Source organism: Streptomyces sp. WAC 06738 (genome assembly GCF_003945505.1).
Classification (GTDB): domain Bacteria; phylum Actinomycetota; class Actinomycetes; order Streptomycetales; family Streptomycetaceae; genus Streptomyces.
The window spans coordinates 7,405,020-7,632,058 of record NZ_CP029618.1 but is presented as its reverse complement, the minus strand read 5'-3'; the positions used below and the strand labels follow the sequence as shown (position 1 = coordinate 7,632,058).

197 protein-coding genes and 2 pseudogenes (2 of these 199 cut by a window edge) are annotated in these 227,039 nt (G+C 74.7%); 64 read left to right on the top strand and 135 right to left on the bottom strand.

The window, feature by feature from the left end; all coding sequences use genetic code 11:
- The 3 genes in view from DMB38_RS33195 to DMB38_RS33185 are tightly spaced (at most 31 nt apart) and all read right to left on the bottom strand, a layout consistent with a single transcriptional unit that may run on beyond the window.
- Positions 1 to 351: the start of a MauE/DoxX family redox-associated membrane protein gene (locus tag DMB38_RS33195; RefSeq protein ID WP_125938283.1), read on the bottom strand. 588 nt of this gene lie to the left of the window's left edge; only the first 351 of its 939 coding nucleotides appear in the window; the start codon lies at positions 349 to 351; its stop codon lies off the left edge, out of view.
- Between the two features lie 31 nt (positions 352 to 382).
- On the bottom strand, positions 383 to 1,000 hold the full coding sequence (locus DMB38_RS33190; RefSeq protein WP_125938282.1) for a cell wall protein: 618 nt from the start codon (positions 998 to 1,000) through the stop codon (positions 383 to 385).
- A gap of 14 nt (positions 1,001 to 1,014) precedes the next feature.
- Positions 1,015 to 1,440 carry a rare lipoprotein A gene (locus DMB38_RS33185; protein ID WP_047019184.1) on the bottom strand — a complete coding sequence of 142 codons (426 nt, stop codon included), beginning with the start codon at positions 1,438 to 1,440 and terminating at the stop codon, positions 1,015 to 1,017.
- Between the two features lie 395 nt (positions 1,441 to 1,835).
- Between DMB38_RS33185 and DMB38_RS33180 the strand changes: the two genes are divergently transcribed.
- Positions 1,836 to 2,369, top strand: coding sequence for a TerD family protein (locus DMB38_RS33180; protein ID WP_047019183.1), 534 nt, complete (start codon positions 1,836 to 1,838; stop codon positions 2,367 to 2,369).
- A gap of 71 nt (positions 2,370 to 2,440) precedes the next feature.
- Here DMB38_RS33180 and DMB38_RS33175 read toward each other — a convergent pair whose 3' ends face one another.
- The 24 genes from DMB38_RS33175 to DMB38_RS33065 all read right to left on the bottom strand — a co-directional run bounded on the left by DMB38_RS33175 (position 2,441) and on the right by DMB38_RS33065 (position 30,471).
- Entirely contained in the window at positions 2,441 to 3,205 is a 765-nt protein-coding gene (locus DMB38_RS33175) for an IclR family transcriptional regulator (RefSeq protein ID WP_240662606.1), read from the bottom strand.
- 44 nt (positions 3,206 to 3,249) lie between these two features.
- Positions 3,250 to 3,711, bottom strand: coding sequence for a YbhB/YbcL family Raf kinase inhibitor-like protein (locus DMB38_RS33170; RefSeq protein ID WP_125938281.1), 462 nt, complete (start codon positions 3,709 to 3,711; stop codon positions 3,250 to 3,252).
- A complete protein-coding gene (locus tag DMB38_RS33165) occupies positions 3,702 to 4,637 on the bottom strand; it encodes an alpha/beta hydrolase (RefSeq protein ID WP_125938280.1) in 936 nt (311 codons plus the stop codon). The genes DMB38_RS33170 and DMB38_RS33165 overlap by 10 nt, the downstream gene beginning before the upstream one ends.
- 17 nt (positions 4,638 to 4,654) lie before the next feature.
- Positions 4,655 to 5,587, bottom strand: coding sequence for a 3-hydroxyacyl-CoA dehydrogenase NAD-binding domain-containing protein (locus DMB38_RS33160; protein ID WP_125938279.1), 933 nt, complete (start codon positions 5,585 to 5,587; stop codon positions 4,655 to 4,657).
- 53 nt (positions 5,588 to 5,640) lie between these two features.
- On the bottom strand, positions 5,641 to 6,381 hold the full coding sequence (locus DMB38_RS33155) for a class II aldolase/adducin family protein (RefSeq protein WP_125938278.1): 741 nt from the start codon (positions 6,379 to 6,381) through the stop codon (positions 5,641 to 5,643).
- A 14-nt stretch (positions 6,382 to 6,395) separates the two neighbouring features.
- A complete protein-coding gene (locus DMB38_RS33150) occupies positions 6,396 to 7,004 on the bottom strand; it encodes an amino acid synthesis family protein (protein ID WP_125938277.1) in 609 nt (202 codons plus the stop codon).
- A gap of 14 nt (positions 7,005 to 7,018) precedes the next feature.
- Positions 7,019 to 8,167, bottom strand: coding sequence for an NAD(P)/FAD-dependent oxidoreductase (locus DMB38_RS33145; RefSeq protein ID WP_240662605.1), 1,149 nt, complete (start codon positions 8,165 to 8,167; stop codon positions 7,019 to 7,021).
- Between the two features lie 52 nt (positions 8,168 to 8,219).
- Positions 8,220 to 9,326 carry an ABC transporter substrate-binding protein gene (locus DMB38_RS33140; protein ID WP_125938276.1) on the bottom strand — a complete coding sequence of 369 codons (1,107 nt, stop codon included), beginning with the start codon at positions 9,324 to 9,326 and terminating at the stop codon, positions 8,220 to 8,222.
- Positions 9,327 to 9,364: 38 nt separating this feature from the next.
- Positions 9,365 to 10,210: an ABC transporter permease gene (locus DMB38_RS33135; protein ID WP_125938275.1), complete on the bottom strand. Its 846-nt coding sequence runs from the start codon at positions 10,208 to 10,210 to the stop codon at positions 9,365 to 9,367.
- A gap of 1 nt (position 10,211) precedes the next feature.
- Positions 10,212 to 10,955: an ABC transporter ATP-binding protein gene (locus DMB38_RS33130; RefSeq protein ID WP_125938274.1), complete on the bottom strand. Its 744-nt coding sequence runs from the start codon at positions 10,953 to 10,955 to the stop codon at positions 10,212 to 10,214.
- Between the two features lie 269 nt (positions 10,956 to 11,224).
- Positions 11,225 to 12,931, bottom strand: a complete 1,707-nt coding sequence (locus DMB38_RS36315) for a hypothetical protein (RefSeq protein ID WP_164716158.1) — start codon at positions 12,929 to 12,931, stop codon at positions 11,225 to 11,227.
- Positions 12,928 to 14,406: a condensation domain-containing protein gene (locus DMB38_RS33125; protein WP_240662604.1), complete on the bottom strand. Its 1,479-nt coding sequence runs from the start codon at positions 14,404 to 14,406 to the stop codon at positions 12,928 to 12,930. The genes DMB38_RS36315 and DMB38_RS33125 overlap by 4 nt, the downstream gene beginning before the upstream one ends.
- Positions 14,391 to 15,107 carry a 4'-phosphopantetheinyl transferase superfamily protein gene (locus DMB38_RS33120; protein ID WP_125938273.1) on the bottom strand — a complete coding sequence of 239 codons (717 nt, stop codon included), beginning with the start codon at positions 15,105 to 15,107 and terminating at the stop codon, positions 14,391 to 14,393. The genes DMB38_RS33125 and DMB38_RS33120 overlap by 16 nt, the downstream gene beginning before the upstream one ends.
- Complete coding sequence (locus DMB38_RS33115) at positions 15,108 to 16,472, bottom strand: MATE family efflux transporter (protein ID WP_125938272.1); 1,365 nt, start codon at positions 16,470 to 16,472, stop codon at positions 15,108 to 15,110.
- Positions 16,465 to 17,697: an acyl-CoA dehydrogenase family protein gene (locus DMB38_RS33110; protein ID WP_125938271.1), complete on the bottom strand. Its 1,233-nt coding sequence runs from the start codon at positions 17,695 to 17,697 to the stop codon at positions 16,465 to 16,467. The genes DMB38_RS33115 and DMB38_RS33110 overlap by 8 nt, the downstream gene beginning before the upstream one ends.
- On the bottom strand, positions 17,694 to 18,506 hold the full coding sequence (locus DMB38_RS37340) for a hypothetical protein (protein ID WP_240662603.1): 813 nt from the start codon (positions 18,504 to 18,506) through the stop codon (positions 17,694 to 17,696). The genes DMB38_RS33110 and DMB38_RS37340 overlap by 4 nt, the downstream gene beginning before the upstream one ends.
- Positions 18,503 to 19,264, bottom strand: a complete 762-nt coding sequence (locus tag DMB38_RS33100; protein WP_240662602.1) for a hypothetical protein — start codon at positions 19,262 to 19,264, stop codon at positions 18,503 to 18,505. Before DMB38_RS33100 ends, DMB38_RS37340 begins: the two co-directional genes overlap by 4 nt.
- 9 nt (positions 19,265 to 19,273) lie before the next feature.
- The gene (locus DMB38_RS33095) at positions 19,274 to 19,555 is read right to left on the bottom strand and encodes an acyl carrier protein (RefSeq protein ID WP_125938269.1); all 282 of its coding nucleotides are present in this window, start codon (positions 19,553 to 19,555) and stop codon (positions 19,274 to 19,276) included.
- Between the two features lie 60 nt (positions 19,556 to 19,615).
- Positions 19,616 to 20,887, bottom strand: coding sequence for a type III PLP-dependent enzyme (locus DMB38_RS33090; RefSeq protein ID WP_125938268.1), 1,272 nt, complete (start codon positions 20,885 to 20,887; stop codon positions 19,616 to 19,618).
- On the bottom strand, positions 20,884 to 22,260 hold the full coding sequence (locus DMB38_RS33085) for an ATP-grasp domain-containing protein (RefSeq protein WP_240662601.1): 1,377 nt from the start codon (positions 22,258 to 22,260) through the stop codon (positions 20,884 to 20,886). The genes DMB38_RS33090 and DMB38_RS33085 overlap by 4 nt, the downstream gene beginning before the upstream one ends.
- 54 nt (positions 22,261 to 22,314) lie before the next feature.
- Complete coding sequence (locus DMB38_RS33080; RefSeq protein WP_125938266.1) at positions 22,315 to 23,244, bottom strand: 3-oxoacyl-[acyl-carrier-protein] synthase III C-terminal domain-containing protein; 930 nt, start codon at positions 23,242 to 23,244, stop codon at positions 22,315 to 22,317.
- Positions 23,241 to 28,283 (bottom strand): SDR family NAD(P)-dependent oxidoreductase, encoded by a 5,043-nt coding sequence (locus DMB38_RS33075; protein ID WP_125938265.1) that lies wholly within the window; start codon positions 28,281 to 28,283, stop codon positions 23,241 to 23,243. Before DMB38_RS33075 ends, DMB38_RS33080 begins: the two co-directional genes overlap by 4 nt.
- Positions 28,276 to 29,739, bottom strand: coding sequence for an acyltransferase domain-containing protein (locus DMB38_RS37595; RefSeq protein ID WP_125938264.1), 1,464 nt, complete (start codon positions 29,737 to 29,739; stop codon positions 28,276 to 28,278). The genes DMB38_RS33075 and DMB38_RS37595 overlap by 8 nt, the downstream gene beginning before the upstream one ends.
- A 90-nt stretch (positions 29,740 to 29,829) precedes the next feature.
- Complete coding sequence (locus DMB38_RS33065; protein WP_240662600.1) at positions 29,830 to 30,471, bottom strand: HAD-IA family hydrolase; 642 nt, start codon at positions 30,469 to 30,471, stop codon at positions 29,830 to 29,832.
- Between the two features lie 474 nt (positions 30,472 to 30,945).
- Here DMB38_RS33065 and DMB38_RS33060 point away from each other — a divergent pair, with 474 nt between their 5' ends.
- The gene (locus DMB38_RS33060; RefSeq protein ID WP_240662599.1) at positions 30,946 to 31,452 is read left to right on the top strand and encodes a DUF4188 domain-containing protein; all 507 of its coding nucleotides are present in this window, start codon (positions 30,946 to 30,948) and stop codon (positions 31,450 to 31,452) included.
- Positions 31,453 to 31,479: 27 nt separating this feature from the next.
- On the opposite strand, the gene DMB38_RS33055 is transcribed toward DMB38_RS33060, so the two are convergent.
- From DMB38_RS33055 to DMB38_RS33025, 7 genes are all read right to left on the bottom strand, one after another.
- Complete coding sequence (locus DMB38_RS33055; protein ID WP_125938263.1) at positions 31,480 to 32,223, bottom strand: 4'-phosphopantetheinyl transferase superfamily protein; 744 nt, start codon at positions 32,221 to 32,223, stop codon at positions 31,480 to 31,482.
- Between the two features lie 211 nt (positions 32,224 to 32,434).
- Positions 32,435 to 33,589: an MFS transporter gene (locus DMB38_RS33050; protein ID WP_125939433.1), complete on the bottom strand. Its 1,155-nt coding sequence runs from the start codon at positions 33,587 to 33,589 to the stop codon at positions 32,435 to 32,437.
- A gap of 2 nt (positions 33,590 to 33,591) precedes the next feature.
- Entirely contained in the window at positions 33,592 to 34,119 is a 528-nt protein-coding gene (locus DMB38_RS33045; RefSeq protein WP_125938262.1) for a GNAT family N-acetyltransferase, read from the bottom strand.
- Positions 34,082 to 35,263: a type III PLP-dependent enzyme gene (locus DMB38_RS33040; RefSeq protein ID WP_240662598.1), complete on the bottom strand. Its 1,182-nt coding sequence runs from the start codon at positions 35,261 to 35,263 to the stop codon at positions 34,082 to 34,084. The genes DMB38_RS33045 and DMB38_RS33040 overlap by 38 nt, the downstream gene beginning before the upstream one ends.
- Before the next feature lie 44 nt (positions 35,264 to 35,307).
- Positions 35,308 to 36,621 (bottom strand): DUF6271 family protein, encoded by a 1,314-nt coding sequence (locus DMB38_RS33035; RefSeq protein WP_125938260.1) that lies wholly within the window; start codon positions 36,619 to 36,621, stop codon positions 35,308 to 35,310.
- The gene (locus tag DMB38_RS33030; protein ID WP_125938259.1) at positions 36,603 to 37,709 is read right to left on the bottom strand and encodes a phytanoyl-CoA dioxygenase family protein; all 1,107 of its coding nucleotides are present in this window, start codon (positions 37,707 to 37,709) and stop codon (positions 36,603 to 36,605) included. Before DMB38_RS33030 ends, DMB38_RS33035 begins: the two co-directional genes overlap by 19 nt.
- 39 nt (positions 37,710 to 37,748) lie before the next feature.
- Positions 37,749 to 39,290 carry a glycoside hydrolase family 3 N-terminal domain-containing protein gene (locus DMB38_RS33025; RefSeq protein ID WP_125938258.1) on the bottom strand — a complete coding sequence of 514 codons (1,542 nt, stop codon included), beginning with the start codon at positions 39,288 to 39,290 and terminating at the stop codon, positions 37,749 to 37,751.
- 367 nt (positions 39,291 to 39,657) lie between these two features.
- Between DMB38_RS33025 and DMB38_RS33020 the strand changes: the two genes are divergently transcribed.
- The 3 genes from DMB38_RS33020 to DMB38_RS33010 all read left to right on the top strand — a co-directional run bounded on the left by DMB38_RS33020 (position 39,658) and on the right by DMB38_RS33010 (position 41,486).
- A complete protein-coding gene (locus tag DMB38_RS33020; protein WP_125938257.1) occupies positions 39,658 to 40,308 on the top strand; it encodes a DUF427 domain-containing protein in 651 nt (216 codons plus the stop codon).
- A 123-nt stretch (positions 40,309 to 40,431) separates the two neighbouring features.
- Positions 40,432 to 40,746 carry a nuclear transport factor 2 family protein gene (locus tag DMB38_RS33015; RefSeq protein WP_125938256.1) on the top strand — a complete coding sequence of 105 codons (315 nt, stop codon included), beginning with the start codon at positions 40,432 to 40,434 and terminating at the stop codon, positions 40,744 to 40,746.
- 74 nt (positions 40,747 to 40,820) lie between these two features.
- The gene (locus tag DMB38_RS33010; RefSeq protein ID WP_125938255.1) at positions 40,821 to 41,486 is read left to right on the top strand and encodes a TetR family transcriptional regulator; all 666 of its coding nucleotides are present in this window, start codon (positions 40,821 to 40,823) and stop codon (positions 41,484 to 41,486) included.
- Between the two features lie 54 nt (positions 41,487 to 41,540).
- Here DMB38_RS33010 and DMB38_RS33005 read toward each other — a convergent pair whose 3' ends face one another.
- On the bottom strand, positions 41,541 to 42,665 hold the full coding sequence (locus DMB38_RS33005; protein ID WP_125938254.1) for an aminopeptidase P family protein: 1,125 nt from the start codon (positions 42,663 to 42,665) through the stop codon (positions 41,541 to 41,543).
- Positions 42,666 to 42,863: 198 nt separating this feature from the next.
- Between DMB38_RS33005 and DMB38_RS37590 the strand changes: the two genes are divergently transcribed.
- The 3 genes from DMB38_RS37590 (at position 42,864) to DMB38_RS32995 (ending at position 47,056) form a co-directional block, all read left to right on the top strand.
- Complete coding sequence (locus DMB38_RS37590; protein ID WP_276314984.1) at positions 42,864 to 42,995, top strand: hypothetical protein; 132 nt, start codon at positions 42,864 to 42,866, stop codon at positions 42,993 to 42,995.
- Positions 42,996 to 43,014: 19 nt separating this feature from the next.
- A complete protein-coding gene (locus DMB38_RS33000; protein WP_125938253.1) occupies positions 43,015 to 43,611 on the top strand; it encodes a TetR/AcrR family transcriptional regulator in 597 nt (198 codons plus the stop codon).
- A gap of 256 nt (positions 43,612 to 43,867) precedes the next feature.
- Positions 43,868 to 47,056, top strand: coding sequence for a BTAD domain-containing putative transcriptional regulator (locus tag DMB38_RS32995; protein WP_240662597.1), 3,189 nt, complete (start codon positions 43,868 to 43,870; stop codon positions 47,054 to 47,056).
- A 260-nt stretch (positions 47,057 to 47,316) separates the two neighbouring features.
- Here the strand turns inward: DMB38_RS32995 and DMB38_RS32990 are convergent, their stop codons facing one another.
- Positions 47,317 to 47,982, bottom strand: a complete 666-nt coding sequence (locus tag DMB38_RS32990) for a TetR/AcrR family transcriptional regulator (RefSeq protein WP_125938251.1) — start codon at positions 47,980 to 47,982, stop codon at positions 47,317 to 47,319.
- Between the two features lie 97 nt (positions 47,983 to 48,079).
- Between DMB38_RS32990 and DMB38_RS32985 the strand changes: the two genes are divergently transcribed.
- Positions 48,080 to 49,582 carry an MFS transporter gene (locus DMB38_RS32985; protein WP_125938250.1) on the top strand — a complete coding sequence of 501 codons (1,503 nt, stop codon included), beginning with the start codon at positions 48,080 to 48,082 and terminating at the stop codon, positions 49,580 to 49,582.
- Positions 49,583 to 49,657: 75 nt separating this feature from the next.
- Here the strand turns inward: DMB38_RS32985 and DMB38_RS32980 are convergent, their stop codons facing one another.
- From DMB38_RS32980 to DMB38_RS32945, 8 genes are all read right to left on the bottom strand, one after another.
- Positions 49,658 to 50,554 (bottom strand): universal stress protein, encoded by an 897-nt coding sequence (locus tag DMB38_RS32980; RefSeq protein WP_125938249.1) that lies wholly within the window; start codon positions 50,552 to 50,554, stop codon positions 49,658 to 49,660.
- A 162-nt stretch (positions 50,555 to 50,716) separates the two neighbouring features.
- Positions 50,717 to 51,433, bottom strand: a complete 717-nt coding sequence (locus DMB38_RS32975) for an ABC transporter ATP-binding protein (protein ID WP_125938248.1) — start codon at positions 51,431 to 51,433, stop codon at positions 50,717 to 50,719.
- An 8-nt stretch (positions 51,434 to 51,441) separates the two neighbouring features.
- Entirely contained in the window at positions 51,442 to 52,275 is an 834-nt protein-coding gene (locus DMB38_RS32970) for an ATP-binding cassette domain-containing protein (protein WP_125938247.1), read from the bottom strand.
- Positions 52,276 to 52,411: 136 nt separating this feature from the next.
- Positions 52,412 to 54,535, bottom strand: coding sequence for an ABC transporter permease (locus tag DMB38_RS32965; protein WP_125938246.1), 2,124 nt, complete (start codon positions 54,533 to 54,535; stop codon positions 52,412 to 52,414).
- 1 nt (position 54,536) lies between these two features.
- Positions 54,537 to 55,748, bottom strand: a complete 1,212-nt coding sequence (locus DMB38_RS32960; protein ID WP_125938245.1) for an ABC transporter substrate-binding protein — start codon at positions 55,746 to 55,748, stop codon at positions 54,537 to 54,539.
- Positions 55,749 to 55,908: 160 nt separating this feature from the next.
- Positions 55,909 to 56,313 (bottom strand): roadblock/LC7 domain-containing protein, encoded by a 405-nt coding sequence (locus tag DMB38_RS32955; RefSeq protein ID WP_047019156.1) that lies wholly within the window; start codon positions 56,311 to 56,313, stop codon positions 55,909 to 55,911.
- Positions 56,313 to 58,832 carry a sensor histidine kinase gene (locus DMB38_RS32950; protein WP_240662596.1) on the bottom strand — a complete coding sequence of 840 codons (2,520 nt, stop codon included), beginning with the start codon at positions 58,830 to 58,832 and terminating at the stop codon, positions 56,313 to 56,315. Before DMB38_RS32950 ends, DMB38_RS32955 begins: the two co-directional genes overlap by 1 nt.
- 358 nt (positions 58,833 to 59,190) lie before the next feature.
- Positions 59,191 to 60,411, bottom strand: coding sequence for an FAD-dependent monooxygenase (locus DMB38_RS32945; RefSeq protein WP_125938243.1), 1,221 nt, complete (start codon positions 60,409 to 60,411; stop codon positions 59,191 to 59,193).
- A gap of 258 nt (positions 60,412 to 60,669) precedes the next feature.
- Between DMB38_RS32945 and DMB38_RS32940 the strand changes: the two genes are divergently transcribed.
- Together DMB38_RS32940 and DMB38_RS32935 are read left to right on the top strand one after the other, a co-directional pair.
- Entirely contained in the window at positions 60,670 to 62,508 is a 1,839-nt protein-coding gene (locus DMB38_RS32940; RefSeq protein ID WP_125938242.1) for an ABC transporter ATP-binding protein, read from the top strand.
- Positions 62,505 to 64,394 carry an ABC transporter ATP-binding protein gene (locus DMB38_RS32935; RefSeq protein WP_125938241.1) on the top strand — a complete coding sequence of 630 codons (1,890 nt, stop codon included), beginning with the start codon at positions 62,505 to 62,507 and terminating at the stop codon, positions 64,392 to 64,394. Before DMB38_RS32940 ends, DMB38_RS32935 begins: the two co-directional genes overlap by 4 nt.
- A 79-nt stretch (positions 64,395 to 64,473) precedes the next feature.
- Here DMB38_RS32935 and DMB38_RS32930 read toward each other — a convergent pair whose 3' ends face one another.
- Entirely contained in the window at positions 64,474 to 65,067 is a 594-nt protein-coding gene (locus DMB38_RS32930) for an NAD(P)H-dependent oxidoreductase (RefSeq protein WP_125938240.1), read from the bottom strand.
- Between the two features lie 187 nt (positions 65,068 to 65,254).
- Here DMB38_RS32930 and sigJ point away from each other — a divergent pair, with 187 nt between their 5' ends.
- A complete protein-coding gene (gene sigJ, locus DMB38_RS32925; RefSeq protein WP_125938239.1) occupies positions 65,255 to 66,196 on the top strand; it encodes an RNA polymerase sigma factor SigJ in 942 nt (313 codons plus the stop codon).
- A gap of 46 nt (positions 66,197 to 66,242) precedes the next feature.
- Here sigJ and DMB38_RS32920 read toward each other — a convergent pair.
- The 4 genes and pseudogenes from DMB38_RS32920 to DMB38_RS32905 all read right to left on the bottom strand — a co-directional run bounded on the left by DMB38_RS32920 (position 66,243) and on the right by DMB38_RS32905 (position 68,620).
- A pseudogene (locus tag DMB38_RS32920) lies at positions 66,243 to 67,081 on the bottom strand (ABC transporter permease).
- The gene (locus DMB38_RS32915; RefSeq protein WP_125938238.1) at positions 67,078 to 67,950 is read right to left on the bottom strand and encodes an ABC transporter ATP-binding protein; all 873 of its coding nucleotides are present in this window, start codon (positions 67,948 to 67,950) and stop codon (positions 67,078 to 67,080) included. Before DMB38_RS32915 ends, DMB38_RS32920 begins: the two are co-directional and overlap by 4 nt.
- Positions 67,947 to 68,408 carry a Clp protease N-terminal domain-containing protein gene (locus tag DMB38_RS32910; protein ID WP_125938237.1) on the bottom strand — a complete coding sequence of 154 codons (462 nt, stop codon included), beginning with the start codon at positions 68,406 to 68,408 and terminating at the stop codon, positions 67,947 to 67,949. The genes DMB38_RS32915 and DMB38_RS32910 overlap by 4 nt, the downstream gene beginning before the upstream one ends.
- Positions 68,405 to 68,620 (bottom strand): hypothetical protein, encoded by a 216-nt coding sequence (locus DMB38_RS32905; protein WP_101420395.1) that lies wholly within the window; start codon positions 68,618 to 68,620, stop codon positions 68,405 to 68,407. The genes DMB38_RS32910 and DMB38_RS32905 overlap by 4 nt, the downstream gene beginning before the upstream one ends.
- Before the next feature lie 244 nt (positions 68,621 to 68,864).
- Between DMB38_RS32905 and DMB38_RS32900 the strand changes: the two genes are divergently transcribed.
- On the top strand, positions 68,865 to 70,673 hold the full coding sequence (locus tag DMB38_RS32900; protein WP_125938236.1) for a coagulation factor 5/8 type domain-containing protein: 1,809 nt from the start codon (positions 68,865 to 68,867) through the stop codon (positions 70,671 to 70,673).
- 81 nt (positions 70,674 to 70,754) lie between these two features.
- Here the strand turns inward: DMB38_RS32900 and DMB38_RS32895 are convergent, their stop codons facing one another.
- A complete protein-coding gene (locus DMB38_RS32895; RefSeq protein ID WP_125938235.1) occupies positions 70,755 to 71,807 on the bottom strand; it encodes a LacI family DNA-binding transcriptional regulator in 1,053 nt (350 codons plus the stop codon).
- Between the two features lie 290 nt (positions 71,808 to 72,097).
- On the opposite strand from DMB38_RS32895, the gene DMB38_RS32890 reads away from it, so the two are divergent.
- Positions 72,098 to 73,216, top strand: coding sequence for a hypothetical protein (locus DMB38_RS32890; protein WP_240662595.1), 1,119 nt, complete (start codon positions 72,098 to 72,100; stop codon positions 73,214 to 73,216).
- Between the two features lie 45 nt (positions 73,217 to 73,261).
- Here DMB38_RS32890 and DMB38_RS32885 read toward each other — a convergent pair whose 3' ends face one another.
- On the bottom strand, positions 73,262 to 74,923 hold the full coding sequence (locus DMB38_RS32885) for an FAD-binding oxidoreductase (protein ID WP_125938233.1): 1,662 nt from the start codon (positions 74,921 to 74,923) through the stop codon (positions 73,262 to 73,264).
- Between the two features lie 218 nt (positions 74,924 to 75,141).
- On the opposite strand from DMB38_RS32885, the gene DMB38_RS32880 reads away from it, so the two are divergent.
- From DMB38_RS32880 to DMB38_RS32845, 9 genes are all read left to right on the top strand, one after another.
- A complete protein-coding gene (locus DMB38_RS32880; protein ID WP_240662594.1) occupies positions 75,142 to 76,386 on the top strand; it encodes a hypothetical protein in 1,245 nt (414 codons plus the stop codon).
- 338 nt (positions 76,387 to 76,724) lie between these two features.
- Positions 76,725 to 77,747 carry a LacI family DNA-binding transcriptional regulator gene (locus tag DMB38_RS32875; RefSeq protein ID WP_125938232.1) on the top strand — a complete coding sequence of 341 codons (1,023 nt, stop codon included), beginning with the start codon at positions 76,725 to 76,727 and terminating at the stop codon, positions 77,745 to 77,747.
- Between the two features lie 59 nt (positions 77,748 to 77,806).
- Complete coding sequence (locus DMB38_RS32870; protein ID WP_125938231.1) at positions 77,807 to 79,405, top strand: FAD-dependent oxidoreductase; 1,599 nt, start codon at positions 77,807 to 77,809, stop codon at positions 79,403 to 79,405.
- A 42-nt stretch (positions 79,406 to 79,447) separates the two neighbouring features.
- On the top strand, positions 79,448 to 80,743 hold the full coding sequence (locus DMB38_RS32865; protein WP_125938230.1) for a sugar ABC transporter substrate-binding protein: 1,296 nt from the start codon (positions 79,448 to 79,450) through the stop codon (positions 80,741 to 80,743).
- Positions 80,744 to 80,753: 10 nt separating this feature from the next.
- Positions 80,754 to 81,707 carry a sugar ABC transporter permease gene (locus DMB38_RS32860; protein WP_125938229.1) on the top strand — a complete coding sequence of 318 codons (954 nt, stop codon included), beginning with the start codon at positions 80,754 to 80,756 and terminating at the stop codon, positions 81,705 to 81,707.
- Positions 81,697 to 82,536 carry a carbohydrate ABC transporter permease gene (locus DMB38_RS32855; RefSeq protein ID WP_125938228.1) on the top strand — a complete coding sequence of 280 codons (840 nt, stop codon included), beginning with the start codon at positions 81,697 to 81,699 and terminating at the stop codon, positions 82,534 to 82,536. The genes DMB38_RS32860 and DMB38_RS32855 overlap by 11 nt, the downstream gene beginning before the upstream one ends.
- A 44-nt stretch (positions 82,537 to 82,580) precedes the next feature.
- Entirely contained in the window at positions 82,581 to 84,833 is a 2,253-nt protein-coding gene (locus DMB38_RS32850; protein WP_125938227.1) for a glycosyl hydrolase family 28-related protein, read from the top strand.
- Positions 84,834 to 84,899: 66 nt separating this feature from the next.
- Entirely contained in the window at positions 84,900 to 85,028 is a 129-nt protein-coding gene (locus tag DMB38_RS37585; protein WP_276314983.1) for a hypothetical protein, read from the top strand.
- A gap of 225 nt (positions 85,029 to 85,253) precedes the next feature.
- Positions 85,254 to 87,677 carry a hypothetical protein gene (locus DMB38_RS32845; protein ID WP_125938226.1) on the top strand — a complete coding sequence of 808 codons (2,424 nt, stop codon included), beginning with the start codon at positions 85,254 to 85,256 and terminating at the stop codon, positions 87,675 to 87,677.
- Positions 87,678 to 87,750: 73 nt separating this feature from the next.
- On the opposite strand, the gene DMB38_RS32840 is transcribed toward DMB38_RS32845, so the two are convergent.
- The 6 genes from DMB38_RS32840 to DMB38_RS32815 all read right to left on the bottom strand — a co-directional run bounded on the left by DMB38_RS32840 (position 87,751) and on the right by DMB38_RS32815 (position 95,588).
- Entirely contained in the window at positions 87,751 to 88,500 is a 750-nt protein-coding gene (locus DMB38_RS32840) for a hypothetical protein (protein WP_240662593.1), read from the bottom strand.
- The gene (locus DMB38_RS32835; RefSeq protein WP_125938225.1) at positions 88,497 to 89,342 is read right to left on the bottom strand and encodes a carbohydrate ABC transporter permease; all 846 of its coding nucleotides are present in this window, start codon (positions 89,340 to 89,342) and stop codon (positions 88,497 to 88,499) included. Before DMB38_RS32835 ends, DMB38_RS32840 begins: the two co-directional genes overlap by 4 nt.
- Positions 89,339 to 90,283, bottom strand: coding sequence for a sugar ABC transporter permease (locus DMB38_RS32830; RefSeq protein ID WP_125938224.1), 945 nt, complete (start codon positions 90,281 to 90,283; stop codon positions 89,339 to 89,341). Before DMB38_RS32830 ends, DMB38_RS32835 begins: the two co-directional genes overlap by 4 nt.
- On the bottom strand, positions 90,280 to 91,566 hold the full coding sequence (locus DMB38_RS32825; RefSeq protein WP_240662592.1) for a sugar ABC transporter substrate-binding protein: 1,287 nt from the start codon (positions 91,564 to 91,566) through the stop codon (positions 90,280 to 90,282). Before DMB38_RS32825 ends, DMB38_RS32830 begins: the two co-directional genes overlap by 4 nt.
- A gap of 325 nt (positions 91,567 to 91,891) precedes the next feature.
- Entirely contained in the window at positions 91,892 to 94,396 is a 2,505-nt protein-coding gene (locus DMB38_RS32820) for a GH116 family glycosyl-hydrolase (protein ID WP_125938223.1), read from the bottom strand.
- 193 nt (positions 94,397 to 94,589) lie between these two features.
- The gene (locus DMB38_RS32815; RefSeq protein WP_125938222.1) at positions 94,590 to 95,588 is read right to left on the bottom strand and encodes a HAMP domain-containing sensor histidine kinase; all 999 of its coding nucleotides are present in this window, start codon (positions 95,586 to 95,588) and stop codon (positions 94,590 to 94,592) included.
- Between the two features lie 156 nt (positions 95,589 to 95,744).
- Here DMB38_RS32815 and DMB38_RS32810 point away from each other — a divergent pair, with 156 nt between their 5' ends.
- Positions 95,745 to 97,160 carry a hypothetical protein gene (locus DMB38_RS32810; RefSeq protein WP_125938221.1) on the top strand — a complete coding sequence of 472 codons (1,416 nt, stop codon included), beginning with the start codon at positions 95,745 to 95,747 and terminating at the stop codon, positions 97,158 to 97,160.
- Between the two features lie 285 nt (positions 97,161 to 97,445).
- Here the strand turns inward: DMB38_RS32810 and DMB38_RS32805 are convergent, their stop codons facing one another.
- Entirely contained in the window at positions 97,446 to 98,057 is a 612-nt protein-coding gene (locus DMB38_RS32805) for a TetR/AcrR family transcriptional regulator (protein ID WP_125938220.1), read from the bottom strand.
- Positions 98,058 to 98,147: 90 nt separating this feature from the next.
- On the opposite strand from DMB38_RS32805, the gene DMB38_RS32800 reads away from it, so the two are divergent.
- Positions 98,148 to 99,557, top strand: a complete 1,410-nt coding sequence (locus tag DMB38_RS32800) for an MFS transporter (RefSeq protein ID WP_125938219.1) — start codon at positions 98,148 to 98,150, stop codon at positions 99,555 to 99,557.
- A 129-nt stretch (positions 99,558 to 99,686) separates the two neighbouring features.
- On the opposite strand, the gene DMB38_RS32795 is transcribed toward DMB38_RS32800, so the two are convergent.
- Positions 99,687 to 100,352 carry a response regulator transcription factor gene (locus DMB38_RS32795; RefSeq protein ID WP_125938218.1) on the bottom strand — a complete coding sequence of 222 codons (666 nt, stop codon included), beginning with the start codon at positions 100,350 to 100,352 and terminating at the stop codon, positions 99,687 to 99,689.
- Positions 100,353 to 100,624: 272 nt separating this feature from the next.
- On the opposite strand from DMB38_RS32795, the gene DMB38_RS32790 reads away from it, so the two are divergent.
- A complete protein-coding gene (locus tag DMB38_RS32790) occupies positions 100,625 to 101,098 on the top strand; it encodes a TrkA C-terminal domain-containing protein (RefSeq protein WP_125938217.1) in 474 nt (157 codons plus the stop codon).
- Positions 101,099 to 101,102: 4 nt separating this feature from the next.
- A complete protein-coding gene (locus DMB38_RS32785) occupies positions 101,103 to 102,464 on the top strand; it encodes a cation:proton antiporter (RefSeq protein WP_125938216.1) in 1,362 nt (453 codons plus the stop codon).
- On the opposite strand, the gene DMB38_RS32780 is transcribed toward DMB38_RS32785, so the two are convergent.
- The gene (locus DMB38_RS32780; RefSeq protein WP_125938215.1) at positions 102,404 to 103,624 is read right to left on the bottom strand and encodes a PP2C family protein-serine/threonine phosphatase; all 1,221 of its coding nucleotides are present in this window, start codon (positions 103,622 to 103,624) and stop codon (positions 102,404 to 102,406) included. The genes DMB38_RS32785 and DMB38_RS32780 overlap by 61 nt on opposite strands.
- Positions 103,625 to 103,777: 153 nt before the next feature.
- Positions 103,778 to 105,487, bottom strand: a complete 1,710-nt coding sequence (locus DMB38_RS32775; RefSeq protein WP_125938214.1) for a TlrC/CarA/OleB/SrmB family ABC-F type ribosomal protection protein — start codon at positions 105,485 to 105,487, stop codon at positions 103,778 to 103,780.
- A 405-nt stretch (positions 105,488 to 105,892) separates the two neighbouring features.
- Here DMB38_RS32775 and DMB38_RS32770 point away from each other — a divergent pair, with 405 nt between their 5' ends.
- From DMB38_RS32770 to DMB38_RS32755, 4 genes are all read left to right on the top strand, one after another.
- A complete protein-coding gene (locus tag DMB38_RS32770; RefSeq protein ID WP_240662591.1) occupies positions 105,893 to 106,753 on the top strand; it encodes a hypothetical protein in 861 nt (286 codons plus the stop codon).
- Positions 106,753 to 108,945, top strand: a complete 2,193-nt coding sequence (locus DMB38_RS32765; protein WP_125938213.1) for a bifunctional serine/threonine-protein kinase/ABC transporter substrate-binding protein — start codon at positions 106,753 to 106,755, stop codon at positions 108,943 to 108,945. Before DMB38_RS32770 ends, DMB38_RS32765 begins: the two co-directional genes overlap by 1 nt.
- Positions 108,946 to 108,959: 14 nt before the next feature.
- Positions 108,960 to 111,452: a bifunctional serine/threonine-protein kinase/ABC transporter substrate-binding protein gene (locus DMB38_RS32760; protein WP_125938212.1), complete on the top strand. Its 2,493-nt coding sequence runs from the start codon at positions 108,960 to 108,962 to the stop codon at positions 111,450 to 111,452.
- A gap of 264 nt (positions 111,453 to 111,716) precedes the next feature.
- Positions 111,717 to 112,403 (top strand): glycoside hydrolase family 11 protein, encoded by a 687-nt coding sequence (locus tag DMB38_RS32755; RefSeq protein WP_125938211.1) that lies wholly within the window; start codon positions 111,717 to 111,719, stop codon positions 112,401 to 112,403.
- An 87-nt stretch (positions 112,404 to 112,490) separates the two neighbouring features.
- Here the strand turns inward: DMB38_RS32755 and DMB38_RS32750 are convergent, their stop codons facing one another.
- Positions 112,491 to 113,582, bottom strand: coding sequence for a glycoside hydrolase family 5 protein (locus DMB38_RS32750; protein WP_125938210.1), 1,092 nt, complete (start codon positions 113,580 to 113,582; stop codon positions 112,491 to 112,493).
- A 593-nt stretch (positions 113,583 to 114,175) separates the two neighbouring features.
- On the opposite strand from DMB38_RS32750, the gene DMB38_RS32745 reads away from it, so the two are divergent.
- Positions 114,176 to 115,021, top strand: a complete 846-nt coding sequence (locus DMB38_RS32745) for a peptidoglycan-binding domain-containing protein (protein WP_125938209.1) — start codon at positions 114,176 to 114,178, stop codon at positions 115,019 to 115,021.
- Positions 115,022 to 115,185: 164 nt separating this feature from the next.
- Positions 115,186 to 115,731 carry a SigE family RNA polymerase sigma factor gene (locus DMB38_RS32740; RefSeq protein ID WP_125939428.1) on the top strand — a complete coding sequence of 182 codons (546 nt, stop codon included), beginning with the start codon at positions 115,186 to 115,188 and terminating at the stop codon, positions 115,729 to 115,731.
- On the opposite strand, the pseudogene DMB38_RS32735 reads toward DMB38_RS32740, so the two are convergent.
- A pseudogene (locus tag DMB38_RS32735) lies at positions 115,698 to 116,296 on the bottom strand (ABATE domain-containing protein). The gene DMB38_RS32740 and the pseudogene DMB38_RS32735 overlap by 34 nt on opposite strands.
- A gap of 85 nt (positions 116,297 to 116,381) precedes the next feature.
- Between DMB38_RS32735 and DMB38_RS32730 the strand changes: the two are divergent.
- Complete coding sequence (locus DMB38_RS32730; RefSeq protein WP_125938208.1) at positions 116,382 to 117,170, top strand: MBL fold metallo-hydrolase; 789 nt, start codon at positions 116,382 to 116,384, stop codon at positions 117,168 to 117,170.
- 223 nt (positions 117,171 to 117,393) lie between these two features.
- Positions 117,394 to 118,683, top strand: a complete 1,290-nt coding sequence (locus DMB38_RS32725) for an MFS transporter (RefSeq protein ID WP_125938207.1) — start codon at positions 117,394 to 117,396, stop codon at positions 118,681 to 118,683.
- Here DMB38_RS32725 and DMB38_RS32720 read toward each other — a convergent pair.
- Entirely contained in the window at positions 118,670 to 119,248 is a 579-nt protein-coding gene (locus tag DMB38_RS32720) for a TerD family protein (RefSeq protein ID WP_047020586.1), read from the bottom strand. The genes DMB38_RS32725 and DMB38_RS32720 overlap by 14 nt on opposite strands.
- Positions 119,249 to 119,378: 130 nt before the next feature.
- The gene (locus DMB38_RS32715) at positions 119,379 to 120,200 is read right to left on the bottom strand and encodes a DMT family transporter (RefSeq protein WP_240662800.1); all 822 of its coding nucleotides are present in this window, start codon (positions 120,198 to 120,200) and stop codon (positions 119,379 to 119,381) included.
- A 73-nt stretch (positions 120,201 to 120,273) separates the two neighbouring features.
- Between DMB38_RS32715 and DMB38_RS32710 the strand changes: the two genes are divergently transcribed.
- Positions 120,274 to 121,743 (top strand): PLP-dependent aminotransferase family protein, encoded by a 1,470-nt coding sequence (locus DMB38_RS32710; protein ID WP_125938206.1) that lies wholly within the window; start codon positions 120,274 to 120,276, stop codon positions 121,741 to 121,743.
- Between the two features lie 28 nt (positions 121,744 to 121,771).
- Here DMB38_RS32710 and DMB38_RS32705 read toward each other — a convergent pair whose 3' ends face one another.
- The 4 genes from DMB38_RS32705 to DMB38_RS32690 form a co-directional block, all read right to left on the bottom strand.
- A complete protein-coding gene (locus tag DMB38_RS32705) occupies positions 121,772 to 123,115 on the bottom strand; it encodes an extracellular solute-binding protein (protein ID WP_125938205.1) in 1,344 nt (447 codons plus the stop codon).
- Positions 123,116 to 123,238: 123 nt separating this feature from the next.
- Positions 123,239 to 123,991: an SDR family oxidoreductase gene (locus DMB38_RS32700; protein ID WP_125938204.1), complete on the bottom strand. Its 753-nt coding sequence runs from the start codon at positions 123,989 to 123,991 to the stop codon at positions 123,239 to 123,241.
- A 37-nt stretch (positions 123,992 to 124,028) separates the two neighbouring features.
- Positions 124,029 to 124,832 carry an SRPBCC domain-containing protein gene (locus DMB38_RS32695; RefSeq protein WP_125938203.1) on the bottom strand — a complete coding sequence of 268 codons (804 nt, stop codon included), beginning with the start codon at positions 124,830 to 124,832 and terminating at the stop codon, positions 124,029 to 124,031.
- The gene (locus tag DMB38_RS32690) at positions 124,829 to 125,500 is read right to left on the bottom strand and encodes a helix-turn-helix domain-containing protein (RefSeq protein ID WP_240662590.1); all 672 of its coding nucleotides are present in this window, start codon (positions 125,498 to 125,500) and stop codon (positions 124,829 to 124,831) included. Before DMB38_RS32690 ends, DMB38_RS32695 begins: the two co-directional genes overlap by 4 nt.
- Before the next feature lie 138 nt (positions 125,501 to 125,638).
- Here DMB38_RS32690 and DMB38_RS32685 point away from each other — a divergent pair, with 138 nt between their 5' ends.
- Both DMB38_RS32685 and DMB38_RS32680 read left to right on the top strand, forming a co-directional pair.
- Complete coding sequence (locus tag DMB38_RS32685; RefSeq protein ID WP_125938202.1) at positions 125,639 to 126,508, top strand: alpha/beta hydrolase; 870 nt, start codon at positions 125,639 to 125,641, stop codon at positions 126,506 to 126,508.
- Complete coding sequence (locus DMB38_RS32680; protein ID WP_125938201.1) at positions 126,505 to 127,101, top strand: DUF4291 domain-containing protein; 597 nt, start codon at positions 126,505 to 126,507, stop codon at positions 127,099 to 127,101. The genes DMB38_RS32685 and DMB38_RS32680 overlap by 4 nt, the downstream gene beginning before the upstream one ends.
- Before the next feature lie 73 nt (positions 127,102 to 127,174).
- On the opposite strand, the gene DMB38_RS32675 is transcribed toward DMB38_RS32680, so the two are convergent.
- Both DMB38_RS32675 and DMB38_RS32670 read right to left on the bottom strand, forming a co-directional pair.
- Complete coding sequence (locus DMB38_RS32675; protein ID WP_125938200.1) at positions 127,175 to 127,831, bottom strand: maleylpyruvate isomerase N-terminal domain-containing protein; 657 nt, start codon at positions 127,829 to 127,831, stop codon at positions 127,175 to 127,177.
- Between the two features lie 73 nt (positions 127,832 to 127,904).
- Positions 127,905 to 128,807 carry a phosphotransferase gene (locus tag DMB38_RS32670; RefSeq protein ID WP_125938199.1) on the bottom strand — a complete coding sequence of 301 codons (903 nt, stop codon included), beginning with the start codon at positions 128,805 to 128,807 and terminating at the stop codon, positions 127,905 to 127,907.
- Positions 128,808 to 129,012: 205 nt separating this feature from the next.
- Here DMB38_RS32670 and DMB38_RS32665 point away from each other — a divergent pair, with 205 nt between their 5' ends.
- The 3 genes from DMB38_RS32665 to DMB38_RS32655 all read left to right on the top strand — a co-directional run bounded on the left by DMB38_RS32665 (position 129,013) and on the right by DMB38_RS32655 (position 132,298).
- Positions 129,013 to 130,269 carry a DUF6745 domain-containing protein gene (locus tag DMB38_RS32665; protein WP_240662589.1) on the top strand — a complete coding sequence of 419 codons (1,257 nt, stop codon included), beginning with the start codon at positions 129,013 to 129,015 and terminating at the stop codon, positions 130,267 to 130,269.
- 58 nt (positions 130,270 to 130,327) lie between these two features.
- Positions 130,328 to 130,786: a hypothetical protein gene (locus DMB38_RS32660; protein WP_240662588.1), complete on the top strand. Its 459-nt coding sequence runs from the start codon at positions 130,328 to 130,330 to the stop codon at positions 130,784 to 130,786.
- A gap of 162 nt (positions 130,787 to 130,948) precedes the next feature.
- On the top strand, positions 130,949 to 132,298 hold the full coding sequence (locus DMB38_RS32655) for a hypothetical protein (RefSeq protein ID WP_125938196.1): 1,350 nt from the start codon (positions 130,949 to 130,951) through the stop codon (positions 132,296 to 132,298).
- 117 nt (positions 132,299 to 132,415) lie between these two features.
- Here DMB38_RS32655 and DMB38_RS32650 read toward each other — a convergent pair whose 3' ends face one another.
- Complete coding sequence (locus DMB38_RS32650; protein ID WP_125938195.1) at positions 132,416 to 133,195, bottom strand: FCD domain-containing protein; 780 nt, start codon at positions 133,193 to 133,195, stop codon at positions 132,416 to 132,418.
- A gap of 193 nt (positions 133,196 to 133,388) precedes the next feature.
- Here DMB38_RS32650 and DMB38_RS32645 point away from each other — a divergent pair, with 193 nt between their 5' ends.
- A complete protein-coding gene (locus DMB38_RS32645) occupies positions 133,389 to 134,321 on the top strand; it encodes an ROK family protein (RefSeq protein WP_125938194.1) in 933 nt (310 codons plus the stop codon).
- Positions 134,318 to 135,040, top strand: a complete 723-nt coding sequence (locus DMB38_RS32640) for an N-acetylmannosamine-6-phosphate 2-epimerase (RefSeq protein ID WP_125938193.1) — start codon at positions 134,318 to 134,320, stop codon at positions 135,038 to 135,040. The genes DMB38_RS32645 and DMB38_RS32640 overlap by 4 nt, the downstream gene beginning before the upstream one ends.
- Before the next feature lie 52 nt (positions 135,041 to 135,092).
- Here the strand turns inward: DMB38_RS32640 and DMB38_RS32635 are convergent, their stop codons facing one another.
- A complete protein-coding gene (locus tag DMB38_RS32635; RefSeq protein ID WP_125938192.1) occupies positions 135,093 to 135,590 on the bottom strand; it encodes a lamin tail domain-containing protein in 498 nt (165 codons plus the stop codon).
- A gap of 108 nt (positions 135,591 to 135,698) precedes the next feature.
- A complete protein-coding gene (locus DMB38_RS32630; protein ID WP_125938191.1) occupies positions 135,699 to 136,220 on the bottom strand; it encodes a pyridoxamine 5'-phosphate oxidase family protein in 522 nt (173 codons plus the stop codon).
- 110 nt (positions 136,221 to 136,330) lie between these two features.
- Here DMB38_RS32630 and DMB38_RS32625 point away from each other — a divergent pair, with 110 nt between their 5' ends.
- Together DMB38_RS32625 and DMB38_RS32620 are read left to right on the top strand one after the other, a co-directional pair.
- The gene (locus DMB38_RS32625) at positions 136,331 to 137,266 is read left to right on the top strand and encodes a sigma-70 family RNA polymerase sigma factor (protein ID WP_125938190.1); all 936 of its coding nucleotides are present in this window, start codon (positions 136,331 to 136,333) and stop codon (positions 137,264 to 137,266) included.
- Between the two features lie 88 nt (positions 137,267 to 137,354).
- Positions 137,355 to 138,362, top strand: coding sequence for a methyltransferase (locus DMB38_RS32620; RefSeq protein WP_125938189.1), 1,008 nt, complete (start codon positions 137,355 to 137,357; stop codon positions 138,360 to 138,362).
- Positions 138,363 to 138,486: 124 nt separating this feature from the next.
- Here the strand turns inward: DMB38_RS32620 and phzG are convergent, their stop codons facing one another.
- The 6 genes from phzG to DMB38_RS32590 all read right to left on the bottom strand — a co-directional run bounded on the left by phzG (position 138,487) and on the right by DMB38_RS32590 (position 144,502).
- On the bottom strand, positions 138,487 to 139,125 hold the full coding sequence (gene phzG, locus DMB38_RS32615) for a phenazine biosynthesis FMN-dependent oxidase PhzG (protein WP_125938188.1): 639 nt from the start codon (positions 139,123 to 139,125) through the stop codon (positions 138,487 to 138,489).
- A 41-nt stretch (positions 139,126 to 139,166) separates the two neighbouring features.
- Complete coding sequence (locus tag DMB38_RS32610; RefSeq protein WP_125938187.1) at positions 139,167 to 140,006, bottom strand: PhzF family phenazine biosynthesis protein; 840 nt, start codon at positions 140,004 to 140,006, stop codon at positions 139,167 to 139,169.
- Positions 140,007 to 140,083: 77 nt separating this feature from the next.
- Positions 140,084 to 142,102 (bottom strand): anthranilate synthase family protein, encoded by a 2,019-nt coding sequence (locus tag DMB38_RS32605; protein WP_125938186.1) that lies wholly within the window; start codon positions 142,100 to 142,102, stop codon positions 140,084 to 140,086.
- A complete protein-coding gene (locus DMB38_RS32600) occupies positions 142,099 to 142,722 on the bottom strand; it encodes an isochorismatase family protein (protein WP_125938185.1) in 624 nt (207 codons plus the stop codon). The genes DMB38_RS32605 and DMB38_RS32600 overlap by 4 nt, the downstream gene beginning before the upstream one ends.
- A 92-nt stretch (positions 142,723 to 142,814) precedes the next feature.
- Positions 142,815 to 143,984 carry a 3-deoxy-7-phosphoheptulonate synthase gene (locus DMB38_RS32595; protein ID WP_125938184.1) on the bottom strand — a complete coding sequence of 390 codons (1,170 nt, stop codon included), beginning with the start codon at positions 143,982 to 143,984 and terminating at the stop codon, positions 142,815 to 142,817.
- Between the two features lie 56 nt (positions 143,985 to 144,040).
- A complete protein-coding gene (locus DMB38_RS32590) occupies positions 144,041 to 144,502 on the bottom strand; it encodes a PhzA/PhzB family protein (protein ID WP_047019096.1) in 462 nt (153 codons plus the stop codon).
- Positions 144,503 to 145,328: 826 nt separating this feature from the next.
- On the opposite strand from DMB38_RS32590, the gene DMB38_RS32585 reads away from it, so the two are divergent.
- Positions 145,329 to 146,180, top strand: a complete 852-nt coding sequence (locus tag DMB38_RS32585; RefSeq protein WP_240662797.1) for a S1 family peptidase — start codon at positions 145,329 to 145,331, stop codon at positions 146,178 to 146,180.
- A gap of 109 nt (positions 146,181 to 146,289) precedes the next feature.
- On the opposite strand, the gene DMB38_RS32580 is transcribed toward DMB38_RS32585, so the two are convergent.
- From DMB38_RS32580 to DMB38_RS32520, 13 genes are all read right to left on the bottom strand, one after another.
- A complete protein-coding gene (locus DMB38_RS32580) occupies positions 146,290 to 146,643 on the bottom strand; it encodes a DUF1330 domain-containing protein (protein WP_125938182.1) in 354 nt (117 codons plus the stop codon).
- Positions 146,644 to 146,759: 116 nt separating this feature from the next.
- A complete protein-coding gene (locus DMB38_RS32575; RefSeq protein ID WP_125938181.1) occupies positions 146,760 to 147,266 on the bottom strand; it encodes a PhzA/PhzB family protein in 507 nt (168 codons plus the stop codon).
- Between the two features lie 292 nt (positions 147,267 to 147,558).
- Positions 147,559 to 148,785, bottom strand: coding sequence for an FAD-dependent monooxygenase (locus DMB38_RS32570; protein ID WP_125938180.1), 1,227 nt, complete (start codon positions 148,783 to 148,785; stop codon positions 147,559 to 147,561).
- Between the two features lie 169 nt (positions 148,786 to 148,954).
- Positions 148,955 to 149,857 (bottom strand): aromatic prenyltransferase, encoded by a 903-nt coding sequence (locus DMB38_RS32565; protein ID WP_125938179.1) that lies wholly within the window; start codon positions 149,855 to 149,857, stop codon positions 148,955 to 148,957.
- Positions 149,858 to 150,239: 382 nt separating this feature from the next.
- Complete coding sequence (locus DMB38_RS32560) at positions 150,240 to 151,055, bottom strand: SAM-dependent methyltransferase (protein WP_240662587.1); 816 nt, start codon at positions 151,053 to 151,055, stop codon at positions 150,240 to 150,242.
- A gap of 29 nt (positions 151,056 to 151,084) precedes the next feature.
- A complete protein-coding gene (locus DMB38_RS32555) occupies positions 151,085 to 152,266 on the bottom strand; it encodes a hypothetical protein (protein ID WP_240662586.1) in 1,182 nt (393 codons plus the stop codon).
- 196 nt (positions 152,267 to 152,462) lie between these two features.
- Positions 152,463 to 155,186: a fumarate reductase/succinate dehydrogenase flavoprotein subunit gene (locus DMB38_RS32550; RefSeq protein WP_125938178.1), complete on the bottom strand. Its 2,724-nt coding sequence runs from the start codon at positions 155,184 to 155,186 to the stop codon at positions 152,463 to 152,465.
- A complete protein-coding gene (locus DMB38_RS32545) occupies positions 155,183 to 155,995 on the bottom strand; it encodes an ABC transporter ATP-binding protein (protein WP_346429546.1) in 813 nt (270 codons plus the stop codon). The genes DMB38_RS32550 and DMB38_RS32545 overlap by 4 nt, the downstream gene beginning before the upstream one ends.
- Positions 155,880 to 156,908 carry an ABC transporter permease gene (locus DMB38_RS32540; RefSeq protein ID WP_346429532.1) on the bottom strand — a complete coding sequence of 343 codons (1,029 nt, stop codon included), beginning with the start codon at positions 156,906 to 156,908 and terminating at the stop codon, positions 155,880 to 155,882. The genes DMB38_RS32545 and DMB38_RS32540 overlap by 116 nt, the downstream gene beginning before the upstream one ends.
- A complete protein-coding gene (locus tag DMB38_RS32535) occupies positions 156,905 to 158,284 on the bottom strand; it encodes an ABC transporter substrate-binding protein (protein ID WP_125938176.1) in 1,380 nt (459 codons plus the stop codon). Before DMB38_RS32535 ends, DMB38_RS32540 begins: the two co-directional genes overlap by 4 nt.
- Positions 158,285 to 158,295: 11 nt before the next feature.
- Entirely contained in the window at positions 158,296 to 158,523 is a 228-nt protein-coding gene (locus tag DMB38_RS32530; protein WP_018837164.1) for a ferredoxin family protein, read from the bottom strand.
- Positions 158,524 to 158,643: 120 nt separating this feature from the next.
- Positions 158,644 to 159,459, bottom strand: coding sequence for a GntR family transcriptional regulator (locus tag DMB38_RS32525; RefSeq protein ID WP_125938175.1), 816 nt, complete (start codon positions 159,457 to 159,459; stop codon positions 158,644 to 158,646).
- Positions 159,460 to 159,590: 131 nt separating this feature from the next.
- A complete protein-coding gene (locus tag DMB38_RS32520; RefSeq protein WP_101420458.1) occupies positions 159,591 to 160,268 on the bottom strand; it encodes a lytic polysaccharide monooxygenase auxiliary activity family 9 protein in 678 nt (225 codons plus the stop codon).
- A gap of 166 nt (positions 160,269 to 160,434) precedes the next feature.
- Between DMB38_RS32520 and DMB38_RS32515 the strand changes: the two genes are divergently transcribed.
- The gene (locus DMB38_RS32515) at positions 160,435 to 161,013 is read left to right on the top strand and encodes a dihydrofolate reductase family protein (RefSeq protein ID WP_125938174.1); all 579 of its coding nucleotides are present in this window, start codon (positions 160,435 to 160,437) and stop codon (positions 161,011 to 161,013) included.
- A 24-nt stretch (positions 161,014 to 161,037) separates the two neighbouring features.
- Here the strand turns inward: DMB38_RS32515 and DMB38_RS32510 are convergent, their stop codons facing one another.
- The 3 genes from DMB38_RS32510 to DMB38_RS32495 all read right to left on the bottom strand — a co-directional run bounded on the left by DMB38_RS32510 (position 161,038) and on the right by DMB38_RS32495 (position 164,683).
- Positions 161,038 to 162,585: an MFS transporter gene (locus tag DMB38_RS32510; RefSeq protein WP_125938173.1), complete on the bottom strand. Its 1,548-nt coding sequence runs from the start codon at positions 162,583 to 162,585 to the stop codon at positions 161,038 to 161,040.
- An 89-nt stretch (positions 162,586 to 162,674) separates the two neighbouring features.
- On the bottom strand, positions 162,675 to 163,709 hold the full coding sequence (locus DMB38_RS32505; protein ID WP_240662584.1) for a Ppx/GppA family phosphatase: 1,035 nt from the start codon (positions 163,707 to 163,709) through the stop codon (positions 162,675 to 162,677).
- Positions 163,710 to 164,029: 320 nt separating this feature from the next.
- The gene (locus DMB38_RS32495) at positions 164,030 to 164,683 is read right to left on the bottom strand and encodes an endonuclease (RefSeq protein ID WP_125938171.1); all 654 of its coding nucleotides are present in this window, start codon (positions 164,681 to 164,683) and stop codon (positions 164,030 to 164,032) included.
- A gap of 214 nt (positions 164,684 to 164,897) precedes the next feature.
- Between DMB38_RS32495 and DMB38_RS32490 the strand changes: the two genes are divergently transcribed.
- On the top strand, positions 164,898 to 165,722 hold the full coding sequence (locus tag DMB38_RS32490) for an LLM class F420-dependent oxidoreductase (protein ID WP_125938170.1): 825 nt from the start codon (positions 164,898 to 164,900) through the stop codon (positions 165,720 to 165,722).
- Between the two features lie 47 nt (positions 165,723 to 165,769).
- On the opposite strand, the gene DMB38_RS32485 is transcribed toward DMB38_RS32490, so the two are convergent.
- Positions 165,770 to 166,948 carry an FUSC family protein gene (locus tag DMB38_RS32485; protein WP_164716157.1) on the bottom strand — a complete coding sequence of 393 codons (1,179 nt, stop codon included), beginning with the start codon at positions 166,946 to 166,948 and terminating at the stop codon, positions 165,770 to 165,772.
- Positions 166,949 to 167,153: 205 nt separating this feature from the next.
- Positions 167,154 to 168,053 (bottom strand): hypothetical protein, encoded by a 900-nt coding sequence (locus tag DMB38_RS32480; protein ID WP_125938169.1) that lies wholly within the window; start codon positions 168,051 to 168,053, stop codon positions 167,154 to 167,156.
- Positions 168,054 to 168,251: 198 nt separating this feature from the next.
- Between DMB38_RS32480 and DMB38_RS32475 the strand changes: the two genes are divergently transcribed.
- Positions 168,252 to 168,794, top strand: a complete 543-nt coding sequence (locus DMB38_RS32475; RefSeq protein ID WP_206337780.1) for a TerB family tellurite resistance protein — start codon at positions 168,252 to 168,254, stop codon at positions 168,792 to 168,794.
- Positions 168,795 to 168,858: 64 nt separating this feature from the next.
- Here DMB38_RS32475 and DMB38_RS32470 read toward each other — a convergent pair whose 3' ends face one another.
- The 5 genes from DMB38_RS32470 to DMB38_RS32450 form a co-directional block, all read right to left on the bottom strand.
- The gene (locus DMB38_RS32470; RefSeq protein ID WP_125938168.1) at positions 168,859 to 169,575 is read right to left on the bottom strand and encodes a DinB family protein; all 717 of its coding nucleotides are present in this window, start codon (positions 169,573 to 169,575) and stop codon (positions 168,859 to 168,861) included.
- Between the two features lie 101 nt (positions 169,576 to 169,676).
- Positions 169,677 to 171,107 carry an NAD(P)/FAD-dependent oxidoreductase gene (locus DMB38_RS32465; RefSeq protein ID WP_125938167.1) on the bottom strand — a complete coding sequence of 477 codons (1,431 nt, stop codon included), beginning with the start codon at positions 171,105 to 171,107 and terminating at the stop codon, positions 169,677 to 169,679.
- Positions 171,108 to 171,204: 97 nt separating this feature from the next.
- Entirely contained in the window at positions 171,205 to 172,116 is a 912-nt protein-coding gene (locus DMB38_RS32460; RefSeq protein WP_125938166.1) for a helix-turn-helix transcriptional regulator, read from the bottom strand.
- 180 nt (positions 172,117 to 172,296) lie between these two features.
- Positions 172,297 to 173,109, bottom strand: coding sequence for an SAM-dependent methyltransferase (locus tag DMB38_RS32455; RefSeq protein WP_125938165.1), 813 nt, complete (start codon positions 173,107 to 173,109; stop codon positions 172,297 to 172,299).
- A 134-nt stretch (positions 173,110 to 173,243) separates the two neighbouring features.
- Positions 173,244 to 174,032: an SDR family oxidoreductase gene (locus tag DMB38_RS32450; protein WP_125938164.1), complete on the bottom strand. Its 789-nt coding sequence runs from the start codon at positions 174,030 to 174,032 to the stop codon at positions 173,244 to 173,246.
- A gap of 76 nt (positions 174,033 to 174,108) precedes the next feature.
- On the opposite strand from DMB38_RS32450, the gene DMB38_RS32445 reads away from it, so the two are divergent.
- Positions 174,109 to 175,368 (top strand): SLC13 family permease, encoded by a 1,260-nt coding sequence (locus tag DMB38_RS32445; protein WP_125938163.1) that lies wholly within the window; start codon positions 174,109 to 174,111, stop codon positions 175,366 to 175,368.
- A gap of 3 nt (positions 175,369 to 175,371) precedes the next feature.
- Positions 175,372 to 175,899, top strand: coding sequence for a universal stress protein (locus DMB38_RS32440; protein WP_125938162.1), 528 nt, complete (start codon positions 175,372 to 175,374; stop codon positions 175,897 to 175,899).
- 10 nt (positions 175,900 to 175,909) lie between these two features.
- On the opposite strand, the gene DMB38_RS32435 is transcribed toward DMB38_RS32440, so the two are convergent.
- From DMB38_RS32435 to DMB38_RS32425, 3 genes are all read right to left on the bottom strand, one after another.
- Entirely contained in the window at positions 175,910 to 176,596 is a 687-nt protein-coding gene (locus DMB38_RS32435) for a DUF899 family protein (protein ID WP_125938161.1), read from the bottom strand.
- A 63-nt stretch (positions 176,597 to 176,659) separates the two neighbouring features.
- The gene (locus tag DMB38_RS32430) at positions 176,660 to 177,442 is read right to left on the bottom strand and encodes a class I SAM-dependent methyltransferase (protein ID WP_125938160.1); all 783 of its coding nucleotides are present in this window, start codon (positions 177,440 to 177,442) and stop codon (positions 176,660 to 176,662) included.
- A 12-nt stretch (positions 177,443 to 177,454) separates the two neighbouring features.
- Positions 177,455 to 178,312, bottom strand: a complete 858-nt coding sequence (locus DMB38_RS32425; RefSeq protein ID WP_125938159.1) for a helix-turn-helix transcriptional regulator — start codon at positions 178,310 to 178,312, stop codon at positions 177,455 to 177,457.
- A 114-nt stretch (positions 178,313 to 178,426) separates the two neighbouring features.
- On the opposite strand from DMB38_RS32425, the gene DMB38_RS32420 reads away from it, so the two are divergent.
- Positions 178,427 to 179,926 (top strand): MFS transporter, encoded by a 1,500-nt coding sequence (locus tag DMB38_RS32420; RefSeq protein WP_206337779.1) that lies wholly within the window; start codon positions 178,427 to 178,429, stop codon positions 179,924 to 179,926.
- Here the strand turns inward: DMB38_RS32420 and DMB38_RS32415 are convergent.
- From DMB38_RS32415 to DMB38_RS32385, 7 genes are all read right to left on the bottom strand, one after another.
- Positions 179,862 to 180,791: an NAD(P)H-binding protein gene (locus DMB38_RS32415; protein WP_125938157.1), complete on the bottom strand. Its 930-nt coding sequence runs from the start codon at positions 180,789 to 180,791 to the stop codon at positions 179,862 to 179,864. The two genes, DMB38_RS32420 and DMB38_RS32415, sit on opposite strands and share 65 nt — an antisense overlap.
- Positions 180,792 to 180,940: 149 nt before the next feature.
- Complete coding sequence (locus DMB38_RS32410; protein ID WP_125938156.1) at positions 180,941 to 181,690, bottom strand: DUF2306 domain-containing protein; 750 nt, start codon at positions 181,688 to 181,690, stop codon at positions 180,941 to 180,943.
- Positions 181,687 to 182,484: an ABC transporter permease gene (locus DMB38_RS32405; protein ID WP_125938155.1), complete on the bottom strand. Its 798-nt coding sequence runs from the start codon at positions 182,482 to 182,484 to the stop codon at positions 181,687 to 181,689. The genes DMB38_RS32410 and DMB38_RS32405 overlap by 4 nt, the downstream gene beginning before the upstream one ends.
- Positions 182,481 to 183,485: an ATP-binding cassette domain-containing protein gene (locus tag DMB38_RS32400; RefSeq protein ID WP_125938154.1), complete on the bottom strand. Its 1,005-nt coding sequence runs from the start codon at positions 183,483 to 183,485 to the stop codon at positions 182,481 to 182,483. Before DMB38_RS32400 ends, DMB38_RS32405 begins: the two co-directional genes overlap by 4 nt.
- Positions 183,486 to 183,581: 96 nt before the next feature.
- Positions 183,582 to 184,235, bottom strand: coding sequence for a response regulator transcription factor (locus tag DMB38_RS32395; protein ID WP_125938153.1), 654 nt, complete (start codon positions 184,233 to 184,235; stop codon positions 183,582 to 183,584).
- Positions 184,232 to 185,347, bottom strand: coding sequence for a histidine kinase (locus DMB38_RS32390; protein ID WP_125938152.1), 1,116 nt, complete (start codon positions 185,345 to 185,347; stop codon positions 184,232 to 184,234). Before DMB38_RS32390 ends, DMB38_RS32395 begins: the two co-directional genes overlap by 4 nt.
- A 111-nt stretch (positions 185,348 to 185,458) precedes the next feature.
- Entirely contained in the window at positions 185,459 to 186,532 is a 1,074-nt protein-coding gene (locus DMB38_RS32385) for an FAD-binding oxidoreductase (RefSeq protein ID WP_125938151.1), read from the bottom strand.
- A 118-nt stretch (positions 186,533 to 186,650) separates the two neighbouring features.
- On the opposite strand from DMB38_RS32385, the gene DMB38_RS37580 reads away from it, so the two are divergent.
- Positions 186,651 to 187,604: a TIGR02996 domain-containing protein gene (locus DMB38_RS37580; protein WP_125938150.1), complete on the top strand. Its 954-nt coding sequence runs from the start codon at positions 186,651 to 186,653 to the stop codon at positions 187,602 to 187,604.
- Positions 187,601 to 189,499 (top strand): hypothetical protein, encoded by a 1,899-nt coding sequence (locus DMB38_RS32375; RefSeq protein ID WP_125938149.1) that lies wholly within the window; start codon positions 187,601 to 187,603, stop codon positions 189,497 to 189,499. The genes DMB38_RS37580 and DMB38_RS32375 overlap by 4 nt, the downstream gene beginning before the upstream one ends.
- Here the strand turns inward: DMB38_RS32375 and DMB38_RS32370 are convergent.
- The 5 genes from DMB38_RS32370 to DMB38_RS32350 all read right to left on the bottom strand — a co-directional run bounded on the left by DMB38_RS32370 (position 189,427) and on the right by DMB38_RS32350 (position 198,160).
- Positions 189,427 to 191,394 carry an ATP-binding protein gene (locus tag DMB38_RS32370; protein WP_125938148.1) on the bottom strand — a complete coding sequence of 656 codons (1,968 nt, stop codon included), beginning with the start codon at positions 191,392 to 191,394 and terminating at the stop codon, positions 189,427 to 189,429. The genes DMB38_RS32375 and DMB38_RS32370 overlap by 73 nt on opposite strands.
- On the bottom strand, positions 191,394 to 192,851 hold the full coding sequence (locus DMB38_RS32365; RefSeq protein WP_125938147.1) for a hypothetical protein: 1,458 nt from the start codon (positions 192,849 to 192,851) through the stop codon (positions 191,394 to 191,396). Before DMB38_RS32365 ends, DMB38_RS32370 begins: the two co-directional genes overlap by 1 nt.
- 65 nt (positions 192,852 to 192,916) lie before the next feature.
- Entirely contained in the window at positions 192,917 to 194,863 is a 1,947-nt protein-coding gene (locus DMB38_RS32360) for a serine/threonine-protein kinase (protein WP_125938146.1), read from the bottom strand.
- The gene (locus tag DMB38_RS32355) at positions 194,860 to 196,713 is read right to left on the bottom strand and encodes a serine/threonine-protein kinase (RefSeq protein WP_125938145.1); all 1,854 of its coding nucleotides are present in this window, start codon (positions 196,711 to 196,713) and stop codon (positions 194,860 to 194,862) included. Before DMB38_RS32355 ends, DMB38_RS32360 begins: the two co-directional genes overlap by 4 nt.
- A gap of 247 nt (positions 196,714 to 196,960) precedes the next feature.
- Entirely contained in the window at positions 196,961 to 198,160 is a 1,200-nt protein-coding gene (locus DMB38_RS32350; protein WP_125938144.1) for a serine hydrolase domain-containing protein, read from the bottom strand.
- Between the two features lie 214 nt (positions 198,161 to 198,374).
- On the opposite strand from DMB38_RS32350, the gene DMB38_RS32345 reads away from it, so the two are divergent.
- The 4 genes from DMB38_RS32345 to DMB38_RS32330 all read left to right on the top strand — a co-directional run bounded on the left by DMB38_RS32345 (position 198,375) and on the right by DMB38_RS32330 (position 201,935).
- Positions 198,375 to 199,835 carry an MFS transporter gene (locus tag DMB38_RS32345; protein ID WP_125938143.1) on the top strand — a complete coding sequence of 487 codons (1,461 nt, stop codon included), beginning with the start codon at positions 198,375 to 198,377 and terminating at the stop codon, positions 199,833 to 199,835.
- A 259-nt stretch (positions 199,836 to 200,094) separates the two neighbouring features.
- Positions 200,095 to 200,556: a hypothetical protein gene (locus tag DMB38_RS32340; RefSeq protein ID WP_125938142.1), complete on the top strand. Its 462-nt coding sequence runs from the start codon at positions 200,095 to 200,097 to the stop codon at positions 200,554 to 200,556.
- On the top strand, positions 200,544 to 201,110 hold the full coding sequence (locus DMB38_RS32335) for a hypothetical protein (RefSeq protein ID WP_125938141.1): 567 nt from the start codon (positions 200,544 to 200,546) through the stop codon (positions 201,108 to 201,110). The genes DMB38_RS32340 and DMB38_RS32335 overlap by 13 nt, the downstream gene beginning before the upstream one ends.
- 96 nt (positions 201,111 to 201,206) lie before the next feature.
- Positions 201,207 to 201,935, top strand: coding sequence for a PH domain-containing protein (locus tag DMB38_RS32330; RefSeq protein WP_125938140.1), 729 nt, complete (start codon positions 201,207 to 201,209; stop codon positions 201,933 to 201,935).
- A 115-nt stretch (positions 201,936 to 202,050) separates the two neighbouring features.
- Here the strand turns inward: DMB38_RS32330 and DMB38_RS32325 are convergent, their stop codons facing one another.
- The 3 genes from DMB38_RS32325 to DMB38_RS32315 form a co-directional block, all read right to left on the bottom strand.
- Entirely contained in the window at positions 202,051 to 203,283 is a 1,233-nt protein-coding gene (locus DMB38_RS32325; RefSeq protein WP_125938139.1) for a DUF6596 domain-containing protein, read from the bottom strand.
- Positions 203,280 to 203,603, bottom strand: a complete 324-nt coding sequence (locus DMB38_RS32320; RefSeq protein WP_125938138.1) for a YciI family protein — start codon at positions 203,601 to 203,603, stop codon at positions 203,280 to 203,282. Before DMB38_RS32320 ends, DMB38_RS32325 begins: the two co-directional genes overlap by 4 nt.
- Positions 203,604 to 203,677: 74 nt before the next feature.
- Positions 203,678 to 204,193, bottom strand: a complete 516-nt coding sequence (locus tag DMB38_RS32315; protein ID WP_240662583.1) for a dihydrofolate reductase family protein — start codon at positions 204,191 to 204,193, stop codon at positions 203,678 to 203,680.
- Positions 204,194 to 204,596: 403 nt separating this feature from the next.
- On the opposite strand from DMB38_RS32315, the gene DMB38_RS32310 reads away from it, so the two are divergent.
- The gene (locus DMB38_RS32310) at positions 204,597 to 209,180 is read left to right on the top strand and encodes an RHS repeat-associated core domain-containing protein (RefSeq protein WP_125938137.1); all 4,584 of its coding nucleotides are present in this window, start codon (positions 204,597 to 204,599) and stop codon (positions 209,178 to 209,180) included.
- Entirely contained in the window at positions 209,177 to 209,623 is a 447-nt protein-coding gene (locus tag DMB38_RS32305) for a hypothetical protein (RefSeq protein WP_240662582.1), read from the top strand. Before DMB38_RS32310 ends, DMB38_RS32305 begins: the two co-directional genes overlap by 4 nt.
- Before the next feature lie 33 nt (positions 209,624 to 209,656).
- On the opposite strand, the gene DMB38_RS32300 is transcribed toward DMB38_RS32305, so the two are convergent.
- Entirely contained in the window at positions 209,657 to 211,771 is a 2,115-nt protein-coding gene (locus DMB38_RS32300; RefSeq protein WP_164716156.1) for an MMPL family transporter, read from the bottom strand.
- Between the two features lie 153 nt (positions 211,772 to 211,924).
- On the opposite strand from DMB38_RS32300, the gene DMB38_RS37315 reads away from it, so the two are divergent.
- Complete coding sequence (locus tag DMB38_RS37315; RefSeq protein WP_240662581.1) at positions 211,925 to 213,208, top strand: sensor histidine kinase; 1,284 nt, start codon at positions 211,925 to 211,927, stop codon at positions 213,206 to 213,208.
- On the top strand, positions 213,195 to 213,866 hold the full coding sequence (locus DMB38_RS37310; RefSeq protein ID WP_276314982.1) for a response regulator transcription factor: 672 nt from the start codon (positions 213,195 to 213,197) through the stop codon (positions 213,864 to 213,866). Before DMB38_RS37315 ends, DMB38_RS37310 begins: the two co-directional genes overlap by 14 nt.
- Positions 213,867 to 213,897: 31 nt before the next feature.
- Here DMB38_RS37310 and DMB38_RS32285 read toward each other — a convergent pair whose 3' ends face one another.
- On the bottom strand, positions 213,898 to 214,281 hold the full coding sequence (locus DMB38_RS32285) for a hypothetical protein (RefSeq protein ID WP_125938134.1): 384 nt from the start codon (positions 214,279 to 214,281) through the stop codon (positions 213,898 to 213,900).
- 39 nt (positions 214,282 to 214,320) lie between these two features.
- Complete coding sequence (locus DMB38_RS32280) at positions 214,321 to 214,776, bottom strand: PaaI family thioesterase (RefSeq protein WP_125938133.1); 456 nt, start codon at positions 214,774 to 214,776, stop codon at positions 214,321 to 214,323.
- A 151-nt stretch (positions 214,777 to 214,927) separates the two neighbouring features.
- Between DMB38_RS32280 and DMB38_RS32275 the strand changes: the two genes are divergently transcribed.
- Both DMB38_RS32275 and DMB38_RS32270 read left to right on the top strand, forming a co-directional pair.
- Positions 214,928 to 216,340, top strand: a complete 1,413-nt coding sequence (locus DMB38_RS32275; RefSeq protein ID WP_125938132.1) for a hypothetical protein — start codon at positions 214,928 to 214,930, stop codon at positions 216,338 to 216,340.
- Between the two features lie 158 nt (positions 216,341 to 216,498).
- Positions 216,499 to 218,352, top strand: a complete 1,854-nt coding sequence (locus tag DMB38_RS32270; protein WP_125938131.1) for an alpha-L-fucosidase — start codon at positions 216,499 to 216,501, stop codon at positions 218,350 to 218,352.
- Positions 218,353 to 218,408: 56 nt separating this feature from the next.
- On the opposite strand, the gene dmpG is transcribed toward DMB38_RS32270, so the two are convergent.
- The 11 genes from dmpG to DMB38_RS32215 all read right to left on the bottom strand — a co-directional run.
- Positions 218,409 to 219,428, bottom strand: a complete 1,020-nt coding sequence (gene dmpG / locus DMB38_RS32265; RefSeq protein ID WP_125938130.1) for a 4-hydroxy-2-oxovalerate aldolase — start codon at positions 219,426 to 219,428, stop codon at positions 218,409 to 218,411.
- Positions 219,425 to 220,393, bottom strand: a complete 969-nt coding sequence (locus DMB38_RS32260; protein WP_125938129.1) for an acetaldehyde dehydrogenase (acetylating) — start codon at positions 220,391 to 220,393, stop codon at positions 219,425 to 219,427. The genes dmpG and DMB38_RS32260 overlap by 4 nt, the downstream gene beginning before the upstream one ends.
- Positions 220,390 to 221,220 (bottom strand): fumarylacetoacetate hydrolase family protein, encoded by an 831-nt coding sequence (locus DMB38_RS32255; protein WP_125938128.1) that lies wholly within the window; start codon positions 221,218 to 221,220, stop codon positions 220,390 to 220,392. The genes DMB38_RS32260 and DMB38_RS32255 overlap by 4 nt, the downstream gene beginning before the upstream one ends.
- A 65-nt stretch (positions 221,221 to 221,285) precedes the next feature.
- Positions 221,286 to 222,722: an aldehyde dehydrogenase gene (locus tag DMB38_RS32250; RefSeq protein WP_125938127.1), complete on the bottom strand. Its 1,437-nt coding sequence runs from the start codon at positions 222,720 to 222,722 to the stop codon at positions 221,286 to 221,288.
- A complete protein-coding gene (locus tag DMB38_RS32245; protein ID WP_240662580.1) occupies positions 222,697 to 222,927 on the bottom strand; it encodes a 2-hydroxymuconate tautomerase in 231 nt (76 codons plus the stop codon). The genes DMB38_RS32250 and DMB38_RS32245 overlap by 26 nt, the downstream gene beginning before the upstream one ends.
- On the bottom strand, positions 222,899 to 223,567 hold the full coding sequence (locus DMB38_RS32240; RefSeq protein WP_125938126.1) for an isochorismatase family cysteine hydrolase: 669 nt from the start codon (positions 223,565 to 223,567) through the stop codon (positions 222,899 to 222,901). The genes DMB38_RS32245 and DMB38_RS32240 overlap by 29 nt, the downstream gene beginning before the upstream one ends.
- Entirely contained in the window at positions 223,564 to 224,277 is a 714-nt protein-coding gene (locus DMB38_RS32235) for an FCD domain-containing protein (RefSeq protein ID WP_125938125.1), read from the bottom strand. Before DMB38_RS32235 ends, DMB38_RS32240 begins: the two co-directional genes overlap by 4 nt.
- Before the next feature lie 5 nt (positions 224,278 to 224,282).
- Entirely contained in the window at positions 224,283 to 225,392 is a 1,110-nt protein-coding gene (locus DMB38_RS32230; protein ID WP_240662579.1) for an amidohydrolase family protein, read from the bottom strand.
- Entirely contained in the window at positions 225,385 to 225,714 is a 330-nt protein-coding gene (locus DMB38_RS32225; RefSeq protein WP_125938124.1) for an extradiol ring-cleavage dioxygenase, read from the bottom strand. Before DMB38_RS32225 ends, DMB38_RS32230 begins: the two co-directional genes overlap by 8 nt.
- Positions 225,715 to 225,760: 46 nt before the next feature.
- Positions 225,761 to 226,606, bottom strand: coding sequence for a hypothetical protein (locus DMB38_RS32220; protein WP_125938123.1), 846 nt, complete (start codon positions 226,604 to 226,606; stop codon positions 225,761 to 225,763).
- Positions 226,607 to 226,691: 85 nt separating this feature from the next.
- Positions 226,692 to 227,039: the 3' portion of a creatininase family protein gene (locus DMB38_RS32215; RefSeq protein WP_125938122.1), read on the bottom strand. Its footprint extends 597 nt past the window's final position; only the last 348 of its 945 coding nucleotides appear in the window; its start codon lies beyond the right edge, outside the window; its stop codon occupies positions 226,692 to 226,694.

Here is a 227,039-nt window from a genome sequence, read left to right as displayed (position 1 = left end):
GACGAACCCGGCTCTGGCGAAGGCCCGTACGCCGATGGGCGCCTTGTCCCGCGCGGTGCAGCCGCAGGACGAGTCGGGCGCGGTGGCCCTGGCGTAGCCGAGGTACGCCGCGAAGCCCGCGCCCGCGAGCGCCGCGAGCGCCCCGGTGACCAGCGGCACCGGCAGCGCCACCAGCGCGAGCGCGACGAGCAGTTCCGCCGCCCCGACCGCGCGCAGCGCGACCGTGGCGCGCGGCAGCCCGCCGAGCTTGCGCTCCAGCACGGTGCCCGACGCCTGCACGGGGGTGTTGCGTCCGAACAGCTTGGTGCTCCCGCTCCAGCCGAGCACGCCGCCGACCAGCAGTGCGATCATGCTGCCTCCGTCCTCGAAGTGGCCGCGGCGGTCAGTGCCCGACCGTGATCCTGGCGATGTCGACCGCACCGTCCTTCGGCCGCCAGGCGCCGAGCACCAGCGCGTGCTGGCCCATCCGCACGCCCGACAGGTCGTCGGTGAGCGCGGCGCCCGCGTACGAGGCGGTGGAGCGGCCCGGGACGATGCGGCCGATCAGCTCGCCGCCGTGGTAGCCGAGCGCGAGCCGGTCCTTGCCGATGCCGCGGACCGTGACGTCGAGGTTGACGATGTTCACCCAGACCGCGTCGGCGGCGATGGTGCCGTCGGGCATCTCCAGGCCGCGGGCGTAGAGGCCGTCGCCGGTCTCGACGTCCTCGGCGGTGGTGGGGTGGAGCTTCCAGATGCTCGTGGCGTTGGTGAGCTGGATGCGGTGCCGTTCGCCGTAGGAGCCCTTGACGTGCAGCAGGGTGCCGCCGTCGATGCCGGTGATCAGGCCCTCGGCGAACGAGGTGGCGGCGACCGCCGGGTCGAGCGGCGGGGTGGGTGCCGCGAACGCGGCGTCGGGGTCCACCGCGCCGAGCGCCGTGGCGCCGACGACGGTGGCGCCGCCGAGTGCGCTGGCGGAGAGGAAGCGCCGCCGGTCGAACGTCGAGCCCGTTGCGTCCTTCATGGCCGCGCCTCCGTTCACTCGTAGATCCAGACGCCGGTCTTGCCGGAACTGAGGCTGGCGATCTGGGAGTACGCCGCGGGCGTCAGGTCCAGGATGCGGTTGGTGCGGCAGACGCCGTTGCAGCAGGACGCCTCGCCGCAGAAGCTCTTGGTCCGCGGGCCGCAGTCGGTGATGGTGATGCAGACCGCCGCCTTGGAGCACTCCTGGACGACGCGCATGACGGAGCCGCAGCCGCGCCGCGGGATGCCGCCCTCGCCGCACAGGTCGGGCCGGGTGATGTCCCAGCACGCCGCGGAGGCGTTCGGCCAGGCGCCGTGGTTCGAGGCGGAGCGGCAGTTGCCGCAGGCGCCGCCGCCGGCGGAGCCGCAGGGGCCCCAGGCGGCGCCGCAGCAGAACCAGGTGGCCTCGCCGCGCCAGAGGTAGTTCGTACTGCAAGCCATGTGTTCGAGCTCCCTTCAGATTGGCCCGTACATGACAGTCCGAAGTGCCATGTGGGGGTGGCGTACGGGTGCCGAGAGCCCGCCGGTCGGACACGGGTGGCGGACGGCCCGAGCGTGACGCGCCGCACACGGACCGTCAATCGGGCGCCGCGGCGCCAGTGGACCGGTCCTCTGGTGTAACCGCCGCGCAAGCCGCTCCGCACGGCCCCGGGCGCTCGCCGTACGGCCCCGGGGCGCGCCCCCGCGGCGCGGGCCGCCCCCGCCCCCGCGTGCCGCCCCGCGCTCCCCGCGCGCCGCTCCCCGGTCCGGTGGGACGTGACACGATAGGGGCAACCGGCGGACCACGCCGGGCAGTTGCGCCAGGAGCACGCAGGAGTACGGGAGAGGGGAGCCCGGTGACCGGTCTCAACAGGGGTGTCGGCAAGGTGGAGATCGCGCTGAAGTGGGACCCCAGCCCGCTCGGCGCGCCGCCCCACGACCTGGACCTGATCGCGGCGACGTACCGCGCCGACGACCCGCGGGGCGAGCCGGCCTACCTGGTCCACTTCGACAGCCGCTCCCCCGACGGCACGATCACCCTGCAGCGGCAGAGCCAGACCGGCCAGGGCTTCGGCGCCGACGAGGTGATGACGCTGGAGTTCGCGCGGATCGCCCCCGCGTACGGGCGTGTGGTCGTCGGCGTCGCGATCCAGCAGGGCGCCGGCCGGCGGACGTTCGGCGAGGTGGCGAGCACCGGAGTGCAGATCCGCGAGGGCTACGCCGAGCTGGCCGCCGACGACTTCGCCGGGGTGGCGGACGCGACCGCGGCCACCGTCGCGGAGTTCGTCCGCGAGCCCGCCGGCACCTGGCGGTTCCGCCCGGTGGTGCAGGGCTTCGACACCGATCCCGCGTCGTTCTCGGCCCTCATGGGGACCGTGGCGGGCGGTTGACGGCAGCCGTCCGCCCCGGGGGATGCCACCGCGCCACGCGAGGCCGACGGTGGCACCCCCGGGGGCGGGCGCTAGTGCCGCCAGGTGCTGAGTGAGTCGGACAGCTCCGCCGCGGCGGCCACGACGCGCTCGGTGATGTACCCCGCGCGCTCGTCGTCGATGCGGAAGTGCGGGCCCGCGACCGTGACCGCGGCGACGACCTTCTCGCCGACCCCGATCGGCGCGGCCACCGCCCACACGCCCTCGTCGACCTCCGCCTCGCTCTTGGACCACCCCTGCGCGGCCACGCCCTGCACCTCGGCCAGCACCGCGTCCCGCTCGGCGGCCGACGGCGCGGGCCGCAGCCGGTCGAAGTACCGCTGCGCCCACGCCTCGCCCATCGCGGCGAGCAGCACCTTGGGCCCGGCGCCGCGGTGCAGGCTCATGATCTGCCCCGGCTCGAACGAGAGCCGGATCGTGTGCTCGGGCTGGCTCATCTCCACGCAGGTCGCGAAGTCGCCCACGCGCCGGATCACCAGCGCCGCCTCGCCGGTGTCCTTCGACAGCCGCTCGACGAGCGGGCGGAGCACCTTGGAGACGGGGAACGCCTGCTCCGCGCTGCGGGCCAGCAGGAAGATCCGCGGCGAGAGCACGTACGTGCCGCCGCCGTTGTCCTCCACCATGTCCATCTCGCGCAGCAGCGAGACGAACCGGTACGCGGAGGGCACCGAGATGCCGACGGAGTGCGCGATCTCCTCCACGCTCAGCTCCGGCCCCTTCTCCGTGAAGAGGAGAAGGATCTTCAGCACCCTCCTGGCGCTGTCCACGCCGGGGGTCCGCTCCCGCCCTTCAGACACGATGCGCTCGCCCTTCTGTACTCGTGGTGTGGCCCCGGGGTGCGTCAGGCGGAGTACGTGCCGACGAGCCGGTTCTGCTCGATGACGCGATCGCCGTACGCGCTGAGGAACTCCTCGCGCGACGGTTCGCCCGCGACCGGGGTGTCGAGGGCGTACACCCAGAAATAGTAGTGATGGGTGCCGTGCCCCGGCGGCGGCTGGGGGCCCGTATACGCCTTGTCGCCAAGGGAGTTGGGGCCTTCGCGCACCGTGCCCGCAGGCCCGGGGGCGGTCACCGCGGGCGCGGCCGGGTCGATGCCGTAGACCACCCAGTGGGTGAAGCCGTGCGGCAGCGGTGCGTCGGGGTCGTGGAGGATCAGCGCGAGTTCCGCCGTGCCGGCGGGCACTCCGGTGATCTCGACCTCGGGGGCGGCGTTGCCGTGGTCGGCGGCGTGCCGGTCCGGGATCCGCTCGCCGGGGGCGACGCCGCGGACGGCGACGGCGAGGTCCTTGATGTTCAGGGGCATGGGTCTGGATTCCTCTCGGTGGCGGGACGCGGGCGGGGTCGGCCCGTCGTCCGGTCGAGCATGCGGACGATCTCGTCGGCGACGGTCCGGGGGTCCTCCTCGGGCACGTAGTGGTCGAGCCCGGGGAGTTCGACGGCGCGGAAGTCGGGGCGCAGCGCGCGCGTGGCGGCGAAGGCGCGCGGGGAGACGATCGCGCTGTGCTCGCCGCGCAGCAGGGTGACGGGTACGGCGACGGCCCGGGTCTCGGCGGCGAAGTCGCGGCGCAGCCCGTCGACGGTGCGGACCATGGCCGCGGGGTCGGCGAGCGGGCGCAGCGCCCCGTCCCGGCCGGCCGGGGCGTAGCCGTAGCGGCGCCGGCGGCGTACGGCATCGGCGGGCAGCAGGGGGTAGCGCTCGTGCAGGTACGTCTCGACGTCCGTGCCGGAGGCGAAGGTGCGATCGCCGCCGCGTACCCGGGTCTCCAGGGCGTCGAGCACGGCGGGTTCGACGTACGGGGTGTAGTCGACGGCGACGACGCCGGCGACCACGTCGGGGTGCGCGGCGGCGAGCACGACGGCGTTGCGGGCCCCGAGGGAGTGCCCGGCGACGACCACCGGGCCGATCCCCAGCGCCCTGACCAGCGCGAGCACGTCGGCGGTGTACGCGGCGGCACCGTACCCGGCGGCGGGCTTGCCGCTGCGGCCGTGGCCGCGCTGGTCGACGGCCACGGTCCGTACCGCGCCGCCCAGCAGCTCGACCACCGGGTCCCAGACGCCCAGGCTGGCGGTCGTGCCGTGGAGCAGCACGACCGCCGGCCCGGCGCCCGCGTCGCGCACGCAGAGCTCGACCTCTCCGGCGGCCACGAACGCCAGGCCCGGCGGCGCGTCAGGGGGCGCGGCGGGGGCGGCGTGCGGCTCCGGCCCGGCCGGCTGCGGTGCGCGGTTCACGGTCGGCTCCCGTCCGCTCAGACCGGCTTGATCGCGGAGAGCGCCTTGCGGACGCTCACCAGGCCGTCGACGATGTCGGCGCGCTTGGCGGCGACTTCGCCCTCGCCGTACTCGTACAGTCCGCCGCCCGTCTTCATGCCGAGCTTGCCCTCGGCGGTCAGCTCGGTGACCAGGGAGGAGACGCCGGTCTCGGTGGACAGATCGCGGTTCAGGTAGGAGCCCACGGCCTGGTAGATGTCCAGGCCCGCCATGTCGACCAGCCGCATCGGGCCGATGACGGCGAGCTTGTAGCCGACGCCCCACTTCACGACGGTGTCCAGGTCGCGCTGGGAGACCACGCCCTCCTCGACGAGGGCCATGCACTCGCGGAGCACGGCGTAGAGCACCCGGTTCTCGACGAATCCCGGCACCTCCTTCTCGACCACGGCCTCGTAGCCGAACGCCTCGACGATGCCGACGAGGCGGTCCTCGACGGCGGCGCCGGTGCGCGCGCCCCTGACGATCTCGATCATCGGGATGAGGTGCGGCGGGTTGGACCAGTGCATGCCGATCAGGCGCTCGGGGTGGGCCATGTCCACCGCCATGTCGGAGATCGGGATGCCGGAGGTGTTGGTCGCGATGATCGCGTCGTCCCGCACCGCGGCCTCGACCTGGGCGAGCACCGTCTTCTTCAGCTCCAGTTGCTCCGGCACCGCCTCGATGACGAGGTCGGCGCCCGCCAGCGCCTTGGCCTGGTCGCGTTGAAAGGTGACGGATCCGCCGGGGGTGACCGGCACGTCGAGGCGGTCGAGGTGCGCGACCACACCGGCGCAGGTCCCCTCCGCCCGCGCCAGGGCCTCCTCGCTCACGTCGTAGAGCCGTACGTCGGATCCGTAACGGGCGAGCAGCGCGGCGATGCCGGGCCCCATGCTCCCCGAGCCGAGGACGGCGCTGGTGGTGGGAATGCTCACGATGGTTCCTTTCGTGCCGTGCCGCGGCGGCTGCTGCGGCCGCGCGGGCGGGCTCAGCGGGCGGCTTCGAGCCGGTCGAGCTTGCGGTTGAAGTACATCCAGTAGTTCTCGCGGGCGCGTTCGGGATAGATGCGGCGGTTCTTCTCGACGCTCTCGGCCGCGTCCGGCGGGTCGTACGGCAGGCCGGAGCCGGCCAGGGCGAGCTGGAAGGCGGCGGCCTTCTCCAGGAAGATCCCGGCGAGCGTCGCGTCGCGGACGTTGCGGCCGGTGAAGGAGGCGCCGTGGTTGGCCTGGAGTACGGCGTCGGCCTCGCCGAGCACGCGGGCGAGGTCCCGGCCCAGCTCCTGGGTGGTGATGATGTGGCTGGTGGCGTCGAAGCGCGGGACGCCGTGCTCGGCGAACCACACGCCGTGGTTGTTCACCGGCTCGATCCGCCCCCGGCCGGCGCCGAGGACGGTGGCCTGGAACGGGTGCGAGTGGCCGACGACGTTGACGTCGGGCCGGGCGAGCATGATCTCGGCGTGCAGCGGCCATTCGAGGTGGCGCAGCCCCTGGCCTTCCAGGACGGTGCCGTCGAAGTCGATGAGGATGTAGTCGCCGGCCCGGACCTCCTCCATGCCGAGGTTGCCGCGCTTGAGCCAGAGCCCGCGGCCGTGCGGGTCGCGGTAGGACAGGTGGCCCATGGACATGTCGCCGTGGCCCTCCATCTCCAGGATCCGGTGGGCCCTGGCGAGGTTGTCGAGCACGTTGGCGACGGAGTCGTCCTGGGAGTACAGCGCATCGCTGGTCTGCATCGGGTTGCTCCTTCTCACCGGGCCTGGCCGGCCGCGGTCTGCGCACGCGCCTCGGCGGCGGTGAGGCCGCCGACGCGCTCGTGGACCCGGCCGCCGCTGGCGACGGCCACGCAGACGAACAGTTCGTCGGGGCGCGGCACGTCGGGTACGGAGACGGTGACGGCGTCGTAGTGGGAACGGACGTACACCTCGTCCTTGTACGCCAGCGGGATGTCCAGGGAGGCGCCGGCGGCGGCGGTCTTGGTCGCCGAGGAGATCCACGCCTCGCCGCCGCCGATCGCCTCGCGCAGCGCGTTGCCGAAGACGGTGGTGACGCAGGCGACGACGTGCTCCTGCTCGCCGGCCAGGCCGGCGAGACCGCCCTTGCCGTAGCTCTCCACCGGGGCGCCGAGGAGGGCCGCGGCCCGCCGGCCGAGCGCCGTCCCCAGCGCGGCGCTCGGCGCGGTGAGCGGGGACAGGTCGTCGGCGTACCGGCCGGCGAACGGGTTCCTGACCACGACGCCGCAGACGGCCTTGCGCAGCGGCACGGCGGCGACGGGGCCGTTCTCGTGCAGCGTCTCCTCGACCAGGCCGACCCAGCGCCGTACCTGGTAGTCCTTGGTCACCTGCTCCTCGGGGGTCATCGGGTCATTTCCTCTCAGGGGCTGACGGACAGCGCGTGGCGGTTGGGGTTGGTCGGGTCGTAGAGGGCGGTCTCGAGGTTCTCCAGCGTGAACTGGTTGCCCTCGGACATCGCGCGGGTGGCGGCGAAGTCGGCGGAGCGTCGCTGGCAGCGGTCGGTGAACGGCCGCTCCAGCTCCTCCCACCGGGCCAGGGCCGCCTCGACTTCACCGTCGGCGGCCTCGGTGGCGGCGACCGCGAGGGTGTAGGCGTTGGCCATCGCGCAGCCGGCGCCCTGCGCGAGGGCGGGGGGCATGGCGTGCGCGGCGTCGCCGACGAGGGCGACGGCGCCGCGGCGCCACTCGGCGACGGCGGTGGTCTCGTAGCCGTAGTACCGGGGGTCGGCGGCGGTGGCCGCGGCCCGGAGGACGGGGGTCAGCTCGGGGTAGGCCGACGTCCACAGGTCCAGGTCGATGGGGGTGCGGCTGCCCTGTTCGTCGGCGCGGGGCGCGCCGAGGGCGAGGTACAGCTCGCGGTCGTTGCAGGGCACGTAGAGCACCCGCAGGTAACGGGGTTCGAGGTTCCAGAAGTCGATGACGTTGTCCCACTCGCCGGGGCCGAGTTCGGCCTTGTGGCGCGGCACGAGGAACCGGGTGATCCCGTCGCGGGACTTCCAGCGCTCCTGCTCGAAGCCTATGGAGTCGCGGACCTTCGACTTCACCCCGTCGGCGCCGACGACGAGGTCGGCGTGGAGCGTCTCGCCGGAGGCGAGGGTGAGCCGGCCGCGCGGGTCCGCGGCGGCCACCTCGGAGCCGGTGCGGATCTCCACACCGGCCGCGAGCGCGGCGTCCAGCAGGCACTTGTGCAGGTAGGGCCGGGTCATGGTGCGCCAGGGCAGGCCGCCGAAGTCCTCGTGGGAGACGCTGGCGTGCTGGAAGCGGGTCTCGTAGTACGGGGGTGTCATCGAGTCGGCCATCACCGCCTCGTACGCGCCGATGGCCTTCAGCACCTTGAGGCTGTTGTGCCACAGGACGATGCCCGCCCCCTGCTCGCGCAGCTCCGCCCCCTTCTCGTGCACCCGCACCGACCACCCGCGCCGGGCGAGCGCCGCGGCGGCGGTCAGCCCCGCGAACCCGGCGCCGGACACCTCCGCGTGGCGCTTCCGCCTGTCAACCGTGGTTTCCATAGCTCCGCTCTCACTCGTCGTGCCGGCCGCCCGGGGGCGGCCGGCCGCGCCTTCAGTTGCCGGCGTCGTTCCCGGCACCGGACCCGGCGCCGGCCTTCGCGGCCTTCTCGACGAACTTCTCCTGGTGGACGTCCGCGACGCTGGGCGTGCTGCCCTTGAGCACGTCCTGGTCGGCGAGGGCGTCGATGGTCGCCTGCCACGCCTGCTTGTCCATGGCGCCCAGGCCGTGCTTCTCGGTGACGGCGCTGGTGAAGGTGTGGTCGATGTCCGCCTGGATCTGCCGCTCGAAGAGGTCGGCCTTGTCGCGGGTCTCCGGGGAGGACTCGGCGAGGATCTGGGCCGTCTTGTCCGGGTTCTTCATCACGTAGCCGAACGCCTTGATGTAGGCGTTGGTGAAGCGCTGCACCAGGCCGGGGTCGTTCTCGACCATGTCGTCGCTGGTGAAGAGGCCGGAGCCGTACGCCTCGTAGCCGTGCTCGGAGCCGAGCAGGACGTCGAGGGAGCCCTCGCCGCCGGCGGCGTCCTCCAGTTGCGGCACCTCGGCGTCGATGTAGCAGGGGACGGTGTCGACCTTGCCCTGGATCAGGTAGTTCTCGTACGGCGGGGTGACGCTGACCTCCTTGAGGTCCCCGCGGTCGATGCCGTTCTCCGCGAGCAGCGCCTGATAGAAGAGGAAGGTGGAGCCGGCGGCGTGGATGCCGACCGTCATGCCCTTCAGGTCGTCGATCGACGTCAGCTTGTTCTTCTCCTTCACCGTGCACATCGCCAGCGGCGAGGTCTGGTTGACCGCCGCCAGGGTGGTGACGGGCACCTCCTGGGAGCGCGCGGTGACGAGCGACGGCAGGTCGGCGAAGCCGAAGTCGGCGCCTCCGGTGCCGACGATGCGCAGCGCGTCGGGCGAGCCGGTGCCGGTCTTGATGGTGTCGACGTCGATGCCCTCGTCCTTGAAGTAGCCGAGCTTGTCGGCGACGTAGAACATGCCGTGGTTGCCGCGGAGTTGGTAGTCGAGCTGGATGGTGACCTTGTCGAGTCCGCCGTCGGCGGAGTCGCCTCCCGAGTCGCCGCCGCAGGCGGCGAGGAGAAGTGCCGCTGTCGTCGCGCCCGCGATACCGGCGACGGTTTTCCTACTCTTCCTGATTTTCTTTCCGGAGGGGAACATGATGGGCTCCTAGTGCAGGAGAGAATGCCAAGCCGGATTCAACGGGTGGTGTCGGCCGTGATGTGCGGGAATCGCTTGCGGAGCAGGAACTCGAGCAGCGACATCCCGTAATAGAGGATCAGGCCGAGCAGGGACACGAGGGTCAGGGCCGCAAACATGAGCGGGGTGTCCAGTTGCGTCGAGGCGAACTGGATGAGATAGCCGAGGCCGTTCTGGGCGCCGGAGAACTCCGCCACCACCGCGCCGATGACCGCGAGGGTGATCGCGATGCGCATGCCGGCGAAGAGGTACGGCAGCGAGGTGGGGATCTGGATCCGGGTGAGGATCTGGTTCCGCGACGAGCCCACGGACCGCATGAGCAGGAGCAGGTCCTGGTCGATGGCCTTGAGCCCGACGATCGTGTTCAGGGTGATCGGGAAGAACGTGATCACCACGATGAGCAGCAGCTTCGGCGCGAGGCCGTAGCCGAACCAGAGGATGAAGATCGGCGCCAGGGCGACCTTGGGGACGACCTGGAAGAGCACGATCAGCGGGTAGAGGGCGCGCTCCAGCCAGCCGAAGCGGACGATCAGCACGGCGAGCAGCACGCCGATGGCGAAGCTGAGCAGGAAGCCGTACAGGATCTCCTGGGTGGTGACCCAGGCGGCGTCGCCCAGCATGTCGCGCGAGCGCCACATCTCGGCGAGGAACTCGCTCGGCTTGGCCAGCTCGAAGCTGGAGATGCCGAAGACCTCGACGGCCAGCTCCCAGAGGAGGAAGGCGGCGACGAACACGGCGAGGCTGGGCCACGCGCGCCGGATCCAGGCGCGCACCGCGCCGCCCCCGGGCCCGCCGCCGGGGCGGCGCCCGGCCGGTTTCTTCACGTCGTCCTGTGCGAGCACCATGTCAGACCGTCGCTTTCGGTTCCAGGTGGCCGCGGAGCCGCCCCGTGTACTCGGTGAACACGGGGTCGTCGAGTACCTCGCGGGTGCGGGGCCGGGGCAGGGCGACGTCGAGCGTCTCCAGGAAGCGCCCCCGGTCCAGGCCCATCACGTGCACGGTGTCGGAGAGGAAGACCGCCTCGGAGATGGAGTGGGTGACGAAGACGACGGTCTTGCCGGTCGTCGCCCAGATCTCGGCGAGCTTCAGGTTCATCTCGTCCCTGGTGATGGCGTCCAGGGCGCCGAACGGCTCGTCCATCAGCAGGATGGCCGGGTCCATGGCCAGCGCGCGGGCGATGGACACGCGCTGCGCCATGCCGCCGGACAGCTCGTGCGGCAGCTTGTCCTCCGCCGCGGCGAGGCCGACCAGCTCCAGCGCCCGGCGCGCCGCGGGGGCGGCCTCGGCGGCGCGCTCGCCGGCGGCGATCTGCCGCAGCATGCTCGCGTTCTGCAGCGCGGACTTCCAGGGCAGCAGCGCGGGCCGCTGCGGTACGAGCCCGATGACGCGGTCCTTGACCGCGTCCGCGGCCGGCTGCCCGCCGATCCGCACGGTGCCCCGAGTGGGTTCGAGAATGCCGCCCAGAATTTTCAGCAGCGTGCTCTTGCCGCATCCTGAGGGGCCGAGCAGCGTGACAAAGCTGCCAGGGGTGATGTCGAGGTCCAGGTTCTCCAGAACCGTCTGTTCCTGCTCGCGCCGAGCAAAACTCATCGCGATACCCTGCGCTGAAATCCCCATGGATTCCATGGAAAGCTCCTCTCCGCGCATCAGAGCGACACCGGAGTTGGCCGATCGGGTTATCACTATCTAAGAATGTGTTATCAAGCACGTTAGGCACGTCACCCCGAGGCCGTCAAGAGAGGAAACATGGATTTCCCTCGGACGACCCAGCGCGGACACACGGAGGGGCGGCCGGTGCACCGGGGGTGACCCGGTGCACCGGCCGCCCCTCCGGTGCGGACGGCTCTGTACTGGCAGGTCTAGAGCGGGGTTTCCCGTACGCGGCGCAGCCGCAGCCGCGCGTAGACGCCGTCGGCCGCGGACAGTTCCGCGTCGTCGTGCGGCCAGAGCCGGCGCGGCGTGCCACCGTCCCCGCGGCAGGCCGCGGGGAGGGTGACGACGGCGCCGTCGCCCGCGGCGAACCGGCGCTCGGCGTCGTCCACCGCCGCGGTCAGCGCCGCGCCGCGCAGCCCGGCGGCGCGCAGCCGCGCCACCGTGGCGGCGCGGGTCTCGACGGTGCCCTTCCAGCCGCCGTCGAGGAGGGCGGCGAGGCCGGCGAGCGGGCGGGGTTCGAGGCGTTCGCAGGCGTGGACGACGAGGGTGGAGTCGCCGGCCGCCTCGCTGAGGTGCTCGCCGAGCCAGCGCACCGGCAAGTCGCCGACGGGCAGGGCCGGATCGGCGCCCGGGTGCTCCGGGCAGGGCACGACCCTGAGCCGCACGTCGGGCAGTTCCCCGGGCGCGGGGGCGAGCAGGAGGCGGGCCTCGCGGCGCGCCATCCGCGCCACGGCGGCGTCTTCGGGAGCGGGCGTCTCCTCGTTCGGCGCCGGTACGCCCCCTTTGTACGCCGCCCTCCGCTCCCCCGCCTCCCGCGCCGACCGGCCCGCGGTGACCGCGCGCGCGGCCCACTCCGCCGCCGCCGCGCACCCCTCCTCGCCGAGGGCCGCCAGATCGCCGGGGCGCAGCCCCGCCGTGATCCAGCTCCGCAGCGCCGCCGCTCGGGCGTCCTCGCGGACCCGCCGGTGCTCCGCCCGCGCGTCGCCGCCGTCCGGGGTGAGCGCGCCGAGGAGGTAACCCGCGGCCCACACCTCCCCGGCGGGTTCCGCGGGCATCGCCCGGGGCGCGGGCCCGGCCGCGCGGGCGGCGGCGGCGATCGTCTCGTGCGCCACGCCGAGCAGTGCCGACCAGGGGCGCCACGGCCAGGTGAACGGCTGCTCCGCCGCCTCCTGTTCGCCGCTGCGCCGGATCCGTACGTGGCAGCGGGACGCGACGAGTTCGACGGCGTAGCCGAGGCCGCCGTGGCGCGCGGGGTCGGTCAGCTCCGGGCCGTCCCAGTGGGCGGTGGCGACGGGCCCGTTCGCGCAGGCGACGGCGAGCCGGATGCCGTGGTGGTCGTTGCCCGCGACGGAGGGCCCGACGCCGTGGTCGAGCAGGTGCGGCACCGGCGCCACCACGGGGATGCCGCGCTCGGCGCAGAACACCGCGATGTGCTCGTCGTCGTCCCGGGTGTCGTCGGGGAACTCCGCGAGGTACGCGGCGAGTTCGCGCGCGGTCTCCGCGGGCAGCGCCAGGGCCAGCGACGGCACCCACTCCCAGGGCGCCAGCCGCACCGAGGCGTAGCCGCCCACGGCCGCCTGCCGTACCCGGTAGGAGTTGTACGGCGACACCCACAGGACACTCAGCGACACGGCCCGGTCCGGGTGCCGTTCGAGGAGCGCGGTGACGTGTCCCGCGAAGCCGGGGGCGAGGTGGGCGTCGTCCTGCACCACCAGGTGGTGGGTGGCGCCGGGCGCGACCGCCGCCCAGGCGGCCTTCGCGGTGCGCAGCGGGCTCGGGAAGCCGCCGGGGTCGGGGTCCCGGACGATACGGGCGGGCAGCGGCGCGCACTCGGCGGCGACCCGCTCGGCACCGGCGAGGCGCGAGGGGTGGCACATGACGACGGTGCTGAGCCGGACGGGCGGTCGCGTCATGCGAGCGCCGCCCGGCTCGGGCCCGCGGCATCCGCGTCCGCGGCCGGTCCGGCGCCCGGTTCCGCCGCCTCCACCGCGCCTGCCGCCTCCGCCGCACGTGCCGCGTCGACGATCAGCGCCTCGAAGCCCGTCAGCATCGCCTCCGCGGCCGGCTCGTCGATGAGGCCGGTGTCCACGGTCAGCGACACCGGCATGAAGTGCCGGCTGCGGTAGACGTGCCAGGCCAGAGACGTCTCCGACTGCCGTCCCAGCGTCTGCCACTCGATGACCGACTTCTCCGGCCGCACACCCTCGTGTTCACGCCGGTCCACCGACCGCGCCTCGGTGATCATGTCGCGCAGGTCGTTGTACCAGCAGGTGCGGTCCGTCGGCCGGCCGCGCCGCTCGTCCAGCCCGCGCAGATCGGCGAGGAGTGCCGACTTGTCGTAGTACGCGTGGTAGTACGTCTTCATCGCCGCCTGCGCCGCGCGCCGGGCCAGCGCCTCGAACGCGGCGGGCCCCGCGCCGGGTTCGAGCCCCGCGTCGAGCGTGAAGAGGCCCTCCAGCGTCACCGTGCTCACCGCCTCCCGCAGCGCGGGCTGGAACCGGTTGCTCACCATCACCTGGAACACGGCGCGCTCGTGCCGCGACTGCCGGGCCACCACCGCGGAGGCGGCGGCGAGCAGCACCGCCGAGGAGCCGATCCGCCGGCGCTCCTCCAGCGTCCGCAGCGCCCCCGGCAGGCTCGGCGAGGCGAGCACCGCCTGCCGGAACCGCGGGCTCGCCCCGGGCCGGCGCACGAACAGCCGCTCGGGGGCGTCGCGCAGGGACTCCACCCAGTGCCGCCGGGCAGCCGCGTCGCGCCTGCGGCCCTTCTCCGACGCCTGGAACCCCGCCTCCGCCAGCGGCTGGTGGCCGCGGCTCGCGGCGCGCAGCGCCGCGGGGCCGGCGCCGTGCAGCAGCTCGGTGAGGGCGCGGTGCAGCAGGGTCAGGCCCATCGCGTCGGTGGCGACGTGCGCGAGGACGAGCACGGCGCGCACCGCCTTGCCGTCGACGCAGACCAGCGCGGCGCGCACCGGCCACTCGCGGTCGTACGCGAACCGCACGGCGCGCCACCGGCGTTCCACGGCGTCGGCGAGCGCGGTGGCCGCGTCGGCGTCCTCGGCGTCGAAGAGGTGCACGTCGAACGTGCCGCCGCCGTCGAGTTCCTGGTGCATCGCGCCGTCGCCGTCCACGTGGACGCGGGTGCGCAGCGCGTCGTACACGGTGAGCAGCCCGCGTACGGCCTCGACCGCGCGGCCGGCGGGGACGGCGGGTTCGACGGGCACCAGGACCTTGACGTTGGTGCCGTGGTCGTCGGGTTCGGTGTCGAGCATCGCCCGCCGGATGGCCCACTGGCCCCAGGTCACGGGCCCGCGGCCCGCGGGCGCTCCGGCGATGCCGACGGTGACGGCGCGGGCGGTGTGACCCGCCACCTCGCTCAGTTCGGTACGCACAGGTCCCTCCAGTCACAACTGCGGTAGTCGATGCGGCCGGTCGTACGGCCGGTGGTGGCGACCGCGGCGGCGTATCCCGGTCCGGCCGGGAGGTCGGCGACGACGTACCCGGCGCCGCCCGCCGGCCGGGATACCCCGAGCGACGCCGTGACGGCGCCGGCGTCGCGGCGGAGGAAGTCGAGCAGCCGCCCGCCCGCGGCCTTCGCCCACGCCTCCTTGCGGGCCAGCAGCAGGCACAGCCGCCGCACCCGGGCGTCGCCCGCGGGCAGCGCGGCGAGCTGTGCCGCCTCGGCGGGGGCGAAGAACCGCCGGGCCAGCGCCAGCGGGTCGCCGTGCGGGTGCTCCGCCTGGAGGTCGACGCCGACGGGTACGGCGCCGCCGACGGCGACGAGGGCGCGCGGCCCCGAGCGGGACAGGTTCCACTCGCAGCCGCGGCCCGCACCGGTCAGCGCCGGCTTGCCGTGCGGGCCCGCGGTCCAGCCGATCTCCCCGGGCGGCAGCCCCAGGTGGCCGGCGAGGAGTCGCCGGGCGGCGGCGTGCGAGCGGAGCAGCGCCGTGCGGCGTACGGGGTCGGCGAGCCGTGCGGCGCGGGCCCGTTCGGCGTCGGTGAGCAGTCCCGCGGCGGGTTCCGCCGCACCCGCGTCGCCGGACAGGTCGACGTCCCAGACCCGTACGCCCCGGCCTCCCCCGGCCCCGCCCACCTAGGCCGCCTCCGCTGCGCGGCCGAAGCGCCGCCAGGCGGTGGCGAGCAGCAGCCCGCCGATGACGACGTTCCCGGCGGCCAGGGCCGCGAAGTACGCCTCGGCGTGGTCCACGGCGCGCGCGAGCAGCCCGCCGCCGACGTTGACGGCGCCGAGGTAGACGATGTCGGCGGCGATGGTGATGTGCCCGTTGCGTACCTGCTGCAGGCTCATCGTCACCATGTTCAGCAGCCCGAACGCCAGCCAGCTCGGCGCGACGACCGTCAGGTACTCGTCGGTGAAGGCGGCCGTGCCGGCGTCGTCGCTCATCAGCCTGCCGAGCGGCCCGGCGAGCGCGAAGCCCGCGGCGGCCAGGACCGCGTACACCATCAGCACGTACCGCACGCCCTCGCGCAGGACCGGCCGCAGCAGGTGGCTCTCGCCCGCGCCGAGGGACTGGTTCATGGTGATGGCGACGGCCGAGCCGAGGGCGATCGCGGGCGACAGGGACAGCACCTGGACGGCGTGCGCGCCGCCGTAGCCGGCCACCGCGTCGGAGCCGAAGTCCGAGAGCACCCACAGCGAGGTGTAGTTCATGCCGGCGATGAAGAGGTACGAGACCGCCACCGGCACCCCGACGGTGACCAGGATCCCCACCGTCTGCCTCAGCGGCTCGGCGGGGCCGCCGAAGCGCAGCAGTCCGGTGCGCGCCAGCAGCACCAGCCCCGACGTGAGGCCCACGACGGAGGCACCGGCGATGGACGCGGGCACGGCGAAGACGCCCATGTCCGCATGGAAGCCGAGGAGCCACACCCCGAGGACCTGCATCCCGGCGACGGCGATGGTGATGACCGACGCCGACCGCGCGCTGCCCCAGCCGCGCAGCGTGCCCGCGACCACCGAGGTGAGGACGGCGAGCAGGAACGACGCGGCGACCAGGCGGGCGAAGAGCACGAAGTCGTCGCGCGAGGCGGCGTCGACGTCGAGCGTCCCGGCCATCCGCGGTGCGGCCAGCGCGATGACCGCCGCGGCGACGGCGAAGCAGCCGAGGGCGATGGCCCCGATGCGTACCAGCGGCGGCTGCGAGCCGTCGCCCGCGTCGGCGCCGCGGCGGCGCGCGGAGACGACCTGGCTGCTGATCTCGATGCCCTCCTCCAGCGCCAGGAAGAAGAAGGAGATGGGGATGAACAAGGCGCGGATGTAGAGCGCGTCGCCGCCCATGTTGCCGAGCAGCGCCGAGATGGCGAACTGGGCGCCGAGGCCGGTGACGACGCCGAGGCAGATGGGGACGGCCAGGCCGCGCAGCCTGGCGCGCAGCTCGCCTTGCGGGGGCGGGGCCGGGGCGGCGCCCGGGGCCGGGTCGCCGTGCTCCTTGACGTCAGTCATCGAGGATCCTGCCTTTCCGGTGGCCCAGGGCGAGGTTGAGCCGCTGCACGGTGCCGGTGCCCTCCATGAACTCGAAGGCCCGGGCGTCGCGGTGCAGCTTGTCGAGGAGCGGGTGCTCCAGCCGGGCGCCGGGGCCGAGGAGCCCGAGGGCGTACTCGGCGGTCTCCAGGGCGAGTTCCGCCGCCCGGTACTTGGCGGCCGAGGCGACGGTGCCGTCCCCGGGATCGCGGTCGGCCTGCTCCGCGGCGGCCAGCACCAGCCGCCGGGTACCGGCCAGCCGGCGGCGCAGCGCGTCCATGGCGCCGGACTCGTCGGCGCGCAGCGTGCGGCGGTGGTCGTGGGCATAGTCCCAGGCGGCCTGGGCGATGCCGAGGGCCATGGCGGCGACGACGGGGCGGGCGCGGTTGAAGGTGCGCATCGCGCCGACGATGCCGCGGCGGGTGGCGGACAGGTGCATGCCGAGGATGTCGGAGCGGGCCACGGGCACGCCGTCGAGGCGGATCTCGCCGAGTCCGATGGCGCGCATCCCGGTGGTGGGCAGCGCGGTGGCGGTGAAGCCCGTCCTGGCGGGCTCGATCAGCACGGCGACGACGCCGACGGGGCCCGGCTTGATACGGGCGAAGACCACGCCGAGGTCGGCGCGGACGGCGTTGCCGATGTACTTCTTGACGCCGCTGAGCCGGTACGGGGCCGGGGCGCCGGCCCCGGTCCCCGTCTCCGTCTCCGTCTCCGTCTCGGTGAGCGCGGTCGTCAGCGCCGTGGCGTCGGAGCCGGCGTGCGGCTCGGTGAGCGCGAAGAACGTCCAGGTGGGGCGGGCGGCGAGGGTGGTGTAGTAGCGCTCCTTCTGGTCGTCGTCGCCCAGTTCCTCGGTGAGCACGCCGGAGAGGGAGGGCCCGGGGGCGGCGACCATCAGCGCGGCGTCGCCCCAGGCGAGGCGTTCGTAGACGACGACGCGCTCGACGCAGGAGTGGAGGTGGCAGGGGCGGCCGTCGACGATCAGCGGGTCGGGGTTGTACGCGGGCGGGAGGCCGAGGAGGACGGGGAAGTAGGCGTCGTGGACGACGGGGTTGAGGGTCCGCGGGTCGGCGCCGGGCTCGTCCATGGCCAGGGCGGTGGCGCGGAACGCCCGCGCGTACTCCTCGACGGCGGCGCGGAGCCGCGCGGGGTCGGGGGGCGGCGGCCGGTGCCCGGCCCGCGGCGGGGTGCGGATGGGGGTCGTGGTCATGGGCTCACCTCGGTGGCGTGGTGGCTGGCCGCAGGCTCCGCGGCGACGGGATGGACGTCGGCCAGCAGGTCGACGGCGCGGGCGAGCCGCCCGGGCCCGGCGTCGAGATACCCGGCGGCACCGAGCAGCCGCAGCACGGCACGCTGCGCCCGTACGAGCGCTTCGGCCGCGCGGAAGGCGCCTTCGGCGCCGGGCACGCCGGCGCCGCCGGCCGGGGCCCGGGGCCCCGGCGGCTCCGGGGCGCCGGCGCCTGCGGCCCGCCCGGACACGGCGTGGTGGCCCGGCCCGGTCGCGGATTCACCTGGCGGTGCGGCCACGGCGGTGCCGGGCAGTCCGTCGTCCGGGCCGTGTTCGAGCAGGAGGCGGGCCTCCAGGAGGTCCGCGGCGGCTTCGCCGAGCGCGGCGCGTACGGACGCGATGTCGGCCAGCACCTCGCCGCCCACCCGGCGGCCCGCCAGGTGGTCGGCCGCGGTGCGCAGCAGTTGCTCGGTGAGGCCGAGCCGGATCCACAGCACGCCCGTGGCCCAGGGTCCCGTGGTGCCGTCGCGGTGGCGGGCGTCGCGCCACACGCCGAGGTCGCCGGAGGCGAACTCCAGGGTGGCGACCGGCGCGCCGCCCGGCGCCTCTGCGGCGGCCAGCGGCAGCACGGCGTGCCCGCCGGGGCCCCAGGCGCGGGCGTCGGGGCCGAGTCCCGCGCGGAGTTCGGCGAGGGCCGGGGCCGGGCCCTCGGTCTTGGCGCGGGCGCGGCAGCGCAGCCCGAGCGCGGTGTCGAGCACGGGTCCCCGCTGCCGGGTCGGTCGTACGGTCACGTCCGCGCCTCCAATGCGCTCTGCCGCGGGAACGGGGTGGCGGGCCGGCCGCCGGCGGCGGGCACCGGCGTGAAGAGCGCCCGGCAGTCGTAGCCCAGGACGTCGTCCCGGTCGGCGACGGCGAGCGCGCCGCCCGGGTCGGCGGCGTACCGCAGCGCGGCCTCGTACCACGGCCGCAGCCAGCCGCCCGACCGCCGGCCGGGACGCCGGGCCGCGGCCGGCACGCGGCGTACGGTCAGCTCGGCGAGGTGCGGCCCGCTGCCGGTGCCGAGCACGAGGACGGCCGCGCCGCTGCCCGGCGGCAGCGCGTACCCGGGCTCGGGAGGCAGCGTCGACTGCTCCATGACGACGATCGCGGCCCGCCGCGCCTCGCCGCCCGCGATCCGGCCGCGCGCCAGCCGCAGGGCGGTGAACGCCCCGGCCGCGCCCTGGTCGTTGACGCCGGCGACCTGCGGCCGGCCGCCCAGCAGTTCCGCCAGCAGGCAGCCGGGCAGCACCCGCGCCTGGCAGTCCGGCACGGGGGTGACGGTGAGCAGCAGGTCCACGCCGCTGTCCCGGCCGCCGAGCACGCCGGCGGCCGCCGTCACGAGGTCCGGGTACGAGACCCGCTCGCCGCGCTCCAGCCAGGTCCGGTCGGGCAGCGGGCCGTAGACCGTCTCCAGGTCGTCGGCGTACTCCCGCAGGTCCGCGGCCGTGGTGCCGCCGTGGCCTGCCGGCGGCGGGCCGACGGCGGTCAGCCGCTCCAGTGCGACGGGCATCGCCACCGCCTAGCCCGCCGCGCCCGGTCCGGCGGACGCCTCGATGAAGGCGCACACGGCGCCGACCGTCTCCAGGTGCTCGGGCTCCAGGGTCTCGGGGTCGATCTCGATGCCGTGGTCGTCCTCCAGCGTCATGAGGAGTTCGAGGACGCTGGTGGAGTCCAGGCCCAGCTCCTCGAAGAGCTTCGTCTGCGCGGTGGCCTCGCCGAGGTCCTTGCGCAGCACGGCCTCCAGCGACTTGATGACTTTGGCCGCAAGGTCGGCCCCGGCCTCGTCGACGTGCGTGGTCATGCTCTGCCTCCTGAGGGGAACGGTGGTGCGTGCGTGCTTCGTACGGTGGTCGGGGGGGCGCTACGGAGCGGGGTCCGGCTGGCGCTCCAGCAGGTCGTCGACGGTGTCGCGGCGCCGTACGAGACGCGCGCGCCCGCCGGCGACCAGCACCTCGGCGGGGTGGCCGTGGCTGAGGAACAGCACGGGCGACGCGCTCGGCCCGTACGCACCGGAGCGGGCGACGGCGACGAGGTCGCCGGGCGCCAGGTCCGCGGGCAGGTCGACGGCCTTGCCAAGAGTGTCGTTGGGGGTGCACAGCGGCCCGGTGACGTTCCACGGGACGAGCGGTCCGCCGCCGCCGACGCGGTGCATGGGGAAGTTGCGGCGGAAGGGCGAGCCGATGCCGACGGCGGCCATGTGGTGGTTGGTGCCGCCGTCGCAGACGGCGAAGCGCTCGCCGCGCGACTCCTTGGTGTAGCGGACGCGGGTGAGGTACGTCCCGGCGGGCGCGGCGAGGTAGCGGCCCAGCTCCATCACCAGCCGGGTCTCCGGGTGCGCGGCGTGGAAGGCGGCGACGACCGGGTTGAGGCCCGCGGTCAGCTCACCGATATCGAGGTCGCTCTCGGCCGCGTGGTACGCCACGCCGAGGCCGCCGCCGACGTCGACCGTGCCGAGGCCGAACCCGAGCCGTCCGGCGAGCCGTTCCGCCAGCTCCAGGATGCGCCGGGTGTTCTCCACGATCGCGGCGGCGGCGAGGATCCGGGTGCCCATGTACGCGTGCACGCCGGTGACCCGGACGTTCCCGTACCGCCGCAGATCGGCCGGGGCGAGTGCGTCGAGCACTTCCTCGTCGATGCCGAACTGCCGCGGCTTGCCGCCCATCGTCAGCCCGCCGCCCTTCAGCTCGAACGCCGGGTTGACGCGCAGCAGCACCTCCGCGGTGGTGCCGCGGTGGCGGGCCTCCTCGTCGATGACGGCCAGCTCGGGCAGCGACTCGGCGATCAGCCGGGCGCCGGCCTTGAGGCAGGCGGCGATCTCGTCGCGGCTCTTGCCCGGGCCGAGGAAGAGCATCTCCGCGCCGGTGGCGCCGGCGCGCTGCGCGGTCGCCAGCTCGGCCAGCGACGACAGTTCGAGGCCGGCGCCCAGCTCGCGCATGGTGCGGGTGACGGCGAGGTTGGGGTTGGCCTTGAGGGAGTAGAAGAGGCGCAGCGCCGGGTGCAACCGCTCGCGCAGGCCGGTGTACTGGGCGCGCAGCCGGTCGGCGTCGTAGAGGTAGAGAGGGGTGCCGAACTCGGCGGCCAGGTCGGTGAGCGCGAGGCCCTGGCAGTGGGCGGCGGGCGTGGCGTCGGTCATCGTACGTCTCCGAACTCGGTCAGGCGCGCGGCCACCGCGGCGTCCAGGGCGTCGGCCGCCGCCTGGCCCGGGGCGGCGAGCAGGAAGTGGAAGCGGCCGTCCGCGGGGGCGGCCGGGGGCGCTTCCGGGCCGGCGAAGGCGGCGTTGACGGTCGCGTGGTTGTCGGGGAGCGCGCCGCGGCCGGCGGCGCGGTCGAAGAGCAGCGGGCCGAGGGCGGCGGCGAGCCGGTCGAACGGGACGGGCGCGGGCAGCCGGACGTCGTACTGCCGGGCGAGCACGACCGCGTCCGCGGGTACGCACTGCTCGTGCAGCCGGGTCTGGTACGTGGACATGTTGTTGCGGGCGTTGATCTCCAGCACCGGCAGCAGCGAGCCGTCGGTCCGTACGAGGGCGTCGACGCCCACGGGGCCGTGGTAGCCGTCGGCGGCGAGCCGCCCGCCGAGGAGCGCCGCGGTCTCCCGTACGACGGCGTGCTGCTCCGGGGTGAGCCGGGCGGGGAAGCGGTGGCCCTTGTGGACGCCGCCCGCGGTGAGCGCCTCCTTGACGAAGTCGAAGCGCACGGAGCCGTCCCGGCCCACGGTGAGGTGGTAGTTGAGGTCGGCGGCCTTGTCGGCCCACACCTCCACGACGACGGCGAGCCGGTCGTCCCCCGTGCGTTCCGCGCGCCGCCGCACCATCCGCACCACCTGCTCCAGCCGGCGCGCCCGGTCGGCGACGACGATGCCCTTGCCGGAGACGCCGTACGCGTCCTTGACGCCGACGACCGCGCCGTCCGCGATCCGGGCCGCGGCCTTCTCCGCCACGGCCTCGAACTCCGCGACCGACTCGCACTCCCAGCCCTCGGCCAGGGGCAGGCCCAGCTCGGCGGCGACCCGGCGGCTGTAGATCTTGCTGTTGACCCGCTTGGCGAGCGCCGCGGCCGGCAGCGCGGCGGCGAGCCCGGCCCGCCGGCACAGCTCCTCCTCGGCGGCGGACATCCCGTGCGGGAGGAGCCGGACGACGCCGAGCGCGCGCAGCCGGGCGAGCAGGGCGGGCGACTCCAGCGCCTCCTCGGTGACGGGCACGGCGGCCCCGCACCGGTCGGTGACCTGCACGTGCGGCAGGTCGAGGCCCAGGCCGCGCAGATAGTCCAGATAGCCGGGATCGGGCGCGGACTTGAGGATCACGTGGTCGCCCGCGCCGCCGAGCAGCAGCGCGAACTCGTCCATGCGCGCGACGACCGCGGAGGGCCCGTTGTCGCCGACGGCCGGCACGCCGGGCTCGCCGCGCGCCCAGTCGCGTTCGACCTCGATGTTGCCGAGCAGTACGAGCGGTGCGGCCGGGTCGCCGGTGCAGGCGCGCCGGACGCCGCTCATGAAGTCGTCGGCCGTCATGTCGTCCCCCATCTCGTGGCGTTCGTGGCGGTGTCCGTCGTGTGCGGCCCGCCGTCAGTGGCGGAACACCGCGGCCGCGAAGGTGGCGCCGAGCCCCACCGCGGCCATCAGGTAGCAGTCGCCCTTGCGGAGCCGGCCGGCGTCGCGCAGGGTCACGTAGTTGAGGAAGGAGTCGGCGCCGAAGCAGTGCCCGAGCTCGGCGACGTTGTCCAGGCAGATGCGCGAGCGCGGGAAGTCCAGCAGTTGGGCGGCCTTGGCCCAGGAGATGCGGTTGACGTTGTGCGGCAGGATCCACGCCAGGTCCTCCAGCCGGATCCCGGCCGCGGCCACCGCCTCGCGGATCACGGTCGTCAGCCGCTCCGCGTAGCGCCGCTCGAACTCCTCGCCGCGCGGAGGCGGGAGCTTCACGTCGTGGTATTCGCCGAAGGTACGGGTGACGTAGCTGCGCAGCACGTCCCCGCCGCCGCCCGCCGCCACCAGGCAGGCGGCCGACGACTCTCCCATCACGGTGGTGCCCGGGATGAGCTGCGCGGTGGGCCAGTCGGCCTTCTCCCCCGCGACGACGAGCGCCAGCGCGCCGGGGTCGCCGTCCTCGGCGAGGAGCCGCCCGGCGAGGTCCACGGCGGCGAGTCCCGAGGAGCACGCCTGCTGGGTGACGGTGAAGACGGCGGCGTGCCCGAGGCCGAGTTCGTCGGCGGCGTCGTGCACGGGGTTCTGCGAGGCGCGGGAGCCGATGGGGATGGTGCGGGCGCTGACGACGTACGACACGCGGTGCTCGTTGCCCGCGAGCGCGGTCAGCTCGCGGGCGGCGGCCACCGTCATCTCGCGCAGCCCCGCGCCGGGCGCCATGCGGACGTCGCGGAGGCCGAAGTAGCGGTGGAACAGGGCGAGGTCGCGGTCGCCGACGCCGAGGCGGGGGGCGAGGTCGGCGATGGGCACCGATACGGGCGCGACGTGGGCGGCCACGTCGTACAGGGCGGTCATCGGGGGCTCCTTCCGGCGGCGGTACGGGACGGGGACGGCGGGCGGCCGGGGTCCCGCCGCGGCTCCGCGGTGCGGGTGGCGAGCGTTGCCGTCGCCCGTTTGTCGCGGGTCGCGAGGCCGGTGAACGCGAAGAGCACCCGGCCCCCGTCGCCGACCGCCTCGCAGCGGGCCACCGTGCCGTCGGCGGCGGTGCGGTGGCGGAGGCCGACCGGGGCGGGGGCCTCGGCGAGCACGGCGTCGTTGCCGGGGGCGAAGAGGTCGAACCGGCCGATGCGGACGGGCACCGGGACGGGCGCGCCGGCGGCGTCCTCGGCGGAATCGGCGGAGGTGAGGGCGGGGGTGGCGGCGGTGGCCCGGAGGAGGCTGTCCATGGCCAGCGCGGGGAGGAGGAAGTCCCGTAGCGGGCCGAGGTGCCCGGGGGACGGCAGGTGCAGCCGCGCGGAGCCCCCGGCGGGGCCCGTGCGCAGTTCGCGGAGCGAGTCGAACATGCCGCGGAGCAGGACCGGGGAACCGGCGAGCGCGTAGGCGTCGCGGGCGGGGACGAGGCCGTCCGCGGCGGGCTCGGGGGCGGGCCGGGGGCCGTACGAGCCGTCGAGGAGGACCGTCATCCGGCTGTACTCCTGCGCCGGGATGGGCCCCCGGGGCGGGGCGGCGACGACCACCAGGACGCGGCCGGGCGTCTCCGCCCGCGCGGTGACCAGCAGCCGCCGCGGCCACTGCTCCTCCGCCGCGCGCACGAACCGCGCGAACACCGCGTCCACGATGGCCACGGGCCGCCCGGCACCGACCGCGGCGGCGGCCTCGGCGGCGATCTCCATGAGGAACGTCCCGGGCAGGGTGGGCCGTTCGTCCACGCGGTGGTCGCGCACGTACCCGTGGCCGTCCAGCCCGAGGCGTACCTCCCAGGCCGTGCCGCCGCCCTCGGCGGGCGCGCCGGGGCCGCGGACGAAGGCCCCGGCGGGGGCCGGTGGCCGCGCGCCGGCGGCGCGCAGCTCCGGCGCGGCGGCGGCGAGCATGCGCCACTCGGTCTCCCCGAGCCACACGGAGGTGCGGGGGTCGCTTCTGCGGTGGAGCAGTTCGGTGCGGAAGTAGCGGCGGCCGAGGGCGTCGTCGAGGTGGGTGAAGTTGTCCTCGCGGGCGAGGTACGCGTCCTGGACCTGGGTGTGCGTCACCATCCCGCTCTCGGTCCACAGGCCGGAGACCAGGGCGTGCACGTCGGCGCCCGCGGTGGCGCGGGCGTGGGCGGCGGCGTGGGTGAGGAACTCGTTGGCGGAGATGTAGTCGGCCTCGCCGGGCCGGGCCACGACGGTGGTGACCGAGCTGATCGCCAGCCACAGCGCGGGGTCGTGGGCGGCGAAGGCGGCGCGGAGGTGGAGCCAGCCGCGCACCTTCACGTCGCGTACGGCCCGGAACTCCGCGGGCGTCTTGCGCCGCAGCGCCGTGGCCCGCTCGACGCCGGCGCCGTGCACGACGACGTCGGCGCCCCCGGCCGCGGCGATCTCGGCGGCCACTTCCCGCAGCGCGCCGGGGTCGAGCACGTCGCACTGCCGGTAGTGCACGCGGTCGGCGCCGTAGCGGGCGGCGAGCCGGCGGAGGGTGCGGCCGCGCTCGGCGGCTTGCAGCGCGCGGTTGTGACGGCGGTTCAGGTCGGCGAGCTTGGCGCCGGGGTGCTCGGCCATCAACCGCCGCAGCGCGGCGGGCCGGTCGGCGGGGGGTTCCGCGGCGTCCGCGGGGCCGGGGGCGGGTCCGGAGCCGAGCAGCCAGATCGCGGCGGGCCGGGACAGCCCGGCGAGCTGGTCCACGAGTTCCGCGGTGATGCCCCGGCCGCCGCCGGTGGCGACGACGACGGGCGCCCGCGGCAGCCGGGGCGCGGCGGGCCGGTCCCCCGCGGGCGCGAGCACGGCTTCGGCCCGTACGCCGCGGCGGTGGTGGGCGACGCCGAGATGCCGCTCGACGGCGGACTCCCGGCTCAGCAGGTCGAGCCCGGCGGGCAGATCCGGGGCGTCGGTGACGACGCCGTAGACGAGCCCACCGGGCAGATCGGCGCCGAGCGCCCGCACGAGCCCGGTGAAGAGCCCGGTGGCGGGGCCGGGCACGGGATCGCCGGGGTCGAGGACGAGCACGGCGAAGGACCCGCGGTCGCCGAGGGGTTCGGCGAGGAGGTGCGCGGCGGCGAAGGCGAGTTCCTGCAGTGCGAGCGAGGCCGTGGGGAGGGCGTCCGGAGGGCCCGCAGGCCGGGCGGTACCGGAGGTGCGCGCGTCGGCGACCGTGCCGGACGGACCGCGGGTGCCGTGGTCCACGGGCTCCGCGAGCCCCGGGGCGGCCGGGCGGCGTCTCGCGTCGAAGAGGACGCGCACGTGGCGGAGGTCGCGGTCCCTCAGGATGCCGGCCAGGTCCTCCGGGGCGTCGAGTACGTGCACATCCGGTGCCCGCCCCGCCTGTGCCGCGCGCGGCGCCGCGACGACGCAGCCCGGCGGCAGTGCGAGACCTGCCGGCGCCTCCGGGGCGTTCGTCAGCACCAGGGTGCCCGGCGGGAGCGCGGGCAGCGCGGTCCGTACCGCGGTGCGGTCCATGCGCTTCAGGCGCAGGACGTACGGGCGCAGCTCGCCGAGGCGTTCCGGGGCCGCGGGCGACTCCGGTACGTAGGTGAGCGCGGGAGTGCCGGGCGCGACCGGGGTCAGCTCCGCCGCCGCGTCGTTCGCGCGTACGGCGCGGTGCAGGGCGACGAGCCCTTCGGCGGCGTGGAAGTACGGCGCGGCCTCCGCCGCGCCCGGGGCCGCTTCCTCGACCGCACCGCGAGGAACACCCGGCCCGCCGGCCACCGCCGGCTCCCCCGCCGCGGCCGTGTCCGCCCCCGCGCCCGCGGTCGGCGAGACCCGCAGCTCCCCCAGCACCCGCAGGCCCCGCGCCTCCGCCTCCTCCCGGCGCATGAGGACCGCCGCCGCGGCCGTCTCCGTCGTGGTCATGCCCGCCGGCGGGGTCACCAGTTCCGCCGCCGCCAGCGTGCCGATCACCACCGCCGCGGAGAGTTCGCCCGCCGCGAGGTGGCGGCAGGCCGCCGCCAGGGCCGCGTGGGAGGAGTCGGGGCCGGCGTCCAGGGTCATGTTCGGGCCGTGCAGGTCGAGGAGCTGGGCCACGCGGGAGGCGATGATGTTGGGCATCAGCCCCGGCAGGGAGTCGCTGTTGCTCTCGGGCGCCAGCGCCCGTACACCCGCGGTCAGCGCGGACACGTCCCCCTCCGCCCGCGCCTCGATGTCGTCCAGGTACGCCCGCATCGTGCACGCCAGCGCCTGGCGCACCTGACCGCTGTGGCCGACGAACACCCCCGTACGGGCGAGGAGTTCCGGTTCCTCCCACCCGGACCGCAGGTCCAGGGCGCACCGCAGCGCCATGAGCTGGCTGCGGTCCAGCCGCTCCAGCACCGCGGGCGGCAGCCGCACGTCGAGCGGCGCGGGCGCCGGGAACGACGCGCCGAAGACCGGGCCCGGCGACGGCGGCTCCAGGGCCGTCGTCGCGACCACCACGACCGGCGCCGGGTCCGCGGCCGCGGGGGCGGCCGGGCCCGGGCGGTCGCTGACGACGACGTGCGCGTTCGTGCCGCCGAAGCCCATCGCCGAGACCCCCGCCGTACGGGCCCGGCCGTCCGGCGACGGCCGCCACGGCAGGGTCCGTACGGGAACGGTGACGTCGCCCGCGACGGGTCCGGTGTAGAGGTGCTGCGCGGGGATCGCCTCGTGGCGGAGCGCGAGCAGCGCGTGGATGACGTTGACCGCGCCCGCCGCCCAACCGGTGTGGCCGATCAGCGACTTGTTCGACGTCAGCGTCCACCGCCTGCCGGGCGCCGCGGCGGCCAGCGCCCGCAGCTCCGCCTGGTCGCCCGCGGCGGTGCCGGTCGCGTGGGCGACGATCCAGTCGACGTCCTCCGGGCCGACGCCGGCCGCCGCCCAGGCCCGTTCGAGGGCGATCCGCTGCCCGGCGGGGTTCGGCGCGTACACCGCCTTGCCGCGCCCGTCGGACGAGCCGCCGAAGCCGCGGACGAACCCGAGGACGGGATCGCCGTCCGCGAGGGCGCGCGCGTACGTCTTGAGCGCCACGACCGCGGCGCCGTCCGAGAAGAGCACCCCGTCCGCGCCGCGGTCCAGTGACCGCACGAGGCCGCCCCTGGCCAGCCCGTCGAGCTTCGCGAAGAGCACCATGGTCTGGGCGTTGACGGAGTACGCGCCGCCGCAGAGCGCGACGTCCGCGCGGCCTTCGCGCAGCGCGCGCATGCCGAAGTCGAAGCTGTAGAGGGACGAGGAGCAGGCCGTGTCGACGACGACGGTCTCCACCGGGTCCGCGATGCCGGCCAGCGCGTCGCGCACGACGCGGTACGGCGCGGTGCCGGCGAGGTCGGGCGATCCTGCCGGGTAGAGCGCGGCCAGCGGTTCCGGGTCCCCGGCCGCCGGCCCGGCCAGCAGCCGGGCGCCGTGCCGCAGGAGACTGTGCTCGGCGGCGTGGCCGCCGTCCGCGGTCATGCCGACGGCCGCGAAGGTGCGCGTACCGGCGTCGAGACGCACCCCGTCGAGCGCCTGGAGGACGCTGTGCCGCAGCCACCGGCCGCTCGGCTCGCGCTGCGGTGCGCGGTCGGCGGCGAGTTCGGCGCGCAGCCGGGGGTGGGGGCGCAGGTCGTGGAGGAAGCCGGAGGTGCGGGTGCACGTCTTGTCCGGCGCGGCCGGGTCCGCGGACCACAGCGCGTCGATGTCCATGCGGTCCCCGGGCTCGCTGAACTGCGGTACGCGGTCGCGCAGCAGGTCCCACAGCTCGTCGGGCGAGCAGGCGCCGGGCACCGCCAGGCCCATGCCGACGGCGACGATCGCGCCGGGGCCGGCGGGGGCACCGGCCGCGAGCGACGGCAGCGACCCTGTGGTGCGTACGGCCGCGTCCAGGCCGCGCGCCCGCAGCTCGGCCGCGGCGGCCTCGGCGGCGGCGCGGTCGGCGGCGGCGGCCTCGACGCGGTAGCGCGGCGTGCGGGGAGCGCCGCCCCCGGTGCCGTCAGCCATCGGCCCGTACGGCCGTGGGGGCGGCCGGGCCTGTGGTGCGGCCGGTCTCGTCGATGAGGCGGGCGAGATCACCGAGGGTGGACTGGAGGGCGAAGCGGGTGTCGTCGGCCACGTGGTGCAGGCCGAAGCGGTCGATCAGCGTGCTCAGCACCTCCATGCGCTTGAGCGAGTCGATGCCGAGGTCGCCTTCGAGGTCGGCGTCCGGGTCCATGGCCTCCACGGGGTACCCGAGCCGGTCGGCGTAGACCTGCTGAAGTGCGGCCAGCACGCCGCCGCCTGCCGCGGGCCCCGCGGGGGAAGGCGCGGGTAGGGGGCCGGGCCCTGCCGCGGCAGGGGGTGGCACAGCCGCGGTCGGGGGTGCGGAAGGGGCGGCCGGGTCCGCCGCCCGGCCGGACGCGGCTGACTCCGTCGCACGTACGGGTGCGGGACCGGGGACGCGCGCCGCGGGCAGCTCCCGCGCCGCAGGCGCCGGGACCGGTGCCCCCGCACCGGGGTCGGGCACCGGAGATGCCGTCGGTGCCGCGGGCCTCTCCCCCGTGGCCGTCGCGAGCCACCGGTCCGCGGTCTGCGTCCCGCAGCCCACCGCCTGCCGCACCAGTTCCCCGAGGCCCGCGCGGCCGCACTCCACCACCGACTCCAGCCCGTACGTCTGCAACTCGCGCAGCGCGGCGAGGAAGTCGACGGGCCGGGTCACCGCGGCGACCAGCGACGCCTTGACGTCGGTGTCGTCCCCGACGAGCCCGCCGAGGGCCGGCGAGTACAGGCGGCGTTGCGCCGGGCGCTCGGGGATGCCCTCGATCGCCGCCGCGAACTCCGCCTGGGCGGTGGCCAGCAGCGGGTTGTGGAACGGGTAGGGCGCGGTGAGCCGGACGGCCCGTACGCCGAGGACGTCGGCGAGCGCGGCGAGGCGGCCGAGGGCGTCCCCGGGGCCCGAGACGACGACGTGCCGCGGCGCGTTGACGACGGCGAGCCGGGCGCCCGGCAGCTCCGCGGCGGCGAGCAGCGCGGTGGCGCGGCGGGCCGGCAGGGTGAGCGCGAGCATGCCGCCGGTGCCGGCGGCGCCGTGCTCCAGGGCGCGGGCGCGGTGGGCGGCGATGCGGGCGCCGTCCGCGGCGGTGAAGCAGCCGGCGTGGGCGGCGGCGGCCATCTCGCCCATGCTGTGGCCGAGTACGACGTCGGCGGGCGCGCGCAGGTCGACCTCGCGGGCGTACACGAGCGCCGCGGCGTAGATCGCGAGCTGGAGCGCGAACGGGTCGGTCTCGGCGAGCCGGCGGCCGTCCGCGGCATCGGCACCGGCGTCGGTGAGCAGCGGCGAGATCGGGTCGTGGCCGAACTCGGCGGCGACGGTGTCGACGACGGCCAGCAGGTCGGCGACCGGGGCGCTCACCGGCCCGGCGAACGCGCCGGGCCGGTAGGCGCCCTGGCCCGGCAGCAGCAGTGCGGTTCTGAGATCCATCTCCGCCTCCCCTTCGCGTGGCGTGAGAACGGCAGCCGCGACCGCGGCCCCCGTCGGCACGGGGGGCGGCGCGTACGGCTGGGTGGTGGGTCAGTCGGCGGTGACGGAGAGGGCGCCGAGGCCCGCGATCCGGTGGCCGTGGACGGGGCCCGGCGGTCCCGCGACCGCGAGCGCGGGCATGCCCGCGGCCCGGGCGGCGCGCAGGCCGACGTCGGCGTCCTCGATCACGAGGCAGGACGACGGAGGCGCGCCGACGAGGGCTGCGGCGGTCAGGTACCCCTCGGGGCTGGGCTTGCCCGCGGCGACGTCCTCGGCGCAGACCAGGACGTCCGGCAGCGGCAGTCCGGCCGCCGCCATCCGGCTGCGGGCGACGCTCCGGGTCGCGGAGGTCACCAGCCCCCAGCGGCGCGGGGGCAGGGTGGCGAGCAGCCGCGGGGCGCCGGGTGCGGCGCGGACACCGGCGGTGTCGGTGCAGGACAGGTGGTCGAACCAGGCCAGTTCGCCGTACGGGTCGGCGTGCGGGGCCAGTTCGCGGATGACGTCGATATCGCGGCGCCCGCGCGAGGCGCGGATGACCTTCTCGGGGTCGAGGGAATGGCGCCTCGCCCACATGCGGGTGTGGCGGTCCATTGCGGCCGCGGATTCCACCAGTGTGCCGTCCATGTCGAACAGCAGGGCGTGGACGTCGAGCGAGCGCGGCCCGCCCGGGTCGCCGACGTCGCGGAATCCCACATTCAGCAGTGAATGCGTCCTGCTCGCACCCGCCCTGGCGCTTTCCGTGAACAACTTGCCGGTAACCATGCCCGCCCGCGCGGGCACGGGTGCTGCGCCTTCGTCGAGTTCGTTGCCGATTCGTCCCGGCTGTTGCGCGGAGTCCACCGGAATCTCCACGCGTGCCGCCTTCCACATAAGTACCTGTCCGTTCGGTGCAAGGTGAACTTCAGGCCGTGCAGCGAGGGTTATGTGGTGCCGTGTTCAGAGTGTGACGAACAGTAGTCGGGTGGTGACCGGAGGGCCATCGCACGTTCGGTTCTGCGTTCGAGCGAGCGTCATCGTACATGCAATCCGTTGGTCTGAACCATTCTTTTCTCGCAAAATATTTGCCGGACATGTCCCTACTCAGGCGGCAACGGCTGATGTTGCCCTTTTGTGCATCTCAACTGCCCCCTGTACAGGCGATGTCGCCGACGCGGAGGACGCTCTACGATGACGGCGACCGGCTCGGCGAGCGCGAGGAACCCCGGAAAGGACCCGGACGGCATGGCGCGGATAGAGCAGGGCAGGGTGAATGTCGACACCGGCCACGGATTCGTCCTCTTCCTGGTAGGAATGCGGATCAATTACCTCTGGAAGGTGCACAGATGGTGGCCGGCGTTCACCGCGATGCCGAAGCTGCTGGTGGAACTCGGCGAGGATCCGGAACTCGGGCTGCTCGGCAGCAGAATGAGCCGCAGTGGACGTACGATCACGGTCGTCCAGTACTGGCGGTCGGCGGAGCACATCGAGGAGTTCTCGAAATCTCGGGAACACCGGCACAGGTCGTACTGGAAGTGGTTCAACCGTGCCGTCGGCAGCGGCGGGGACGTCGGCATCTGGCACGAGCTGTACCACGTGCGGCCGGGTTCCTATGAGGCCCGCTATATCAACATGCCGGAATTCGGACTCGGCGCCGCTTTCGGCGCGGAACCGGGCCGCAGAGCCGAACCGGAATGAGCCCTGACGGCGGCGGGCGGCACCGGATCAGGGTAATGCGGCGCGGGGTTCGTGGATTTCCCCGGCGATGTCCTTGACGCTTGCGGACTCCACGGCCAGCGCCCCCGCGTGGCCGTTCCCCGGCGCCAGATCGACCAGGTGCCAGCCCGGCACGGCGGTGGAGACGTCGTCCGCGTCGAGGGCGCGGCCGAGGCCCACGCCGAGCCCCTTCAGGTACGCCTCCTTGCGCGTCCACAGCCGCGTGAACGCGGCGGAGCGCAGCGCCTCGGGCGCCGTCAGGACGACCGCGCGCTCCGCCGGGTGCAGCCGCGCCACCAGGCTCTGCTCGGGCGGCGCGGCCCTCACCGGCTCCACGTCGACGCCCACCCGGCCGGGCGCGACGGCGACGAGCACCAGCCCGCCGCCGTGCGAGAGGGAGAACTCCGGGCCGTCCGCGGGCCGTTCGAGCACCGGCCGGCCGTGCGGGCCGCCGCACCGGGGGCAGGCGCGCCGGCCGAAGCGGAGTGCCGCGGGCGCGGTGCCGGTCAGCTCGCCCAGCAGCCGGCGCAGTTCGGCGTGGGCGACGCCGTAGCGGATCCGGTCGGCCCGGCGCAGGAAGCTCGCGTGCCGCCGCAGCTCGGCGTCGTCGAGGGCCGACAGGTCCGGTTCGGCGCCGGGCCCGGCGTCGAACGCCCAGACCCGCGCGCCCGCGGGCAGCCCCGGCGGCGCGGCGGCGCCGGGCGTGACCCGTACGCCCGCGAGGGCACCGCCGGGCGCGTCCGCGACCCGCACCGCCGCTCCGGGCCCGTCCGGGGCCCCGCCTCCGGCCACCTCGGCGCCGCTCTCGACCGCGGCCGCAGCCGCAGCCCCAGCCGCCCCGACCGCTTCCCCGGCCACGCCCCCGTCCCGCTCCGGCCGCCGGCCTCGCCCGTGCTCCGCCATCGCCGTCCCACCCCCGTTTCGAACAGCCTCTCCGCGCCGCCCCGTTCGCGCCCGCGGGCGCTCAGGCGTTGCTCAGCGCGGGCCAGCGTATCCGCGTCGTACACACCGATACGAGCAGCGCGGACGCGGCGACGGCGCCCATGCCCCACGCCAGCCCCGCCGCGCCCGCGATGAAGCCGATCGCCGCGGGCCCGCCCAGCAGCCCCGTGGTGCCCATCGACGCCACCAGGGAGAGCGCGTCGGGGCCCTCCCGGGCCGCCGCGACGTACACGCACGGCGTCACGGCCGCGACGCCCAGACCGACGCACGCGAACCCGAGGAGCGCCGGCACCACGCCGCCCGCGAGCACCGCGACGGCGAGGCCCGTGCCCGCCAGCGCGCTGCCGAGCCTGACCACGGGGCCGTCGCCCCAGCGGGTGCGCCAGCCGTCGGCGAAGAGGCGGGCGACGACCATCATCACGGAGACCACCGCGATGCCCAGCGGCGCGATCTCGGGCGCCGCGCCGGCGACGTCCTCCAGGTAGAGCGTCGACCAGTCGTTCATGGCGCCCTCGGTGATGGTGCCGAACGCCATCGCGCACCCCATCCAGAGCGTGACGCGCGCCGGCAGCCGCCACCTGCGGCGCTCCTTCTCCGGCTGCCGGAAGGCGTCCTCGGCGGGCAGCCCGGTGCGGGCGACGGCGAGGAGCGCCAGGAGCAGCACCGCGGCCACCGCGAAGTGTGCGGCCATCGCCTCGGTCGCGGTCTGCACGGCGGACGCCAGCAGCGCGGCGGCCAGCGAACCGGCGCTGAAGGTGGCGTGCATCTTCGCCATCGCGGTGCGCTCGTGGATCTCCTCCAGAGCGGCGCCCTGCGCGTTCATCGCGACGTTCAGACAGCCGACGGCGACGCCGTCGGCCGCGACGACGACCAGCGCGACGGGGTAGTCGGGCGCCGCGGCGAACGCGGGCAGGAACAGCAGCAGGGCGCCGGCGGAGGCGAACGCGAGCCGTTTGGCGCCCATCGCCTTCATGAGGTGGGCGACCAGCGGGAAGGACGCCGCCGCGCCCGCGCCGCAGGCCATGAGCAGCAGCCCCAGCTCGGTCGCCGTCAGGTCCAGCTCGTCCTTCACCCGCGGCAGCCGGGACACCCAGGTGACGTACTGGAAGCCCAGGAAGCAGAAGAGCGCCGCGATGGCCACCTGGGCGCGGCGGAAGTCGTCGTGTATCCGCGGCATCGTCACCGGCCCGCCTCCCTGGACATGTAGACCGCCCACGGGCCGTAGCCGGCCGGGGGTGCCACCTCGTAGTGCGGGCGGTAGCCGCGGCGGGTCCAGAACGCCGCGGTGCCGGCGACGGCGACGAGGGAGATCCGGCGGAACCGCCGGGCGCGGGCGGTGGCGGTGAGCCGGGCGAGCAGACGTCCCGCGAGCCCGGCGCCGCGCAGGTGCTCGGCCACGACGATGTCGTGCAGGTGCAGGTTGTCGGTCGCGTGCCGGGCCTCCTCCGCGCCGCGCAGTTCGGGGCAGCGGAACGCCGGGTACGGCAGCGCCAGCAGGTAGCCCCCGGGCGCGCCGTCGGCGTCCAGCACGAAGCAGGTGCCGGGCGAGGCCCGGCCGCGGGACTCCAGGGCCGCGCGGCCCTCGGCGAGCGCCCGGTCGGCGTACGCGCGGTCCTCCAGCGCGGCGATGGCGCCCCAGTCGTGGGCGGCGATGTGCCGGATGCGCACGTCAGCCGGCGCGCAGGCAGGTGTGCGGTAGCGGACCATAGCCGTTGAACCCCCGGGTCATGTAACTGACGGCGTACGCACCGCTGGAGAGGATCCACACCGGATCCCCGGACGCGGCCGCCCTGGGCACCTGCACCGGTACGCGGCCCTCCGCCACAACGTCGTCGCTGTCGCAGGTGGGCCCGGCGACGACCGCCGGCACCAGCTCCGCGGCGGCGCCGTGGGAGGGGAACACCAGCGGGTACTGCAACCGGTCGACCTCGTACAGGCCGTTGAACTTGCCGCAGCTCAGGAAGAGCCAGTAGCCCCGCCCGCCGTCCGGGTGCCGGCGCGAGGAGAGCCGTGCGACGTGCGCCCGGATCGCCCCGTGGTCGGCGACCAGGTGCCGGCCCGGTTCGACGACGAAGCGCAGCGGGCCGCGGGCCGCGGCGCGCAGCCGCGCCATCCCCGCGCGGATCGCCGCGAACGTCTCGTCCAGCTCCGGCACCAGCGGCCGGCCGCGCAGGTCGCGGTAGCCGAGCGCGGGCAGGCCGCCGCCGAGGTTGACGTGGTCGAGGTGGATGCCGCGCCGGGCCAGGGCCGCGAGTACCTCCGCGAAGGTGTCGAAGGCGCGGCGCCACGCCGCGGCCGTCATCTGCTGCGAGCCGACGTGCACGGAGAGCCCGGCCGGGGTGAGCCCCGCGGCCCGCGCCCCGGCGAGCACCCGCACCGCCTCCTCCGGCGTGCAGCCGAACTTCCGGCTGAGCCCCCACAGCGCGCCCTCGCCGGTGGTGGCCAGCCGGCAGAACACCCGTGCACCGGGGGCGAGTGCGGCGATGGCCAGCACGTCCTCGGGGCTGTCGGTGGCGAAGTCGCGGACGCCGAGGCGGTGCGCGGCGAGGATGCCGCGGTCGGACTTGACGGTGTTGCCGTAGTGGATACGGGCCGCGGGCGCGCCGGCGCCGAGCGCCTGCGCCACCTCGCCGGGGCTGGCGGCGTCGAACCCGGCGCCCTTCTCCGCGAGCCGGGCCAGCACCTCGTCGACGGGGCACGCCTTCATCGCGAACCTGACGTCGACGCCGGGCAGCCGGCGCCGCAGTTCGTCGTAGCGCTCCTCGATGCCGGGCAGGTCGTAGATGATCCGGTCGTCGTCCGCGGCGGCGAGGGCGGCGCGCAGCCGCGCGGTCACGGCTGCGGTCGTCACGGGCGGGGCCGGCGGGGCCGGCCGCGGGGACCGTACCGCCGCCGTCACCGGCCGGCCCCCGGCACGTCCGTCGCCCTGCTCGCCCGCACCAGCGGCTCCCACGCGGCGATGAGCAGCGCGAAGTCGGCCATGTCGCGGGCGGCCTCCGCCGGCAGGCCGGAGGCGCGGGCGGCCAGCACACCGGCGAACTCCGCGTATCTGCCGCCGAGTTTGCGGTAGGCGATCTCCAGGGCGGTCAGCCGCATGACGTTCTCGTCGCGGTCGAGCCGGGCGCTGCGCGCGACCAGTTCGCCGACGGCGGCGGCGCGCAGGCGGTACCGGTCGTCGAGGAGCGCGGCACCGGCGGCGGCCAGTTCGTCGTAGACGACGTTGAAGTAGCGCATCGACAGCAGGAACTTGGCGAACCGCATCTGGTAGGCGGTGAAGCCGGCTCCGGTCTTCCGCTCGTCGGTGTGGTAGTTGACGATGTGCCGGTTGTGGAGGACGCCGGGCAGGGTGGCGTCGTGGACGAGGTGGAGGAGGAAGTAGTCGCTGCCGATCGTGTCGGTGGCCGGCGGCAGCGGTACGGCCTCGTACACGCCGCGGTGGAAGGCGACGTTGCACATGTCGACGCGCATCGGGTCGACGGCGCCGAGGACGGCGTGGTCGCCGCCGAACGCCTCTGTGCCCGCGCCCTTGAAGGACTCCTCGACCAGCGCCCGCTTGCGCTCCTCCGGCCAGTGCGGCGGCGCCCAGAGGCTGACGACGTCGTGGTAGACGGCGGGATCGAGGTCGTGGATCCCGGCGATGTCGACGGACATCTCGCCGACGAACGAGGCGCCGACGAGCGAGACGGGCTTGGGGGCGTGGAGCGGGTTCAGCGCGTCGGCATCGACCCGCCGGGCGGCTTCCGCGGCGGGCAGGCCGAGGGTGGCGAGTTCGTGGTGGACGGGGAAGACGGGCCGGCCGCCGGCGGTCTGGTAGCGGCTGTCGGAGTCCCGGCGGTGCACCGAGCCGCAGCCGAGGGCGGCGGCGAGGAGGAACGCGCGGTCGGTGCAGGCGCCGTACGAGACGGCGTCGGGCAGCAGCAGGCGCAGCAGCTTCCCTGCGCCCGCGACCCGGGCGCGGCGGAGCACGGCGGTGAGGAACGTACGCTGCTCGGCCTCGCCGAGGTGGTGCACGACGACCCCGGGCACGCGCGGCAGCCCGGCGACCGCGGCGGCGTGGCCCGCGCGGTCGCGGTCGGCGGCGGAGTCGAGGATCAGGAAGTGCACCTCGGCCCCGAAGTGGGCGGCGGCGTGGACGGCTTCCTCGTGGACGGCGGCGATGGTGGCCGCGCAGGCGCGGTTCGTGGGCAGCGTCAGGCAGATGCGTGCCACGTCTCCCCCGTCCGCTCCGGCTCCGCCCCGGCCCGGCCCGCTGCTGTCCCGCCGGGCGCGGCGTCCGGCGCGGGGGCGCGCCAGGAGTCGAGCCCGAGGAGCTTGCGGCCGAGGCCGGTGAGCGCGGCCGGTCCGTACCGCTCGGACTCGTGCCGCCGGGAGTCGCCGAGCAGGGTGGCGTTCCAGTCGGGGGTGCTCAGGGTGCGCCAGGACTCGACGCGCGAGTGGCGCAGCCGCTCGTGCTCCTCCAGGGCGGGCATCATCGCGAGGTACTGCACGGCGCGTACGCCGCTCTCCGAGGCGTTCGCGGCGACGCCGTGGGCCAGCAGCCCGTTCCAGATGAGCAGGTCGCCGGCGGCCAGTTCGGGGCGTACGACGGGGAACTCGGCGGGGTCGGTGTTCGGCCGGATCGGGTCGCGGCCGGCGGGCTGGGCGAGCTTCCACTTCTCGAAGTCGCGGAAGAGCTCGGGCGCGCACTGGAAGCCGCCGTGGTCGGGGCGGGTGTCGTTGAGCGCGATGATGCCCTGCACGCGCTGCGGGAGGACGGCGAGGGTGGTGTCGACGTCCCAGTGCAGCTCGATGTCGAAGCCGGTGTCGGTGGGCTCGATGAGGGTGCGGCTGCGGTTGCCGACGTTGGGCGGGTTGAGGTTCAGCCGGTCGAGCGTCACCCACAGCTCGTCGCAGTCCCAGACGTCGGCGAAGGCGTCGTAGACACGGCGGGTCTGGCGGCTGTCCCAGATCAACTGGTGCTGGTACGCCTCGACGAAGCCGTAGACGTGCAGGTCACGGTCGAGGTCGGAGCGGAACTCGCGGTCCTCGTACCAGGTCTCGGGGCGGTCGGGGTCCAGGCCCTGGAAGTCCCAGGCGAAGTCGAGCAGCAGGGCGGCGGCTTCGGCGGGTATCGCTTCCCTCACCACGACGTAGCCGTAGGTCTGCCAGTGGGCGTAGTCCTCGTCGGAGAGCACGCGCAGCGGCCGGGACTTGCGGATGTCGCGTAACGGGGTGCGGGCGAGGTAGGACTCGCCGTCGGCGCTGAAGTACGGGATGTCGGAAGCGGCACGGTACAGGTACGGGCCGGGGTCGGCCATGGAACGTCCTCCAGAAGTGGAACTCGTTGCGTGCTGCCGTCACACCGCGCCGGTGAGGACCTCGGCGGCGGCGATGCCGGAGACGCGCGTGGCCCCGTGGGTCGACAGGTGCACGGCGCCGAGCCGGTCCTCGGCGGGCAGCCCCATCTCGACGACGAGCGCGTCGGGCCGCCGCCGCAGCAGGTCGGCCAGGGCCTGCCACATCCACGGGTGGCGGGCGGCGTCGCGGACGACGACGACCAGCTCGCGGCCGTCGGCCGGGCGCAGCGCCCGGCCGTCGAGCACCTCCGCGGCGCCGCCCGCGGCGCCGGTCAGCTCGGACTCGCCGAGGCGCACCGACGTGGTGCCGGGGCGCAGGGCGCGCAGCGGCTCCGCGACGCCCCAGGGCGTACGGCCGTCGATGGCGAGGCTGGTGACGGGTGAGAACTCGACGACGTGCGGATCGCCGGCGAGCGGGAAGCGGGCCGGGCCCGCCGGGTCGTGGTGGACCCGGACGGCGCGGCGGGCGGCGACGAGACCGATCTGGTGGTCGGCCCCGTCACCGCCGCGGGGGTCGCCGGCGGGGACACCGCGGGTCAGCGCGGCGGACCAGGCGGCGAACTCGTGCACCCGGGCGGCGGCTTCCGCGAGCCGCTCCCCGGGCAGGCTGCCGTCGCGCACGGCGGCGACGATGGCGTCGGTCAGGCCGGTGGTGACGGACTCCTCGGCGTTCTCGCCGCCGACGCACACGGCGTCGACGCCGCCGGCGAGCGCGCGGACGGTGGCGCCGTCGATGCCGTACAGGTCGGAGACGGCGCCCATCTCGATGCCGTCGGTGACGACGAGGCCGGTGAAGCCGAGTTCGTCGCGGAGCAGGTCGCGGATGATGCGGGGGCTGAGGGTGGCGGGGAGGGTGTCGTCGTAGGCGGGGATGAGCATGTGCGCCGTCATGACGGTGCGTACGCCCGCCTCCATGGCGGCGGTGAACGGCGGCAGCGCGGTGCGGGCGATCTCGCGGGCGTCGGCGGCGACGTGCGGCAGGCCGTGGTGGGAGTCGACGCTGGTGTCGCCGTGGCCGGGGAAGTGCTTGGCGCAGGCGGCGACGCCGGCGGACTGCAGCCCGCGGATCCAGGCGGCGGTGTGCCGGCAGACGAGGTCGGTGCGGGCGCCGAAGGAGCGGACGCCGATGACGGGGTTCTTGGGGTTGGAGTTGACGTCGGCGGAGGGGGCGTAGTTGAGCGAGACGCCCATGGCGTGCAGTTGGCGGCCGATGTCGTACGCGACCTGCTCGGTCAGCTCGACGTCGTCGACGGCGCCGAGGGCGAGATTGCCGGGGCGGGTGGCGCCGGTGCCGGCCTCGATCCTGGTGACGTCGCCGGCCTCCTCGTCGATGGCGATGATCAGGTCCGGGTTCTCGGCGCGCAGCTCGGCGGTGAGGGCGGCCACCTGCTCGGGGTGGACGATGTTGCGGCCGAAGAGGACCACGGACGCCAGGCCCTCGCCGATTCTGCGGCGCAGCCAGTCGGGCGCGGTCGTGCCCACGAACCCCGGCTGGAGAACCGAGTTGGCAAGCCGGGCGAGTTCGGGGTTGTTGGCTGCCATGGAGACCTCCGCGGGAGCAGGGGCGGGACGGCGGCCGCGGCGGACTGCGGGGCCGTCCGCGCGACGGGTGCGAGTGGTGTGGAAGGCGGGTGGGAAGGGGCTGACGCGGCGAGGAAAGACTTGGTACAGACCAATGCCGGATACTGGCCTATACCAATCGGGAGTGTCAAGGAAGTCCGTGATCCGGGCAAAGGCGGAATGCCCTGCTCCGCAACGGTGGGCGGCCGGGGGCCGACCCGCGGGTGGCCTGCGGACCACGCTCCGGCGGGGCGGTGCACGGGCCCGCTCCCGGGCGGGAAGCCCCGGTCCTCCGCGGGTGTTGACGCTGACAGCCTTTGACAGATCTTGACCGCCGGGAGGCAGGAAGATGCTGACCTTCGACACCAGGACCTGGGAGCCGAGCGAGCGGCGGGTGCGCGGCAGCCTCGGCGGCGCGCTCGTGGTCGACAGCGGGGCCGCGCTGCTGGTGCGGGAGGCGGGCAGGCCGTACGTGACGTACGCCTTCCCGCGCCGCGACGTCCGCACCGACCTCGTGCCGGACGCGGTGCGGACGTACGACGGGGACCCCGATCTGGCGGACTACGTCTCGGTGCGGTGGTCGGCGCTCGACCACTGGTACGAGGAGGACGAGGAGCGGCTGGTGGGCCCGCAGGACCCGTACCACCGGGTGGACGCGGTGCGCAGCACGCGGCACGTACGGGTCGCGATCGACGGGCAGGTGGTCGCGGAGTCGCGCCGGCCGCTGGCGGTCTTCGAGACCGGGCTGCCGGCGCAGTTCTACCTGCCGCCCGAGGACGTGCGGCTGGAGCTCTTCGAGCCCACGCCGACGCGCACGGGGTGCCCGTACAAGGGCTACGCGTCCTACCGGACGTACCGCGGCCAGGGGACGCCGGAGCGCGCGGACGTGGCGTGGTCGTACGAGGAGCCGCTGCCCGAGGCCGCGCCGCTGGCGGGGTACGTGGCGTTCTACGACTCGGTGGCGGACGTCGTGATGGACGGGGTCAAGCGGGGCGGCTGACCGCGGCGGCCCCCGCCCGGGCGGGGGCCGCGGAACTGCGGCGGCGGCGAGCCGGCGGGACAATGACGGCGAGGTCGCGCACGCGGCGCGTGCGCGTCACGGCAGCAAACCCGGAGGTGCCCCATGGCCGTCCAGCCCACCGACCCCGTCGTGGCCGCCTTCGTCGCGGCGCTCAACGCCGGCGACAGGGAGGCGTTCTTCGCGCTCCTCACCGACGACGCGACCATGACCGACGACGGCACCGAGCGGGACCTGGCCGCGTGGACCGACAAGGAGATCTTCTCCGCCGCCGGCCACATGGACGTCGAGTCCGTCGCCCCCGACGGCCGGTCGCTCGTGGCCACGTACACGAACTCCACCTGGGGCGGCATGCGCACCCGCTGGTCCTTCACCGTCGACGGCGACCGCATCAGCCACTTCGACACCGGGCAGGCGTGAGCCTCAGGGCCCGGGCACAAACCTGCACCGGGTGGAGAAATCCTCCCGGGATACCCGTTTGCTACCGTGACGCCGTGGACGGCAAACCAGGGCTGCGCGAGCGCAAGAAGCAGCGGACCCGGGCGGCGCTCTCCGAGGCGGCGATCGCCCTGTTCCTGCGGCACGGCTTCGCCGCGGTCTCCGTCGCCCAGGTGGCCGAGGCGGCGGAGGTGTCCAAGCGCACGCTCTTCGCGTACTTCCCGAGCAAGGAAGACCTCGTCGCCCACCGCTTCGCCGACCACGAGACGGACGCCGCCCGCGCGGTACGGGCCCGGCCGCCGCGCACCGCACCGCTGGCCGCGCTCCGCGAGCACGTCCTGCGGGGGCTGCGGGAGCGGGCCACGGCCACCGGGCTCGACGACCGGCCGGAAGTCCGCGCGCTGTACCGGATGATCCTCGACACGCCCTCGCTGGCGGCCCGGATGGAGCGGTTCAGAACCGGCGCGGAGCGCGCGCTGGCCGACGCGCTGCGGGAGACCGCGGGCGTCCCCGAGCCGACCGCGCGGCTGGCCGCCGCCCAGATCGTCGCGGTGCAGTGGGCGCTGGCCCGGGAGAACGCCGAGCGGCTGGCGGCCGGGGAGTCCGCGGACGACCGCTATCCGGGCGCGGTGGCGGCGGCCGAGCACGCGTTCGTGCTGCTGGCGAACGGGCTGCGCCGGCTGCCGCGGACGCGCCGGCGCCGCGGCGGCCGTACCGGCTGACGTCTCGCCGGGACCTGCCGGGGAGCGGCCCGGGACCTGCCGGGGACGGGGCGCCTACGACACGATCGCCATCTCGCGGGCGGTGTCGTTGAGCCGCCGCCCGCCGGTCTCCGTGACGGTCACGATGTCCTCGATGCGTACGCCGAAGCGGCCCGGCAGGTAGATGCCGGGTTCGACGGAGAAGCACATGCCGGGCACCAGCGGCTGCTCCTCGCCCTCGATCATGTACGGCGGCTCGTGGGTGGTGGTACCGATGCCGTGCCCGGTGCGGTGGATGAAGTACTCGCCGTAGCCGGCGTCGTCGATGACCCGGCGCGCCGCCCGGTCGACGTCCTGGCAGGCGGCGCCGGGACGGACGGCCCGGAAGCCGGCCTCCTGCGCCGCGCGGACGACGTCGTGGATCTCCCGCTCCTCCGCCGTGGGTTCGCCGACGTGCACGGTGCGGGTCGTGTCGGAGCCGTAGCCGTGGACGAGGCCGCCGAAGTCGAGGACGACCATGTCGCCGTCGCGGATGACCCGTTCGCCGGCCTCGTGGTGCGGGTCGGCGCCGTTGGGGCCCGAGCCGACGACGGTGAAGTCGACCTGGGAGTGGCCGAACCGGCGCAGCAGCGCGGCCAGTTCCGCGGCGACGTCGGATTCCTTGCGGCCGGCGAAGCGCGCCTTCCTGATCTCCTCGTACGCGGCGTCCGCGGCGGCGCCGGCCGCGGCCAGCCGCGCCAGCTCGGCGTCGTCCTTGACGGCGCGCAGCATCGGCAGCCCGTCGGAGACGGCGACGTAGGCGGAGCCGGGCAGTTCGCGCTGGAGCCCGAGCAGGTGCAGGGCCCAGGCGTCGTCGCTGACGGCGTACCGGCCGCGGGGGTCGAGCAGCGGCGCGGTCACGGCGTACGGGCTGGCGCCGTCGGTCCAGTCGCGCAGGGTGAACGCGGGTCCGCCGGCCGCCTTGGCGGCGTCGCCGGCCTCCAGCTTCGGCACCACCAGCACCGGATCCGCCCCGGGGGCGAGCACGAGCAGGGTGAGCCGCTCGGTGACGGCGGGCGGCGCGTAGCCGGTGAGCCAGAGGAGGTCGGGGCCGGGGGCGACGAGCAGCCCGGCGAGCCCGGCGCCGGCGGCGGCGCGGGCGGCGTGCCGCATACGGGCGCGGTAGTCGTCGGCGGTGAACGGGGCGAAGTCGCCGGTCATACGGGCTCCTCGGGGCTTTTCTGGGCCTTCTGGGCTCTTCTGGTCTCTTCTGGGCCGGTCGGCGGGGTTGGCCGGGCTGCCATGAACGTACTCCCCGCACCACCGTGCTGCACGTAACGCAAGTCAACTTGCATTAGGAACCGCCCGGGTCGTACCTTAAAGCAAGACCTACTGCGTTAACCGGCTGGAGGCACCCCGATGGTTCTCACCCCTGACTTCTGGACGCTGTTCACCGTGTTCGCGGCCGGCGGCATGGCGCTCACCGCCGCGACCGCGGCGCTCGTGGCTGCCCTCCCCCGCCACCGCGCCGACCGGCCGGCGCCGCACTGACCTGCGCTACGTTGGCGGGATGCCGGAAAGCAGCCGCCAGCCCGCCGCCGCCGCCCGCAGAACGGGCGGCCGCAGCGCCCGCGTCCGCGCCGCCGTGCTGCAGGCGACGATCGACGTCGTCCTGGAGCGCGGCGCCGACGCGCTGTCGATCGCCGAGGTCGCCCAGCGCGCCGGCGTCCACGAGACGTCGATCTACCGCCGCTGGGGCACCAAGTCCGCCCTCGCCCTCGACGCGGTCCTCGACCGCACCCGCACCGACCTCCCCACCCCCGACACCGGCGCCCTCCGCACCGACCTCCTCGCCCTCCTCCACGACACCGCCGCCTTCGTCCGCACCCCGCTGGGGGGCCTGCTGCTGCGCATGGCGGTGCAGGAGGACCTCGCGGAGTACGAGGCGGCCCGCGACCAGTTCTGGACCACCCGGTTCGCGGTCGGCGCGACGGTCCTCGACCGCGCCGAGTCCCGCGGCGAACTCCGCCCCGGCGTCGACCGCCGCCTGGCCTTCGAGGCCCTGACGGGCCCCCTCCACACCCGCCTGCTGCTGACCCGCGAGCCCCTGGACGAGACCTTCCTGGAGGGCACGGTGGACCTCCTGCTGTCGGGCATCGCCACCTGAACACCCGCTCGGCACCGGGCGCTTCCACGCCGAAGGCACCCGGCACGGCGAGGGGGCGGCGGAATTCCTGCGCTCGCCTGCGGGATGTCCTTCGCGCGCCCGGCGCACGCATCCGTGCGCCCCGTCCCGCTCCCCTGGTGTATCCGTACCGGCGTGGCGATGGTGTGGTGTCCCCGGCGTGCGGGCGGGGCGCCGCCACCACGGAGGGGATCCGACCGCGGGGCGACGGTCCCGCGGGTCGATGGTGGAGCGACGGGTGGAACTACGGGCTCTGGGACCGCTGGAACTCTGGCAGGGCGAGCAGCGCCGCGACCTCGGTTCGGTCAAGGAGCGCTGCGTCTTGGCCGTACTGGTGCACGCGCGCGGGCGGTCGGTCACCGCAGAGGCACTGACGGAGCGCGTCTGGGACGGCTTTCCGCCGCCGAGCGCGCAGGGCACGCTGCACAGCCTGCTCTCGCGGCTGCGCAGCAGGCTGAAGCCGTACCGGGACGCGATCGAACTGGAGCGGCCCTCGCCCGGCGTCTACCGGCTGCGGGTCGGGCCGGGGAGCGTCGACCTGCTGCGGTTCGAGGAGTTACGGACCCAGACCGCGACGGCCGTCGCGCAGGGCGAGCGGTGGCAGGCGGTGGGGCTGCTGCGCACGGCGGAGTCGCTCTGGCGGGGCGAGCCGCTGGCCGAGTTCCCGGGGACGTGGGCGACCGCCACCCGCGCCCGGTTGCTGGAGGATCTGCACCGGGTGCGGGAGCAGCGGATCCGGCTGGAGCTGGAGGCGGGCCGGCACTCGGATCTGATCGGGGAGTTACGGGAATTGGTGGCGGAGAACCCGCTGGCCCAGCGGCTCGTCGCCTCCCTGATGCTGGCGCTGTACCGGTGCGGCCGGCACGCCGAGGCCCTCGACCTCTACCGCACCACGCACCGCAGGCTCGACGAGGAGCAGGGCATGGCGCCCGCCGCGGAGCTGCGCGACCTGCACCGGCGCATCCTGGAGCAGGACCGCGAACTGCTCGCCGCGCCCACGCCCGCCGCCGGCACCCCGGTCGACGCGGCGGTGACGCCCCCGCCCCGCACCAACCTGCCCCGCGACACGCACGACTTCACCGGCCGGACGAGCGAGCTGAGCCTGCTCCTCGCTGACGCGCGCACGGGCAAGGGAACGGGGCCGGGGGCGGCGGACGGCGGGCAGGAGAAACGGGCGTTACCGCTTACCGTGATCGAAGGGATGCCCGGCGTCGGCAAGACCAGTCTGGCCGTCCACGTTGCGTACGGGCTCGGCCCCGCGTACCCCGACGGGCAGCTCTTCCTCGACCTGCGCGGGTTCAGCGGGCAGCAGCCCTACGGTCCGGCCGAGGCGCTCGCCGTGCTGCTGCAGACGTGTGGGGCGCCGAATCTGCCGGACACCCTGGACGAGCGGGCGAGCGCGTGGCGGGAGTGGACGGCGCGCCGGCGGCTGCTCCTGGTCCTCGACAACGCCCGCGACGCCGCGCAGGTCGAGCCGCTGCTGCCCGCCTCGCCCGACTGCCGGGCGATCGTCACCAGCCGCAACCGGCTGCGACTGGACGGCGCCGAAGAACTGCACCTGGAGGTGCTGTCGGCGGCGGAGGCGGCGGAGTTGTTCACGCGTGTCGTCGGCGCCGCCCGGCTGCGGGGCGACGGCGCGACGCTGGCCGGAGTCGTCTCCGCCTGTGGCTGCAACCCGCTCGCCCTGCAGTTCCTCGCTGGCCGCTTCCGGCACCGCGGCTCCTGGGACCTCCCGCACCTCCTCGACCGGCTCAGCCAGGCCGCCGACCCCCTCGACGAGCTGGACCCCGCGGTGGCCGCCGCCTTCCGGCTGTCGTACGAGGAACTCAGCGCCCCGGCCCGGGACATGCTCTGCGCCCTGGCCCTGGCCCCCGGTCCCGACCTGCCGCCCACCGCGGTGCTGGCGCTCGTGGGCGCCGCGCCGGACGTGCCTCCTGCGGGGCCGCGGCGCAGCATCGACGAACTGCAGGACTGCAACCTGCTGGACGAGCCCGTACGCGACCGCTACCGCCTCCACGACCTCACCCGCGCCTTCGGCCTCCAGGCCGGCCAGCACGACCTGCAACCGGCCGCGCGGCAGGCGGCGTTCGACCGCCTCGCCGCCCACTACCTGACCGCGGCCCACCGCGCGACCCGCCTCGCCCATCCGCACCACCGCATCCTGCCGCTGCCGCCGGGCCTGGTCTCCCCGTACGCACCACAGTTCGCGGACGCGGACGTGGCGTCCGTCTGGCTGTCGGTGGAACGGGCCAACCTCCTGGCCACCGCCGCCCACGCCGCCACCGCGTCCCCGGCGACGGCGGCGCTCTTCCCGCACGTACTCGCCCCGTCCCTGGAGCGCTGGGGCGCCCGGGAGCCCGCGGCTGCCCTCTACGACGCGGCCCTCGGCGTCCTGCGCACCCGCGGCGACACGGCCGCCCTGGCCCGCACGCTGGTGGACCGGGCGGCGCGGCTGGCCAAGGAGAACCCGGAGGAGGCCCTGCGCAACGCCCGCGAGGCGCTGGCGGAGTTCCGCCGGAGAGGGGACGAACTCGGGTGTGCCGACGCGCTGTTGCAGGTGGCCAGGGCCCATGTCACGGCCGGGGACAGCGAGGCGACCCTGCGCGTGCTGAACGAGGCGCTGAGCCTGTACGCGAAGGGCGGCGACCGCCACGGTGAGGCCCAGTGCCTGAACGTCCGGGGACTCGCGCTCCGGTACGCCGGGCGGCACCGCGAGGCGGTGGAGACCGCACACGCGACGCTGGCCCTGCGCCGCGAGATCGGCGATCTCTACGGGGAGGCCATGGCGTTGAACAACATGGGGGAGCTCCGGCGCGGCGAGGGCGACTATGACGCCGCCCGCGCCTGCTACGAGCAGTCACTGGCCCTGATGCGGCGGTGCGGTGAGCGCGGTGACCTGGCCATCCTCTCCACGAACCTGGGCATCGTGCACCACGCGACCGGCCACACCACGGAAGCGCTGGCCTCCTTCCACCAGGCGCTGCAGAGCCACCGGGCGGCGGGTGACGCCCTGGGCGAGGTCCATGCGCTGACGAGCCTGGGCAACCTGTACGCGGAGTCCGGCCGGCGCAGCGAGGCCGTGCTGCACTTCGGTATGGCCGCGCGGCTGGCCGCGACGATCGGGAACGCGTACGAACGACAGCGGGCGCTGGTCGGGATGGCCGACGTACACCGGCGGTCCGGCAAGCTCACGGCCGCGCGCGAGACCTACGAACTGGGCCACCGGATCGCCGACGAGGCCGGCATCCCTCTCGGCAGCGCGCACGCGCTGGAGGGGTTGGCAAGGGTGGCGCTGGCGGCGAGCGATGTGGGCGAGATGAGGCGGTGCGCGGAACTGGCGATGGGGCTCTACCGCGCGCGGGAGGCGGACTCGGACGCGGACAGGGTGGCGCGGCTGCTCCGGGAGCATGGAATGACCGGCTCGTGATCAGATCAGGAGCCGGTCGGGAAGCACTGACAGAGCGTCAGACAGTGCTGTGTGCGCTGGAGCCGACGGGGGCGTGGGCGGGCTCCTGATACATCCACTGGTTCACTCCCGCGAAGACAGCAAAGGCGGCAATGGCGAGGACAGCGGGCGTGGCCAGGATGGCTATGGAGCGCAAGACGAACCTTTCATAGGGGGTTTTCGCAGCGACTGCCGTCGCTGCGAGAGCGCCGATCTTAGCGACCCGCTTTTCAGTCGGCAAATCACTTGACCCCCTTTACAGTTCCGGAGGGAACGTCCGAGGCCGGGGCCTCGAAGGCCGCCGTCAGGAAGGTCGTCAGGCGTTCCACGTCGTCCTGGCCCCGCGGGTCCGCCGGGGGTGGGCCCGGGTGGAAGTCCGTGAGGGTGCCGGACTGGTGGAGGGCCAGGAGGCCGACCATGGCGCGGTAGCGGTACGCGACCTCGGCCGGGGTGAGGTGGGGCAGCGCCGTCGTGAGGGCGTCCAGGTACTCGCCTTCCACCGGGGCGACTTCCGCGCCGAAGAGGCGGCGGATCGCCGGGTCCGGTTCGCAGACGACCCGGCCCAGGAAGCGGCGCAGGTCCGCGCCGCCCGCCCCGGCGTCGCCGACGTGCGCGCCGGTGGTGACGAAGGCGCGGACCAGGTCCGCCGCGCCCGGGGGGTCGGCGGCGGCGCGGAGTTCGCCGAGGAGGCGGCGGCGTTCGCCGTTCACGGCTGCCATCGCGCGTTCGACGACGGCGCGTAGCAGCCCTTCCTTCGAGCCGAAGTGGTAGTTCACCGCGGCCACGTTCGCCTCCGCGGCGTCGGTCACGGTGCGCAGGGAGGTCGCGGCGAACCCGTGCTCGGCGAAGAGCCGCTCGGCGGCGTCGAGGAGGCGGGTGCGGGTGGCGGTGGAGCGTGGCGTGGACATCGACCGGAGTTTAAACGCTCGCTTGAAGGCGGCGCCGATCCCGTGGTAAAGATTCAAACGATCGCTTCAATCGCTCGTTTGAATCTTCGGAGTGCCCATGCCGCCACCCGCCGTCGGCCCCGGCCGTCGCACCGCCGTGCTCACCGTGATGTGCCTCGCCCTCGCCGTGGTCGTCGGCATGCTCGCCTCGCTGCTCGTGGCCGTACCCGGCATGGCCCGCGACCTGGAGGCCACGGAAGCGGAACTGCAGTGGGTCATGAACGCCTACGGCGTCACCTTCGCCGGGCTCCTCCTCGCCGGCGGCGCGCTCGGCGACCGCTACGGGCGCAAGGGCGTCCTCCTCACCGGGCTCGCCGTCTTCGGCCTCGCCTCCGGTGCCGTCCTGCTCATCGACGACGTGACCCTCGTCATCGTTCTCCGGGGCGTGGCCGGGGTGGGCGCCGCGCTCGTCATGCCGATGACCCTCTCGATCATCACCGCCGTCCATCCGCCGGAGAGCCGCGGACGGGCCGTCGGCATCTGGTCCGGCGTCAGCTTCGGCTCCGCGCTGCTGGCCGTGCTGCTCGCCGGCGGGCTGCTGGAGGCGTACTCGTGGCGCTCGGTCTTCGCCGTCAACGCCGGGCTCGCCGCCGTCGCCCTGCTCGCCGCCGCCGTGCTCGCCCCCGCCTCCCGCGCCGCCTCCGCCGCGCCGCTGGACGTCGTGGGCGCCCTGCTCTCGGTGACCGGCATCGGCGCGGTGGTCTTCGGCATCGTGGAGGGGCCGGAACGGGGCTGGGCGCACGGCGCGGTGCTCGGCGGCTTCGCCGTCGGGGCCGCGGCGCTCGGCGCGTTCGTACGGTGGGAGCTGCGCACCCCGTATCCGCTGCTCGATCTGCGGGTGTTCCGGCTGCCCGGGGTCTCGGCCGGGTCGCTGGTCATCACGGCCGAGACGCTCGCCATGTTCGGGTTCTTCTTCCTCGGCCTGCAGTACCTCCAGGAGATCCTCGGCTATTCGCCGATACGCGCCGGGCTCGCGCTCGTCGCGATGGCCGCCGGCGCCATGGTCTTCTCCCCCGTCGCACCCGCGCTGGCCAAGCGGTACGGCATGGCCGTCGTCATCGGGCTCGGCATGGCGCTGATCGCCGCCGGGCTGCTGGTGCTGGCGGCCGTCGTCGGCGGCTCCGGCATCTGGGGCTTCCTCGTCGCCACCGCCGTCCTGGGCGCGGGCGTCGCCTTCGCGGCGACCCCGGCGACAGAGGCGATCGTCGCCGCGCTCCCGGACGGCAAGCAGGGCGTCGCCTCCGCGCTCAACGACCTCACCCGCGAACTGGGCGGCGTCCTCGGCATCGCCGTCCTCGGCAGCGTCTTCAACTCCGCCTACCGGAGCGAGGTCGGCCGGGCCGCCGAAGGGCTGCCGGACGGTTCCTCCGGCACCGCCCGCGACTCGCTGGCGGGCGCGCTGCGCGTCGCCGACGAGGTCGGGGGCGCGCGGGGCGCGGAGTTCGCGGGGGCGGCGCGAGAGGCGTTCAACTCCGGGATGTCCAGCGCCCTGGTCGGCGGGCTCGCGGTCGTCGTGCTGGGCGGCGGGGTGGCGGTGGCGCTGCTGCGGCGGGTCCGGTAGCCCGGGCCGGGGGGGGCGGGCGGGGGCCGGCACTCGCGGGAGGAGCGCTGGGCCCCGCCCCCTTCGTACGGCCCGTCAGCGCGTGTCCGGCTCCGGCCGCACCACCGCCACCGGGCAGTCCGCGTGATGCAGCAGCGCCTGGCTCACCGAGCCCAGCAGCATCCCGGTGAAGCCCCCGCGGCCCCGGGCGCCCACGACCACCAGCGACGCCTCCCGGCTCGCCTCGATCAGCGCCTCCCTGGGACCGCCGCGCAGCACGCGGCGGTCGACGGACACGTCCGGGCAGCGCTCCTGACGGCCCGCCAGCGACTCGGCGAGCACGCGCTCCTCGTTCACGGCCAGGTCGCCCGGCCCGCTCGCGTACGGCGCCGCCGGGTCCTGCGGCCGCGGGGCCTCGGCCCGCCACGGCGACCAGGCGTGTACGGCGACGAGTCCCGTGCCGCGCATCGACGCCTCGGCGAAGGCGAACTCGATGGCCGCGTCGCCGGACCGCGAGCCGTCCACGCCCGCGACCACCGGGCCCTCGCGCGCCGGGCCGCCCTCGCCGCGTACGACGAGCACCGGGCAGTGGCCGTGCGCCGCCAGGTGCACGGCCGTCGAGCCCAGCAGCAGGCCGGCGAACGCGCCGAGCCCGCGGCTGCCGACGACGGCCAGCGCCGCGCCGCGCGACTCCTCCGCCATCACCGGCAGGGTGTCGCCGGTGACGACGGCGCCCTCCGCCTCGACGTCCGGTTCCGCCTCGCGCGCGTGCCGTACGGCCTCGGCGACCACCTGCTCCGCCTGGTTGCGCAGCCCACCCTCGGGCGGGCCCATCGACGACGGCTCCAGCGGTACCCGCATCATCGGCCAGAAGAAGGCGTGCACGACACGCAGCGCGGTGCCGCGCAGCCGCGCCTCGCGGGCCGCCACGGCGACGGCCGCCAGGCCCTCGGCGGACCCGTCGACGCCCACCAGCACCGGTGCACTCACCATCGGCCTCCGTCAGCGCGCGCGGCGCGCGGGGCGCCGCTGGATCCACGTACGGTCACCAGACTTGCCCAGCGCCGCCGGTACCGCCAGCGGCGGCGGGTGAGCGGGTGAGCGGCGCCGTGCCCGCCTCCGAGGGCGTGCCGGGCGCGCGGGCTCACCCCCGCGTCAGTGGGCCGTCAGCGCCAGCGCCTCGTGCAGCTCCGCCGGGTCCTTGCGCACCTCGGGACCGCCCAGCCGGGCCGTGACCCGGCCCGACGTCAGCACCGTCACCGTGTCGGCGCACAGTGCGGCCGACGCCGGGCTCGGCGAGACCAGCAGCACCGCCAGCCCCTCCCCCGCCAGCGTGCGGACCAGGTCGAGGATCTGCCCCACCAGCACCGGCGCCAGGCCCTCCGTCGGCTCGTCGAGCAGCAGCACGCGCGGCGAGCCAAGCAGCGCGCGGGCCAGCGCGAGCATCTGCTGCTCGCCGCCGGACAGGTCGGTGCCGCGGTGGGTGCTGCGCTCGCCGAGCCGGGGCAGCAGGTCGAGCACCCGCTCCGGCGTCCAGGGGCGGACGGCCCCGCCGTCGCGGGGCGGGCGGTGGGCGAGGCGGATGTGCTCGGCGACGGTGAGCCGGGCGAACACCCGGCGGCCCTGGGGTACGAGGCCGACACCGGCGCGGGCGATGCGGTGCGCCGGGCGCCCGGTGACGTCGCGCCCCGCGACCTCGACGGTGCCGGTGGCCGGGCGCAGCAGGCCGGCGACGGCGTGGACGAGGGTGGTCTTCCCGGCGCCGTTGTGGCCGACGACGGCGTGCACGCTGCCCTCGGGGACATCGAGGTCGAGGTCGTGGAGGACGGTGCCGCCGTGGTAGCCGGCGGACAGCCCGGAGATGCGGAGCATGGGTCGGGTCACCTCTTGGCGCCGGTGTCGTGGGCGGCGGCGGCATCCGGAGTGCCGGCGGGCGCCGGGGCGTCGGCCGTGGTGGCGGCGTCCAGGTACGCGCTGCGCACCTCGGGCAGTTCGAAGACCTCCCGGACCGGGCCGGAGGCCAGCACCCGCCCGGTCACCAGCACCGTGACCGTACGGGCCAGCCGCGCGACCACCTCGGTGTTGTGCTCCACCAGCAGCACGGCGATGCCGTCGTCCAGGGAGCCGAGCACGTCGAGCAGCCGGACCACGTCCCGGTCGGTGAGCCCGGCGGCGGGCTCGTCGAGCAGCAGCACGCGCGGGCGGGCGACGAGCGCGGCGGCGAGGTCGAGCAGCCGGCGCTGGCCGTGCGAGAGCGAGCCGGCCGGCCGGTCCGCCACCCCGGCGAGGCCCACGTCCGCGAGCCGCTCCGCCGCCGCGGCGGCCAGCCGCCCCCGGCGCGCGCTCCGCCGCCAGGCGCCGCGGCGCTCGGGGTGGTGCCGCCAGGAGGCGAGCAGCACGTTGTCCAGGACGCTCAGGTCGGCGATGGCGGTGGGCTGCTGGAAGCTGCGGGCCACGCCGAGGCGGCTGCGCCGCGCGGGCGCGGTACGGGTCACGTCGCGGCCGAGGAAGGTGATGGAACCCTCGTCGGGCCGCTCGGTGCCGGCGATGAGGTTGAGCAGGGTGGTCTTGCCCGCGCCGTTGGGCCCGATGAGGGCGTGCCGGGCGCCGGCGGGCAGGTCGAGGGAGACGTCGTCGACGGCGGTGAGGCTGCCGAAGCGGCGGGTGAGACCGGCGAGTTCGAGGGCGGTGGAGGCTGCGGTGGATGCGGTCACGGGGTGCCCTTCCGTACGCGGGCGGCGGGGCCGGATGCGGTCACACGGCCGCCTTCCGTACGAGGAGCGGGGCGGCCGGCGGCGGAGGCCGCCGTCCGGCCCGTACGACGGCCGGGGCGAGCCGCGGCGCGCGCGGTCACGTCGTCCCCTTCCGTCCCCGGGCCGGCGGGCCCGCCTCCGCCGGTTCCGGCGGCTCCTGCCGGTCCTGCTGGTCCTGCTGGTCCTGCTGGTCCTGCGGCTCCGTGTCGCCCGGGCTGCGGGGCGCGGGCAGGCGCCCCGCGGCGCCGCCGTCGCCCTCGCCGTCCGCGGCGACCACGCGGGGTGCGCCGGACACGAGCCCGGCGAGCCCGCGCGGCAGCAGGTAGACCGCCGCAACGAACAGCACGCCGAGCAGCAGCGGCCCGTGGCCCGGCCACGAACCGGCCAGCCAGTCGCGGGTGTAGACGATGAGCCCCGCGCCCACCAGCGCGCCGATGACCGAGGTGATGCCGCCGATGACGGCCGCGAGCAGCGCGAGCGCGGCGATCTCGAAGCCGACGTCGGCCGGCGAGACGTAGCTCTGCACGGCGATGAGCAGCGAGCCGCCCGCGCCCGCGAGTGCGCCCGCGCCGACGTACGCCAGCAGCAGGTACCGGGTCACCGGGTGGCCCGAGGCGCGCATCCGCTCCTCCGCCTCCCGCGAGCCGGTGAGCAGCTTGCCGGCCGGCGAGCGCAGCAGCACCAGCGCGGCGGCGACGACGCAGACGGCGACCACGGCCGCGTACTGGTAGATCGCCAGCTCCTCGAAGAGCGGTTCGCCGCCCCAGAACGCCTGCGTGGAGGGGAAGCCGGCGAGGCCGTCGGTGCCGCCGGTCACGGACTTCCACTGACCGATGGCGATGGCGGTCAGCTCGCCGACCGCGAGGGTGATCATGAGCACGGTGGTGCCGCGGGCGCGGATCACCGCGGGGCCCGTCACGACGCAGAACGCGGCGGCGACGGCCGCGGAGATCACCACCTGCACGGGCCCGACCGTCCAGTCGTTCTCGGCGAGTTTGGCGGTGGTGTACGCGCCGACGGCGAACGGCGCGGTCTGCCCGAGGGTGGGCAGCCCGGCGTAGCCGGTGACCACGGTGACGCTCACCGCGAGCAGGCCGAGGGCCAGGGCGTAGCCGGCGAGGGAGAGCGCGTAGGCGTCGAGCATCGTCGGCAGCACGGCCAGCACGACGACCAGCGCGAGCAGCGGGGCCGCGGCGCGGACCGCCGTGGCGGTCCGCCCGGCGCCGGAACCCGCGGCTGCCGCTTGCGCGCCGCGCGCCGCCCGCATCCCCCGCCAGGGCCACGGCACTCGGGCCAGCCTGCGGCGCAGCCGCTCCGCCGGGTCGGGCGGCGGGTCGGCGTCGTGCTCCGGGCCGTGCGGCTCGGCGAGCCCGCGTCCCGAGCGCAGGATCAGCACCGCGGCCATGGCGGCGAAGAGCAGGTACGGCGCCCAGTCGGGGGCGACCGACACGCCCAGCGTCTGCACCTCGCCGACGCCGATGGCGGCGACCAGCGTCGCCCACAGCGAGCGGAGCCCGCCGAGGACGACGACCACGAGGGAGAGCATCAGCACGGTGTCCCCGGTGCCGGGACCGGGGCCGATGATCGGCGCGCCGAGCACGCCCGCGGCGCCGGCCAGCGCGCCGGCCGCGGCGAGCACGCCGGTGTGCACGACCCGGGGGCTGAGCCCGGTGGTGGCCAGCATCTCGGGGTCGTCGGCGGCGGCCCGTACGGCGGCGCCCGCGCGGGTGCGGGTGAGCACCCAGGTGCCGGCCGCGGCGAGGACGACGGCCATGACGATGAACCCGAGCCGGTAGGCGGGGTAACGGTGGCCGAGGAGGTCGACGGAGGTGTCCAGCGCGTCCGGGATGCGTACCGGCATCTCGTCCGCGCCGAACCCCTCCACGAGCAGGTTGCCGCCGATCAGCGCGAGGCCGAAGGTGAGCAGCGCCTGGTCCAGATGCCCGCGGCGGGCGAGCGGCGCCGTCGCGGCGGAGAGCAGGGCACCCGCCGCGCAGGCGGCCGCGGTGCCGGCGACGAGACCGAGGGCGAGGCCGCCCCAGGTCCCGTCGCTCAGCTCGGCGCCGGTGTAGGCGCCGACCGCGTACAGCGTGCCGTGCGCCAGGTTCAGCACCCCGGCGGTGCCGAACGCCAGGCTCAGGCCGGCGGCGACGACGAAGAGCAGCAGCCCGTAGGCGACGCCGTCGACCGCCGGCACGAGCTGGGCATCGAACGCCCCCATGTCAGTCGCCGAGCGTGGCCAGGTCCTGGACCGTGACGTTGGAGAGTTGCTTGCCGTCCTTGCGGACCTCGCGCAGGTACCACTTCTGCACCGGCGCGTGCGACTTCTTGCCGAACGCCCAAATGCCGCGCGGGCTTTCGATCTGGCCGAGGCTGCCGAGGGCGGTGTTGATGGTGTCCGAGTTCACCTCGCCCTTCTCGGCGGCCGCGGCGATGGCCATGTCGAGCACGGCGGCGGCGTCGTACGAGGCCACGGCGTACCCGGTGGGCGGGGTGTCGTGCTTGGCGGTCCAGTCGGAGACGAACTTCCGGTTGGCCTCGTTGTCCAGGTCCGCGACGTAGTTGGAGACCGACTGGATGCCGTCCGCCGCCTCGCCCTGGGCCTGGAGGATGCTGCCCTCGGTGAGCGAGCCGGAGGCGTACAGCGGCAGGTCGGCGACGTCGGACTGGGCGTACTGCTTGACGAAGTCGATCGCCGCCTTGCCCGCGTAGAAGGTGTACACCGCCTTGGCGTCGGACTGGGCGATGTCGGCGAAGTACGGGGTGAAGTTGGTCGTGTCGGGGAACGGCGTCCAGGTGGTCTCGCCGTCGGAGTTGGCCAGTTCACCGCCGATCTCGTCGAAGGTCTCGGTGAAGCCGCCGAGCTGGTCGTAGCCGCCCTGGTAGTCGGGGCCGATGGCGTAGACCGGGCCGTCGACCTCGTCCTTGACGTACTGGGCGATGGCGGTGCCGTAGTCCTTCGACAGGAAGCTGGTGTGCCAGACGCGCGAGACGTCCTTGAGCTCCGGCCGGCCGTTGGAGCTGACCAGCGGGATCTTGTTCTGCTCCAGCATCGGCAGCACGGCCTGGTAGGAGCCGTTGGCGACGATGCCGGTCATCACGTCGACCCGGTCCTTCTTCACCAGCTTGGTGGCCGCCGGCACCGCGGTGGGCGGGCCGTCCCCCTCGTCGCCCACCGACAGTTCGACCTCGCGCCCGCCCAGCTTGCCGTTGTGCGTGTCCAGGTAGAGCTGGAATCCGTTGCGCAGGTCGGTGCCCACGGCCTCGTACGTCCCCGAGAGGGCGGCGAGCAGGCCCACCTTCACCGTCTCGTCGCCGGAGCCGCTGTCGCCGCCGCTGCAGCCGGCGAGGGCCAGCGAGACTGCTGCTGCTGTGGCGGCGACGGCCCGGGTTCTGCTACGGCCGGGACGGCGTATGGATGCGTTGACGAACACGAAGGCTCCCGAGGGAAAAATATGAGGGATGGGCTGGGGGGGTCGGTCCGGGGGGTGTCGGGGGTGGGGGCAGAAGAGGGGCGACGACAGGCAGACGAACGACGGAGCTTGCGACCGGGCGCGCGGGCGGGGTGAGGGGGTTCCCGCCCGTGCGGCGGCGTCAGGAAGCGGGCTGCGAGTCGCGCAGTTGCGGGCTGAGGGCGTCGCCCACCTGGTTGATCAGCTCGGACATCATGTAGCTGACCTCGCCGATGTCGGCGTCCCTGTTGGTGGTGACCAGGAGGGACGCACCGCTGGAGACCGCCATGGAGAACATGTAGCCGCCCTCCATGGCCGTCAGGCTGTGCTCGACGGGGTCGGCCTCGATCAACTGGGCAGCGCCGGAGAGCAGGTTGACGATGCCGGAGGCGATGGCTGCCAGCCGGTCCGCGTCGTCCTGGTCCACCCCGGTGAAGGCCAGGGCGAGGCCGTCCACGGAGACGGCGATGACCTGGGTGACCTCGGGGATACGACGGGCGAAGTCACTCAGCAGCCAGCTCAGGTCGGCGGTGGATGGGGTAGTCATCACGTGCTCCGTTGCGAGTCGTCGTCTTTTGCGGTCCGGGTACGGCCGCTGTTCCTGGCGGTACGGGCACGGCCTCCGTCGTCGTTACGGGGACGGCCGTCGCCGTTGCCGTCGCCACCGCTGCCGCCCGTACCTGCCGGGCGGCCGCGATCGGCGGCCCCTCCGGCTCCCTCACGGCGGCCGGTGCTCCTGCTGATGCCCTGGGTGTACGCGGCCAGTACGTCGGAGATCTGCCGGGAGTCCCGGCGCTTCGTGGGCGCCGCCTTCCGCTCGCTCCGGCCGCCCGGCTTGTTCTCCCCGTCGCGCTTGGGGAACCGCGGCCACTGGTCCGCCGGCTGGCGCATCCGCACGGGCAGCCCCGAGGGGCTGACGCCGGCGACGCGGTCGGCCGGATCGTAGTCCGGGCCGAACGGCAGGTTGCGCCGCGCGCCACCGTCTCCGGCCTCCGCCTCCCGGGCGCCCGGAGCGGCGCCGCCCGGAGCGGCGGCGCCCGGAGCGGCGGCGCCCGGGGTCCCGCCGCGCGGGGTGGTGCCGCCGGGGGCGGCACCACCCGCGCCCGCCGCGCCGCGCCGGGGCGCGGCGGCGGCGACGGGCTCGTCCATCGGCTTGCGCGGGCCAGGCACGGCGCGGTCGGGGGCGGCGAAGACGCTCGTCTCCCCCTCCGTCAGCGGCCGTTCGCCCTCCGCCATCGTCTCCTCCTCGACGGCCACGAGGACCGTCGGCGGGAGGGTGACCTCGGCGATGGTGCCGGGGCCCGCGGAGGAGCGCAGCTCGACCACGATGCCGTGCCGGTCGGCGAGCCGGGCCACGACGTGCAGACCCATGGACCGCACGGCGCCGACGCCGGTCTGCGGGTTGGCCAGCCGGGCGTTCAGCTCGTCGCGGCGCTCGGGGGTCATGCCGACGCCCTCGTCGACGATCTGCACCACGGCGCGGTCCCACAGCCGCCAGACCGCCACGCCCACCTGCTTGTCGGGGGGCGAGAAGCGGGTGGCGTTGTCGAGGAGTTCGGCGAGGATGTGCGCGAGGTCGTGCACCGCGCGGGCGGCGATGCCGATCCCCTGCTCCACGATCCCCATGGCGACGCGCTCGAACCGCTCGATCTGCTGGGCGGCGGCGACGACCACGGTCGCGCAGGGCGCGTCCGATTCGCGTACCCGGGCGTGTCCGTAACCGCCCATCACCAGCAGGTTGTTGGTGTTGCGCTCCATGCGGATGGCGAGGTGGTCGAGCGCGAAGAGGATCTTCATCCGCTCCGGGTCGGCCTCGTCGCGCTGAACCGCGTCCAGCTCGGACACCATGACGGAGGTGAGCTGCGCACCGCGGCGGGCGACGCCGACCAGCGTCTCCGCGAACTGCTCGTGCGCGTGCGCCTGCTGGGCCGCGAGCCGTACCGCCTCGTGGTGGACGGAGTTGAACGCCTCGCCGACCTCGCCGATCTCGTCCTCGCCGGTGGTCTCCACCGGGCTGCCGGAGCTGTCGGCGACCTGTTCCGGCGTGGCGCCGCCGAGCGCGCCCGGCTGGGAGAGGTCGCTGACGATCTGCGGCAGCCGTTCCGTGGCCACCGAGTGCGCCGCGTTGCGCAGGTCGCGCAGCCGGCGGATGATCACGCGGCCGACCCGGAGCGCGAAGAGCAGCACGCCGATGAGCGTCACCAGCACCACGACGATCTCGATGACCGCCCACCAGATGAGCGTGGACCGTTCCTCGGTGACGTCCGTGTGCACGGCCTCGTTGACGCGGCGCTCCACCGAGCGCAGCTCGGTCAGCCGGTTGGCCGTGGCCTCCCTCCACTCGACGGCGGAGATGCCGAGCTTCTCCCCGATCGGGGTGCGGCTCACCTGGTCCTGCATCCCCTGCGCGGGCAGGGTGCCCGGAGCCGAGAGCGCGTGTTCCAGCCACGCGCGCCACTCCTGCGGACCGAGGGCGACGAAGGAGCTCATCGTCTCGAAGAAGCCGATCTCGGTGGCGTCGAAGGTGCGCCGGGAGGCCGAGGTGAAGCCGCCGTTGTCCAACGCCCTGAGGACCACGACCTGTTGCTGCGCCGCGTGCTCCTCGGCGCGCGCGAACGACGCGGAGGCCCGGATCCGGTCGGCGATGTCGGCGTCGACGCCGTCGGCCTGGGCGATGCCGTCCCGGTAGTCGACGAGGTCGGCGATCGTGATCCGGTATCCGAACGCGAGCGCGGACAGCGTGCCGCTGCCCGAGCGCGCCTGGGCACGCAGCGAGGGCAGTTCGGCCAGCGAGCGGTCGATCCGCTGCACGGCGAGATCGGCGTTGTGCGGCAGGGACTCGAGCTTCCTGCGCTTCTCGGTGTACTCCGAGATACCTGCGTCCGTGGCGTCTGTCGCCTTGCGGAACGCGGTGGCGTCGCCCTGGGAGGCGACCAGCGCGGTTGCGGCGGCACGTTCGTCCTGCAACCGGGCGGTCAGCTCCGCGGCGGACTCGGCGGCATCCACCATCTGCGCCAGCCTGTTGGCCTGGAACGCCTGGGTGGTCGCCGGCGCGAGCGCTCGCACGGAAAAGGCGATGGCCACCACAAGGGGAACGGCGACCAGGAGGACGAGTCGACGGTTGATCCTCACTACGCAACCCCTACGTCGGGGTCATGACACAGTAAAGCTGACACGGGATTACCTTGCGATGGGGAGGGTGTGACATGTGGGGGTCGGTGCATCCATCGCTCCTGCTGAGGGTGGGCTGAGCGATGTGTCTGATGCTAAGTCGGAAGTATAAGTTACGGGCGAGTACAACATCAAAATATGCACGAGGGAGATGCAATCTCTACCTGTGACCAATCCGTTTCGATCAGGTTCCGTCTGAAATTTCAGAGATGGTACGACAGTTCGAACCGGGTCGCGATCAAGTCCGCACCCCTCAGCCGCGCTTGAGCGCGTGCCCGCCGAAGCCGCTGCTGCGGTCGGGGCCCTGGTTCTGCTCCTGCCACCAGGCGTCGAACTCCGGCTGCCCCATCTTCTGCCAGTCCGGGGTCTCTTCGACCTGGGCCCGGCCCAGCCGGCGGCCGAGGGCGACCATGGCGGCGCCGACGGGGGTGCGGTCCGCGTCGTACGCGGCGGCGATCTCCGGCCAGCCGCCCCCGGCGCGGCAGGCGGCCTCCAGCGCCGTGGCGTCCTGCAGCGCCTTGACGCTGCCGCCGCCGGTGTGCGGCCGTACGACCGTGGCGGCGTCGCCCGCGAGCAGCAGCCGGCCCACGGCGAGCCGCGGCACCTCCAGGTCGTAGATCGGCTGGATGAAGGAATCCTCGGGCGCGGTACGCAGCACGCACCGGCCCCAGTACGGCGGGAAGTGCTCGGCGACGAGGTCGCGCAGGTACGCGGTGAGCTTCGCGGCGACCCGGCCCGGGGGCAGCGAGGTCGGGGTACGCAGGTCGAGCAGCAGGTCGGGGTCGTCCGGCGGGACGGCGTAGAGCACCCAGTTCATCCGGAAGCCGCCGCCCGCGGCGGGGATGAGGTACATCATGCAGTGGCCGCCGGGGAAGACGACCACGCGCGCCTCGGCGCCGTCCGTCTCGGGGTCGCCCGCGACCGGGGCCGAGGTGCCGCGCCAGCCGAGGTAGCCGGCGTAGTCGGGGGCGAGCCCGGGGAACATCGCCTCGCGGACCACCGAGCGGTACCCGTCCGCGCCGATCACCGCGCCGAAGCGCTCCTGCCGCCCGTCGGCGAGCTTGAGGGTGACGCCGTCCGCGTCCTGCTCGACGGCGGTCACGGCCGCGCCCGTGTGGTACGTGACCGACTCGGGCACCCGGTTGCGCAGCTCGTGCCAGAGCGAGCCCCAGTTGTAGGAGCGGAACGGGAAGTACTGCTCGGCGAACCCGTGGCCCAGCTCGGCGTCTCCGTCGCGGATCGTCCACACCCGGCGGTTCAGCCCCGACCAGGGCATCGACGAGTCCACGTACCCCGCGGCCTCCAGCTCCGCGAACCGCGCGTCGTGCAGACCTATGCCCACGCCGCGGTCGCGCAGCTCGCCGCCGGCCCGCTCGAAGACGGTGACCCGCCCCGCACCCGCCCGCGCCACCGCCTGCGCCGTGGCGCACCCCGCGATGCTCCCGCCCACCACGGCGACGGAGTCCTCGTCCACCACGGTCTCCCCTCTGTTCCTCGGGCCGGCACCGCGACGCTCCGCGCCGGGCCGGCTCTCCCGCACGTCCGGGCAACAACCTTCCCCAACGCGATCACCGCGTCAAGAGATCGGCGGGGCCCCAACCACCCCTGCGTACGGCCGAGTCGGGAGCCCGGACCCGCTCGCGGACCCCCGGGATCCGGATCGCCCGAGGACTACTTAGGCTAGCCTTACCTACTCGGTTCCGAACGGGGAGAAGAAGAGGTGGGGTGGCGGGTGGCTGCGGAGAAACCGTCGGGGCGGGACGTGCTGAAGGGCGCGATCGCGGGACAGCGGCGCGGTGTCGCGATCGGCTCGGTGCTGGCGGTCGGGCACCAGCTCGGCGAGGCACTGGTGCCGGTGCTCATCGGCATGGTCATCGACGACGCGGTCGCCGGGGACGACGCGGGCGCGCTGGTGCGCTGGCTCCTCGTGCTCGTCGTGGTGTACGTCATGCTCGCGTTCAGCTTCCGCCTCGGGGTCAAGGCGGCCGAGCGGGCGGCGGAACTCGCCGCGCACCGGGTGCGGCTGGAGCTGGTGGGCCGGGTGCTCGACCCGCGCGGCGGCGCCGAGCGCGGCCGGCTGCCGGGCGCGGTGGCGAACATCGCCACCGACGACGCCAAGCGCGTCGGCTACATCGTCATGGTCGTGACCGTCGGCGTCTCGGGGCTCGCGGGCGCGGCGGTCAGCGCGGTGGCGCTGCTGCTCATCTCCGTACCCCTGGGACTGCTCGTGCTGGCGGGCACGCCCGTGCTGCTGTGGCTGGGGCATCTGCTGAGCAAGCCGCTGGAGCACCGCAGCGCGGCCGAGCAGGAGCAGGCGGCCACCGCGTCGGGCGTCGCCGCCGACCTGATCGCCGGGCTGCGGGTGCTCAAGGGCATCGGCGCGCGGGACGCGGCCGTCGAGCGCTACCGGGCCACCAGCCGCGACTCGCTGGCCGCCACGCTGCGCGCCGCGCGCGCCGAGGGCTGGCAGAACGGCGTCGTGCTCGCGCTCACCGGCGGCTTCATCGCGCTGGTGGCGCTGGTCGGCGGCCGGCTCGCGCTCAGCGGCGACATCACGCTGGGGCAGCTCGTCGCGGCCGTCGGGCTCGCGCAGTTCCTGCTGACGCCGCTGCAGGTGTTCGCCTACGTCAACGCCGAGTTCGCCCAGGCGCGGGCGTCGGCGGCGCGGGTCGCCGGGGTGCTGGCCGCGGCGCCCGCCGTGGTGCCCGGCGACCGGCGGCTCGCCGAGCCCGTCCGGGGCGAACTGCGGCTGCGCGGCGTGGAACTCGGGGCGCTCACGGAGGTGGACATGGCGGTCGCGGCCGGGGAGCTGGTCGGGGTCGCGACGACGGAACCGGCCGCGGCGGAGGCCCTGCTGCGGTGCCTGGGCCGGATCGAGGACCCGGCGGCGGGGGTGGTGGAGCTGGACGGGGTCCCGCTGACGGGGCTCGACCCGGCGGAGCTGCGGACGGCGGTCCTGGTGGCGGCGCACGACGCGGACCTCTTCGCGGGCACGGTGGGCGAGAACGTCGCGGCGGCGGGCGCGGGGCAGGGTACGGCCGCCGCGGGCAGCGGGCCCGCGGGCACCCCCGGTACCGGAGCCGGCGGCGCGGGCGGCGGCGCCGGCCGTACCGGACCCGCGGACGGCGGCAAGGAGCCTGCCGGGGCCGCCCGTTCCGGGCCCGAGCCGCCCGGCCGCGATCCCGGACCGGCGATGGCCGCCGCGGCGGCCGACGAGGTGTGCCGGGCGCTGCCCCGCGGCAGCGAGACCGAGGTCGGCGAGGCCGGGCGCGCGCTCTCCGGCGGGCAGCGGCAGCGCGTCGCCCTGGCCCGCGCGCTGCACGCCGGGCGGCCGGTGCTCGTCGTCCACGACCCGACCACCGCCGTGGACGTGGTCACCGAGGCCCGGATAGCCGAGGGGCTGCGCGACCACCGCGCCGGGATGACCACTCTGCTGGTCACCAACAGCCCCGCCCTGCTCGCGGTCGCCGACCGGGTCGTGTTCGTCGACGCCGGCCGGGTCGCCGCCGAAGGACCGCACGCGGACCTCGTACGCGACGAGTCGGCCTACCGGGCGGCGGTGCTCGCATGACCGCGGCGCCCGGCGCGTACGACGACGCGCACGACGGCCCCGACGGGGCCCGGGGCCGGCACGGCGGCGACGCCCGCGACCTGCTCCCCACCGCCACCCCCGCCCGCACCCGCGCCGCCGTGCGCGAACTGCTGCGCCCGCGCCGGGCGCTGGCGTGGACCGCGTTCGCGATGATGGCCGCGGCCACCGCCGTCGGGCTGCTCACCCAGCCGCTGCTGGGCCACATCGTCGACCTGGTCACCGACCGCCGCGAGGCCGGCGCGCTCACGCTGCCCGTGGTGCTGCTGGTCGCCGTGGCCGCCGGCCAGGGCGTGCTGACCGCGATCGGCCGGACGATGGTCTCCCGGCTCGGCGAGACCGTCCTCGCCGAGCTGCGCGAACGGTTCGTCGAGCGCGCGCTGCGGCTGCCGCTCGACCGGCTGGAGAAGGCCGGCTCCGGCGACCTGACCGCCCGCGTCACCCGCGACGTCTCCCGCGTCGCCGAGGCGGTCCGCGGCGCGCTGCCCCAACTCGCCTCCTCCGTCCTGGCCATCGTGCTCACGCTCGGCGCGCTGGCGGTCCTCGACTGGCGCTTCCTCCTCGCCGCGCTGCTCGCGGTGCCCGTGCAGGCGTACACGGCCCGCTGGTACGTCCGCCGCGCGGTGCCCCTCTACGCGCGCGAGCGCGTCGCCACCGGGGCGCAGCAGCAGCAGCTCCTCGACACCGTCAGCGGCGCGGCCACCGTACGCGCGCACCGGCTGGAGGCGCTGCACGCCGGGCGCGTGGACGCCCGCTCGCGTGCCGCGGTGGACCTCAGACTGCGCGGGGTGCGGCTGCTGATGGGCTTCTACAACCGGCTGCACGTGGCGGAGTACCTGGGGCTCTCCGCGGTGCTGGTGGCGGGGTACGTGCTGGTGCGCGACGGCTCCGCGTCGATCGGCACGGCGACGGCCGCCGCGCTCTACTTCCACTCGCTGTTCGGGCCCGTGAACGTGGCGCTCGTGCTCCTCGACGACGCGCAGGCGGCGACGGCGGGCCTTGCGCGGCTGGTCGGCGTCGTGGACGCGCGCGAGCAGGCGCCGGCCGGACGGACGGGGCCCGCGGAGGGCCCGCGGCCCGCGGTCGGGGTGTCGGTGAGCGGCGTCTCCCACGCGTACGAGCCGGGCCGTCCCGTGCTGCACGGTGTGGACCTGGAGCTGCGGCCGAAGGAGAAGGTGGCGCTGGTGGGTGCGAGCGGGGCGGGCAAGAGCACGCTGGCCAAGCTGCTCGCGGGCATTCACGTCCCGGCCGCCGGGAGCATCGACGTGGGCGGCGCGGCGCCGGACGAGTCGGGCCGTACGGTCGCACTGGTCACCCAGGAGGTGCACGTCTTCGCCGGCCGGCTCGCCGACGACCTGCGGCTGGCCCGGCCGGGCGCCGGCGACGGGGAACTGCGCGAGGCGCTGGCCCGGGTGGGCGCGCTGGGCTGGGCCGAGGCGCTGCCGGAGGGGCTCGACACGGTGGTGGGCGAGGGCGGTCACCGGCTGACGGCGGACCGGGCCCAGCAGCTCGCGCTGGCCCGGCTGGTGCTGGCCGACCCGCCGGTCGCGGTGCTCGACGAGGCCACCGCGGAGGCGGGCAGCCTCGGCGCCCGGCGGCTGGAGGAGGCGGCGGAGCGCGCGCTCGAAGGGCGTACGGCGCTGGTCGTCGCGCACCGGCTGAGCCAGGCCGCGGCGGCGGACCGGGTCGTGGTCATGGAGGAGGGCCGGGTCGCGGAGAGCGGGACGCACGACGAACTGCGGGCCGCGGACGGGCCGTACGCGGCGCTGTGGCGGGCGTGGTCGGCGGGGCGCGCGGCGGACGCGGAGCAGGATGCGGAGCGGGTCGCGGAGCGGCAGGCGGGCGGCACCGGGCGCTCCGGGCCGTAGCGGATCGTGCGGATCACGCCTGCCCGTCGGCAGGGGTACGGGTACGGGCGCCGGCCCCCGGCCCGTACCGCCGCGGCCCTCAGACGGGGTGCGGGCGGCTGGCGCCGAGCGCGGCGGCGGTCGTGACGGCGCGCCACGCCTGGTAGCGGGCCGCCTCCAGCGCCACGTCGCCGGGCGGCCCCTCCCCCGAGCCGTCCGGGACGGGCTCCGGGCTGCCGGGCGGCACGATGATGCCGCCCCAGTGGAAGAAGACGTTGGCGAGGGTGAGGAGGCCGGCGCCCTGCCCGCCGTGGGCGGTGTCGACGGCCGTGAAGGCGGAGTACACCTTGTCCGCGAGCCCGCCCGCGGACGACAGCGGTCCCGTGGTGTCGATGAACGCCTTCACCTGGGCGGACATGTTCCCGAGCCGCGTCGGGGTGCCGAAGAGCACCACGTCGGCCCAGTCCAGGTCGTCGACGGCGGCCTCGGGCACGTCCGCGGTCTCGCCGCGGTGCCGTGCCCACTCGGGTCTCGCCGCTATCGACCCCTCCCCCGCCGTCTCCGGCACGCGGCGCAGCCGCACCTCCGCACCCGCCTTCTCCGCGCCCTCCACCGCGGCGAGCGCGAGGGTGTGCACGGTGCCCGTGGCGCTGTAGTAGATGACGGCCGCCTTGACGGGGCTCTCGGATTCCATGGGGGGCCTCCCACTCCGCGGTCCGGCTCGGGGATGGTTCACGATGGGGCACGCGCCTCGCCGGCGCGAGCCCTGTGACTAAGACGGACCGGCCGCCCCAAGTGTGAGACCGCGGCCGGCCTCACAGCCGGGCGGCCCGTTTCGTCCTAGGGGGAGACCTGTCACGCGACCGAGGGGCACTCGCACCATGACCACACCGTCCGCGCAGCAGCCCGGCCGCCTCGACCCGGGGCCCGCCGGGATCGCGAGCGAGCGGCGGCGGCTGACGAACCTCGCCTACCGGCTGCTCGGCTCCCTGGCCGACGCCGAGGACGTGGTGCAGGAGACGTACGCCCGCTGGTACGCGATGCCCGCGGAGCGGCGGGCCGCCGTCGTCTCCCCGGGGGGCTGGCTGACGAAGGTCGCGGGACGCGTCTGCCTGGACCTGCTCGGGTCCGCGCGGGTCCGGCGGGAGCGGTACGTGGGCGAGTGGCTGCCGGAGCCGCTGCCGGACCGGGCGGAGCTGGTGGGCGGCCGGGTGGGCGGGGCGGACGCGGACGCGGTGGATCCGGCGGACCTCGTGACGATGGACGAGTCGGTGCACATGGCGTTCCTCGTGGTGCTGGAGTCGATGACCCCGGCGGAGCGGGTGGCGTTCGTGCTGCACGACGTGTTCCGCTATCCGTTCCCGGAGGTGGCCGGGATCGTCGGCCGGTCGCCCGCGGCATGCCGGCAGTTGGCGTCGTCGGCCCGCCGCCGGATCCGTACGGCGCGGCGGCCCGCGGCGGCGGAGCACCACGCCTCGCTGGTACGGGAGTTCCGGCGGGCCTGGGCGGCCAAGGACATCGGCGCCCTGGTCGGGCTCCTGGACCCGGCCGCGACCTCCACCCCGGACAGCGGCGGGCTGGTGCCGGCGGTGCTGCGGCCCGTCGTCGGGAGCGAGGCGATCGCGCGGGGGCTGGCGGAGGTACGGGAGCAGCAGCCGGGCGTCGAGCTGCTGGAGCGTACGGTCAACGGGCAGCCCGGGTTGGTGGCACGGCTGGACGGGGTCACGGTGTCGGTGCTCGCGTTCGACGTGGCGGACGGGCGGATCACGCGCATCTGGGCGATGCGCAACCCGGAGAAGCTCCGCGCCTGGACGGCGGCCTGACCCCGCCGGTACGGGCCGGGGCGCGGCCCGTACCGGCGCTCAGCGCTCAGCGCACCCGCTGCAGCGCGCGCTCGCGGCGGGCGGCCACCTTCGAACCGGACTCCCGGCGCGCCATCCGGCGCAGCACCACCGGCGCCACCGCCAGGCCCAGCACCGCCCAGGCGCCGAGCACGCCCACCGTCTCGGCCTGCCGCCAGGAGTCGCCGAGTTCCACCGCCACCGCCGCGTCGGGCAGCATCGCGGCGCGCATGCCGAGCCCGAGCCAGTAGAGCGGGAAGACCTGCGCGGTCCACTGCAGCCACTCGGGCAGCGCGGTGATCGGGTAGAAGATGCCGGAGATCCCGATCAGCGCGAGCACCGGGAGCTGGATCAGGCCCTGCGCGCGGGCGTCGCCGAACACCGAGCCCAGCACGGCCCCGGCGGGCAGCGTCGCCACCATGCCGAGCGCGACGATCCCCGCCAGGTGGAGCCAGGCGCCCCCGTCGAGGTGCAGGCCGTCGACGAGGAAGAGCGCGGGGACGAGGAAGAGCGCGAGGTCGGCGAGGAGGCCGCCGGCGACGGAGACGACCTTGCCGACGAGGTAGCCGCCCATGCCGTGGGGGTGGCCTTGGCGCGCAGCAGGGTGCCGTCCTCCCGCTCGGCGGTGAGCAGTTGGCTCATGGTGACCATGCCGAAGGACACGTTCATGCCGAGGATTCCGGGGAGGGTCAGGGCACCGAGCATGAAGCCGGTGGAGCCGAACTCCCGCCCGCGCAGGAACCACAGCACGCCCAGCATCAGCAGCGGCCAGAAGAGGTGGCTGAAGAGCTCGGCACCGTTGGTGAAGGACTGGCGCAGCTCGATGGCGCCGCGCCGCAGCCCGGCGCGCAGCACGCAGGCGTTCACCGGGCGCCGCCTTCCGCCGCCTGTACGAGGGCGAGGTAGGTCTGCTCCAGCGACGCGCGCCGGACCTCCAGTTCGGCGATCTCCTCGCCGTGCCGCTCGAAGAGCCCGCGGACGAAGGCGGTGGAGTCGTCGGTGGCGTGGACACGGGGCCGGCCGCGGTGGCGCCAGCGGACGCGGTCGGCGCCCGCGATGCGGCGGGCGAGCTCCGCGGGGGTGCCGTCGGCGAGGACGCGGCCGGCGTCGAGGATGACGATGCGGTCGGCGAGGACTTCGGCCTCGTGCAGGTCGTGCGTGGTGACCAGGACGGTGGTGCCGGCGGCGCGCAGGTCCCGTACGAGACGGTGGAAGCCGCGCCGGGCCCCGGGGTCGAAGCCGGTCGTGGGCTCGTCGAGGAAGAGCAGGTCGGGGCGGCCGACGATGCCGATGGCGACGTCCAGGCGGCGGCGCTGGCCGCCGGAGAGGGTACGGATCTTCTGCTCGCCCCGGCCGCCGAGGCCGACGGCGTCGGCGAGTTCGCCGGGGTCCCAGGGGGTGCGGCCGGCGCAGGCGTAGTACGAGGCGAGGTGGGCGAGCAGTTCGCGGACGCGCCACTTGCCGTGATCGCGCCAGGACTGCAGCACGACGCCGACGCGGGCGCGCCACCGCTCGTCGCCGTGCGCGGGGTCGGTGCCCAGGACGGCGACCTCGCCGGCGGAGCGGGTCCTGAAGCCTTCCAGGATCTCGATCGTGGTGGTCTTGCCGGCGCCGTTGGGCCCGAGGAGGGCGACCGTCTCGCCGTGCCGGACGTGCAGGTCCACGCCGTGCAGGACGTCCGCGGCGCCGTAGCGCATGCGCAGGCCCTCGACCGCGACGGCCGCGGCGGCGCTCACAGCGCCTCCCGTACGCGCGCCGCGAGGGCGGCCCGGTCGACGCCCGCCAGGTCCAGCGCGCGGGGCACGGTGCCGACCTCGGCCTGGAGGAGGGCGTCCAGCACGTGCAGCGGCGTGAGGTCCTTCTTGCGGTGGGCGCCGGCCATCCGGTCGAGGACGAGCTTGAGCGAGGCGCCGAACTGCGGCCGGCGGCCGGGGTCGGGGGTGGCGCGCAGGTCGAACGCGCCGGGCGCGACGCCCGCGGCGCCGAGGCTGTGCGCGAACTCCCGGTCGAGCGCGGCCTTCAGCTCCGCGCGGCCGAGACCGGCGGCGGCCAGGACGCGCTGCGGCTCGGTGCCGTCCTGGGCGGCGACCGCGAGCAGCACGTGCCGCGCCTCCATGGCCTCGGAGCCGTCCTCGCGAGCCTCGGCCTCGGCGGTCAGGAGCACCGCCTGCAGATACCTGTCGAACGTGCTCATCCCCGCCTCCTCAGCGTCACGCCGGCGGCGATGAGCCGCTTGGCGTGCTTCTTGTGCACCGCCTGGCGCGTGACGCCGAGCGCCTCGGCGACCTGCGGCCAGCTCCAGCCGGTGCGCATCGCCCGCTCCACGGCGGCGTCCTCCAGCCGGTCGGCGAGGCGGCGCAGGGCCGCGACCGCCGCCAGCGCGTCTGCCGGATCGTCGTCTGCCATACAGGCAACCTAAGTTGACTAACGGCAGATAGTCAACCCGGGTTGCTTAGCATCGGGGAAAGCGGGCCCGCCTGTGCACACTCCTTGAACTCACCACGCCGCCACGGCCGTTGTGTGCGCATCCCCTTGACGGCGCGCCCCCGCGGGCGTAAACCGAATCAGGCACGAGAGAGCGCTCTCTCCCGCTTGAGCGTTCATTCCTTGAAGCCTGATCGAAGAGCCGACGACTCAGGAGACGTGACCCATGCGCGTACCCCCCACCGGTGACTCGCCCGCTCCGCCCGCCAGATCCGGCCCGTCCCGCCGCACCCTGCTCGCCGCCGCCGCGGCGGCGGCGGCCGCGGTGCCGGTCACGGGCGCGGCGGTCTCCCAGGCGACCGCGGCGCCGCGGCGGTCCGCGGCCCGGCCGCTCGCCGACCCGGACCTCGGGCCCAACGTGATCTTCTTCGACCCGTCCTCGCCCGACATCCAGGGGCGGCTGGACCAGATCTTCCGGCAGCAGGAGTCGGCGCAGTTCGGCACCGGCCGCTACGCGCTGCTCTTCAAGCCCGGCACGTACAACGGCCTCAACGCCCAGCTCGGCTTCTACACCTCGATCATCGGCCTGGGCCTCTCCCCCGACGACACGCACATCAACGGGGACGTGACCGTGGACGCCGGCTGGTTCCAGGGCAACGCCACCCAGAACTTCTGGCGCTCCGCGGAGAACCTGTCGCTCAGCCCCGTCAACGGCACCAACCGCTTCGCCGTCTCCCAGGCCGCCCCGTTCCGCCGCATGCACGTGCGCGGCAACCTCAACCTCGCGCCCGACGGCTACGGCTGGGCCAGCGGCGGCTACATCGCCGACAGCCGCATCGACGGCACCGTGCAGCCGTACTCGCAGCAGCAGTGGTACACCCGGGACAGCAGCATCGGCGGCTGGCTCAACGCCGTGTGGAACATGGTCTTCTCCGGCGTCGAGGGCGCCCCGGCGCAGTCCTTCCCCGACCCGCCGTACACCACCCTGGACACCACGCCGATCTCCCGCGAGAAGCCGTTCCTCTACGTCGACGGCGACGGGTACCGCGTCTTCCTCCCCGCGCTGCGCCGCAACGCCCGCGGCACCACCTGGGGCGGCGGCAGCCCGCAGGGACAGTCACTGCCGCTGTCCGACTTCCACATCGTCAAGCAGGGCGCCACCGCCGCGAGCATCAACGCGGCCCTGCGGGAGGGCAAGCACCTGCTGCTCACCCCCGGCATCTACCACGTCGACGCACCGATCGCGATCGACCGGGCGAACACCGTGGTGCTCGGCATCGGCTACCCCACGATCATCCCGGACGGCGGGGTGCGCGCCATGACCGTCGCCGACGTCGACGGCGTACGCCTCGCCGGCTTCCTGCTGGACGCCGGGCCGCAGAACTCCGACGTGCTGCTCCAGGTCGGCCCGGACGGCTCGGCCGCGGACCACGCGAACAACCCGACGACGCTCCAGGACGTGTTCATCCGCATCGGCGGGGCGGGCCCCGGCAAGGCGACCACCAGCATGGTGATCAACAGCCGGCACGTGGTCGTGGACCACACCTGGGTGTGGCGCGCCGACCACGGCGACGGCGTCGGCTGGGAGACCAACCGGTGCGACTACGGCGTCGTGGTGAACGGCGACGACGTGCTGGCCACCGGGCTCTTCGTGGAGCACTTCAACAAGTACGACGTGCAGTGGAACGGCGAGCGCGGCCGGACGATCTTCTTCCAGAACGAGAAGGCGTACGACGCGCCGAACCAGGCCGCCATCCAGAACGGCAGCCTGCGCGGCTACGCCGCGTACAAGGTCGCCGACGACGTGGGCCAGCACGAGGGCTGGGGCATGGGCAGTTACTGCTACTACAACGTCGCCCCGAGCATCGTGCAGGAGCACGGCTTCGCCACGCCGACGGGCTCCGGGATCAAGTTCCACCACATCATGGTCGTCTCGCTCGGCGGTCAGGGGCAGTACGCCCACGTGATCAACGACCACGGCGCACCGACCTCGGGTACGTCGACGATCCCCTCCAAGGTCGTCTCCTACCCCTGAGCCGCACCGGCGGGTGCGCGGGCCCCGCCCCCGGTCATGCGGACGCCGGGGGCGGGGCCGGGGGGTCCGCGGGCGCGGGCCTCAGGAGGACTCCCGTACGACGAGCGTGGGGCGGAAGACCACCGAGGGCGGCGCGGCGGCGGGCTCCCTGATCTGCCGCAGCAGCAGCCGCGCCATCTCGCACGCCATGTCCTCCACCGGCTGCCGCACGGTCGTCAGGGCCGGCTCCGACGCCTCCGCGGCCTCGCTGTCGTCGAACCCGACCACGCCCACGTCCTCCGGCACCCGGCGCCCGGCGCGCAGCAGCACCGGCACCACGCCCAGCGCCATCAGGTCGGAGGCGACGAACACCCCGTCCACGCCGGGGTGTTCCGCCAGCAGCCGGCGCATCGCCTCGGCGCCGCCCGCCCGGGTGAAGTCGCCCTCCGCCCACGGCAGTCCGGCCACGCCCAGCGCGGCGAGCGCGTCGCGGAACCCCTCCAGGCGCTCCTGCGCGGCCGGCATGTCCTGCGGGCCCGCCACCGTGCAGATCAGCCGGCGCCCCTGGGCGACCAGGCGCTCCGCGGCCAGCCTGGCGCCCGCGCGCTGGTCCACCTCCACGTACGGCAGCACCGCCGCCCGGTTCGGGCGGCCGGCCAGCACGGTGGGCAGCGCCGTCTCCGAGAGCATCCGGGGCAGCGGGTCGTCGGGGTGCGAGGAGATGAGGACGACGCCGTCGACGTGTCCCTGGCGCAGGTACGCGAGCACCTGCCGCCGCGACGCGTCGTCGTCGGCGACCATCAGCACGGTCTGCATCCCGGCCGGGCGCAGCACCTGGAGCAGCCCGCTGAGGACGCGGCCGAAGTGCGGGTCGGTGAACATCCGGCCGATGAACGGCGTGGCGACGTGGCGCTGTTCGCGCTCGGAGACCACCAGCGCGACGGAGTCGGTGCGCCGGGTGACCAGGGAGCGGGCGGCCCGGTTCGGCGCGTAGCTGGTGGCGGTGATCGCCTCCTCCACCTTGCGGCGCAGCGCGGCGTCGACGGTGGGCGAGCCGTTGATGACCCGCGAGGCCGTCGCCCGGGACACCCCCGCCACCCGGGCCACGTCCTCCAGGGTGGCGGGGCGGCCGGGCGGCCGGGGTTCTGTTGCCATGCAGCCTTTATACCGTCCGGCGGACGGCGGTGAGAGAGCGCTCTCTCCCGCGCCCGGGACCGTACGCCGCCGAAATGTGACGCGTCCGACACCGCGGGCGGCGCCCGCCCGCGGCGGCGGCGCGGTGCTCCCCGGGACGCCACCGCGCGGCTCTGCCACGGGACTTGCGCGAGCGCGCCGACGACGCCACGCTACCCGCCTGCGACCCGGCCCGGGCACCGGTTCCGGGTCGCGGATGCAGCATCATGGGGTGAAGTGCGTAGCCGAGACGACAGGGCACGATGGGCGAGATGATGCAACCCGGCGATTTCATGATGGCCACGAGGAGCCGCGGCTACTCGCCGCAGCAGGTCGACCGCGTCGTCGGCGACCTGCTCGCCGAGCGGGAGGCGGCCGTACGTCACGCCAGAGACCTGGAAGCGCGGGTGGAGGCGAGCGGGCGGCATCTGGCACAGCTCCTCGAACAGGCCGCCGCGCTGGGCCCGCAGACGTACGAGTCGCTGGGTGAGACCGCCCGCAAGCTCTTCCTGGACGCCAAGGCCGAGGCGGACCGGGTGCTCGCCCGGGCCGCGGAGGAGTGCCGGGAGCTGAAGGAGGCCGCCCGCGCCGCCGCGACCGAGCGCGCCAAGGAGTCGGAGCGGCACGCCGAGCGCATACGGGCCGACGCCGAGCAGCGGGCGCGCCAGCGGATCAAGCAGGCGCACGAGACCGCGGGGCAGATCGTCGCCGACGCGCAGCGGCAGGCGGACGCCACCCGCGAGGACGCCCGGCAGCGCGCGCAACAGGTGACGCTGGAGGCCGCCGCGCACATCGGCGCGCAGCAGGCGGCGCAGGCCGAGCGCGAAGGCAAGCTGGCCGGCGAGACGGGCTCGCGGCTGCAGGAACTGGAGGACGCCCTGGGGGCGGCGGAGCGGCAGGCCGAGGCGGTGCGCTCGGAGTATCTGCGGCGGCGCGACGGCAACGCGAAGTACGCGACCGGGCTGCTGCGCGAGGCGGAGCTGGAGGCGGCGGACCTGCGCGACCGGGCCTGGCAGGCCGCGGAGCGGATCGAGATCCGGGCGGCGGTGGAGCAGGAACGCTACGCCAAGCGGATCGAGGAGGCGCGGACGCGGCTCGCGGAGGCGCAGCAGTCGGTGGTCGCCATCGCCGACCCGGCCGGACGGCGCCTGGGCCGGCCCCAGGACCGGCAGCCCCAGGACCGGGAGCCGCAGGACCACCGGCCGCAGGACCGGGAGCCTCAGGACCGGCAGCCGCAACAGGCCGCGCAGGCACGGCAGTCCGCGCCCGGCCAGGAGGCCCGGGAGCCGCAGCCGCCCGCGCAGGCGGTCCCGCAGCAGCCGCAGCACCGGCCCCCGCCCGTGCCGCCGCAGCCGGCGCAGCAGCCCGCGACCGGGCAGCCGGGGCAGTAGCGCTCCCGCCGCCCGGCCGCCGCCCCGCGCCGGGGCCCCGCGGTGTCAGCGCTCGGGGACGAGCACCCCGGGGTTGAGGATGCCGGCCGGGTCGAGCGCCGACTTGGCGGCGGCGAGCGCCGCGGCGAAGGGGTCCGGGCGCTGCCGGTCGTACCACGGCCGGTGGTCGCGGCCGACGGCGTGGTGGTGCGTGATGGTGCCGCCGTGCGCCGCGATCGCCTCCGAGACCGCGGCCTTGATGTCGTCCCACTGCGCCACGGTGCTGCCCCAGCGCCCCGGCGCGATGACGCCGAAGTACGGCGCCGGGCCGTCCGGATAGACGTGCGTGAAGCGGCAGGTGACCACGCCCGCGCCGCCGGTGACCGCGCGCACGGCGCGGTGCGCCGCGTCGGTGACGGCGTGGTGGAGCGCGCCGAAGGCGTCCCAGGTGCAGGCGGTTTCGAAGGTCTCGGCGATCATGCCGTGCCGGGCGAGGGCGTCGCGCTGGTACGGCATCCGCAGGAACGCCGACCGCCAGGCCGCGCCCGCGCCGCCGCCGGCCCCCGGCTCGCCCGGCTCCCCGGCGCCTGGCCGCCCGCCCGGCTCCGCAGCACCGCCGGACTCGTCCCGTACGCCCGACTCCCCCGGCGCGTCCGGCGCGTCCGGTACGCCGCCGTGGTCACGGCACAGCTCCAGCGCCCGCGCGAGCCGGCCGGCCACCGGGTGGTCCGCGGACTCGAAGCCCAGCACCAGCACGCCACCGCCGCTGCCGACCCCCGCGTTGACCAGGGCCTCGGCCGGGTCGAGCAGCCGGCAGTTCGCCGGGTGCAGACCGCTCTGCGCGACCGCCCGGGTCGCCGCCACCGCCGCGGCGAAGTCATCGAAGCGCACCGACGCCCGCGCGCGCCACCGCGGCCGGACCTGGAGCCGCAGCCACGCCTCGGTGATCACCCCGAGCGCGCCCTCGCTGCCGAGGAAGAGCCGGTCGGGCGACGGGCCCGCGCCGGAGCCCGGCAGCCGGCGGGACTCGCCGGTACCGGCCGGCGCGACCACCCGCAGGGACTCCACGAGATCGTCGATGTGGGTGTGGAGGGTGGCGTAGTGGCCGCCGGCGCGGGTGGCCAGCCAGCCGCCGAGGGTGGAGAACTCGAAGGACTGCGGGAAGTGCCGCAGCGCCAGCCCCTGCGGGCGCAGTCGGGCCGCGAGCCGCGGCCCGTACACGCCCGCCTGGATGCGGGCGGCGCGGCTCGTCGCGTCCACCTCCAGCACGGCGTCCAGCCGCCCCAGGTCGAGGGTGACGGCCGGGCGCCCGTCCGTGAAGCGCGGCTCGATGCCGCCGACCACGGAACTGCCGCCGCCGTAGGGGATCGCGGCGACGCCCGCCCCGGTGCACCAGTCGAGCAGGTCGGCGACGTCGCGCTCGTGGCGCGGGCGGGCGACGAGGTCCGGCGGGTGGCGCAGGTCGCCGTGGAGGTTGCGTACGACGTCGCGGAACGCCTTGCCGTGGGTGTGCGCGGCGCGGTCCGCGGGGTCGGCGGAGCAGAGGCCGGCCAGCGCGGCGGGCGGCTCGACCCGGGGCGGGGGCAGGCCGAGGGCGGCGACGGGCGGGGGCGCGTGGTCGACGGGCTCGGCGCTCGACAGCAGCCGCACCCGGTCGAGCAGCGCGGCGAGTTCGGTGCCCCGCACGGCGTCCTCGACGGTGCCCCAGCCCCACCATGATCGCGTCATAGATCCCTCCTTCCCCCGCGCCCGGGGCCGAATCCGGCCGCATCATGGCTGGAATTCCCCCCACGTGATCACCCCTTCAGGCGTTTCCGCGGTCTTGACAGCGGCCGTGCGGCGGCGGCGCGGCATAGCCTCAAACGACGATCGACTGCCGGGGGGCAGGGTGTTACCAACGAGGGGCACCGCACGGTGACAGCACCGTGCCATCTGAAGGGGATGACGTGACGCACTTCCGACACGACGGCGGTTCCGCATTCCAGGACCCGCCGCCGCACGGCATGATCGCCGTCGAACACGTGGACAGGTCCCCCCAGGTCGTCGCGCTCGAAATGGGGCCGGCGGCCTCTGACCCGGAGGCCACGATGCCGCAATCGGACGCCCTTTCCCAGGCGGGTGCGCTCTTCACCGGACCGGACGGAACGGTGTGTTCACTGTCGTCGGCGGACGGCGGCCCCTGGCGCGGGCCCACCGTCGTCGCACCCGCGGGGAGTTGCCGTCCCGGCGCCCCCGTCGGGCTGGCCCACCGCGCGTCCGCCGGCCGGCTGGACGCGGCGTACGCGGGCAGGGACGGGTCGATTCAAGTCATGTCGTCCGTACGGGGCCGGGGTTGGCACGGCCCGGCGGCGGTCGCCCCGCCGGGGACCTGCCCGCCCGGCGCCGCGGTCACGCTCGGGCACCAGCGGACGCGGGACCAGTTGGACGCCCTGTGCACCGGGGCCGACGGCGCGGTGCTGACGTTGTGGGCCGCGGGCGGTGAACCGTGGCGCGGGCCCGCGCCCCTCACCCCGCCCGGCACCTGCGCGCCCGGCACCCCGGTCGGGCTGGGCCGGAGCGGTCCCGCCGAGCGGCTGGAAGCGGTGTTCGCGGGTGCCGACGGGTCCGTACAGGCGCTGTGGGCGGACGTCGACCACCCGTGGCACGGGCCCGCCGTCCTGGCCCCGCCCGGCACCTGCGCGCCGGGCACGGGGGTGACGCTCGCGTCCCAGGTCGACGCCGGCCGGCTGACCGCGCTGTTCACCGGCGCGGACGGCTCGGTGCAGGTCATGCTGGCCGACGGCGGCGGCCCGTGGACCGGTCCCGAGGTCGTCGCGCCCGCGGGCAACTGCGCGCCCGGCTCACCGGTCTCGCTCGCGTACGGGAAGTCCGCGGAGCGGCTGACCGCGATGGTGGCCGGAATCGACGGCTCGGTGCTGGCGCTGTCGGCGGGCGGCGAGGCGGGCTGGCGCGGTCCTGTGACCGCCGCCCCGCCGGGCATGTGCGCGCCGGCGACCGCGATCGGCCTCGGGCACCGGGCGGCGGCGCAGCGGCTCGACGCGGTGTTCGCGGGCGCGGACGGCGCGGTGCACGCCACGTGGACGCTGCGGGACGGGAGCTGGCGCGAGCCGGAGGAGATCGCGCCGCCGGGGTCCGCGGCGCGCGGGGCGGCCGTGTCGCTCACCCACCGGGGGCCCGTGCCCGGCGCGTGAGGGCGCGGGCGGAGCCCGGTGCCGCTCGCGGCCGGGCGTGGCCGCTGCCGCGGGGCGCCCGTGGCCGCCCTTCCCCGGTCCGGGACCGGCAGGCCGCCGCGACGGCGAAGGCGGGCCGGTCCGCGTCCGGTTGGCCGCCGCCACGGCCGCGCGGTGCGCATTCCTCCGCGTATGCCACGAACTTGGTGCAATCGGGACGCGCGCCCTCTCGGTAATCTGCTAATTCGCATTACCGCTGCCGCAACACCCCTTGACGGCCTTCCGCGGGCAGCTCTAGGTTCCTCGCACAGCAGTCAGGCAATACGCATTAGCTACCCACTGTGAAGGCCCCGACTCCCATGCCAGAAGCCCCCGGCAGGCTCACCCAGCGCGACATCGCCCGGCTCGCCGGCGTCAGTCAGACCACGGTCTCGCTCGTGCTCAACGACCGCCCCGACGCCGCCCGGATCGCCCCCGAGACCCGCGAGCGGGTGCTGCGCGTGATCCGCGAGACCGGCTACGCCGCCGACCCCATGGCCCGCCGGCTGACCAAGCAGCTCAACCAGATACTCGGGGTCTTCACCTACGAGCCCGTCTTCCCCAGCACCAGCGCCGACTTCTACCACCCGTTCCTGCGCGGCATCGAGGAGAGCGCCGAGCGCAGCGGCTGCGACCTGCTGCTCTTCACCTCCGCCCCGGTGACCGCCGGGCGGCGGCGCATCTTCCACGAGAACAACCGGCTGCGGGTCGCGGACGGCTGCGTGCTCCTCGGCCGCGAGATCCCGCACGAGGAGCTGAGCCGGCTGGTCGCCGAGCGCTACCCCTTCGTCTGCGTGGGCCGCCGCGACGACGCGGACGGCGGGCCCGTGCCGTACATCGGCGCCGACTACGTCTCCGCCACCGCCCGGCTCGTGGAGCGGGTGCGGGCGCTGGGGCACCGGCGGCTGGCGTTCGCCGGGCCGGGCGCGGGGGCGGAGTCGTCCGACGACCGGCTCACCGGCTTCCGGCAGGTGGCAGGATCCGCCGCGCCGCACCTGGGGGCGCACGGGGAGCCGGCCGCGGAGCAGTTGGAGCAGTTGCTCGACGCGGGGGTGACCGCGGTGTTCGTGGAGTTCCTGCACGACGCGGTCAAGCTGTACGAGGCGGCGGCGGCCCGCGGCCTGGACGTACCGCGGGATCTGTCGATGCTGGCGCTCGGCGACCCCACCGCGCCGGTGGACCCGCCGGTGGACTTCACCGGCTTCCGGCTGCGCCGCACCGAGATGGGCCGGCAGGCCGTCGACCTGCTCACCGGCATGCTGCACGGCCGGGCGGAGCACACCCGCCGGCTGCTGGACTGCCGCCTCGTCGAGGGCGTCACGCTCGCCGCCCCCGCCCGCTGACACCCCTGCCCGCGACCCACCCTGCCCCCAACCTCCCACTCAGCACCCCAAGGAGACCCATGCACGCGGACGTCCTCGTCGTCGGCGGCGGCACCGGAGGCGTCGCCGCAGCGCTCGGCGCGCTGCGCGCCGGCCGCTCGGTGATCCTCACCGAGGAGTACGAGTGGCTGGGCGGCCAGCTCACCAGCCAGGCCGTGCCCCCCGACGAGCACACCTGGATCGAGCAGTTCGGCGCCACCGCCTCGTACCGGGCGCTGCGCGACGGCATCCGCGACTACTACCGCCGCCACTACCCGCTCACGGCCGCCGCCCGCGCCAAGCCGGACCTCAACCCGGGCGCCGGGCACGTCAGCCGGCTCTGCCACGAGCCGCGGGTGGCCGTCGCGGTGATCGACGAGCTGCTGGCCCCGTACCGCGGCGCGGGCCGGCTGACCGTGCTGCAGCCCTACCGCCCGGTGGCCGCGGAGACGGACGGCGACCGGGTCGTCTCGGTGACGGTGGAGCGCCCCGGCGGCGGCGAGCCGCTGGTGCTCACCGCGCCGTACGTGCTGGACGCCACCGAGACCGGCGAGCTGCTGCCGCTGACCGGCACCGAGTACGTCACCGGCTTCGAGTCCGGCGCCGAGACCGGCGAGCCCAGCGGCCCGGACGAGGCGCAGCCGCTCAACATGCAGGCGGTGTCGTACTGCTTCGCGGTCGACCACGTCGACGGCGACCACACCATCGACCGGCCCGCCTCGTACGGCTTCTGGCGCGACTACGAGCCGGAGTTCTGGGGCGCTCCGCTGCTGTCCTGGCGGGCCCCGCACCCGCGGACGCTGGAGCTGGTGGAGCGCGAGTTCACCCCGAACCCGGGCGACGACCCGCTCGCCGTCGTCGCCGACCAGCGGCGCAGCGGCGGGGACACGAACCTGTGGACGTTCCGCCGGATCGCCGCCCGCGACCAGTTCGCGCCCGGGGCGTACGCCAGCGACGTCACGCTCGTCAACTGGCCGATGGTGGACTACTTCGAGGCCCCGGTCGTCGACGTGCCCGACGCCGCGGCCCGGCTGGCGGAGGCCCGCGGGCTGTCGCTGTCGCTGCTGTACTGGATGCAGACCGAGGCCCCGCGCCCCGATGGCGGCACCGGCTTCCCCGGGCTGCGGCTGCGCGGCGACGTCACCGGCGGCGGCGCGGACGGGCTGGCGATGGCCCCGTACATCCGCGAGTCACGGCGCATCCGGGCCGAGTACACCGTCGTGGAGCAGGACCTGTCGCTCGACGTGCGCGGCGGCAAGGGGGCGGTGAGCTACCCGGACTCGGTCGGCATCGGCATGTACCGCATCGACCTGCACCCCTCCACCGGCCGCGACACCTACATCGACGTGCCGTCCAGCCCGTTCGAGATCCCGCTCGGCGCGCTGCTCCCGCGGCGTACGGAGAACCTGCTGCCCGCCGGCAAGAACATCGGCACCACCCACATCACCAACGGCTGCTACCGCCTGCACCCCGTCGAGTGGAACATCGGCGAGGCCGCGGGACTGCTCGCGGCCCACTGCGTCGCGCACGGCCTCACGCCCCGTGCCGTACGCAACACCCCCCGCCTGCTCCAGGACTTCCAGCGCACCCTCACCGCCCACGGCGTCGAGCTGCGCTGGCCCGACATCAGCGGTTACTGACCGACGGTCACCCACAGAACCGACATCCGAGGAGGCACCCGCATGTCTTCACCCTCACGGCTTCGCACCCGGCCCGGCCGGGGAACCCTCGTCCGCGGCAAGCCCGTCGTCCTCGCCGCCGCCGGCCTGCTCGCGCTCACCGCGTGCGGCGGCTCCGACGGCGGCTCCGGATCCGACGGCGGCCCGGTCACGCTGCGCATGACCATCTGGACCGGCAACGAGGAGCATCTGAAGCTCCTCGACGGGATCGCGGCGGACTACCGCAAGCAGCACCCGGAGGTGAAGGAGATCAAGTTCGACACCCTGCCGGTCGAGAGCTACACCACCGCGCTGACCACCCAGATAGCCGGCGGCAAGGCCCCGGACCTGGCCTGGATCTTCGAGAACTCGGCGCCCGACTTCGTCGCCTCCGGCGCACTCGCCGAGATCGAGGACGACAAGGACGTACTGCCGGCGGCGAAGAAGCTCTGGCAGCACGAGGGCAAGCTCTACGCCTACCCCTTCTCCACCTCCCCGTTCGGCGTCTTCGTCAACACGGACATGCTGAAGGACGCCGGCCAGCCCACCCCGGCCGAGCTGATCGAGCAATCCAAGTGGACCTGGGAGGAGGTCGCGAAGGTCGGCGGCGCGGTACGGAAGGAGACCGGCGAAGCCGGCATGGTCATCCGCGACTTCGACTACAAGATGTGGGACAACCTGGCCACCGTCTGGGACGGCTGGGGCGCCGAGCCCTGGAGCGCGGACGGCACGACGTGCGCGTTCGACGAGCCGGAGATGACCGAGGCGATGACCTTCCTGCACGACGCGATCTTCACTGACGAGGCGATGCCCGCGCCGGGCACCACCGCCGACTTCTTCGCCGGCGAGGCGGCGATGACCGTCACCCAGATCAGCCGCGCCTCGCTGCTGGACGACAGCTTCGGCTGGGACTTCGTGCCGCTGCCGGAGGGTCCGGCGGGCCCGTACGACGTGATCGGGCAGGCCGGCCTCGGGGTGCTCGGCAACGGCGACCACGTGGACGAGGCCGTCGACTTCCTGGCGTTCATGACGAACGAGAAGAACTCCGCCGCACTCGGCCGCTACTTCCCCCAGGCCCGCGCCTCCCAACTGGACGCGGACACCCTCGCGAAGAGCAACCCGCAGCTCAAGCCCGCGCAGCTCGAAGAGGTCGTCATCGGCGGCATCGAGAACGGGAAGGTCAAGCCCACCCACACCAACCAGGCCGAGCTCTTCGACGCCGTACGCGCCGCGCTCGACCCGCTCTGGAAGCCGGACGCCGACGTGGCGAAGACGCTCCAGGACGTCTGCTCGGCGATCCAGCCGCAACTGGAGAAGTGACGGCGCCGCCATGGCGACCCTGGAACGCGCCCGGGCCAAGGCGGCGGACCCGCGCCCGCGCGGGGACGGCTCCCGGCGGCCCTTCTGGACCGCCCGCCGCCGGGACCAGTTGGCCGGCTACCTGTTCATCGCCCCGCAGTTGCTGGGCAGCGTCCTGTTCGTCCTCATCCCGCTGATCCTGGTCTTCTGGTACAGCTTCCACGAGTGGAACGTGCTGGCCGGCAGCTTCCACGGGGTCGGCGCGGACAACTACCGGGCGCTGGCCGACGACCCCAAGCTGCCGGGCGTGCTGCGCGCCACCGCGTTCTTCTCCGTCGGCCTGGTGGTGCTGAACCTGAGCCTCGCGCTGGCGCTCGCGGTGCTGCTCAACCAGAAGCTGCGCGGCAGTATCGTCCTGCGCACGCTGTTCTTCTCGCCCGTGGTGGTCTCGCTGGTCGCCTGGACGATCGTGTGGGGCTTCCTGCTGCAGAAGAACGGCGGCATCAACGCCGGGCTCGACCTGATCGGCGTCGAGGGGCCCAACTGGCTGCGCGGCGAGACCTCGTCGATGATCTCGGTGATCGTCGTGCAGGTCTTCAAGAACGTGGGCCTGAACATGGTCCTGTTCCTGGCCGCGCTGCAAGGCGTGCCGCGGGAGCTGTACGAGGCCGCCACGGTGGACGGCGCCGGGCGGTGGCGGCAGTTCCTCCGCATCACGGTGCCGCTGATCAGCCCGACGATCCTGCTGACCTCGATCATCACGGTGGTCGGCTCGCTCCAGGTGTTCGCCCAGATCGCCGTGCTCACCCAGGGCGGCCCCGGCAACTCCACCACGGTCCTCGTCTACTACCTCTACCAGCAGGCGTTCGAGTTCCACCACTTCGGCTACGGCGCGACGCTCTCCGTGCTGCTCTTCCTCATCGTGCTCGTGCTCACCGTCGTGCAGTGGCAGATGCGCAAGAAGTGGGTCTTCCATGAGTCATAAGCTGCCCCGGCGCGCCAGGCTCGTGCTCTACGGGGTGCTGCTGGTGCTCCTCGTCCCGTTCGTCTTCCCGACGTGGTGGATGGTGACGTCCTCGCTGAAGCCGGCGAGCGAGATCTTCGCGTTCCCGCCGTCGCTGTTCCCCGGCGACCCCGGGTTCGGCGCGTACGAGCGGGTCTTCGACCTCCAGCCGTTCGCGCAGCAGTACTGGAACAGCATGTACATCGCGGTGGTGGTGACGATCGGCACGCTCGCGGTGTCGTCGATGGCGGGCTACGCCTTCGCGCGCATCCGCTTCCGCGGCCAGAACGCGCTCTTCCTGGTGGTGCTCACCGGCCTGCTGATCCCCAGCGAGGTCACCATCGTGCCGCTCTTCCAGATGTTCAACGACTGGGGGCTGACGGACACCCACTGGCCGCTGGTCCTGGTGCCGATCCTCGGCGCGCCGAGCGTGCTGGCGACGTTCATCATGCGGCAGTTCTTCATCACGCTGCCGGTCGAGCTGGAGGAGGCGGCGCGGATGGACGGCCTGGGCCGCTTCGCCCTCTACTGGCGCATCGCGCTGCCGCTGGCGCGGCCGGCGCTGGCGGCGGTCGGGATCTTCACGTTCCTGCACAGCTGGAACCTGTATCTGGAGCCGATCGTGTACCTCTCCACGCCGGAGAAGTTCACGCTGCCGCAGGCGCTGACGCAGTTCACCGACGCCTACGGCGGCCCGATGTGGGACGTGCAGCTCGCCGCCGCGTCGCTGACCGCGCTGCCGGTGCTGGCCGTGTTCGTCTTCGCGCAGCGCCAGTTCGTGGAGGGCCTCGCGCACACCGGTCTGAAGTGACCGCCCTCCCTTCCCGTACGTTCCCTCCTGCCGCAGGAGCCGCGATGTCCTCGTCCTCATCCGCCCTGAGCCGCCGCGGCGTGCTGCGCGGCGCCGCCGCCGGCGGCACGGCGCTCGCCCTCGGCGGCCTCGCCGCCGGAGTGGCCGCCGCATCCGCCACCGCCGCCACCGCCGGCTCCGCTCCCGACGCCGCCGCGACGGCCGGCGGGCCGTCGTGGGACCCGGTCCGCTTCGGCTCGTCGTACACCGACCGCCCGCCGGACCCCGGCGCCGTCCTCCTCGGCGGGCCCGGCTTCGCCGTCCACGGCGACGGCGAGGGCGACGACACCGCGGCGCTCCAGGCCGCCGTCGACGAGGCGTCGCGCCGGGGCATCGCCAACAAGCTCGGTGACATCCTCGGCGGCGCCCGCGACTTCCCGCACGGCGACGGCGGCGGCGTCGTCCTCGTCCCCGCGGGCACGTACCGGCTGACCGGGCCCGTCGACGTGCACGACTCGGTGCGCATCGTCGGGTTCGGCGCCCGCCGGCCGGTGTTCGTGCTCGGCGCGGCCACCCCCGGGTACGCCGCGGGGACGGCGCGCGACGTGTTCTCCTTCCGGCGGCGGCCGGTCGGCGGGCCCGTGTCGTACGCGAACAACGACACCTTCGGCTCCGGCCTGGTCAACCTCGGCATCCGCATCGGCCCCGGCAACCCGGACGCGATCGCCGTGCGCTTCGGTGGGGCGCAGTCGTGCCTGCTCCAGGACCTCGACATCGACGCGGGTGACGCCCGCGCGGGCATCGACCACAACGCCAACCTGATCCACCGCGTGCGGGTGCGCGGCGGCGAGGTCGGGCTGCACGCGTACGCCGCGTCCGCGGGCTGGCAGACGACGCTGCTGGACTGCCGGTTCGAGGGCCAGCGCCGGGCGGCGGTGTCGATGTTCAACGACGCCAAGCTCGTCGTCGTACGGACCGTGTTCTCCGGTACGCCGCGGGCGTTCGAGTCGGCGCCCGGCCAGTGGCAGCACCTCTACGTCCAGGACTCCCACTTCGACGGCGTGAGCGACGCCGTCGCCGTGCTCAACGACAGCGACGCGCTGCCCGGCGCGGAGAACGAGCTGATCCGGCGCAGCAACCAGCTCACCCTCCTCGACTGCACCGCCGCCGGCACCGGCGACCTGCTGCTCCTCGCGCAGAGCGGCGCGCGCACCCGCGGCCCGCGGCCGTCCGGCAGGATCCGCGAGCTGACGTACGGGTTGCGCGTCGAGCACGCGCTCGGCCGGCGGGAGTCGCGGCGCGAGGGCGTGTACGCCGACCTCGTCCGCGGCGCGCCCGGCTCCCTCGTCCGCGCCGGGCTGCGCGCGGACACGCCCGCGCCGCCGCCGGTGCGCGAGTGGGTCAGCGTCGCCGACGTGGCCGCGGAGATGGGCCGGACGATCGGCGCGGGCGAGGACGACCTCGACGTCTTCCAGGCGGCGGTCGACCGGCACGAGACGGTGTTCGTGCCGATCGGGCAGTACCTGTTCACCGACACCCTGAGGCTGCGGTCCCGCACGAACCTGATCGGGCTGCACCCGCGGCAGACGTGGCTGCTCGCCGCCGACGGCCACCCGCACTTCGCCGACCCGGACGCGCCGCGCGCGCTGGTCGCCACCCCGCACGGCGGCCGGAACACGGTGAGCGGGCTCGGCCTGGACACCGCGCGGCGGACGGCGGGTTCCGTGAACCTGCTGTGGCGGTCCGGCGCCGGTTCGTATCTGGCGGACATCGTCACGCAGTTCGTGAAGTGGCATCCGGAGGACGTGCAGTCGGGCGACCCCGGCTACGCGTACCGCGGCGCGCACAAGTACGGCATCTGGGTGCGCGGCGGGGGCGGCGCGATGGCGAGTGTGTGGAGCATCAACGGCTGGGCGGAGAACGGGCTGCTGGTCGAGGACACCGACGTGCCGACGCGGCTGTACGAGGTGTCCGTCGAGCACCACGAGACGCGCGAGGTGGTGCTGCGCGGGGTCCGCAACTGGTCCTTCCTCGGCCTGCAGACGGAGGACCACATCTACGGCTGGCGCTCGCAGGCGGTGGAGATCGAGCGCTGCGCCGACGTCCTGCTCGCCGGCTCGGTGCTCTTCCGCGTCGCCACCGTGCAGGGCCCGTACCCGTACGCGGTCGGGGTGCGCGACTCGACGCGGATCACGCTGCGCGGCAACCGCGGCTACCGCGACAAGACCCCGGAGTTCACGCAGTGGGGCGCCGCGCTCAGCGACACCCGGACCGGAGGGACCGTGCCCGAGGTGGAGTTCACGCTCATCGCGACCTGATCACGTTCCGATCCGCCCGGTCACGGACGGTTTTGGTCCGGCGATGAACAGGCGTCGTTCAGGCCCGTGCCATCCCGCGCCGCCGTCACCGAGCACGGCACGGCCGACGAGATCGGCCTGGCCGCCGCCACCATCCGCGCCCTGGGCGGCTCGGTCCCGTACAGCGTGCTCGCGGGCAACGGCGGCGACGGCTGATCCGCGGCGACGACCTGACGTTTACACCGGCTGTACGAAGGTGGTCCCACCGCGCTGAGCCGGTCGGGACACCACGCGGGCCGGCCGGGGCGCCGTCCCCGCGGGACGTCCTCGCCCCGCGGCCCCTGACCCGGGGCGCCCGGCGGCGGGTGCGGAATCACGGTCCGGGGCGTTTCCCGCGCGCAGCCCGTAGGCTCGGGGGGCAAGAGCAGGCAGGAACCGCGTATGACCCCGTTCGACAAGCTCAGAGTCCGGCTCGCCCGCATCGTGCGGCGGGTCGGACAGGCCGCGCCGCCGCGGGACGCCGTCGTCCTGCGGTGGCTCGCCTTCGTGGTCGCGGCGCTCGCCACCGCGGTGCTGGTCATCGCGGGTACGGCCCGCTCCACCGTCGCCGACGCGGGCTTCTACCGGGCCGCGCTCGACCGGGAGCACGCCTACGACCGGCTCTACGACCAGGTGCTCGTCGACCCCGAGGCATCGGGCGTCACCCGCGACCTGCTCGCCCGGCTGCCCGTACCCGAGTCCGTCGTCACCTCGAACCTCAAGACCGTCCTGCCGCCGACCACCGCGCGGGCCCTGGCCGAGGATGTCATCGGGGACGCGGTGGCCTACCTGCGCGGCGAGAAGGACGACCTGACCCTGGAGGTCGACCTGCGGCCGGTGCTCGACAACCTGGGCGCGGTCGGCAACGTCCACTTCGCCGACGTCGTCGCGAACCTCCAGGACAAGCCCGCCCCCGACTACGCCGCCTTCCAGTCCGACCTGGGCGAGGCCGTAGACCGGATCGCCGACGGCGAGCGCCCCGAGGGCCTGCCGACCCTCGACCTCACCGAGGAGCAGGCGAAGACCGCCACCGACACCGTGCTGCGGGCCGTACCCGCGGACGAGCGGGCGGAGCTGCGCCCGCGGCTGCTCGCCGCGCTCGGTGTCGGGGACCTGGCCACGGCGCTCGCTGAGGTCGGACCCGCGCTCTTCTCCGGGCGGGAGGAGAGCGCGGCCTCCGCGCTGCGGAACACGGCGGACGGAGTGTCGTGGGACCTGGCCTCGGAGTTCGGCTCCGGCGACGGCGACGAGCTGGGCCCGGCGCGGGAGGCCCGCGCTTTCACCAAGCTGGGCCTCGGCTGGGTGCAGACCGGCGCGATCCTGCTGGGGCTGGCCTCGCTGGGCGTGCTGTGGCGGTACGGGCCACGCGCCCCCGGCCGCCGGCTGGTGCGCATCGGCGGGGCACTGGCATGCGGCGGTGCACTGACCTTCGTGCTGGCCCTGGTGGTGCGCGGGATGGTCGGCGGCAGCATCGCCGCCGCGCCGCGGAACTGGCCGGACTCCGCCGCCCGGCTCCTCGACGACGTACAGCACACGGCCCTCGACCGGCTCTACACGGTCGCCCTGACGACCGCGGCGGTACCGCTGACAGCGGGGGTCCTGCTGGCCGCCGGCGGCTGGCTGTGGCACCGCAGAGCGACCGCTCTCGCCGCCGCGCGGGCCGCAGCGGCCGAACGGGACGCGGAGGCGGCGGCGGGCCCGGAGCCGGCGACCGGGGAGGCCGGCGGGCCGGAGGCCGGTGCGACACCGGAGACGGATCAAGCAGACGGCGGGGAGGCGGGCCCGGCCGGACCCGGTGCCGCCTGGCCGCCCGTGCCCGCGCCCGCGTCGCCCCTGCCGCCGCGCTACCGCTGGGGCGCGGTCGGCCTCGTCGCCGCCGCGCTGGCCGGCGCCGTCTTCGTCCCCAGCGCCTTCGGCGGCGAATCCGACCGCCGCTGCAACGGACGCGAGGAACTGTGCGAGCTGCGCTACGACGAAGTGGCCCAGCTCGCCTCGCACAACGCGATGGCCACCTCCCAGGACCGCTTCATCGCCCCGCTGCAGGACCCGTCGATCACCGGCCAGCTCAACGGGGGTGTCCGCGCCCTGCTCATCGACACCCATCGCTGGGAGACCCCGCCGGAGATCACCGAGCGGCTGGCGGAGTCGGACTTCACCCCGACCATGCAGCGGCAGATCCGCTCCGTCCTCAACACCGTCGACCCGCCCCGCAAAGGCACCTGGCTCTGCCACGCCGTCTGCCGCGGCGGCGCGCTGCCACTGGTCCCGGAGCTGGAGAAGATCGGCGACTGGCTGGAGCAGAACCCGTCGGACGTGGTCACGCTGGTGGTCCAGGACGGCATCAGCGGCGCCGACACCGCCGCCGCGATGCGCAAGGCGGGACTGGAGGACGTGGTCTTCACACCCGACGACGACCCGGACAAGCCCTGGCCCACGCTCGGCGAGATGATCGACGCGGACCGCCGCCTGGTGGTGTTCGCGGAGAAGGCCGACGGCCCCGCGCCCTGGTACCGCAACTTCTACCGCTACGGCATGGAGACCCCGTTCTCCTTCCGCACTCCGGCCGAGATGACGTGCGCGCCGAACCGCGGCGGCGAGGACAAGCGGCTCTTCCTCATGAACCACTTCATCACCAACAGCGGCGGCAGCCGCCTGGACGCCGGCCACATCAACGCCCGCGACTTCGTGCTGGACCGGGCCCGCGAGTGCGAGCGGGCCCGCGGCCGGCCGGTGAACCTGGTGGCCGTCGACTACGCCACGATCGGCGACGCACGCGGCGCCGTGAACGCCCTCAACGACGAGCGCATCGCCCGCCACGACGACTGAGCGGCACCGGGGCCCCGGCGGCGGCAGGGGGCTGACGGCGTACGGGTGGCGTGCCGGCGCCGGGTGTACGCCGTCAGCCCCGGTCCGGCTCCCCTCCCCCGGCGGCGGCCGCGGCGTGGTGCGCCAGGGCCGTCGCCGTCGCGGCGGCCGCGACGAGCGCCACCAGTGGCGGGACGAGGAGCAGCAGCGAGGCCGTCCAGCGCAGCGAGGCCCACAGGCCCAGCAGCGCCAGCGACGGGGCGGCGAGGAACCGCGCCGGATGGCGCGCGGCCAGGTGCGCCGCGCAGATCCACAGCAGCCGGCCGCGCAGCACCGGCCGGGCGGCACCCAGGGACAGCGCCGCGGGCAGGGCGAGCAGCCCGGCCACCGCGCACGCGCCCCCGGCGGCCAGCGACGGCAGCAGCCAGGGGCTCTGCGACTGCTGCCACAGCGACAGCGCCGCCAGGAACGCCGCCGCCGGCACCGCGGGCACCAGTGTCTGCGCCGCGCCGAACCGCCACAGCGCGCGCAGCCCGCGCGCCCAGTCGCGGAGCCCCGTCTCGCCGTCCGCGGCGATCCGGTCGGCCGCGGCGGTGAGCGCGGCCAGCCAGGGGCCGGTGAGCACGGCGGCGACGAGTACGGAGACGGGGGTGACGCCCGGCGCGAGGAGCACGGCGACGGTGCCGGCGGCGCAGACCGCCGCACCCGCGACCGCCAGCGCCGGCAGACTCGGCCAGGCACCGCGCAGCACCCGCCGCAGCACGTCGTCCTCGGCGGCCGGCGACGGGGCCGGAGGGGGAACCGGGGCCGATGGCGTCGTGCCCGCCGTCGCGTGCCGCCTCATCCGCGCAGTCCCGCCTGCGCGATGCTCGCCACGAACGAGCGCTGGAAGACCAGGAACAGCGCCAGCACCGGCACCACCACCGCCGCGATCGCCGCGAACACCACCACCGGCGATCCGCCGTGGCTGGCCTGGAGGGTGACGAGCCCCACCGGCAGCGTCATGTTCTCCGGGGTGCTGAGGAAGATCAGCGGGCCGAGGTAGTTGTTCCAGACGGCCTGGAACGTCAGGATCGCCATCGCCGCGAGCGCGGGACCCGACAGCGGCACGATGATCCGGAAGAGGATCCACAGATGCCCGGCGCCGTCGATGCACGCGGCCTCGTCCAGTTCGCGCGGGATGGTGTTGAAGTACTGCCGGAAGAAGAAGATCGAGAAGACGTTGATCAGTGCGGGCAGCCACAGCGCGGGCAGCGAGTCGATGAGGCCGAGGTTGCGCATGAGCACGAAGACGGGGATGACCGTCATCTGCGCCGGGATCATCAGCGCGCTGAGCAGCACGAGGAAGATCCCGTCCCGGCCGCGGAAGGTGAGCCGGGAGAAGGCGTACGCCGCGAGCACGCTGACCAGCAGCGAGCCGACCGTGGCGATCACCGCGACCTGGAGGCTGTTGAGCGCCATCCGGCCGAACGGGATCGCGTCCGGCACGGCGGCGAAGTTGTCGGTGGTGAAGGGCCTGGGGATCCAGTTGGGCGGCAGCTCGAAGGCCGCCTCCTCCGCCGTGAGGCTCTGCACGACGAGCCAGACCAGCGGGGCGATCATGACGAGCCCGACGGCGACCAGGAGGAGTTCGAGGAGCAGAGGGGCCGGGCGTACGCGCCGGCGGCTGCGGATCCGTACGGTCACTGCTGGTGCACCCACTTCCGCGAGCCCCAGAACTGCAGCAGCGTGACGGCCATCATGATCACGAAGACCAGGATGGACACGGCCGCGGCGTAGCCGATCTGGAAGGACTGGAAGCCCTTCTGGTAGAGGTACATGACGATGGTGATGGTCGAGTTCTCCGGCCCGCCGTCGGGCGTGATGATCTGCACGGGGTCGAAGATCTGGAACGCCCCGATGAAGGTGACGACGGCGGCGAAGAAGATCGTCGGGGACATCATCGGCAGGGTCACCCGCCAGAAGACCTGGTGCGGCCGGGCGCCGTCCACGCGTGCCGCCTCGTGGAGTTCGCGCGGCACGGTCTGCAGTCCGGCGAGCATGATGACGAAGGTGAAGCCGATGGTGTGCCAGAAGTCGATCGCGATGATGGCGGGCAGCGCCCACGCCGGGTCGGTGAACCACTCGGGCGGCTGGACGCCGATCTCGCCGGCGTAGTGCGTGACGAGCCCGAACGTCGGGTCGAGCACGTACTTCCAGAGCAGCGCGACCGCGGCCCAGGAGATGACGAAGGGGAAGAACAGCGTGGTGCGGACGAAGTACGAAAGCGCCCTGTTCATCATCCGGTTGACGCCCATGGCGAGCAGCAGCCCGCCGCCGAGGTGGGTGAGGACGGAGGCGAAGGCGAAGACGAAGGTGTTGGCCAGCGCCTCGTAGAGCAGCGGGTCGGAGAACATCTCGGTGAAGTTGCCGACGCCGTTGAACTCGGCGGGGGTGAGCATGTCCCAGCTGAAGAAGGCCAGCACGATGGCGACGACGAACGGCCCGGCCACGAAGGCGAGGAAGAGCAGCAGCGCCGGGCTGAGGAACGCGTACCCGACCCACTCGCCGCGCCGGAACCGGCCGCCGCCGCGCCCTGCCGGGCGCGGGGCGGCGGCCCGCTTGGGCCGTGCCTGGGTCAGGGTCACAGCAGCCCGCTGAGCTTGTCGTTCGCGCTGCCCAGGGCCTCGGCGGCGGGCTGGTTGCCGAGGATGGCCGCCTGCCAGCCCTGGGTGATGGCGGCCTGGGCCTCCGCGCCGCGCTCGGGCGACGGGATGGGGGTGCCGTAGCCGAGGGCGGCGGGCAGGTTCTCGGTGCCGGCCGGGGCGTCGTCGGTGAACGCCGGTCCTGCGGCCACCGAGTTGCGGGCGGGGATGTTGGTGCCGCCGGCGGAGGCGTAGAAGGTGGACGCCTCCTTCGACATCATCCACGTGAGGAACTCCCAGGCGGCGTCCTTGTTCCTGGAGGCGCGCAGGATCGGCCAGCCGTCCCAGCCGACGGTGGCGCCGGCCCGGGTGTTGCTCGGCCAGGGCACGATGCGCACGGAGTCTGTGAGCCCCAGCCGGCGCATGTCGAGCGTGGCCCACCGGCCGGCGCCGAAGGTGGCGAGCTTGCCCTTCCGGAGCTGGCCCGCGGCGTTGAAGTTGCCGCCCGGCTTGGGCGAAAGTCCCGCGTCGATGAGGCTCTTGACGTACTCGGCGGCCTCGACGGCCGCGGGGCTGTCGAACGTCGCCTCGTCCCAGGCGGCGTTGTGGGTGCTGGCACCGTTGGTGAGCAGCCAGGGCATGATGTCGAGGAAGGGGAACGCGAAGCCGGCGGGCAGCAGGAAGGCGCCGGTCTTCGCCTTGATGCGCTCGCCTGCGGCACGGAAGTCGTCCCAGGTCCACTCCGCCTCGGGCAGGTCGACGCCGGCGTCGGCGAAGACCTTGGTGTTGCAGTACAGGACCGAGGTGTTGTAGCCGCCGGGTATGTAGTACGTCTTGCCGTCGGTGGAGCCGTAGGTCTCGGTCCACTCCCTCAGCTTGGGATCGGTGTCGGAGAAGTAGTCCTCGACGATCTTCTTGTCCCGGTCCAGGTACGGGTCGAGGGGTTCCAGGAGCTCCTTGGAGGCGAAGAGCCGCTGGCCCTCGGTGGCGACCTGGACGATGTCGGGGACCTTGCCGCCGGCGATCTGGGTGGAGACGGTGTTGGCGAAGTCGCCCCAGGTCTCGGCGGCGATGCCGCGGGCCTTGATCTTCACCTTCGGCCTGGACTTGTTGAACTCGGCGAAGAGCGCGTTGAACGCCTCCTGCTGGGTGGCGTCGCCCAGATACACGAGGTCGAGCGAGGACGAGTCCCCCGACGCCGACCCCCCGCACGCCGCCAGGCTCCCCGCGGCGGGCGCGGCGAGCGCCGCCGCGCCCAGCGACCGCAGCACCTGACGGCGCGACATTCCTCCCGGTCCGACCCAACCCATTGCGGCTCCTCTCGCTGGTCCTGCGCCGGTTTTCGGCAGCGCGGACTTTTCGGCATGTACGGGCGGAACAGGGCGTGAAATCGATTTCTTGCCTGATGGCCAGCCATGGAAGCAGCGCGTCGCCGCGGGGGTCAAGAGGCGTGCACGCGCAATCGCCGAACGGCTGCCGCGGGCGAGGCCGTTCAGGGCGGCACGGGGCGGACTTCCGTGCCGTACGCGGGCGGTCTGCCCCTCCGTGCGGACCGGGAGCCCCCTGCCCGTACGAGCCGGGCGCCCCGGGCCGTACGGGCAGGGGCGCCCGCTACGCGGGCGGCGGCGCGGCGGCCTGGCCCGCGCCCGCGGCCGCGGCGCGTAGCCGGACCGCGAGCGGCCCTCCGCTCCCCTCCGCGACCGACTCCCACACCGCCTCCGCCGCGGCCCCTTCCGGGCCCGCGGTGACGCGTACGGTCCCCACGTGCCCCCCGGCGACGACCGGCCAGCGGCCCGGCAGCGGGTCGAGTTCGACGGTCCCGGCGCCGGCGTCCACCACGGTCCGCGGCCACGCGTGCGCCAGCCCGAACGAGGCCATGGAGCGCACGTAGTGGTTGCCGCACTCCACCTCGTTGAAGGGATTGCGCACCCGGCCGTCGTAGCGGCCCCTGACGTCCGCCACCACGTGCTCCGCCGCCTCCCGGTCGCCCTGCGCGGCGAGCCCGAGGGCCGCGGTGTACTCCACGCCCGTCCACACCTCGTTGCAGTACGGAAACGGTCGCGTCGGCCGGCCGCCGTGTGGATACGTGCAGTTCAGCAGCCCGTGCTCGTCCCCGAGCGCGAAGGTGCGCAGATGGTTCATGTGCGAGTGGAACTCCCCGCGGTGGTTGTGCCGGAGCACGCTGCGCAGTGCGGTCCTGGTGTGCGCGGCGTCGAGCCGGTCGTCGAGGCCGCAGAGCACGGCGTAGGTGTGGCCGGCGAGCTGGTCGCCCATGCAGCCGGGGCCGATCTGCAGGTCCGGGTCGACGAGGTCGTCGGAGCCGACGTCGGGGTTGTCGCCGTCGTAGCGGATGCGCAGCCCGTCGGCGATGTTGTCCTCGGAGCCGGCGGGCAGCACCTTCTGCTCGTAGTACGCGCCGTTGAACAACTCGGCGTCCGTCCTGGCCGCGCCGCCGGCCAGCACCTCCGCACAGGTGGCGGCGAAGGCGTGGTCGCCGAGGGCCCGCGCCATCCGCTCGCAGGCGGCGAGCGCGGCCAGGTACCAGGACTGGTTGACGCCACTCGGCCCGTAGTACTCGACGTCGCTGGTGCTGTGCTGGCAGCCCTCCATCAGCCCGTCGCGGTCCGCGTCCCAGCCGAGCGGGATCCAGGCGAACTCGAGCGCCCGGCGCGCGCCCGGCCAGAGCGCCGCCAGCAGGTCGTCGCGCCCGGTCAGCCGCCAGGTGCGGTAGAGCCGGACGAGGGCGCCCATCTGCCCGTCGGCGGCGGCGATCCGCCAGCCGGTGCCCTCGCGGTCCAGCGGCAGCCCGGCGCGGAAGCTCATCATGCCGCGCCCGTCCAGCGCGTGCGCGAACTCGACCTCGCGCATCGTCCAGGCCAGGTCGGGGAAGAGCTGCTCCAGCGCGTACTGGTAGTTCCACACGTGGGTGCAACTGCCGTGGCAGCTCCCGTGGTCGGGGTTGCCGCCCTCCCACGCGAGGAAGGTGCCGTCGGCGATGCGGAAGCAGGTCTGCGTCTTCAGCACGGCGGCGTTGGAGAGCACGGCGTCCTGGACGGCGGGCGGCAGGCTGGAGGTCGTGACGGCCTCGACGTAGGCGCGGGTGCGGCGCTCGTGGTCCGGCAGCCGGGGCGCGATCCTGCGGACCACGTCGGCGGCGTCGGTGTAGCGGGTGGCGTAGTGGTTGCCGACGGTGTCGGCGCTGTGGCCGTAGTCCGGCGGGCCCTGGAAGCGGTGGCTCCAGCCGCGGCGGTGCGGGAAGTGCCAGGCGACGACGAAGGTGAACTCGCGCTCGGCGCCCGCCGGGAGGCGGTCGGAGACCACGAGGGACCCGGTGGGCACGCGGGCGCCCTCGGCGGGCTCGGCCAGCCGGCCGTCGGCGGCGAAGTCGTCCCAGAAGTCCAGCAGCGAGTCGCCCCAGGAGCGGCGCGCCCAGGTCAGCCGGTGGCTGGTGACGGGGTCTTCGAGGGCGGCGAGCGCCAGCGTGCCCCAGCTCTCGTCGCCCTCGGCGACCTCGGTGGTGTGGCCGGACAGCACGGTGGCGCCGTCGAGTTCGACGAGGCGGAAGGCGTTGCCCGCGGGCAGGCCGCCGGTGGGGCGGCGGCCCGCGACGTGCTGGAGGTTGCCGCAGACGTCGACGGCCAGTTCCCCGGCGCCGGTGTTGCGGACCGTCACCCGGTAGACGAGGGCGGGGATGCCGCTGGCGTCGGCGTCGCCGGGGACGAGCGGGTTGAAGACCCGCACGGTGGCCGCCACCGGCAGCTCCGGGTCGGTGAGCCGCACCTGGCCGAAGGGGTAGGCGGCGGCGAACTCGCCCTCGCGGAACCGGGGCAGGCCGTGCAGCGCGGACGGGCTGCCGCCGTGGCCCGCGTACTCGCCGGGGAGCAGCGCCGATTCGAGGACGCGGGTGAAGGACCCGGCGGCGCCCTCGGCGCGCAGGCAGAAGAACGAGTCGGGGGTGAAGCCCTTGGCGGGCCGGTTGAAGAGCTCCCAGTCGAGCAGTTGGCCGCGCCCGCCGAAGCCGATGGAGCCGGTGCCGATGCCGCCGACCGGCATGGCGATGTGGGCGAGCCGGTCGCCTCGGTAGCGGCGTACCACCGGCCAGGGGGTGTCGTGCATGGTTCCTCGTTTCCTCGGGTGCCGGGGCGGACGCCCGGGACGTACACCCCCCGTGTGCGCGGCGTACGTCCCCCGGGCGCCCGCTGGTAGGGGACCGTAGCCGAAATCGATTTCATCCGGCAGATGCCGTACGAGGTGATCGTGGTCCGATACGAGGGGACCGGGGCCGGAACGGGTGGCCGGTTCCGTTCGGCTACCGCCGCGCCGCGGACGGGGCCTGGCCGCCGTCCGGCGCCTCCGCGCGGGGGCGGCCGCCGGCCGGGACGGTGAGCACCACCTGCGTGCCGCCGCCCGGGGCGCGCGTGACGTCCAGCGCCGCGCCGACCAGCAGGGCGCGCTCGCGCATGCCGCGGATCCCGGCGCCCTCGCGGGCGGCGCCCACCCCGCGGCCGTCGTCCGCGACCCGCAGCTCCACCGCGGACCCGGTGCGCACGAGGCTCAGCTCCACCCGGTCCGCGGCGGCGTGCCGGACGACGTTCGTCAGCGCCGCCTGCGCGACGCGGTAGAGCACCAGCTCGACGTCCGGGTCCAGCGCCGGCAGCTCCGGATCGAGGCGCCGTTCCACCCGCATCCCGGTGTGCCCCGCGAGGTCCGTACCCAGCGAGGTCAGCGCGCTGACCAGGCCCAGGTCCTCCAGCACCCCGGGGCGCAGCCGGCGCGCCAGCCTGCGCACCTCCTCCAGGCTCTCCCTGGTGGTCTCCTGCGCCCGCCGCAGGTCCTCGCGGAGCGAGTCCGGAGCGCGCTCGGCGGCGCGCTTCAGCTCCAGCAGCACGGTGGTCATGCTCTGCCCGACCTCGTCGTGGAGCTCCTGCGCGATACGGCGCCGCTCGGCCTCCTGCGCCGACAGTGCGCGCCCGGTGCTGGCGGCGCGCTCGGCCTCCAGCCGGTCGAGCATGGCGTTGAAGGTGCTGATGAGGTCGGCGACGTCGCCGGTGCCCGGCACGGTGAGCCGCTGGCCGGGGCGGAGCAGGTCGACGGTGGCCATCAGTCCGGTGAGGCGTTCGAGCGGGGCGAGGCCGACGCGCAGCAGCGCGGCGTTGGCGACGAGCATGACGCCCATGCCCGCCACCAGGACCACGGCCTCGGCGAGCAGGACCGACGCGGAGACGGTCACGGGCGCCAGCATCAGCACGCCCGTGGCGGTGCCGAGCACCAGGGCGTTGAGCCCGAAGATCCGCCAGAACAGGGACACGGGGCGGGGCCTCCTCGGTTCGTACGGTGCGTACCACTATGTGCGATCGGCGGGCGGCGGCCGCGGGCGGGCCGGGCGCGGGAGGGGTTCACGAGGTCGTAGCAAGCGGTTACTTTCCGGAGGGACGGGTCGTACGGCTCCGGAGGAGGCAGCGCCATGGGTCTTGCAGGAAGCGGCCGGCGGCCGCGTCTCGTGCTCCTCGTCGCGCTGCTCGCGACGCTCCTCGCCGGGCTCCCGGCGCTCCCCGCGGGTGCGGCGGCGCCGCCCGCGCCGCCGCCGTCCGCGCGGGTCGTGCCCATCGACTGGCGGGACTTCGACGAGGGGCCGCCGCAGGGCGCGGACGCCGCGCGGCTGCGCGCGATCCTGGCCAACGCCAACCGCTACGCGCTGACGACCTGGTACGACGACCGCTTCGGCGACCAGGGCGACGAGGGCCTGCTGGACCTCGGCGGCACCGGCGAGCACCGGGTACGCCCCGTCGCCGCCGAGGCGTTCGCGCTCGCCGCCGCGCTGGCCACGGGCGCGTACGACGCGGCGGGCACCGGCGTCCCGGAGCCGCGGGCCCGCGCGATCGCCGTGCGCCTGCTCACCTCGGTGGCCGGGCACCACCGCGCCACCGAGGCGGGCGGCTGGGGCGACGCGTGGCAGAGCGCGCTGTGGGCGGCGATGGCCGGGTTCGCCGGCTGGCTGCTCTGGGACGACTTGGCGCCCGCGGAGCGGGAGTGGGTGCGCGCGATGACCGCGTACGAGGCGGACCGCTTCCGCGGCTACACCGTGCCGTACTGGAAGGACCGCGACGGCGTCGAGCAGACCCCCGGCGACAGCAAGGCCGAGGAGAACTCGTGGAACGCGATGCTCCTCCAGGTCGCCACCGCGATGATGCCGGAACACAGCAACGCGCCCGCCTGGCGGCAGGCGAACCTGGAGCTGATGATCTCCGCCTTCGCGCGCCCCTCCGACCTCGGCAGCAGCCGGGTGCTGCACGGCAAGCCGGTGTCCCGCTGGGTCGGGGGCTGGAACGCCGAGGAGGACGGCCTCGTCGTCAACCACGGCATCGTCCACCCCGACTACATGGCCACCGCCGTGCAGAACACCCATGCGGTCCTCACCTCCGCGCTCGCCGGCGAGCCCGCCCCGCGCGCGGCCCTGCACAACTTCGACGTCGTCTACGCCGCCCTCGCCGACCGGCGCTTCACCAGCCCGCCGTACGCCGCCCCCGGCGGCACGATGTACGTGCGCGGCTCGGACGAGATCTACTTCCCGCAGGGCACGAGCTGGGGCCCCTCGCGCCGGATGGACTTCGTCGCGATGGACGTGGTGGCGCGCGAGCTGCGGCTCGACGGCCTGGCGAGCACCGGCGGCGCCTACTGGGAGCGGCTGCACGCGGGCCGGGCGCTGGCGATGCAGGAGCGGCACGCGGACGGGCGGACGTACGCGCCCGAGGACGCGGACCCGTACCAGGGCCGGGAGGAGTGGGTGGCGATGCACGCGGGCTGGGCGTACCTGACGCGCTGGCTGGTGCACCAGGACGCGGTGGAGATCACGAACAGGGTGTACCCGGACGGAAGCTGAGCCCGCGGCCCGTCCCCGCCTGACCGTACGGACCGCGGGCCAGGCCCTGTCTGGCAAAGAGCGCCGTCCGCCCTGTGGGCGGGCTCCCCCACAGCGCGCAAGCGCGCGTGGGCGGTACCCCCAGGCGTCTGGTGCGTGCGATCGCAAGGCGGAGGGTCGACCGCATAGTGGGCCTATTCGGTCGATCCCGACAACGCAGCGAGCGTGCGTGCCAGGCTCCCCCACAGCGCGCTGCGCGCGCGTGGGCGGTACCCCCAGACGCAGGCGGGATTTGTCAGACAGGGCCTAGCAGCCGGGCGGCGTCGCCAGCACCGCCAGCACCGACTTCGTGACCACGTCGGAGATCTCGTCCGGCGCCATCTCCAGCCGGCCGGCGCGGACCTCCTCCGCGGCGCCGTGCAGGATGTGCTGCACGACGCCGACGAGCCAGGCCGTCGGCATGTCGGTGCGGAAGACGCCCTGGTCCCGGCCGCGGCGGACGAGTTCGCCGACGCGCGCCGCCGGCCCCTCGTGCAGTTCCCGCACCCGGCCCGCGGGCAGCACGCCCTGGGCGGCGGTGAGCAGCGCCGCGGACTCGGCGACCAGCGCCCAGCTCGACACCAGCAGCCGGCGCATCGCCTCGTACGCGTCGCCCGCCAGATCCACCGCCGCCAGCGTCCTGTCGCCGTCCTCCACCGCGTCCCTCAGCGCCGCGTCGACCAGGTCGGCGCGGGTTTTGAAGTGCCCGTAGAGCGTCATCCGCCCCACGCCCGCGGCCTTGGCGATGTCATCGGTGGTCGCGGCGGGATCGGAGCGCAGCTCCTCCCGGGCGGCGGCGACGATACGGGCGATGCTCCGCTCGGCGTCGGCCCGGCGGCGCGGGCGCGCGGCGGCCCGGGGGCGGGGGGAGGCGGTCATGCGGGCCAGCTTAACTCGTACGGGAATGTTTGCGTTACAGTCCTCGGTTAGAACTCGTACGCCAACGTACGAGATACCAGGAGGGCACTGATGACTTCGCACGAGGTCGGGCACACGACCAAGGAAGGGCGGCATCCCGCCCGCTGGCGCATCCTCGGCTTCCTCGGGGTCGCCCAGCTCATGCTCATCCTCGACGTCACGGTGGTGGCCATCGCGCTGCCGCACATCGGGTCCGACCTCGGTCTCGGCCGCGCGGCGCTGACCTGGACGGTCAGCGCGTACACGCTGACCTTCGGCGGGCTGATGCTGCTCGGCGGGCGGATCGCCGACCTGATCGGCCCCAAGCGCGTGGTCCTCGCCGGGCTGCTGGTCTTCACCGCGGCGTCCCTCACCACCGGGCTCGCCGAGTCCGGCGGCATGCTCGTCGGCGGGCGCATCGCGCAGGGCGCCGGTGCGGCGCTGCTGTCGCCCGCGGCGCTCTCGCTCGTGGTCACGCTCTTCGAGGGCGAGGAGCGCAACAAGGCCCTCGGCATCTGGTCCGCGCTCGGCGGCGGCGGGGCGGCGCTCGGCGTCCTCCTCGGCGGGCTGCTCACCGCGGGCCCCGGCTGGCCGTGGGTCTTCTACGTCAACGTGCCCATCGGGCTCGTCATCGTCGCCGTGCTCGCCGTGCTGCTGCCGAACCGGCCCGCGCCCGCGGAGCGGTCGCGGGTGGACCTGCTCGGCGCGGCGCTGGTGACCGCCTCGACGGCGACGCTGATCTACGGGCTCATCGACGCCGGCGAACGCGGCTGGCTCACCGCCCGCACCGGCGGGCTCGTCCTGCTCGCGGCCGTCGGCTACCTGCTCTTCACCGTCTGGCAGCGGCGCGCCCGCAGCCCGCTGATGGACGTGCGGCTGCTGGCCCGGCGGCCGGTGGCCACGGGCGCGTTCCTCATCCTGATGGCGACGGCGCTGATGGTGGCCGTGTTCTTCCTGGGCACGTTCTACTACCAGCACGCCCGCGGCTACGGGGCGCTGCACACCGGGCTGCTCTTCCTGCCCGTCGCGTTCGCGGCGATGGTGGGGGCGGACCTCACGGGGCGGCTGATCGGCCGGACGGGCGCGCGGGCGCCCGCCATCGCCGCGCTCACCGCGGCGGCGGCCGGACTCGCGGTGCCCGCGGTCTCGATGCGGCCGGTGACGGTCGCGATCGGGGTGACGGTCGCGGCGCTGGGCACGGGCGCGATGTTCGTGGTCGCGTCGGCGACGGCGCTGGGGCAGGTGGCGCCGCATGAGGCGGGGATCGCCTCCGGCATCGTGAGCACGTTCCACGAGTTCGGCGCCTCGCTGGGCGCCGCGGTGGTCTCCAGCGTGGCGGCGGCGAGCCTCGTCGGCAGCACGCTGGAGGGGTTCACGGAGGCGTTCACGGTGGCGGCCGTCGCGGCGGCGGTGTCGGCGGCGGTCGCGGGGGCGCTGACCCCGGCGCGGACGGCGCCGGCGGCCGCGGAGCCGGCGGCCTGAGCGGCCACCGGGACGGCTGGCTGAGCGGGCCGCCGGAGAACGGGGGGCGGCGGGGTGCGGCCACGGGCCGTACCCCGCCGGTCTCCCGGCCGGGGCGGTCCACCGCCCCGGCCGCGCCCCGGTGCGGCGTCAGGGTTCGATCAGGCCCGCGCGGATCGCGTACCGGGTCAGCTCCAGGCGGTCGCGCAGGCCCAGCTTCTGCAGCAGGTTGGCCCGGTGCCGCTCCACCGTCTTGGCGCTGATGACCAGCAGGTCGCCGATCTCCTTCGAGGTGTGCCCCTCGGCGACGAGCTTGAGGATCTCCTCCTCCCGCTCCGTGATCGGCCGGGCCGGCAGCGGATCGCCCTGCCGGGCGCGGTCGAGGTAACGGCGGATGAGGGCCGTCTCGGCGCCCGGGTAGATGAACGGCTCGTCGCGCAGCGCGGCCCGGCACGCCTCGACGAGGTCCCGGTCCGCGACGGACTTCGGCACGTAGCCGGCGGCACCGGCCTTCAGCGACTCGAAGAAGTACTGCTCGTTGTCGTGCATCGTCAGGATGAGTATCCGCAGCCCCGGCCGTACGCGGCACAGCTCGCGCGCCGCCTGGAGTCCGGTCAGCCGGGGCATCGCGACGTCCAGGATCGCCAGGTCCACGGCCACCGCCGGGTCCCGGGCGAGCGCCACGGCCTCGGCGCCGTCACCCGCCTCCGCGGCGACGGTCAGGTCGGGTTCCGCGTCGAGGATGAGCCGGATCCCGCGGCGTACGAGGGCGTGGTCGTCGGCGAGCAGGACGCGGGCCTTGACCGCTCGGTTCATTCACGGATTCCCTGGGGACGGTGGACGCAGCGGGCGGGACCGGGCCTGACCGGGGCTGCGACCGGCGGAGAAGACGACCGTCCCGGCACTGATGGTGGCCCGTCACGGGCCGGGCTGTCCATCCGTGCTGACACCCATGTTCCCGCCGTACGGCGGGATGGCACGATATCCGCTGCGCCGCGCGGGGGGATCGGCTGCCCGCATCCCAGGGGCCGCGGACGCGCGACATTCAGCGGAAGTCGGAAAGGGGACGGGCCGTGCCTGCTCCAAGGATGAGCACCACGCCACTGCCGGGCATCGGCGTGAAGTACGACCTCACCACTCGTGCGCAGAAGAAGCACCTGTCGGTGATCGCGCACCGGGACGGCACCCGGTCGATCAACGTCTACCGCTCCGACGACCCGGACGCCTGCATGCAGTCGCTGCATCTGAACGGCGCCGAGACGGCGGCGCTCATCGACGCGCTCATGCCCTCGCACCACAGCCCGAACCTGCTGCACACCACCGACCTGGGGCTGGTCGCCGAGCGCGTCGAGCTCTCGGCGACGTCGTACTGGAACGGCCGGGTGCTCGGCGAGACGCGGATCCGCACCGAGACGGGCGCGTCGATCGTGGCCGTGCTGCGGCGCGCGGAGGCCATCCCCTCCCCCGCCCCCGACTTCCGGTTCGCCGGCGGCGACACGCTCATCGTGATCGGCACCCGCGAAGGCATCGAGGCGGCCGCCGCGCTGCTCGGGCGGGAGTGAGCGCTTGCACTCCTACGCGGTTTTCCTCATCGAGTTCGGCGCGATCATCCTCGGACTCGGTCTGCTCGGGCGGTTCGCGGGCCGCTTCCAGTTCTCCCCCATCCCGCTGTACCTGCTGGCCGGGCTCGCCTTCGGCGAGGGCGGGCTGCTGCCGCTGGGCGCCAGCGAGGACTTCGTGGCGATCGGCGCCGAGATCGGCGTCATCCTGCTGCTGCTCATGCTGGGCCTGGAGTACACGGCCAGCGACCTGGTCTCGAACCTCAAGACCCAGTACCCCGCCGGCGTCGTCGACTTCACGTTCAACGCCCTGCCGGGCGCGATCATGGCGCTGCTGCTCGGCTGGGGCGGCGTCGCCGCCGTGGTGCTGGCCGGCGTCACCTGGATCTCCTCCTCCGGCGTCATCGCCAAGGTCCTCGGCGACCTCGGCCGGCTCGGCAACCGCGAGACGCCGGTCATCCTCAGCGTGCTGGTCCTGGAGGACCTGGCGATGGCGGTGTACCTGCCGATCGTCACCGCGCTGGTCGCCGGCGTCGGCATCGCGCAGGGCAGCGCCACGCTGGCCATCGCCCTCGGGGTGGCGGGCGCGGTGCTCTTCATCGCCGTCCGCTACGGGCGGCTGATCTCCCGCTTCGTCTCCAGCGACGACCCCGAGAAGCTGCTGCTCGTCGTCCTGGGGCTCACGCTGCTCGTCGCCGGGCTCGCGCAGCAGCTCCAGGTGTCGGCGGCGGTGGGCGCGTTCCTGGTCGGCATCGCCCTGTCGGGCGAGGTCGCGGAGGGCGCGCACAACCTGCTCAGTCCGCTGCGGGACCTCTTCGCCGCGGTGTTCTTCGTCTTCTTCGGCCTGCACACCGACCCGCAGTCGATCCCGCCGGTGATCCTGCCGGCGCTGGCGCTGGCGGTCGTGACGGCGCTGACGAAGATCGCGACGGGGCACTGGGCGGCGAAACGCGCCGGCATCTCGGAGAAGGGCCGCTGGCGGGCGGGCGGCACGCTCGTCGCGCGCGGCGAGTTCTCCATCGTCATCGCCGGGATCGCGGTCACCGCCGGGGTCGAGCCGGAGCTGGGACCGCTGGCGACGGCGTACGTGCTGGTACTGGTGATCGTCGGACCGCTCGCGGCGCGGTACACGGAGCCGGTCGCGCTGTGGGTGACGGCGTGGCGCGAGGCACGGCACGCGGAGCGCGAGGCGCCGGCGGCGGAGCACGCGGCGTCCCCCGCCGAGGCGGCGGACGCGCGGGCCGGCTCCCCGGGGGACGAGGAGGGGCACGCGGAGGCCGGTGCGGCCGAGGTGCCGCGGCTGCCCGCTCAGCGGGGTGAGACGGCCCCGGCGGAGGACGACCGTTCGCCGGGCAGCGGCGGCGTGTAGCGCAGCAGGACGAGCGCGGAGTCGTCGTCGAGTTCGCCCCCGCAGTAGACGCGCATGTCGGCGTTGAGCGCGGCGAGCACCTCGGCGGGCGGGTCGTCGGGGCCCAGGCAGCCGGCGTAGCGCGGGGCCAGCGGGTAGAACTCACCGGCGGCGTTGCGGGCCTCCAGGACGCCGTCGGTGACGAGGAGCAGTTCGTCGCCGGGGACGAGGATCACTTCGGTGGTCCGCGCGGAGGCGCTGTCGGGGGTGGCGAGGGGGTCGATCGCGGGGTCGGCGGCGGAGACGACGCCGGCGCCGCCGGGGCCGCCGGCTGCCCCGGCGGCCCCGTAGCCGCTGTCCGCGCGGTGCTCGGGGGCGGGGTCCCGCAGCAGGCCGAGGCCGATCGGGGGGTGCGCGGCGACGGGCACCTCGCGCACCTCGCCCGCGACGTTGCGGACGAGGGGCGGGGGGTGCCCGTACGACAGGAGCGTGCAGCGGCCGCCCGTGGTGACCTCCACCAGCAGCACGGTGACGAAGTCCTCCGGACCCGCCTCGCGCAGCACGCTGTACTCCATCCGGCGGCCGATCAGCGGCAGATCCCGCTCGTCGTGCCCGACGGCGCGGAAGACGCCGAGGGCGCCGCCGGCGATGCGGACGGCGGGCAGCCCCTTGCCGCGTACGTCGCCGATCACGGCACGCAGCCCGGAGCCGGTGCCCACGACGTCGTAGAGGTCGCCGCCGACCTGCGCGTCGTGCGCCGCGGACGCGTAGGTCGCGGCGACCTCGAAGGGCCCCACGCGGTGGGGCGGCACCGGCAGCAGCGCCCGCTGCGCCACGTCCGCGATCCGCTGCGCCCGCGCGAGCCGCGTCTCGCGGTCGACACGCACCGCCTGGAGGACGAGCCCGAGCCCGGTGGCGCCGACGACGGCGATGAACCGGGCGAAGAACCGGGCCTGCCCGGCGTCGTGGTTGTACCAGCTCAGCAGGGCGGACAGCACCACCCCGAGCGCCCCGGCGGCGACGACGGCCCGCCGCCCGCCGTTCACCGCGACCAGCACGGGGAGGATGGAGAAGAGGGCGCCGAGCGACTGCCCCCGGGCGGTCACCAGGTCGGCGAACGTGATGACGACGAAGAGCGCCGCCACGAACCACCGGGACGAAACGAACGCGGCGACGGACATCTCCCCAGCATGCGCGGCGGATCCCCGCCCTCGGGGACGGCCCGCCGGAAGGTACCCCCAGCGGCGGGCGCGGCGGCGGCGGCGGGCCGCGGAACGGCGCCCGCCCGGGGGCCGGCCGGGTGAAGGACCCGCGGGGACGGGTGTGGGCGGGCGTCACTCGGGTGGGCGAGGGGTGCCCGCGTCCAGGTGCAGGCGGGTGCCGGTGAAGCGGGCGCGCATGCGGCGGTCGTGGGTGACCACGACCAGCGCGCCCGCGTAGCCGGCGAGCGCCTGCTCCAGTTCCTCGACGAGCGCCGGCGACAGATGGTTCGTCGGCTCGTCCAGGAGCAGCAGGTCGACCGGCTCGGCGATGAGCCGGGCGAGGTCGATGCGGCGGCGCTGCCCGTACGACAGCTCCCCCACCCGCAGCCGCAGGTCCGCCGGGCGGAAGAGGCCGTACGACAGGAGTCGCCCGGCGTGCTCGTCCGGCGTGCCGGGGCGGTCGGCGGCGAACGCCCGCAGCACCGTGGCGCCGGGCGGCCACGCGGTCTCCCCCTGCCGCAGGTGCCCCACGCTGCCGGGCACCCGCACCGTCCCGGAGTCCGGCCGCAGCTCACCGGCCAGCACCCGCAGCAAGGTGGTCTTCCCGGCCCCGTTGGGTCCCGTGACCAGCAGCCGCTCGGCGGCCCCCAGGCGCAGCGACGGCAGCCGCAGCCGGTCCCCGACGACGACGTCCGCCAGTTCGGCGGCGGGCACCTCCGCCGCCGGTCCCGGGCCGGCCGGGGTGCCACCCGCGTCCGCGACCGCCGCGGCTCCCCCGCCGGGCGGCGCCGCGCCGGGGCCGCCGGACTCCAGCCGGGCGCGGAACACCAGCGGCTGCGGCGGGGGCGGGACCGGGTTCGAGGTGAGGCGGGCCACCCGCTCCTTCGCGTTGCGGACGCGGACCGCGGCACCGTGCGTTCTGCTGCGGGTGCGGAACGCGCCGTGGCCGAAGACCGCGAGCGGCTGCGACCGCGGGATCGCCGCGAGACGGGTCGCGGCGGACTCGGCGAGGCGGCGGTTGCGGGCGAGTTCCGCGCGCCACTCCTCGTACGCGCGCAGCATGCGGGCGCGTTCCGCGGCCTTCGCGGTGAGATAGCCGTCGTAGCCGTCGCCGTAGCGGGTGACCCGGCCGCCGTCGACCTCCAGGACCGTCGTCGTCAGCCGCTCCAGGAACAGCCGGTCGTGGGTGACCGCGACGACCGTGCCGCGGTGCGCGCGCAGGTGGTCCTCCAGCCAGCCGACCGCGCGGCCGTCCAGGTCGTTGGTCGGCTCGTCGAGCAGCAGGACCTCCGGGCGGGCCGCCAGGGTCGCGGCCAGCGCGAGGCGGGAGCGCTCGCCGCCGGAGAGGGTCCCCAGGCGGCGGTCGCGGGCGAGGGCGGGGAGGCCGAGGCCGGCGAGGGCGGCGTCGACGCGGGTGTCCGCGCGGTACCCGTCGCGGGTCTCGTACTCCTCGACGAGCCGCCCGTACGCGGCCAGCGCCGCGTCCAGCGGCGCGCCCGGCGCCGCTCCGGCGAGCCCCGACTCGGCCCGCCGCAGTTCCTTTTCGAGTGCGCGGAGCTCGGCGAGCGCCGTGTCGACCGCGTCCTGGACGGTGGCCTCCTGCGGCAGGTCGAGGCTCTGCGGCAGATAGCCGAGGCCGCCGGGGGTGACGAGGGTCGTCTCGCCCGTGTCGGGACGGGTCCTGCCGGCGAGGAGGCGCAGCAGCGTGGACTTGCCGGAGCCGTTGTCGCCGATGACGCCGGCCTTCTCGCCTGGGCGGACGGTGAGCGTCACGTCGCCGAGGACGACGCGCTCGCCGTAGCGCTTGGTGACGGTGTGGAGGGAGAGTTGTGCGGTGGTCATGAGGTGGATGCCCCTGTTCCCGGCCGTGGCCGTTCGCGACGGATCGAGGACGGGTCCGTACACGAGAGCGCGCCGCGGCGCCGCGCGGAAGGGCGGGGGGAGCGGGACTCGCGCACGGACGGGCGCGACGGCACGCGGAGCGTGGCTCTACGCGGTCGTGCGCCCGGCGGTGATCACAGAGTTCCCATACGCACAACCTACGGCACGCCGCCCGGCCCGGGCAACGGCCATTTTCCGGCGCAGACGGGGGCCCGGCGCCCTTGTAGAGTTCACCGCCAAGACGCGATGCCGCTCCGGTGTCCGGCGGCGGAACCGCCGGACACCGGAGCGGCATCCGTATGGGTGGCCGCCGCGCGGCGTTCGGCACGCCGGGCCGGAGGGTCGCGGAGGGCAGGGGTGGGAGTCATGGCGTACGGAAGACGCGTGCGCCGCCGGGGAGTTCCGGCGGCGTTAGTCGCGATGCTGCTTGCGGGCGCGGCGGCCTGCGACAGCGGGAGTGAGCCCGGGAAGAAGGCGACCGCGAGCAGGAGCGCGACGGCCGGCGGCGATACGGCGCCCACGCGGGCGCCGAGGCCCGAGGCCGACCCGGAGAAGGTCCCGCGCACCGCGGCGCAGGCGCGGCGGTTGGTCCAGGACGTCCTCGCCGAGCCGGAGCACTTCGGCCCCGGCACGGTGAAGGCGACGCCGTACGAGAGCGATCCGGCGCGCTGGACCGTGCTCGCCGAGGACTGCGCGTGGCGCACGGAGGGGCTTCCGGAGGACGTACTGGCCACGCGCACCCGCTACTTCGAGATCCCCGCCGCGGGCGGCAAGGGGGCCATGGAGGTCTCCGCCACCGTCACCGTGCACCGTACGACCCTCGACGCGGCGTGGGAGCAGGCGCGGATGCTGGAGGAGGCGGTCGGCTGCCCGGAGCAGACGCTGCGGGCCGGCGAGCGGCTGACGGGCCTGACGTCGCTGGCCCTCGCGTACGGCGAGGGCGCCAACGAGACGAGCGACGACGCGCTGTCGGAGCGCGGCGAGTGCGTGAGCGACAGCCGGGGCAGGCCGTACCCGTACACGTGGGACCAGTCGACGTTCGGCCCGGTGGTCGTCGGCGTGTCCGTCTGCGCCGGGGAGAAGACCGTCGCCGGGGACGTGGCGACCATGAGCGTCAAGCCGCTGGTGATGATGATGCAGCGGGCCCAGGACGCGATCGCCCGCGAGGACCCGGGAGACGCGGGAGACGCCGGAGACGGCTCACCGGGAACGAAGGAGGGCGACTGATGGAGCGGTTGCTCCCCTCCGATCCCGCGCACCTCGGCGGGAACCGGCTGCTGGGCCGGCTCGGCGCCGGCGGCATGGGCGTGGTCTACCTCGCCCGCACCCGGGCCGGCGCCCCGGCCGCGGTCAAGGTCATCCAGCCCGAGTACGCGGAACGGCCCGAGTTCCGGGCCCGGTTCCGCCGCGAGGCGGCGTCCGCCCGCCGGGTCGCCAGCCCGTGGGTGGTGCCGGTGCTCGACGCGGACACCGAGGCCGACGCGCCGTGGCTGGCCACGGCGTTCGTGCCGGGCCCCTCGCTGGCCGAGGCGGTCGAGGCGTGCGGTCCGCTGCCCGGCCACGGCGTGCGGGTGCTGGGCAAGGTGCTCGCGCGCGCGGTCGCCGCGGTGCACGACGCCGGTCTCGTCCACCGCGACCTCAAGCCGGGCAACGTGCTGCTCGCGCTCGACGGTCCGCGGCTCATCGACTTCGGCATCGCCCGGCCCACGGCGGCCGAGGAGACGGAGCTGACGTCGGACAGCATGGTCGTCGGCACGCCGGGGTTCCTCTCCCCCGAGCAGGCGCGGGCGCAGCGGGTCGGCCCGGCGAGCGACGTCTTCTCGCTGGGGTGCGTGCTGGCGTACGCGGCCACCGGCCGGCCGCCGTTCGGTACGGGCGCCGCGGACGCGCTGCTCTACCGCACGGTGCACGACGAGCCGGATCTGGGCGGCGTCGCGGACGAGGGGCTGCGGGCGCTGCTCGTGCGGTGCCTGGCGAAGGAGGCGGAAGGGCGGCCGACCGCGGCCGGGCTGGACGCCGAACTGGTCGCGGATGCGCCCGAGGGCGACATCGACTGGCTGCCGGACGCGGTGGTGCGGATGGTCGCCGAGCGTTCTGCGGAGATGCTGCGACTGCCCGGCGTGGAGCCCACCGAGGTCTCCGGGACACGTGCCGGAGACGCGGGGGACGTGGACACCACCGCGGCCCCGGCGGCCCCCGCCCGTCCCGGCCGCCGCCGGGTCCTCGCGCTGGCCGGCGGCGGCGCGCTCCTCGCCGCGGGCGGCGGAGCGGCGCTGTGGGCGGTGCTGCGCGACGACGGCGAGGCGCCCGCCAAGGCACGCGGCCCGCGCCGCACCCTCGGGCTGCACGCGGACCTGACGGGACCGCAGAAAGAAGCCGGGGCGGCCCAGGAGCGGGCCGCGCGGCTGGCGGTGGAGCAGTTCAACGCCCGTGAGAACGCGCCGTTCACGCTGGAGCTGACCGTCGCCGACGACGGCGGGGACCCGGCCCGCGCGCTCGCCGTCGCCCGGCGGCTCGTCGGCGACCGCGACGTGCTCGCCGTCCTCGGCCCGACCGGCTACGCCTCCGCCCAGGCGTCCCTGGACGCCTACGACGGCGCGGGGATGCCGCTGCTGACGGTCTCGGAGGGGTCGTACAGCGCCGCGCAGGCGGCGCTGGTCAACGGGGAGCCGAAGGCGTACTTCCACGCCACCGCTCTCAGCCTGCGGCCCGCCTTCACCACCGTGTACGTGCTCCTGGGCCAGGGCGCGGCGAACATCGGCCTGCTGTCCGACCGGGCGGGCGGGATCCGCGCCTTCGAGCACAGCACCATCGCGCACAACGCGGCGACGGGCGCGGAGCTGGGACTGTATCTGCGCGTCGTACCCGCCGCCGCGGACGCCGGTGCGCTGGGCCCGGTGGTCGCGGACATCGTCGACCACGGCGTCGACGGCTTCTTCTACACCGGCACGCCCGAGCGCGCCGCGGCGGTCGCGCGCGAGCTGGCGAAGCGCGGCTTCGACGGGCCGCGCTTCCTCGACGAGCCCGCGGCCGGCGGCGCGTTCACGGCCGCGGCCGCCGACGCGGCGGAGGGCTGGCAGGCGCTGACGCCGTACGTCGGCGCGGACGCCGATGCGGTACGGGACTTCGCCGCCGCGTACCGCAAGCGGTTCGACGGCGCGCCGGGGCCGTGGGCGGCGGAGGCGTACGACGTGACGCGGCTGATCGCCGACCGGCTGGCCGCGCTCGCGCGCAAGAGCAGGCGCAGGCCCACGCGCGAGGCGCTGGCCGCGTCGCTGACCGCCGCCCGGTTCAAGGGACTGACGGCCACGTACAGCTTCGACGAGAGCAGGGAGATCGAGCAGGGGAAGATCCACCACTACCGCGTCGAGGACGGCCGGTTCGGCTACGTCGGCCCGGTGGCGCTCCCCGGCTCCTGACGGGGTGGCGGAGGATGCGGGCGCTGCGGGCGGACGACCCGGACGAGCTGGGCGGGCACAGGCTGCTCGCCCGGCTCGGCGCGGGCGGCATGGGCGTGGTCTACCTGGCACGCGCGGGCGACGGCACGCTGGTGGCGCTGAAGGTCATCCGGCCCGAGCACGCGGCGAACCCGGCGTTCCGCGCCCGGTTCCGGCGCGAGGTGCGTCTCGCGACGGGGCTGACGGGCCGCTGGGTGGTGCCGGTGACCGCGGCCGACGCCGAGGCCCGGGCGCCGTGGCTGGCCACGGCGTTCGTGCCGGGGCCCGCGCTGGTGGAGGCGGTCGACGGGTACGGGCCGCTGCCGCCGTACGCCGTCGCGGCGCTCGGGGCGCGGCTGGCGGAGGCGCTGGCTGAGGTGCACGCGGCGGGGCTCGTGCACCGGGACGTCAAGCCGGGCAACGTGCTGCTCGCGCTCGACGGCCCGCGGCTCATCGACTTCGGCATCGCGCACGACTCCGGCTCGACCGCGCTGACGGCGCCGGACGCGGTGATCGGGACGCCCGGGTACCTGGCGCCGGAGCAGATCAGGGCGGGCGGCCGGGCGGGACCGCCGAGCGACGTGTTCGCGCTGGGCTGCGTGCTGGCGTACGGGGCCACGGCCCGCCGCCCGTACGGCACGGGCAACGCGGCGGCGGTCCTGTACCGCACGGTGCACGAGGCGCCGGATCTGGCGGGACTCGACGTGCTGCCGCGGGGACTGCGGGCGGCGATCACGGCGTGCCTGGCGAAGGCCCCGGACGACAGGCCGACGGCGGCGGAGCTGCGGACGGCGCTGGCGGCGGAGCCGGGCGCCGCGTCCGCGGCGCCCGCGGAGGGACCCGTCGACCCGCGGGTCCCGGCGCCCCCGCCGCCGGACGCGGCCACCCGGGTCCTGCGGGACCAGGTGGCAGGAGACGCCGGAGATGGCGGGCCGGCGTCGGAGACGCTGCCGTACGAAGCGACGGAGGCCGCGGGGCACGGCGCGGCGGGCCGGTGGACGGAGGCGGACGAACTCGCGGGTGAGCGCCGCGCGGTGGACGGCCGGGGCACCGGGGGCCGGGAGTCCGGCGGGGACGCGGACGACCCGCCGGAGCGCGAGGACGGCTCCGCGGACGGCCTGCCCGCCGGCCCCCACGACTGGCTGCCGTCGCCCGTGTTGCGGCTCGTCGCCGAGCGGTCCGCCCGGGCGCTCGACCCGCCGCCGCGGCAGAGCGCGCTCGCCGGCGCCGCGCCGCCCGGCGCGGTGGACACCGTCGCCGCGGGCCGGCGCGGGCCCTCCCGGCGGGGGTTCCTCGTCGTCGGCGGCGCCGCCGCCGTGCTCGCCGCCGCGGGCGGCGGGGCGGCCGCGCTCTTCCGCGACGGCAACGGCGGCGGGGACGGCGGCGCTTCACCGCGCCTGCCCACCCACGCCATCGCCCTGCACGCCGCCCTGACGGGTGATCAGAGCGCTGTCGGCGTCGCCCACGAGCGCGGCGCCCGGCTCGCCGTGGCGCTGCACAACGCCCGCGACGACGTCCGCTACCGGCTCGCCCTCGCCCCGTACGACGACCGCGGCGACCCCGGCCGGGCGGAGGACGTGGCCCGGCGGGTGCTCGGCGAGCGGTCCTTCCAGGCGGTACTCGGCCCGACCACCGCCCGCACCCTGCGCGTTGCGGTCCCGCTCTACGGCGAGGAGTCGCTGGCCGCCGTGAACGTGTCGGTCGACACCGAAGCGGCCGGGGTGGACAGGACCGACGCCCCGTCGCTCGTCGGCACCCGGCTGTCGGGCGCGTATCACACGCACCCGGTCCTCGACTATCTGACGCGGGTGCGCGGTGTGGTCCGTACCGCGGTCGTGCAGGACGCCGCCGCGGGCGGCGAGGTGCAGGGCGTGGTCGACACCCTGCGCGAGTCGCCGCCCGGGGAGGGCGAGGCGAGTTTCCATCCGGTGGCGGCGGCGGACGGGTTCGGCGCGGCCGTCGCCGCGGCGCTCGCGCGGCGGCCGGAGGCCGTCGTCTACGCCGGCGCCTCACCCGGGCGCGCGGCGTCGTGCGCCCGCGCGCTCGCCGCGGCCGGCTTCGACGGGCCGCGGACGTCGTTCGAGCCGGTGATGCGGCAGGCTTTCCTGCGGGAGGCGGGGGCGGCGGCCGAGGGCTGGGTCTTCGGCGCGCCGTACACGGCGGCGGAGCAGGCGACGTCGAAGGCGGCCCGCGCCTTCACGGCCGCGTACCGCGAGCGCTACGACGCCCCGCCGCCCCGCTGGGCCGCCGAGGCGTACGACGCCGTGGGCCTGATCGCCGCCGCGCTCGACGCGCTGGGCGGCGGCGCGGAGATCGTGCCGGGCCAGGTCGCGGAGCGGATCGTGGAGGTGAGCCACGCGGGCGTGGCCAAGCCGCTGCGCTTCACCGCGGACCTGGTGCACATGCTGGAACCGGACAGGACGGCGTTCCTCTACGAGGCCCGCGACGGAGCGTTCCGTTTTCTCGGCCGTCACGACCAGGTCACCTGATCATTCGAAACTTTCGGCCGCAGGATCCGCTCTCTGGATCTTCTCAACACTCCCCCGACGGGCTTGCGTTGCGCCTCTCTCGCGCATAACCGCCTGAGCTGCGGCGATATTTACCCGCCTCGGCGACACCCCACTGCAATGTTTCGGAATCACCGTCGAAACTGTTGACACCCTTCCCCGGCGGTTCAACACTGACGCACGACCCGTTCGGCGCCACACTGGCCCGGCGGCAGGCCCTCCCGCCTGCCGTCACGAGGAGGATGAATGAACACGAACGGCACCCCCCACGGCGTGAGCCGCCGGCAGTTCGTCGGCCGCGCCGGAGCAGTCGCCCTCGGCGCGTCCGCCGCCACGCTCCTGCCCGCCGGAGTCGCCCACGCGCAGACCATCACGACCAACCAGACCGGCAACCACAACGGGTACTACTACTCGTTCTGGACGGACGCGCAGGGCACGGTCTCGATGACGCTGGGCAACGGCGGCAACTACAGCACCTCGTGGCGCAACACCGGCAACTTCGTCTGCGGCAAGGGCTGGAGCAACGGCAGCCGCCGCAACGTGAACTACTCCGGCAGCTTCAGCCCGTCCGGCAACGGCTACCTCTGCCTCTACGGCTGGACCTCGAACCCGCTCGTCGAGTACTACATCGTCGACAGCTACGGCACCTACCGGCCCACCGGCGAGAACCGCGGCTCGGTCAGCAGCGACGGCGTCACGTACGACATCTACCGGACGATGCGCTACAACGCCCCGTCCGTCGAGGGCACGAAGACCTTCCCGCAGTTCTGGAGCGTCAACAGGTCCAGGCGGGTCGGCGGCACGATCAGCACCGGCACGCACTTCGACGCCTGGTCCCGGGCCGGGATGGGACTCGGCAACTTCAGCTACTACATGATCATGGCAACGGAGGGCTACCAGAGCAGCGGCAGCTCCAACATCAACGTCGGCTGAAACGAGGGACAACCGAGGAAGGCGGCGGGAAAGAGCCGCGGGACCGGCCCGCACCGGGCCGGTCCCGCGGTGTCGTGCCCCCCACCGTCACTCCTTGATACGCGCCCGGATCCAGACCCCGGCCTCCTTCAGCACGCCGGTGCCCGTCCACTGGTTGCCGTCGCAGGTGCCCTCCTTGAAGACCGCGCCCGAGCGCCAGTCGTCGGAGAAGTTCCAGTTGGTCCAGGAGATGCCCTTCTGCTTCATGAGGTCCAGGTACCGCTGGGACATCGCGAAGTCGTTCGCGCCCTCGCCCGCGTAGTCCTGGGTGCCGAACTCGGTGACGAACACCGGCAGCGCGTCGGCGGCGCGGGAGAGCGTCTGCAGGTACTCGTCCCCGTGTGAGGCGGCGTAGAAGTGGAAGGTGTACATGATGTTCTCGGCGTCGACCGGATTGTCGATCACCTCGCGCTCGTCCGCCCCGTCCGAGACGCCGAAGGAGGACCAGGCGCGGGTGCCGACGAGGACGACGCCGTCCGGGTCGTGCTGCCGGACTACGGGGATGATCTCCTCGGCGTACCTCTTGACCGCGCCCCAGCCGACGCCGTTGGGCTCGTTGGCTATCTCGTAGAAGACGTTGGGCTGGTCCTTGTACCTGCTCGCCATGTCGGTGAAGAAGCGCTTGGCGAGGGCGGTGTTGGCGTTGGGGTCGCCGGGGCTGAGCATGTGCCAGTCGATGACCGCGTACATGCCGCGGTCCATCGCCTGGTCGACGACGCGCTGGGCGAGGGCGGTGAAGCGCTCGGGGTCGGTCTCGTAGCCGTCTTCCTGTACGTACGTGGAGACGCGCAGCACGTCCGCGTCCCAGTCCTGCGCCAGCGCGTCGAGGGAGCCGTCGGTGAGGCACTGCTCGTACCACTGGGTGCCGTGCGAGCTCATGCCGTTCAACTGGACGGCCTGGCCCTCCTCGTTGCAGAGCCTGGTGTCGCAGACCGCCAGCCGGCCGTTCTCGGCGACGGGCGAGCCCGCCGGGGCCGCGGCGCGGGCGGCGGCCTGGGCCGAGGTCGTGCCGCGGGCGCCGCGGCCGGTCGCGGTGGAGTCCTCGTCGGCTCCCGCGCTGAGCTGCGGAGTGAGGGCGAACAGCAGCGCGGCGGTCGCGACGCTGGCGGAACCGAGCAGGAGGGGCTTGGTCCTTCGCATGGGGGGTCTCCAGTTTTGGGGGGTCGTCCCGTCCGGAGTGCGGATGGGCGTGGCCGGAAAGCTAAGGTCCTTTCCACACGCCGTCAAGACTGGAAGGAAACTTTCCTAACCACGCCCGGAGAGCGGGCCGTCGGCCGGCTACAGCACGAGGTAGAAGACGAGCGCCAGCGGCGCGACGACCGTGATGGTCAGCGCGATGATCCAGGCCGTGACGCCGAAAGTGCGGTCGTTGTCCATGTGGGCCTCCCTGGTACAGCCGAAAATCGGCCAAGAGGGGGGCGACGCCAGTATGCGCCGGATTGCGCGGGTGGTGGGGCGTTTTGCCCGAGCACATGTACGGCAAACAGGCCAGGGACGGGGGGCGAATCGGCCGCGCGAACCGCGGCCTGCTTGCATAATCGTCGGCATCGAACTGGAGGGGAACGCCAGTGCCATCCGACGGGTGTCCGCGGTGCTTCGCACCGCTCAAGGAGGACGGCAGGCCGAGTTGCGCGTGTGCGGCGGACGCGGCACCGCAATCGGATACGCCGACGACCGGCAGCACGCCTGCGACCGGGCAGCGCGCCGAACCCCGGCTGATCAGACCGTACGTCATGCGCGCGACCGAGGCCGGGGGCGGGCAGGACGCGGACGGGGGGAGCGAACCGGGGCCCGGAACCGAGCTGTTGCCGGTGCCGCGCGCGGCGTTCCTGCCGCAGGTGGTGCCGGGGAGCACGGTCGCGCGCATCGAGGCGGCGGCGCCGGAGCCGGATGACGCGGTGGCCGGGGGCGGGCACCGCCGCCGCCCCACCGGGCTGCTGCTCGCGGCCGGCGGGGCGGCGGCGGTGATCGCCGGGCTCGTCGTCACCGCCGGGCTGCTGACCGGCGGTTCGGAGTCGGACGAGGCGGGCCCGGGACCGGCCCGCATCAGCACCGGTCCGACCGGCGGCGGCGAGGCGGACGGGGGCCCGCTGGGCGGCGACGACGAGGGCGCACCGGCGGACGGTACGGGCGCACAGCCCGACGACCGCGCCGGGCGCGACCGCGGGGACGGAGACGTGCCCCCCGGCGGCCGCCGGGCCGCGGGCGACGACCACGCCGGCGACCTCGCGCCGGGCCGTACGAACGGGCAGATCGGCTCGATCGCCCCCACCGCCCCGCCCGCGCACGGCGCCTCCCACCCCCCGCCGTCCTCCTCCCCCACCGACGACGCCCCCGCCGTCCCCGTCCTCCCGCCGGTGCTCGGGCCCGGCGACTCGGGACCCGAGGTGACCGAACTCCAGCACCGGCTGCGCCAGGTCGGGCTGGGCCTGCTCCAGCCCGCGGACGGCGCGTACGACGACGGCGTACGCACCAGCGTGCGCACCTTCCAGTCGGTCAACGGCCTGGAGGAGGACGAGCGCGGCGTCTACGGCCCGGAGACCCGGCGGGAACTGGAGTCGCGCACGGACGAGCCCTGAGTCCGGCCGCGCCCGCGGGGCCGGACCCTGCCGGCGGCGAAGACCCGTGTCGGTCGCGGGGGTTGCCGCCCGGGTCGCCCTGCCTTAGATTGCGTTCACCATCTTGAACGATGGCTGACGACGTGAACAGGGGCCTGGACACGCGAGAGCGAGGAGAGGCCACCGTGGGCATATCCAGCGCCGGTCACGACGCCGCGGCGACCGCGGAGTTCCGCGAGTTCTTCGAGCACCACTACGCCGAACTCACCCGGCTGGCGAACTCGTTGAGCGGCGAGGCGGAGGGCGCCGACGACGTGGCGGCCGACGCGCTGGCCGCGCTCTGGCACCGCTGGGACCGGGTGCGCGCCGCCGACCACCCGGCCGCGTACGCCCGCGGGGTCGTCGCCAACCTCGTCCGCAGCCGCATCCGCAGCGCCGTACGCGAACGCCGCCGCCTCGCCCTGTACTGGACCGGCGGCCACGAGCACGCCGAGGGACCGGACGTGCCGGCGGTCGTGGACGTACGCGACGCGCTGCGCGGACTGACGTTCCGCAAGCGCGCCTGCGTCGTGCTGCGGCACGCCTTCGACCTCTCCGAGCGCGAGACGGCGCACACCCTGGGCATCTCGGTGGGCACGGTCAAGAGCCAGACCGCCAAGGGCGTCGCCCAACTGGAAGCGGCGCTGGCCGGCGGGGCTCAGCCGCCGTCCGGCCGGGTGCGCCGCGCGTAGGCGCGGGCGGCGCGGGCCCGGTCGCCGCAGCGGGTGGAGCACCAGTGGCGGCGGCCGTGGCGCAGCAGGTAGCGGTTGCAGGGGCTGGAGCCGCAGCGGGTGAGGCGGTCGGCGTCGGGCGCGGTCAGCAGGTCGGCGGCGTCGGCGGCGAGGACGGCGAGGGCGCGGTCGAGGATCTCGTTGGTGGGGCACGGCGCCGCGCGGTAGGGGCCGTTCTTCTCGTCCCAGTACAGCAGCGCGGCCGTGGGGGCGCGGCTGAGCGCGTCGTTGACGGCGGCCAGCGCCGCCGGGAGGGCGGGCAGCCCCTCGGCGCGGGCGGCGAAGAGCACCCGCAGATGCTCGCGCAGCGAGCGCAGTTGCGCCGCGCACATCTCCCGTATCCCGGCGTCCGCCGGGGCGAGGCCGTGCCCGGTGAGCCAGCGGTTGGCGTCCGCGGGGGTGCCGAGGAGGTCGGTGAACTGCCCCCGGGCAGCGCCATGGCGCTGTTGACGAAGTCGAGCGACGGGTAGTCCGCGGCCCCGGGGGCGGGGGTGGCGGTGAAGTCGCCGGTCGGGCTCTCGGGCATAGGTCTCATGGTACGGGTTGCCGCCATCCGTGAGGCAGGGCTATGGTCCTCACGGATAATCCATCTGCCATCCGTGAGGTTCTTCATGGCCGAAACCGGCACGTCCGCCGAGCAGTTCCCCGTACGCGTCCTCGGCGGGCCCACCGCCCTCTTCGAGTACGGCGGTCTGCGCTTCCTGACCGATCCCACCTTCGACGAGCCCCGCGTCTACGACGTGCCGGGCGGGTCGCTCACCAAGACCGCACCCCCGGCGGCGGCGCCGGCCGGGCTGGGCCGTATCGACGTGGTCCTGCTCTCGCACGACGAACACCCCGACAACCTCGACGAGTCGGGCCGGGCGCTGCTCGCCGACGTCCCGCTGACGCTGACCACGCCCGGCGGCGGAAAGCGGCTGGGCGCGGGCGCCAGAGGGCTGGCCGACTGGGAGACGGCCGAGCTGGACCGGCCCGGCGGCGGCACGGTCACGGTCACCGCCGTGCCCGCCGTCCACGGCCCCGAGCCGCGCGCGGTCGTGGAGGCCGCGATCGGGGAGGTCACCGGGTTCGTCCTCACCGGCGCGGGGCTGCCCGTCGTCTACGTCAGCGGCGACAACGCCTCGACGGCGGCGGTCGCGGAGACGGCGGGGCGGTTCGGCCCCGTGGACACCGCGATCCTCTTCGCCGGGGCGCCGCGGGTGCCGGTGCTCTTCGGCGGCGAACCGCTGGTGCTGGACAGCGTGCAGGCCGCCGAGGCGGCCCGGGTCCTCGGTGCCCGCCGGGTGGTCCCCGTCCACTACGACAGTTGGTCGCACTTCACCGAGGGCCGCGAAGAACTGGCCGCCGCGTTCGACGCGGCCGGGCTGCGGGACCGGCTCGACTGGGGGCTGCGGGGCTGATCCCGGGAACCGTCCCGCCGGGCGCGCCCCGGCCGCCCCGGCCGCCCCGCCCGGTGACCGCCCCGCGCCGTCCGGCCGGGCCGGTCGCCGGGCCGCGGGTGCGGTCCGCCGCCGTGGCCCGTACCCGTACCCCGGCGGGCAGTCGGCGGGAGAGCGCCGCGTACCGTCGGCGCCGTACGCCCGAATCGCACACGTGTCGCATCCCCGAGTGAAGGACCCCCAGGTGACCACGACCGCGCCCGCCGGGCCCGCCGTCCGCACGCGGGCCCGCGCGCAACGCCGGGCCCTCACCGTCCTCTTCGCCGCCCAGGTCCTCAGCGGCGCGGGGCTGGCCGCGGGCGTGGTCAACGGCGCGCTGCTCGCGCAGGACATGCTCGGCTCCACGAGCCTGGCCGGGCTGCTCGGCGCGCTGGCCACCGCGGGGGCCGCGCTGGCGGCGGCCGTCGTCGGGCGGCTCTCCGACGCGTACGGCCGCCGCCCCGGGCTGGCCGCCGGGTATCTGGCCGGCGCCGTCGGCAGCGCGGGGGCCGTCGCGGCGGCGGTGGCCGGCAGTCCGGCGCTGCTGTTCGCGGCGATGGTCGTCTACGGCGCGGGCACCGCCACGAACCTCCAGGCCCGCTACGCGGGCGCCGATCTGGCCGCGCCCGCGCACCGGGGCCGCGCCGTGTCCACCGTGCTGGTCGCCACCACGCTGGGCGGGGTGGCCGGTCCCAACCTGGCCGTGCCCGCGGGCGATCTGGGCGCCGCGCTCGGCGTCCCGCGGCTGTCCGGGCTCTTCCTCGTCTCGGCCGCCGCGTACGGTGCCGCCGCCCTGGTGCTGGCGGTGTGGCTACGCCCCGACCCGCTCCTGCTCGCACGCGAACTCGACGCCGCGGAGGACGCCGCCGCGCCGCCCGCGGCGGAGCCCGGCGCGGCTCTCGGGGCGGAGCCCGGCGCGAAGCCACCGGTGGGACGGCACGGCCCGGGGGTGTTGCCGGGTGCGCTGGTCATGGTGGTCACCCAGCTCGTCATGGTCGCGATCATGACGATGACGCCGGTCCACATGCACGCCAACGGCCACGGCACCGCCGCCTCCGGCCTGGTCATCGCCGTCCACATCGGCGCCATGTATCTGCCGGCGCCGCTGTCCGGCTGGCTCGTGGACCGCCGCGGCCCGCTCGTCGTCGCCGTCGCCGCGGGACTCGCCATGCTGGCCGCGGGCGTGGTCGCCGCCACCACCGCCGGGTCCACCGCCGTGTTCGCGGTGGCCCTCGCGCTGCTGGGGCTGGGCTGGAGCCTGGGGCTCGTCAGCGGTACGGCGATGGTCACCAGCGCCATACCGCCCGCCACCCGGGCCCGTACCCAGGGCCTGGTCGACGTCGCGATCTCGGCCGCGGGCGCCGGCGGCGGGCTGGCATCGGGCGCGGTGGTGGCCGGCGCCGGCTATCCGCTGCTGACCGTGGGCGGCGGCATACTCGCGCTCGCCGTCGTGCCCGCGGCCGTCGCCGCGGCGGGCGGGATCAGCCGACGTTGACGCCGTAGTCGGTGGCGATGCCGTGCAGCCCCGAGGCGTAACCCTGGCCGACGGCGCGGAACTTCCACTCCCCGGCCCGCCGGTACAGCTCGCCGAAGACCATCGCGGTCTCGGTCGAGGCGTCCTCGCTCAGGTCGAAGCGGACCAGCTCGACGCCGTCGCTGCGGTTGACGACCCGGATGAAGGCGTTGCTGACCTGGCCGAAGTTCTGCCCGCGCAGATCGGCGTCGTGGATGGAGACCGGGAAGACGATCTTCTCGACCTGCGGCGGGACCAGGCTGAGGTCCACGTTGATCGACTCGTCGTCGCCGTCGCCCTCGCCGGTGAGGTTGTCGCCGGTGTGCTCGACCGAGCCGTCCGGGCTGGTGAGGTTGTTGTAGAAGATGAAGTGCTGGTCCGACAGCACCTTCCCGGAAGCCCCGCACATCAGCGCCGAGGCGTCCAGGTCGTGCGCCGCGCCCGTCGTGGTGCGCACGTCCCAGCCGAGCCCCACGGTCACGGCCGTCAGCCCCGGTGCCTCCTTGCTGAGCGAGACGTTGCCGCCCTTGGCCAGGGAAACTCCCACGATCACCCCTCCACCTCTGATGTCCCTTCGCCACCCTACAGGCGGTCGGCGCACGTGCGGAGACCTTCTGTCGTACGCCGTACGGGACGGGATCGGCCGGCCTCCCGGGGCGTACCGGAACGGCCGGACGTCAGGTACGCGCCCGCTGGGTGACGGCGATGCAGGCCAGGACGATCACCGCGGTCACCGGGGCGAGCGGGGCGAGGTGTTCGCCCATGAGCAGCACCGACCAGACGAGGGTGAGCAGCGGCTGGGCGAGCTGGAGCTGGCTCGCCCGCGGCACCCCGATGACGGCCATGCCGCGATACCAGAGCACGAACCCGCCGAACTGCGCCACCGCCGCGATGTACGCAAGTCCCGCCACCGACTGCCCCGTCAGGTCTGCCGGCTCCCGCGGCAGGGCCAGCGCGGCGACGAGGGCGGTGACGGGCAGGGCGGCGACGCAGCCCCAGGCGATGACCTGCCAGCCGGGCATGTGCCCGGCGAGCCGGCCGCCCTGGGCGTAGCCCGCCGCGCACAGCAGCAGCGCGCCGAAGAGGTAGAGGTCGCCGGTGCCGGGCAGGCCGCGGCTCTGGCTCAGCGTGAAGGCGAGCACCGCGAGGGCGCCGGCGCCGGCGGCGGTCCAGAACGTACGCGACGGGCGGCGGCCGGTGAGCGCGGCCGAGCAGGCGGCGGTGGCCAGCGGCAGCACGCCGATGACGACGGCCGAGTGGCCGGTGGTCGAGGTCTGCAGCGCCAGGGTGGTCAGCAGGGGGAAGCCGAGGACGCAGCCGCCGGCGACGGTGAGCAGCGCGGGCAGGTCGCGGCGCGGCGGGACCGGCGCCCGGGCGGCGGCGAGGCAGCCCGCGGCGAGCAGGCCGGCCAGCAGGCCGCGTACGCCCGTGGCCGTCCACGGGCCGAGGCCGTCCAGGGCCCAGACGGTGGCGGGGAAGCTGAAGGAGAAGGACACCACGGCGAGGGCGGCCAGGAGCGTGCCGGTGCGGACCGATATCGCCGCCGGCAGAGTAGCGCTATCTTGTGCTGTCATGAACGACAGTAGCAGTGTCGCGCAGTTGGTCGCGGCCCTGCGTGACGAGCTGAGCCGCTACTCCGAGGGCGAGAAGCTGCCGTCCAGCCGGGCGCTCGTGGCGCGCCACCGGGTGAGCCCCGTGACGGTCTCCCGCGCCATCGCCTCCCTCACCGCCGAGGGCCTGGTGACCTGCAGGCCGGGCGCCGGCGTGTTCAAGGCCCCCGCCCCCGGTCCCGCCCGCGCCCTCGGCGACGTCTCGTGGCAGGAGGTGGCGCTCACCGCGGACCCGCCGTACGCCGCCGTCGACACCGGCCCGCGCGCCGCCGACGCCGCCGGGGTGCTGGCCACGCTCGCCGCCCCGCCCGCGGAGGTCGTCGACCTGAGCGGCGGCTATCCGCACGCCTCGCTGCGCCCGGAGCGCGCGCTGGCCGGGGCGCTGGCCCGGGCCGGCCGGCGGCCCGGCACCTGGTCCCGGCCGCCGGTCGCGGGCCTGGCCGAGCTGCGTGACTGGTTCGCCCGCGACATCGGCGGCCCCGCCGGGCCGCTCGGCGCCGCCGACGTACTGGTCACCGCCGGCGGGCAGAGCGGGCTGACGACCGCGCTGCGGGCGCTGGCCGCCCCCGGCTCCGCGGTGCTGGTCGAATCGCCCACGTACCCGGGGCTGCTCGCCGTGGCCCGCGCGGCGGGGCTGCGGCCGGTGCCGGTGCCGCTCGACGCCGACGGCGTACGGGCCGACCTGCTGGCCGAAGCGTTCGCCGCGACCCGCGCCCGGGTGTTCGTCTGCCAGCCGCTGTTCCACAACCCCACCGGCGCCGTGCTGGCGCCGGGGCGGCGCGCGGCCGTGCTCCGCACCGCGCGCGCCGCGGGGGCGTTCGTCGTCGAGGACGACTTCGCGCGCCGGCTCGCGCACGCGGACGCCGCGCCGCTGCCGCCGGCGCTCGCCGCCGACGACCCGGACGGCGTGGTGGTGCACGTCCGCTCGCTGACGAAGGCGGCCTCGCCCAGCCTGCGGATCGGGGCGCTGTCGGCGCGCGGGCCCGTGCTGGAGCGGCTGCGCGCGGTCCAGGTCGTCGACAGCCTCTTCGTGCCCCGCCCATTGCAGGAGACCGCGCTCGAACTCGTCGGCTCCCCGGCCTGGGCGAGCCATCTGCGGGCGCTCGCGGGCGCGTTGCGCGAGCGCCGGACCGCCGTCCTGGCCGCGCTCCACGCCGAGCTGCCGGGGCTCGTACCGGACCGGCCGCCCCTCGGCGGCTACCACCTGTGGCTGCGGCTGCCGGACGGCGCCGACGAGGCGGCCGTGGCCGCGGCGGCGCTGCGCCACGGCGTCGCGGTCACCCCCGGGGCCCCGTACTTCACCGCCGAGGCGCCGGCGCCGCACCTCCGGCTGAGCTACGCCGCCGGCTCGGGCACGGCGCAGTTGCGCGAGGGCGTACGCAGGCTGCGCCGCGCGTTCCCCGCCGACTCGCCGCTCGCGGGCGGGGGTTGAGGGGGCGCGGCGGCGGGACCCCGCGACGTCAGCGGTTCAGCAGCGCGTCGATCTTCCGCTCCGCCGCCCGCCACGCCTGCGCGGGCGTCAGCTTCCCCTGCTCGACCGGCAGGATGCCCGCGTCGGTGATCTGCTGCTGGATCGGCTGGTCCTTCGCGCCGAGTTCGAGGGTCGGGATGCTCTTCGCGGCGATGGAGAAGATCTCGCCGGTCGGCGCGTCGTTGAAGTACGGGTGGGTGGCGTCCGCGACCTGCGGCAGCTCGTACGCGGCCTGCGAACTGGGGAAGCTCGCCCGCTTCTCGAAGAGCCTGGCCTGCTGCTCGGGCGCGGTCAGCCAGGCCGCGAGCCGGGCCGCCGCCTCCCGGTGCTCGCCGGCCTCGGGGACCGTCAGGAACGAGCCGCCCCAGTTGGCGGGCTTGGGCGCGGTGGCGATGTCCCACTTGTCCGCGGCCCCGGGACCCGCCTTCTCCTGGATGTAACCCAGCATCCAGGACGGGCAGATGACGGTCGCGAAGCCGCCCTCGGCGAAGCCCTCGTCCCAGGCGGGGGTGAACTGCTTGAGCCGGGCCGTCATGTCCCCCTGCGCCGCCTGCATCGCCAGGTCCCAGGAGACCTCGACGGCGGGACTGTCCTGGTAGATGACCTCGCCCTCGCGGCCGAAGTAGCGCACGGGGAAGCTGCTGATCGAGCCGTTGTAGACGCCGGCGGCCGAGTCGACGAAGGCGGTGCCCGCGGGGGCGTTCGCCATGTAGTCCGCGCCGACGCCGAGGTACTTCTCCCAGTCGGAGAACCACAGCGCGGCGACCTCCTCGCGGTCGGTCGGCAGCCCGGCGGCGCGGAAGAGGTCCTTGCGGTAGCAGACCGCCATCGGGCCGATGTCGGTGCCGAGGCCGACGGTCTTGTTCTCGTCGGTGGTCGCCTGGTCCCACTTCCAGGGCAGGAACGCGCCCTCGTCGACGCCGGTCGCGGTGCCGAGGTCCATGAGCCGGTCGGCACGGGTGGCGACGACCTCGCTGATGTTGCCGACCTCGACGGCCTGGATGTCGGCGAGCCCGCGGCCGGAGTCGAGGGCGTCGCGCAGCGCCGGGTAGTACTCCTCGTTGCTGGGCGCCGCCTTCTCCACGATGGTGACGTCGGGGTAGAGCTTCTCGTACTCGTCGTAGAGCCCGGCCTCCTCGAAGCCGAAGACGCCGAAGACGCCGACCGTCAGCGTGACGGGCCCGCCGTCACCGCCTCCCCCGTCCGGTGCCGCGGCGGGCGGGCCGTCGTCGAGCAGCGCGCAGCCGGCGAGGAGGCCGGCGGCCAGCACGGCGGCGAGACCACGGGACGTGCGGCTACGGGTGCGGTTGCTGGTACGTGGGCGTATGCGCATGGGACTCCCCCGGAAGCCGCCGCGCCCCCTCCCGGTGACGGGGCGCGGCGTGGCTTGGGAGCGTAGCGTGGGAGCGCTCCCGGGTCATCCCATCTGCACATTTTTCGATCGTCGCGGAACGGTTCAGTCCACAATCGCCCCGCAGGTGATGTTCAGCTCGGCCGCCGTGATCGACGCGGCCCGGTCGGAGGCCGCGAACGCGGCGGCGTTGCCGACGTCCTCGTACGTCGCCGTCCGGCCCAGCATCGTCGGCTCGACCAGCGAGGCGACCAGTTCGTCGCGGCCCGCGAAGTCCTCCGGGATCGACTCCGGGATCCCGCCGGTCTTCAGCCCGACCACGCGCACGCCGTGCGGGCCCAGTTCGGCGGCGAACTGCTTGCGCAGCATGTCGACGGCGCTCAGCGCGACCTGGAAGCCGCCGATGAAGTAGTCGTGCATCGGGTCGCCGACGCCGCCGAAGGTGAGCAGCACGCCGGACTTCTGCCGGATCATGTGCCGGGCTGCGGCCTTCGAGGTGAGGAAGGTGGTGCGTACGGCGTTGTGGACGGGCGCTTCGAAGTCGCTCAGCGTCATCTCGGCCAGGGGCGTGCCCTGGATGTCGCCCACGGAGACGAGGTTGATGGAGACGTCGACGCTGCCCGCCTCCTTGGCCACGGCGTCTGCGTGCGCGTCGACGGCGCTCTCGTCCAGCGCGTCGACGACGGCCGTCGACACCGTCCCGCCGGCCTCGCGCACGTCCGCGGCGACGGCCTCCAGGCGCGCGGGGGTCCGGCTGGCCAGGTGCACGGTGGCGCCTTCGCGGGCGAAGCCCAGCGCGACGGCGCGGCCGATGCCGCCGGCACCGTAGACGAGGGCGTTCTTGTCCTTCAGCAGCATGATGATCCTCACTTGTCGAACGCGGCTGTGATGGTCCTCAGTTGTCGAACGCGTGACGGGCGGCGGTGAGCCAGGTGCGCCACCTGTCCTCCTCGCGTGCGGCGGCGCCGGGCGGGGCGCCGTACAGGCGGGCGAGGAGGTTGACCGAGAGCGGGGCGCCGGGGGCCATCGGGAAGCAGGAGAAGGCGTACAGCGCGGGGTACGGCTCGGCGGCGCGCAGCAGGACGTAGCCCGGGCTCCTGGCCTCGACCGTGCCGGCCAGCTCCGGTGCGCCCGCGGGGGTGCGGAACGCGGCGCCGGCGGGGGCCGCCCCGATACCGAGGAGGCGGTCGAGGACGGCGGCGGCGCGGGGCCGTTCGGCGGCGGGCAGGCCGAGGCCGACGAGCACGCCGACGCTGCCGGCCGGGCGGCCGGCGAAGTGCGTGAGGTAGGCACGCAGGACGGTCAGCGACATCCGCCAGCCCTCGCCCGCCCCCTCGACCAGGTCCTCCCAGCCCTCGCCGTCGCGGCGGAAGCCGTTGACGACGCGGACGACGCAACTGCCGCCGCCCGCGGCCTCCACGAGGAACTCCGTGGCCAGCGGCGGCGCGTCGGGGCCCGCGGGCTCCTCGTAGCCGAAGCGGTGCGGCGGGTCCCAGCCGGTGACGGTGGCGTGCGCGGTCTCGCCGTAGGGCTCGCGGTGCACGGTCATCGCGCCGCCCGCGGCGGGGTCGATGTCGGCGGGGAAGAGCCAGGCGGCGTGTCCCGGCCCGGTGGCGATGGCGCGCCACACCTCGTCGGGGGTGCCGGGGACCGTGATCTCGTGGCTGCTGAGGCGGGCCGTGGGGTCGTCGTCCGTCACGGCCGCTCGCCGCCCTCGGCACCGTCCGGCGCCTCCGGTACGTCCGTCGCCTGCGCCGCGTCCGGCGCCTCCGGTGCGCCGGGGTCGACGCCCTTCGGCACGGGGTGGACGGAGACCGTCAGCCGCTGCCAGCGGCCGTCCGGCGCGGCCTCGTCGTGGTACTTGGAGACCAGCCCGTTGACCGCGGCCGTCAGCTCCTCGGCGAACGCCGCCCGGTCGCCCGGCGAGCGGAACCGCACGGCCGCGTCCAGCCCGTAGACCGGCAGCCGCTTGCGTCCGCGCACGGCGTTACGCGCCATGCCGCCGACCTCCGCGACGACCCGGGCCGCCAGCGCGACGACGTACGCCGCCGACAGCCGGTCGCCGTCCGGCCGCGGCCCCCCGGCGGCGGCTCCGAGCGCCTCCGGGGAGACCACGTACCCGGCGGCGCTGGCGACGAGCTGCCGCTCCGTCAGCCCGCCCCAGACGCGGGTGCCCGCGACCTCCACGAGGCCGTGCTTCTCCAGCAGCCGCAGGTGGTAGTTGACCCGCTGCCGGGGCACGCCGAGCCGGCTCGCCAGGGCGGAGGCCGAGGCGGGCGCGCGCAGTTCCGCGAGCAGCCGAGCCCGTACCGGATCCAGGGCGGCGGCGGCCGAGGCCGGGTCCGCGATGACGTCGATGTCCTCCATGCCGCCAAGACTCCTCTTGACAAATAAATTTGTCAAGGGCTGACCTGGGCACCCGCGCCCGATCGGGTACGCGGACACCCGGTCGGCGGGCCGGAATCCGGTTGCCGCGCGGGGAGCGCCGCTGACAGGGTCGTCGCCATGAAGGTCGTCACCGCCCCCGACGGGACCGCGCTCGCCTACCACGACTCCGGTGGCGACGGCGCGCCCGTCGTCTGCCTGCCGGGCGGGCCCATGCAGTCCTCCGCCTACCTCGGCGACCTCGGCGGGCTCACCGCGCACCGCAGGCTGATCCGCCTCGACCCGCGCGGCACCGGCTCCTCCGCCGCCCCGGCCGACCCCGCGTCGTACCGCTGCGACCGGCTCGTCGCCGACGTCGACGCGCTCCGCGCGCACCTCGGCCTGGACCGCCTCGACCTGCTCGCGCACTGCGCCGGCGCCAACCTCGCGGTGCTCTACGCGGCCCGCCACCCCGAGCGCGTCGGCCGGCTCGCGCTGATCACGCCGAGCGTCGCGGCGGTCGGCATCGACATCACCGCGGAGGACCGGCTGGCGGCGGCCCGGCTGCGGGCGGAGGAGCCGTGGTTCCCCGGGGCGTACGCGGCCCTGGTGGACCTCACCGCCGGCCGCGGCGGCGAACGCGGCGCCATCGCGCCGTTCTTCCACGGCCGCTGGGACGACGCGGCCCGCACCCTGGACGCCGCGTCCGGCGAGGACCGCAACGCCGAGGCCGCGGCCGCCTACGGCGCCCCCGGCGCCTACGACCCGCCCGCCACCCGCGCCGCCCTGGCCCGCCTCACCGCCCCGGCGCTGGTCCTCGCCGGGGAGGTGGACGTCAACTCGCCGCCCCCGGCGATGGCCGCGTATGCGGCCCTCTTCGCCAACGCCCGCTGTGCCGTCCAGCCCGCCGCGGGCCACCACCCGTGGCTGGACGACCCGGCGCTCTTCACGGCGGCCACGGCGGCGTTCCTGACCGGATCCCCCACGCGGGCGGAGGAGTTGCCGGCATGACGACGGAAGCACGGCAGGTCCGGGCGCGGCAGACCGCGGACACGGTCACCGTCTACCAGGCGTACGGGCCCGCCATCGCCGGACCGGCGCTGCGGGCGGGCACGTTCGTGCCGCCGTTCAAGCGCGAGCGGATGACGTGGATCAAGCCGTCGTTCCTGTGGATGATGTACCGCTGCGGCTGGGCGGAGAAGCCCGGCCAGGAGCGCGTGCTGGCCGTCGAGATCAGCCGGCGGGGCTTCGAGTGGGCGCTGCGCCACTCCTGCCTGAGCCACCACGACGGCCGCGTGTACGCCACCCGGGAGGACTGGCTGGCGGCGAAGAGGACCAGCCCGGTGCGGATCCAGTGGGATCCGGAGCGGGACATGGCGCTGCGGCCGCTGGAGCGGCGCGCGATCCAGATCGGGCTCTCCGGTCCCGCGGTCGGTGGGTACGTCGAGGAGTGGATCCGCGGGATCGAGGACGTCACGCCGCTCGCGCGGGAAGTGCGCGCGCTGCTGCGGGAGCGGCGGCGCGAGGAGGCGGCCGCGCTGCTGCCGCGGGAGGAGCCCTGCCCGCTGCCGGACGACGTCCTGGCCCGCATCGGCGCCGCGTAGGCGGTGACCTGCGGCCTCCCCCGCGTGCGGCGGCGGCCCCCGGTCCCGTAGGACCGTGGCCGCCGGTCCCCGGTCAGCCCAGGATCAGGGGGAGCTTCGCCGCCAGGGGGCCGAGGGCGGTGCGTTCCGCTGCGGTGGGGGCGCGGCGGCCGGTGGCGATCAGGAGGGCGTCGGTGTCCGTGAAGGACGCCGGGAACGCCGCGCCCGCGATCCGCTCCAGCAGGGCGCGGGTGTCGGCGAGGCCCGCGGCGGGCGGTCCCGGCACGTGCGGGAGGTGTGCGGTGAGGTCGAGGTGGTGCAGGGTCCACTCCAGGACGTACGCCGCGAGGTAGTCGCCCGCGGTGAGGACCATGTCCTGCGTGCTCACCCGCAGCGCCGGGTCGGCGAGTTGCGCGGCCCGGCCCGCGGCGGAGCCGACGTCGTCGAGGTGGAACTTCAGCAGCGCCGGGTCCTCGTACGCCGCCGCCAGCCGGACGGTGAGCGCGTCGAGGGGCTCCGCGCCGGTCGGCGGCTCGTCGCTGACGTGCCAGTAGCGCGCCGCGTCGACCGTCGGCTCGCCGTCGGCGGGGGTGACCAGGGTGATGAGCACGTCCTGCGCGTCGATCACGAGGTGGGAGACGAGGTCGCGGACGAGCCAGCCGGTGCAGCCGGAGGGCTGCGCGAAGTCCTCGTCGCTCAGGCCGGCGACCGCAGCGCGCAACGCCGCCCAGGAGGGCACGAATTGATCCACCTCGGCAACGTAGTCGGCCGCCGCGCCACCGGACAACCCGGTTTCCCGGCGCCCCCCGCTCACGCGCGCGGGGCTACGGCCGGAGCCTGGCGAACGCCTCCATGCGGCGCCGGTGGTACTCCAGGTCCTCCTCGTCGTGCCGGACGCCCCGGGCCACGGCGAGGGCGAAGTACGCGCCCTCGCGCCGCAGCCGGTGCCGCATCAACTGCGTCAGCGTCTCCTCGTCCAGCGCCTCGGCGGTGCCGCCGGCCTCCCGGTAGGCGTCGGCGAACCGGCGCGCGTCCGCCGGGTTCTCGCAGAACTCGTCGGCGAACTCCAGCGCCGCGCTGCCCACCTCCACCTCCGGCGGGGCGACGAAGGACTCGTCCCAGTCGAGCACGGCGACGATCCGCGCCGGGTCGCCGCGGTCGACCAGCAGGTTGCCGTGGTAGTAGTCGCCGTGCAGGGCGTGGCGCGGCAGCGCGCGGGCGGCGAACCCGGCCAGCCACATGTCCAGTTGCGGGTCGTGCAGCCGCGGGTCGTCGTACGCCTCGTCGCCGGCGAGGCCGGTTTCGAGGAAGTTCCGCCGTGGCCGGGGCGGCAGTCGTGCGCCGGCCAGCGCGCGGTGCAGACGGGCCAGCATGCGGGCCGCGGCCGTCGCGGAGCGTGGGTCGCCGCCGTCGGCCCAGACCCCGTCGACGTACGGCCAGAGCGACACCGTGCGGCCCTCGACCCGTACGACCGTGGCGCCGTCGTCCCGGCCCGGGATGGGCAACGGGGCGACCGCCTCGGGGCAGCCGCCGGCCCGCGCGGCGACCGCGACGCGGTGGCACCATTCCGTCTCCGCGGTGTCCTTGCCGTACGCGCCGATCCGCACCACGTGCGCGCCGACCCGCCAGGCGGCGGACTCCTCGCCGCCGTAGAGGCGTTCCGCGGGACCGGTGACGCCCGTCGCCTCCCGTACCGCCGCCGTCAGCGGCACCTCCACGAAGACCACGCCCGTTCACCTGCCCCTTTTCGCGCTACGACGCCCTCTCCCCGCATTCGATCACACGGCAGCGCGGTGGCGCCGCGCCATTTCCCGGCCACGGCACCGGCCCGCGCCCGCGGCCCGAAATCCCCTTGCGCCCCCGCGCCGCCGCTGGCACCCTGGCCGCCATGACTCACGGAAAGGCGCACACCGCCTCCCTCTGGTGACCGCGGTGACCTCTGCGCGCGGGGCTTCTCCCCGCTTCGACGGTTCACTTTCCTCTTCCCGCGAACGCCTGTCCCTCGCCGTCGCCCTGCGCGACGACTGGCTGGGGCACGCCTTCTCCACCCTGCCCGCGGACCGGCCGGCGGCGGAAGCCGCCGTCACCGGGCTCTACGGCCTGGCGGGCGCGCCGCCACCGCGGTTCGTCTGGATCCCCTCCCCCGCAGCGGCCCCGCCGGCGCTGCGGGACGAGCAACCCGCCTTCGCCCGCCCGCGGCTGCGGGCCGCCGACGCGCCCGCGCGCTGGGCGGACTGGCCCGTCGCCTCCCGGCTCGCGTCACTGCTTTCCGCGCTGCGTACCCGGCTCGACCGGCGCGTCCCGCGCCTCTGGCCGGTGGGGCACCGCCCGCGCCCGGCATGGCACCAGGTCGCGCACACCATGACGGCCGAGGACGCGCTCAGCGACGGCTACGCGCTGCGCGACGTCCTGTGGACCGCCGTCCACGACCCGCTCGCCGCCACGCTGCTCGACGGCCCGCGGCCCGCGATCCGCACCGCCCTGCTGCCCGCCGCCGGCGCCGGACCGCTCGGGCTCACCTTCCACGGCCAGCACGACGCGCACTGGATCGGGCACTACGACATCCACGCCCGCCTCGGCCTCGCCGCCTACCGCGCCTCCGACACCCGCCAACTCGCCCTGTGGGCCGCCCTGGCCCGCGCCGCCGGCTGGTGGTGGCCCGGTGAGGGGGTGTGCGTCGTCGCGGAGCGGCCCGCCGAGGTGCACACGGAGCCGCTGCCCGGCGCCCGCCACGGCGAACTGCGGCTGCACCACCCCGGCCGCCCCGCCGTCCGGTACGGCGACGGCGCCGAGGTGTACGCGCTGCACGGCACCGCCGTGCCGCGGTGGGTCGTCACGGAACCGACGGTGGCGCGGATCCACCGCGAGCCGAACGTCGAGGTGCGCCGCTGCGCCATCGAGCGCATCGGCTGGGACACGTACGCCGACCGGGCGGGACTGCACCTGCTCGCGGAGGCCCCCGACCCCGGCAACCCCGGGTCCCACCTGCACCTCTACCACGTGCCGCGGCGCGTGTGGGGCACACCGGGGCGCGTCCTGCTCGTCGTCAACGGCTCCGTCGAACCCGACGGGCGGCGCCGCCGGTACGGGCTGAGCGTGCCCGCCGGCATCGACGACCCGGTCGCCGCGGCCGGCTGGTCGTACGGGCTCAGCGGCCCGCAGTACGCACGGCTCGCCCGCCGCACCTGACGTGCGGCCCTCCTTCTCCTCCCGCCTGCTCCCCTTCTCCCACCCCGAGGTGATGCACATGACCACGTCCGCAGCCGTGACCCTCGCCGACCTCACCGCCAGGACCGGCCTCGACGTCCTCGCCCACCTGGAGCGCGAGGTGACCATCCCCGTCGTCGCCGGCCTCCAGGCGCAGGGCGACCTCATCGTCGTACCGCTGGCGCTCCTCGACGACGTCACCGTCCCGCCGCACACCCGCTGGACGGCCGTCCCCGCGGGCGGCGTCGAGCTGCTGCGCGGCGCCGCCGGCGGCAACCCGCACACGCTCGTCGCCGACCCCGGCACCTGCCGCTGGAGCCGGCGCGTGCACGACCCGCAGCGCCTCGCCCTCGGCGTCCTCGACGCCACGGCGGTCGCGTACCTCATCCACCCGGAACACGGCGGTACGGGCATCGCCCCGGGCGCGTACGTCATCCGGCGCCAGCGCGAACGGAGCGAGAGCACGGGGCGGTTGGGCAACCGGTTCATCGCGGACTGACGGCGGCCCCGCCCGGGGCGGCACGCCCCGGGCGGGCCCTGGTCCGCGCGGTGGGCCCCGGAGGTGGCTAAACCGGACCGGTTCCGTCGTTCGGGACCCTTCCCCTTCTCGTTCCGGTACGGTCCTGGCTTCGGAATCGGCCCGTAGCACAGGGGTGAACCAGTGGCGGACGACGTCGGCGAGCTGATCGAGCGGCTCGCCCTGTGGCGGACCGGGGACGGCGGCTACGACGAGGTGAGCCTCCGGGAACGGGCGATCGTCGCGCTCCAGGAGCGGGGACCCGAGGTCGTCCCGGTGCTCGTCGACCGGCTCGACGCCCTCCTCGCCGACCACGCCGCGCACCTGGAGCGGGTCGCGGCCGTCACCGCGGTGTGGGACGCCTGGTACGAGGAGGGCGACGCCCTCGTCGACGAGCACGGCGTGGGCAAGGTGTTCGAGCTGGAGCGGTACCGCACCGTCCCCAGCGACAGCCTCCCCCAGCGCGAGCCCCGCGACGAGCACTACCAGGACCCGTACGACCTCAAGCAGGGACTCGTGGAGGCGCTGCGCCGCATCGGCGACGACCGGGCGGCGCCCGTCTACGGCCGCGCGCTGCGCGACCGGGCCTGCATCCACTACGCCGCGACCGCGCTGCGCGGCACGCACCTCGACGGCGCCGTGCCCGCGCTGCTCGACGCCGCCGCGAGCATCGAGCCCGACGACATGGCCTTCCCCGAGGTGCTGCGCACGCTGGAGCACTACGGCGCCACGACGGCGCAGGTACGGGCCCGGTTCGAGGCCGAGTCCGGGCCGCAGGCCCGGGTCAGTCTCATGCACGTGATGAGGAAGCTGCCCGGGGACGGCTCCGGCCGGCCGGCGGACGAGGAGATCGCCGACGCGCTCGTCTTCCTCGCGATGAGCCGGTCGGCCACGGACCGGTACGGGGCCCTCAGGGAGCTGAAGACGCTCGGCACGCTCGACGCCCTGCCGGGGGACGCGGCGGACGCGCACGGCTCGTGGGACGCGGCCCCGGGCGGCGCCGTCATGGAGGCGCCGCCGCCCGCCGAGGCGATCCACGCCGCGATCGTCCTCGCCGCGCACGGCGACCCGCCGGGACACGACGGCGAACTCCGGCGCCGGCTGCGGCACATGGCCGAGGACGCCCCGGCCGCCGCCCGGGCCGTCACCGCCGTGCTCGCCCGCGAGCCGCGTGCCCCCGACGCCGAGCTGGAACTCGCGCTGCGGCTGGCCCTGCGGCTCCATCCCGACCGGGTGGCGGAGCACCTGCCGCTCCTCCGCGCGCTGCACGGGCTCACCTCGTACCCGCCGGGACGCGCGGGCGCGCTGCGCGCGCTGCGCCGCGACGGGATGCTGTTCGTGCTGATGCTGCACGAGGACCCGGTGCTCCGCGAGGAGGCCCGGGCGGTCTTCGAGGACGTCGCCGAGCCGGCGGACCGGGAGCGGTTCGCCGAGTACGAGGCGCTGCGGATGGGCACGTGGGGGCGGCTGGTGCGCAGGTTCAGGCGGCACTGAGCGGGCGGGTGCCGGCCGGCCCCGCCCGGGTCGGGCGGGCCGGGCGCCGGGCGTGCGCAGGGGCGTTGACGGTACGCACCCACCGTTCCGCCGCACTACCGGCGGGCTCTCGCCGGGTCAGTGCCCCGCGTCCCCGCCGCCGGTGCGGCCGGCCGCGAGGCGGCGGCGTACGGGGGCGTAGTGCGCCGTGACGGCCCGGGTGAAGGCGGCCGGGTCGCCGCTGCGCGCGGCGTGCACGATGCCCGCGTGCGCGGCGGTCGTCTCCGCCCGGTCCTCGCGCGTGGCCATCCGCAACTGCGGGGCGACGATGGCGTACACGTCCCAGAAGGCCATCGAGAGCTGCCCCATCAGATCGTTGCCCAGCGGCTCGACCAGCAGGGCGTGGAAGGCACGGTCCGCCGCCACGAAGTCCGCCTCGGCGCCGCCCGCGTCGGCGCGCATCTCCTCCACCAGCGCGTCCAGCGCGTCGAGCCGGTCGCCGTCGAGCCGGGCCACGATCCGCTCCGCCATGCCCCGCTCGAACAGCTCGCGCACGTCCACGAGATCGGCCATCACCTGCACGTCGCCCTCCGGGCCGAGCAGCCCGCGGAACGCGAGGCTCTCGACGAGCGCCGACAGGCTCAGCCCGCCGACGTAGGTGCCGTGCCCGTGCCGTACGTCGACGATGTCGAGGGCGTGGAGCGTCTTGACCGCTTCGCGGACGCTGGAGCGGCTGGCGCCGAGGGCGGCGCACAGGTCGGCCTCGGTGGGCAGCGGGTCGCCGGGACGCAGCCGGTTGGCGAGGATGTAGCGCTTGATGCCCTCGGTGACCTCCAGCCGGAGCAGGGATCTGCCGGTGGGCGTACCCGCCGCGCGGGCCGCGCTCGCACGGACTTCCCTGGCACGGGCTTCGGTCATGCGCGCGCTCCCGCCTCTTGACCCGCTTCGACCCCCGGGCTACGGTCACACGCTATCAGGCATCGGACATCAGACATCCGATCTCCCACTCCTCTCGCTCCGCACCAACCGCCTCTGCCTCCGCCTTCGTTGACATGCCGTACGTACCGGGAGGACGCGTGCCCCGCCGCAACCGACCCGCCGCCGGGCCGCGATGACCGTCGTCGCCGCGCTCGACATCGGCGGTACGAAGACCGCCGCCGCCCTGGTCGACCAGGACGGGCGGCTGCTGCACCGCCGCACCGCGCCCACGCCGGCCGCGGCCGGGCCCGCGGCGGTCCTCGACGCCGCGGCGGCGGCCGTGGCGGAACTCGCCGCGGCCGGCGGCCCGTACGCGGCCGTCGGCGTCGGCAGCGCCGGCGTGATCGACGCCGCGGCCGGCACCGTGCTCTCCGCCACCGCCGCGCTGCCGGGGTGGGCCGGCACCGCGCTCCGCGACGCACTCGGCCGCCGCCTCGGCGTCCCCGTCGCCGTCGGCAACGACGTGCACGCGCACGCGCTCGGCGAGACCTGGCGCGGCGCGGCGGCAGGACGCACGCACGTCCTGCTCGTCGCCGCGGGCACCGGCATCGGCGGCTCGCTGATCCTCGGCGGCCGGCCCCTGCGGGGCGCCCGCTCCGCGGCGGGACACCTGGGCCACCTGCCGGTCCCGGCCGCGGCGGGCCGCCCGTGCACCTGCGGCGGTACGGGCCACGCGGAGGCCGTCGCGGCGGGCCCGGCGATGGCGGCGGAGTACCAGCGCCGCGCGGGGGAGGCGGCGAGCGGAGACCCGGCCGCGGGCCGCGGTCTCGCGGTCGTCGCGGAGCGGGCGGCGGCCGGTGACGCGGCGGCGGTGGCGGTGCTGGCGGAGGGCGCCGCGGCGCTGGGCGAGGCGGTGGGCGGGCTCGTCAACGCGCTCGATCCCGAACTCGTCCTCGTCACCGGCGGCGTGAGCCGGTGCGGCCCGGTCTGGTGGCGACCGCTGCGCGCGGCGATCACCGCGACGGCGCTGCCGCTGCTGTCGGACGTCCCGGTCGTCCCGGGAGAGCTGGGAGACGACGCGGCGCTGCTCGGCGCCGCACGGCTCGCACTGGAGGCGATCGCGTGAGCGCGCGCAGCGACGGCGACGGCGACGGCCGGGATGGTGCTGCTCTTCTCGCGCGGCTGCACGGGCGGTTGGTCGTGTCCTGCCAGGCGTATCCGGGCGAGCCGCTGCGCGACCCCGACACCATGCGCCGCATGGCGCTCGCCGTGCTCGACGGCGGGGCCGCGGGCATCCGCGCGCAGGGGCTCGCGGACCTGCGGGCGATCCGGGCCGCGACCGGTGCGCCGCTCATCGGGCTCTGGAAGGACGGGGACGGCGGCGTCGTGATCACGCCCACGGCGGCGCACGCGCGGGCGGTCGCGGAGGCCGGCGCGGACGTCGTCGCCGTCGACGCCACGGACCGCCCGCGGCCGGACGGCCGGGACGTGGCGGAGTCGTTCGAGGCGGTGCGGCGGGCGGGCCGGCTCGTGATGGCCGATGTCTCGACGTACGAGGAGGGGCTGCGGGCGGCCGACGCGGGCGCCGACCTGATCGGCACCACCCTCTCCGGCTACACCGGCCGCTCCCCCGCCCCCGGCACGGGTCCCGACCTCGGTCTGGTGGAGCGGCTGGCGGCGGCGGTACGGGTGCCGGTGCTCGCGGAGGGGCGGATCGGGACGCCGGCCGAGGCGGCGGAGGCGCTGGCGCGCGGTGCGTACGCGGTGGTCGTCGGCACGGCGATCACCCACCCGACGACGCTCACCCGCCGGTTCACCACCGCACTCGGAGCCACCCGCGGGTGACGCATCCACCGGGCGCCGAGCGCCCGCCCCCTCGGCCGTCCGTCCCCGGCCCTCAGCCGTGGTACGTGATGTAGCCGTTGCCGTCCCGGTCGTCGGCGCTCTTGGTGTACCTGTGCACGTCCGCCCGGCTGCCGCTCGACTTGACCAGATAGATCGTGTCCTTGTCGTTGTTCCACATGAAGTTGCAGTTGTCGCGGTAGACGACGTTGTCCGCGTCCGAGTCGCGGCCGTTCCCGCCCCGCAGCTTCACGTGGTCACCGGGCTGCAGATAGTGGTTCGCGCGGAACTCGAACCGGTTCCCGGCCGCGTCCTTGACGACCCATCCCTTCAGGTTCACCGTCCGGCTGGACGAATAGTTCTTGATCGCCAGGTACTCCTTGTGGGTGTTCCCGCCGGAACACCTGTTGGAGTCCCGGCCGGGTGCGTCGTACTGGACGCCGCGGACCTTCAGCGGCGAGCTGTACTCGGCGGCCTGTGCCGGTGTGACGGCGAGCATCGTCAGCGCGCCGCCGGCGGCGGCGATGGCGGTGACGACTCCGTGGTTGCGCATGTGTGCGAACCCCCCATGTCTCGATTCGGCAGGAGGTTATGCGCGTAGCACCGCACGCGGGCGTGCCGAGAGGGCACCCGAAACGGCCTGCCCGGCCCTTGCGCCCCCCTAGGCGACGCCCAGCTTGGCGGCGTCCGGGGCGAAGACCGTCATCCAGTGGGGGGTGAGCCGGTAGAAGACGACTTCCTCGTCCCAGCGGAAGGCGTTCTCGCCGTAGAAGTCCTTGAAGTACGCGAGGAGTTCGGGCCACTCGGGGTCCGGCTCCCCCTCCGCGGGGTTGAGGGTGACCGCGTCGCCGTGGGTGAACACGCCGAGGTCCTCGCCGCGCATGTGCGCCACGCTGGCCGCGGGGCGGGCCGCGAGGTGGCGGGCCTTGGCCGCGGTGCGGGCGGTGCCGAAGTACCAGGTGCCGTGGAGGAAGTGGCCGTCGGCGCCGCTGATGCGGGGTTCGCCCTTGGCGGTCACGGTCGACAGGGCGAGGGTGCACATCCCGGTGAGGACGCGGGTGAGCTGTTCCGCGGTGAGCGTGCGGCCGGTGTCGATGATCGAGCGGAGATGGCCGGTGGAGCGGGCCAGCGAGGTGTCGAGCAGGTCCTGGAGGAGTCGGAGTTCTTCCGGGGTTTCGCGCATCCGGTCACCGTAGCGGGGCAGGAAGCCCTCGGCCGGGTGTCCGGGCGCCCGTCACATCGGCGTGTTCTCGCGGGTCAGATATATGAGAGGGAACGGGAGAGGACCGGGCTTTGACGAGTGAACACGACTGGCTGGCGGAGCGCTTCGAGACCGATCGGCCCCGGTTGCGCGCGGTGGCGTACCGGATGCTGGGGTCGGTCCCGGAGGCGGACGACGCCGTCCAGGAGGCGTGGTTCCGGCTCAGCCGCTCCGACACCGGCGAGGCGGAGAACCTCAGCGGCTGGGTCACGACGATCGGGGCCCGGGTGTCCCTGAACATGCTGCAGTCCCGCAGGTCCCGCCCCGAGGTGCTGGTGGACACGACGGACGCGGGCGATCCCCAGGACGAGCTGTCGCCGGATGATCCGGAGGAGGAGGCGGTGATCGCCGACTCGGTCGGGCTGGCGCTCCTCGTCGTCCTGGACACGCTGACGCCGGCCGAGCGGCTCGCGTTCGTGCTGCACGACATGTTCGCCGTGCCCTTCGAGGAGATCGCGACGGTGGTCGACCGCTCCCCCGCCGCCGCCCGGCAGCTCGCCGGCCGGGCGCGGCGGCGTGTGCAGCGGTCGACGCCGACCGCGCGGCGCGGGGAGTCCTTCGGTGTGTACGACGCCGCCGCTTCTCTCCCCTCGGGGAAGGCGGATCTGGCGACGGCGTTCCTCGCGGCGTCACGGGAGGGGAATTTCGAGGCGCTGCTGGCGATGCTGGCACCGGACATCGTGCTGCGTACGGATGCGGCGGCGATGCGGATGAGTCTGGAGGCCGGGCTGCGGGGAATGCATCCGATCACGGACGTGCCCGAGATCCGCGGCGCGGACGCGGTGGCGCGCGTGTTCGCGGGCCGGACGTGGAATCCGGCTCCGGCGCTGATCGACGGTGCGGCGGGGCTGGTGTGGCTCGTACGCGGGCGGCCGCATGTGGCGTTCCGCTTCGCCACGGAGAACGAAAGGATCACGGCGATCGACATCAAGGCCGATCTCGACGGTCTCCGCATCGCCTTCGAGTAAGCGCCCCGACTGCGGGGGCGAATGATAACAGGAACCTGCCACGACCGGGCTGCTATCAGCCGATCGAGGCGCGACCTAAGGTGTGTGCATGGACGAATCTACCGATCTCACCGAGCGGTTACTGGATTTATCACAGGGCTATCTGCGCACGGCCTCGCTCCATGCGGCCGCGGAGCTGCGGCTCGCCGATCTGCTGGCCGGGGGTCCGCGTAGCGCGGACGACCTGGCGGCGGAGGCGGGTCTCGACGCCCCCCATCTGGCGCGGCTACTGCGCTATCTGGCGGCGTTCGGGGTGTTCCGGCAGGAGGACGACGGCCGGTTCGCGCTCACCCCGCTGGCGCAGTTGCTGCGCTCGGATGTGCCGGGGTCGATGCGCTCGTACGTGGAGATGCACGGCCACGACATCTTCGTGCGGTCGGCGACGGGGCTCGCCGAGGCGGTCCGTACGGGTGGGAACCCGTTCGAGGCCGAGTTCGGGATGCCCTTCTACCAGTACCTCTTCGGCAACCGCGAGTTGGGCATGCAGTTCGACGCGAGTATGGCGTCGTTCTCCGAGGCGCTGAGCGACCAGGTCGCCGCGGCCTACGACTTCGGCTCCGCCCACTCGGTGGTGGACGTGGGCGGCGGCCGCGGCGGGCAGTTGCTGGCGATTCTGCGGCGCAACGCGCATCTCGAGGGCACGCTGATGGACCGCGAGCCGGTGGTGGCGGGGCACGTGCTGGACGTGCCGGAGCTGGCGGGCCGGTGGCGCGCGGTGGGCGGTGACTTCTTCTCGGCGGTGCCGGAGGGCGGGGACGTCTACATCCTGAAGCACGTGCTGGCGAGCTGGCCCGACGATCAGTGCGTGCGGATCCTGGAGGTGTGCCGGGACGCGATGCCCGACGACGGCCGGTTGCTCATGGTCAACGCGCTGGTGCCGGAGGGCAACGAGCCGCATCCGGCGAAGGACGTCGACATGGTGATGCTGACGGTACTCAACGGCAAGGGCAGGACGCAGGCGGAGTACGAGGATCTGATGCGCAAGGCCGGGCTGGTACCGGGGCAGGTGCTGCACGTCTCGCAGCACGCGGCGATCATCGAGGCGACGAAGTCCTGAGACCCGGCGGCCGGGGCGCGCGAAATGCGGCGCGGGCGGCCGGCGGCCCGGAGGGATCCGGGGCGCCGGCCGCCCGCGCCGTTCGCCGTGGTACGGGCGCGGCGCCCGCGGGCGCCGCGCGCGGCTACGGCTGGAGGCGGACGGCGGTCCAGCCGTCGCCGTCGCGGTCGTAGCGCAGCCGCAGGTGGAGCCGGTCCGGGCGGTGGGCCCAGAACTCGATGTCGTGGGGCTGCAGCCGGTAGCCGTAGAAGCGCTCGGGGCGGTCGAGGGCCTTGCCGTCGGCGCCGAGGCGGGCGGCTTCCGCGCGCAGCGCCGCCGGGTCGGCCAGCGGTTCGCTCTGCCGGGAGGCCACCGACATGGCGTGCAGCGGGATGGCCCGGGCCTGCCAGAGGCTGTCGGACTCGGCGAGGGGGACTGGCTCGACGGGCCCGGAGAGTTTGATCTGCTGGCCGGTCTCGCGCCAGTAGAGGAGTCCCGCGGCCCAGTTGTTCTCTTCGATCTCGCGGCCCTTGCGGCTGCTGGCGTGGCTGGTGAAGAGCACGCCGCGGTCGTCGATCGCGCTGACGAGGACGATGCGCGAGGAGGGCCGGCCGCGCTTGTCGGCGGTGGCCAGCGCGAGCGCCTTGGGTTCGCGGACCTGCAGTTCGACGGCGCGGTCGAGCCAGCGCTGCACGAGGCCCACGGGGTCGGCGGGCGGGTCGTCGTACTCGGGGAAGTCCGCGTCGTTCTCGACGGTGAGGCTTTCGAACTTGCTGGTGTGCATGTGGTGCCTTTCTGCGGTGGCCGCCCGCCGGGCGTACGCGTCTAGAGGAAGAGGGTGCCGCGTCCTACGGTGACGCCGTTGCCGCCGACGTGCACGGCGTGGATCCGGTCGCCGTCGCCTTCCGCGGTGGCGAGCATCAGGGAGGGGCGGCCCATCTCGACGCCCTGGAGTATCTCGACCTGTTCGCCGTACGCGGCGAGGCCGTGCCGGGCGAGGTGGATGGCGAGCGGCCCCGCGGCCGAGCCGGTGGCGGCGTCCTCGACGACGCCGTACGCGGGTGAGAACATCCGGGCGCGCCACTGCCGGCCCTGTCCCGCGAAGCAGTTGGCGGCCATGTCGGGGAACTCGGACAGGGCACGGTGGTCGGGCCGCAGCGCGGAGAGCGCGGGGACGCTTTCGAGGCCGACGAAGACATGCCGGGGGCCGTTGCGGTAGACCTCGACGGGGGCGACGGAGGTGTCGGCGCCGAGGGCGGCGAGGAGTTCGTCGGCTTGTGCGTAGGGCTCCCACACGGGGTGGGGCTGGCGCATGCTGACCTTGACGGCGCCGTCGTCGTCGGTGAGGTGGACGGGGATGACGCCCATCGCTGTTTCGAGCTGCAGTTCGTCCTGCTTGCGGGTCTCGCCGAGGGCGACGGCGGTGCCGAGCAGGGGGTGTCCCGCGAAGGGCAGCTCGTTGACGGGGGTGAAGATGCGGATGCGGGCGTCCCCGCCTTCGCCGGGCGGGAGCACGAAGGTGGTCTCGGAGAGGTTCATCTCCCGGGCGATGCGCTGCATCAGGTCGGGCGTCAGTTCCCTGGCGTCGAGGAACACGGCGACGGGGTTGCCGCTCAGCGGCTTGCGGGAGAAGGCGTCCACCAGCATGTAGTCGAGTTCGGGCATGTACGGCTCCTGACGGGCGGATACGGGTTCGTGGGTGGCCCCGGGTGGCGGGGTTCAGGTGGTGGGCACCGGGTGGCTCACCGGCCGATCGCCCCGAGCAGGGCGTCGCCGATGAGCCGGGGTCCTTCGACGGTGAGGACGGATTCGGCGTGGAACTGGTAGGACGCGAAGTGCGGGCCGCGCAGCGCGTCGATCTGGCCGGTGGCCGGGTCGCGGCTGACGCGGACGCGGCCGACGCCGGGGACGTCGAATGCGTCCGCGGGGCTGACGGCGGCGAAGGTGTTGTAGTAGCCGACGTGTTCGCGGCGGCCGAAGAGGTCGATGGCGCGCTGGACGCCCTGGTTGGGGCGGTCGCGGCGGACGAGGTCGAGCCCGAGGCGGAGGCTGAGCACCTGGTGGCTGAGGCAGACGGCGAGGAACGGGGTGCGGTCGCGGAGCAGTCCCGCGACGGCGGTGTCGAGCGCGGCGATCTTCGGGTCGGCGGTGGCGCGGGGGTCGCCGGGCCCCGGTCCCATGACGACGAGGTCGAAGCCGTCGACGGCGTAGGGCTCGTCGAAGCGGCGTACCTCGGCGGTGGGGCCGAGCGCTTCGAGCTGCTGGACCATCATCGCGGTGAAGGTGTCCTCGGCGTCGACGACGAGGACCTTCATGCCTTCCAGCGCGGGTACGGTCAGCGGTCGGGCGGCGGTGGCGGCGAGCCAGAAGTCGGCGATGCCGGTGTTGCGGCCGCGCAGCACGTCGCGGACGGCGGGGTGGTCGGCGAAGCCCGGAGTGCGGGGCGCGGTGCCGGCGGCCTCGGGCTCCGCGGCCGGTGCCGCGGCGGCCGCGGCGGCCGCCGGGGTGCGGGCCGGGTCCGCGGCGGTGTCCGCGGTGCCGTCCGCGCCGAGGGCGTCGAGCAGCGCGGCGGCCTTGGCACGGGTCTCCGCCGCCTCGCCCTCCGGGGACGAGTGGCGTACGAGGGTGGCGCCGACGGAGAGCGCGAGCCGCCCGTCGTCGGCGATGTCGGCGGTGCGGATGAGGATGGCCGAGTCGAGGTTGCGGCTGCCGGTGGGCTCGTCGCTGACGAGCGCGGCGATGCCGCTGTAGTAGCCGCGGCCGTGGGGTTCGTGGCGGGCGATGACACGCGCGGCGCTCTCGACGGGGCTGCCGGTGACGGTCGGCGCGAAGAGCGTTTCGCGCAGCACGTCGCGGATGTCGCGGGTGGTGTGGCCCTCGATGAAGTACTCGGTGTGGGCGAGCCGCGCCATCTCCTTCAGGGCGGGCCCGGTGACCCGGCCGCCCGCGGGGCAGATGCGGGACATCATCTTCAGTTCCTCGTCGAGCACCATGTACAGCTCGTCGGTCTCCTTGCGGTCGCGCAGGAAGGCGGTGAGGCCGTCGAGGGTGGGGCCGCCGGCGGGGTAGCGGTAGGTGCCGCTGATGGGATTCATCACGGCGCGGCCCTCGTGGACGGAGAGGTGCCGTTCGGGGGTGGCGCCGACGAACGTGCGGCCGTCGGCGTGGATGGCGAACGTCCAGTAGGCGCTGGGCTCCAGGGCGATGAGCCGCCGGAAGACGGTGAGCGCCGCGCGCGCGGGGTCGTCGCCGACGTCGGCGAGGAGGGTGCGCTTGATGACGAAGTTGGCGCCCTCGCCGGTGCCGATCTCGCCGGTCACGACGCGCCGTACGACGTCGGCGTACTCCTCGTCGGAGAGGTCGAAGCGGTGGCCGGTGAGCGCGGCGGGGGTGCCGGGGAGCCGCGCGAGGGTGTCGTCGAGCGGCACCGCGGCCTGCTCGGTGACGTTCATGGCGATGAGCGGGGCGCCGTCGTCGGGGGCGGCGAAGCCGCGTTCGGTGAGCTGCCGGTAGGGCACGACGAGGAGCGTGCGGTGGGCGGTGGCGGCCGGCGGTTCCGCGTCCTGGTCGGGCAGCGGGAGCCCGGCGAGCGTGGCGGGGTGGGTGACGTCGCCGAGGAGGACGTCGACGGTTCCCGGGGTGCCGCTCTCCGGCCGGTGCAGGAGGGCGTACGCGGGCGGGAGGGGCCCGGCCAGCAGCCGGTCGAGCAGCGCGGCGCCGGAGCCGGCGGCGGACCGGCGGGAACCGGGGGCGGTGGTCATGCGAAGATCTCCGCGCTCGGGACGACCATGCCGCAGCGCTGGGCCACGTAGTCGAGGGTCATGCGGTGCCGGTCGGCGGAGAAGTCGGCGACGGCGTCGGCGGCGAGGAACACCTGGATGTCGTGGGTGAACGCGTCGATGGCGGTGGCGAGTACGCCGACGTGGGCGTAGACGCCGCAGAGCACGAGCTGGTCCCGGCCCTCGGCGCGCAGCCTGTCGAGCAGGCCGGACTTGTGGAAGGCGCTGTAGCGCCACTTGGTGAGCAGCCAGTCGCCGTCGGCGGGGGCGAGTTCGGGGACGACCTCGCGGTCCTCGGGTGCGGTGCGCATGCCCGGGCCCCAGAAGTCGACGAGCAGGCCGCGCTCTTCCGGGGTCATGCCGCCGGGCTGCGCGGAGTAGGCGACGGGGACGCCGAGCCCGGCGGCGCGCTTGCGGAGCAGCGCCGCGTTGTGGACGAGCTGGCCGCGGACCGGCTCGGGGAAGGGGCGCAGGAAGAACCGCTGCATGTCGTGGACGACGAGCACCGCGCGGGCGGGGTCGGGGGTCCACGCCGCGAGGTTGGCCGGCAGGGTCTCTGCCGTCGGCAGCTCGTACGGGTCGATGGCAGGTATGCCGACCACGGTGGGGCTCCTTTCAGGGTGCGGTGGGTGCGCGGGCTGAGGGGCGGGGCCGCGCCGCCGGGGCCGGGAGGGCCCGGTGCCCGGTGTGGCTGTCAGCGGGCCTCGGCCCACGCGGCGACGAGCCGGTGGGCCTGGCCGGGGTTGAGCCGGGGGTCGCAGAAGGTGGTGCGCCGGCCGGCGGACCCGATGGCGGCCACGTCGGTGGCGCACTCGGTGACCGGGTCCGGGGTGGTCTCCAGGTGGAGTCCGCCGTTGATGCCGCCGGCGGCGCCGACGACGTCGCAGAACCCGTGGATCTCCGCGAGCATGGCGCCCATGAGACGGGTCTTCAGCCCGTCGGGTCCCGTGATGGTGTTGCCGTGCATGGGGTCGCAGATCCACACGGCGGGGTGGCCGGCGGCCCGCACGGCCTGGACGAGGGCGGGCAGCCTGCTGCTGACGAAGCCGGCTCCCATGCGGGCGATGAGCACGAGGCGCCCGGGGCTGCGGTCGGGGTCGAGGCGGGCGGCGAGTTCGGTGACGTCCTCGGCGGTGGTGCCGGAACCGATCTTGCACGCCACGGGGTTGACGACACCGGCCAGCAGCCCGACGTGGGCGCCGTCTGGCCGGCGGGTGCGCTCGCCGACCCACGGCAGGTGCGCGGAGGCGAGGTAGCTCGCGCCGGTGGCGGTGCGCCGCACCATCGGCGTCTCGTAGTCGAGGAGCAGCGCCTCGTGGCTGATCCACACCTGTTCCGCGTCCGGGCGGCCGGCGTTGACGCCGTCGAGTTCGCGAACGACGGCCTGGGCGGCACGGAAGCAGGTGAGGATGCGCCACGGGTCGTGACGGCGCGCCTGGGCGTCCGGCTCGGGGGCGTTGACCATGTGCCCGCGGTAGACGGGCAGGGTGGTGTCGCCGACCTGCTCGACGGGCTTGGAGCGGGGTTTGGCGAACTGCCCGGCCATGCGGCCGACGCGCAGGGCGGGACGGCCGGTGATCCCGGCCGCGGTGCCGGCGAGCGCGTCGAGAAGGTCACTCTTGCGCCGTACGTGGTACGGGGTGGACTCCGCGGGGTCCTCCGCGCAGTCGCCGGCCTGGATGAGGTCGGCGCGTCCCTCGGCGACGGCGGCGAGTAAGAGCCGCAGCCGCGCCGCGCCGTCGTCGGTGACGAGCGGCGGCGCGGCGTCGAGAGCCTCGCGCACCCGTCGCACCTGGCCGGTGTCCTCCCACACGGGTTGCTGGAGCGCGGGTCGTGCGTGGAAGTCCTGGACTGAGGTTGGCACGGTCTCCCCCTGCCGGGTGTGCGTGTCGAAGTTCGCGGGTGATGGGCCGGCAGCGGTCAGGTCGGGATGCCTTCGCGGCGTACCGAGGGCACTTCGATGCCCAGGGCGCGGAACTGCTGGCAGGGGTTCATGAACTCGCGCTGCTGCTTGATCTTGCCGTCCTCGAAGAGGAAGGAGTGCAGGAAGTGGTTGCGGTAGTGGCCGGGTTCGTAACCGGGGAAGAGGATCTTGCCTTCGCCGTCGCACTCCACCCAGAAGCGGTTGGGGTCCTGGGTGTCGAATATCTCGATGTTGATCCAGGCCCAGTCGGGGAAGCACTTCAGCGACCAGACGGCGTGCTCGCCGAGGGTGTCCCGGCCGCTGATGACGATGGGCTCGCCGGTTTCCGTGGTCCACAGGCCGCCGGTGCCGTCCTCGGTGAACAGCAGGTGCCGCTCCAGCCGGTCCTGGCCGCGGCAGTGCATGTACTTCTCGACGATGGCGCGGTTGTGGTCACGTACCTCTTTATCTGTGGACATACGTGCTCTCGCTTCCCTTTTACTCTGGAGGGCGGATGGGAGGGTATGAACCGTGCGGACTCCGTCGTCCCGAATACGGTCAACCGCCGCCGGGGACGTGGATGTCGAACGCCCTTTCGGCATCGGCGGTTTCCATGGAATTCCCGGTTAGTGCAGGGAACAGGACCCGCGCGTCAGCGGGTCCGGGCGGAATTCCATGACGGCCTTGGCACGCCGCGGGCAAACCACCGCGCGGGTCGGCTTCTCGGGACCTGGAGGCGCCGCAGCGGAGGTGCGGCCACGGTGGAAGATCGGACTGAAACACGCACCACCGGGTCGAGCCCCCCTTGTCCCTTGTACGGATCGGATCTACTCCAGCACCATATCCGCCCGCCGGGCCGTTTCAATACGAGCAAGCGACTCTGCGCGGATGCGTGGCAATGATTTGCCATTCTGATTCCGGCGGTATGTTCAATACGTCGCGCGGGCGCCGTGACGTGAATGTACGTCTTCATAGAGTACGGGTCGAAAACCGCTGGGGCGGCCCCCGGCGGGCCGGATCCCGCGGGCATTTGGGCGGGCGGGCGGCGGACGGGCGCGGCGGGGCGTACGCGTGGGGCGTGGGCGTGCCCGCGGGGCGCACGGGGCGGACCGCCCCCGGGGCGGTCTTGCGCTTCGCCGCCGGGTGCCCAAGACTCCCCTACGACATGTCAGGGGCACGGCAAAAACCGGGCCGCTGACGGTGTGTCTCACGGGCCCGTCACTTCGGGCCCTGGTTTCCCCCAGACCAGAGGAGACATCTGTGAAGATCCCTCGCACCACCCCCACCGGGGCTTCCCGCGGCAGACTGCGGTTCCTCACCGCGACCGCCGGCCTCGCCGCCGTGGCAGCGCTCGCGCTGCCCGCGGGTGCGAACGCACAGGAAGCCTCGCCCTCGTTCAGCGCGGCAGAGCTCCGGGCCGTCGACCAGGCGGTCGGCGACGCGGACGTCGCGGGCAGCGCCTGGTACGTCGACCGCGCCAGCGACACCGTCGTGGTCACCGTCGACAGCACCGTCTCGAAGGCCGAGGTGGCCCGGATCACCGAGGCGGCCGGCGAGCACGCCGGAGCCGTCGACATCAACCGCACCGAAGGCAAGTTCACCAAGTACATCGCCGGCGGCGAAGCCATCACCACCGGCGGCGCCCGCTGCTCGCTCGGCTTCAACGTCCAGAACAGCAGTGGTACCAAGTTCGCCCTGACCGCCGGTCACTGCACCAACATCGGCAGCTCGTGGTCGATCGGCACCAGGTCCGGCACCAGCTTCCCGACGAACGACTACGGCATCATCCGGCACTCCAACCCCGCCGCGGCGGACGGCCGGGTGTACCTGTACAACGGGAGCTACCAGGACATCACCAACGCCGCCAACCCCTCGGTCGGCCAGTCCGTCCGGCGTAGCGGCAGCACCACCGGTGTGCACGGCGGGTCCGTCACCGGCCTGAACGCCACCGTCAACTACGGCGGCGGCGACGTCGTGTACGGCATGATCCAGACGAACGTCTGCGCCGAGCCCGGCGACAGCGGCGGCCCGCTCTTCGCCGGCAGCACGGCCCTCGGCCTGACCTCCGGCGGCAGCGGCAACTGCTCCTCCGGCGGCACGACGTTCTACCAGCCGGTCGTCGAGGCCCTGAACGCCTACGGCGTCAGCGTCTTCTAACCCGGCGCAGCACACGCGGCACACGGCACCTCGCCCCGGCCGGCACCCGCCGGCCGGGGTTCGCGCGTTCCCGGGCGCCCCCGCCCCCGGCCGCGGTGACGGACCGCCGCTACGCGGCGCCCCCGGCGGCGGCCTCGCGGATCGCGCGGACCGCGGCGGTCGGGACGTAGTCCTCGGGCACGCCCTCGACCAGGATGATGTCGCCGTCGATGTGCCGCGAACGCAGCGGCGCCAGCTCCCGGTAGGCCGGCGAGTCCCACCAGGCCCGCGCCTCGGCGATGCCGGGGAAGCCGATCATGACCACGCCGCCGGGCCAGTGGCCCTCCTTCACCTCGTGCGGCGTGGCGTGCACGAGGAAGCGGCCGCCGTACGGCTCGAAGGTGGCCGGCAGCCGCTCGATGTAGTCGGCGACCTCCGGGTGGGGGGCGGCGTCCTGCAGCTTGGCGATGGCGTAGGCGGTCATGGCGGTCCTTCCGTTCCCTCGCGGTCCGTTCCTGCCGATCTTCGCAGCAGGGCGGACCGGGGTCGATTACCCGCCGGGTAAGGCGACCCCGGCACGCGGCGCACAGGACGCACCCGTCAGGAGGGGATCCAGTCCCGCTCGATGTGGGGGGTCTCGATGCTCAGCGCGCGCATGTGCTCGATCGGGTTGGTGTACTCGCGGCTCGCCAGGATCTGTCCGTCGCTGAGGGTGAAGCCGTGGATGAAGTGGTTCCGGTAGCGGCCGTGGGGATAGCCGGGGAAGCGGATGGTCCCCTCGCCCTGGCACTCGACCCAGATGACCGACGGGTCCTGCGTCTGGTAGATGTGCACGTCGTGCCATTGCCAGTCCGGCAGCACCTGCATCGACAACTCGCCGTGGCGCTTCAGCTTCTCGCGCCCCCTGACGACGATGGGCCGCCCCATGTCGGTGTAGAAGAGCGACGCGGTGCCGTCGTCGGTGTAGAGGGTGTAGCGGCGCAGCCGGGCCTCCGCGCCGGTCCGCATGTACTGCTCGACGGCCAGGAGGTTGCGGGCCCGCAGGTCGTGGTGGTCGGTGAACACCGGAGCGGCGGTGTCGGGTGGTCGGGACACGGACGGGGTCATGGCGTCTCCTGGCGCATGTGTCGGATGTGGACGGGGGTGCCGTGGGGAGAAACGCGTACGCAGCCGTGGGGGACGGATACGGACCTACGCGCAGGTCCCACGGCCGGGAGCCGGCCCGGCCGGGGCGGGTGCGGGGACGGCGCCGGAGAGCAGCCGGGGCCCGCCGGCGGATGCCGGCGGGCCCCTTCGGTCTCGACTCCGCGGTGTTCCCGTCGCCGGGACGCCGCGGGCACCGCTGCGTGCCCGCGCACCGAGTCCTCGTTCCGGCCGGGGCCGGTCGTGACCGGCGGCTCTACTCCCGGCGCGGCGGTGTGTAGGAGGGGCGGGAGTTGAGCTGCGCCACCTCGCTCTCGGCCTTCTGCCGGTACATCTCCATGATCTGCGTCACCTGGGCGCGGTCCCAGGTGTCGGGGCTCGTGGCCCGCTCCATCGCCCTGGCGGCCATGACGACGCCGTTGGCCTCCTCCAGCCGGGTGCGCTCGTACGCGGCCAGCCCCGCCGGCACGTCCCCGTCCGCCCGCGCCAGTTCGTACGCGAGCACCCGGGCGTCCAGGATGGCCTGTGCCGCGCCGTTGCCGCCCGCCGGATACATGGGATGGGCGGCGTCGCCGAGGAGCGTGACGCGGCCGCTGCCCCAGGCGGGCAGCGGGTCGCGGTCGACCATGGGGTACTCCAGGACGTCCCCGGAGCGCTCCAGCAGGTCGCGCACGTCGAGCCAGCCCAGCGACCAGCCCTCGTAGTGCGACAGCACCTCCTTGAGCAGACCCTCGCGGCGGTCGTCGATTGGGCCGTCGGCGGCCTCGGGCAGCAGGCCGGGCTCCGCGACCCGGACCAGACAGACCCAGTTGGTGCGGTCCTTGCCGATCGGGTACGCGACGAGGGTCACGTCGCCGTTGCTCGCCCCGACCCAGGAGCGGCCGGTGAGGAACGGCGGAACGCCCTCCGTCACGCCGCGCCACATCCGCTGGCCGGACCAGGCCAGCTCCCTCTCGTCGGGGTGCAGCCGGGCGCGGACCGTGGAGTTCAGCCCGTCCGCGCCGATCAGCGCGGTGGCCTGGAGGGTCTCGGCGGCACCGCTGTCCCGGTCCGTGAGGACGACCTCGACGCCGTCGCCGTGCTGGGTGAAGTCGTGCAGCCGGGTGCCGGTGCGGACGGCGCCGGGGCCGAGCCGGCCGCGGACCTGGTCCAGGAGCATCAGGTGCAGTTCGCCGCGGTGGATGCAGTACTGCGGCCAGTTGGAGCCGGTCGCCTTGCCGCGGGGCTGGGCGAAGAGCTTGTTGCCGGACTTGTCGGAGAAGAAGTACTCCGCGGTGGGCACGCCGAGTTCGGCGAGCTCGTCGCCGAGGCCCAGTTCGGTCAGCTCGCGGACACCGTGGGTGAGGAGTTGGATGCCGACGCCGAGGGGTTCGATGCGGCGGGCGCTCTCGACGACGAGGGAGTCGATGCCGGCGGCGTGCAGGCTCAGGGCGGTGGTGAGCCCGCCGATGCCGCCGCCGGCGATGAGCACGGGAGCGGCCATCAGGCGCCTCCCCCGGTTGCGCCGGAACGCCGGGTGAAGGCGTTTCCGGCAGGTGCGGGTTCGTGGTTGCGGAGGTGGACGGATAGCGTGGCCGGGTCCTCGGATTCGGTGCGTTCTCGGGTCTCGGTCATGCTTGGCTCCCTTGTGCTCAGTTGCTTTCCGGCCGGTTTCAGTCCGCGGGGCGTACGCGGTCGGAAACCTGGGATGACATCTGGTAGTACGAGGCGAGCTTGAAGAACTCCTCGCCCCTCGCCACCGTGCCGGCGTAGACGTACGTCGGGTCGCCACCGTCCACGGTCGGCATATCGCGGGCGAACTTCCCGACCTCGGGCGCTATCCGGGACGGCAGCAGATCCGGGTCCGAGGTCCGGGTGGAGAAGCACATGCGCTCGATCCGGGTGGTGTCCCAGCCGAAGGTCGGGTACATGGCGTACGAGGTGCCGATGAAATCCAGCATGTGCTCACTCGGCTCCGGCAGCCCCATGTCGCGCAGGGTGGGGATGAGGGCGTCGGGGCGGGTGTACTCCGGGGTGAGCCCGCTGACGTAGAGGTTCCAGCTACGGCTGCGGTAGTCGACGCCGATGGCGGAGACCTTGCCGTCGAGCCCGGCCTCGGCGAAGGAATCGGCGTGCGCGGCGAGGCCCGGCGGAATGGACGGCAGTTCCGCGAGCGCCTTCATGCTCTGCGGTTCGGCGAGCGGAAAGAACGTCACCGCTTTCCGGAAACCGCCGACGACGCCGAAATCCACCGCGTAGGCGTCGACGGGAAAACGGTCGCGGATCTCGGTGAACAATCCCGTGATCGCGTGGTCGGTCTCGTCGAGCAGACCGCCGGCGACCGCGGCGGCATAAGGGTCACCCGCCTCGGTGGGCAGAGTGAAGTCGAAGGCCAGCTCGCCCCGGTAACGCTCGCCCGTCCCCATGCTGAAGATGATGTGGGCGTCGTCCACGAGCCACTTGCCGAAGGTGTCCAGGGCCGGCCAGACCTTCTCCCGGGAACACGGCGCATCCACCAGTCTGGAGGTCTGCTCGACGGCCGAATAGATGGTTTCCAGCTTGGTGGCCTCGGGCATTCTTGCCTCCAGAGGGGTCGACCTCGGTTGAGTCATCGGAACCGCAAATTCCTAGCCGGACTGCCCGAAGCAGGCGTGGGCAAGGGTGAACACCCCGCTGTCGGCCTGGGAACACGCCTGGATCCTCCCAGCCCCCGCTTGCCGTTGACTTTACGATGGCTTGGCGATCGCTTGACAGCCGCGCCGCCGCCGGAAACGGAGTGCCGGGTAAACGCAGCCAGTGTGCGGCCGGGGACAATTAGTCGATTACCCGGCGGGCAGCGGCCGGAGGGCCGCGCATTCGCGGCGGTGGGACCGGCCCCGCCCCGAACGCGGGCGGCCGGCCGCCGGGGAGTCCCCGGCGGCCGGCCATCACCGCACGCGCCTCACGGCGCGGTTCGCCTCACGCCTTGCGGAGCACCGCTCCGTAGGCGTCGCACGCGTTCTGCGCCTCGCCTGCCGGGCGCCACCGGCTCACCGGAACCAGACCGGGGTCGACCGGCGTCCAGGGCGCCAGGATCCGCTCCAGCTCCGCGCGGTCCCGGTCGATCAGCGGGTCGCTGGCCCGGCGGAAGATCTCGATGACGTCGGGCACGCGCGGGTCGATGTCGGAGGAGATGTGGTTGACCGACAGGAAGCTGCCCGGCACCACCGCCTCGTGGATCCGGGACACGATGGCCGCCGGGTCCTCCTCGTCGGTGATGAAGTGCAGGATGCCCGAGAGCAGGACGCCGACCGGCATCGTGAAGTCCAGGGTGGACCTGACGACTTCGTCGAAGAGGATGGTGTCCGGGTCGCGCACGTCGCCCTCGAGGGCCACCGTGTACTCGCCGTCGGCCTGGAGGGCCGCCATGTGCGCGACGGCGACGGGGTTCTTGTCGACGTAGACGACCCGGGTGTCCGGCGCGATGCGGTGGGCGACCTCGTGGACGTTGTCGTAGATGTCCGTGGGCATGCCCCCGCCGATGTCGAGGATCTGCCGCACCCCGGCCTCGCCGACCCAGTACTCGACGGTGCGGTCGACGAAGAGCCGCTGCTCCCGCGTGAGCACCTTGAGGTCGGGCATGATGTGCTCGGCCTCCTCCAGCAGGTCGCGGTCGGCGTGCACGTTGTCACGGCCGCCCAGCGCGTAGTCCCAGAAGCGCGACGGGTGGGGCTTGCGCGCGTCCGGCAGCGGCATTCTCCCCTCGCGCCCGGCCTCGTTCCCGTCAACCGCCATGTCCGCCTCCGTACCCCCGGCCACCGGTCTCACTCGCCGCCGAGCGTGATCGAGGTGTCGATGAACTCGTTGGTCACCAGGTCCTCGGGGGTCAGCCCGTCCTTGATCGGCTTCTTCTGCGCCTCGAAGACCGGCCCGGCGAGGTCGATCAGCTCCCGCACCCGCTCGGTGTCGAACTCGCCCACGGGCTTGCCCGGGTCGGCGACGAGGTCGAGCGCCCCCATCTGCTCCACCGAGTACTTCCCGACGCCCTTGGAGAACGGCTGGTCGGCCTTGAAGGTGTCGCGCAGCTCGATGACCTTGTCGATGACCGGATCCGGGTTCTCCATCAGGTCGACCGCGCCCTGCTGGATGACGGGAACGAGCTTCTTCAGGCACGGCGCCAGTTCGGCCTTGTCCGCCGGGCGGATGACCGGCGAGGGGCCGGGGTTCGGGTAGTACTCGTAGGCGAGCTGCGACTCGACCGGCTTGCCCCAGTCGGGCAGCTCCTTCTCGTAGATGTACGGGTCCTCGGTCGCGTACCCCGAGGTGGCGATGGCGCCGCCGGCGGCGACGAAGCGCGCGGGGGAGCCGTCGCCCGAGCTGTCGACCTGGTCCTTCTTCAGGATGCCCTTGCTGGTCAGGTAGTCCATGTAGGGCGTGGGGACGTAGACGACGGTGGTGTCGGTCCTGCCGATGTCCTCGATCGACTTCACGTCCGGGTGCTTCTCCGGGTCCCACATGATGACCTGCGGGTTCTTCGCCAGCAGCGACATCACCGCGAGCGTCGGCTGCTTGCCGGAGTTCTGGATCGCCTCGTCGAAGCCCTGGGGGATACCCAGGTGGATGCTGTCGTCCGTGTACATCTGCGAGGACGTCGGGTTGAAGCCGATCGCCGGGCCGCCCGAGCGCAGCTCCAGCTTCACGCCGGTGTCCTTGCCGCCCGAGGCGACAAGCGGCGCGGTGACCTTCTTGGCGTTGGCGTCGACGTCCATGTCGTCGCCGAGGAGCTGGTACATGGCACCGGCGGAGGTGATGTCCGGCCACCACGCCGTCTGGACCACGATCGTCTCCGGGCACTCCTTGCTCAGGTCCGTGGCGCCGCCGGCCTCGGCGGCCGGGGAGGCGCTCTTCTTGCCGTCATCGCCGCCGTCGTCGTCGCCGTCGCCACAGGCGGCCAGCACGGACAGCATCGCTACGGCGGCGGCGAGGGGGACCGCCTTTCTACGCACGTGGTGCAGAGACATGTGAGATCCATCGACGATCGGGCGGCCGGGGGCCGGTCGGGCTGACGGGGGGCCGGACTGACTGATGACTGATCATAGACATGCCTTCCGCGCATACGTTCGGCGCGCTCCCCCGTCGAGTTCCTTTTGCAACATCGGCGTTGGCGCGCCGGAGCCCCGTCGCTCCGTGTGGCCGCCCGCGTCAGCCGGGCGGCAGGGCGCGGCGGGCGTAGGCGCGGACGTCCGCGTCCGGGTCGGCGGCGACGGTGGCGAGCGCGGCGGCGACGGAGGCGCCGGCGGCCCGGTGCTCCAGCAGGGCGAGGACGGCGGCGCGGCGGACGTCGGCGTGCGGGTCGGCGAGCGCGCCGGTGAGGGCCGGTACGGCGCGTGCGGAGGCGGCGGCGCCGAGGGCGGTCGCGGCCCCCTTGCGCACCTCCCAGGCGGCGTCGCCGAGGGCGTCCGCGGCGGTCTCGTCGTACGGGGGCGGGCAGCCCGCGGCGGCCAGCGCCGTCAGCGCCCCGGCCCGTACGAGCGGGTCCTCGTCGCGCAGCAGCGGCGCGAGGGCCGCCGCGTCCGCCGCGGTGCCCAGCGCGTGCGCGGCGGCGACCCGCACCTCGCGCGCCGGGTCCGCGGCGGCGCGGGCCAGCGCCCCGGCGGCCCCTGCGGTGGCCAGGGCCCGTACCGCCTGGAGCCGCACGGCAGGCTCCGGGTCGGCCAGCGCGGGCGCGAACTCCGCCTCCCCGCCGAGCCGCAGCGCGCGCAGCACCTCCAGCGCGGCGGCCCGCACTCCGGCGTCGGGCAGCCCGAGCGCGGGCAGCAGCGCGGCGCGCAGGGCCGGGTCCGCGGGCAGCACCTCCACCAGCTCGCGCAGCGCCGCGGCGGCCCCGGCGCGCACCGCCGCGTCGTCGTCGGCGAGCGCTTCGGCGAGCGCGGGGCCCGCACCGGGCGGCGCCGCCTCGGTCAGCACGCCGACGGCCGCGCGGCGCACCGCGGCGTCGGGGTCGGCGAGGTAGGGCTGCAGCTCGTCGAGCGCGAACTGCTCCTCGGCGAGCGCCAGTACGCCGAGGATGCGCGGGTCGCCCGCGGGCGCGTGGGCCGCGGCCGGCGCACTGCGCGTAACCGGGGCGGGCCCCGGCGCGGCTTCGCCGCCGGCCCGCGCGACGGCTTCGCCGCGGACCTCGCCGAGGTGCCGCTCGGGCCCGCCGCGCGGCTCGTACCCGGCGACCGGCACCACGTACGGCTCGACCGGGCGGGCGGTGAACTCCATCGCGCCGGACGGCGACTTGCGCAGGTCAAGGTGGTGCAGCCAGCGCTCGTCGTCGCGCTCCGGGTGGTCGGTGCGCCGGTGGTACAGGCCCCAGCGGGACTCGGTGCGGGCCAGCGAGGCGCGCGCGGCCATCTCGGCGCAGTCGCGGATGAAGGTGACCTCGGCGCAGCGCATCAGCTCGTGTGGCGTCCGCGCGCCCATCGCGGCGATCTCCGTGCGCATCCGCTCGAAGCTCTCCAGCGCCAGCGAGAGCCGGGCGGCGCTCTTGGGCGGCGCGACGTAGTCGTTGACGAAGCGCCGCAGCTTGTACTCCACCTGCTGCTGCGGCGGGCCGCCGGCGTTGCGCAGCGGCCGGTAGACGAGTTCGTGCGCCTCGGCGAGCTGGTCCGCGGGCAGTTCGCCGCGGTACGCCTCGGCGCCCGCGGCGTCCGCGCCGGCGAGGTCGCCGAAGACGAAGGCGCCGATCATGTAGTTGTGCGGGACGCAGGCCAGGTCGCCGGCGGCGTAGAGGCCGGGGACGGTGGTGCGGGCCTGGGCGTCGACGCGTACGCCGGAGGCGGAGTGGCCGCCGCACAGGCCGATCTCGGAGATGTGCATCTCCACGTCGTGGGTGCGGTAGTCGTGGCCGCGGCCGGCGTGGAAGGTGCCGCGGGTGGGCCGTTCCGTCGTGTGCAGGATCGACTCCAGCGCGGTCAGGGTCTCGTCGGGCAGGTGGCTGACCTTCAGGAAGACGGGGCCGCGGTCGGAGGCGACCTCGGCGGCGAACTCGGCCATCATGTGGCCCGACCAGTAGTCGGAGTCGACGAACCGCTCGCCGAGCCGGTTGACCTGGTAGCCGCCGAAGGGGTTGGCGACGTAGGCGCAGGCGGGGCCGTTGTAGTCCTTGATGAGCGGGTTGATCTGGAAGCACTCGATGCCGGTGAGCGCGGCGCCCGCGTGGTACGCCATGGCGTGCCCGTCGCCGGCGTTGGTGGGGTTCTCGTACGTGCCGTAGAGGTACCCGCTGGCGGGCAGCCCGAGCCGGCCGGCCGCGCCGGTGGCGAGGATCACCGCGCCGGCGCGGACGACGACGAACCGGCCGGTGCGGGTGTCGAACCCGGCCGCGCCCACCGCCCGGCCGCCCGCGGTGAGCACGCGGACGGGCATCACCCGGTTCTCGATGCGGATCCGCTCGCGCATCTCGCGCCGCCGCAGCCGCCGGTAGAGGACCTTCTTGACGTCCTTGCCCTCGGGCATGGGCAGCACGTACGAGCCGGAGCGGTGCACCTGGCGCACCGCGTACCGGCCCTGCTCGTCCTTCTCGAACTTCACGCCGTACGACTCCAGCCGGCGGACCATGGCGTGGCCGCGGGTGGCGGTCTGGCGGACGGCCGACTGGTCGACGACGCCGTCGTTGGCGCGGGTGATCTCGGCGACGTAGTCGTCGGGTTCCGCGCGGCCGGGGATGACGGCGTTGTTGACGCCGTCCATGCCCATGGCGAGCGCGCCGGAGTGGCGGACGTGGGCCTTCTCCAGGAGGAGGACGTCGGCGCCGCGCTCGGCGGCGGTGAGGGCGGCCATGGTGCCGGCGGTGCCGCCGCCGACGACGAGGACGCCGCAGGTGAGTTCGGCGGCGTCGCGGAGTTCCGGGACGGCGGGGGCGGGGGCGGGGGCGGTCACGGGGTCTCCAGGTCCTCGGCCGGAGCCGGGTCGGCGGTCGCGGGGGCTTCGGCGGCTGCGGCGGTGGCGCTCCCGCCGGGATCCGCGGGGTCTTCGCGGTCCGCGGCGAGGAGGCGGCGGCGCAGCGCGACGGTCGCCGGGTCCTCGCGGGCGGCGCGGTCGCGCGGGCGCGGTACGTCGTGCACGGCGAGCCCGCCGGGGCCGCCGAGCCGGGCCACGCGGTCGCCGAGGAACAGCGCCTCGTCCACGTCGTGGGTGACGAAGACGACGGTGGCCCGGGTGCTGCCCAGCACCTCGACGAGCAGGTCCTGCATGCCCGCCCTGGTCTGCGCGTCGAGCGCGCCGAACGGCTCGTCCATCAGCACCGCACGCGGCCGGCCCGCCAGCGCCCGGGCGAGTTGCGCGCGCTGGCGCTGCCCGCCGGAGACGCGGTGCGGCAGGGAGGAGGACCGGTCGCCGAGGCCGACGCGCTCCAGCCACCGCAGGGCGGCGGCCCGCCGGGCGGCGCGCGGCTCCTTCCGCACGGCCAGGGGCAGTTCGACGTTGCGGCGCAGGGTGCGCCAGGGCAGGAGGGCGTCGTCCTGGAAGACCAGCGCCCGGTCGGCGCCGGGCCGGGTGACCGGCGCGCCGTCCTGCAGCACCTCGCCGGCCAGCGGCGGCAGCAGCCCGGCGAGCGTGCGCAGCAGGGTGGACTTACCGCAGCCGGACGGGCCGACGACGGCGAGGAGTTCGCCGGGCGCGGCGACGAGCGTCAGGTCGTGCAGCGCGGGCGCGCCGGGCCTGCCGAGGGTCGCGCCGCGCACCTCCAGCCGCACGCCCGCGGCCGGCCGCTCCCCCGCGGGCCGCTCCCCCGCCGCCGCGGTGCCTTCCGGGCGTACGGGCGCGGCGGCGGTCCGCTCTACGGTCTCGCTCACGCCCGTACCCCTTGACCGTCCGGCCGTGGCCGTCGTGTTCCGTACGCGGCAGCCAGCCGGTCAGCCGGCGGCCCAGCACCTCGATGGCGGCCGAGGTGGCCCAGCCGAGCACGCCGATGGTGACCATGCCGACGAGCACGCCGGGGTAGTCGAGGAGCGTGTAGTCCTGCCAGGTGCGGTAGCCGACGCCGTATTCGCCGGAGATCATCTCGGCGGCGATGAGGCAGATCCACGCCACCCCGATGCCGACCGAGAGACCGCCGAAGACCCCCGGCAGCGCGCCGGGCAGCACCACCGACCACAGCACCCGCCACCGGCCGCCGCCCATCGTCAGCACGGCCTCCTCCCACACCGGCGCCAGCGCCCGTACGGCGTGCCGGGTGGCGACGGTGACGGGGAAGAACGCGGCGGTGAAGGTGATGGCGACGATGCCCTGCTCGTTGGTGGGGAAGAGCAGGATCGCGACCGGCACCAGCGCGATCGCCGGGACGGGCCGCAGCACCTCCAGCACCGGGCGGATCACGTCGGACGCCACCCGGGAGCGGGCCAGCGCGACGCCGACGGCGATGCCGAGGACGGCGGCGAGCGCGAAGCCGGTGAGGATACGGGTCAGGCTGTCGGCCAGGTCCTGCCAGTAGTCGCCGCCGGCGAGCCGGTCGCGGAAGCGGCGGGCGACGTCCAGGACGGTGGGGAACTGCGCGAAGCGCAGCCACAGGTTGACGTCGAGCGCGGTGAGCACCTGCCAGAGGCCGAGGGCCGCGGCGAGCGAGGAGGCCCGCAGCAGCCGGGAGGCCCAGATCCGCCTCATCGCCCCGCCTCCCCGCCCTGCTTCGCCGCCGCGGCCAGCGCGGTCCCGTAGTCGACGATCTCGGCGCCCGGGTGGTCCCCCGCCCAGTCGCGGGCGGACTCGGCGGTGACGAAGGGGTGCAGGCCGGTGCCGTCGCGCACCCACGCGGCGCGGTCGGCGAACCAGCGGGTGCCGGTCGCGGCGTCCGGCACGAACACGGCCCGTACGCCGCCCTCGTGCTCCGCCGCGAACGCCAGCGCCGCCGCGGCGTCGGGGAAGGAGCGGGTGCGGTCCTCGCCGTCGAGCCACACCTCGGCGGTACGGACCACGCCTGCCGTCTCGGCGGTCTGCCGGTCGTAGCCGCTGCCGTACGCCTTGCGCAGGTGCGAGTCGTCGACGAAGTCGTCCACGTCGACGTCGCCGATGAGCTCCGCGTCCTGCATCAGCTTCACGTCGTCGCGGAACGCCTCGATGAGCGCCGGCTTGAGCGTGGGATCGAAGGTGGCGGTGCCGTCGGGGCCGTTGTAGAGGTGCACGACCTCGGGCGGCAGCCCGGTGGCGTCGGCGACCTTCAGGGAGGCGTCGAGCGGCTTGTCGTCCAGATAACGGCCCGCCTCCGTCTGCGCCTTGAGGAACGCCCGCAGCACGGCGGGCTCGTCGTCGGCGAACGACTCGCGCACCACCACGCCGTGGAACGTCGGCAGGTCGAGCCTGCCGCCGTCGTAGAGCGCCCGCGCGCGGTCCTGGAAGGCGAGCAGCCCCGGCCAGGCGACGAACTGCGACAGCGCGTCGACGCTGCCGCCTTCGAGGGCGGAGGCGCCGACGGCGGGCTGCTGGTTGAGCTTGCGGATGTCCTCCGCGGGGTCGAGCCCCGCGCGCTCCAGGGCGCGTACGAGGGTGCCGTCGGCCGCGGAGCCCTCGCTGGTGGAGACCTTCCTGCCCTTGAGGTCGGCGAGGGAGCCGAGACCGGAACCGGGCGGTACGACGATGGTGTTGAGGCCGCCGCGCATGTTGTAGCCGGTGACGGAGACGAGTTCGGTCGGGGCGTCGAGCTGGGCGCCGCGGTAGGCGTTGATGAGCAGCGGGAAGTCGCCCATGGAGCCGATGTCGACCTTGCCTGCGGTCATCTGGGCGGTGATGGGCGCACCGGTGGCGTAGTCCTGCCACTTCACCTCGTACGTGCGCCCGTCGCGCCTGCCGAGGGCCTTCAGCTCGCGCTCGAAGTAGCCGAGGGAGCGCAGCAGGGTGCCGGCGGTGACGGTGTTGATGGTCTTGGACTGGTAGCCGACGGTGACGGTGACGTGGTCGCCGTCGCTCGCGGAGCTGCTGCCGCAGCCGGCGAGGGCGAGCGGGAGCAGCAGGGCGGCGGCGAGGGGCAGGGGTGTGCGTGGTGGCATGACGGGCCTCTTCAGCGCAGGAGGTAGGGCATGTTGACCGTGACCGCGCCGGTGGGACAGCGCGCGGCGCACGGGCCGCAGTACCAGCACTCGTCGACGTGCATGTACGCCTTGCTGCTGTCGGGGTCGATGGCGAGCGAGTCGAGCGGGCACATGTCGACGCACAGGGTGCAGCCGTCGATGCACTTGGACTCGTCGATGGTCACGGGCACGTCGGCCCGCTGGGGCACCAGCGCCATGCCGGGCTCCTTCGCGTGTGGGCGTGTGGTCTGGGCAGGGGTTTTTGGGCGTACGGGGGTACGGGACGTACGGGCGCAACGGGCGTACGGGAGACGGGGGCGACGGGCCGGGGCGGGTGTTCAGCGACAGCGGTGCAGCAGTCCGCGCATGGTGATCCGGTCGCCGCGGAAGCGGACGAACTCCAGGTCGACGGGGCGGCCGTCGGACAGGTGGGTGAGCCGCTCCAGCATGAGCAGCGCGGCGCCGCGCGGCGCCTGGAGCACGGCGGCGGAGTGCGCGTCGGCGGTGACGGCCTCCAGGGTGATCTCCGCCGTGCCCAGCGGCTGCCCGGTCAGCTCCTCCAGCAGCCGGAAGATGTCGGTGTTCTCCAGGTCGGCGCCGAGGAGTCCGACGCCGATGTCCATGGGCAGGTACGTCAGGTCCAGGGAGAGCGGCAGTCCGCCGAGGCGGCGCAGCCGCTCCACGTACAGCACCTCGCCGCCCTCGGGCGCGCCGAGGCGCTCGGCGACGCAGGCGGGGGCGGCGACGGGGCCCGCGGTGCGGATCTCGTTGGTGACGCGGCCGTGCTCGTGGAGCGTCTCGGCCAGGCCCTGCAGCCGGTCGAGTCCGTGCGCGTACTTCTCCGCGACGACCACCGTGCCCAGCCCCGGCACCCGCTCCACCAGCCGCTCGGAGCGCAGCAGGTCGAGCGCCTGGCGCACGGTGTTGCGGGTGGCGCCGTAGTCGGCGCCGAGCTCCGACTCGTGCGGCAGCACGCCGCCCGCGTACGCGCCGCCGAGCACCTGGCCGCGGAGCAGGTCGGCCAACTGCCGCGCCCGGTCCGCGCGCAGCCGGCGGCGCCGCGCGGCGGCCGTGCCGTGCCCGCCCGCACCGCCGCCGGCCGGGCTCGGCCGGCCGGCGGCGGGCTGCTCTCTCAGGCGTGCTGCGGAAGGCATGACGGCACCATAGGCGCGCGCCGCGCGGAAGTGTGTTGCCGCAGTGTTGCGCCATCCCCAAGCGCCCGCGGTACGGGCCTGAGCTGGGACGACGCCGGGCGGCTACGGACTTCCGCCAGCCAGGGGCGCCGCTAGAACGTCACGTCGCTGCAGAAAAAATAGATCTGGTCCGCGTGCGACGCCTTCCAGATGGTGTAGACGATGTGGTGCCCGCTGCGGCCGGGCGCGCTGGCATTCGCGGTGTAGTGGTTGGCGGGACCGTACGGCCCCGCGGTGGCCACGCGCTCCAGGTCGGCCCAGTCGAGCGCGTCGGTCTTCGCGTCGTAGCCCTGCCGGGTCACGTAGACGTAGAGGTAGTCGGCGCCGTGGTACGCCTGGTCGAGAACGTCGACGGTGAAGTTCGTGCCCAGCGAGTCGGTCTTCCACGGGCCCGGGGTGTCCATGGAGTCGTAACGGCCGTCCTGGGTGCGGCCGGCGCTGCAGAGCTGGTTGTCGGGGATGTGGGCCTGGAAGTTGCCGCCGGTGCCCTCGCGGTAGAGGCCGTTCCAGTTCCACATGCCGTTGGTGTCGTGCTGCCACGCCTGCCAGCACATGGGGTCCTGCTGCTGCATGTCCGGGTTCTGGAAATCGCTTCCCCAGCGCTGCCAGCAGCCGTAGTTGCGGGAGACGGGGTCGGCGGCGGAGCCGTGGGCCTGGGCGGTGCCGCCGGTCCAGGGCGTCAGCAGGAGCGCGGCGGCGGCCAGGACGGCCAGGAGGGCGCGGACGGGCAGGCTCCGCGCGTCGGTGCGATCGTTCGATGGCGATGACACTGCGACTCCTCCTCCGGGAGGGGGTGGGGGGACATGGGAATGGGAGCGCTCCCATTTCCCGGACCCTGCCCGGCGGCGCCCGTACGAAACCTGCGCGGCGATGAGTTTCGGTCCCCCGCCCCGTCCTACCCCCGTACCCGATCGACGGACTTCCGAGGAGCGCCTCATGACCGCCACGTACACCTTCGACGTCTTCAGCAGCCTGGACGGCTACGGCGCCGCCGGCGGCGACTGGACCGGCTACTGGGGCAAGCAGGGCCCCGAACTGCTCGACCGCCGCCTCGGCCTCTACGGCGAGGAGCAGCGGATGGTCTTCGGCGCCCACACCCACCGGCTCTTCGCGCAGATGATCGCCGACAGCTCCGAGGGCGACGACGTGCGCGACCCGTGGGTCACCCGGATGACCCAACTGCCCGCGACCGTCGTGTCGACCACCCTGACGGAGCCCCTCGACTGGCCGGACGCGACCGTCGCGCGCGGCGACGCCGTGGACGTGGTCGCCCGGATGAAGGAGGAGTCGGACGTGCCGCTGCGCTCGCACGGCAGCCTGTCGATGAACCGGGCCCTGATGGCCGCCGGCCTGGTCGACCTGGTGCACGTCACGCTCTTCCCCGTGATCACCGGGCGGTCCGGGCTCGCTCCGATCTTCGAGGGCGCGGCCGACTTCGACCTCGACCTGATCGAGACCCGGACCCTCGACGGTTCCATCCAGGAGCTGATCTACCGGCCCACCCTGCACGGCTGAGCCCGGCCGCCGCCCCGGTGGGGGTCAGAGCAGGTTCCGGCGCTGGGTGCGTACGACCTCCTCCGCCTCCGCCGCCGTGGCCACCGCGGGCGGTGAGCCCTCCAGCGGCAGGCCCGCCGTCTCCGTCAGCAGCGAGACGGAGACGATGCCGACGACGGCGAAGGCCATCGTGTAGTACGCCGCCGCCATCGGCGTGTCCAGGACGTGCACCAGCCCCTCGATGACGGCGGGGGTGGTGCCGCCGAAGACCGCGACGGAGAGGTTGTAGCCGATGGCCAGCGAGCCGTAGCGGACCTCCGTGGGGAAGAGCGCCGGCAGCGTCGCCGACATGGTGCCCTGGAGGCAGATGAGGCAGGCGCCCAGCAGGAGCATGCCGCCGAAGACGGCGAGGACGGCCCCCTGGCGCACCAGGATGTAGGCCGGTGCGCTCACCACGAGGAAGCCGACCATGCCGATCATCAGCAGCGGTTTGCGGCCGATCCGGTCGTTGGCGCGGCCGACGAGCGTGACCACGGAGATCATCGCGACCATCGTGGCGATGACCACGGCGAGCTGCTCGGCGCGCGGCCAGTCCAGGACTTCCGTGAGATACGTCGGCATGTACGTGAGCAGCATGTAGTTCGCCACGTTGTACGCCGCCACCAGCGCGATGCACAGCAGCATCGTCTGCCGCTGCCCCGCCATGATCCGCCGCAGCTCCCCCGGCGTCTGCTTCCCCCCGGCCTTCCCGCCCTCGGTCTTCCGGCCCAGTGCGGGCTCGGCCTCGCCCGTCACCTCCGCCACGGTGGCCCGGCCCGCCTCGGACTTCACGAAGGCGGGCGTCTCCTCCAGCCGCAGCCGCAGGTAGAGGCCGATCGCGCCGAGCGGGCCGCCGATGAGGAACGGGATGCGCCAGCCCCAGGAGGCCATGCCGTCCTCGCCGATGCCCGCGGTGAGCACGAGGACGAGCCCGGAGGCGCCGATGTAGCCGGCGAGGGTGCCCATCTCCAGGAAGCTGCCGTAGTAGCCGCGCCGCTTGTCGGGGGCGTACTCGGCGATGAAGGTCGCCGCGCCGCCGTACTCGCCGCCGGTGGAGAAGCCCTGCGTCAGCCGGGCGATGATGAGCAGCAGGGGCGCCCACAGGCCGATGGTGTCGTAGCTGGGGATGAGGCCGATGGAGAAGGTCGCCGACGCCATCAGGATCATCGTCAGCGCCAGCACCTGCTTGCGGCCGACGCGGTCGCCGAGCGGGCCGAAGAAGGCACCGCCCAGGGGACGTACGGCGAAGGAGACCGCGAAGGTCGCCAGCGACAGTATCGTCCGGGTGCCCTCGCTGGCACCGGAGTAGAAGACGTCGCCGAGGGTGACCGCGAGGTAGGCGTAGATGCCGTAGTCGAACCACTCCATGGCGTTGCCCAGCGCGGCGGCCCGTACGGCGCGCCGGATCTCGGGCTCCTCGGTGACGGTGATCTCGCTCAGCCGCCACCGGGGCCGGAGCTTGGCCTGCGCCACGCGGAAGAGGAGGGGGTGGCGTCTTCGGGCCGCGGGATCCCGGGCCGTGCTGCCGTCGTTGTCCTGGGCCTCTGCGTCCATGAGATCCGGGGTACCACGCCGCCCGCCGCCATCGTCGTCAACGCGCCGCCACAGCCGCCGGTTCGGCCCTGGAGACGGCCGGGGCGGCCTCAGTTCGCCAGGTTGATCTGCGTCCTGATCGCGTCGAGGCCGAGGCCCGGGTGCGGCTTGCGCTGGCCCGGTACGCGCGGCTCGTCGCCGGGCGGGGCCGTCCACCAGCTCATGCTGCCCTCCTCGACGGTGCGCAGCAGGATGCCCTCGCGGATCGCCCAGGGGCAGACGGTGACCACGTCGATGCTCATCAGCTTCATGGCGGTGTGCGCGACCACCGCGCCGGCCAGCGACTGCCGCGCGCGGGCCGGCGAGATGCCGGGCAGCCGGGCGCGTTCCGCGGCGGGCAGCCCGCGTAGTTGCTTGACCGCGCGGCGGAGGTCCTCCTGCGCCATCGTGCGGGGGACGAACGGGCCGTGCCGCCCGGGCGCGGCGCCGCAGAGGCGGGCGAGCTGCTGCATCGTCCGGGAGGTGACGACGGTGGTACGGGGCGCCTCCCAGCGGATGCGCGCGGCCACGTCGCGCAGCCGGTGCCGCACGTGGCGGCGTACGGCCTTGACGGCGGCGGGCGGCGGCGGGTCGTGCCTGCCGAAGAACTCGCGGGTCAGCCGGGCGGCGCCCAGCGGCAGCGCGACGGCGAAGTCGGGCAGCCGGCTGCGGCCGCAGGCGACCTCGAAGGAGCCGCCGCCGATGTCGAGCACGGCCATCGGCCCGGCGCGCCAGCCCATCCACCGGCGGGCCGCCAGGAACGTCAGTTCGGCCTCCGTCTCGCCGGGCAGCAGTTGCAGGACGACGTCGGTGCGCTCGCGGACGGCGCGGACGATGTCGCGCGCGTTGGGGGCGTCGCGTACGACCGCGGTGGCGAAGGCGAACGGCTCCGCCACCCCCCAGCGCGCGGCCTCCTCACGCGCGGCGCCCACGGCGGCGGCCAGCTCCCCGACCGCCCGGTCGCCGAGCCGCCCGTCGGGGCCGGCGAGCTCCGCGAGGCGCAGTTGCCGCTTGGCCGTGTGCAGGGGCAGCGGCACCTGGCCGTCCGCGTCCGCGACCACCAGGCGCACCGTGTGGGATCCCGCATCGATCACGCCGACTCTCATTCGGCCTCACGTACCCCATTCGGCGGCATTTTAGACATCCCTCCTCTTCCGACCCGGGTGCCCCGGGCTCGCCGTACGCGCTCAGCGCAAGTCGAGCCGGCGTACTCGCCGCGGGCGGGCCCGCACAGCTCCTGGTTGAGCCGGGAGGGGATCCGGTGGCTCAGGCCGCGGTGGTCGAGGCGTACCCGCTGGAGAACGGGACCGCCCGGGTCGACCTGACGATGACGTCCTCGAAGACCGAGGCGGGGCGGACGTCGATGGTCATGCCACCGAGGATGCCATGCGGGGGCCGCCCGTCCGGGCGGCGGCGGCGCCCGGCCTCACGCGTGCGTGAGCTCCCTGACCTGCTGCGCCGCGCCCTTGTCCAGCGCGCAGTGCACCAGCGCCGCCGTGAACCGCGGGAGCTGCGGCTCCCCCACGAGCCGGGCGAGCCGGGAGGGGTCCTCCGGCAGGCCCACCTTGCCGGCGCCCTGCACGACCTTGGCGTCGATGTACGGGGCGGCCTCCGGCCAGACGCCCTGGACCTCGCGGAGGAAGATCGCCGCGCCCGCGGGGCCGAGGCCCGGGAACCGCCGGAGCAGCGCACTCATCCGGGTGGTGTCGCCGTCCGCCTCGCGGCGCAGCCGGCGCAGGTCGCCGCCGTAGGTGTCCAGCAGCAGCCGGGCGCCGTCGCCGAGCTGGGAGGCGGTGCTCTCGTCGTAGCGCCGGTAGCCGCCCTCGCCGAGGATCTGGACCCGCCGCCGCCAGGTGGCATCGGCCATCCGCTGCGGACTGCCCAGACCGGCCTGGAACAGCGCGCGGGCCGTGCCGACCGCGGCGCCGGCCCGGATCCGGGCGCTGAGCAGGCCGGAGAGCACGAGCAGTTGGTAGAGGGGCTGCGGGGTGTTGCGAAGCCGGATGCCCGCGTCCTCGGCGTACGTGGTCCCGTAGCCGTCCAGGAGAGCGTGCACCGTACGTTGCTGGTTCTGGGTCACCGTTCCGTCCTCCGGGCTCGCGGGTACCGCCGGCCGCGCGGGCCGCGGGACGCGGCGGTCCTCTGCACAACTGTGCCATCGCGGCGCCGGGACCGCCTGCCGGGCGGTGGCCGGCGGCGGCCGATCTTGCGGGCGCCTCCGCGGTGTGCGACCGTGCGTGGCGCGCGTAGCCGAGCGGGTACGCGACGTGTGTACCCGAGAGAGGTGGCCGCCCGTGAAGTTCGGGGTGTCGACGTTCCTGACCGACGAGGGCATCGCGCCCGCGGTGCTCGGGCGGGCGCTGGAGGAGCGCGGCTTCGACGCGCTCTTCGTCGCCGAGCACACCCACATCCCGGTGGACCGGCGCTCGCCGCTGCCGGCCGGCGGCGAGCTGCCGCGGAAGTACTACCGCACGCTCGATCCGTTCGTGGCCCTGGCGGCGGTGGCCCCGGTGACCCGGAACCTGCTGCTGGGCACCGGCATCGCGCTGGTCGTGGAGCGGGACCCGATCGTCACCGCGAAGGAGGTCGCCACGCTCGACCTGGTCTCGGGCGGCCGGGTGGCCTTCGGCGTCGGCGCGGGCTGGAACCGCGAGGAGATGCGCAACCACGGCACGGAGCCGCGCACCCGCGGAAAGCTGCTGGACGAGCGGATGCGCGCGATGATCGCGCTGTGGACGCAGGACGAGGCGGAGTTCCACGGCGAGTTCGTCGACTTCGACCCGGTGTTCTGCTGGCCGAAGCCGGTGCAGCGCCCGTATCCGCCGGTCTACGTGGGCGGGGGCGGCGAGCCCGCCTTCGAGCGGGTCGCGGCGTTCGGCGCGACGTGGCTGCCGAGCCGGGTGCCGGCCGGGGAGCTGGGCGGGCGGATGCGGCGGCTGCGGGAGGTGGCGGGCGACGCGCCGGTGGTGCCGTACTCCGCGTCGCACGAGCCGGCGGCCCTGGAGACGTACGCGGAACTGGGTCTCGAGCGGGTGCTGCTCGATCTGCCGACGCTGCCGGAGGCGGAGTCGCTGCGGGCGCTGGACGAGCTGGCGGCGGCGACCGCGGCGTACCGCTGACGCGGGCGGTACGGGCGGAAGGGGCCGCCGGGTGCGCGGCCGGGTGGTCAGCGGGTGAGCCAGGCGCTGAGGCGGGAGAGCCGCGGGATGTGCTCGCGGTAGTCGCGGCTGCTGCGGTCGAGCGCCTCCAGCAGGCGGGCGGAGCGGTGTTCGGTGTCGAGTTCGTCGAGGACCCGGTTGACGTCCGCGAGGAGCGCGCCGTACAGGAACCAGTTCTCCTCGTCGCGTCCCACGGTCTCCAGGAGCAGGGACTCCACCCGGTCCCGTACGGAACGGGCCGCGGACAGGTCCGCCTCCAGCCGGCCGGCCGCGGTCTCGGCGCTCTCGGAGACCTCCGTCGCGACCAGTTGCGCGAAGCTCACCAGCGCGTCGCCCAGGTAGGCGAAGAGGTCCTGGAGCGCCGCGCCCGCGTCGCGCGGGAAGAGCGGCTCCCCCTTCCGCCGGGCCTGCGCGAGGTCCGACAGGCTCCGGGTGAGGACGCGCAGCACCACCGCGCAGATCTCCAGCGTGTCGAGACCGGTGCGCAGGACCGCCCGGTGCATCAGGCCCTCGCGCACCCGGGGGTTGAGCCGCAGGCTGTCCTCGGCGCGGCGCAGCGAGGTGTCGACCTCGCCGACGAACTCGTCCAGCTCGCGCGCCGCCTCCAGCCGGTCGGCGGCGACCGACGGCGGGGTGACCTCGGTGAGCTGCTCGGTGCTGCGCAGCAGCAGGCGGCGCATGCGGCGGGCCAGGTCCTCGATGGCGTCGCCCGCGCTCTCCACCCACACCGGGGGCGCCAGCACCAGGTTGAACGTGAGGCCCACGACGGCGCCGGTGAGCGTCTCCAGGATCCGGGTGAACGCCGTGTCCCCCACGTGGGCGACGCCCAGGACGAGCATCGCGCTGATCGCCACCTCGGGCACGAACTCGCTCACCCGCACGATGCGCCCCGCGACCAGCGAGCTGAGGATGATCAGCCCGAGGCTCCACCAGCTCAGCCCGACCAGCGCGCTGAACCCGCTGGCGATCAGCACCCCGACCACGACGGCCGTGACACGCCGGATGCCGGTGGTGAGGGTGGCGTAGAAGGTCACCTGGACGACGAGCAGCGCGGTCAGCGGCGCCGTGAGCGGCTTGGGGCCGTTGGTGAGCTGGAGGGCGACGACGTACGCGATGGTGGCGGCCATGGTGGCGCGCACCGTCTGCGCCACGGCGGGCGCGCGGAGCCGCTCGACGAGTCCTGCCATGCGCGGGCGCCCCTTGAGGGCGTCGGCGGTGTACGACTTCAGCGCTCCTCCCGGTGACGTCGCGCGCTGCGCGCGCCGCGGCGGTCCGCCGCGGCGGCGGTGACCAAGGCCAAGGTCTCACAGCGAGCGCCCCGGCCCGGCGCGCGGAGCCACCCCCTCGGGTCCGCGTAGGCCGAGGGGGTGGCGTGGGGTGGTCCGGCGGGGGTCAGCCGCCGATCACCGCGCTCGACGGCACCCGGTCCGCCGGCACCGAGAACACCGCGACGTACGGCCGCGGATCCCGGCACGCGCCGCCCGCTCCCACCGGCCGCAGCCGCCGCGACGTGATCTCCAGCAGCAGGTCCTCGCCGCAGCCCCGCCCCGTGAAGGCGAAGCGCCGCGCGGGACCCGGCAGCTCCGAGTCGTACAGGCTCCCCAGCCTGCTCTCCAGCGCCGCGGTCGCCGCCGCCGGCAGCGGGCGCGCGAAGGCGCCGAACTGGTCCGGCTGGCTCACCTCGGCCGCCCGCGGCGCACGCCTGGCCGCGGCGCCGTCGAGCGGCGCGTACGCGAGGAGTTCCGCCGGTCCCGGCGGCCCCGGCGGGGCGCCGCCGATCCTCGGGTCCGTCCCGGCGTCCTTCCCCGGGACGGCGAAGACCGCGAGCACGTCCCACGGGCTGTCGCACGTCTCGTACGTCCTCGTGTCGGTGAGCCGCGCCGCGTAGCCGGTGTTCTCGTCGTACGTGAGCACCGCGCCTCTGGCGCTGGTGCAGCCGCTGCTCCAGCCCGTGGCGACCAGGACCTCGGCGTCCAGGTCGCGGGCGAGGAGCTTCCCGCGCAGCGCGCCGCCGATGCCCTCCTGCGGATACCAGCCGGCGAACGCCCGCACGTCCGCCGGCGTCCGCAGCAGCGTGCGGACCGCCGCGAGTCCGTGCCCCTGCTCGAAGTGCACGGTCTCCGCCCCGGGCACCACCGCGCCGTCGGCGCCGCCGGGGCCGGAGACGGGTGTGCCGTCCCGGCCCGCCACCGCCCACCACACGCAGCCCGCGAGCAGCGCGCCCACGACGATCGCCGCCGTGATCAGCCACGTGCCGCCGCGCGGCCGTATGCCTGTCTGAGCCCCCGTCATGCCGTTCCCCCTCGTTCCCCCGTACGCCTCTCGGACGGCGCCCCGCCCCAGGGGGTTCCCCCGTTCCCCCGGACGGGTACATGCGGAACCTCCGCGTCCCGCCGGGGCGTTGAGAGACTGACCGCGGCACCGCGGTCTTCGGTACGACGACCGGAACCGACGAGTCGGGCGGACGCCCGCAACCCGAGGTGGCATTCAGTGTCGATGTTTGATCGGATCAAGGACCAGGCGAAGGGACTTCAGCAGTCCCGGGGCGGAGCGCGGTCCGGGAGCCAGGGCTCGACGGGCTCGGGCGGTGGTTCCAAGGCCCAGCTCGTGAGCATGTTCAAGTCGCAGCTCAGCTCGATGAAGACGGAGCTGAAGAGCGGCGCGTACCGGGACGCCACCATGGCGGTCTGTGCGCTCGTGGCGGCGGCGGACGGGCACGTGCACCCCGCCGAGCGGGAGCGCATGGAGTCGATGATCATGACCAACGACGTGCTGCAGAACTTCCCGCCGGAGCAGTTGCGGCAGCGGTTCACCAAGCACCTCGACCGGCTCACGGTCGACTTCCATGCGGGCAAGGCGGAGGCGCTGCAGGAGATCGCCAAGGCCAAGAAGAAGGCGGCGGAGGCGCGGGCGGTGATCCAGACCGGATTCGTCATCGCCGGTGCCGACGGCCACATCGACCCGGCCGAGCAGCAGGTGCTCCGCGAGGCGTGCTCGGCGCTCGGGCTGCCGCCCTCGGAGTTCGGCATCTGAGGCCGGACGCCCGGCGGTTCGCGTGCCTCGTACGTCCCGGGGGCGTACGAGGCACGCGCGGCTTTCAGGTCCCGGTGCCGCGGGCCCGCCACAGGTCGCGCAGGAGCGCGATCTCCGCCATGTGGTGGATGAACTCCAGGTTGCCCGCCCACAGCACCTCGACGTAGGCGTTGTCGGCGTCGGAGGCGTACGGGTTCTGCGAGAAGCCGACGGTGTCCAACTGCTCCTCGGTGACGGTGGCGACGCTCTCGCGCCAGCGGTCGACGTCCGCCCAGAACCGCGCGAGCGCCAGTTCGGCGGAGGGCGTGAAGTCGACCAGCAGCTTCGGGTCCCGGCGCCGCTCGCCGAAGGTCCACTCCCAGCCGCCTGCGATGCCCGAGTGCAGATGCCCCAGCCGCCACGCGATGGTGGTGACCGGGGTCTCGTCGGGCTCCAGCGGGCCGGTGTGGGCGAGGACTTCGCGGACCCGCTCGACGCTCACGTCCCAGTCCCGGGCCACCTTCTCCACGGGCATGCCCCCGGCGACGTCCTGCACCACCCCGGCGTACTCGCTGTGCGGGATGTCCGCGGCGCCCTTGTCGAGCACCCACTCCCCCGGCCCGTACGCCCGCGGCGTGACCGCCTCCGACCGGCGCCGCACCGACCAGCAGCCGGGCACCGGCTCCCAGCGGAACTCCTCGTCGCCGAGCCCGGCGAGCCGCAGCTCCGCCGCCTCCCTGGCCATGTCGAACTGGTCGAGCAGCAGGCTCAACCGCCCGCTACCCGCACGTCCTTCCGCCATCCCCGTCTCCCTCCGCGGCCGCGATTCTCGCGGCGGCGCTGCGGACCCTAGCGACCGCAGGCCACGGAGGCGACGGGATTTTTCCGGGGGCGGGGGCTCGGTCAGCCGCGGTACGCCTCCAGCAGCCGCAGCCACACCTCGCTGATCGTGGGGTACGACGGGACCGCGTGCCACAGCCGGCTCACCGGCACCTGGCCGGCGACCGCGATGGTCGCCGAGTGGATCAGCTCCCCCACACCGGGGCCGACGAAGGTGACGCCGCGCAGGATCTCCTCGTCGACGTCGACGACCATGCGCGCCCGCCCGCGGTAGCCGTCCGCGTACAGCCCGGCGCCCGCGACCGAGCCCAGGTCGACGTCCACCGCGCGCACCCGGTGCCCGGCCCGTTCCGCCTCGGCCAGCGACATCCCGACGGCCGCGGCCTCCGGGTCGGCGAAGACGACCTGCGGGACGGCACCGTGGTCGGCGGTCGCGGCGTGCGCGCCCCACGGGTCCGACTCCAGCAGCGGCACGCCCTGCGCGCGGGCGGCGATGGCCGCACCGGCGATGCGCGCCTGGTACTTGCCCTGGTGGGTGAGGAGCGCGCGGTGGTTGACGTCCCCGACCCCGTACAGCCACTCGCTGCCCTCGACCCGCAGGCTGTCGTCCACCGCCAGCCAGGAGCCGGGCTCAAGACCCACGGTCTCCAGGCCGATGTCGTCGGTACGGGGCGCACGGCCGGTGGCGAAGAGGATCTCGTCGGCCTCGAGGGTGTCGCCGGCGTCGGTGGTCGCGAGGACCGTGCCGTTCTCGCGGACCACGGAGGTGACGGAGGTGCCGGTACGCACCTGGGCGCCGGCCTCGGTCAGCGCCTCGGTGACCAGCTCGCCGGCGAAGGGCTCCATGCGGTCCAGCAGGCCGCCGCCGCGGACGAGGACGGTGACCCGGGAGCCGAGCGCCTGCCAGGCGGTGGCCATCTCGACGCCCACCACGCCGCCGCCGACGACGATCAGCCGCCCGGGGACGACCGCGGAACTCGTGGCCTCCCGGCTGGTCCACGGCTTGACGTCGGCCAGGCCGGGCAGCCGGGGCAGCAGCGCGCGGCTGCCGGTGCAGACGGCGACGGCGTGCCCGGCGGTGAGCGTGCGCACCACGCCGTCGGCGTCGGTCACCTCGACGGTGCGCGGCCCGGCGAGGCGGCCCTGGCCGCGGTAGAGGTCGGCGCCGATGCCGTCGAGCCAGGCGACCTGGCCGTCGTCCTCCCAGTGCGAGGTGAACGCGTCCCGGCGGGCGAGGACCGCGGCCGCGTCCAGGTCGCCGGCCACCAGGCCGCTCAGCCCGGGGAGGCGGCGGGCGTCGGCGCGGGCGAGCACCGGCCGCAGCAGGGCCTTGCTGGGCATGCAGGCCCAGTACGAGCACTCGCCGCCGACGAGTTCGCTCTCGACGACCGCGGTGGACAGACCGGCCGCCCGGGTGCGGTCCGCCACGTTCTCGCCCACGGGGCCGCCGCCGATGACGACCACGTCGTACGCAAAGGATTCCGTTTTCACCATGGGGTCAGTGTGGCTGGTGGCTACGCGGGGGCGGCACAGCGGCCCCGCGGGGTGTGTCGCCCGGCGGCGGTCACCGCGCCCGGGCCGTACGGCGCCGTCAGTGGCCGTGCAGCAGGCGGGTGAGGAAATCGGCGGCGTCGGTGCTGGTGCTGGTGGCCGCGGCGAGGTTGTCCAGCGCCAGCCGGTAGCGGTCGACCTCGCCGGGCTTGTCGATGCGCACCGTGCCGGTGAGCTGGTCCAGGCAGACCACGTCCGGCAGTTCGGGCTCGGCGAACCGCAGCATCGTCATCGGCTGCGCCACCGCGGCCGTGCCGCCGGCCGCCAGCGGCACCACGTCCAGCGTGACCGTGGGGTGTTCGAGGTGCAGCCGGAGCAGGTGCCGCAACTGGCCCTCCATCACCCCCGGGGCGCCGACGGAGCGCCGCAGCGCGGCCTCGTCGAGCAGCACCCAGCAGCGCGGTGGGTCGGCGCGGGTCAGGGCCTGCTGGCGGCGTTCCAGCAGGTGCAGCCGGCGCTCCACGGTCCGCACCGGGTCGCGCGGGAAGCCGAGCTGGGTGATCGCGCGGGCGTACGCGGCCGTCTGCAGCAGGTCCGGGATGCGCTGGGACTGGTAGCTGCGGATGACGGTGGCGGCCTCCTCCAGGCCGAGGTGGGTCTCCGCCTGACTGGGTATCAGGTCGCTGTACTCCTGCCACCAGCTCGGCGCGTTGGCGCCGCGGGTGAGCGCCGCGAACTCGTCGAGCACGTCCTCGTCGGTGACGCCGTAGAAGTCGAGCAGCGCCGCGACGTCATGGTCCTTGCAGCCGCCCTGGCCCAGCTCCAGCCGGCACAGCTTGGCGACCGAGGCACCGATCTCGCGGGCGGCCGCCTGCAACTGGATGCCGCGGTCCTGGCGGAGCCGGCGCAGCCGGGAGCCGAGGACGGACCTGCAGACGGGCCGGCCGCCGCGCTCGTATTCGCCGGCGAGCGGGATCCCGGGGTCGTGCACCGCCGCCGTGGGCACCGTCATCGGTCCTCCGCAGGCATCCGTTCTCCGGGTGGTCCTTCGCCGTCGAGACTCACGCTACCCACGGAAGCGTAACGCGCTACAGGGGGCGAAAGCGCACCTTGGCCCGATCTTTGCGAGCGGCAGACATGCCCGCGGCCCGCGGCCCGCGCCGCGGCGGCGGGCCGGTGCCCGGGCCGCGGGCTACGGCTTCCGGCCGACCCCGCCCAGGACCGCCATCTCCACCGGGCTGCCCACCTCCACCGGCTCGGGCCGCCACAGCGGGCAGGACACCACGCCGGGCTCGACCAGTTCCAAGCCGTCGAGGTAGCCGGCGATCTGGGCCGCGCTGCGCAGGTGGTACGGCACGGCGCCGGAGGCGTTGTAGCCGGCGATGGCCCGGCTGTACTTCTCGTTCCCCTCCACGCCGTCGCGTATCGCCAGGTAACTGCCGGACGGCAGCGGGTCCATCAGCCGCCGCACCACCGACCTGGCCTGCTCGTAGCCGTCGACGTGCGCCAGGATGCCCATGAGGATGACGGCGACCGGGCGGTCGAGGTCCAGGGTGCGCGCCGCACCCGCGAGTATCGCCTCGGGGTCCTCGACGTCGGCGTCGATGTACGCGGTCGACCCCTCCGGGGTGCTGGTGAGCAGGCCGCGGGCGTGGGCGAGGACGAGTTTGTCGTTGTCGACGTAGACGATGCGGGAGTCGGGGGCCGCGCGCTGGGCCACCTCGTGGGTGTTGTCCGCGGTGGGCAGCCCGGTGCCGATGTCCAGGAACTGCCGTACGCCCGCCTCCCCGGCGAGGTGGCCGACGACCCGGCGCAGGAACTGCCGCCCGCTGCGGGCGAGATCGACGATCTCCGGGAAGACCTGCTGGAACCGGGCGCTGGCGGCGCGGTCCGGCTCGTAGTTGTCCTTGCCGCCGATCCAGTAGTTGAAGATCCTCGCCGAGTGCGGCACCGAGGTGTCGACGACCACCCGCTGCGTGCCGTCGCTGAAGGTTTCCTCTGACATGATCTCCACCGTCCGGGGTCGGGGGCGCGGCCCGGACAACGTAACCGAGGCGGCGCCCGTCGTCACCGGCGCCCGTCGTCACCCGCCTCCCGGCAGCCCGCCCGCCGCGCCCGCCGCGCCGGCCGGGCGGCCGGTCACGGTCCGTCGCCCGCGATGCTCCGGGACATCGCGAGGTGGCTCGCGAGCAGCCCGCCGTCCACCGGCAGGCTGACCCCGGTGATCCACGCCGCGTCGCCGGAGGCGAGGAACGCCACCGCCGCCGCGATGTCGTCCGGTTCGCCGACCCGGCCCAGCGGGTAGTGCTCCTCGACCCGGGCCAGGACCTCGGGCCGGCCGGCCCAGACGGCGGTGCGCACGGTGCCGGGCTCGACGAGGTTCACGCGCACGCCGCGCGCCGCGCTCTCCACGGCCAGGGTGCGGGTGAGGGAGACGAGCGCGGCCTTGGCGGCGCTGTAGGCGTGCTCGCCGTAGTGGCGTTCGGCGTTGACCGAGCCGATGTTGACGATCGCGGACCGGCCCGGGGCGGCGGCCAGCAGCGGCAGCGCCGCGCGGGCGCAGCGCGCCGCACCGTGCAGGGTGACCTCGAAGTCCTCGTACCAGTCGGGCTCCCGCCAGTCCTCGAAGCGCGGCGGGTCGCGGTGGACGGCGTAGGCGTTGTTGACGAGGACGTGCAGCCCGCCGAAGGACTCGGCCGCGTACGCGACCGCCGCCCGGACCGCCGCGCCGTCCGTCACGTCGCAGGCGAGCGCCGCGGCCGTACCGCCGGCGGCGCCGATCGCGGCGGCGGCCCGCGCGGCCCGCTCGCCGTCCCGGTCGGTGACCAGCACGCCCGCGCCCTCCGCGGCGAAGCGGCGGGCGACCGCCTCGCCTATGCCCTGCCCGGCGCCCGTGACCAGCACCCCGTATCCCTCGAATCGCTCCATCGGACCAGGTTAGAAGGCCGGTCCGACACGGCCTCGCCTCGCGCGGCGGCGGGCCGGCAGCGGCGAGGATGAGCCGGTGAGTGCTGCGGCGGCCGAGGCCCTGTCCGTCGTGCTGCTGGCGGCGGTGCTGGTCTGCGCGGTGGTACGGCCGTGGGGGCTGCCGGAGGCGGTGGTGGCGGTGCTCGCGGCGGGGGTCGCCCTCGCCACCGGGGCGCTCTCCACCGGCCACGCGGCCGACGAGGCGGCCCGGCTGGGGCCGGTCGCCGGGTTTCTGGCGGCGGTGCTGGTGCTCGCCCGGCTCTGCGACGAGGACGGGCTGTTCACGGCGTGCGGGGCGTGGATGGCGCGTACCGCCGCGGGACGGCCACGCCGGCTGCTGGCGCAGGTCTTCGTCCTCGCCTCGGCGATCACCGCGGTGCTCAGCCTGGACGCGACGGTGGTGCTGCTGACGCCGGTGGTGTTCGCGACGGCCGCGCGGCTGGGCGCGCGGCCGCGGCCGCACGTGTACGCCTGCACGCACCTGTCGAACTCCGCGTCCCTGCTGCTGCCCGTCTCCAACCTCACCAACCTGCTCGCCTTCGCCGCGAGCGGGCTGAGCTTCACCCGGTTCGCCGCCCTGATGGCGCTGCCGTGGCTGGCGGCGATCGCCGTCGAGTACGCCGTCTTCCGCCGGTACTTCGCCGTCGACCTGGACGCCGGCGCGACCGCCCCGGTCGCGGCCGCGGCGCCCGCCGTGCCGGTGTTCGCGCTGGCGACGCTGGCGTGCACGCTGGCCGGCTTCGCGGTGGTGTCGGCGTTCGGGATCGACCCGGCGTGGGCGGCGGGCGCGGGCGCGGCGGTTCTCGCGGTGCGCGCGCTGGCCCGGCGCCGTACCACCCCCGCCGCCCTCCTGCGGGCCGCCGCGCCGCCGTTCCTCGCCTTCGTCCTCGCCCTGGGGCTGGTGGTCCGCGCGGTCGTCGACAACGGCCTCGGGACGGCCCTGGGCCGGCTGCTGCCTTCGGGCACGGGACTGCTCGCGCTGCTGGGGACGGCGGCGCTGGCCGCCGTCCTCGCGAACGTGATCAACAACCTGCCCGCGGTGCTGGTGCTGCTGCCGCTCGCGGCCCCGTCGGGGCCCGCCGCGGTGCTGGCGGTGCTGCTGGGCGTGAACATCGGCCCCAACCTCACCTATACGGGCTCGCTCGCGACCCTGCTGTGGCGGCGCGTGGTGCACGCGCACGACGCGGAGGTGGAACTGAAGGAGTTCACCCGCCTCGGCGTGTACGCCGTACCGGCGGCCCTGGGCGCCGCGGTGCTGGCACTGTGGGTCTCGCTCACCGTGATCGGAGGAGGATGACCCGTGGCCGTGGTGGTGTGGATCGTCGAGGGCACGTGGCCCGCCTGCGTGGCCGCCGCGGGCGCGCACGCGCCCGAGGAGGCGGAGGTCGTCCTCCTTCACGTCGCCCCGGCGGACGTACCCGGCGCGGCGCACGGTGCGCTCGCCGGGCTGCTGGGCCGGGGCGGGCCCGCGCCCGGGCGGCCTGGGCACGAAGGCCCGGGACCCGACCCGGGCGAGCGGGTCGCGCGGCTCGCGGACGCCTCCGCCGACGAGCTGCTCGCCGAGGCCGCGGCCCGGCTGGGCCGGCCCTGCACCCTGGCCAAGCGCACGGGACGGGTCGAGCGGGAGGTCGTCGCGGCGGCGGCGGACGCCGAACTGCTGGTCGTCGCCCGGGACGGCGACCGCGCCCACCTGGGCCCGCGCAGCCTGGGTCCGGCGAGCCGCTTCGTCGTCGACCACGCGCCGTGCCCGCTGCTGCTGGTGTGGCCCGAGTCCGCGCCGGGCACGGCGACGCTCCCGCCGCCTCCGCCGCCCCCTCCCGGTCCGTAGGCGGGCCGGCCTACGCGTCCTCGCCGTAGAGGCGGGCGATGTCCTTCGAGTCGAGCCAGCCGCTGTACGCGGGCGACTGCGGCCAGCCCTCGGGCGAGTCCTGCCACTCCTCCCGCCGGCCGTACGGCAGCACGTCGACGAGCGGGAAGGTGTGGCTCAACTGCTCGGTGCCGCGGCCGCTGGAGTGCCAGGTGCGGTAGACGGTGCCGCCGTCGCGCAGGAAGACGTTGAGCGCGAACCCGCCGCCCTTCGGGGCGTCGACATCGGCACCGAACGGGCTGTTGGCGGTGGAGTACCAGGTCATCTTGTTGCCGACGCGCTTCTTGTACGCCAGCGCCTGGTCGATCGGGCCCTGCGTGACGATGACGAACCGCGCGTCGTACGGATCGAGGAAGCCGAACCGGGTGAACTGCGCGGTGTAGCTCGTGCAGCCGCCGCACTGCCACTCCTTGTCCTCGAACCACATGTGGTTGTAGACGATGAGCTGCGACTTGCCCTCGAAGACGTCCACCAGCCCGACCGGCCCCTCCTCGCCCTCCAGGGTGTAGTCGGGCATCTCGACCATCGGCAGCCGGCGCCGCTGCGCGGCGATGGCGTCGAGCTCCCGGGTCGCGGCCTTCTCGCGGACGCGCAGCGCGTCCAGCTCGCGCCGCCAGGTGCCGGTGTCGACGACGGGCGGCAGTGCGTGGGCGGTCATGGTGCTCCTCCGGCGTTCAGGGATTGCCTTTCCGTACGGATGGACCGGCCGGCCCGGCGAAACTCATCGCGCGGCGCGATGGCACTCTGTCACGTACGGCATCTCACCCGGTCGCGCCACCGCGAGGAGGGCCCGTACCCGGTCCAGCAGCCGGTCGCGTACGGCGGGCGCCAGAGTGATCACGTAGCTGCGGGAGGCGACCATGTCGACGATCTCCGCCTCGGTCACCGGGTGGCGCCAGCGGAAGTCCCGGCGCTCGACGGGCCCGAACGGCGCGCCGATGCGGTCGGTCTGACGGTCCTCCGCGGGTGCGGGGGCGTACTCGCGCAGCAGCCGGCCCAGCTCCGCGACCCAGGGCACGGACTCGTCGCGGCTGTTCCACACCAGCGCGAGCCGCCCGCCGGGGCGCAGCAGCCGGGCGACCTCGGGGACGGCGCTTTCGGGGTCGACCCAGTGCCATGCCTGGGCGCAGACGACGGCGTCGGCGCTCGCGTCGGGCAGGGGTATCGACTCGGCGGTGCCGGCGAGGGCCCGTACGCCGGGCAGGACGCGGGCGAACTCCTCGCGCATGCCGGCGGAGGGCTCGACGGCGACGAGTTCGCGGCCCGGTGCGCGCAGGGCGCGGGTCAGCTTGCCGGTGCCGGCGCCGAGGTCGACGACCGCGCGGGCGGACTCCGGCACCAGCCAGGCGGTCGCCTCCGGCGGGTAGGGCGGGCGGCCGCGCTCGTAGGCGCCGGCGGCGGCGCCGAAGGAGCCGGCCTGCCGGCTCCGCTCGCGCCGCTCCCGCTCGCTTCGCTCCCGCCGGTTACGGCCGCCGGGGTCACCGTGCTCGTTCGGGGAGGTCATGCCCGCATCGTGTCAGGCGCCCGCCGGCTGCGACCGGGCGGAGAGCAGCCGGAGGGCGTCGGCGGAGGCGGGGTCGTCCGGGGTGTAGACCTCCAGCCGGTGGTCGGGGCTGTCGGGCTGCAGCCAGACCTGGTAGCCGACGTCGAGCGCGCCGACGGTGGGGTGCCGCAGCCGCATCGTGCCCACGGTGCAGTCGGCGACGTCGCCCGCGGCCCACAGCTCCGCGAAGTCCCCGCTGCCCATGGCGAGTTCGCCGATCAGCTCGGCGAGGCGGGCGTCGGTGGGGTAGCGGCCCGCGGTCAGCCGCAGGTACGCGACGTGGATGCGGGCCAGCTCCGCCCAGTTGGCGTGCTGGTCCCGTACGAGCGGGTCGAGGAAGAACATCCGGGGCACCGAGGGACGGCGGGCGGGGTCCCCGGGGGCGTCGAAGTCGACGTGCTCGGCGACGAGCGCGTGCCCGGTGCGGTTCCAGGCCAGCACGTCGCCGCGGCGGCCCAGCACGACGGCCGGCGTCGTCTCGGCCAGGGACGTCAGCAGCGCCAGCACCCGGGGGTGCGGCGCTTCGGGCGCCGGCCGGACCAGCCGCGGCGCGGCCGGCCGGCGGGCGAGGTTGTGCAGGTGGGCCGTCTCGGCCGGGTCGAGCCGCAGCACCCGGGCCAGCGCGTCGAGCACCTGCCGTGAGGCGGTGCCGGCCTGCCCCTGCTCCAGCCGCGTGTAGTACCCGGCGCTCACCCCGGCGAGCTGCGCCAGCTCCTCGCGCCGCAGCCCCGGCACCCGGCGGGCGGCGCCGTAGGTCCCGAGTCCGGCGGCGGCGGGCGTGACGCGGCCGCGGCGGGTCTTCAGGTACGTCCCGAGGTTCTCCAGCTCCATGGTCCCGAGGCTACGCCGGGGCGGGCGCGGGTGCGGCGGCCCCGGGTATCCCTGCCGGGTGTACCCACGGTGCGGGGATGGCTGACGGCCGGACGCCGGAGCACCGTCGTGGCCATGGACGTACAGCGGACTTCTCCCCCTGCCGCCCCCGGCGCGCGGGCCTGGCTCGGCCTGCTCGTGGTGCTCGGCCCGGTGCTGCTGGTCGCGATGGACGGCTCGGTGCTGTTCCTGGCGATGGCCTCGATCTCGGCGGAGCTGTCGCCGTCGGCGGACCAGGCGCTCTGGATACTCGACGGCTACGGGTTCGCGGTCGGCTCCCTGCTCATCGCGTTCGGCGGCATCGGCGACCGGTACGGCAGGCTCCGGCTGCTGCTGACCGGGGCGGCGGTGTTCGGCGCCGCCTCCGCGGGCGCGGCGTTCGCGCCGTCCGCGGAGCTGCTGATCGCGTTCCGGGTGCTGATGGGCGTGGCCGGCGCGACGCTGCTGCCCTCCGCGCTCGCGGTGCTGAGCGAGCTGTTCGCCGACGCGCGGCGGCGCGCGCAGGCCATCGGGATCTTCGCGGCCGCCTTCGCCGCGGGCTTCGCGATCGGCCCGGTGGTGGGCGGGCAGTTGCTCGCCCACTTCTGGTGGGGCTCGGTCTTCCTCATCAACCTTCCGGTGGTCGCGCTCTTCCTGCTGCTGGCCCCGCGGCTGCTGCGGGAGGTACGCGCCGGCGGGCAGGGCCGCGTCGACGTGCCGAGCGTCGTGCTCTCCGCCGCGGGCATCCTGCTGGCCGTCTACGGGATCAAGCGCGCGGCGGCCCACGGTCCCGCGGCCGTCCCGCTGGTCGCGGCCGGCGCCGGCATCGCCCTGCTGTGGTGGTTCGTACGCCGCCAACTGCGGCTCGCGCACCCGCTGATCGACCTCCGGCTCTTCCGCGACCGGGTGTTCGCGATCGCGGCGGTCACCGGGCTGCTGCCGCTGGCGGCCTGGTCGGCGGTGGCGTACCTGGGCGGCATCTACCTGCAGTCCGTACGCGGGCTCGGCGTCTTCGACGCCGCGCTCGTGACGCTGCCCGGCGCGCTGGTGCTCACGGTCACCTGCGTCGTCACCCCGGCGGTGGTCGCGCGCACCGGCACCCGGGCGGCGCTGCTCGCCTGCCACTTCGTCATCGCCGGCGGGCTGCTGCTGCTCCTGCCCACGGGGGTCTCGGGCGGCACGGGCTGGTACGTCGCGGCCACCGTCGTCGCGGGGGTCGGCTACGGCATCTCGTTCAGCGTGGTCGCGGACACCGCCGTCGCCGCGGTGCCGCCGGAGCGCGCGGGCTCCGCCGGGGCGATCGCCGAGACGAGCAACGAACTCGGCAACGCCCTCGGGATCGCGCTCCTCGGCTCGCTGGCGGCGCTCGTCTTCCGGCTGCGGGGTCCCGACCTGGCCGGGACGCTCACCGAGACGTTGCAGGCGCCGGGGATCACGGCGGCGGCGGCCGGTCAGGCGGAGTCCGCGTTCGTCACGGGGCTGCACGCGGCGGCGCTGGTCGCGGCGCTGCTGCACGCGGCGCTCGGGCTCTTCACGCTGCGCCACCTGCCGCGCCGTCGCCACCCCGCGCCGCCGCTGCCCGCATCGCTTCGCTGACCGGGGGCCGCAGGTACGCGTACGCCCAGGCGGCGAGGGTGGTGGGCGTAGTGGTGAGCACGTCGCGCGGCTGCTCGGGGCTGAAGTCGCGGGTGCCCGCGGCCATGCCGGCGACGGCCTCCACCGCGCCCGGCGGCAGCCCCGCCGAGCCCAGCGCGGCGCGTACGTCGGCGTCGCTGACGGCCTCCACCCGCACCGGGCGGCCCAGGGCCCCGGTGAGGATCTCCGCGACCTGGAGGAAGCTCAGGTCCTCAGGACCGTGCACGGCCTGGACGACGCGCCCCTTCCAGTCGCCGGCGAGCAGCCGCGCGGCGGCGACGTCGCCGATGTCGCGCGGGTCGACCCACGCCATGGGGCGCTCGGGGCGGAACTGCGTGGGGAGCACGCCGCGGGCCAGGTCGTCCAGGGAGAAGAGGAGGTTGCTGAAGAAGTAGGCGCAGCGAAGGTGGAGGGTGTCGGCCCCGGTGGCGTCGAGACTCTCCTCGATCCGGCCGAGCGCGTCGATGTGCCCGGCGCCGCCGCGCAGTTCCGCCCCGATGCTGCTGAGCAGCACGACCCGCGCGACGTCACCGGCGCGGGCGGCGTCGACGAGTCCCGCGGCGGTCCGCTCGGAGGCGGCGTTGGGGTCGGGGCCGGTGGGCTGGGTGGGGTCGACCCAGAAGACGGTCCGGGCACCGGCCGTCGCCTCGCGGACGAACGCCGTGTCCGTCATGTCGCCGGTGCGTACGTCGACGAGCCCGCGCGTCGCCGGGTCGAGACGCGCGGGGTCGCGGACGAGTACCCGCGGGCGTACGCCGGCCTGGAGCAGGAGGCGGACGACGCGGGATCCGACGCGGCCGGTGGGGGTGGTGACGACGATGCTCATGGGGCGGTGCCTCTCGTTTGCCGGGCTCCCCGCCACCGTAGGAAAGAAGGAGGACGGTTCCGGACCTCCTTCGCCCGGCGTGGGCGCATGATCGCCGCATCGCCGCATCCCGCACGGCCGCCGTGGCGGACGCCTCGCCGTCCCGGCACCTATTCCCGGTGTTCCCGGTATTCCCGGCCCGCACGTACCCGGGTGCCGCCCGCCGGGGCCGCGGGGGCCCGGGCCCTGCGGCGCCGGATCAGCAGCTCGGCCACCGCCAGGTTGACGATCCAGCCCAGGACCTGGCCGACCGGGATCACGTCCGTCACCGTGTCCGCCGCCGGGCCGCCCGCCTCCGTATCCCGGAAGGGTGCCCCGGCGATCAGCAGGAGGGGGACGACGGCACGGGCGGTGACGGCGAGGAAGGTGAGCGCGTAGTTGCGCGTCATCCAGCGGCGGTGGCTCTCGAAGTCCCCTCCGCGGGCGGCGCGGTAGGCGAGCCAGCCGGTGACCAGCCAGCCCACCGCGGGGATCGTCAGGCCGACCTGGGTGAGGACGCGGCCGGAGAGCAGTGCCGCCGGGATGCCCGTCAGCGCCGCCGGAAGCACCCCGGCGAGGAGATAGGTGCGGCCGAGCGCGCGGTGGACGCGGCGGCGGGTCCGGATCGCGGGGACGAACTGCAGCGGGCCGAGCACGAGCGCGACGAAGGCGGTGAGCACGTGGCCGACGACCACGCCGTAGTGCAGGTCGCCGCCGACGTCGAGGCGGCTGTCACCGGCGTCGAACGTCAGGTAGGGGACGACGAGCACCGTGCCCGCGACCGCGGCGACGACGGACAGGGCCCAGCCCCGGCGGGAGCGGGCGGGGGCCGCGCCGGCACCGCGCGTCCCGCCGGGGCGGCCGGAACCCGGCCCGGTCAACCGGACTTGACTTCGCTGCGGAGCACGCGGAGCGCGCCGACGGCCGCGGGCAGGGCGACCCAGACGAGGTCCGCGGTGAGCACCCGCAGCCACTCCCCGGCGGTCAGCCCGTGGTCGTACAGCTCGCTGAGGGCGAGGTTGAAGTCGACCCACGAGCCGGTGCTCTCCATGGCCGGCACCGTGTTGAACAGCACGCTGGAGAGGTTGGGCAGCACGAAGAACGCGATGATCGCGGGCGCGCTCGTCAGCAGCAGCATGCCGAACGCGAAGCCCATCATCAGCCCGCTCAGCAGGACGACGGCGATGTCGAGGTAAGCGCCCGCGCCGAAGGCCCAGGCTCCGTCGCCGTCGCGCAGCGCCGCGCCGAGCAGGTTGCCGACGGCGGCCGAGGAGAAGGTGATGCCGAGGACGAGTACGCCCAGGAGGAGCGTCGCGCACGCCTTGGCGAGCAGCACCCGCTTGCGGTCGGGCTCCAGGGTGAAGGTGACCAGCCCGGTGCGCTGGCTCCACTCCGTGGTCACGGTGAGGATGCCCACGACGGGGAGCAGGAGCTTCTGCGGGGTCTGCGTGATGTTGACGAACTGCTCGTACGTGAGGTCGCCGGGATCGGCGGTGACCACCATGACGGCGACGATCACCGGGGTGACCGCGAGGATGCCGATGAGCAGCCACGTGCCCGCCCGGGTGTCGCGGAGCTTGCGCAGTTCGGTGCGGAGGAGCCGGCCGAAGGGGATGCCGGTCCGCTCCGCGGCGGGTCCGGGCTGCCGCCGGTTCTCCGTGAGGTGAGTCGTCATCGTCCCGTTCCGCCCTTCGTCCTGCCGGTACGGCCCTTCGCCGCGCCGCCGCCCTTCGTCCCGCCGCCCGCGCCCGCTCCGTCCCTGGAGTGGCCGGCGGTGAGCCGGAGGAACATGTCCTCCAGCCCCGTCTGTCCCGCGGCGCGCAGCTCGGAGACCTGCACGCCGGCGGCGGCCGCGGCGGCCGAGACCCGCTCGGTGGACTCCGGGGTGAGGAAGCCGCCGTCCGCGGCGGCGGAGTGGGCGATGCCCGCGCCGGTGAGCGCGTCCGCGAGCGCGCCGTCGTCGGCGGCGCGGACGAAGGTGCCCGCGTCGGCGAGCAGGTCCTTCTTGGTGCCCTGCACGACGATCTTCCCGCGGCCGATGACGACGAGTTCGTCGGCGATCACCTCGACCTCGCGCAGCAGGTGCGAGGAGAGCAGGATGCTGCCGCCGCGGTCGGCGAAGTCGCGCAGCAGGCCGCGCATCCAGTGGATGCCCGCAGGGTCGAGGCCGTTGGCCGGCTCGTCCAGGATGAGCACCCGCGGATCGCCGAGCAGCGCGTGGCCGACGCCGAGCCGCTGCCGCATGCCGAGCGAGTAATCGCCGGTGCGGCGGCGGGCCTCGGCCGGGGTGAGGCCGACGATGCCGAGCACGTCGTCGACCCGCCCGGCGGGCAGGCCCATCATCATCGCGCCGAGGGTGAGGATCTCGCGCCCGGTGCGCCCGGAGTGCTGGGCGGAGGCGTCGAGCAGCACGCCGACGTGCCGCCCCGGCTCGGGCAGTTGCCGGTACGTGCGGCCGAGGACGGTGCAGCCGCCCGCGGTCGGGGGCGTCAGGCCGACCATCATGCGCATGGTGGTCGACTTGCCGGCGCCGTTCGGGCCGAGGAAGCCGGTGACCGTGCCGGGGCGGACGCCGAAGCTGACGCCGTCCACGGCCGTGTGGTCGCCGTAGCTCTTCGTCAGTCCTTCGACGTGGATGGCGTACGGCGGCGCTTCCCGGTTGTGTTGAGTGACCATGCGCTCATCGTCGGCACCCCCGCGCCGCCGGGCATCGGGCGCAGGGCGGCTGCCGGCGTACGCGGATCCGCGTACGCGAGCGGCGTGCGTACGCGCTCAGTCGGCGAGGCCCGACCGGAAGGCGAACACCACGAGCTGCGCGCGGTCACGGGCACCCAGCTTGGCCATCGTCCGGCTGACGTGGGTACGGGCCGTCGCGGGACTGATGACAAGGCGGCCGGCGATCTCGTCGTTGTTCAGCCCCTCCCCCACCAGCGCGAGGATCTGCCGCTCCCTGCCGGTGAGCGAGCCCAGCCGCGGATGCGGCTTCGACACCCGGGGCGCCTTGGTGACGAACTCGCGGACGACCCTGCGGGTCACGGAGGGCGACATCAGATTGCCGCCCTCGACGACGGCGCGGATCGCCTGGAGCAGGTCCACCGGCCTGGTGTCCTTCAGCAGGAAGCCGCTCGCGCCGTGGTGCAGCGCGTCGAAGACGTACTCGTCGTGCTCGAACGTGGTGAGCATGATCACCTTGGTGTCGGCCAGGGCGGGGTCCGCGGTGATCCGGCGCAGCGCGGTGATGCCGTCGACGCCGGGCATGTGGATGTCCAGCAGGACGACGTCCGGCCGGAGCCGCCCCGCGAGTTCCACGCCCGCGAGCCCGTCGGCGGCCTCGCCGGCGAGTTCCATCCCGCGCTCGTTCTCGATGAGGGCACGCAGCCCGAGGCGGACCAGGTCCTGGTCGTCGACGATCAGTACGGATATCACGGGGAACCTCCGGTCGGGAGACGGGCGCGCACCTCGAACGTGTCCGGTGGGACCAGCCCCGCGGTGAACTCGCCGCCCAGGTCGAGGACCCGGTCGCGCATCCCGGCGATGCCGGATCCGCCCCCGCCCCGGGGGGCTTCGCCGACGGGGTTGGAGACGGCGATCCGGATGCTCCCGGGCTCGTGGCGGATGCGCACCGTGGCCCGCCGGGCGCCGCTGTGCCGCAGCACGTTGGTGAGGGACTCCTGCACGATGCGGTAGCCGGTCAGCTCGATCGCGGCGGGCAGCCGGGGCGCGGCGCGGCCGGAGACGTCGAGGCGCACCTGCACGCCGGCCTCGGCCATCCGCTGCCGCAGGTCGTCCAGCCTGGTCACGCTCGGCCCGGAGCCGGGTGCGGCGCCGTCGCCGGTGCGGCGGATCACCGAGAGCGTCGCCCGCAGTTCCTCCAGCGCCTCGCTGCTGGTGCGGCTGATGGCCTCCAGCGCCACCTCCGCCTGCGCGGGCTTCTTCCCGAGTACGTGCAGGGCGACGTCGGCCTGCATCTTGATGGCGGCCAGCCCGTGCCCCACGATGTCGTGGACCTCCTGGGCCACGCGGAACCGCTCCTCGTCCGCGCTCCGCCGGATCGCCTCCGCCCGCGCCCTGACCTCGGCGTCCCGCCGCAGCCGCATCGCGTAGCCGAGGGCGAACGGGACGACGACCCAGGCGGAGACCGGGAGCGCACCCGAGAGCCCGAGCCCGCGGTCCCGCACGAGCAGATGGGGCAGGAGCGCGAGCAGCGCGGCCAGCGCGTAAGGACCGGCCGTCGCCGGGGGGACATGCCGGGCGAGGGTGTACACGGCGATCATGAAGACGGCGAGGATGGGGCCGTAGGCGTACCCGAGCAGGACGTACGCGGCGGTGCATCCGGCCGCCACCGCGAACATCTCCGCGGGCCGCCTGCGGCGCACGGCGAGCACGAGCGCGGCGGTCACGAACAGCGCGTACCCGCGGGCGTCGACGGCGGCGTCCGCACGCTCCGCTCCGCCGGCGACGTGCGTGCCGGCGAGCCCGGCCGCGGTGATCGCGGCGGCCAGGGCGGCGTCGCCGAACTGCGCTCCGGTGATCCTCACGGGTGGCCAGCCTGGTGCCCGCGGGGGTGCGGCCGCGTCCTCCGCGGGGAGACACCTTCGCTACTCGGATCCGCGTATGCCAGGACGCCGGCGTACGCGCACAGTCGCGCCTTACGCGGCCGGCGGGCGGCAGCGGCGGAGTTCGGGGGGCGGTTCGCCCGTGGTGAGTTCGGCCGCGATCAGGCGGCCGGCGGTGGGGGCGAGGGTGACGGCCGCGTGCATGACGGCGACGTAGGCGGAGCGGCCGGGTGCCGCGTAGCCGATGAGCGGGCCGTGGGGCGGCATCGGGCGGCGGCCCAGGCGGTGGTCGAGCAGTCGGCACGCCCCGGCGCCCCGGAAGGTGTTCCTGAGGTGGCGGAGGGCGTTCTCGGCAGCCCGCGCAGGCGCGTGGGGTGAGGTGCCGTCGACGCGCGGCAGGGTCATGAGGAGTTCGCCGTCGCGCACCTCGCGCACCTCGAACTCCGGTGTCGACACGATGGTCCTGACCAGGCCCGGCGGCGCCGCGACCCGGACCCGGAAGGCCGGGGACTCCGGTACGGGCACCTCGGCGGGCAGCGCCGCGGACAGCGCGGCGACGCCGGTGCCGGCGGCGAGGACGACCGTCGCCGCCGGATGGAAGCCCGTCGCGGAACGCGCTCCGGTGCCCCGGCCCGCCTCGGTCTCCAGCGCCGTCACCGGAGTGCCGAGGAGCACCGTCGCGCCGCGGGCGCGGGCGGCGGCGATCAGCGCGCGGGTCATCGCCTCCGGGTCGAGGCCCCCGTCGCCGGGGGTGTGGAGGGCGTGCGCGGGCGGGTCGCGGAGGTGGGGCTCCAGTGCCGCGATGGCGTCCCGTACGACCCGGTGCCTGCCCGGCACCGCGGGCGTGCCGTCCGCGCTCTGTTCGCCGGCCCACGTCAGCGAACCCGTCCAGCGGACCGCGTAGCCCGGCACCTCGGCCTCCAGCCGCCGGTGGTCGGCGAGCACGGACGCGCGCAAGTCCTCGGCGCCGCCGGGCCAGTCGCCGGCGGTGCCGCCGATCCAGGCGAAGGAGGCACCGGTGACGCCGGCGGCCGGGGCCGCCTCCCGGTCGAGCAGCGTCACGCGCACCCCGAGGCGCGCCAGGTGGTACGCCACGGAGGCGCCCACGACCCCCGCGCCGACGACGACGACACCGTCCCGCGGCGCGCTGGAGCTCCCGGACACCATGCGACCACCTCCCCGGCAGTGTCGCATCCGGGGCGCGGAGCCGCCCCGCCGGCCGCCCGTCCGCGTGCCCGCGCGGGGGGCGAACCGGTGTGTCAGTGCCCGCTGTTAGCCTCCGGCAATGACCTTAGGGGCCCTTGAGAGAACACTGCGGGAGCGCCCGGACGACCTGGCGTCCTGGCTGGTCTACGGCGACCGGCTGCAGGAGCGCGGAGACCCCCGCGCGGAGCTGATCCGGCTGGCGGAGCGGCGGGCGCGCGTCGCTCCGGGCGGCGGCCGGAAGGCCGTCGAGCGGGAGATCGACGCGCTGGTGGCGGAGCACCGGGAGAGCTGGGACGCGGAGCTGCCGGAGGGGGTCAGCGCCCGGGAGCGGCGGCACGGGTTCGCCACCGCGATCGCCGTCGAATGGGACGACGACGCGCCCATGCTGATCGAACAGGCCCTGCGGGTCGCGCCGTTCGCGACCGCGCTGAAGATCGTGCCGCCGGAGAGCGACCCGGCGGAGTTCGACTACTGGGACGACGACACGGACGAGGACGGCGAGCCGCTGCCGTCCGCCGAGGTCGAGGCGGGCACCCTCGCGACGCTCGACCTGGCCGCGTTCACCTCCGTCGACCTGTCCTATCTCCGCGTCGGGGCGCTGGGTGCCAAGGCGCTGGCGGTGTCCTCGTACTTCCGCGCCGAGGCGGCCGGGGGCCGGACCCTCGCGGCGCCGGCGGCGCCCGGCCGGATCGGCGCGCTCGACCTGCGGTACTGCCACGTCGGGGACAGCGGCCTGGCCGCGCTGGCGGCCAACCCCTTCTTCACCGGCGTCCGCCGCCTGCACCTCCAGCACAACGCGCTCACCGCGAAGGGGGTGCGTGCCCTGCACGCCTTCGGCGGCCTCACCGAACTCGACCTGCGTTACAACGCGATCGGCGAGGAGGGCGCCGAGGCGCTGCTCGCGGCGCCGTTCCTCGGTTCGCTCACCCGGCTGCTGCTCTATGCCGCGGACGTCGGCGACGCCGGCGCGCGCCGGCTCGCCGCCGCATCCGCACTCCCGCCCGTACTGCGCAGTTATTGGAGGAGCGTGTGAGCACCGAGCTCCGCGACCGGTTCTTCGCCCTGTCCGCCGCCGCCGGGCGGGCGCCCGCCGAGGAGGTCGACCGGTATCGCGCGCTGGTCGACGCCACCGACGCCGAGCCCGCCGCCGTGCTCGACGGGCTGGCGGTCTCCTGGCATCCGACGGCCCGGTTCAAGGCCGTCCGCTTCGTCGACGCCGAGCGCATCGACGCGGGCGTGCGCGACCTGTTCGCGCGGCCCAGCGAGGCGGCGCCGTATCTGGCCGCCGTCTTCGCGGACCCGCGGGAGATGTCCTTCCGTACGTACGAGAACATCCTCCCGCTCGACCGGCTCTTCGCCGACGCCGGGCTGGAGTTCGAGCTGACGGACCGCACGGAGTTCGCGGAGGGGGCGTACTCCTTCTCGATCGGGCTGCCCGCGGCGGCGCGGGCGCGGCTGGCGGGTCTGGACGGCCTCGATCTCTACGTGCCGCCGCTCAACAGCGGCTCCCGCGGCGGCGACCGCTTCATCTTCCACTCGGCCCTCCTCGCCGAGGCCCTGACCGAGGCGGTGGCGGAGGCCATGCCCCGGGCACGGCTCGACGGCTTCGCGCACGTCAACCCCGTCTTCCGGTGCAACCGCTTCGAGCCGGACGACGCCAACTTCCACCGCCACCGCGACACCCCGTACTACGACCGGTCGCGCGGGCACGTCTCCCGCTACACCGTGCTGCTGTACCTCACCGGCGGCACGGGCAGCCCCGCCCTGGACCTCACCGGCGGTGCCGCGCTCACCGACATCGCCCCCTTCACCTGCGTGATCTTCGATCAGCGGTACGAGCACGAAGGCGCCCCGTACCTGGAAGGCCGCAAGGTCTTCGTCCGCACGGAGCTGGTCTTCACCGCGCCGGACGCCGCGCACGACCCGGAGATCGGCGCCCTCTTCGCCAAGGCGTGCTACCTGACCGGCGAGAGCGTCTTCGCGCCCGAACTCGCCCGGTACGCCGACGACTACTACAACCGGGTCGCCGCCGCGCACTGGAGCGGCGACCTCGGCACGGGCGCGGCCGGCGAGCCGTTCCTGCACAAGCGGTTCCGCGGGCTGGACTTCGTCGCGAACGGGCACGACTTCTGGTTCCCCGCGTCCGGCGACCTGTCGCCGGCCGCGTGCGCGGCGATCACGCTGCTGGACTACTTCAACTGCAAGGTCGGCGACGAGGCGTTCCGCGCGGCGTGCGAGACGACGGTGGTCGAGGCCGAGGGCACCGACTGGATACCGGCGTTCCTGGAGGAGAGCGGCGGCACGTCACCCCTCGCGCCGTTCGACAAGAGCATGCTCTTCCCGGAGCCCGAGGAGTCCGCCACCGAGGACATGCCCGACTGCGCGTGCGGCATCTGCGACGGCGGCCTCCTCGGACCGCACTTCGACACCTCGCGCAACGCCGACGTGATCGGGCACTACGTGCGGGCGCAGGACGCCGCCAAGGCGGAGGTGCTGCCGGCGCCGGTGATGATGCTCGGCGAGGACGTGGTGCTCGACCCGGACCGGTTCGTCGTCGAGGGCAACCGCATCCACGTGCTGGGCGGCAAGGCGCCGGAGCCGGTGAACTTCGCCTCCTGCCAGGGCGGTCCGCCCGTGCCCCCGGCGGAGGACTTCGTCACCACGGCGGCGACCGTGGACGTGGCGCACTTCCTCGTGCCGCCGATCCTCTTCACCGAGCACGACGGCCTCTTCCACCTGAAGTTCGACTTCTTCCGCAACTCCTGGACGGTGGGCCACGAGCAGTCCACCGTCGCGGTGCCGATGGTCCGCCCGTTCAGCGAGGACGACATCGACGAGAACTGGGAGGACCACTACTACGACGACGAGGACGAGGACGAGGAGGAAGACGAAGTGGACGGGGAAGGGGAAGCGGAGGACAAGGAGTAGGCGGGGGCGGCGGCCAGTTCGCCCATCCGGGCCAGGGCGGTGATCCAGAAGCGCTGGCGCGCCTGCGCCTGGCCCACGAGGTAGGTGGCGCGCAGCTTGGGCGGCAGGTGCGGCAGCAGCCGTGCGACCACGTCGAGGTGCCGTTCGAGCTGCGACACCTCCGCGTTGGAGAACACCTGGTGCACCAGGTCGGTGTCGTTGGTGCCCTCCGCGGACGTCTCGACGGCCGCCGCCAGCCGGGCCTGCCAGCCCGCCAGGTCGGCGGCCAGCTCCGCCAGCCCGATCTGCGGCCGCTCCGCGAGCCGCGCCTCGAGGCCGGAGAGCGGCACCGGCGCGTACTCGCCGTCGCCGAGGTAGATCAGCCCCTGCTCCAGCGGCATGCCGGCGCGGTGCAGCTTGATGAGCCGTTCCAGGGTGCGCTTGGTGACCCAGTCGCGGCCCTCGTCGTCGATGTCGTTCTTCCACCATTCGAGGACGGTCTCGGCGGTCTCCCCGTACGTCGAGATCAGCCACTCGTTGGCCGGGATGTCCTCCGGCCGCACCTCGTAGCTGACCGTGAACCGGCTGGCCTGGGCGACGTTGTTGCTGCTGACGAGCATCTTGCGGCCCAGGTGGTAGGGCGGGTTCTGGAGCGCCACCTGCGCGCGCAGCCCGGGCAGTTCGCGGCCCGCGAGCGTCCACTCCTGGGTGATCTCCATCAGCTTCGCGTACGTCGCCTTGTCCTTGGGCCGGTTGTACTCGTCCCAGATGAGCACCTTCGGCTCCGGGTCGAGCAGCGACCTGGCGAGCATCGCCTCCAGCGCGCCGTCCGCGGTCGGCACGGGTACGCACAGGTCCTCGACGTTGGTCACCGGCAGCGAGAAGTACACCGGTTCGCGGCCGGTCTCCTCGCGGGCGACCTGCTTGGCGATCTCGGTCTTGCCGCAGCCGGGCGGCCCCTGGAGCAGCACCGCCCAGCGGTGTGCCGCGGCGGCCCTGAGGATGCGGCGGACCGGGTCGGTCACCGTGGCGGGGTTGGCGGCGCCGACCGCCGCGGCGATGGCGTCGAGGACTTCGTCCGTACGGTCCCGGCCCGGCGCGCCGCCTGCGCCCTCGGCGCCGGTCTCGACCAGCGCCAGCCGGCGGCCGTTGTGCAGCGGCAGCCCCCAGGCCAGCGGGAAGCCGGCGCGGGCGCAGTCGAGTACGTGCTGGAGGGTGCGCGGCGAGAGCAGGCCGCGCAGGTGCGGGTCGAGGGCGGCCCACTGCCGGAACACCTCGCGCAGGTCCCAGTCGGGGAACCGGGCGGCCAGCGCGTACCGCCACGCGGTGTCGTTGGCGGACAGCCGGAGGGTCACCATCCGGTCCAGGATCGCCAGGTCGGAGCGGCGCACGCTGGTCTCGGCGAGCGACTCGTTGTCGGTGAGGAACACCCCGACGCAGCCCAGCTCGCGCAGGTCGTACTCGCCGAGGGTCCAGTTGCAGGCCATCTGCATGAGCTGGGACTGGACGGTGTTGCCCGCCTGGAGGGAGTCGTCGACGAGGAGGACGAACGGGGTGCCGGGGGTGAGCTGGCGCATCACGAGCTGCCGCAGGGCCAGTTCGCCGCTGCGCTCGTCGCGTACGGGGGCGTTGATCAGCAGGTCGTCCGGGGCGAGGTTGGCCGCGGGCAGGACCACCAGGCCGGTGCCGGGGTACCGCTTCGGCACGTACGAGACGAAGGTGGACGTCTTGCCGATGCCGTGCTCGCCGAAGATCTGCCCGGTCTGGCCGGTGGCGATCATCGCGTCGATGAACTTCTCCAGCTTGGCGGCCGGCCCCTCCTGCGGCGGTTCCGGATACGTGGCGTTCGCCCTCCACCGCCTGCCCGCGGCGGGCGGTTCCGGTGATATCGCGGCGGGCGGTGTCGCGGCGGCCACTAGGCGTTTCTCCTCTGCTGTGGTTCGGACGTGACCCGGTGGCAGGCCATCGGGCGGTGGTGCCGCTCCGGCCAGTCGTCGCCGCCGTCGGTGATCAGCCAGATCCAGCGGTCGGGGTCGGCGGGGGTGACGTGGGGCGCGTAGCCGTCGGTGACGACGATCACCGCGTCGGGCTCGTGCGGGAAGGGCTTCCCGGCGACCTCCAGCCGGCCTTCCGCGTAGTCGACGACGCATCGGAAGTCCGTGCCGCCGCCGCCCGCCACCCGCTCCCCGGGCACGAACGGCATCACGGTGCCGTCGAAGGAGAGCCAGTGGCTCTCCACCCCGTCCGTCTGCCCGACCAGGGTGGTCAGCCACTCGACCACCGCGTCGGGCATGGACCCCGAGGTGTCGAACGCGACGAGCACCACCTTCGTCCGCTCCGGGCCGCGGCGGGTGAGCATCGGCTCGTGGCCGAGCGCGAGGACGATCGCGCCCTGCTTCTTCGGGTAGACCAGTCGTTCGCTCTCGGTGAGCTTGGAGGCGAGCACGTCGGTGAGCCACCGCTGCCACCAGTCGACCCGGCGCGTACGGGGCGTGCTGCCGCGCAGCTTGTCGAGTCCGAGGCGGCCCCACAGCCGGCTGAACCGCTCGCCGCCGTCCGCGGTGCGGTCGGCGAGGCCGAGCAGTTCGTCGCGGGCCGACCGGCCGCCGCGCAGCGCGGACCGCATCACCTCGCGGAGCACGTCGTCGCCGACCTGCCCGACGGTCTCGGGGTCCAGCGGGACTTCGGTGCCGGCGGCGCCGCCGGCGAGGTGCACGCAGGAGCCGGACGCCGGCGTGCCGGGGGCCTTCATACGGCGCAGTTCGCCGTAGACCGTCAGGTCGGTGCGGATGAACTCGTCGTACGGCAGCGGGGCCAGCCCCTGTTCCCGCAGGTCGTCCCGGTACGCGCGGTACACCGCGGCCGGGTCGACGCCCACCGGCCCGGGCGGGCCGCCGCCTTCCGGCACCGCCTCCGGTAACGCGGTGCGGCCCAGCCGGCGCAGCGCGACGTGGTTGATCGCCACCTCGGCGGCGAGCGTGAACACCGGGTCGGAGCGCAGTTCCTCGTCCACGTACAGGTGCCGGTGCATGAGGTGCCGCGCCTCGTGGAACAGCACGAACTTGACGCCCTCGAACTCGAGCGAGGCGAAGAAGTACGGGTTGTAGAGCAGCGTGCAGCGGCCGTCGCCGGTGGCCGTGACGGCGGCGGTGGGGATCGCGGTGGTGGCGAGGTGGCGGTGGCACTTCGTGTACAGCCACGAGGCCACGACGCTCTGCCCGGTGCCGAAGTCCAGCAGCGCGGCCTCCTTGCGGCGCCGCGCCTCCGCCACGACCTCCGGGTCCGCCGGCTCGTCCGCAACCGTCGCGGCGGCCGCGGCCGGCAACCGCCTCAGGTCGGGCGCGCCGTGCGTGCCCCGCCCGTCCCCCCGCACCAGTGGTCTCCCCTCGCCGCTCGCGGGCACGCTACCGGGCGCCGCGCGGGCGGCGTGCGGCGGGTTCAGAGCATGCCCGCGCAGAGCGCGAAGCCGCGTTCCGTGAAGGCCCAGTAGGTGTCCGAGCCGGGTGGGCAGGTCTGCGGTTCCGCCAGCGGCTCCACGCCGGTGATCCGGTACATGCGGTTGTCGATCTCGGGGATCTCGGTCTTGCTGCAGCGCGTCACGGAGAGCAGGCTCGCGGCGCTCTCCGACATGTCGTCGGCCGCGTAGAGGCCGGGGAAGCACTGCCCCGCCCGGAACTGCCGCGCGACGCAGACCGCGACGGCGGCGTCGCTGTAACTCCCGTCGCCGGGGTCGTAGTCGACGGAGAACTCATCGCGGGCCTCGCTGCGCGGGCACACCGGGTCGGCGAAGGTCTCGGTCCAGCGGAGCGAGGTCACCTTCATGTACGCCTTGCTCGAGTCGCAGGGCACGGGGTCCAGTTCCTCCACTCCGGACCACGGGTCCCACATGGCCAGGTTGCGGTCGGCGGGCTGGCTGATGCTGAGGCAGTCGCCCTTCTCCACCCCGGCGATCTCGTTCTTCGGCGGGGTGGCGACGGGGGTCGGGGTGGTGGGCGGCGCCGGGTCCTGTGCGGCGGGCGTACCGGCGGCGGGGGAGGCGGGCGGAGCGGAACCGCGGGCTTCGGGGGCGTCACCGGGGAGCCGGTCGATGAGGAGGGCGACGACGACGCCGAGGCAGAGCAGGACCGTCAACGCGGCGAGCCTGGCCGGTGCGCGGGACGGCAGCAGCGGCGCGGTGGCGGCCCTCTTGCCTCCGGTACGGACCGGGGTGGGCGCGGTCGTGGTGGCGCCCGGATCGCCGGGGACCGGGGCGGGCCCGGGGGCGCCGGCGCGCAGGGGGAGGGTCCCGGTTGCCGCCGCGGCGGCGTGCCCGCCCTCCGCGGCCGGTCCGGCCTGCTCGGACGGTTCCGCCTGCTCGGACGGTTCGGTAGGTCCGCTCCGTTCGGCCTGCCCGGGCCGTGCCGCCGGGTCCGGCGGGCCGGGCTTCCGAGCCGGTGGCGCCGGTGCCGGGCGGGCGTCCGCCAGCGCCGGGGCCGTCTCCGCCTCCGCCGCCGCGGCGGCGCCCGTGCGCTCGTACGCCGCGATCCGCTCCCGCCACTCCCCCGGCAGCAGCCCCGCGCCGCCGGCCGCGCCGGGCGCGTCGGCGACGCGGGCCGTCAGGTCCCGTAGCAGCTCCCGCACCGCGGGCCGGTCGGCCGGCGCCAGCCGGAGGCAGGGGCGGATCAGGTCGTCGAGCTGCGGGGGCAGCCCGGCGAGTTCAACGCGCGCCTCGGCCACCCTGACGAGCAGTTGCAGCGGCTCGCTCTCGGGGTACGGCGGGTGCCCGGTGGCGAGGTGGAAGAGCGTGGCGCCCAGCGCGTACACGTCGGACGCCGCCGTGCTGGGCTCGCCGCGGGCCTGCTCGGGCGAGGTGAAGGCGATGGTGCCCAGCGTGACCTGCGTGCGGGTGAGGTCGGCGGCGTGCGCGATGCCGAAGTCGACGACCTTCGGTCCCGCCGGGGGCAGCAGCACGTTCGACGGCTTGACGTCCCGGTGGACGACGCCCACGGCGTGCAGCGCGAGCAGCGCCTCGGCCACGCCCGCACCGACCCACCCGACCGCGGCGGGAGCTGTCAGCAGCCCGCAGTCGCGGACCAGTTCGCCGAGCGAGGGGGCGGCGACGTACTCCGTCGCCATCCACGGCACCGCCGCCTCCGGGTCCGCGTCGATGACCGCGGCGGTGTGGGGGCCGCCGGCCCGGCGGGCGAGCGCGATCTCGCGGGCGAACCGCGCGCGCTCCGCCGCGCCCAGCGGCGCGGTCTCGGAGAGCAGGGTCTTCACCGCGACCGGCCGCCCGGCGGGCGAGCGGGCCAGGAACACCTCGCCCATGCCGCCGCGGCCCAGGAGCCGCAGCACCTCGTACGGGCCGAACCGGTCGCCGGGGCCCGCTCCTTCGCCCGCGCTCACGCGATCACCTCCGTGCAGATGGCCCGGGTGCCGCTCTGGACCTTCCAGGCGTCGGCGCAGACGCCGTCGTCCGCGGCGGACGCCGGGTGGACGGCGGTCACGCGGGCCAGTTGCTCGAAAATCCGCGACGGGCTGCCGCCCGAGCAGTCGGTCTGGGACGCCAGGTTGGCGGCCCAGCGGCGCGAGGAGGAGACGGCGTAGCCCTCGTCGCGGTTGCCGCCGACGTACTCCCGGACCGGGAAGCAGTCGCCGACCTGGAAGTTGCGGTCCAGGCAGAGCCCGGTCCCGTAGTCGAGCAGCGACCACTCCACGCTGTCCGGGCCCCCGGTGCAGTCGTCGGACGTGCCCTCGGACTTGCCCGTGACGACGGTGGCGGCGCGGGGCGAGTCGCAGGGGACCTTCTCGGGGGTGGCCTTCTCGGGTTCGAAGCCGACGACGGCGTAGTGGACCGTCAGGCAGTCGCCCTTGCGCGAGGCGTCGATGAGCTTGGCGCTCGCCACGTCCTCCTTCGTTTCGAGCGCGGCGTGCGGGTCCTCGGGCTCCCGGTCCTTCTCGCCCTTCCCGCCCCGGCCGTCAGGCTCCGCCGCGTCGTCGGCGGGCGGGTCGCGGTCCGCGGCGCCGTCGGCGTCCGCCCCGTCGTCCGCGGCCGTCGGCGGGAGCTTCCGGCCGTCGTCGTCGGCCAGGGCGACGAGCACGATCGAGGACGCGGTGACGGCGGCGACCGCGGCGGAGGCGACCAGCCACGCCAGCCGGCGGCGGCGCGGGGGCCGCGCGGGCGCCGGTGCGGCCGGGGCGCCGCCGGGCGCCACCGCCGTACGGGCCACGTCACCGGCGCCCCGGGTCCGCTCTGTACCGCCGGACTCCGGCAGCGCGGCCTGCGGCGCCACGGACTCAGGCGCCACTGCCTCCGGGCCCGCCGGCCCCGTACCGCCCGCTTCCGCGCCCGGTGCCGCGTCCTCGCGCGCCTCCCGCTCCCGGATCGCCGCCAGCCACTCCCGCGGCAGCCAGTCCCCGCCGCCCGCCGCGCCCGGCCGCGCCGCCAGCCGGGAGCCGAACTCGGCGACGACCGCCGCCGCGTCCGGCCGGTCTGCGGCCTCCGCCCGCAGGCACGGCAGCACCGCGTCCGCCAGCTCGGGCGGCAGCCCGGTGAGATCCTGCTCGGCCCTGGCCACGCGGGGCAGCAGCCGGAAGAAGTCGGCGGTGTCCGCGTACGGCGGGCGGCCGGTGACGAGGTAGAACACCGTGGCGCCCAGCGCGTAGAGGTCGGCGGCCGGAGTGCTGGGCTCGCCGCGTGCCTGTTCGGGGGCGCTGAAGGCGACGCTGCCGAGGCTGACCGTGGTGCGGGTGAGGTCGACGGGGCGCGAGATGCCGAAGTCGATGAGGCGCGGTCCCGCCACGGGCAGCAGCACGTTCGACGGCTTCAGGTCGCGGTGCACGATCCCCTCGGCGTGGAGCGCCGCCAGCGCCTCCGCGGTGCCGGCCGCGACCCAGAGCGCGGCGTCGGCGGGCAGCGGGCCGCGGGTGCGGACGAGTTGGGCCAGTGACGGGGCGGGCACGTACTCCGTCGCCATCCACGGCACCGCCGCGTCCGGGTCGGCGTCGACGACGGCCGCCGTGTACGCCCCGCTCACCCGGCGCGCCAGGGCGACCTCGCGGGCGAACCGGCGCCGTGCGTCGTCGGTGACCGGGCCCCCGGAGTCCACCGTCTTGACCGCCACCGGGCGGCCGGCGGCGGAGCGCGCCAGATAGACCTGCCCCATGCCGCCGGCGCCCAGCCGTCTGACGATCCGGTACGGCCCGACCTCGGCCGGCGCCGCCTGCGGCACACCGGCCGGTGGTTCCCCCGTCATCCCCCGGTACTCCCCCCAAGTCACCCCGGCGCACGGCCCGTTCGGCGCGCGCCGGGAGCAGGTTACCCGCGCGGGCGCGGGCGGCGCCCGGCCCGTACCCCTCTCGGACGCGACCACCCCGACCTGCGGTTGCGCGCCGCCCGCGGCGACGCGCGGCGACCGACCCACGAGCCCCGGGAGAGGCGGGCCGCACCGGCGGCCACACGGCGAGGGCCACCCCGCTTCCGGCGGGGCGGCCCTCCGGCCGTCAGCCGCAGAACTCGGCCTCCAGGACCGCGTTCTCCCCCTCCTGGGCGCCCCAGTCGCCGTTCCGGTTCACGGTGAGCACGTGGCGGCCGTCGCGGGTCGCCGCGGCCCGGGACAGGGAGCCGGGCACCTGGCCGCCGTGGCCCCAGACCGTGACCCCGCAGGAGAGCCGGTCGGACCGGATGCCGAGGCCGTACGCCGCGGTGGGTGCGCCGCTCGCGCCCGATTCCTCCGACTCGATGGGCACGGTGGTGAGCATCTGGTCCACCTGCTCGCGGGGCAGCAGTTCCCCGCCGAGCAGGGCGGCGTAGAAGCGGTTCAGGTCGCCGGTGGTGGAGATGACCTGCCCGGCGGACCAGGCGACGGTGGGGTTGAACTCGGTCACGTCGTGGACCGGGGCGTTCGGGTCCTCCTCGTAGAGCTTGGAGTAGTGCCGGCCGTGGGGACGCGGCACCGCGGCGGAGGAGCCGGGCACGGAGGTGGCCCGCAGCTTCAGCGGCTTCAGGATCCACCGGCCGACCTGGGAGGCGTAGGAGTCGCCCGTGGCGCGCTCGATGACCATGCCGGCCAGGATGTAGTTGGTGTCGGAGTACTCCCAGCCGGTGCCCGGGGCGAAGAGCGGCGGGTGCGACAGACCGATCTCGACCAGCTCTTCCGGGGTGGCACCGTCGTAGCGGTGGTCGAGGAAGGACTCGCCGGTGAACGTGGCGAGGAAGCCCTCGTCGCGGTTGTAGTTGAAGATCCCGCTGGTGTGGTCGAGAAGCTGGCGCACGGTGATCTTGCGGCCGTCGTTGCCGTTGCCGCGGACGACGCCGGGGAGCCAGCGCTCGACGGTGTCGTCGAGCGAGAGCACCCCCCGCGCGTCGAGTTGCAGCAGCACCGTGGCGGTGAACGTCTTGGTGAGGCTGCCCACCCGGAATCGGTCGCGGTCCCGGCGCGGCTCGCCCGTCGCCAGGTCCCGCACCCCGGCGTTTCCGGACCACCGCTGCCGCCCGTCGCGTACCGCGGCGAGCGCGCCCGGGGTGCCCTCCGCGACGATGGCGTCCAGCGCCGCCTGCGTGCCGTCGTGCCCGGCGGGTAACCCGGCGTTCCGCTCCCCTGCGTCCAGCGCGGCGGCGGGTGCGATGCCGCCCGCGACCAGCGCCCCCACGGCGGCGAGCAGTGCCCAGCGGCGCCCCGTCGCACGTATGCCGTCGGTCATGTCGATCCCCCTCGGTCAGGTACGGCCCGCGGCGGTCGCCGCGCGCCGTTGACCGCAGTCAACCGGCGCGGCGGCCCCGGGGCGTCAGGGATCACCCCCACCCCGTCCCGGACGGCACCCTCAGCCACCCCGGACTTGCATACCCCCCAGGGGTAGTGTTATATCTTCCTCGCATACCCCCAGGGGGTATTTCTCTCAGAGGAGGCGTACTGCCATGTCATCCGTCAACCCCCGCCGCTGGTGGGCACTGCTCGTGCTCGCCACCGCGCAGTTCATGGTCATCATGGACACCTCGATCATCGGCGTCGCGCTCCCCGAGATGCAGCGCGACCTGGGCTTCTCACCGGGCGATCTGCAGTGGGTCTTCAACGCCTACGTCGTCGCCTTCGGCGGTCTGCTGCTCCTCGGCGGCCGGCTTTCCGACCTCTTCGGCGCCCGGCGCGTGTTCGTCACCGGATGGGGCGTGCTCATCGCCGGCTCCGTGGTGGCCGCCGCGGCGCAGAGCGCGGCGGTCGAGATCGCCGGGCGCGCCGTGCAGGGCGTCGGCGGGGCGCTCATCGCGCCCTCCGCGATGACCCTGCTGATGATCCTCTTCAGCCACGACCCGCGGGAGCTGGGCAAGGCGCTCGCGCTCTACGGCGCCGCGGCCCCGGCAGGCGGCACCGCCGGGGTCTTCCTCGGCGGCGTGTTCACCGAGTGGCTGAGCTGGCCGTGGATCTTCATCATCTACGTGCCCATCGGCATCGCCACCCTGCTCGCCACCGGCCTGCTGCCGTCCGTCCAGCCCCGCCGCGGCGGCGTGGACGTGCTCGGCGCCGGCGCCGTCACCGCCGGGCTGGCGCTCGCGGTCTTCGCCGTCGTCCGGGCCCCCGAGGTGGGCTGGGGCGCCGCCGCCACCGTCGTCCAACTGGCCGGCGCCGCCGCCCTGCTGGCGCTCTTCCTGGTGATCCAGCGCACCGCCCGGTCGCCGCTCATGCCGCTGGGCGTGTGGCGCACGCCGCGGCTGGCCTCCGCGAACCTGGCCATGGTGCTGCTCGGCGCCGCCTGGATTCCGATGTGGTACTTCCTCAACCTCTACCTCCAGCAGGTCCTCGGCTACGGGGCCTTCGCCTCCGGTGCCGCGCTGCTGCCCATGACCGGGCTGCTGATGGTCGTCATGACCCTGCTGTCCGCCCGGCTGCTGGGCCGGTTCGGGCCCAAGCCGCTGCTGGTCGGCGGGCTGCTGACGCTGGCGGCCGGGCTGCTGTGGCTGTCGGCGGTCGAGCCCACCGGGTCGTTCGCGGTCGACGTCCTGCCCGCCTCGCTCGTCGCGGCGCTGGGCATGTCGCTGGCGTACATCCCGGGGCTGATGGCGGCGATGTCCGGCGTCCCGCAGGAGCAGGCCGGGCTGGCGTCCGGCATCGTCAACACCACGTACCAGGTGGGCTCCGCCCTCGGCCTCGCGGCGCTGACCGCGCTGGCCACCTCGCAGGGCGCCGACCGCCTCGGCGACCTGCCGGCGCTCACCGACGGGTTCAGCGCGGCGTTCACCGGGGCCGCCGCAGTGGCGGCCGCGGGTGCGCTGCTCACCGCGCTCTTCATGGGCCGCCGCGGCAGCAGCCGTCCCGCGGCCGGCGCCGCCGGGGCGGACGCGGGTGCCGGTGCGGGTGCGGGTGCCGAGGAGGTACGCCTCTGACGGCAGGCCGCCGCGCCGCACCACCGGGGTACGGGTCACGGTTCACCGCCGCACGGCGGGGCCGGGCCCGTACCCCGCACGCGTGCTCGGGAGGAGTCCCGGGACCGGCGCAGTACAACTGAGCAGGCGGCGGTGACCGGACGGACACGGACCGTACCGGCCGGATCCCCTCCACCCGCACCGGCGGGGGGCGAGCCGCGCCAGCCGCGCGCGGAACCGGGCATCCGGCCCGGCCGCGCACCGACCGCGAGGAGGACCCGTGCCCACCGACTCACGAGTGTTCGCCGAAGGCAGCCGCGCCCTGCGCTACACGCTCGCCGGGATCGTGCTGCTCGCCCTCGTCTACGTCGCCGGCGTCTTCGCCTGGGGCGGGGCGGCCTGGTCCACCGCGCCCTTCCGCGGCGCGGCGGAAGCGCGCGAGCGCACCGTGGGCTCGGGCGAGTTCCGCCTCTCCACCTACGAGGAGTTCTTCGACCTGTGCGCGGCGGTGCAGACGAAGGAGGACGAGATCGGCGCGCTCCGGGACGAGCTGGACACCAAGCCGTCCGAGTACCGCACCGATCAGATCACCACCTCCCTCACCGCGCTGCGCGCCGCCCGGGCCGAGCTGGTCAACGACTACAACGCCAAGTCCCGGCAGGAGCACCGCAAGGCGTTCAAGGACGCCGGGCTGCCCGCCGAGCTGAGCACCGACGCGAAGGAGACCTCGTGCGCCGCCTGACCCGTATCCTCACCGCCCTCGCCGCCACCGCCGTCCTCGCGTTCACCGCCGCGGCCTGCACGGACGACTCCTCCCAGGCCCAGGAGTCGCGGACCAAGCAGTCCGGCTACGACCGGCTCGTGCAGCGCCAGCCGGCGGACGCGATGCGGTACTCCCCGACGCGGGAGACCATCAACAAGTGGGTCGACAACTGGGAGAAGCCCGGGAAGCTGTCGTACGTCTACCTGCAGAACGCCAACGGCGAGTACGGCTACTTCGTCCTCGAAGGGCTGCCGGTCTCGTACTGCGCCATGCTGACCCCGCCGGAGGACGTCGACTCCTCCCAGAACGGCATGGTGACGAAGACGGCGCCCGGCATGGACGGCGTCTACTACTCGGGCGGCCAGTGCAGCGCGTACTACGGCTTCGACGCCACCACGGGCGCGTACATGGAGTTCACCATCGGCAGCAACCAGAGCTTCTTCCTCTACGACCAGCCGATGACGCTGCCGGAGTTCCGCGACGCGACGCCGCTCGGCCAGACCCGCATCGAGGACGGCAAGCTCCAGCGCTAGGGTCTGTCGGTCCTCGACGGGTGCGGGGCCGCCGCGGCAGCATGTGCCGTGCGTCCGGCGGCAGGCGGCCGGGGCCGAGACGACGGGGGACGGCGCGTGAGCGAGGACGGGTTACCGCGGACGTACCGGATCAGCGCGGCCCAGGCCGGGGCGATGATCACGGCCGTGGGTCTCGCGTCGGTCGCCGGCGTCGTTCCCGTGCTGCTCGTCGAGGACGTCCCCTGGCAGATCCGCGTCGCCGCCGGCCAGGCCGTCCTGCTGCTCGCGGTCTTCCTCGTCCGGGGCGCCCTGCGCTGTGCGACCACCGCCGACGAGGCGGGCGTCAGGGTCCGCGGGGTGGTCCGGCAGCGCTCCCTGGCCTGGGCGCAGATCCAGGATCTGCGGATCGAGCCCAATCCGGGCGCCGGCACCCAGAGCCACGCGCCGGAGGTGCTCACCTGCGCCTACGGGCCGGACGGCAGCCGGCTCCCACTGCCGTACCTCGACGACCGCCACGTCGACGTCGACCGCGAGGTCGCCGCCCTGCGCGCGCACTGGGAGCGGCTGCGCGGCGCGGGCTGGGCACAGGACCCGGCCGCCGCCGCCCGGATCGACCGGCTGGTCGCACGGCGTTCGGCGATGGTGGTGGGCTTCGCCTGGACGTTCGTGTCGTTCTTCCCGCTGGTCGTGCTCATGCTCGTGCCGGTCTTCGTGAGCCTGCCGGATCCCCTGGAGACGGTCCTCGCCCCGTACACCGTCATGGGCGCCGGGCTGCCGCTGGTGTTCACGGTGACCGCGGTGCTGTCGTACCGCCGGCAGCTTCGCGCCCTCGACGAGCCGCGCTGACACCGCCGTTCGCGCGCCTCCCCGCGAGCATCCGCGCCGAGACGATCCCGGCTTCGCCCCCCGCGTGATCAGCGAGACCTTGGCAGAGACGGACGACCGCCGGCCGCCCGCCTCCTCAGCCCAACTCGCCGCGGCGGCGGGTCAGATACGCGGTCTCGGCGGTGTTGCCCGCCAGCTCGATCGCCCGGTCGTACGCCGCGCGTGCCGCCGCGCCGCGGCCCAGCCGGCGCAGCAGGTCGGCGCGGGTGGCGTGGAAGGCGTGATAGCCGGCGAGGCCGTCCGCGAGCCGGTCGACGGCGGCCAGCGCGACGTCGGGGCCGTCGGTCTCCGCGACCGCGACGGCCCGGTTGAGGGCGACGACCGGCGAGGGATCGATCCGTACGAGCTGGTCGTAGAGGGCGACGACCTGCGACCAGTCGGTGTCGCGCACGTCGCGCGCGGAGGTGTGCACGGCGTTGATCGCGGCGAGGATCTGGTAGCGGCCGGGGGCCTGCCCGGTGGCCAGCCGCTCGCGCACCAGCCGGTGGCCCTCGGCGACCAGCGCGCCGTCCCAGGCGCCGCGGTCCTGCGCGCCGAGGGGCACGAGTTCGCCGGCCGCCGAGATCCGGGCGGGGCGGCGGGCCTCGGTGAGGAGCATCAGCGCGAGCAACCCGGCGACCTCGCCGTCCGCGGGGAGCAGGGTGCGGACGAGCCGGGTGAGCCGGATCGCCTCGGCGGTCAGGTCGCGGCGCACCGGTCCCGCGTCCGGACCGGTCGGCAGATAGCCCTCGTTGAAGACCAGGTAGAGCACGGCGAGCACGCCGGAGACCCGCGCCGGCAGATCCTCCGCGGCCGGTACCCGGTAGGGGATGCCGGCCGCCTTGATCTTCGCCTTCGCGCGGGTGATCCGCTGCCCCATCGCCGGCTCCCGCACCAGGAAGGCGCGCGCGATCTCGGGCACGGTCAGCCCGCCGACCAGCCGGAGCGTCAGCGCCACCCGGGCCTCCGGTGCGAGCGCCGGGTGGCAGCAGGTGAAGATCAGCCGGAGCCGGTCGTCGTCGATGGCGCCGACGGCCTCCGGCGGGGTGTCGTCGTGGAGCATCCGGGCCTCCCGCTGCTTGTCGTCGCGCTTGCTCTCGCGCCGGATCCGGTCGATCGCCTTGCGGGTGGCGGTGGTGGTGAGCCAGGCGCCGGGACCGGGCGGCACGCCGTCGGCCGGCCAGCGCTCGACGGCGGTGGCGAACGCCTCGGCCGCGGCCTCCTCGGCGATGTCGAGGTCGCCGAAGCGCCGGGTCAGCGCGGCGACGATACGCGCCCACTCCGCGCGGTGCGCGCGGGCGACCGCGTCCCGTACCCCCTCGTCGCTCACAGGAACGGCCGTACCTCGACCCGGCGGTTGCAGGCCCTCGACCCCTCGGCGGCGAGCGCGAGGGCGACGTCGAGGTCGGGCGCCTCCATGACCCAGAAGCCGGCGAGGAACTCCTTGGACTCCAGGAACGGCCCGTCGGTGACCAGCGGCCGCTCGCCCCTGTTGTCGATGACGGTGGCGGTGTCGGGGGCGGCGAGGCCGCCGGCGAAGACCCAGTTGCCCGCGGCGCGGAGCCGGTCGTTGAAGGCGTCGATGGCGGTCATCTCCGCCTCGGTGGCGGAGGCGGTCCTGTCGTCGATCACGGAGACCAGGTACTGCATCGGGAGGTCCTTTCGGCTACGGGCCGCGTACGGCCGGGGGGAGGCGGTCGGGGCGGGAGACCGGGGCGGTGCGGTCAGCGCCCCGGGCCGGCCTCCTCACCGGCGTACTCCGGGCGGCCGGCGGGCCGGTAGACGTGTGCCGTGACGCCGCCCGGGAAGGCCCGGTGGTCCAGCAGGTCGAGCGCGGCGTCGGGCCCGTCGGAGGGGAACAGCCGCCGGCCCTGGCCGACGACCACGGGGTACGTGAGGAGCGTGATCTCGTCGACCAGGCCGTTCGCGAGCAGGCAGCGCAGCAGCCTGCCGCTCCCGTGCACCTGCACCTCGCCGTCGGCGCCGGCCTTCAGCTCCCGTACGGCGCTCACGGGGTCGCCGGAGAGGACGCGGGTGCCGGCCCACCGCGGCTCGTCGAGCGTGTTCGACACCACGTACTTGGGCTGCCGGTTCAGCGGGCCGCCGATGGGGTTGTCCCCGGGGTCGGGCAGCACGCCCCAGGAGCCGGCGAAGACCTCGTACGTCCAGCGCCCGAAGAGAAAGGCGTCGGCCCGCTGGTACACCTCCCCGAGATACGCCTCCGCCTCCCGCCCGAACAACGGCAGCGCCCACCCCGCCGCGCTCGAACCCGTCCCTGCGATCCTCGTCCGCCCGGCCGAGGCCCTGCATCACTCCGTCGACGGAGACGTTGGTGACGGTCGTCAGCTTCATGATCGTTCCCTTCTCCGGCCGCCCCGGCGGGCGCCCTCTCACCTCTTCCACGAACGCGCCCGCCCGGATCCGACACCGATCCCGCCGTGACTTGCCGCCCGCCGACGCTACCGCCGCAACGAACACAATCCGCGCAGCCGCGAGCACACCTTCACGGGCCCCCGGCCGCCCCGGCCCGGGAGCCCGCCGCCGCGCAGACAAACCCTGCGTGGACACAGCCAGGTGTACCTTCGTTGAAGGGGCTCACCGCCCATAACAAGGCGGGAGGCCACGGGGGGTTGGTGAGCAGGTATGGGGAATCGGCCGACGGACTGGCACGTACTCGATCTGGATGACGACCCGACGCCGGGTGATCCGGAGCGGGTCAAGCAGTTGGCGCGTGAGCTGCACGATTTCGCCGATGACGTGGCGGATGCGTTGCGGCAGATCAAGGGGATGGCCGGTGAGGACGCCCTCCTTCGCTGGGCGGGGAAGACCGCGAAGGCGTTCCAGGACGAGTTCGAGGAAGTCCCCAAGAACCTCAAGAAGCTCCAGCGCTCCTACGACCTGGCGGGCGATGCCCTGGCGGCGTACTGGCCGAAGCTGGAGCGGGCCCAGTCGCTGGCCGACAAAGCCCTGGCCAAGGGCCGGGAAGCCCAGAGTGATCTGACCGCCGCCAACGGCCGCCTTGACTCCGCGAATTCGTGGGTGGAGCGGGCGACGAAGAAGACCGAGGAGTACGACGAGAAGGAGGGCAAGGAGAAGCCCGACGAGTCCGAGGTACGCGCCGCGACCCGCAACGCCACCGACGCCAAGTCCGCGCGCGCCTCCGCGCAGACGGCCGTCGACAACGCCCAAGGCGGCCTCGAAGCCGCCAAGAAGATGGCCGCCGACGCGAAGAAGATGCGCGAGGACGCCGCCTCCGAGGCCAAGGACAAACTCGAAGAAGCCTCGGATGCCGGTATTCAGAACCGGAAGTGGTGGGAGAAGGCGGTCGACTGGGTCAAGGACAACTGGGACACCATCGTCACCGTCTGCAAAGTCATCGTCGCCGTCCTCGGCATCGTCGTCCTCATCATCGGCGGACCCCTCGCCTGGGTCGTCCTCGCCGCCGCCCTCGTGGTCCTCGCCGACACACTGATGAAGTACATGAACGGCGAGGCATCTCTGTGGGACGTCGCCTTCGCCGCCCTCGACTGCATCCCCGGCATGAAGGGCCTCACCACCCTCGGCGGGCTGGCCAAGATGGCCAAGGGCGGCATGAAGGCCATGGCGGGCATGAAGGCCATGAAGGCCGCTGTCCTCGGCCTGGCCAAACGCGGCGGCGACATGCTCGCGAACGGGGCCAAGGGGGCCTACAACCGCCTCAAGAACGTCATCCGCGGCTGCGGTGACCCGGTGGACATGGCGACGGGAAAGATGTTCCTGACGCAGACCGACGTCGAGTTGCCGGGTGCGCTGCCGCTGGCCTTCACCCGTCGGGCGGAGTCGGGTTACCTGGCCGGCCGCTGGTTCGGCCCCACCTGGACCTCCACCGCCGACCAGCGGGTGGAGGCCGAGGACGACGGCGTGGTCCTCGTCTCCGAGGACGGGCTGCTGCTGAAGTACCCGCATCCCGCCCGCGCGGACGAGGACGTCCTGCCCGAGGAGGGGCCCCGCTGGCCGCTGCGGCGTCTGGAGGACGGCCGCTACCGCGTCACGGATCCCGTCAGGGGCCACACCCGCCGCTTCGCCCCGCCCTCGGACGACGACGTCCTCGGCGCCGGCGTCGCCCGTATCGAGCAGGTGTCGGATCGTGACGGCCACACCCTCGACTTCGGCTACGACGAGGACGGCGCACTGGCCGGCATCCGGCATTCCGGTGGCTACCACCTCAAGGTCACCACGGCCGGAGACCGCATCACCGCCCTCGCCCTCGCCAGTGCCGCCGACGACGGCAGCGACGTCACCGTCAAGAGCTTCGCCTACGACGAGGACGGCAACCTGACCGAGGACGTCAACTCCTCCGGTCTCCCGCTGCGCTTCACCTACGACGAGCGGCTGCGCATCACCTCGTGGACCGACCGCAACAGCCGCCGCTACACATACACGTACGACGAGCACGACCGCTGCGTCGCGCAGCGCGGCGAGTCCGGCGTCCTCGCCCTCGTCCTCGCGTATGACGGCTCCGACCCCGCGTGGCCGGGCGCGCGCATTACCACGCTCACCACCCCGGAAGGCGCCACCACGCGCTTCGTGATCAACGAGAACACCCAGGTCATCGCCGAGATCAACCCGCTCGGAGCAGTCTCCCGCACCGCGTACGACGCGCACCACCACGTTGTTTCGGAGACGGACGCACTCGGCCACACCACCCGCTACACCAACAACCCGGCCGGCCAGCCGACCCGTGTGGTCCACCCGGACGGCACCGAGTCGGAGCTGACGTACTCCGACCTCGGCAGGCTCACCTCACTCCGGCTCACCGACGGCGCCAGTTGGTTCTGGGAGTACGACACCGGGGGCCGGGTCGTGTCGGTTACCGACCCGGCCGGGTCCTTCACGCGCTACGCGTACGACGAGTTCGGCCATCTCGCCGAGATCACCGATCCGCTGGGACAGTCGACGCACGTGAAGTGCGACGCCGCGGGGCTGCCCCTGACCATCTCCACCTCCGCCGGCCACCGCATCGTCCGCCGCCACGACGCGTTCGGCCGGGTGACCGAGGTGACGGATCAGCACGGCGGGGTCACCCGGCTGCGCTGGACGGTGGAGGGCAGACTGGCCGTCCGGACCGCGCCTGACGGTGCGCGGGAGACCTGGGAGTACGACGGCGAGGGCAACTGCGTCGGCCACCGCGACGCGCAGGCCGGCGCCACCCGCTACGAGTACACCCACTTCGACCTCCTCTCCGCGCGTACCGACCCCGGCGGGGCGACGTACCGCTACACCTACGACCCGCTGCTGCGGCTGACCGCGGTGGCCGACCCGGAAGGCCGGGAGTGGACGTACGAGTACGATCCGGCTGGAAACCTCACCGCCGAGACCGACTTCCACGGCGTCCGCATCAGCTACGGCCACGACGCCGCGGGCCGGATGTCCTCGCGGACCAACCCGCTCGGCCAGACCGTGGAGTTCGAGCGGGACTGGACCGGCCAGATCGTGGCCAAGCTCGTCGACGGCGTCGCCACGACGTTCGCACACGACCCGCTCGGCAGGCTCCTGCGCGCCACCGCCCCCGGCTGCGATCTGCGCCGCACCCATGACGTCCTCGGCCGGCTGACCGCCGAGACGGTCAACGGCCGCACGCTGGCCGTCGCACACGACGCGATCGGACGGCCCACGGAGCGCGTGACGCCCGGCGGCGGCCGTACCCGCTACGGCTACGACGAGACGGGGCAGCGCACCGAGGTGGACTTCGCCGGCCATGTCATCCGTTCGGCCTTCGATGCCGCGGGCCGCGAAACGACGCGGGCGATCGACGACGGCCTCCTTCTGGACAGCGCCTGGGACGCGGCCGGCCGCCTCGCCGAGCAGCGGGTGCACGGCCCCGCCGACGAAGTGCTGAGGCGCCGGTACGGCTACCGCGGCGACGGTCACCTCGTCCAGGTCGAGGACCACCGCGGTTCGCGCCGCTTCCGGCTCGACCCCGTGGGCCGGGTCACCGGCGTCGAGGCCGACGGCTGGCGCGAGGAGTACGCCTACGACCCCGCCGGGAACCAGACGCGGGCGTCCTGGCCCGAACAGTGGGCCCCCGACGCCCGGGGGTCCCGTGAGCTGGACAGCGGCCGGCTCGTCGGCGCGGGCCGGGTCCGCTACACGTATGACGCCGCCGGACGCGTCACCGTACGCTCCAGGTCCCGGCTGTCGCGCAAGCCGGAGGTCTGGCGCTACGAGTGGGACGCCGAGGACAGGATCACCGCCGTCACCACCCCCGACGGCACCGTCTGGCGCTACCTCTACGACCCGTTCGGCCGCCGCCTCGCCAAGCACCGGATGACGCCCGACGGCTCCGCCGTCGCCGAGGAGACCCTGTTCACCTGGGACGGGAACACCTTGGTGGAGCAGACCACGGTGACCGCGGGGCAGCCCCACCACGCCACCTTGACCTGGGAGTACGACGGGCTGCAGCCCGTCGCACAGGCGGAACGGCTGACGGCGGCCACCACGCAGGAGGAGGTCGACTCCCGCTTCTTCGCCATCGTCACCGACCTCGTCGGAACCCCGACCGAACTGGTCGATCCGCACGGGCAGGTGGCGTGGCGCGCCCGCCGCACCCTCTGGGGCCACACCCGCTGGCCCGCCGACTCCGCGGCCTACACCCCACTGCGCTTCCCGGGTCAGTACTTCGATCCGGAGACCGGTCTCCACTACAACTGCCAGCGCTACTACGACCCGGATACGGCGCGTTACGCGAGCCCGGATCCCCTCGGACTGACCCCGGCACCCAACCCGTACGCCTACGTCCACAACCCCCACACGTGGTTCGATCCGCTGGGTCTCACCCCGTGCTTCATCGGCCCGCTCGACCACGTGGCCCTCGGCCGCAGTACGCGCGGCGGCCTCCAGGTGCAGGACTTCGCCGAGGTCGTACAGGCCCGGCACTTCATGGATCCGGCGTTCGCCGCCACCTGGCAGGACGAGGTGGTCAACGCGATCGCCCGGGTGGGCCGCGGCGAAGGCCGCATCTCCTTCATGCTCGACGGCCTGCCCGCCGCGGGCGGCGGGCCGGCGCGCGCGCTGAACCGTGCGCTCAACGACGCCGGCGGCCTGCACCTGGCGGACGACGCCTTCGCCAACGGGCGCATCTTCGCGACCCAGTGGGAACTGATCCAAGTCCACAAGGCCGGCCTGATGGATAAGGTTGACTTCTACCGCTGGAACAGGAAATTCGACGAGTGGAGGCCCGTGACGTGACGACCGAACGGCGGGAAGAAGCGGTGCCCGAGTTCCGGGACGAGCGTCACTTCGGGCTGCTGGTCTACCGGCCCAACTACCCGTGCGCCGTCTTCCGCGGCACTCCGCCGCTGGAAGACCTCGACGTGGACGACACCCTCGTCGTACGGGACATCCTCTTCTCCGACCTGTGGCGGATCTCCAGTTGGAACGACCTCGGTCCCGTGCATCTGCGCCGGGCCGCGCCGCCGGAGCGGGCGGAACTGGAGGGCAGGCTCGGGGAGATCCGGGCGGGGCATGAGATCTACCTGCTGGAGGCCGGGTCGGTGGAGACGTACGTCATCGCGGGCGGTGTCACCTGGGCCGACTACGAACTGGAGTCGGCCCTGCGCGAGAGCCCGCTGCTCGAACGGGCCGCGGACCGGCGGGCCCCGGTCGACGGAGTCGTCCGGTACGGGCGCTGACTGTGCGGCCGTTCCGGGCCGGGGCCGGGGCTATCACCGTGGTGGGCGGGACGGCCACCAGGTCTTCTCGCCGAGGAGGGTGACCGCGGCCGGGATGAGCAGGGAGCGCACGAGGAAGGTGTCGATCAGGACGCCGATCGCCACCGCTATGCCGACCTCGGCGACCGTCACGTCCGGGATCTGGCCCAGGGCCGCGAAGGTGCCGGCCAGGACCAGGCCCGCGGCCGTGATCACGCCGCCGGTGGCCGTGAGGCCGCGGTGGACGGCCTCGCGGGTGGGGGCGTGTCGGCGTTCCTCGCGGACGCGCTCCATGAGGAAGATCGTGTAGTCGACTCCCAGGGCGACGAGGAAGACGAAGATGTAGACGAACAGGTCCGCGGCCACGCCGCCGAAGCCCATCACGTGGTCGAAGACCAGCGTCGCCAGCCCCAGCGAGGCCGCGAACGACAGGACGTTCGCGGCCATCAGCACCAGCGGGGCGACCAGGGAGCGCAGCAGCAGGGTGAGGATGACGGCGACGGCGAGCAGCACGAGCGGGACGATGCGTCCGGTGTCGTCCAGGGCCGCGCTGCGGTAGTCGAGCTGGACGGCGGGGGTGCCGCCGACGAGGGCGCCGTCGGTGACGCGGGCGAGGTCGGCGCGGAGCGCGCGGATGGTGTCGCGGGCGTCGTCGCCGTACGGGTCGACGTCCAGTTCCACGCGCACGGTGGGCCGCCCGGCGACCGGGTCGCCGGCCTCGGCGGCGGCGACCCCGGGCAGGGCGGCGGCGGTGCGTTCGGCGGCGCGGAGGGTGCGGGGCGCGGCGTCGGCGGGCAGGACGACGGTCAGGGGTGCGGAGACCCCGTCGGGGAAGTGGGCGGTGAGCACCCGCTGCCCGGCGGCGGACTCGGCGGACGGCGGCACCTTGTCCAGCGGGTCGGCGGAGGTGTGCAGCCCGGTCAGGCCGGCCGCGCCGGCGGCGAGGGCCAGGGTGGTGAGGAGCGCGTAGCGCAGCGGGCGCCGGACGACGCGGCTGCCGAGCGCGCTCCACATGCGGTGGCTGTCCGCGCCGCGCGGCTTGCCGGGGTACGGGCTGCGCGGCCACAGCAGCCAGCGGCCCGCGCACACGAGCAGGGCCGGCAGCAGCGTGAGCATGGCGAGCAGCGCGACGGCGATGCCGGACGCGGCCACCGGGCCGAGGCCGCGCAGCCCGGCGAGGTCGGCGACCAGCAGGCACAGCAGGCCGGCGACGACGGTGCCGGCGCTGGCGACGATGGCGGGGGTGGTGCGGCGCAGCGCCTCGGCCATGGCCTCGTGCCGGTCTAGGTGGCGGGCGAGTTCCTCGCGGTAACGGGCCAGCAGCAGCAGCGCGTAGTCGGTGGCGGCGCCGAAGACCAGGACGATGAGGATGGCGGAGGAGAGGTCCGTGACCGACAGGCCGGCCTTGGCGAGTCCGTACGCCGCGCCGCGGGCGGTCAGCACGGCGGCCAGCGCGGCGAGCAGCGGTACGAGCCACAGCACCGGGCTGCGATAGGTGAGGAGCAGCAGGACCGCCACGATCACCATGGAGGTGAGCATGAGCGCCGCGTCCACGTCGCCGCCGCTGTTGTCGACGCCGAGGGCCGCCTCGCCGGCGACCTGGACGCGCAGGCCGGAGCCGCCGACGCCGTCGAGCGCGGTCCGCAGCGCCGCCACGCCGTTCTCCAGCCGCTCGTCGTCGGCGTGCTCAGGCTGGATGCGTACGGGGACGAGCGCGGCCCGGCCGTCGTCGGAGACCACCGGCGCGCCGGGCCGCCCGACGCCGGGGGCGTCGACGGCGGCCAGCGCCGTGCGGCCGGCGGTGACGGCCGCGCGGTCGGCGCCGGTGAGCGGCCCCTCCTCCCGGCTGAAGACGACGAGGGCGGTCTCGGCCCGCGGGTGGTCGGCGTCGGGTTCGGTCAACTCGGCGACGACGCTGGACTCGTAGCCGCTCGGCAGGTACGCGGCGGCGTCGTCGCGCTGTACGTCGCCGAGCCCGGCGGCCAGGACGGTGCCGGCGGCGGCCAGCGCCAGCCACACGATCACCACGAGCCACTTCGTCCGCCGGAGTGTCCGGCCCAGCCGGGTGGGACCGGGGCGCGGACCCGGAGGCGGGGCGGGGTCGTTCGGGATCTTCGCGTTCGCTGCCATGAGGCCATTGAGCGCGAGGCGGGCCCGCGCGGGCATCGCCGCCGCGAGCGCATCGCCCCGCGCCCGTCTCACTCTCAGGGACCAGGCGCCGCCGCCGCGGATCGCTCCCGCGGACGGCGCCGGGCCGCGTGCCGTCCCCGTACGCTCGGGACGATGACCGCGACGCCCGACACCCCCGCCCTGCTCGCCGCCGCCCGCCCCGGGTCCGTGGCGGCGCTGGAGATCGCCGTCGTGGCGGCCGCGCTGGCCCCGGCGTTCCTCGACCAGGCCACCACCGACAGCTCCGCCGCCGGCTGGCTCGCCCTCGCCGGCTACGGCCTCGCCGCCGCCCTGGGCCTCGCCGTACGCAGGCGACGCCCGCTGGCGGCGCTGGCCGCGGTGCTGCTCGCGCTGGTCGTCACCGAGGTGGCCTGCGCGTGGGCCGAGGTGGGGCTCACCCCGCTGGCCGTCCTGCCGCTGGCGTTCGCGCTGTACGCGGCCGGGGCCCACGCGCCGCCCCGGCACTCCGCGCTCGCCCTGGCCGGCGGCGCGGCGCTCGTCGCCGTCGCCGTGGTGGTCAACCACGCCACGGCGGCCGACGACTGGCGCGGCGGCTCCGACGTGCTGGCCGTGCTCGCGCCGCTGCCCGCCGCCTGGGCGCTGGGGCTGGCCGCGCGCGGCCGGCGCGAGGAACTGGCCGCCGCCGAGCGGCGCGCGGCGGACGCCCAGCGCGAGCAGGCGCTGCGCGCGGAGCGGGCGGCGGCGGCCGAACGGGTGCGGATCGCCCGCGACATGCACGACGTCGCGGCCCACTCCCTCACGCTGCTCGTCCTGCACGCGGAGACGCTGCGGGCGCGCTCCGGCGAACTGCCGGACTGGGCGCGCGAGGGCATCGACGCCGTCGCGAGCGCGGGCCGGCAGGCGACGACGGAGATGCGCGACATGCTGGGCGTCCTGCGCGACCAGACCGGCGAGGCCGCCCCGCGCAGCCCGGCCCCCCGGCTGGCCGACGTGCCGCGGCTGGTGGCGGCCGCGGAGCGGGCGGGCGGCCGGGTGCGCCTGGAGATGGGCGAGCCGGCCGCCGCGCTGCCGCGTCCCGTGCAGCTCGCGGCGTACCGGCTGATCCAGGAGTCGCTCACCAACGCCCGCCGCCACGCGCCGGGGGCGGAGGTCGAGATCCGGGTCGGCGCCGACGCGCGCGGCGCCCGGGTGCGGGTCGACTGCGGCCCGCCGCCGCCCGGCCACACCCCCTCCCCCGGCAGCGGCGTCGGCCTCACCGGGCTCCGCGAGCGCATCGCGGCCCTCGGCGGCGACCTCACCGCGGGTCCGGCGCCGGACGGCCGCTTCGCCGTCACGGCCACGATCCCGGCGGCGGCCCCGGCGGATCCTTCGGCGGCCGCTTCCGCGGTCTCCCCCGCGACGTCCCCGGCGGGAGGGCCCGTCGGTGCCGAGCGCTGACCCCGGGGCCGCCACCGTGCGCGTCGTCATCGCGGACGACGAGCGCGTCGTACGCGACGGGCTGCGCCTGATGCTCGAAACCCGCCCCGGCTTCGAAGTCGTCGGCACCGCGGGCGACGGCGACCACGCCCTGCGGCTGGCCCGCGATCTCGCGCCCGACGTCCTCATGCTCGACGTGCGCATGCCGGGCCACGACGGGCTGTGGGTGCTGGCCCGGCTCGCGGAGCACGGGCTCCTGGACCGTACGAGGGTGCTGATGCTCACCACCTTCGACATGGACGAGTACGTGGACGAGGCCCTCACCGGCGGCGCCTGCGGCTTCCTGCTCAAGAGCGCGTCGTACGAGCAGATCACCGCCGCCGTCGAGGCCACGGCCGCCGGGGACGGCGCGCTGAGCCCGAGCGTCGCCCGCCGCCTCATCCGCAGCTACGCCGCCGGCCGCCGCACCCGCCGCACGGAGCTGGACCGCGTCGCCGGCCTCACCCCGCGCGAGCACGACGTACTCACCCTGATCGGCGAGGGGTTGAGCAACGCGGAGATCGCGGCCCGCCTCGTCGTCTCGGAGCACACCGTGAAGAGCCACGTCAGCCGCCTCCTGGCCAAGACCGGCTGCCGCGACCGCGCCCAGGCGGCCCTTCTCGCCCGCCGCATCGACTGACGCGGACCGCCGCCGCGGACCGCGCCGCCGTTCAGTCCGCGCGGCGGAAGCGGAACACCGCGTCCCCCGGGGCGCCGGTCGGGGTGGCCCGGAGGGTGTCGCCTTCGACCCGGACGTCGAGGCTCACCGGCACGTCGACCGTGACGCACGAGTTCGCCCCGGCGAAGGCGATCCGGAAGCCGTCGTCGCCCGTCGCCTCCACGGTCGCGCCGCCGCACAGGCTCGACGGCGGCGTACCGAGCGTGGCCTTGCCGCCGTCGACGCTGATCGTCGCGTTCTGTGCGAAGTGCGCGAAGCCCGCGGGCTGCGCGCCGTCGGCCGCCCATTCACCGGTGACCGGGTCGAGTTCACCGGAGCCGGAGCACCCGGCCAGCAGAGCGATCAGAACGGCGCAGCCCGCCGGGACTCGGCGCATCGGAAACCCCCCACAAGGTCACGGCCAGCCTACGCGGGGTCATCGCTCCCGCGGCACACGGATCAGCGTCTGCTGGCCGTTGGCGACGAGCTTGCGCACGCCGTCGGCGCGGTGCCCGAAGACCTCGAGACCGCACACCGTCAGGGTCCGCCCGGACTTCAGCACCGTCCCCACCGCCTCCAGGTGCTCGCCCACCGCGGGCGCCAGGAGATTGATCTTGTACTCGACGGTGAGCACGTCGGCGTCCTCGGGGAAGAGCGTGTACCCGGCGTACCCGCCCGCGCTGTCCGCGATCGCGCTCGTGGCGCCCGCGTGGAAGTAGCCGTGCTGCTGGGTGACTTCGGGCCGGGCCGGCAGCACGATGTGCACACGGCCCGGCGTGATCAGGGAGATCCGCGCCCCGAGATGGCGCATCAGCCCCTGCCGGTCGAAGCTCTCCCGCACCCGCTTCTGCACCGCCGGGCTCGCTTCCCCCGACTGCGACTCGTCCTCCACGGATCTCCTCCCGACGCGGCGCGGCGCGGCCGCCGGCTCCTCTCCGGCGGCCCCGAGTGAGGGGCAGCGTATCGACGCCGCCCCTTGTCAGATGCCATTCCCACGTGAGAATCCACAGAGACACTCACCTCACAGACCGCAGGAGCGCCGAATGACCTCTTCGCACCGTCTGTCCCGCCGCCATCTCCTCGGCGCCTCCGCCGCCGCCGGCGCCGCCGCGGCCCTCGGGCTCCCCGCCGCCGCCCGGGCCGCCGGAACGGCCGTCGCCCCCGGCGGGGTGGTGCCGATCGACTGGGCCCGGATCGGTTCGTACGGCGCCGACGACGCCGCCGGACAGCGGGTCAAGGCGATCCTGGCGGGCAGCGCGCGCTATCTCATCGGCCCCTGGTACGCCGGGACTTACCGCTCCTACCTCCCCGACGGCTACATCGACCTCCGCGGCACCGACGAGCGCGCCATCCGCCTGCCCGCCATGGCCGCGGTCGCCGCCACCACCGCCCTGGTCACCGGCGTCTACGACCCGCGCACCCTCTCCGCCGCCAACGCCACCATCCGCACCCGCAACCTGATCCGCACCATCGCGGCCCGCCACCTTGCCAACAACACCAATCCCGCCACCCGTTGGGGCAACGCCTGGCAGAGCGCCCTGTGGGCGTACTACACCGCCCTCGCCGGCTGGCTCTTCTGGGACGAGCTGGACGACCGGGAGCGCGGCCACCTCGCCGCGATGACGGCCTGGGAGGCGGACCGGCTCACCACCGGCAACGACGTCCACCTCATCGGCACCTCCGGCGAACAGCTCTACGAGAAGCGCCGCGACGGCACGGCCGTCACCCCCGGCGACAGCAAAGCGGAGGAGGACAACTGGAGCGCCGCCGTCCTCTCGCTGGCCGAGGCCATGATGCCCGGCGACCCGCGCGCCCCCGTCTGGGCCCGGCGCAACATCGAACTCCTGCTGGCCGCCGCCGCCTGCCCCGCGGACCTCACCGGCGGCGAGACGATCAACGGCATCGAGCTGTCCACCTGGCTGCAGGGCACGAACATCGCCGACGACGGCACCCTGGACAACCACCACATCCTGCACCCGCTCTACATGGTCGCGTTCGACCAGAGCCTCTACGAGGGCTTCGTCTACGGCCTCGCGGGGCGCACCGCACCGCGCGCCGCCCTGCACAACATCACCCGCGTCTACTCCGCCCTCGTCGACCTGCCCTTCCCGGCCCCCGACGGCACCATGAAGACCATCTACCAGCCGCGCAGCGGCGAGATCTACTACCCCGAAGGCAACGACTGGGGCACCCACTTCCCCTTCTACTTCGGCAACTTCGACCTGCTGGTCTCCCTCACCGCCCAGGACACCGGCATCGACCCGGCCGCCGCCTCCTGGGAGCGCCGCCACAACGAGGAGCAGCTCGCCATGATGGCCCGGTTCGACGACGGCCGCACGTACGGCCCGTCCGGCGAGAACACGTACTACGGCCGCGAGCACCGCATCGGCGCGATGGCGGGCCAGGCGTTCCTCACCCTCCACCTGGCCAGAAAGGACAAGCTGCGCTTCACGTAGCCCGGGCATGCGGGGCCTGAACGGGCCCCCGCAGATCTAGACATCGGATCTATCACCCGCAACTCTCCACCCCTGACAGCAGATTATCGATGCGCTGCCCATTGACATCCGATGTATCGGTTCCTACCTTCCGGGTCATCCGATGAATTGGAGCCGCGATGCACACCCCTCGCCCCCGCACCACGCGGAGAGTCACCGCACTCCCCCTGCTCGTCGCCGCCGCACTCGCCGCCGCCGCGCTGCCCGCCGGCGCGGCGGCGGCGCCCTCCGCCGCACCCGCCGCCGCGCCGCCGGCGAGCGGGCCCGGGACCGATCACGCCGTGGACGCCCCCTTCACGTCCGAGCGGACGAGCTGGTTCCGGCAGGACCGGTTCGGGATGTTCATCCACTTCGGCGCGTACTCCAACCTGGAGGGCGAGTACACCCGCCCCGACGGCAGCGTCTGCCGCGACGCCGAGTGGATCAAGCGGCAGTGCAGCATCCCGAACGAGGAGTACGAGAAGCAGGCGGCGACCTTCGACCCCGCCGACTTCGACGCCGAGGCCGTCGTCGGGGCGGCCAAGGACGCCGGCATGCGCTACATCGTCATCACCTCGAAGCACCACGACGGCTACGCGATGTGGCCGACGAAGGTCAACTCGTGGAACCTGCGCGACCACTCGGCGTTCGACAAGCGCCGGGACATCCTGGCCGAGCTGAAGAAGGCCGCGAAGGAGGCCGGCATCAAGCTCGGCTTCTACTACTCGATCTGGGACTGGCACGACCCGGACTTCGCCGACCCGGCGACGTTCCCGCGGTACGAGAAGCGCATGTACGCCCAGCTCAAGGAGCTGGTCGACAACTACGATCCGGCGCTGCTGTGGTTCGACGGCGAGTGGGAGACGGACAGGCCGCACAACCCCTGGACCGCGCAGGACGGCGAGCGGCTGGAGACATACCTCCGCGGACTCGACCCCGACCTCGTCGTCAACAACCGAGTCGGCAAGCGCCGGGTGACCGACGGCGACTACGGCACCCCGGAGCAGGAGATCCCGGGCGCGCCCGTCGACGGGCAGCTCTGGGAGTCCTGCATGACCCTCAACGGCCACTGGGGGTACGCCCGTTACGACGAGAACTGGAAGTCCAGCGCCTCGCTCGTACGCAACCTGCTCTCCACCGCCTCCCGCAGCGGCAACTACCTCCTCAACGTCGGCCCCGACGCCCGCGGCCGCGTTCCGGAGCCCTCGGTCCGGCGGCTCGGCGAGATGGGCGACTGGCTGCGCACCGCCGGCCAGGGCGACGCCGTCTACGGCGCCGGGTTCGGCGGGCTGGTCGAGCAGCCCGACTGGGGCTACGTCAGCCGCAAGGGCGACAAGCTCTACGCCTCCGTCACCATGTGGCCCGCCGCCGGCGGCGCCCTGCACCTCAAGGCCCGTACGGACATCGACGTGAAGTCGGCCCGCGTGCTCGGCTCCGATCAGCAGGTCACGGTCACCGAGGCCGGCGACGGCTACGACCTCACCCCCGCCGGCGGCGCCACCAACGAGGCCGCCACCGTCATCGAGCTGACCGTCGACCCCGGCCCGACGGCCGCACCGGGCCGCGGCACCGGCCTGAAGCAGGAGGTCTACGACAACCCCGCGCTCACCGGCACGCCGAAGGTCACCCGCACCGACGCGGACATCAACCACTCCTGGAAGTACACCGGTTCACCGGCGAAGAACATCCCGGCCGACGGCTTCGGCGTCCGCTGGACCGGCAGCGTCGAACCGCGCCGCTCCGAGACGTACACCCTGACCACGGTCTCGGACGACAACGTGCGCGTCTGGCTCGACGGCAAGCTCGTCATCGACAACTGGACGCCGCACGGCGTCAGCGTCGACAAGGCCCAGGTCGACCTTCAGGCGGGCACCCGCCACTCCCTCAAGGTCGAGTACGCGGAGCAGACGGGCGACGCCCACATGAAGCTCCTCTGGTCCAGCCCGGGCCAGGACCAGCAGATCATCCCGCGGCAGCAGCTCTACCCGAACTGACCGCCGCGGCCCAGAGGGACGCCCCGCCGCCGCTGCGGCGGGGCGTCCCCCCGCGGTCACGTGCCGGCCAGGTCCAGGGCGATGTCGGTGATCATGTCCTCCTGGCCGCCGACCAGCCCCCGGCGGCCCACCTCCACCAGGATCGTGCGGGTGTCCAGGCCGTAGCGGGCCGCCGCCGACTCCGCGTGGCGGAGGAAGCTGGAGTACACGCCCGCGTAGCCCAGGGTCAGGGTCTCGCGGTCGACGCGGACCTCGCGGTCCTGGAGCGGGCGGACCACGTCGTCGGCGGCGTCCATGAGGGGGAACAGGTCGCAGCCGTGCCGCCAGCCCATCAGGTCCGCGACCGCGACGAACGCCTCCAGCGGGCAGTTGCCCGCGCCGGCTCCCTGGCCGGCCAGGGAGGCGTCGACGCGGACGGCGCCGCTCTCGACGGCGACGACGGTGTTGGCCACGCCGAGTGCCAGGTTGTGGTGGGCGTGGATGCCGAGTTCCGTGGCGGGGTCGAGGACGTCGCGGTACGCGCGGAAGCGGTCGCGGACGCCGTCCATGGTCAGCCGGCCGCCGGAGTCGGTGACGTAGACGCAGTGGGCGCCGTAGGACTCCATCAGCCCGGCCTGGCGGGCGAGTTCCTCCGGTGCCGCCATGTGGGACATCATCAGGAAGCCGGCCACGTCCATGCCCAGGTCGCGGGCCGCCGAGATGTGCTGGGCGGAGATGTCCGCCTCGGTGCAGTGGGTGGCGACGCGCACCGAGCGGATGCCGAGGCGGTGCGCGAGCCTGAGGTCGGCCAGGGTGCCGATGCCGGGCAGCAGCAGGGTGGTGGGGACGGCGGTGCGGGCGGCGTCGGTGACGGCCTCTATCCACTCCCAGTCGGTGTGGGCGCCGATGCCGTACGTGATGCTGGAGCCGGAGAGGCCGTCGCCGTGGGCGATCTCGATCGCGCCGACGCCCGCGGCGTCCAGCGCGGCGGCGATGGTACGGGCCTGCTCGACGGTGTAGCGGTGGCGCAGGGCGTGCATGCCGTCCCGCAGGGTCACGTCCTGGACGTACAGCGGGGAGGCGGGGGTCTCGGTCACGGGGTGCTCACCTTCGCGGTTCGGTCGGCGGCCATCCGCTCCGCGGTGCGCAGCGCGGCGGAGGTCATGATGTCGAGGTTCCCCGCGTACGACGGCAGGTAGTGGGCGGCGCCCTCGACCTCCAGGAAGACCGAGACCCGCACCGCGTCGCCGGGCTCCGGCGCGAGGGCGCCGAGCGGGTCGTCGGCGGCGACGCGGTCGAACTGGACGCGCTGCTTGAGCCGGTAGCCCGGCACGTACGCCTGCACGGAGGCGGCCATCTCGGCCACCGAGTCCGCGACGGCGGCCTCGTCGCACGGGCCGACGAGGCAGTACACGGTGTCGCGCATGATCAGCGGCGGGTCCGCCGGGTTCAGCACGATGATCGCCTTGCCCCGGGCCGCGCCCCCGACCTGCGCCAGCGCCGCGGCGGTGGTCTCGGTGAACTCGTCGATGTTGGCGCGGGTGCCGGGACCCGCGGAGCGGGAGGCGATGGAGGCGACGATCTCCGCGTAGTGCACCGGGGTGACCCGGCTGACGGCGGCGACGACCGGGACGGTGGCCTGGCCGCCGCAGGTCACCATGTTGACGTTGGGGGCGTCCAGATGGGCGTCGAGATTCACCGGCGGTACGACGTACGGGCCGAGGGCGGCCGGCGTCAGGTCGACGACCCGGCGTCCCGCGGCCCGCAGCACCTCGTCGTGCCTGCGGTGGGCGCCCGCCGAGGTGGCGTCGAAGACGATCGCCACGTCCGCGAACTCGTCCAGCTCCAGCAGCCCGTCCACCCCGTCGTGCGTGGTGGCCACGCCGAGGCGGCGGGCGCGGGCCAGGCCGTCGGAGGCGGGGTCGATGCCCGCCATGGCGGCCATCTCCAGGCTGCCGGAGAGCCGGAGCACCTTGATCATGAGGTCCGTGCCGATGTTGCCGGAGCCGATGACGGCGACCCTCGTACGACCGGGCGTGCGGCCGGATGTCCCGTCGCTCATCGCGCCTCTCCCTTCCCGAAGGTGACCCGGACCGAACCCAGTCCGGTGATACGGGCCTCGAACTCGTCGCCCGGCGCCGCCGGCACCATCGGCCCGAGCGCGCCGGTGAGCACGATGTCGCCGGCGCGCAGCGGGTCGCCGGCGGCGGCGAGCGTGGAGGCGAGCCAGACGGCCGCGTTGAGCGGGCCGCCGAGGCAGTCGGTGCCGCGGCCCGCCGAGGTCTGCTCGCCGTCGCGGGTGAGCACCATCTCCACCGCCCGCAGGTCGACGCCGGTGAGCGGGACCGGCGTGCCGCCGAGCACGAACAGCCCGCTGGAGGCGTTGTCGGCGACGGTGTCGGCGTAGGTGATGTCCCAGTCGGCTATCCGGCTGTCGACGATCTCCAGCGCGGGCAGCGCGAAGTCCACGGCGCGCAGCACGTCGGCGACGGTGCTCTGCTCGTGCGGCAGCCCGGCGCCCAGGACGAGCGCGACCTCCGCCTCCACCTTGGGCTGCAGCAGCCTGCCGGCGGGGACGGTGCCGCCGTCCTGCACCGCCATGTCGGACAGCAGCGCGCCGAAGTCGGGCCGGTCGACGCCCAGTTGCCGCTGCACGGCGGGCGACGTCAGGCCGATCTTCCGGCCGACGACGCGCCGCCCGCCGCCGAGCAGCCGCTCGGTGTTGAGCCGCTGCACGGCGTACGCCGCGGCCGTGCCGGCGGCGCCGATGAGGTCGCGTACGGGCGAGCAGGGGACGCCGGTTCTGGCGGCGGCGGCGAGCGCGTCGGCGGCAGCGGCTACCGCGGCGGACGGCGGGGCGGCGCCTGTGGCCCGGGAGGGAGCAGGCATGCGGGCACTCCTGACGTGAGAGAGGGACGGTGCAGAAGGGGAAAGGAGGGAGGGGAGGGTGTGTCTCAGGCGGGCGCCACGGCCATCACCACGGCCTTCGGCTCGGTGAAGAACTCCCTGCTGAAGTTCCCCCCTTCGCGCCCGACCCCCGAGTCCCCGACCCCGCCGAACGGCGCGCGCAGGTCGCGGATGAAGAAGCAGTTGGCCCAGACCGTGCCCGCCTTCAGCGCCGCCGCCACGCGGTGCGCCCGGGACAGGTTCTCGGTGAAGACCATCGCGTTCAGCCCGTACGGGCTGTCGTTGGCGGCGGCCACCGCCTCCGCCTCGGTGTCGAAGGGGGTGACGACGACGACCGGGCCGAAGACCTCCTCGCGGTGGATCCGCGCCTCCGGCGGCGCGCCGGTGACGACGGTCGGGCGTACCGTCCAGCCGTCGCCCCGGCCGCCGGTGACGATGGTGCCGCCGTCGGCGGGCACGCCGTCGAGGTAGGAGGTGACCTTGGCGTGGTGTTCCGCCGAGGCGAGCGGGCCGAGCTGGGTGGCGGGGTCCTTGGGGTCGCCGGTGACCAGCGCTTCGGCGGCGGCGGTGAAGCGGGCCAGGAACTCGTCGTGGACCTCGCGCTGGACGTACAGCCGGCTGCCGGCGAGGCAGACCTGCCCGGCGTTGCTGAAGATCGCCTTGATCGACCAGGAGACGGCGGAGTCCAGGTCGGCGTCGGCGAAGACCACGTTGGCGCCCTTGCCGCCGAGTTCGAGGCTGACGGGGGTGAGGTTGGCCGCCGCGGCGCGGGCGATGGCGCGGCCGGTGCCGGACTCGCCGGTGAAGGTGATGCGGTCCACCCGCGGGTCGGTGGTCAGCGCCTCGCCCGCGGCCGCGGGCCCGTAGCCGTGCACGACGTTGAGGACGCCGGGCGGCATGCCCGCCTGGAGGGCGAGCCTGGCGAGGAGCGTCGCGGAGGCCGGGGTGTCCTCCGCGGGCTTGAGCACCACGGTGTTGCCCCAGGCCAGCGCGGGCGCGACCTTCCAGGTCTCCAGCATCAGCGGGAAGTTCCACGGCGCGATCGCCGCCACCACCCCGGCCGGCTCGAACCGGCTGTAGGCGTGGTGCCCGCTGTCCATGGGCAGCGCGTCGCCCGCCGAGAGCCGGGCGTGGTCGGCGAAGAAGCGGAAGTTCAGGGCCGAGCGGGGGACGTCCTTGGCGGTGCTGTCCGCGATCGGCTTGCCCATGTCGGTGGTGTCGGCGAGGGCGAGTTCACCGCGGTGCTCGTCGATCAGGTCCGCGAGCCGGTGGAGGATGGCGCCGCGCTCGGCGAAGCCCATCCGCGGCCACGGCCCGTCGTCGAACGCCCGCCGGGCGGCGGCGACGGCGAGCCCTGCCTCCTCCGCACCGCCGAGGGACACCTCGGCCCACGGCTCGCGGGTCCACGGGTCGACCGTGGCGAAGGTCTCGCCGGAGGCCGACCGGGTCTCCCTGCCGTCAACGATGTGCGGAATGAGGTCCATGGTCCTCGCCTTTCTGCTCCTGCTTCTCCTGGATGGTCACGTCGCCCGCGGCCCAGTGCGTGGCGGGCACCTCGCGGATGATCACGCGGACGCTCGCGGGCGGCGCGTCCGCGGTCCGGGCCACGGCCCGGGTCACCTCGGCGATGAGGGCGCGCAGTCGGTCCGGCGAGCGGCCTTCAACGAGCGTCACTTCGACCAGCGGCACCGGTCCCGCTCCTCTCGTGCGACGGGCCGGGGCCGGCTCCGCCGGCGAGCAGCGCGGCGGCCTCCCCGCCGTCGACGACCTCGGCGAAGACGGTGCCCATCAGCCGCAGGCTGGCGGTGTGCAGTTCCTCGACATACCCGGCGACGGCGTCGCGGGCGACGACGACCCGCAGGTCCCGGAAGAAGGCGTCGCGCACGGTCGACTCCACGCAGAAGTCGGTGCGTACGCCCGCCATGACGAGGGTGCCGACGCCGAGCCCGGCCAGCAGGCCGTCGAGCGAGGTGCGGTGGAAGGCGCTGAACCGCGGCTTGACCACCTCGTGGTCGCCGGGCCGCCGGTCGAGTCCCGCGACCGGCTCCGCGCCCCAGGTGCCGCGCCGCAGACCGCGCTCGCGGAGGAACGGGCTGCGCTCGGCGAGCAGCCCGACGGCGGCGTCGTCGGGCCACTCCATCCGCACCCACACCACCGGCCGGCCGCCGCTGCGGGCCGCCGCCACCAGGGCGTTGATCCGCGCCACCAGGCCGTCGGGGTCCGCGACCCGCAGCCCGGCCGCGGCGAAGACGCCGTCGGGGTGGCAGTAGTCGTTCTGGACGTCGATCACCACGAGCGCCGTCGTGGCAGACGAGGCCGTTGTGCTCATCCGGGCTCCCTGGGGGTGACGGTGAGGCCGGCGTGGGCCTCCATGGCGGCGTCGAGCCGCGGCCTGCTGCCGGAGGCGATGGCCTCGACGAGTTCGCGGTGAACGGCGGGGCCTTCGGGGTTGATCCGGCTGGGCTCGTCGGCGGTGACGCCGCGCAGCCTGCTGGCGACGAACTCCAGCAGCGAGACGTAGGTGTGGCGCAGGATCTGGTTGGGCGTGATCTCGGCGATCCTGCGGTGCAGCGCCCAGTTGGCCGCGAGGTAGTCGGCGGCGGAGAGCCCCTCGGCGGCCATCTCCTCGGCGAGCCTGCGCAGTTCCGCCAGGTCGGCGTCGGTGCGGTGGCGCATCGCCTCCTGCGCGACGAGCGGTTCCAGGGTGTCCCGTACCACCAGGCAGTCGGAGACCGACACCGAATCGCCGCTCAGCTCCAGCATCTTGCGGCCCAGCCGGACCAGCGCGGGCGGCGAGGCGACGAAGATGCCGCCCTTCACGCCGGGGCGTACGGAGACGGTGCCGCGGGAGACCAGCAGCCGGACGGCCTCGCTGAACGTGGCCGCGGCCACGTCGTACTCGCGGCGCAGGCTCTCCTTGGTGCCCAGCTTGTAACCGCTGGGCAGGGACTGCTCGGCGATCCGCCCCTCGATCCGCTTGGCGACCGCCTCGGCGCGGGATGACCGGCGCAGCTCGTCCGTCCCTGCTTCGCTGCTCAATGTCCTCAGCCCTTCGACTGGATGGAATGGGATGGCGAGGGTAGCGAGCGCCCGCCGGCGCCCCGCGCGGGCCCGGTACCGAGGCCGAGGCCCGGCAGCAGCGCGGCGGCGTTGCCGCCGAGGATCGCGGCCTCGTCCGCGGCGTCGAGGCCGATGCGGCGCACGGTCTCCAGCGGCCGGTCGTCCATGAGGTCGAACGGGGTGTCGGTGCCCAGCAGGACGTTGCGGGCGGTGACGTCCTCCACGAGCCGGGCGATGGTCCGTACGTCGAAGACCGCCGTGTCGTACAGCAGCCGGCGCAGGAACTCCGTCGGCTCGCTGCCGACCACCCGCGCCACCGGCTTGCGGTGCCAGCCCAGGTCGAGCCGCGCGCCGACGGCGTGCGCGCAGCCGCCGCCGTGGGCGAGGCAGAGGGTCAGCTCGTGCCGTTCGAGTACGCCGCCGAAGATCAGCCGGGAGACGGCGAGGGCGGTCTCCAGCGGATAGCCGAGGAGCTGGACGAGGTGGTAGTCGGCGAGCCGGTCGCGCTCCGAGACCCGGCTCGGGTGGAGCAGGGTGAAGCAGCGGCGCGCCGCCAGCACCGACCAGAGGTCCTCGTTGACCGGGTGGTCCAGCTCGCGGCCGGCGCCGTAGGTGCCCATCGTGGCGCCCACCAGGCCGAGTTCGTCCAGCGCCCGGGTGAGCTCCGCGGCGGCCCCCGGATGGCCGACGGGTACGGTCGCCAGCCCGTGCAGCCGGCCGCCGGAGCCCGCGGCGAACTCCGCCAGCGCGTCGTTCGAGCGCCGGGCCAGCTCCAGCGCCAGCGCGTCGTCCGTGGCCTGCGAGGCGAAGAGGAACGGCGGCGCGGCCACCACGTGGTGGTCGACGCCGGAGGCGTCGAGCAGGGCGATCCTGCGGTCCATGGCGTACTGCTCGGGCGGCAGCGGCACCGGCGCCCCCGCGGGCAGCCCGCACAGCGCCGGGTCCAGGGTGAGCACGTGGTCCGCGGCCCCGGACAGGTCCGCCCGCCCCTCCCGCTCCAGCGCACGCAGCAGCGGCAGGGGCATGGCGTGCGTATGGATGTCGACCACGGGCGCGGGGGGTGCGGTCCCCGTGCCGGTCAGCGTGTCAGTCACCGCGCGCTGCCATGTAGGTCTCGTACTCGTCCCCCAGCAGCGAGCGGATGAGCGCCGTCGCCGCCTCCGAGGTGCCGGCCTTCTCGCCGGTGCCGTAGATCAGCCGGGCGAGCTGCGACAGCAGGTAGGGGTGGAGCCCCAGGTGGTAGAGGCGGCGGAAGTCGCGCGCGGCGATCGCGGCGCGCTCCTCCTCGGTGAGGGGGTACGCGGCCAGGACCTCCGCCTCGGAGGTCTCGAAGCGGGCGCGCAGCTCGCGGTCCCACTTCAGCTCCTGCACCAGGTCGTTCGTCCGCAGCCGCGGATCGAAATGGTCGAGTGCCATCAGGTGTCCTTCTGTAGTGAACGGGCGGCGTGACGGGTGCCGGCGGTCAGTCCAGGTGCCACTGCACGGCGCCGACGCCGCAGCGCCACTGCTCGACCGCGACGTACCCCAGCGAGGTGCACGGGCGCGGCCCGATGGCGCCCATGACGACCACCCACGAGAGCAGCTCGGCGGTGCCGCCGGAGCCGGCCTGCTCCATGCGGTCGAAGGTCGCCTCGGTGAGGATCCGCTCGTGGTCGCCCTCCTGGAGCAGGTCGAGCCACCAGCGGTCGAACTTCTCGTCGATGTCCAGGTAGCGGGGCCCGCCGGGCTCGTGGCTGAGGCCGCCGGAGCCGAGCAGGCCGACGCGCAGCCCGTCGGGCAGGGCGCGGATCGCCTCGCCCAGCGCCTCGCCGAAGGCGTAGCAGGCGCGCTCGTCGGGGACCGGGGGGACGGTGCAGTTCTGCAGCACCGGCACGACCCTGACGCCGGTCTCGACGAGCCGGGCCATGGCGGTGGGCACCGAGAGGTTGTCGTCGAAGCGCAGGTCGCCGGGCTCGGCGCGGACGCCGGGGCCGGTGTCCCTGACGGCCTCGAAGAGGCGCGCCGCGACGCCCGGATCGCCGGGCAGCACGTAGTCCTCGACGCGCAGCCAGGGCTTGAACCACTCGTCGGGGCCGCGGTGTTCCGCCGCGAGACCGAAGGTGAAGTCGGCGTAGTCGCTCACCCGGGCGTTGGCGACGTGGTCGTTGCCGACGACGAGCAGCACGTCCGCGCCGGAGGCGACGACGGCGTCGTGCACGGCGTCGTACGCCTCGGTGACCACCCGGCGCTCGGGCTCGGGCGCCTTGTCGAACCAGCCGGTGAGGCCGGGCGTGTGGCTCGCGGCCAGGGCCAGGCATATCTCTGCCATTGCTCCTCTGCTCCTGTCGTGTGTCGTTGAACTGTCGTGCGGTGCGCGTGCGGTACGCGCCCGGGCCCGCCCGCCGGGCGGTGGGTCAGCCGGGGGCGAGCCGCTCCTCGATGGCGTCGGCGGCCAGTTCGGCGGCGGTGGCGTGCAGCCGCCGCCCCTCGTCCGCGGTGGCCGCGGCGGGGTCGCCGAAGTAGCCGCGCGGGGTGACGCGCCGGGCGTCGTCGTAGCCGCGCCGCCACACGGCGAGTTCGGAGAGCCCGTGGCCGGTGGCGGGCAGGGTGGCGCGTACCTCGTCGCGGACCAGGCCGGGGTGGGTGTGCAGCATCACCGACGTCTCCCACCGTCCGGCGTGCACGTCGATCTCGCCCGGCCCTGCGCCGCCCGCGGCGGATCCCGGCGAGGAGACGGCCACCCGGCCGCCGCGCGCCGTTCC

What these genes read in the sequence shown, in the direction of transcription:
- DMB38_RS33190 (WP_125938282.1), bottom strand. Translation starts at nt 1,000, where the DNA reads ATGAAGGACGCAACGGGCTCGACGTTCGACCGGCGGCGCTTCCTCTCC.
- DMB38_RS33185 (WP_047019184.1), bottom strand. Translation starts at nt 1,440, where the DNA reads ATGGCTTGCAGTACGAACTACCTCTGGCGCGGCGAGGCCACCTGGTTC.
- DMB38_RS33170 (WP_125938281.1), bottom strand. Translation starts at nt 3,711, where the DNA reads ATGCCCCTGAACATCAAGGACCTCGCCGTCGCCGTCCGCGGCGTCGCC.
- DMB38_RS33155 (WP_125938278.1), bottom strand. Translation starts at nt 6,381, where the DNA reads ATGCAGACCAGCGATGCGCTGTACTCCCAGGACGACTCCGTCGCCAAC.
- DMB38_RS33150 (WP_125938277.1), bottom strand. Translation starts at nt 7,004, where the DNA reads ATGACCCCCGAGGAGCAGGTGACCAAGGACTACCAGGTACGGCGCTGG.
- DMB38_RS33145 (WP_240662605.1), bottom strand. Translation starts at nt 8,167, where the DNA reads ATGGAAACCACGGTTGACAGGCGGAAGCGCCACGCGGAGGTGTCCGGC.
- DMB38_RS33140 (WP_125938276.1), bottom strand. Translation starts at nt 9,326, where the DNA reads ATGTTCCCCTCCGGAAAGAAAATCAGGAAGAGTAGGAAAACCGTCGCC.
- DMB38_RS33135 (WP_125938275.1), bottom strand. Translation starts at nt 10,210, where the DNA reads ATGGTGCTCGCACAGGACGACGTGAAGAAACCGGCCGGGCGCCGCCCC.
- DMB38_RS33130 (WP_125938274.1), bottom strand. Translation starts at nt 10,955, where the DNA reads ATGAGTTTTGCTCGGCGCGAGCAGGAACAGACGGTTCTGGAGAACCTG.
- DMB38_RS36315 (WP_164716158.1), bottom strand. Translation starts at nt 12,931, where the DNA reads ATGACGCGACCGCCCGTCCGGCTCAGCACCGTCGTCATGTGCCACCCC.
- DMB38_RS33115 (WP_125938272.1), bottom strand. Translation starts at nt 16,472, where the DNA reads ATGACTGACGTCAAGGAGCACGGCGACCCGGCCCCGGGCGCCGCCCCG.
- DMB38_RS33110 (WP_125938271.1), bottom strand. Translation starts at nt 17,697, where the DNA reads ATGACCACGACCCCCATCCGCACCCCGCCGCGGGCCGGGCACCGGCCG.
- DMB38_RS33100 (WP_240662602.1), bottom strand. Translation starts at nt 19,264, where the DNA reads ATGCCCGTCGCACTGGAGCGGCTGACCGCCGTCGGCCCGCCGCCGGCA.
- DMB38_RS33095 (WP_125938269.1), bottom strand. Translation starts at nt 19,555, where the DNA reads ATGACCACGCACGTCGACGAGGCCGGGGCCGACCTTGCGGCCAAAGTC.
- DMB38_RS33090 (WP_125938268.1), bottom strand. Translation starts at nt 20,887, where the DNA reads ATGACCGACGCCACGCCCGCCGCCCACTGCCAGGGCCTCGCGCTCACC.
- DMB38_RS33085 (WP_240662601.1), bottom strand. Translation starts at nt 22,260, where the DNA reads ATGACGGCCGACGACTTCATGAGCGGCGTCCGGCGCGCCTGCACCGGC.
- DMB38_RS33080 (WP_125938266.1), bottom strand. Translation starts at nt 23,244, where the DNA reads ATGACCGCCCTGTACGACGTGGCCGCCCACGTCGCGCCCGTATCGGTG.
- DMB38_RS33075 (WP_125938265.1), bottom strand. Translation starts at nt 28,283, where the DNA reads ATGGCTGACGGCACCGGGGGCGGCGCTCCCCGCACGCCGCGCTACCGC.
- DMB38_RS37595 (WP_125938264.1), bottom strand. Translation starts at nt 29,739, where the DNA reads ATGGATCTCAGAACCGCACTGCTGCTGCCGGGCCAGGGCGCCTACCGG.
- DMB38_RS33060 (WP_240662599.1), top strand. Translation starts at nt 30,946, where the DNA reads ATGACGGCGACCGGCTCGGCGAGCGCGAGGAACCCCGGAAAGGACCCG.
- DMB38_RS33050 (WP_125939433.1), bottom strand. Translation starts at nt 33,589, where the DNA reads ATGCCGCGGATACACGACGACTTCCGCCGCGCCCAGGTGGCCATCGCG.
- DMB38_RS33045 (WP_125938262.1), bottom strand. Translation starts at nt 34,119, where the DNA reads ATGGTCCGCTACCGCACACCTGCCTGCGCGCCGGCTGACGTGCGCATC.
- DMB38_RS33030 (WP_125938259.1), bottom strand. Translation starts at nt 37,709, where the DNA reads ATGGCCGACCCCGGCCCGTACCTGTACCGTGCCGCTTCCGACATCCCG.
- DMB38_RS33025 (WP_125938258.1), bottom strand. Translation starts at nt 39,290, where the DNA reads ATGGCAGCCAACAACCCCGAACTCGCCCGGCTTGCCAACTCGGTTCTC.
- DMB38_RS33020 (WP_125938257.1), top strand. Translation starts at nt 39,658, where the DNA reads ATGCTGACCTTCGACACCAGGACCTGGGAGCCGAGCGAGCGGCGGGTG.
- DMB38_RS33015 (WP_125938256.1), top strand. Translation starts at nt 40,432, where the DNA reads ATGGCCGTCCAGCCCACCGACCCCGTCGTGGCCGCCTTCGTCGCGGCG.
- DMB38_RS33005 (WP_125938254.1), bottom strand. Translation starts at nt 42,665, where the DNA reads ATGACCGGCGACTTCGCCCCGTTCACCGCCGACGACTACCGCGCCCGT.
- DMB38_RS37590 (WP_276314984.1), top strand. Translation starts at nt 42,864, where the DNA reads ATGGTTCTCACCCCTGACTTCTGGACGCTGTTCACCGTGTTCGCGGCC.
- DMB38_RS33000 (WP_125938253.1), top strand. Translation starts at nt 43,015, where the DNA reads ATGCCGGAAAGCAGCCGCCAGCCCGCCGCCGCCGCCCGCAGAACGGGC.
- DMB38_RS32990 (WP_125938251.1), bottom strand. Translation starts at nt 47,982, where the DNA reads ATGTCCACGCCACGCTCCACCGCCACCCGCACCCGCCTCCTCGACGCC.
- DMB38_RS32985 (WP_125938250.1), top strand. Translation starts at nt 48,080, where the DNA reads ATGCCGCCACCCGCCGTCGGCCCCGGCCGTCGCACCGCCGTGCTCACC.
- DMB38_RS32980 (WP_125938249.1), bottom strand. Translation starts at nt 50,554, where the DNA reads ATGGTGAGTGCACCGGTGCTGGTGGGCGTCGACGGGTCCGCCGAGGGC.
- DMB38_RS32975 (WP_125938248.1), bottom strand. Translation starts at nt 51,433, where the DNA reads ATGCTCCGCATCTCCGGGCTGTCCGCCGGCTACCACGGCGGCACCGTC.
- DMB38_RS32965 (WP_125938246.1), bottom strand. Translation starts at nt 54,535, where the DNA reads ATGGGGGCGTTCGATGCCCAGCTCGTGCCGGCGGTCGACGGCGTCGCC.
- DMB38_RS32955 (WP_047019156.1), bottom strand. Translation starts at nt 56,313, where the DNA reads ATGACTACCCCATCCACCGCCGACCTGAGCTGGCTGCTGAGTGACTTC.
- DMB38_RS32935 (WP_125938241.1), top strand. Translation starts at nt 62,505, where the DNA reads ATGACCGCGGCGCCCGGCGCGTACGACGACGCGCACGACGGCCCCGAC.
- DMB38_RS32930 (WP_125938240.1), bottom strand. Translation starts at nt 65,067, where the DNA reads ATGGAATCCGAGAGCCCCGTCAAGGCGGCCGTCATCTACTACAGCGCC.
- sigJ (WP_125938239.1), top strand. Translation starts at nt 65,255, where the DNA reads ATGACCACACCGTCCGCGCAGCAGCCCGGCCGCCTCGACCCGGGGCCC.
- DMB38_RS32910 (WP_125938237.1), bottom strand. Translation starts at nt 68,408, where the DNA reads ATGAGCACGTTCGACAGGTATCTGCAGGCGGTGCTCCTGACCGCCGAG.
- DMB38_RS32905 (WP_101420395.1), bottom strand. Translation starts at nt 68,620, where the DNA reads ATGGCAGACGACGATCCGGCAGACGCGCTGGCGGCGGTCGCGGCCCTG.
- DMB38_RS32900 (WP_125938236.1), top strand. Translation starts at nt 68,865, where the DNA reads ATGCGCGTACCCCCCACCGGTGACTCGCCCGCTCCGCCCGCCAGATCC.
- DMB38_RS32895 (WP_125938235.1), bottom strand. Translation starts at nt 71,807, where the DNA reads ATGGCAACAGAACCCCGGCCGCCCGGCCGCCCCGCCACCCTGGAGGAC.
- DMB38_RS32890 (WP_240662595.1), top strand. Translation starts at nt 72,098, where the DNA reads ATGATGCAACCCGGCGATTTCATGATGGCCACGAGGAGCCGCGGCTAC.
- DMB38_RS32885 (WP_125938233.1), bottom strand. Translation starts at nt 74,923, where the DNA reads ATGACGCGATCATGGTGGGGCTGGGGCACCGTCGAGGACGCCGTGCGG.
- DMB38_RS32875 (WP_125938232.1), top strand. Translation starts at nt 76,725, where the DNA reads ATGCCAGAAGCCCCCGGCAGGCTCACCCAGCGCGACATCGCCCGGCTC.
- DMB38_RS32870 (WP_125938231.1), top strand. Translation starts at nt 77,807, where the DNA reads ATGCACGCGGACGTCCTCGTCGTCGGCGGCGGCACCGGAGGCGTCGCC.
- DMB38_RS32865 (WP_125938230.1), top strand. Translation starts at nt 79,448, where the DNA reads ATGTCTTCACCCTCACGGCTTCGCACCCGGCCCGGCCGGGGAACCCTC.
- DMB38_RS32860 (WP_125938229.1), top strand. Translation starts at nt 80,754, where the DNA reads ATGGCGACCCTGGAACGCGCCCGGGCCAAGGCGGCGGACCCGCGCCCG.
- DMB38_RS32855 (WP_125938228.1), top strand. Translation starts at nt 81,697, where the DNA reads ATGAGTCATAAGCTGCCCCGGCGCGCCAGGCTCGTGCTCTACGGGGTG.
- DMB38_RS32850 (WP_125938227.1), top strand. Translation starts at nt 82,581, where the DNA reads ATGTCCTCGTCCTCATCCGCCCTGAGCCGCCGCGGCGTGCTGCGCGGC.
- DMB38_RS32845 (WP_125938226.1), top strand. Translation starts at nt 85,254, where the DNA reads ATGACCCCGTTCGACAAGCTCAGAGTCCGGCTCGCCCGCATCGTGCGG.
- DMB38_RS32840 (WP_240662593.1), bottom strand. Translation starts at nt 88,500, where the DNA reads ATGAGGCGGCACGCGACGGCGGGCACGACGCCATCGGCCCCGGTTCCC.
- DMB38_RS32825 (WP_240662592.1), bottom strand. Translation starts at nt 91,566, where the DNA reads ATGTCGCGCCGTCAGGTGCTGCGGTCGCTGGGCGCGGCGGCGCTCGCC.
- DMB38_RS32820 (WP_125938223.1), bottom strand. Translation starts at nt 94,396, where the DNA reads ATGCACGACACCCCCTGGCCGGTGGTACGCCGCTACCGAGGCGACCGG.
- DMB38_RS32810 (WP_125938221.1), top strand. Translation starts at nt 95,745, where the DNA reads ATGGGTCTTGCAGGAAGCGGCCGGCGGCCGCGTCTCGTGCTCCTCGTC.
- DMB38_RS32805 (WP_125938220.1), bottom strand. Translation starts at nt 98,057, where the DNA reads ATGACCGCCTCCCCCCGCCCCCGGGCCGCCGCGCGCCCGCGCCGCCGG.
- DMB38_RS32800 (WP_125938219.1), top strand. Translation starts at nt 98,148, where the DNA reads ATGACTTCGCACGAGGTCGGGCACACGACCAAGGAAGGGCGGCATCCC.
- DMB38_RS32795 (WP_125938218.1), bottom strand. Translation starts at nt 100,352, where the DNA reads ATGAACCGAGCGGTCAAGGCCCGCGTCCTGCTCGCCGACGACCACGCC.
- DMB38_RS32790 (WP_125938217.1), top strand. Translation starts at nt 100,625, where the DNA reads ATGAGCACCACGCCACTGCCGGGCATCGGCGTGAAGTACGACCTCACC.
- DMB38_RS32780 (WP_125938215.1), bottom strand. Translation starts at nt 103,624, where the DNA reads ATGTCCGTCGCCGCGTTCGTTTCGTCCCGGTGGTTCGTGGCGGCGCTC.
- DMB38_RS32775 (WP_125938214.1), bottom strand. Translation starts at nt 105,487, where the DNA reads ATGACCACCGCACAACTCTCCCTCCACACCGTCACCAAGCGCTACGGC.
- DMB38_RS32770 (WP_240662591.1), top strand. Translation starts at nt 105,893, where the DNA reads ATGGCGTACGGAAGACGCGTGCGCCGCCGGGGAGTTCCGGCGGCGTTA.
- DMB38_RS32765 (WP_125938213.1), top strand. Translation starts at nt 106,753, where the DNA reads ATGGAGCGGTTGCTCCCCTCCGATCCCGCGCACCTCGGCGGGAACCGG.
- DMB38_RS32760 (WP_125938212.1), top strand. Translation starts at nt 108,960, where the DNA reads ATGCGGGCGCTGCGGGCGGACGACCCGGACGAGCTGGGCGGGCACAGG.
- DMB38_RS32755 (WP_125938211.1), top strand. Translation starts at nt 111,717, where the DNA reads ATGAACACGAACGGCACCCCCCACGGCGTGAGCCGCCGGCAGTTCGTC.
- DMB38_RS32750 (WP_125938210.1), bottom strand. Translation starts at nt 113,582, where the DNA reads ATGCGAAGGACCAAGCCCCTCCTGCTCGGTTCCGCCAGCGTCGCGACC.
- DMB38_RS32745 (WP_125938209.1), top strand. Translation starts at nt 114,176, where the DNA reads ATGCGCGCGACCGAGGCCGGGGGCGGGCAGGACGCGGACGGGGGGAGC.
- DMB38_RS32730 (WP_125938208.1), top strand. Translation starts at nt 116,382, where the DNA reads ATGGCCGAAACCGGCACGTCCGCCGAGCAGTTCCCCGTACGCGTCCTC.
- DMB38_RS32710 (WP_125938206.1), top strand. Translation starts at nt 120,274, where the DNA reads ATGAACGACAGTAGCAGTGTCGCGCAGTTGGTCGCGGCCCTGCGTGAC.
- DMB38_RS32705 (WP_125938205.1), bottom strand. Translation starts at nt 123,115, where the DNA reads ATGCGCATACGCCCACGTACCAGCAACCGCACCCGTAGCCGCACGTCC.
- DMB38_RS32700 (WP_125938204.1), bottom strand. Translation starts at nt 123,991, where the DNA reads ATGCTGCTGAAGGACAAGAACGCCCTCGTCTACGGTGCCGGCGGCATC.
- DMB38_RS32690 (WP_240662590.1), bottom strand. Translation starts at nt 125,500, where the DNA reads ATGGAGGACATCGACGTCATCGCGGACCCGGCCTCGGCCGCCGCCGCC.
- DMB38_RS32685 (WP_125938202.1), top strand. Translation starts at nt 125,639, where the DNA reads ATGAAGGTCGTCACCGCCCCCGACGGGACCGCGCTCGCCTACCACGAC.
- DMB38_RS32680 (WP_125938201.1), top strand. Translation starts at nt 126,505, where the DNA reads ATGACGACGGAAGCACGGCAGGTCCGGGCGCGGCAGACCGCGGACACG.
- DMB38_RS32660 (WP_240662588.1), top strand. Translation starts at nt 130,328, where the DNA reads ATGACCACGTCCGCAGCCGTGACCCTCGCCGACCTCACCGCCAGGACC.
- DMB38_RS32650 (WP_125938195.1), bottom strand. Translation starts at nt 133,195, where the DNA reads ATGACCGAAGCCCGTGCCAGGGAAGTCCGTGCGAGCGCGGCCCGCGCG.
- DMB38_RS32645 (WP_125938194.1), top strand. Translation starts at nt 133,389, where the DNA reads ATGACCGTCGTCGCCGCGCTCGACATCGGCGGTACGAAGACCGCCGCC.
- DMB38_RS32635 (WP_125938192.1), bottom strand. Translation starts at nt 135,590, where the DNA reads ATGCGCAACCACGGAGTCGTCACCGCCATCGCCGCCGCCGGCGGCGCG.
- DMB38_RS32630 (WP_125938191.1), bottom strand. Translation starts at nt 136,220, where the DNA reads ATGCGCGAAACCCCGGAAGAACTCCGACTCCTCCAGGACCTGCTCGAC.
- DMB38_RS32620 (WP_125938189.1), top strand. Translation starts at nt 137,355, where the DNA reads ATGGACGAATCTACCGATCTCACCGAGCGGTTACTGGATTTATCACAG.
- phzG (WP_125938188.1), bottom strand. Translation starts at nt 139,125, where the DNA reads ATGCACACCAGCAAGTTCGAAAGCCTCACCGTCGAGAACGACGCGGAC.
- DMB38_RS32610 (WP_125938187.1), bottom strand. Translation starts at nt 140,006, where the DNA reads ATGCCCGAACTCGACTACATGCTGGTGGACGCCTTCTCCCGCAAGCCG.
- DMB38_RS32605 (WP_125938186.1), bottom strand. Translation starts at nt 142,102, where the DNA reads ATGACCACCGCCCCCGGTTCCCGCCGGTCCGCCGCCGGCTCCGGCGCC.
- DMB38_RS32590 (WP_047019096.1), bottom strand. Translation starts at nt 144,502, where the DNA reads ATGTCCACAGATAAAGAGGTACGTGACCACAACCGCGCCATCGTCGAG.
- DMB38_RS32580 (WP_125938182.1), bottom strand. Translation starts at nt 146,643, where the DNA reads ATGACCGCCTACGCCATCGCCAAGCTGCAGGACGCCGCCCCCCACCCG.
- DMB38_RS32575 (WP_125938181.1), bottom strand. Translation starts at nt 147,266, where the DNA reads ATGACCCCGTCCGTGTCCCGACCACCCGACACCGCCGCTCCGGTGTTC.
- DMB38_RS32570 (WP_125938180.1), bottom strand. Translation starts at nt 148,785, where the DNA reads ATGGCCGCTCCCGTGCTCATCGCCGGCGGCGGCATCGGCGGGCTCACC.
- DMB38_RS32565 (WP_125938179.1), bottom strand. Translation starts at nt 149,857, where the DNA reads ATGCCCGAGGCCACCAAGCTGGAAACCATCTATTCGGCCGTCGAGCAG.
- DMB38_RS32560 (WP_240662587.1), bottom strand. Translation starts at nt 151,055, where the DNA reads ATGGCGGTTGACGGGAACGAGGCCGGGCGCGAGGGGAGAATGCCGCTG.
- DMB38_RS32540 (WP_346429532.1), bottom strand. Translation starts at nt 156,908, where the DNA reads ATGAGGCGGATCTGGGCCTCCCGGCTGCTGCGGGCCTCCTCGCTCGCC.
- DMB38_RS32535 (WP_125938176.1), bottom strand. Translation starts at nt 158,284, where the DNA reads ATGCCACCACGCACACCCCTGCCCCTCGCCGCCGCCCTGCTGCTCCCG.
- DMB38_RS32530 (WP_018837164.1), bottom strand. Translation starts at nt 158,523, where the DNA reads ATGGCGCTGGTGCCCCAGCGGGCCGACGTGCCCGTGACCATCGACGAG.
- DMB38_RS32525 (WP_125938175.1), bottom strand. Translation starts at nt 159,459, where the DNA reads ATGCCTTCCGCAGCACGCCTGAGAGAGCAGCCCGCCGCCGGCCGGCCG.
- DMB38_RS32515 (WP_125938174.1), top strand. Translation starts at nt 160,435, where the DNA reads ATGACCGCCACGTACACCTTCGACGTCTTCAGCAGCCTGGACGGCTAC.
- DMB38_RS32510 (WP_125938173.1), bottom strand. Translation starts at nt 162,585, where the DNA reads ATGGACGCAGAGGCCCAGGACAACGACGGCAGCACGGCCCGGGATCCC.
- DMB38_RS32505 (WP_240662584.1), bottom strand. Translation starts at nt 163,709, where the DNA reads ATGAGAGTCGGCGTGATCGATGCGGGATCCCACACGGTGCGCCTGGTG.
- DMB38_RS32485 (WP_164716157.1), bottom strand. Translation starts at nt 166,948, where the DNA reads ATGGCAGGACTCGTCGAGCGGCTCCGCGCGCCCGCCGTGGCGCAGACG.
- DMB38_RS32480 (WP_125938169.1), bottom strand. Translation starts at nt 168,053, where the DNA reads ATGACGGGGGCTCAGACAGGCATACGGCCGCGCGGCGGCACGTGGCTG.
- DMB38_RS32470 (WP_125938168.1), bottom strand. Translation starts at nt 169,575, where the DNA reads ATGGCGGAAGGACGTGCGGGTAGCGGGCGGTTGAGCCTGCTGCTCGAC.
- DMB38_RS32465 (WP_125938167.1), bottom strand. Translation starts at nt 171,107, where the DNA reads ATGGTGAAAACGGAATCCTTTGCGTACGACGTGGTCGTCATCGGCGGC.
- DMB38_RS32460 (WP_125938166.1), bottom strand. Translation starts at nt 172,116, where the DNA reads ATGACGGTGCCCACGGCGGCGGTGCACGACCCCGGGATCCCGCTCGCC.
- DMB38_RS32455 (WP_125938165.1), bottom strand. Translation starts at nt 173,109, where the DNA reads ATGTCAGAGGAAACCTTCAGCGACGGCACGCAGCGGGTGGTCGTCGAC.
- DMB38_RS32450 (WP_125938164.1), bottom strand. Translation starts at nt 174,032, where the DNA reads ATGGAGCGATTCGAGGGATACGGGGTGCTGGTCACGGGCGCCGGGCAG.
- DMB38_RS32435 (WP_125938161.1), bottom strand. Translation starts at nt 176,596, where the DNA reads ATGACCGCCCACGCACTGCCGCCCGTCGTCGACACCGGCACCTGGCGG.
- DMB38_RS32430 (WP_125938160.1), bottom strand. Translation starts at nt 177,442, where the DNA reads ATGACCTCCCCGAACGAGCACGGTGACCCCGGCGGCCGTAACCGGCGG.
- DMB38_RS32425 (WP_125938159.1), bottom strand. Translation starts at nt 178,312, where the DNA reads ATGGAGCTGGAGAACCTCGGGACGTACCTGAAGACCCGCCGCGGCCGC.
- DMB38_RS32420 (WP_206337779.1), top strand. Translation starts at nt 178,427, where the DNA reads ATGGACGTACAGCGGACTTCTCCCCCTGCCGCCCCCGGCGCGCGGGCC.
- DMB38_RS32415 (WP_125938157.1), bottom strand. Translation starts at nt 180,791, where the DNA reads ATGAGCATCGTCGTCACCACCCCCACCGGCCGCGTCGGATCCCGCGTC.
- DMB38_RS32405 (WP_125938155.1), bottom strand. Translation starts at nt 182,484, where the DNA reads ATGACGACTCACCTCACGGAGAACCGGCGGCAGCCCGGACCCGCCGCG.
- DMB38_RS32400 (WP_125938154.1), bottom strand. Translation starts at nt 183,485, where the DNA reads ATGGTCACTCAACACAACCGGGAAGCGCCGCCGTACGCCATCCACGTC.
- DMB38_RS32385 (WP_125938151.1), bottom strand. Translation starts at nt 186,532, where the DNA reads ATGGTGTCCGGGAGCTCCAGCGCGCCGCGGGACGGTGTCGTCGTCGTC.
- DMB38_RS37580 (WP_125938150.1), top strand. Translation starts at nt 186,651, where the DNA reads ATGACCTTAGGGGCCCTTGAGAGAACACTGCGGGAGCGCCCGGACGAC.
- DMB38_RS32355 (WP_125938145.1), bottom strand. Translation starts at nt 196,713, where the DNA reads ATGACGGGGGAACCACCGGCCGGTGTGCCGCAGGCGGCGCCGGCCGAG.
- DMB38_RS32350 (WP_125938144.1), bottom strand. Translation starts at nt 198,160, where the DNA reads ATGACCGACGGCATACGTGCGACGGGGCGCCGCTGGGCACTGCTCGCC.
- DMB38_RS32345 (WP_125938143.1), top strand. Translation starts at nt 198,375, where the DNA reads ATGTCATCCGTCAACCCCCGCCGCTGGTGGGCACTGCTCGTGCTCGCC.
- DMB38_RS32320 (WP_125938138.1), bottom strand. Translation starts at nt 203,603, where the DNA reads ATGCAGTACCTGGTCTCCGTGATCGACGACAGGACCGCCTCCGCCACC.
- DMB38_RS32310 (WP_125938137.1), top strand. Translation starts at nt 204,597, where the DNA reads ATGGGGAATCGGCCGACGGACTGGCACGTACTCGATCTGGATGACGAC.
- DMB38_RS32300 (WP_164716156.1), bottom strand. Translation starts at nt 211,771, where the DNA reads ATGGCAGCGAACGCGAAGATCCCGAACGACCCCGCCCCGCCTCCGGGT.
- DMB38_RS37315 (WP_240662581.1), top strand. Translation starts at nt 211,925, where the DNA reads ATGACCGCGACGCCCGACACCCCCGCCCTGCTCGCCGCCGCCCGCCCC.
- DMB38_RS32285 (WP_125938134.1), bottom strand. Translation starts at nt 214,281, where the DNA reads ATGCGCCGAGTCCCGGCGGGCTGCGCCGTTCTGATCGCTCTGCTGGCC.
- DMB38_RS32275 (WP_125938132.1), top strand. Translation starts at nt 214,928, where the DNA reads ATGACCTCTTCGCACCGTCTGTCCCGCCGCCATCTCCTCGGCGCCTCC.
- DMB38_RS32270 (WP_125938131.1), top strand. Translation starts at nt 216,499, where the DNA reads ATGCACACCCCTCGCCCCCGCACCACGCGGAGAGTCACCGCACTCCCC.
- DMB38_RS32260 (WP_125938129.1), bottom strand. Translation starts at nt 220,393, where the DNA reads ATGAGCGACGGGACATCCGGCCGCACGCCCGGTCGTACGAGGGTCGCC.
- DMB38_RS32255 (WP_125938128.1), bottom strand. Translation starts at nt 221,220, where the DNA reads ATGCCTGCTCCCTCCCGGGCCACAGGCGCCGCCCCGCCGTCCGCCGCG.
- DMB38_RS32250 (WP_125938127.1), bottom strand. Translation starts at nt 222,722, where the DNA reads ATGGACCTCATTCCGCACATCGTTGACGGCAGGGAGACCCGGTCGGCC.
- DMB38_RS32240 (WP_125938126.1), bottom strand. Translation starts at nt 223,567, where the DNA reads ATGAGCACAACGGCCTCGTCTGCCACGACGGCGCTCGTGGTGATCGAC.
- DMB38_RS32225 (WP_125938124.1), bottom strand. Translation starts at nt 225,714, where the DNA reads ATGGCACTCGACCATTTCGATCCGCGGCTGCGGACGAACGACCTGGTG.
- DMB38_RS32220 (WP_125938123.1), bottom strand. Translation starts at nt 226,606, where the DNA reads ATGGCAGAGATATGCCTGGCCCTGGCCGCGAGCCACACGCCCGGCCTC.